The 192728-nt window shown below is 68.8% G+C and carries 176 protein-coding genes, 1 tRNA gene, 5 pseudogenes and 1 riboswitch (1 of these 183 running past the window's edge); of the genes and pseudogenes, 110 read left to right on the forward strand and 72 right to left on the reverse strand.

All coding sequences use genetic code 11. The annotated features are described in order from the left end of the window. Positions 1–2575: the 3' portion of a TonB-dependent receptor plug domain-containing protein gene (locus tag FD678_RS15475; protein WP_140725630.1), read on the forward strand. 305 nt of this gene lie to the left of the window's left edge; only the last 2575 of its 2880 coding nucleotides appear in the window; its start codon lies off the left edge, out of view; the stop codon is at positions 2573–2575. 322 nt (positions 2576–2897) lie between these two features. After that, entirely contained in the window at positions 2898–3971 is a 1074-nt protein-coding gene (locus FD678_RS15480) for a 3-deoxy-7-phosphoheptulonate synthase (RefSeq protein ID WP_140725634.1), read from the forward strand. 173 nt (positions 3972–4144) lie between these two features. Here FD678_RS15480 and FD678_RS15485 read toward each other — a convergent pair whose 3' ends face one another. Together FD678_RS15485 and FD678_RS15490 are read right to left on the reverse strand one after the other, a co-directional pair. Continuing rightward, the gene (locus FD678_RS15485) at positions 4145–4762 is read right to left on the reverse strand and encodes a trimeric intracellular cation channel family protein (protein ID WP_140725637.1); all 618 of its coding nucleotides are present in this window, start codon (positions 4760–4762) and stop codon (positions 4145–4147) included. 82 nt (positions 4763–4844) lie between these two features. Beyond that, a riboswitch (glycine riboswitch) is annotated at positions 4845–4935 on the reverse strand. A 144-nt stretch (positions 4936–5079) separates the two neighbouring features. Then, positions 5080–6594, reverse strand: a complete 1515-nt coding sequence (locus FD678_RS15490) for an acetyl-CoA hydrolase/transferase family protein (protein ID WP_140725640.1) — start codon at positions 6592–6594, stop codon at positions 5080–5082. A gap of 768 nt (positions 6595–7362) precedes the next feature. On the opposite strand from FD678_RS15490, the gene glnE reads away from it, so the two are divergent. Then, positions 7363–10161 carry a bifunctional [glutamate--ammonia ligase]-adenylyl-L-tyrosine phosphorylase/[glutamate--ammonia-ligase] adenylyltransferase gene (gene glnE / locus FD678_RS15495; RefSeq protein ID WP_140725643.1) on the forward strand — a complete coding sequence of 933 codons (2799 nt, stop codon included), beginning with the start codon at positions 7363–7365 and terminating at the stop codon, positions 10159–10161. A gap of 171 nt (positions 10162–10332) precedes the next feature. On the opposite strand, the gene FD678_RS15500 is transcribed toward glnE, so the two are convergent. Beyond that, positions 10333–10893, reverse strand: a complete 561-nt coding sequence (locus tag FD678_RS15500; RefSeq protein WP_140725647.1) for a queuosine precursor transporter — start codon at positions 10891–10893, stop codon at positions 10333–10335. Between the two features lie 780 nt (positions 10894–11673). Next, the gene (locus tag FD678_RS15505) at positions 11674–12624 is read right to left on the reverse strand and encodes a mitochondrial fission ELM1 family protein (RefSeq protein ID WP_218569764.1); all 951 of its coding nucleotides are present in this window, start codon (positions 12622–12624) and stop codon (positions 11674–11676) included. Between the two features lie 116 nt (positions 12625–12740). Here FD678_RS15505 and FD678_RS15510 point away from each other — a divergent pair, with 116 nt between their 5' ends. Both FD678_RS15510 and FD678_RS15515 read left to right on the forward strand, forming a co-directional pair. Continuing rightward, positions 12741–13331: a malonic semialdehyde reductase gene (locus FD678_RS15510; RefSeq protein ID WP_140725653.1), complete on the forward strand. Its 591-nt coding sequence runs from the start codon at positions 12741–12743 to the stop codon at positions 13329–13331. 78 nt (positions 13332–13409) lie between these two features. Beyond that, positions 13410–14144: a YceI family protein gene (locus FD678_RS15515; RefSeq protein ID WP_140725656.1), complete on the forward strand. Its 735-nt coding sequence runs from the start codon at positions 13410–13412 to the stop codon at positions 14142–14144. Positions 14145–15172: 1028 nt separating this feature from the next. Here the strand turns inward: FD678_RS15515 and FD678_RS15520 are convergent. The 3 genes from FD678_RS15520 to FD678_RS15530 are packed head-to-tail and all read right to left on the reverse strand — an operon-like array spanning position 15173 to position 16892. Then, positions 15173–15967 (reverse strand): siderophore-interacting protein, encoded by a 795-nt coding sequence (locus tag FD678_RS15520; protein ID WP_140725659.1) that lies wholly within the window; start codon positions 15965–15967, stop codon positions 15173–15175. Next, a complete protein-coding gene (locus FD678_RS15525) occupies positions 15964–16371 on the reverse strand; it encodes a Fur family transcriptional regulator (protein WP_140725663.1) in 408 nt (135 codons plus the stop codon). Before FD678_RS15525 ends, FD678_RS15520 begins: the two co-directional genes overlap by 4 nt. Then, a complete protein-coding gene (locus FD678_RS15530) occupies positions 16368–16892 on the reverse strand; it encodes a PadR family transcriptional regulator (RefSeq protein ID WP_218569765.1) in 525 nt (174 codons plus the stop codon). The genes FD678_RS15525 and FD678_RS15530 overlap by 4 nt, the downstream gene beginning before the upstream one ends. 178 nt (positions 16893–17070) lie before the next feature. On the opposite strand from FD678_RS15530, the gene mdcA reads away from it, so the two are divergent. The 15 genes from mdcA (at position 17071) to FD678_RS15610 (ending at position 34082) form a co-directional block, all read left to right on the forward strand. Continuing rightward, positions 17071–18717, forward strand: a complete 1647-nt coding sequence (gene mdcA, locus FD678_RS15535) for a malonate decarboxylase subunit alpha (RefSeq protein WP_140725666.1) — start codon at positions 17071–17073, stop codon at positions 18715–18717. Between the two features lie 10 nt (positions 18718–18727). After that, complete coding sequence (mdcC, locus tag FD678_RS15540; protein ID WP_140725669.1) at positions 18728–19045, forward strand: malonate decarboxylase acyl carrier protein; 318 nt, start codon at positions 18728–18730, stop codon at positions 19043–19045. A 1306-nt stretch (positions 19046–20351) separates the two neighbouring features. Next, entirely contained in the window at positions 20352–21272 is a 921-nt protein-coding gene (locus tag FD678_RS15545; protein WP_140725673.1) for a biotin-independent malonate decarboxylase subunit beta, read from the forward strand. Further along, on the forward strand, positions 21263–21967 hold the full coding sequence (gene mdcE, locus FD678_RS15550) for a biotin-independent malonate decarboxylase subunit gamma (protein WP_140725676.1): 705 nt from the start codon (positions 21263–21265) through the stop codon (positions 21965–21967). The genes FD678_RS15545 and mdcE overlap by 10 nt, the downstream gene beginning before the upstream one ends. Before the next feature lies 1 nt (position 21968). Next, a complete protein-coding gene (gene mdcG, locus FD678_RS15555; RefSeq protein ID WP_140725679.1) occupies positions 21969–22613 on the forward strand; it encodes a malonate decarboxylase holo-[acyl-carrier-protein] synthase in 645 nt (214 codons plus the stop codon). Next, entirely contained in the window at positions 22610–23473 is an 864-nt protein-coding gene (gene mdcB, locus FD678_RS15560; protein ID WP_140725682.1) for a triphosphoribosyl-dephospho-CoA synthase MdcB, read from the forward strand. Before mdcG ends, mdcB begins: the two co-directional genes overlap by 4 nt. After that, positions 23470–24405, forward strand: a complete 936-nt coding sequence (mdcH, locus tag FD678_RS15565) for a malonate decarboxylase subunit epsilon (RefSeq protein ID WP_140725685.1) — start codon at positions 23470–23472, stop codon at positions 24403–24405. The genes mdcB and mdcH overlap by 4 nt, the downstream gene beginning before the upstream one ends. Positions 24406–24556: 151 nt before the next feature. Then, positions 24557–25912, forward strand: a complete 1356-nt coding sequence (locus tag FD678_RS15570; protein WP_140725688.1) for an SLC13 family permease — start codon at positions 24557–24559, stop codon at positions 25910–25912. Positions 25913–26096: 184 nt separating this feature from the next. Beyond that, positions 26097–26816 carry a GntR family transcriptional regulator gene (locus FD678_RS15575; RefSeq protein WP_140725691.1) on the forward strand — a complete coding sequence of 240 codons (720 nt, stop codon included), beginning with the start codon at positions 26097–26099 and terminating at the stop codon, positions 26814–26816. Between the two features lie 329 nt (positions 26817–27145). Further along, entirely contained in the window at positions 27146–29836 is a 2691-nt protein-coding gene (aceE, locus tag FD678_RS15580) for a pyruvate dehydrogenase (acetyl-transferring), homodimeric type (RefSeq protein ID WP_140725693.1), read from the forward strand. A gap of 101 nt (positions 29837–29937) precedes the next feature. After that, positions 29938–30789: a ParA family protein gene (locus FD678_RS15585; protein ID WP_140725696.1), complete on the forward strand. Its 852-nt coding sequence runs from the start codon at positions 29938–29940 to the stop codon at positions 30787–30789. Then, positions 30786–31316 carry a hypothetical protein gene (locus FD678_RS15590; protein WP_140725701.1) on the forward strand — a complete coding sequence of 177 codons (531 nt, stop codon included), beginning with the start codon at positions 30786–30788 and terminating at the stop codon, positions 31314–31316. Before FD678_RS15585 ends, FD678_RS15590 begins: the two co-directional genes overlap by 4 nt. Before the next feature lie 129 nt (positions 31317–31445). After that, complete coding sequence (locus FD678_RS15595; RefSeq protein WP_140725704.1) at positions 31446–31940, forward strand: DUF4365 domain-containing protein; 495 nt, start codon at positions 31446–31448, stop codon at positions 31938–31940. After that, on the forward strand, positions 31937–33031 hold the full coding sequence (locus FD678_RS15600) for a hypothetical protein (protein ID WP_140725707.1): 1095 nt from the start codon (positions 31937–31939) through the stop codon (positions 33029–33031). The genes FD678_RS15595 and FD678_RS15600 overlap by 4 nt, the downstream gene beginning before the upstream one ends. A gap of 451 nt (positions 33032–33482) precedes the next feature. Next, the gene (locus tag FD678_RS15610; protein ID WP_140725711.1) at positions 33483–34082 is read left to right on the forward strand and encodes an XAC0095 family protein; all 600 of its coding nucleotides are present in this window, start codon (positions 33483–33485) and stop codon (positions 34080–34082) included. Between the two features lie 278 nt (positions 34083–34360). On the opposite strand, the gene FD678_RS15620 is transcribed toward FD678_RS15610, so the two are convergent. The 4 genes from FD678_RS15620 to FD678_RS20890 form a co-directional block, all read right to left on the reverse strand. After that, positions 34361–35080 (reverse strand): hypothetical protein, encoded by a 720-nt coding sequence (locus tag FD678_RS15620; protein WP_218569766.1) that lies wholly within the window; start codon positions 35078–35080, stop codon positions 34361–34363. A 283-nt stretch (positions 35081–35363) separates the two neighbouring features. Continuing rightward, a complete protein-coding gene (locus FD678_RS15625) occupies positions 35364–36104 on the reverse strand; it encodes a hypothetical protein (RefSeq protein WP_140725714.1) in 741 nt (246 codons plus the stop codon). Between the two features lie 277 nt (positions 36105–36381). After that, the gene (locus FD678_RS20445) at positions 36382–36648 is read right to left on the reverse strand and encodes a hypothetical protein (RefSeq protein WP_218569794.1); all 267 of its coding nucleotides are present in this window, start codon (positions 36646–36648) and stop codon (positions 36382–36384) included. Beyond that, a complete protein-coding gene (locus FD678_RS20890) occupies positions 36545–36802 on the reverse strand; it encodes a hypothetical protein (RefSeq protein WP_372237536.1) in 258 nt (85 codons plus the stop codon). The genes FD678_RS20445 and FD678_RS20890 overlap by 104 nt, the downstream gene beginning before the upstream one ends. On the opposite strand from FD678_RS20890, the gene FD678_RS20675 reads away from it, so the two are divergent. From FD678_RS20675 to FD678_RS15655, 6 genes are all read left to right on the forward strand, one after another. Continuing rightward, positions 36686–36988 carry a hypothetical protein gene (locus FD678_RS20675; RefSeq protein ID WP_256661951.1) on the forward strand — a complete coding sequence of 101 codons (303 nt, stop codon included), beginning with the start codon at positions 36686–36688 and terminating at the stop codon, positions 36986–36988. The two genes, FD678_RS20890 and FD678_RS20675, sit on opposite strands and share 117 nt — an antisense overlap. Before the next feature lie 215 nt (positions 36989–37203). Then, on the forward strand, positions 37204–37635 hold the full coding sequence (locus tag FD678_RS15635; RefSeq protein ID WP_140725718.1) for a YciI family protein: 432 nt from the start codon (positions 37204–37206) through the stop codon (positions 37633–37635). 23 nt (positions 37636–37658) lie between these two features. Then, on the forward strand, positions 37659–38099 hold the full coding sequence (locus tag FD678_RS15640; protein ID WP_140725722.1) for a VOC family protein: 441 nt from the start codon (positions 37659–37661) through the stop codon (positions 38097–38099). A 27-nt stretch (positions 38100–38126) separates the two neighbouring features. Continuing rightward, positions 38127–38708, forward strand: a complete 582-nt coding sequence (locus FD678_RS15645) for a dihydrofolate reductase family protein (RefSeq protein ID WP_140725725.1) — start codon at positions 38127–38129, stop codon at positions 38706–38708. Positions 38709–38747: 39 nt separating this feature from the next. After that, on the forward strand, positions 38748–39233 hold the full coding sequence (locus FD678_RS15650) for a VOC family protein (RefSeq protein ID WP_140725730.1): 486 nt from the start codon (positions 38748–38750) through the stop codon (positions 39231–39233). Positions 39234–39307: 74 nt separating this feature from the next. After that, entirely contained in the window at positions 39308–39715 is a 408-nt protein-coding gene (locus tag FD678_RS15655; protein WP_140725733.1) for a VOC family protein, read from the forward strand. A 42-nt stretch (positions 39716–39757) separates the two neighbouring features. On the opposite strand, the gene FD678_RS15660 is transcribed toward FD678_RS15655, so the two are convergent. Continuing rightward, positions 39758–41806, reverse strand: a complete 2049-nt coding sequence (locus FD678_RS15660) for a TonB-dependent receptor (RefSeq protein ID WP_140725736.1) — start codon at positions 41804–41806, stop codon at positions 39758–39760. A gap of 228 nt (positions 41807–42034) precedes the next feature. Between FD678_RS15660 and FD678_RS15665 the strand changes: the two genes are divergently transcribed. From FD678_RS15665 to FD678_RS15675, 3 genes are read left to right on the forward strand one after another with little or no spacing between them, the layout of a single operon-like run. Then, a complete protein-coding gene (locus tag FD678_RS15665) occupies positions 42035–42757 on the forward strand; it encodes an ABC transporter ATP-binding protein (protein WP_140725740.1) in 723 nt (240 codons plus the stop codon). A 17-nt stretch (positions 42758–42774) separates the two neighbouring features. Continuing rightward, positions 42775–44193 carry a DUF3526 domain-containing protein gene (locus FD678_RS15670; RefSeq protein WP_218569768.1) on the forward strand — a complete coding sequence of 473 codons (1419 nt, stop codon included), beginning with the start codon at positions 42775–42777 and terminating at the stop codon, positions 44191–44193. Further along, positions 44190–45470, forward strand: coding sequence for an ABC transporter permease (locus tag FD678_RS15675; protein WP_140725746.1), 1281 nt, complete (start codon positions 44190–44192; stop codon positions 45468–45470). The genes FD678_RS15670 and FD678_RS15675 overlap by 4 nt, the downstream gene beginning before the upstream one ends. Positions 45471–45870: 400 nt before the next feature. On the opposite strand, the gene FD678_RS15680 is transcribed toward FD678_RS15675, so the two are convergent. Continuing rightward, positions 45871–46365, reverse strand: coding sequence for a hypothetical protein (locus FD678_RS15680; RefSeq protein WP_140725749.1), 495 nt, complete (start codon positions 46363–46365; stop codon positions 45871–45873). Positions 46366–46422: 57 nt separating this feature from the next. After that, complete coding sequence (locus FD678_RS15685) at positions 46423–46770, reverse strand: hypothetical protein (protein ID WP_140725753.1); 348 nt, start codon at positions 46768–46770, stop codon at positions 46423–46425. 373 nt (positions 46771–47143) lie between these two features. On the opposite strand from FD678_RS15685, the gene FD678_RS15690 reads away from it, so the two are divergent. Continuing rightward, positions 47144–48103, forward strand: a complete 960-nt coding sequence (locus tag FD678_RS15690; protein ID WP_140725756.1) for an MBL fold metallo-hydrolase — start codon at positions 47144–47146, stop codon at positions 48101–48103. Positions 48104–48534: 431 nt separating this feature from the next. On the opposite strand, the gene FD678_RS15695 is transcribed toward FD678_RS15690, so the two are convergent. The 6 genes from FD678_RS15695 to FD678_RS15720 are packed head-to-tail and all read right to left on the reverse strand — an operon-like array spanning position 48535 to position 57402. Beyond that, the gene (locus tag FD678_RS15695; protein WP_140725759.1) at positions 48535–50538 is read right to left on the reverse strand and encodes a S9 family peptidase; all 2004 of its coding nucleotides are present in this window, start codon (positions 50536–50538) and stop codon (positions 48535–48537) included. Then, positions 50535–51527 carry an alpha/beta hydrolase gene (locus tag FD678_RS15700; protein WP_140725762.1) on the reverse strand — a complete coding sequence of 331 codons (993 nt, stop codon included), beginning with the start codon at positions 51525–51527 and terminating at the stop codon, positions 50535–50537. The genes FD678_RS15695 and FD678_RS15700 overlap by 4 nt, the downstream gene beginning before the upstream one ends. Continuing rightward, positions 51524–52153, reverse strand: coding sequence for an FMN-binding negative transcriptional regulator (locus tag FD678_RS15705; RefSeq protein WP_140725764.1), 630 nt, complete (start codon positions 52151–52153; stop codon positions 51524–51526). Before FD678_RS15705 ends, FD678_RS15700 begins: the two co-directional genes overlap by 4 nt. Beyond that, a complete protein-coding gene (locus tag FD678_RS15710; protein WP_140725767.1) occupies positions 52153–53592 on the reverse strand; it encodes an amidase family protein in 1440 nt (479 codons plus the stop codon). Before FD678_RS15710 ends, FD678_RS15705 begins: the two co-directional genes overlap by 1 nt. Continuing rightward, on the reverse strand, positions 53589–55124 hold the full coding sequence (locus FD678_RS15715; RefSeq protein ID WP_218569769.1) for an amino acid permease: 1536 nt from the start codon (positions 55122–55124) through the stop codon (positions 53589–53591). The genes FD678_RS15710 and FD678_RS15715 overlap by 4 nt, the downstream gene beginning before the upstream one ends. Before the next feature lie 22 nt (positions 55125–55146). Next, on the reverse strand, positions 55147–57402 hold the full coding sequence (locus FD678_RS15720; protein WP_177497844.1) for a TonB-dependent receptor: 2256 nt from the start codon (positions 57400–57402) through the stop codon (positions 55147–55149). A gap of 267 nt (positions 57403–57669) precedes the next feature. On the opposite strand from FD678_RS15720, the gene FD678_RS15725 reads away from it, so the two are divergent. Both FD678_RS15725 and FD678_RS15730 read left to right on the forward strand, forming a co-directional pair. Then, positions 57670–58173 (forward strand): Lrp/AsnC family transcriptional regulator, encoded by a 504-nt coding sequence (locus FD678_RS15725; protein ID WP_140725776.1) that lies wholly within the window; start codon positions 57670–57672, stop codon positions 58171–58173. Between the two features lie 118 nt (positions 58174–58291). Beyond that, the gene (locus FD678_RS15730) at positions 58292–58588 is read left to right on the forward strand and encodes a hypothetical protein (protein WP_140725779.1); all 297 of its coding nucleotides are present in this window, start codon (positions 58292–58294) and stop codon (positions 58586–58588) included. Positions 58589–58761: 173 nt separating this feature from the next. Here the strand turns inward: FD678_RS15730 and FD678_RS15735 are convergent. From FD678_RS15735 to FD678_RS15750, 4 genes and pseudogenes are all read right to left on the reverse strand, one after another. Continuing rightward, positions 58762–59064, reverse strand: a pseudogene (locus FD678_RS15735) (PA2169 family four-helix-bundle protein); the annotation flags it as partial. A gap of 291 nt (positions 59065–59355) precedes the next feature. Next, positions 59356–59775: a (deoxy)nucleoside triphosphate pyrophosphohydrolase gene (locus FD678_RS15740; RefSeq protein WP_177497846.1), complete on the reverse strand. Its 420-nt coding sequence runs from the start codon at positions 59773–59775 to the stop codon at positions 59356–59358. 22 nt (positions 59776–59797) lie between these two features. After that, the gene (locus tag FD678_RS15745; protein WP_140725790.1) at positions 59798–60691 is read right to left on the reverse strand and encodes an HNH endonuclease; all 894 of its coding nucleotides are present in this window, start codon (positions 60689–60691) and stop codon (positions 59798–59800) included. 9 nt (positions 60692–60700) lie between these two features. Continuing rightward, positions 60701–60964: a helix-turn-helix domain-containing protein gene (locus tag FD678_RS15750; protein WP_140725793.1), complete on the reverse strand. Its 264-nt coding sequence runs from the start codon at positions 60962–60964 to the stop codon at positions 60701–60703. Between the two features lie 470 nt (positions 60965–61434). Here FD678_RS15750 and FD678_RS15755 point away from each other — a divergent pair, with 470 nt between their 5' ends. Continuing rightward, a complete protein-coding gene (locus FD678_RS15755; protein ID WP_218569770.1) occupies positions 61435–63777 on the forward strand; it encodes a TonB-dependent receptor plug domain-containing protein in 2343 nt (780 codons plus the stop codon). Beyond that, the gene (locus FD678_RS15760; protein ID WP_177497848.1) at positions 63777–65915 is read left to right on the forward strand and encodes an Atxe2 family lasso peptide isopeptidase; all 2139 of its coding nucleotides are present in this window, start codon (positions 63777–63779) and stop codon (positions 65913–65915) included. The genes FD678_RS15755 and FD678_RS15760 overlap by 1 nt, the downstream gene beginning before the upstream one ends. Here the strand turns inward: FD678_RS15760 and FD678_RS15765 are convergent. The 5 genes from FD678_RS15765 to FD678_RS15785 all read right to left on the reverse strand — a co-directional run bounded on the left by FD678_RS15765 (position 65912) and on the right by FD678_RS15785 (position 70083). Beyond that, the gene (locus FD678_RS15765; protein WP_140725799.1) at positions 65912–67651 is read right to left on the reverse strand and encodes an asparagine synthase-related protein; all 1740 of its coding nucleotides are present in this window, start codon (positions 67649–67651) and stop codon (positions 65912–65914) included. The two genes, FD678_RS15760 and FD678_RS15765, sit on opposite strands and share 4 nt — an antisense overlap. Continuing rightward, complete coding sequence (locus FD678_RS15770) at positions 67651–68328, reverse strand: lasso peptide biosynthesis B2 protein (RefSeq protein WP_140725802.1); 678 nt, start codon at positions 68326–68328, stop codon at positions 67651–67653. Before FD678_RS15770 ends, FD678_RS15765 begins: the two co-directional genes overlap by 1 nt. A gap of 46 nt (positions 68329–68374) precedes the next feature. Next, positions 68375–68515 carry a benenodin family lasso peptide gene (locus FD678_RS15775; protein WP_140725807.1) on the reverse strand — a complete coding sequence of 47 codons (141 nt, stop codon included), beginning with the start codon at positions 68513–68515 and terminating at the stop codon, positions 68375–68377. Positions 68516–68816: 301 nt separating this feature from the next. Next, positions 68817–69500 carry a type 1 glutamine amidotransferase domain-containing protein gene (locus tag FD678_RS15780; RefSeq protein WP_140725810.1) on the reverse strand — a complete coding sequence of 228 codons (684 nt, stop codon included), beginning with the start codon at positions 69498–69500 and terminating at the stop codon, positions 68817–68819. 139 nt (positions 69501–69639) lie between these two features. Beyond that, positions 69640–70083, reverse strand: a complete 444-nt coding sequence (locus FD678_RS15785) for a MerR family transcriptional regulator (protein ID WP_140725813.1) — start codon at positions 70081–70083, stop codon at positions 69640–69642. Between the two features lie 360 nt (positions 70084–70443). On the opposite strand from FD678_RS15785, the gene FD678_RS15790 reads away from it, so the two are divergent. From FD678_RS15790 to FD678_RS15810, 5 genes are all read left to right on the forward strand, one after another. Continuing rightward, the gene (locus tag FD678_RS15790; RefSeq protein WP_140726197.1) at positions 70444–71274 is read left to right on the forward strand and encodes an alpha/beta fold hydrolase; all 831 of its coding nucleotides are present in this window, start codon (positions 70444–70446) and stop codon (positions 71272–71274) included. Between the two features lie 99 nt (positions 71275–71373). Then, positions 71374–72303 carry an NAD-dependent epimerase/dehydratase family protein gene (locus FD678_RS15795; protein ID WP_140725816.1) on the forward strand — a complete coding sequence of 310 codons (930 nt, stop codon included), beginning with the start codon at positions 71374–71376 and terminating at the stop codon, positions 72301–72303. Positions 72304–72549: 246 nt separating this feature from the next. Further along, entirely contained in the window at positions 72550–72915 is a 366-nt protein-coding gene (locus FD678_RS15800) for a hypothetical protein (protein WP_140725819.1), read from the forward strand. 320 nt (positions 72916–73235) lie between these two features. Continuing rightward, positions 73236–73505, forward strand: coding sequence for a hypothetical protein (locus FD678_RS15805; RefSeq protein WP_140725822.1), 270 nt, complete (start codon positions 73236–73238; stop codon positions 73503–73505). A gap of 156 nt (positions 73506–73661) precedes the next feature. Further along, positions 73662–74342, forward strand: a complete 681-nt coding sequence (locus FD678_RS15810; protein ID WP_218569771.1) for a L,D-transpeptidase — start codon at positions 73662–73664, stop codon at positions 74340–74342. A gap of 146 nt (positions 74343–74488) precedes the next feature. Here FD678_RS15810 and FD678_RS15815 read toward each other — a convergent pair whose 3' ends face one another. Further along, on the reverse strand, positions 74489–75100 hold the full coding sequence (locus tag FD678_RS15815) for a TetR/AcrR family transcriptional regulator (protein ID WP_140725829.1): 612 nt from the start codon (positions 75098–75100) through the stop codon (positions 74489–74491). Positions 75101–75107: 7 nt separating this feature from the next. Continuing rightward, entirely contained in the window at positions 75108–75593 is a 486-nt protein-coding gene (locus tag FD678_RS15820) for a hypothetical protein (RefSeq protein WP_140725833.1), read from the reverse strand. Positions 75594–75774: 181 nt separating this feature from the next. Between FD678_RS15820 and FD678_RS15825 the strand changes: the two genes are divergently transcribed. The 3 genes from FD678_RS15825 (at position 75775) to FD678_RS15835 (ending at position 77883) form a co-directional block, all read left to right on the forward strand. Continuing rightward, on the forward strand, positions 75775–76044 hold the full coding sequence (locus FD678_RS15825) for a hypothetical protein (RefSeq protein WP_140725836.1): 270 nt from the start codon (positions 75775–75777) through the stop codon (positions 76042–76044). An 8-nt stretch (positions 76045–76052) separates the two neighbouring features. Further along, entirely contained in the window at positions 76053–77231 is a 1179-nt protein-coding gene (locus FD678_RS15830) for a low temperature requirement protein A (protein ID WP_140725839.1), read from the forward strand. A gap of 193 nt (positions 77232–77424) precedes the next feature. Further along, a complete protein-coding gene (locus FD678_RS15835; protein WP_140725842.1) occupies positions 77425–77883 on the forward strand; it encodes an RcnB family protein in 459 nt (152 codons plus the stop codon). A gap of 50 nt (positions 77884–77933) precedes the next feature. Here the strand turns inward: FD678_RS15835 and FD678_RS15840 are convergent, their stop codons facing one another. The 4 genes from FD678_RS15840 to FD678_RS15855 form a co-directional block, all read right to left on the reverse strand. Next, complete coding sequence (locus FD678_RS15840; RefSeq protein WP_140725845.1) at positions 77934–78440, reverse strand: Fur family transcriptional regulator; 507 nt, start codon at positions 78438–78440, stop codon at positions 77934–77936. Between the two features lie 28 nt (positions 78441–78468). After that, positions 78469–79218 carry an SAM-dependent methyltransferase gene (locus tag FD678_RS15845; protein WP_218569772.1) on the reverse strand — a complete coding sequence of 250 codons (750 nt, stop codon included), beginning with the start codon at positions 79216–79218 and terminating at the stop codon, positions 78469–78471. Between the two features lie 11 nt (positions 79219–79229). After that, positions 79230–81335, reverse strand: a complete 2106-nt coding sequence (locus FD678_RS15850; protein ID WP_140725848.1) for a TonB-dependent receptor domain-containing protein — start codon at positions 81333–81335, stop codon at positions 79230–79232. Positions 81336–81816: 481 nt separating this feature from the next. Beyond that, positions 81817–82236 (reverse strand): GntR family transcriptional regulator, encoded by a 420-nt coding sequence (locus FD678_RS15855; protein WP_218569773.1) that lies wholly within the window; start codon positions 82234–82236, stop codon positions 81817–81819. 318 nt (positions 82237–82554) lie between these two features. Here FD678_RS15855 and FD678_RS15860 point away from each other — a divergent pair, with 318 nt between their 5' ends. The 4 genes from FD678_RS15860 (at position 82555) to map (ending at position 84731) form a co-directional block, all read left to right on the forward strand. Next, positions 82555–83115, forward strand: coding sequence for a peroxiredoxin (locus FD678_RS15860; protein WP_140725851.1), 561 nt, complete (start codon positions 82555–82557; stop codon positions 83113–83115). Positions 83116–83330: 215 nt separating this feature from the next. Then, the gene (locus FD678_RS15865; protein ID WP_140725854.1) at positions 83331–83546 is read left to right on the forward strand and encodes a hypothetical protein; all 216 of its coding nucleotides are present in this window, start codon (positions 83331–83333) and stop codon (positions 83544–83546) included. Continuing rightward, positions 83534–83827, forward strand: coding sequence for a hypothetical protein (locus FD678_RS15870; RefSeq protein WP_140725857.1), 294 nt, complete (start codon positions 83534–83536; stop codon positions 83825–83827). The genes FD678_RS15865 and FD678_RS15870 overlap by 13 nt, the downstream gene beginning before the upstream one ends. A 157-nt stretch (positions 83828–83984) precedes the next feature. Continuing rightward, on the forward strand, positions 83985–84731 hold the full coding sequence (map, locus tag FD678_RS15875) for a type I methionyl aminopeptidase (RefSeq protein ID WP_140725860.1): 747 nt from the start codon (positions 83985–83987) through the stop codon (positions 84729–84731). Between the two features lie 61 nt (positions 84732–84792). Here map and FD678_RS15880 read toward each other — a convergent pair whose 3' ends face one another. The 3 genes from FD678_RS15880 to FD678_RS15890 form a co-directional block, all read right to left on the reverse strand. Continuing rightward, complete coding sequence (locus FD678_RS15880; RefSeq protein ID WP_140725864.1) at positions 84793–85290, reverse strand: PaaI family thioesterase; 498 nt, start codon at positions 85288–85290, stop codon at positions 84793–84795. Positions 85291–85318: 28 nt separating this feature from the next. Further along, positions 85319–85762, reverse strand: a complete 444-nt coding sequence (locus FD678_RS15885) for a hypothetical protein (protein WP_140725867.1) — start codon at positions 85760–85762, stop codon at positions 85319–85321. A gap of 322 nt (positions 85763–86084) precedes the next feature. After that, the gene (locus tag FD678_RS15890; RefSeq protein ID WP_218569774.1) at positions 86085–87929 is read right to left on the reverse strand and encodes a chloride channel protein; all 1845 of its coding nucleotides are present in this window, start codon (positions 87927–87929) and stop codon (positions 86085–86087) included. A gap of 208 nt (positions 87930–88137) precedes the next feature. Here FD678_RS15890 and FD678_RS15895 point away from each other — a divergent pair, with 208 nt between their 5' ends. The 3 genes from FD678_RS15895 (at position 88138) to FD678_RS15905 (ending at position 90196) form a co-directional block, all read left to right on the forward strand. Beyond that, on the forward strand, positions 88138–89040 hold the full coding sequence (locus FD678_RS15895; protein WP_177497850.1) for a helix-turn-helix transcriptional regulator: 903 nt from the start codon (positions 88138–88140) through the stop codon (positions 89038–89040). A gap of 76 nt (positions 89041–89116) precedes the next feature. After that, entirely contained in the window at positions 89117–89758 is a 642-nt protein-coding gene (locus FD678_RS15900; protein ID WP_140725873.1) for a glutathione S-transferase family protein, read from the forward strand. A gap of 96 nt (positions 89759–89854) precedes the next feature. Then, on the forward strand, positions 89855–90196 hold the full coding sequence (locus FD678_RS15905; protein WP_140725876.1) for a hypothetical protein: 342 nt from the start codon (positions 89855–89857) through the stop codon (positions 90194–90196). A 13-nt stretch (positions 90197–90209) separates the two neighbouring features. On the opposite strand, the gene FD678_RS15910 is transcribed toward FD678_RS15905, so the two are convergent. Together FD678_RS15910 and FD678_RS15915 are read right to left on the reverse strand one after the other, a co-directional pair. Next, positions 90210–90851: a YiiX/YebB-like N1pC/P60 family cysteine hydrolase gene (locus FD678_RS15910; RefSeq protein ID WP_140725879.1), complete on the reverse strand. Its 642-nt coding sequence runs from the start codon at positions 90849–90851 to the stop codon at positions 90210–90212. Between the two features lie 124 nt (positions 90852–90975). Then, positions 90976–91716: a 3-oxoacyl-ACP reductase family protein gene (locus tag FD678_RS15915; protein WP_140725883.1), complete on the reverse strand. Its 741-nt coding sequence runs from the start codon at positions 91714–91716 to the stop codon at positions 90976–90978. Between the two features lie 99 nt (positions 91717–91815). Between FD678_RS15915 and FD678_RS15920 the strand changes: the two genes are divergently transcribed. Continuing rightward, positions 91816–92430 (forward strand): TetR/AcrR family transcriptional regulator, encoded by a 615-nt coding sequence (locus FD678_RS15920; RefSeq protein ID WP_140725887.1) that lies wholly within the window; start codon positions 91816–91818, stop codon positions 92428–92430. Between the two features lie 93 nt (positions 92431–92523). On the opposite strand, the gene FD678_RS15925 is transcribed toward FD678_RS15920, so the two are convergent. Then, on the reverse strand, positions 92524–93231 hold the full coding sequence (locus tag FD678_RS15925; protein ID WP_140725891.1) for a glutathione S-transferase family protein: 708 nt from the start codon (positions 93229–93231) through the stop codon (positions 92524–92526). 129 nt (positions 93232–93360) lie between these two features. On the opposite strand from FD678_RS15925, the gene FD678_RS15930 reads away from it, so the two are divergent. The 3 genes from FD678_RS15930 to FD678_RS15940 all read left to right on the forward strand — a co-directional run bounded on the left by FD678_RS15930 (position 93361) and on the right by FD678_RS15940 (position 96671). After that, positions 93361–94254, forward strand: coding sequence for a LysR substrate-binding domain-containing protein (locus FD678_RS15930; protein WP_140725894.1), 894 nt, complete (start codon positions 93361–93363; stop codon positions 94252–94254). Positions 94255–94322: 68 nt separating this feature from the next. Continuing rightward, entirely contained in the window at positions 94323–95690 is a 1368-nt protein-coding gene (locus FD678_RS15935; protein ID WP_140725898.1) for an amidohydrolase family protein, read from the forward strand. 294 nt (positions 95691–95984) lie between these two features. Next, the gene (locus tag FD678_RS15940) at positions 95985–96671 is read left to right on the forward strand and encodes a glycoside hydrolase family 11 protein (RefSeq protein WP_305955992.1); all 687 of its coding nucleotides are present in this window, start codon (positions 95985–95987) and stop codon (positions 96669–96671) included. Between the two features lie 42 nt (positions 96672–96713). Here FD678_RS15940 and FD678_RS15945 read toward each other — a convergent pair whose 3' ends face one another. Both FD678_RS15945 and FD678_RS15950 read right to left on the reverse strand, forming a co-directional pair. Further along, positions 96714–97478, reverse strand: coding sequence for a lysozyme inhibitor LprI family protein (locus FD678_RS15945; RefSeq protein WP_140725904.1), 765 nt, complete (start codon positions 97476–97478; stop codon positions 96714–96716). A gap of 181 nt (positions 97479–97659) precedes the next feature. After that, positions 97660–98058 (reverse strand): YciI family protein, encoded by a 399-nt coding sequence (locus tag FD678_RS15950; protein WP_140725907.1) that lies wholly within the window; start codon positions 98056–98058, stop codon positions 97660–97662. A gap of 295 nt (positions 98059–98353) precedes the next feature. Between FD678_RS15950 and FD678_RS15955 the strand changes: the two genes are divergently transcribed. The 3 genes from FD678_RS15955 to FD678_RS15965 are packed head-to-tail and all read left to right on the forward strand — an operon-like array spanning position 98354 to position 100510. Further along, on the forward strand, positions 98354–98803 hold the full coding sequence (locus tag FD678_RS15955) for an SRPBCC family protein (protein WP_140725910.1): 450 nt from the start codon (positions 98354–98356) through the stop codon (positions 98801–98803). Positions 98804–98843: 40 nt separating this feature from the next. Further along, positions 98844–99200: a DUF1428 domain-containing protein gene (locus FD678_RS15960; protein WP_140725915.1), complete on the forward strand. Its 357-nt coding sequence runs from the start codon at positions 98844–98846 to the stop codon at positions 99198–99200. Between the two features lie 44 nt (positions 99201–99244). Then, a complete protein-coding gene (locus FD678_RS15965; RefSeq protein ID WP_140725918.1) occupies positions 99245–100510 on the forward strand; it encodes an RNA polymerase sigma factor in 1266 nt (421 codons plus the stop codon). Positions 100511–100537: 27 nt separating this feature from the next. Here the strand turns inward: FD678_RS15965 and FD678_RS20450 are convergent, their stop codons facing one another. The 3 genes and pseudogenes from FD678_RS20450 to FD678_RS20685 form a co-directional block, all read right to left on the reverse strand. Beyond that, entirely contained in the window at positions 100538–101077 is a 540-nt protein-coding gene (locus FD678_RS20450) for an LLM class flavin-dependent oxidoreductase (RefSeq protein ID WP_218569775.1), read from the reverse strand. A 136-nt stretch (positions 101078–101213) separates the two neighbouring features. Beyond that, positions 101214–101510 (reverse strand): annotated as a pseudogene (locus FD678_RS20895) (LLM class flavin-dependent oxidoreductase); the annotation flags it as partial. 134 nt (positions 101511–101644) lie between these two features. Continuing rightward, entirely contained in the window at positions 101645–101860 is a 216-nt protein-coding gene (locus FD678_RS20685; RefSeq protein WP_140725921.1) for a hypothetical protein, read from the reverse strand. Positions 101861–102032: 172 nt separating this feature from the next. Here FD678_RS20685 and FD678_RS15980 point away from each other — a divergent pair, with 172 nt between their 5' ends. Further along, positions 102033–103196, forward strand: coding sequence for a zinc-dependent alcohol dehydrogenase (locus FD678_RS15980; protein WP_140725924.1), 1164 nt, complete (start codon positions 102033–102035; stop codon positions 103194–103196). Positions 103197–103233: 37 nt separating this feature from the next. On the opposite strand, the gene FD678_RS15985 is transcribed toward FD678_RS15980, so the two are convergent. Then, a complete protein-coding gene (locus tag FD678_RS15985; RefSeq protein ID WP_140725927.1) occupies positions 103234–104193 on the reverse strand; it encodes an arabinan endo-1,5-alpha-L-arabinosidase in 960 nt (319 codons plus the stop codon). A 373-nt stretch (positions 104194–104566) separates the two neighbouring features. On the opposite strand from FD678_RS15985, the gene FD678_RS15990 reads away from it, so the two are divergent. After that, positions 104567–104893, forward strand: a complete 327-nt coding sequence (locus tag FD678_RS15990; RefSeq protein ID WP_218569776.1) for a DUF3817 domain-containing protein — start codon at positions 104567–104569, stop codon at positions 104891–104893. A gap of 293 nt (positions 104894–105186) precedes the next feature. Here FD678_RS15990 and FD678_RS15995 read toward each other — a convergent pair whose 3' ends face one another. The 5 genes from FD678_RS15995 to FD678_RS16015 form a co-directional block, all read right to left on the reverse strand. Further along, entirely contained in the window at positions 105187–105474 is a 288-nt protein-coding gene (locus tag FD678_RS15995) for a hypothetical protein (protein WP_140725930.1), read from the reverse strand. A gap of 116 nt (positions 105475–105590) precedes the next feature. Next, positions 105591–105971, reverse strand: a complete 381-nt coding sequence (locus tag FD678_RS16000; protein ID WP_140725933.1) for a hypothetical protein — start codon at positions 105969–105971, stop codon at positions 105591–105593. A 128-nt stretch (positions 105972–106099) separates the two neighbouring features. Continuing rightward, on the reverse strand, positions 106100–106648 hold the full coding sequence (locus tag FD678_RS16005) for a hypothetical protein (RefSeq protein WP_140725936.1): 549 nt from the start codon (positions 106646–106648) through the stop codon (positions 106100–106102). 3 nt (positions 106649–106651) lie between these two features. Then, a complete protein-coding gene (locus FD678_RS16010) occupies positions 106652–107827 on the reverse strand; it encodes an alpha/beta hydrolase family protein (RefSeq protein WP_140725940.1) in 1176 nt (391 codons plus the stop codon). Between the two features lie 233 nt (positions 107828–108060). Then, entirely contained in the window at positions 108061–108693 is a 633-nt protein-coding gene (locus FD678_RS16015) for a TetR/AcrR family transcriptional regulator (RefSeq protein WP_218569777.1), read from the reverse strand. Positions 108694–109179: 486 nt separating this feature from the next. On the opposite strand from FD678_RS16015, the gene FD678_RS16020 reads away from it, so the two are divergent. The 3 genes from FD678_RS16020 to FD678_RS16030 all read left to right on the forward strand — a co-directional run bounded on the left by FD678_RS16020 (position 109180) and on the right by FD678_RS16030 (position 116728). Further along, on the forward strand, positions 109180–115410 hold the full coding sequence (locus FD678_RS16020; protein ID WP_140725943.1) for an autotransporter outer membrane beta-barrel domain-containing protein: 6231 nt from the start codon (positions 109180–109182) through the stop codon (positions 115408–115410). A 258-nt stretch (positions 115411–115668) separates the two neighbouring features. Continuing rightward, positions 115669–116325 carry a MarC family protein gene (locus FD678_RS16025; RefSeq protein WP_140725946.1) on the forward strand — a complete coding sequence of 219 codons (657 nt, stop codon included), beginning with the start codon at positions 115669–115671 and terminating at the stop codon, positions 116323–116325. A 43-nt stretch (positions 116326–116368) separates the two neighbouring features. Further along, a complete protein-coding gene (locus FD678_RS16030; protein WP_372237534.1) occupies positions 116369–116728 on the forward strand; it encodes a hypothetical protein in 360 nt (119 codons plus the stop codon). Here FD678_RS16030 and FD678_RS16035 read toward each other — a convergent pair. Beyond that, the gene (locus FD678_RS16035; RefSeq protein WP_140725949.1) at positions 116667–117794 is read right to left on the reverse strand and encodes a DUF1615 domain-containing protein; all 1128 of its coding nucleotides are present in this window, start codon (positions 117792–117794) and stop codon (positions 116667–116669) included. The two genes, FD678_RS16030 and FD678_RS16035, sit on opposite strands and share 62 nt — an antisense overlap. 115 nt (positions 117795–117909) lie before the next feature. On the opposite strand from FD678_RS16035, the gene FD678_RS16040 reads away from it, so the two are divergent. The 4 genes from FD678_RS16040 to FD678_RS16055 all read left to right on the forward strand — a co-directional run bounded on the left by FD678_RS16040 (position 117910) and on the right by FD678_RS16055 (position 125847). Continuing rightward, the gene (locus tag FD678_RS16040; protein WP_140725952.1) at positions 117910–119871 is read left to right on the forward strand and encodes an alpha/beta hydrolase family protein; all 1962 of its coding nucleotides are present in this window, start codon (positions 117910–117912) and stop codon (positions 119869–119871) included. A gap of 256 nt (positions 119872–120127) precedes the next feature. Next, positions 120128–121282 (forward strand): efflux RND transporter periplasmic adaptor subunit, encoded by a 1155-nt coding sequence (locus tag FD678_RS16045; RefSeq protein WP_305955995.1) that lies wholly within the window; start codon positions 120128–120130, stop codon positions 121280–121282. A gap of 12 nt (positions 121283–121294) precedes the next feature. Further along, a complete protein-coding gene (locus FD678_RS16050) occupies positions 121295–124426 on the forward strand; it encodes an efflux RND transporter permease subunit (RefSeq protein ID WP_140726213.1) in 3132 nt (1043 codons plus the stop codon). After that, positions 124423–125847 (forward strand): efflux transporter outer membrane subunit, encoded by a 1425-nt coding sequence (locus tag FD678_RS16055; RefSeq protein WP_140725959.1) that lies wholly within the window; start codon positions 124423–124425, stop codon positions 125845–125847. The genes FD678_RS16050 and FD678_RS16055 overlap by 4 nt, the downstream gene beginning before the upstream one ends. A gap of 762 nt (positions 125848–126609) precedes the next feature. Here the strand turns inward: FD678_RS16055 and FD678_RS16065 are convergent. Continuing rightward, positions 126610–128943, reverse strand: a complete 2334-nt coding sequence (locus FD678_RS16065; RefSeq protein WP_140725965.1) for a S9 family peptidase — start codon at positions 128941–128943, stop codon at positions 126610–126612. A gap of 101 nt (positions 128944–129044) precedes the next feature. After that, positions 129045–129821, reverse strand: coding sequence for an NAD(P)H-dependent oxidoreductase (locus FD678_RS16070; protein WP_140725968.1), 777 nt, complete (start codon positions 129819–129821; stop codon positions 129045–129047). Between the two features lie 85 nt (positions 129822–129906). Between FD678_RS16070 and FD678_RS16075 the strand changes: the two genes are divergently transcribed. Next, positions 129907–130800, forward strand: coding sequence for a LysR family transcriptional regulator (locus FD678_RS16075; protein ID WP_140725971.1), 894 nt, complete (start codon positions 129907–129909; stop codon positions 130798–130800). A gap of 103 nt (positions 130801–130903) precedes the next feature. Here FD678_RS16075 and FD678_RS16080 read toward each other — a convergent pair whose 3' ends face one another. After that, positions 130904–131776: a class I SAM-dependent methyltransferase gene (locus FD678_RS16080; protein ID WP_218569778.1), complete on the reverse strand. Its 873-nt coding sequence runs from the start codon at positions 131774–131776 to the stop codon at positions 130904–130906. 312 nt (positions 131777–132088) lie between these two features. Here FD678_RS16080 and FD678_RS16085 point away from each other — a divergent pair, with 312 nt between their 5' ends. The 3 genes from FD678_RS16085 to FD678_RS16095 all read left to right on the forward strand — a co-directional run bounded on the left by FD678_RS16085 (position 132089) and on the right by FD678_RS16095 (position 134662). Then, the gene (locus FD678_RS16085; RefSeq protein WP_140725974.1) at positions 132089–132466 is read left to right on the forward strand and encodes a PepSY domain-containing protein; all 378 of its coding nucleotides are present in this window, start codon (positions 132089–132091) and stop codon (positions 132464–132466) included. Between the two features lie 68 nt (positions 132467–132534). Further along, entirely contained in the window at positions 132535–133218 is a 684-nt protein-coding gene (locus FD678_RS16090) for a response regulator transcription factor (protein ID WP_140725978.1), read from the forward strand. Between the two features lie 25 nt (positions 133219–133243). Then, on the forward strand, positions 133244–134662 hold the full coding sequence (locus FD678_RS16095; RefSeq protein WP_218569779.1) for an ATP-binding protein: 1419 nt from the start codon (positions 133244–133246) through the stop codon (positions 134660–134662). A 402-nt stretch (positions 134663–135064) separates the two neighbouring features. Here the strand turns inward: FD678_RS16095 and FD678_RS16100 are convergent, their stop codons facing one another. Both FD678_RS16100 and FD678_RS16105 read right to left on the reverse strand, forming a co-directional pair. Further along, the gene (locus FD678_RS16100) at positions 135065–135805 is read right to left on the reverse strand and encodes a zinc-dependent peptidase (protein ID WP_140725981.1); all 741 of its coding nucleotides are present in this window, start codon (positions 135803–135805) and stop codon (positions 135065–135067) included. Between the two features lie 29 nt (positions 135806–135834). After that, positions 135835–136095 (reverse strand): hypothetical protein, encoded by a 261-nt coding sequence (locus FD678_RS16105; protein WP_218569780.1) that lies wholly within the window; start codon positions 136093–136095, stop codon positions 135835–135837. Positions 136096–136265: 170 nt separating this feature from the next. Here FD678_RS16105 and birA point away from each other — a divergent pair, with 170 nt between their 5' ends. The 13 genes from birA to rarD all read left to right on the forward strand — a co-directional run bounded on the left by birA (position 136266) and on the right by rarD (position 147268). Then, on the forward strand, positions 136266–137231 hold the full coding sequence (gene birA / locus FD678_RS16110) for a bifunctional biotin--[acetyl-CoA-carboxylase] ligase/biotin operon repressor BirA (protein ID WP_140725987.1): 966 nt from the start codon (positions 136266–136268) through the stop codon (positions 137229–137231). After that, positions 137228–137962 carry a type III pantothenate kinase gene (locus tag FD678_RS16115; protein ID WP_140725989.1) on the forward strand — a complete coding sequence of 245 codons (735 nt, stop codon included), beginning with the start codon at positions 137228–137230 and terminating at the stop codon, positions 137960–137962. The genes birA and FD678_RS16115 overlap by 4 nt, the downstream gene beginning before the upstream one ends. Before the next feature lie 50 nt (positions 137963–138012). Then, positions 138013–138717: an SPOR domain-containing protein gene (locus tag FD678_RS16120; RefSeq protein ID WP_140725992.1), complete on the forward strand. Its 705-nt coding sequence runs from the start codon at positions 138013–138015 to the stop codon at positions 138715–138717. A gap of 16 nt (positions 138718–138733) precedes the next feature. Next, positions 138734–138809 (forward strand) — tRNA-Thr (locus FD678_RS16125). 309 nt (positions 138810–139118) lie between these two features. Beyond that, a complete protein-coding gene (rocF, locus tag FD678_RS16130; RefSeq protein WP_256661954.1) occupies positions 139119–140036 on the forward strand; it encodes an arginase in 918 nt (305 codons plus the stop codon). 114 nt (positions 140037–140150) lie between these two features. Continuing rightward, entirely contained in the window at positions 140151–140303 is a 153-nt protein-coding gene (locus FD678_RS16135) for an entericidin A/B family lipoprotein (protein WP_140726000.1), read from the forward strand. 79 nt (positions 140304–140382) lie between these two features. Then, positions 140383–140517 carry an entericidin A/B family lipoprotein gene (locus FD678_RS16140; protein WP_140726003.1) on the forward strand — a complete coding sequence of 45 codons (135 nt, stop codon included), beginning with the start codon at positions 140383–140385 and terminating at the stop codon, positions 140515–140517. A gap of 184 nt (positions 140518–140701) precedes the next feature. Beyond that, positions 140702–140917 carry a CsbD family protein gene (locus FD678_RS16145; protein WP_140726006.1) on the forward strand — a complete coding sequence of 72 codons (216 nt, stop codon included), beginning with the start codon at positions 140702–140704 and terminating at the stop codon, positions 140915–140917. 122 nt (positions 140918–141039) lie between these two features. Further along, positions 141040–142338, forward strand: a complete 1299-nt coding sequence (locus FD678_RS16150; protein ID WP_140726009.1) for a tryptophan--tRNA ligase — start codon at positions 141040–141042, stop codon at positions 142336–142338. Between the two features lie 168 nt (positions 142339–142506). Beyond that, positions 142507–143442, forward strand: coding sequence for an MBL fold metallo-hydrolase (locus FD678_RS16155; RefSeq protein ID WP_140726012.1), 936 nt, complete (start codon positions 142507–142509; stop codon positions 143440–143442). An 82-nt stretch (positions 143443–143524) separates the two neighbouring features. Then, on the forward strand, positions 143525–145180 hold the full coding sequence (locus tag FD678_RS16160) for a M28 family metallopeptidase (protein ID WP_140726015.1): 1656 nt from the start codon (positions 143525–143527) through the stop codon (positions 145178–145180). A 298-nt stretch (positions 145181–145478) separates the two neighbouring features. Continuing rightward, the gene (yedA, locus tag FD678_RS16165) at positions 145479–146369 is read left to right on the forward strand and encodes a drug/metabolite exporter YedA (protein WP_177497854.1); all 891 of its coding nucleotides are present in this window, start codon (positions 145479–145481) and stop codon (positions 146367–146369) included. Continuing rightward, positions 146366–147268 carry an EamA family transporter RarD gene (gene rarD, locus FD678_RS16170; protein ID WP_140726021.1) on the forward strand — a complete coding sequence of 301 codons (903 nt, stop codon included), beginning with the start codon at positions 146366–146368 and terminating at the stop codon, positions 147266–147268. The genes yedA and rarD overlap by 4 nt, the downstream gene beginning before the upstream one ends. A 9-nt stretch (positions 147269–147277) precedes the next feature. On the opposite strand, the gene FD678_RS16175 is transcribed toward rarD, so the two are convergent. The 5 genes from FD678_RS16175 to FD678_RS16200 all read right to left on the reverse strand — a co-directional run bounded on the left by FD678_RS16175 (position 147278) and on the right by FD678_RS16200 (position 154040). Continuing rightward, complete coding sequence (locus tag FD678_RS16175) at positions 147278–148393, reverse strand: alpha/beta hydrolase family protein (protein WP_218569781.1); 1116 nt, start codon at positions 148391–148393, stop codon at positions 147278–147280. A gap of 658 nt (positions 148394–149051) precedes the next feature. Then, entirely contained in the window at positions 149052–150362 is a 1311-nt protein-coding gene (locus FD678_RS16180) for an ABC transporter permease (protein WP_140726028.1), read from the reverse strand. Between the two features lie 13 nt (positions 150363–150375). Beyond that, positions 150376–151533: an ABC transporter permease gene (locus tag FD678_RS16185; RefSeq protein ID WP_140726032.1), complete on the reverse strand. Its 1158-nt coding sequence runs from the start codon at positions 151531–151533 to the stop codon at positions 150376–150378. 12 nt (positions 151534–151545) lie between these two features. Next, positions 151546–152235 (reverse strand): ABC transporter ATP-binding protein, encoded by a 690-nt coding sequence (locus FD678_RS16190; protein WP_140726035.1) that lies wholly within the window; start codon positions 152233–152235, stop codon positions 151546–151548. A 569-nt stretch (positions 152236–152804) separates the two neighbouring features. After that, positions 152805–154040, reverse strand: coding sequence for an efflux RND transporter periplasmic adaptor subunit (locus FD678_RS16200; RefSeq protein WP_140726041.1), 1236 nt, complete (start codon positions 154038–154040; stop codon positions 152805–152807). 385 nt (positions 154041–154425) lie between these two features. Here FD678_RS16200 and FD678_RS16205 point away from each other — a divergent pair, with 385 nt between their 5' ends. The 3 genes from FD678_RS16205 (at position 154426) to FD678_RS16215 (ending at position 157203) form a co-directional block, all read left to right on the forward strand. Continuing rightward, positions 154426–155619 (forward strand): sensor histidine kinase, encoded by a 1194-nt coding sequence (locus FD678_RS16205; RefSeq protein ID WP_140726044.1) that lies wholly within the window; start codon positions 154426–154428, stop codon positions 155617–155619. 20 nt (positions 155620–155639) lie between these two features. Beyond that, entirely contained in the window at positions 155640–156239 is a 600-nt protein-coding gene (locus tag FD678_RS16210; protein WP_140726047.1) for a response regulator transcription factor, read from the forward strand. Positions 156240–156444: 205 nt separating this feature from the next. Beyond that, positions 156445–157203, forward strand: a complete 759-nt coding sequence (locus FD678_RS16215) for a ThuA domain-containing protein (protein ID WP_218569782.1) — start codon at positions 156445–156447, stop codon at positions 157201–157203. Positions 157204–157539: 336 nt separating this feature from the next. On the opposite strand, the gene FD678_RS16220 is transcribed toward FD678_RS16215, so the two are convergent. The 7 genes from FD678_RS16220 to FD678_RS16250 form a co-directional block, all read right to left on the reverse strand. Continuing rightward, complete coding sequence (locus tag FD678_RS16220) at positions 157540–158910, reverse strand: leucyl aminopeptidase family protein (protein ID WP_140726050.1); 1371 nt, start codon at positions 158908–158910, stop codon at positions 157540–157542. Between the two features lie 60 nt (positions 158911–158970). Next, positions 158971–159702, reverse strand: coding sequence for an HAD family hydrolase (locus FD678_RS16225; protein WP_140726053.1), 732 nt, complete (start codon positions 159700–159702; stop codon positions 158971–158973). Positions 159703–160109: 407 nt separating this feature from the next. Beyond that, positions 160110–161210, reverse strand: coding sequence for an AI-2E family transporter (locus tag FD678_RS16230; RefSeq protein WP_140726057.1), 1101 nt, complete (start codon positions 161208–161210; stop codon positions 160110–160112). Between the two features lie 236 nt (positions 161211–161446). After that, on the reverse strand, positions 161447–161914 hold the full coding sequence (locus FD678_RS16235; protein WP_140726061.1) for a hypothetical protein: 468 nt from the start codon (positions 161912–161914) through the stop codon (positions 161447–161449). Continuing rightward, entirely contained in the window at positions 161911–162369 is a 459-nt protein-coding gene (locus tag FD678_RS16240) for a phage holin family protein (protein WP_140726064.1), read from the reverse strand. Before FD678_RS16240 ends, FD678_RS16235 begins: the two co-directional genes overlap by 4 nt. A gap of 9 nt (positions 162370–162378) precedes the next feature. Then, positions 162379–162741: a hypothetical protein gene (locus FD678_RS16245; RefSeq protein ID WP_140726067.1), complete on the reverse strand. Its 363-nt coding sequence runs from the start codon at positions 162739–162741 to the stop codon at positions 162379–162381. 102 nt (positions 162742–162843) lie between these two features. Further along, positions 162844–164286, reverse strand: coding sequence for a Do family serine endopeptidase (locus tag FD678_RS16250; RefSeq protein WP_140726070.1), 1443 nt, complete (start codon positions 164284–164286; stop codon positions 162844–162846). A gap of 423 nt (positions 164287–164709) precedes the next feature. On the opposite strand from FD678_RS16250, the gene FD678_RS16255 reads away from it, so the two are divergent. The 5 genes from FD678_RS16255 to FD678_RS16275 all read left to right on the forward strand — a co-directional run bounded on the left by FD678_RS16255 (position 164710) and on the right by FD678_RS16275 (position 169655). Then, positions 164710–166863, forward strand: a complete 2154-nt coding sequence (locus FD678_RS16255) for an adenosylcobalamin-dependent ribonucleoside-diphosphate reductase (RefSeq protein ID WP_140726073.1) — start codon at positions 164710–164712, stop codon at positions 166861–166863. Between the two features lie 163 nt (positions 166864–167026). After that, on the forward strand, positions 167027–167593 hold the full coding sequence (locus FD678_RS16260; protein ID WP_140726075.1) for a hypothetical protein: 567 nt from the start codon (positions 167027–167029) through the stop codon (positions 167591–167593). An 83-nt stretch (positions 167594–167676) separates the two neighbouring features. Continuing rightward, positions 167677–168525, forward strand: a complete 849-nt coding sequence (locus tag FD678_RS20690) for a TSCPD domain-containing protein (protein ID WP_140726078.1) — start codon at positions 167677–167679, stop codon at positions 168523–168525. Further along, complete coding sequence (locus FD678_RS16270; RefSeq protein WP_218569784.1) at positions 168518–169147, forward strand: GyrI-like domain-containing protein; 630 nt, start codon at positions 168518–168520, stop codon at positions 169145–169147. The genes FD678_RS20690 and FD678_RS16270 overlap by 8 nt, the downstream gene beginning before the upstream one ends. 277 nt (positions 169148–169424) lie before the next feature. After that, positions 169425–169655 carry a hypothetical protein gene (locus tag FD678_RS16275; RefSeq protein WP_140726081.1) on the forward strand — a complete coding sequence of 77 codons (231 nt, stop codon included), beginning with the start codon at positions 169425–169427 and terminating at the stop codon, positions 169653–169655. Positions 169656–169901: 246 nt separating this feature from the next. Here the strand turns inward: FD678_RS16275 and FD678_RS20785 are convergent, their stop codons facing one another. Then, positions 169902–170381 carry a hypothetical protein gene (locus tag FD678_RS20785; protein ID WP_140726084.1) on the reverse strand — a complete coding sequence of 160 codons (480 nt, stop codon included), beginning with the start codon at positions 170379–170381 and terminating at the stop codon, positions 169902–169904. A 249-nt stretch (positions 170382–170630) separates the two neighbouring features. On the opposite strand from FD678_RS20785, the gene FD678_RS16285 reads away from it, so the two are divergent. The 7 genes from FD678_RS16285 (at position 170631) to FD678_RS16315 (ending at position 177868) form a co-directional block, all read left to right on the forward strand. Beyond that, complete coding sequence (locus tag FD678_RS16285; RefSeq protein ID WP_140726087.1) at positions 170631–171209, forward strand: fimbrial protein; 579 nt, start codon at positions 170631–170633, stop codon at positions 171207–171209. 98 nt (positions 171210–171307) lie between these two features. After that, a complete protein-coding gene (locus FD678_RS16290; RefSeq protein ID WP_140726090.1) occupies positions 171308–172057 on the forward strand; it encodes a fimbrial biogenesis chaperone in 750 nt (249 codons plus the stop codon). Positions 172058–172231: 174 nt separating this feature from the next. Further along, a complete protein-coding gene (locus tag FD678_RS16295) occupies positions 172232–174931 on the forward strand; it encodes a fimbria/pilus outer membrane usher protein (RefSeq protein WP_177497856.1) in 2700 nt (899 codons plus the stop codon). Then, the gene (locus FD678_RS16300) at positions 174928–175686 is read left to right on the forward strand and encodes a fimbrial biogenesis chaperone (protein ID WP_140726096.1); all 759 of its coding nucleotides are present in this window, start codon (positions 174928–174930) and stop codon (positions 175684–175686) included. The genes FD678_RS16295 and FD678_RS16300 overlap by 4 nt, the downstream gene beginning before the upstream one ends. A 1-nt stretch (position 175687) precedes the next feature. Further along, positions 175688–176218: a fimbrial protein gene (locus tag FD678_RS16305; RefSeq protein ID WP_140726100.1), complete on the forward strand. Its 531-nt coding sequence runs from the start codon at positions 175688–175690 to the stop codon at positions 176216–176218. Positions 176219–176253: 35 nt separating this feature from the next. Then, entirely contained in the window at positions 176254–177279 is a 1026-nt protein-coding gene (locus FD678_RS16310) for a fimbrial protein (protein ID WP_140726103.1), read from the forward strand. A 67-nt stretch (positions 177280–177346) separates the two neighbouring features. Beyond that, positions 177347–177868: a fimbrial protein gene (locus FD678_RS16315; protein WP_140726106.1), complete on the forward strand. Its 522-nt coding sequence runs from the start codon at positions 177347–177349 to the stop codon at positions 177866–177868. Between the two features lie 28 nt (positions 177869–177896). Here FD678_RS16315 and FD678_RS16320 read toward each other — a convergent pair whose 3' ends face one another. Continuing rightward, positions 177897–178541 (reverse strand): response regulator transcription factor, encoded by a 645-nt coding sequence (locus FD678_RS16320; protein ID WP_140726109.1) that lies wholly within the window; start codon positions 178539–178541, stop codon positions 177897–177899. A 79-nt stretch (positions 178542–178620) separates the two neighbouring features. Here FD678_RS16320 and FD678_RS16325 point away from each other — a divergent pair, with 79 nt between their 5' ends. From FD678_RS16325 to FD678_RS16380, 13 genes and pseudogenes are all read left to right on the forward strand, one after another. Next, on the forward strand, positions 178621–182202 hold the full coding sequence (locus FD678_RS16325) for an ATP-binding protein (protein ID WP_140726113.1): 3582 nt from the start codon (positions 178621–178623) through the stop codon (positions 182200–182202). 58 nt (positions 182203–182260) lie between these two features. Next, positions 182261–182563 (forward strand): hypothetical protein, encoded by a 303-nt coding sequence (locus FD678_RS16330; RefSeq protein WP_140726115.1) that lies wholly within the window; start codon positions 182261–182263, stop codon positions 182561–182563. A gap of 110 nt (positions 182564–182673) precedes the next feature. Further along, the gene (locus FD678_RS16335) at positions 182674–184026 is read left to right on the forward strand and encodes a putative bifunctional diguanylate cyclase/phosphodiesterase (RefSeq protein ID WP_140726118.1); all 1353 of its coding nucleotides are present in this window, start codon (positions 182674–182676) and stop codon (positions 184024–184026) included. 78 nt (positions 184027–184104) lie between these two features. Next, positions 184105–184632, forward strand: a complete 528-nt coding sequence (locus FD678_RS16340) for an RNA polymerase sigma factor (RefSeq protein ID WP_218569785.1) — start codon at positions 184105–184107, stop codon at positions 184630–184632. A 294-nt stretch (positions 184633–184926) separates the two neighbouring features. Further along, positions 184927–185040: pseudogene (locus tag FD678_RS20970) on the forward strand (HvfA family oxazolone/thioamide-modified RiPP metallophore); the annotation flags it as partial. 36 nt (positions 185041–185076) lie between these two features. Beyond that, positions 185077–185190 (forward strand): annotated as a pseudogene (locus FD678_RS20975) (HvfA family oxazolone/thioamide-modified RiPP metallophore); the annotation flags it as partial. A gap of 43 nt (positions 185191–185233) precedes the next feature. Beyond that, positions 185234–186046, forward strand: a complete 813-nt coding sequence (locus FD678_RS16350) for an HvfB family MNIO-type RiPP peptide maturase (protein ID WP_140726230.1) — start codon at positions 185234–185236, stop codon at positions 186044–186046. After that, the gene (locus FD678_RS16355; RefSeq protein WP_140726128.1) at positions 186043–186819 is read left to right on the forward strand and encodes an HvfC family RiPP maturation protein; all 777 of its coding nucleotides are present in this window, start codon (positions 186043–186045) and stop codon (positions 186817–186819) included. The genes FD678_RS16350 and FD678_RS16355 overlap by 4 nt, the downstream gene beginning before the upstream one ends. Before the next feature lie 37 nt (positions 186820–186856). Beyond that, positions 186857–187321, forward strand: a pseudogene (locus FD678_RS16360) (HvfX family Cu-binding RiPP maturation protein); the annotation flags it as partial. A 187-nt stretch (positions 187322–187508) separates the two neighbouring features. Continuing rightward, positions 187509–188480, forward strand: coding sequence for an MBL fold metallo-hydrolase (locus FD678_RS16365; RefSeq protein ID WP_140726133.1), 972 nt, complete (start codon positions 187509–187511; stop codon positions 188478–188480). 165 nt (positions 188481–188645) lie between these two features. Beyond that, a complete protein-coding gene (locus FD678_RS16370) occupies positions 188646–190796 on the forward strand; it encodes a TonB-dependent siderophore receptor (RefSeq protein WP_218569786.1) in 2151 nt (716 codons plus the stop codon). Positions 190797–190922: 126 nt separating this feature from the next. Beyond that, complete coding sequence (gene cycA, locus FD678_RS16375; protein WP_140726140.1) at positions 190923–192296, forward strand: D-serine/D-alanine/glycine transporter; 1374 nt, start codon at positions 190923–190925, stop codon at positions 192294–192296. 121 nt (positions 192297–192417) lie between these two features. Next, positions 192418–192728 (forward strand): DUF2076 family protein (locus FD678_RS16380; protein WP_140726143.1); only part of this gene is annotated, 311 nt, incomplete at its 3' end.

Raw genomic sequence — 192728 nt, forward strand, 5'->3', positions numbered from 1 at the left:
GATCAACCTGCGCGACCTTGGCCCGGGCCGCACGCTGCTGCTGGTCAACGGCCATCGCGTGGCCGACTACCCGCTGCCGTACGGCGGCGAGAGCAACTTCGCCAACTACAGCAACATCCCGTCGGCGGCGGTGGAGCGCATCGAGATCCTGACCGGCGGTGCCTCGGCGATCTACGGTTCGGACGCGGTCGCCGGCGTGATCAACGTGATCCTCAAGAAGAATTACCAGGGCGACCAGGTGCGCCTGCGCGGCGGCACCTCGACCGAAGGCGGGCGCAACGCCTTCGACGGTTCCTGGACCGGCGGCCGCACCGGCGACAACTGGAGCCTGACCTACGCCTTGCAGGGCACCCGCCGCGATCCGCTGACCGGGCGCGACCGCCCGCAGATGGACGACCAGGAGGACATGGCCTACTCGAACTGGACCGCGCAGAACCGCAAGTACGGCTTCAATCCGTTCACCGGACTGAGCCTGGTCGATGCCGACAACTCCCAGCGGCTGTCGATGCCGTCCGGTACCTGCGAACGCTTCGGCGGCGAGTTCATCGATGCGCAGCGCCTGAGCTACGACCAGAACAGCGGCGTACTGACCAACTACGGCAGCTACTGCGGCATGGCCCACGACTACCAGGACTGGCTGCTCAGCAGCGGCGGCGAGAACTATTCCGGTTATCTCTACGGCACCTGGAAGTTCAGCGAGAACACCGAGGCCTGGGCCACGCTGTCGGTGAACAAGAGCACCGGCTACTGGACCTACGACCCGCCCTACGTCTACCTCGGGCCGTTCCACGATGCCGGCAGCGACCGCTCGCTGTACGCGATCCGCCAGCTCACCCGCCGCGAAGCCGGCGGCTTCGAAGGCCTGGCGAACTACAACAAGGAACTGTCCTGGGACCTGAGCGCGGGCCTGAAAGGCGTATGGGCCGACCGCTTCGACTGGGAGTTCAGCGTCGGCCGTTCGCGCTACACCGTGGACGAGTACATCCGCACCGTCGATCTGCAGAAGGCCATCGACTGGTTCCTGGGCCCGCAACTCGGCACCACCGCCGACGGCACGCCGATCCACGACGTCGACGAGGACCGCTGGTACGCACCGCTGACCTCGGCGCAATACGGCGACCTGGTCGCCAAGTCGCACAACGCGGCCGATTCCTGGGTCAACCAGGCCAGCTTCACGCTCAGCGGCGAACTGCTGCAGGGCTGGGCCGGGCCGATCCGCTTCGCCACCGTGGCGGAGCTGGCCAAGCAGGGCTACCGGCTCAGGCCCGATCCCTGCGCCAACGAGTGCTACTACGTCGACGTGGTCGACAGCGGCGGCGGCGAACGCCTGCGTTCCTCGGCCGGGCTCGAACTGCAGGTCCCGCTGCTGGCGAGCCTGACCGCCAGCCTGGCCGGCCGCTACGACCGCTACGGTTCGTACAAGTCGTACGCCACCGACCTGGCCACCGACATCGGCAGGCAGAGCGACACCACCTGGAGCGCCGGCCTGGAGTGGCGCCCGGTCGATTCGCTGCTGTTGCGCAGTACCCTGGCGACCAGCTTCCGTGCGCCGGACATGCACTACGTGCTCGGCGAGCCCAGCTCGACCAGCCAGACCGTGATCGACCAGTACCGCTGCATTTCCTCCGGCGCCTACCTCACCGGCACCTGCAACGACGAGAACGACGACATCTACTACACCATCGACGTGAACCGCCGCGGCACGCCGGACCTCAAGTCCGAGCACGGACGTTCGTTCACCGCGGGCTTCGTCTGGGACATCGCGCAAGGCCTGTCGCTGACCGCCGACTACTACAAGATCCGCCTCGAGGACATGATCAAGGACCTCGACCGCGACGAGATCCTCAGCGCCGAGGCCGGCTGCCGCACCGGCACGACCACGAGCGGCGGCGCCTGGACCAATCCCGGCGGCGCCGAATACTGCAACACCATCGTCTCGCGCGTGATCCGCGATGCCGAGGGCCGGATCGTCGGCATCGAGCGCGGCCCGATCAACCTGGCGCAGGCCGAGACCTCGGGCGTGGACGTCTCGCTGAAGTACCGGCTCGACACCGCGGCCTGGGGCAACTGGCAGTTCTCGCTCGACTACAACAACCTGATCTCCTACTACGAGCAGATCTACCGCGCCGACGAGAACAAGAACAAGCGCGACGAGAAGGTGCGCAGCAAGGTGCGCGCGAGCGCGCACTGGGAGAACGGCGGCCCGTGGGATTTCACCGTCTACGCCAAGCGCTTCGGCTCCACGCGCGCGGTCAACTGGGGCACCTGCCGCCGCTTCGACGACGGCTACCAGCCGGCGGCCGGCGACGATTGCCTGGTCACCGACAGCGCCAGCTCGCACTACGGCGAGTCGACCTCGCACTACTACGGCCGGGTCGGGCCGGCGTGGTACTGGAACCTCAGCGGCGGCTACCGCATCACCCCGCGCATGAAGGTCAACTTCTACGTCAACAACGTGTTCAACAACGTGGGCTACAAGCACAAGGAGGCGTACTACGGCTACGCGTTCTTCAACACCACGCTGTTCGACTCGATCGGGCGCGAGATAGCGGCCGAGTACGTGTTCGATTTCTGAACGAAGACCCCTGTGGGAGCGGCTTCAGCCGCGATAGCCGCTCCCACAAAGGCCGCTCCTGCAGGCAGGCTGCGGCCTTCGTTGCCGATGAAACAGTGGCAATGGCGAAAAAGCCGTGCTATCAATGCACCCCATGAACGCAAGCCGTGCCCGCTTTTACTTTTGGTACTACTTTCCGAAGCCGCTGGCGGAGGAAGGATTGCGCTCACCCTGAAGAAAGAAGCTTCAGACGCATCCCGAAAGCCGCCAGCGCAACTGGCGGCTTTTTTGTTGCCGCCATCGCCCTTGGGGCACACCGCCAAACCTCACCGAGCCAGACGCCATGCCCCCACATACCGATGACCTCCGCATCCGCAAGATCGAACCGCTGACGCCGCCGGCGCAGCTGCTGTCCCTGCTGCCCTGCGACGAGCGCGCCTCGCAGACCGTGTCCGCCTCGCGCGCGGCGCTGCACGAGATCCTGCACGGCCGCGACGACCGCCTGGCCGTGGTGATCGGCCCGTGCTCGATCCACGACCCGGTCGCGGCGATGGAGTACGCCCAGCGCCTGCGCCCGCTGCGCGAAACGCTCGGCGACGCGCTGGAGATCGTGATGCGCGTGTACTTCGAGAAGCCGCGCACCACCATCGGCTGGAAGGGCCTGATCAACGATCCCGACCTCGACGGCAGCTTCCAGATCAACAAGGGCCTGCGCCTCGCGCGCGGCCTGCTGCGCGACATCAACCACCTCGGCCTGCCGGCCGGCGTGGAGTTCCTCGACATCATCTCGCCGCAGTACATCGCCGACCTGGTGGCCTGGGGCGCGATCGGCGCGCGCACCACCGAGAGCCAGGTGCACCGCGAGATGGCCTCCGGGCTGTCGTGCCCGGTCGGCTTCAAGAACGGCACCGGCGGCGACGTGAAGATCGCGGTGGACGCGGTGGGCGCGGCCTCGCACCCGCACCATTTCCTGGCCGTGACCAAGGACGGGCAGACCGCGGTCGCGGCCACCGAGGGCAACCCGGACTGCCACGTGATCCTGCGCGGCGGCAAGCAGCCGAACTACGATGCCGACAGCGTCGCCGCGGCCGCGCAGGTGCTGCAGAAGAACGGGCTGCCGGCGCGGCTGATGATCGATGCCAGCCACGCCAACAGCGGCAAGAACCCGGACAACCAGCCCAAGGTGGTCGAGGACATCGCCCGGCAGCTGGAGCAGGGCCAGGACGCGATCATCGGCGTGATGGTGGAAAGCCACCTGGTCGGCGGCCGCCAGGACCTGGTCCCCGGCTGTGCGCTGACCTACGGCCAGAGCATCACCGACGGCTGCATCGACTGGGACACCTCGGTGCAGGTGCTGGAACGGCTGGCCGAAGCGGTGCGCGCCCGCCGCCGCCGCGCGCTGTCCGCTGCGGCCTGAGCCGGCGCCAAGGGCCGGGCAGGGGGTCCCTGCCCGGCGCGGACACGGCCGTCCGGTCCGGCGCGGCGGGAGGCGGAGAGAGTGGACCCGTCATCGCCGGACGGGATCGATGCTGCGCCCCGCATGTGGCCGCGCTTTGCCGGCCGGTGGGCGGCGCCGGCATCCGGTGCCGCTCAGTGCGGATCGTCGCGATAGACGAACTTGGGCATCTCCCAGCCGAACCGCAGTGCCGCCAGCCGCAACAGGAAGCCGCCGCCGAGGCAGGCCAGGGTGGTCGTGGCCTCGGGCAGGCCGGCCGCCAGCAACAGCAGGTAGGCCGCGCCGGTCAGCAGCGCCACTCCCGCGTACAGCTCGCGCTGGAAGATCAGCGGCACCTCGTTGCAGAGCACGTCGCGCAGCACGCCGCCGAACGCGCCGGTGAGCAGGCCGGCGATCACCACGATCGCAGGGTGGTGGCCGGCCCCGCGCGCGATCGCGCAGCCGATCAGGGTGAAGGCGACCAGCCCGAGCCCGTCCAGGACCAGGAAGGTGCGGCGGAAATGGTGCATCCAGCGCGCCAGCCAGGTCGCCACCAGCGCCGCGCCGATGGTGAAGCCGAGGTATTCGGGATGGCGCACCCAGCCCAGCGGATAGTGGCCCAGCACCACGTCGCGCAGCGAGCCGCCGCCGAGCGCGGTGACGCAGGCGATGATGACCACGCCGAACAGGTCCATGCGCCGGCGCCCGGCGGCGAGCGCGCCGGTCATGGCTTCGGCGCTGATGGCGATGAGGTAGATGATCTGCAGCAACATGCGAAAGGCTCCGGTCGGGGCGTGGACCGGCGCACGCGCGAACGCGCCATGGCGGCCATGGCGCGTTCGGGTGACCGGTTGCCGCTCCCGCTGTCCTTTTGCCTGAGAGTTCGGCGGCGTGGCCGCGTGCCCCTTCGGCGGGCCATCGAAGGCCTCTCTCCAGATCGGCTGTGGGTGGACGCAGTGGATGCCGGCGGGGGCCGGCGGGCCTGAGCGATTATGGGAGCCTGCGCCTTCGGCGGGAGCCTGGCGGCTCCGCTCTCCTGCGTTCCGGGCGATTGTAGGCGCCCGCCGCCGCCTGCGGAACCGGCGCGCGTTCAGCCGCGCATCGTGCCGGTGTCGAGCCAGCGCTGGTGCCAGGACAGCGCCTCCGGCAACAGGTGCGGCGTGTGCTTGCCGTAGCTGCCGCGGCAGGCGCGGTCGAAGTAGTCCTGCAACGCGTCGCGGTAGTCCGGGTGCGCGCAGCGGTCGATCACCACCTGCGCGCGGCGCCTCGGCGGCAGCCCGCGCAGGTCGGCCAGGCCCTGCTCGGTGACGACGATCGACACGTCGTGCTCGGTGTGGTCGACGTGGCTGACCATCGGCACGATCGCCGAGATGGTGCCGTTCTTGGCGGTGGACGGGCTCAGGAAGGTCGACAGGAACCCGTTGCGGGCGAAGTCGCCCGAGCCGCCGATGCCGTTCATGATCCGCGAGCCCATGACGTGGGTGGAGTTGACGTTGCCGTACAGGTCGGCCTCGATCATGCCGTTCATGCCGATGCAGCCCAGGCGCCGCACCAGCTCGGGATGGTTGGAGATCTCCTGCGTGCGCATGACGATGCGCTCGCGGTAGAAGTCGATGTCGCGCTTGAACGCCTCGTTCGCCTCCGGGCTCAGCGCGAAGCCGGTGCACGAGGCGTAGCGCAGCACGCCGGACTTGAGCAGGGCGAGCATGCCGTCCTGGATGACCTCGGTGAACGCCTCCAGGTCGCGGAAGCCGCTCTCGGCCAGGCCGGCCAGCACCGCGTTGGGGATGTTGCCCACGCCGGACTGCAGCGGCAGCAGGTTGGCCGGCAGCCGGCCCTTGGCGACCTCGTGCTTGAGGAACTCGATCAGGTGCCCGGCGATCCGCCGGCTGGTCTCGTCGGCCGGCGTGAACGGGCTGTTGCGGTCCGGGCCGTGCGTGCGCACCACCGCGACGATCTTGTCCGGGTCGCAGCGCAAGGTGGCCTGGCCGATGCGGTCGTCGCCGCGCACCAGGGGGATCGGCTTGCGGTGCGGCGGCAGCGCGGTGCCGTAGTAGATGTCGTGCATCCCCTCGATCGCGGCGGGTTGCCAGCTGTTGACCTCGACGATCACCTTCCTGGCCAGGTCCAGCCAGGTCTTGTTGTTGCCGACCGAGGTCGAAGGCACCAGCGTGCCGTCCTCGCGGATCGCCGCGGCCTCCACCACCGCGGTGTCGATCTCGCCGTAGAAGCCGAACCACACGTGCTGGGCGACGTGGCTGAGGTGGATGTCGATGTAGTCCAGCGTGCCGGCGTTGATGCGGTTGCGCGCGTCCGGGTCGCTCTGGAACGGCATCCTCATCGCGATGCCCTCGGCCTTGGCCAGCGCGCCGTCCAGTTCCGGCGCGGTCGAGGCGCCGGTCATCAGCTTGATCTGGAACGCCTGCCCGGCCTGGTGCGCCGCCTCGATCCGCCGTGCCAGCGCCATCGGCACCGCCTTGGGGTAGCCCGAACCGGTGAAGCCGCTCATGGCGACGGTTTCGCCAGGCTGGATCAACGCGGCGGCGGCTTCGGCGGAGACGATGCGATCGCGCAGGCGCGGATCGAGGATGCGTTCGTCGGACATGGCGACAGCGGAAAACGTGGGGGTGGCCATTATCGCCCCCGCATCGCGCGTGCAGGCTTCTACCTTCGTGGAATGGCGATGCGTCCGGCGATGTGGCCGATGGCCTGCGCTCCGCGCCTTCGCGCGCGGCAGGCATCGATCCCGTCATCGCGCTCTCCGTGGGCGCATCGCGTCGAAGGACATCGAGCTGCATGCACGCGGCGATGCGCGCACGCGATTGGCGCGTGCAACGGTTCGCATGCACGTGCGCTTTCGCCATGGATTGCCGGTGCGGCAAAGCGATGTGCAGGCGTCGCGGCTGTGCCGCGTTCGGCGCCTCGCGAGCGTTGGGTGCATCGCCACCGGATGCGGCGGCCCCGCGCGCTTTCGCGACAGGCGCCGGGAAGGCGCCAAAGGCCGGCCAAATGTACCGGCCGGTATTGTTTTGCACTGCAGCGTGCATCCCGAAAATTTTGTGCGCACTATGGCCCCGCATCCCGACGTGGGGGAGGGAGCAAGGCCCGCTGGCAGTTCGCTGCAAGCGGGCTTTTTTATTGCCCGTTCGCTGCCTGCCAGGCCTGCACTGTGGGCCCGGCCTCGCGGCCGCGGAGTGAAGGACGCGTGCCGTCGCCGCTTCGTCTCGACGGCCCGCGCAGGTTGCTGAAGTTTTCAGCATCGAGGCCCGTGGCCGCCCGGTGGTCGCGCCACTCCGGCCGCGCCTGCACGTCGCTGTGCGGGTGCCGGCCCTGTATCGGCCGTGATGGCCCGCATGGATGTCAGAATCCGCGCATGCCGTTCGAAACCGATTCCCTGCAAACCCTCGTCGATCGCCACTGCGCCCGCATCCGCCAGGCCGCCGCCGAATGGCCCGCGCGCGCGGGCTTCGACGACGACCTGGCCCGCGTCGTGCTCGCCAGCGATTTCGTCGCCGATACGCTGGCCAGGCAGCCCGCATTGCTGGCGCACTTCGCCGATCCCGATCCGGCACCGTTGCCGCTGCCCGCGCTCGATCCCGAACAACCCGCGCAATGGCAGGCGCAGTTGCGCCGCCATCGCACCGCCGAATCGGCGCGGCTGGCCTGGCGCGACGTGCTCGGGCTGGACACGGTCGAGGCCACGCTGGCCGGCGCCACGCGCCTAGCCGAGGACTGCCTGCAACTGGCGCTGGCCGCGCTGGAGCGGCAATTCGCGCAGCGCCATGGCCATGTCGTCGCCGCCGACGGCAGCGTGCAGCGGCTGGTCGTGTTCGGGCTCGGCAAGCTCGGCGGCGGCGAACTGAACTTCTCCTCGGACGTCGACCTGGTCTATGCCTATCCGCAAGGCGGCGAGTCCGACGGCGCGCGCCCGCTGGCCGCGGAGGAATACTTCGCCCGGCTGGGCCAGCAACTGGCGCGCCTGCTCGACGAAACCACGGTGGATGGGTTCTGCCACCGCGTGGACCTGCGCCTGCGTCCGTTCGGCGGCGCCGGGCGCGTGGCGCTGTCGTTCGCCGCGATGGACCAGTACTTCCAGCGCGAGGGCCGCGACTGGGAGCGCTATGCCTGGATCAAGGCGCGCACGGTGGCCGGCGACGTCGAGGCCGGCGAGGCGTGGCTGCAGGCGCTGCGCCCGTTCGTCTACCGCCGTTACCTCGACTTCACCGCGCTCGACGGCCTGCGCGAGATGAAGGCGGCGATCACCGCCGAGGTCGCGCGCCACGACCGGCTCGACGACATCAAGCGCGGGCCCGGCGGCATCCGCGAGATCGAGTTCCTGGTGCAGGCCTTGCAGCTGATCCGCGGCGGGCGCGAGCCGGCGTTGCGCGAGCGGCGCCTGCTGCCGGCGTTGGCGGCCTTGGTCGCGCTGGGCCAGGTCGAGCCGGCCGAGGGCGAGGCGCTGGCCGAGGCCTACCGCTTCCTGCGGCGCGTGGAGAACCGCCTGCAGATGCTGCGCGACGCGCAGACGCATGCCTTGCCGGTGGACGCGCTGGATCGCGAACGCATCGCGCGCGGCCTGGGATTCGTGGACTGGGATGCGCTGTTCGCGGCGTTGCAGGCGCAGCGCGACCGGGTGGCGGCGGAGTTCGCCGAGCTGCTGGCGCCGCGCCGCCGTTCCGCCGCGCCCGATGCGCTGGCGATCTACTGGCGCGGCCTGGCGCAGGCCGGCGATGCCGCGCAGCTGCAGGCGCTCGGCTTCGCCGATGCCGCCGGCGCGGACCAGTCGCTGCGCGACTTCGCGCAGTCGCAAGGCGTGCGCGCGCTGTCCGACGCCGCGCGCACGCGCCTGGACCGGGTGATGCCGGCGTTGCTCGGCGCCGTGGCGCACTCGGCGCAACCCGATGCCGCGCTGCGGCGCGTGCTCGGCCTGCTGCAAGCGGTGCTGCGCCGGACCAGCTACCTGGCCCTGCTCGACGAGCAGCCCACCGCGCTGGCCCGGCTGGTCGACGTGCTCTCGCGCAGCGCATTGCTGTCCGAGCGCCTGGCGGCCTATCCGCTGCTGCTCGACGAACTGCTCGATACGCGCATCTCCGGGCCGATGCCCGGGGCGCAGGCCATCCACGCGCTGTGCGCGGAAACGCTCGCCATCGACGATCCCGAGGCGGCATTGCGCGAACTCAACGAGCGTCGGCTCGCGCTCAGCTTCCGCATCGCATTGGCCACGCTCGACGGCCGCCAGCCGGGCCTGGACAGCACGCGCCAGCTGGCGTGGCTGGCCGATGCGGTGGTCGCCACGGTGCTGGCGATGGCGCGGCGCCAACTGGTCGAGATGCACGGCGAGGTGCCGGGCGGCGCGTTCGCGATCCTCGGCTACGGCAGCCTGGGCGGCAGCGAACTGGGTTTCGGCTCGGACCTGGACCTGGTGTTCCTGTACGACCACGCGGCCGGCGTCGAGGCCTCCGACGGCGCGCGCCCGTTGGAGACCGGCCGCTGGTTCGCGCGCCTGGCGCAGAAGGTGATGGCGCTGCTCGGCGCCGAGACCGGCGCCGGCCGCCTGTACGACATCGACGTGCGGCTGCGCCCGGACGGCGGCAAGGGCGCGTTGGTGTCCTCGCTGGCCAGCTATCGCGAGTACCAGCGCGAGCGGGCATGGACGTGGGAACACCAGGCGCTGGTGCGCGCGCGCGGCGTCGCCGGCGACCCTGCGTTGCTGGCGGCGTTCGAGCAGGCGCGCGGCGACATCCTGGCGCGCGTGCGCGAGCCCGGCGCGCTGCGCGGGGACGTGGTGAAGATGCGCGGGCGCATGCGCGCCGAGCTGGACCGCAGCGACGCGGCGCGCTTCGATCTCAAGCAGGGCGCGGGAGGATTGGTCGACCTGGAGTTCGTGCTGCAGGCCGGCGTCCTGCTGGAAGCGCACCGCCACGCCGGGCTGCTCGAACCGCGCGATACGCCGGCCTTGATCGACGCGCTCGCCGCCGCCGGCTGGCTGCCGGCAGAGCGCGCCGCGGCGCTGCACGCCGCGCACGCCGCGCTGCTCGATGCGGGCCTGTCCTGCACGCTGGACCGGCGCCCGCGCCTGACCGCGCCCACGGCGGCGATCGCGCAGGCGCGCAGGACGATCGCCGGCATCGCGCAGGCACAGGACCTGCCGTTCCCGGCCGGCAAGGATTGAGCAGTACCTGCACAATCGGACATGCCGAATGCAGGGGCGGCTTTTGTGGGAGCGGCTTCAGCCGCGACGGGGCTTTCCCTTTGAATCCGCGCACATGGATGTGCGCTGCTCTTGCGAGGGATTCGCGCAAAAGCCCCGTCGCGGCTGAAGCCGCTCCCACAAAGGCCGCTCCTACGGCAGCGGAGGCGCCGATGCGCGCCGGCGCAGCAGCGCGCGGAACGGCGCGAGCAGGAACAGGCCCATGCCCAGCTTCACCATCAGGTCGCCGGTGGCCCAGCTGATCCACGGCAGGCCGGCGCCTGCGAAGGCGATCGACCAGAAGATCGCCGTGTCCAGCGTCGCGCTGCACAGCGTGGACACCGCCGGCGCACGCCACCAGTTGCCCGCGCGCAGGCGATGGAACACCGCGATGTCGAGCAGCTGCGAGCAGATGAAGGCGCTGCACGACGCGGCGGCGATGCGCGGCGTCGCCACCCAGATCGACAGCACCACGGCGACCACGAAGCCGAACCAGGCCACCCGGCGCGCGACGCGCGGGCCGAAGCGCAGGTTGATCACGTCGCTGACGAGGAATGCGGCGGGATAGGTGAAGGCGCCCCAGGTCAGCCAGTCGTTGATCGGGTACTGCACGAGCACGTTCGACAGCAGCACCACGGCGCCCATCGCGAGGATCGCGAGCAGCAGGGCGCGGATGGTGGGCGAGGCGAAGGTGGGAGTGGGGCCGGGGGGCATGGTGCGGGGATGGGGGGAAGGGCGCGGATTATCGCTGTTGGGGTGGGTGGGGGCCAGCGACGTCCATGCTGTACGCCCTGTTCGCGCGATCTCGCTATCGCCGCCCCGCGAAAGTGGGGGCGAAGAGCCTCTGCTGGCGAGCCGCGGGCTCGCGCGGTACTGAGCGCCACCGGGCTATGCCCGATGGCCGGGGATCGAAGATCCAGGGACTTCGACTTTGCTTTTGGCTTTCAGGGCATTTGGCAATAAAGGCGAAGCTTTTGCCTGGCGGCGAGTTACCTTTCTTTGCTTGTGCACGTGCGCCGCACGGCAAAGCCGCCTGAGGGCGCGGCACAAGGATGTGCCGCGTAAAGAAAAGTAGCCCGAGGAAGCGCTCGCAGCAGCCGAGCGGCTGATCAAGCACACCCCGCCTGCGCGCCCGCAGTTGCGCTGCGAGTCCGCGGGGCCAATGGAATTTTCGGACGCGATTCGACGCTGCGCGGTCGAGCCCGGGGCATTCGCCGCGCGGCGAATGCCCTCCCGCCGAGACGAGGCGGTGCTTCGCCTTTTTCCGGCGAGCCCATGTGCGCCGCCCTTCGGGTGTTTCCCATGTCTCCGCCATTAAGAAGGGCGCGCGCCGCAGTGACACGCGTAGGCCGTAGAGGTTGGCGCGCCGCTGCGCGAGGAAGCGTTGTCCAATCCAGAGCAATAGCACTTACTGCGCATGTGACCCGTCCAGGGGAAACCCACCGGCAGCCGGTCATCGATTCCGTCCCAAGAGCACCGCTTCCCTGCCCGCAACTACCCCAGCAATCTTTCCCGCACCAGTGCCGCGATGCGGGCGGTTTCGCGCAGGGGGATGCGTTCGCCGGTGTCCAGCAGCGTTTCCAGCGGGGCGAGCCGGTCGCGCGCTTGCAAGGCCTCGATCAGGTTGCGCAGGCGTCCTTGCGCGCGTCCGGCGAAGGCCACGGCGACCGGGGCCTTCGTGGCGCAGGCTTCCGACAGCAGGTTGCTGGAATCGGCGGTGCATGCGATCGCGTCGGCCCAGCCGAGCAGGCCGGGGTAGGGGTTGGGGCCGTCGTCCTCGTTGCGCCAGAGCACGCCCGGCAGGTCGCGCAGCCGGGCCTGCAGGGCCAGGGCGACATCCGGCGGGGTGCGGCGCGAGATCGTCGCCAGCACGCTGCCGCCGGCGCGGAGCAGGGCGTGCAGCGTGTCCAGCAGCGCGGCCAGGTCGGCGACCGTCCACGGCACCTGCCGGGTCGGTCCGCCGACCAGCAGGGCCACGCGCGGGCCGGGCAGGGCGCCGAGGGCGGGGAAGGCGGCGCGGCCGGCCGCGAGCCAGGCGTCGTCCACCGGATGCAGGCTGCCGAGCAGGGTCAGCACGTTGCCGCCGCGCAGCGCGTCGTGTTCCGGCACCACCACCAGGTCCCAGTGGCGCGGGGCCAGGCGCGGGTCCAGGATCTGCACTGCCTGGCTGCCGCGGGCCCGGAGCAGCCGGGTCGCCAGCGCTGCCTGGCGGCCGCAGCCGATCGCGATCGCCGGCGGAGCCTGCAATCGCCCGGCGAAGCCCGGCCCGAACGCGGCCCGGTCGCCGGGCAGGCGCCGCGGCGCGCACCAGCGCCAGGGCGCGCGCGGGGCCAGCTCGACCGCGTCCCAGGCCGCGGGCCGCAGCGCGGCCGCCAGCGCCGCGGCCTGGCGGGCGTTGCCGGCGCGTCCGTCGCTGACCGCCCAGCAGGCGTCCGATCGTTTCACATCCGACATAGATTTGTTGCAGCCATGGGCGTGTGTGATGGCAATCTTGCCACTCTACACTGCCCCTTCTTTGCGGACGGCACAGGCCTTCCGCACCCGATACACGAGGAGACTTCATGTCGGACGTGCTCGACGCCGCCGCGCTGGACCAGTTGTTCCGTACCGCCCGTACCCAGAACGCCTTTCTCGACAAGCCGGTCGAGGACAGCCAGCTGCATGCGTTGTACGAGCTGCTGAAGTGGGGGCCGACCTCGGCCAACATGACCCCCGCGCGCTTCGTCTTCGTGAAGTCGAGGGAAGCCAAGCAGAAGCTGGCGCCGGCGCTGTCGGAGGGCAACTACGCCAAGACCATGGCGGCGCCGGTGACGGTGATCGTCGGCTACGACCAGGATTTCCACGAGAAGCTGCCGTACCTGTTCCCGCACGCCGATGCGAAGAGCTGGTTCGACGGTCCGCGCGAACAGCGCTACGAGGCCGCGCTGCGCAACGGCTCCCTGCAGGGCGCCTACCTGATCCTGGCCGCGCGCGCGCTCGGCCTGGATGCCGGGCCGATGTCCGGCTTCGACAACGCCAAGGTCGATGCCGCGTTCTTCGCCGGCACGGCGATCAAGTCCAACTTCCTCGTCAACCTCGGCTATGGTGATCCGGCCGGTGTCTACCCGCGCCTGCCGCGCCTGGGTTTCGACGAGGCTGCCCGCATCGAGTGATGCGGGCGCCTTCGCGGTTCCTCGTCCATCCGTAGTCCCCCGTTCCTCGCTTCCCACCCTTTCCGGAGAACCACCTGCATGAACACCGCACAGAAGCTGTTGCTCCCGCTGGCCCTGACCCTGGCCATCGCCGCCTGCTCCAAGCCGGCCGACCAGGCCGCCGCCCCGGCCCAGGACGCGCCCGCCGCCGCCGAGACTGCCGCGCCGGCCACCGCCCCGGCCGCGGACGCTGCCGCGGCAGCGCCTGCCGCCGAGGCGATCAAGGCGGTCTCGGGCACCTACGCGCTCGATCCGACCCACACCGACGTGCTGGTGCAGTGGAGCCACTTCGGCTTCTCCAAGCCCAGCGCGCATTTCGGCATCAGCGAGGGCAAGCTGGTCTACGACGCCGACGACGTGAGCAAGTCCAGCGTCGAGGTCACCCTGCCGCTGAGCGCGCTCGACAGCTTCGTGCCCAAGCTGGACGAGCACCTGAAGGGTGCGGACTTCTTCGATGCGGCCAAGTTCCCGAACGCCACCTTCAAGAGCACGCAGGTGGAGTCGACCGGGCCGAACAAGCTGCGCGTCACCGGCGACCTGACCGTCAAGGACCAGACCAAGCCGGTCGTGCTGGACGTGACGCTGAACGGCGCCGGCGAGCATCCGATGCTGAAGAAGCAGGCGATCGGTTTCAGCGCCACCGGCACGATCAAGCGCACCGATTTCGGCGTGGGCAATTACGCGCCGAACGTGAGCGACGATGTGCAGTTGAGCATCACGACGGAGGGTGCGCTCGCGGATGCGGCGGCTCCGGCGGCGGAAGAGAAGAAGTAAGCGTCGCTGCTGTTCTTTTGCGATGTGAGAAGGCCCGCCGTTTGGCGGGCCTTCTTCGTTCATGGGGTGGTGTTGTTCGGGAAGTGTGGAGGCGTAGAGGTGTGTGAGATGTAGTCCACGTAATCTCACCGTTTCACGCCATCTCTCTATCGTCATTCCCGCGAAGGCGGGAAGCGCTGTTCAGCAGCCGAACGGCTGATCATCCAGGGACTTTGCTTTTGGTTCTTTGGGCCTTTGGCAATAAAGGCCAAAGCTTTCGCCTTTGGCGAGTCACTTTTCTTTGCTTGTGCACACGCGCCGCAGGAGCGGCGCCGCACGGCGAAGCCGGCCCGAAGGGCGCGGCACAAGGAGGTGCCGCGTAAAGAAAAGTAACCAAAAGAAGCGCTTCACAGCAGCCGAACGGCTGATCAAGCACACCCCGCCTTCGCGCCCGCAGCTGCGCTGCGGGTCCGCGGAGCCAATGGGATTTTCGGACGCGACCTCCTGTCGCGGCCGAAAACGGCGCACTCGTCCGCTACGCGGACGAGCCCGGGGCATTCGCCGCGCGGCGAATGCCCGCCCGCCGGGGCGAAGCAGTGCTTCGCCTTTTCCGGCGAGCCCCTGTGCGCCGCCCTTCGGGTGTTTCCCATTGTCTCCGCCGCTTCGGAGGGGCCGCGCCGCAGTGACATTCGTAGGCCACGGAGGTTGGCGCGCCGCCGCGCGAGGAGGCGTTACCCAATCCAAAGCAAAATCACGAGCAACAGCAACAGCAACAGCAACAGCAACAGCAACAGAAACATCTGCAGTTTCAGCTGTTGCCTCAGCCGCAGCCGTCACGCTCGCATCAATCCCTCTGCCGTCCATGGGCTCGCGTGGCTCTGAACGCCATCGAGCTATGCCTGAGGGGCAGGGGTCGAAGACCCAGTGTGTTTGGCGGGAACAACCCCATGCCGACATCTTCGCCGTTGTAGGAGCGGTGCAAGCCGCGACGGAGGTTTGCCGATAACGCCCATCGCAGTTTATGCCGCTCCTGCAAGGGCCTCGCTCGCTCAGCCTTCTTCCTCGTCCGGTCCAGCCTTCCAATAGCCAGTGGCGCGGATCGAGTGCGGGCCCACCCGCAGGTGGCCTTCGACGAACTTGCGCATCATGCGCGCGCGCCGGGATTCGGTGGCGATCCAGTAGAAGGTGTCGCCGTCGTCCGGCTCGAAATCGCGCAGGACGTCCTCGAGCAAGGTGCTGGTGGCGGCGTCCACGCCGTTGCGCTCCAGCCAGTGGATGCGTACGTCGGCGGCGCTCGCCAGATCCTGGCGCTCGCCAGCGTCGGCGATCTCGATGAAGACCTGGGCCTGCATGCCCTCCTGCATCTCCTCCAGCCAGCGGCCGATCGCCGGCAGCGCGGTCTCGTCGCCGATCAGCACGTACTGGTCGTAGTCGCCGGCGACGACGAACGAGCCGCGCGGGCCGGCGATCGTCAGGGTGTCGCCGGGCCGGGCGCTGGCGGCCCACCCGGAAGCGACGCCGTCGCCGTGCAGCACGAAGTCCAGCGCCAGCTCGCCGGCCCCGGCGTCGTGGTGGCGCGGGGTGTAGTCGCGCATCGGCGAGGGCGCCACGCCCTCGGGCAGGCGCGGACCCTGCGGCGTCATCGTCGGCACGACGATCTCGCCGTCGGCGTTGGGGAAGAACAGCTTGATGTGATCGTCCGGCGCGGCGCTGTGGAAGCCCTGCAGCTGCTCGCCGCCGAGCACGATGCGGCGCATGTGCGGGGTGACCTGCTCGGTGCGCAGCACCTGCAGTTCGCGGCGCCGGATCTCGTGGCGCACCAGCCGGTTGTCGTGGGTCGTCATGGTGTTTCCTGGGGGAGAACGGTGCCGGCGGCATGCGCCATCGGCACCAGGTGGTAGCCGAGGCGCGCGGCCTGTTCGGCCAGTGCCGCCACGGCGGTGGAACCCGGCAGGCTGGCGTCGGCTGGCAAGGCGGGGAGGGAAGGAGGGGGCGCGGCCAGGCGCCAGCGCAGACGGCCGTGCGGCGTCGCCGACACGCTCGCCAGCGCGAGCCGTTCCAGGTCGCGGAGGGCGCGGTAGACGGTGCCCAGGCCGATCCGGGCCTCGTGGTCGCGCAGGCGCCGATGGAGCCACATCGCATCGACCGGCTGCGCTTGCGAGGCCAACGCCTGCAGCACCGCCAGGCGCGGCCGGGTGACGCGCAGGCCGGCCTCCGCCAGCAGGGCGCGCAGGGCCGGTTCGTTCATCGCGGTTCGTCCATGCCGTCGGCGGCCTGGTCGAGCAGGGCCGCCACGCGCGCGATCTCGGCTTCGTCCCAGCGCCCGTGGCGGGCGATCAGGCCGCGCTTGATCCGGCGCAGCGCGTCGCGCACCGGCGCCGGCAGGTTGGCCTTGGCGATCTCGCGCGCGCTGCGATGGGTGCGCATCAGCGCGGCCTCGATCGCCTCGCGCTCGGCCTCGGCCCGGGTGCGGCCGGCCGCGGTGATCGCGTAGCGCTTGCGGCCGTCCTCGCTGTCGGCCTCGATCCAGCCATGGCGCTCCATCTGCGCCAGGGTCGGATAGACCGCGCCGGGGCTGGGCGTGTAGACGCCGGCGAACATTTCGGCGATCAGCCGGATCAGCTCGTAGCCGTGGCGCGGCTGCTGCTCGATCAGCGCCAGCAGCAGCAGGCGCAGGTCGCCGTGGGCGAGGGCGCGGCCGCCGCGCATGCGCGCATGCGCCTGGCGGTGCGCGTGCAACAGGCCGGAGAGGAGCTTGGGCGGGCGCATTTCGATATGTCGTATCGGGTGCTGGGACGATATATCGAAATCGGCGATGCCGACAACCTCGCGGCCGTCCCGCCGGCCCCGGCCGTTCAGCCGCCAGTCTTGCTGCACTGCGGCTGGACATCGTCGCGTCGATATAATTATGTTGTGATTACATCAACATCATGATGTCGGAGCGGGCATGAGCCGAACCTGGGACACCCTGGCCGAGAGCCGTCGCCAACGCCTGCAGCGGGCCGCGCCGCTGGCGCGTGGCGGCCACCGTGTCGCCGCCGCCGATGCGGTGGCGCTGCTGGAGGCCGTGATCGAGCCGGGCGACCGGGTCTGCCTGGAGGGCAACAACCAGAAGCAGGCCGACTTCCTCGCCCAGTGCCTGACCCAGGTCGACCCGGCGCGCGTGCACGACCTGCACCTGGTGCAGTCGGTGCTGTCGCTGCCGGCGCACCTGGACGTGTTCGAGCGCGGCATCGGCAAGCGCCTGGACTTCTCCTTCTCCGGCCCGCAGGGCGCGCGCCTGGCGACGCTGGTGGCGCAGGGCGCGATCGAGATCGGCGCGATCCACACCTACCTGGAGCTGTTCGGCCGCTACTTCATCGACCTCACCCCGCGCGTGGCGCTGGTCGCCGCGCAGGCCGCCGACCGCCACGGCAACCTCTACACCGGCCCGAACACCGAGGACACGCCGGTGATCGTCGAGGCCACCGCGTTCAAGGGCGGCATCGTGATCGCGCAGGTCAACGAGGTGGTGGACGCGCTGCCGCGCGTGGACATCCCGGCCGATTGGGTCGACTTCGTGGTGCCGGCGCCGCGCCCGCACTACATCGAGCCGCTGTTCACCCGCGACCCGGCGCAGATCTCCGAGATCCAGGTGCTGATGGCGATGATGGCGATCAAGGGCATCTACGCCGAGTACGGCGTGGACCGGCTCAACCACGGCATCGGCTTCGACACCGCGGCGATCGAGCTACTGCTGCCGACCTACGCCGAGTCGCTGGGCCTGAGGGGCAAGATCTGCCGGCACTGGGCGCTCAACCCGCACCCGGCGCTGATCCCGGCGATCGAGAGCGGCTTCGTCGAATCGGTGCACTCGTTCGGATCCGAGCTCGGCATGGAGCGCTACATCGCCGCGCGCCCGGACGTGTTCTTCACCGGCGCCGACGGCTCGATGCGCTCCAACCGCGCGTTCTCGCAGACCGCCGGCCTGTACGCCTGCGACATGTTCATCGGCTCCACGCTGCAGATCGACCTGCAGGGCAACAGCTCCACCGCCACGCGCGACCGCATCGCCGGTTTCGGCGGCGCGCCCAACATGGGCTCGGACGCGCGCGGCCGCCGCCACGCCAGCGAGGCCTGGCTCAAGGCCGGGCGCGAGGCGGCGCGCCCGGGCGAGATGCCGCGCGGGCGCAAGCTGGTGGTGCAGATGGTGGAGACCTTCCGCGAGCACATGGCGCCGGCCTTCGTCGAGCGCCTCGATGCCTGGGACCTGGCCGAGCGCGCGAAGATGCCGCTGCCGCCGGTGATGATCTACGGCGACGACGTCACCCACGTGCTCACCGAGGAAGGCATCGCCAACCTGCTGCTGTGCCGCACGCCGGAGGAGCGCGAGCAGGCGATCCGCGGTGTGGCCGGCTACACCGCGGTCGGCCTTGGCCGCGACCGGCGCATGGTCGAGGACCTGCGCGACCGCGGCGTGATCCGGCGCCCGGAAGACCTGGGCATCCGCACCCGCGACGCTACCCGCGACCTGCTCGCCGCGCGCACGGTCAAGGACCTGGTGCGCTGGTCCGGCGGGCTGTACGCGCCGCCGCAACGTTTCCGCAACTGGTGAGGGCCTGCCGATGGAGACCCTGAACTACCGTTTCGACGGCCGCATCCCGGCCAAGGCCGCGCGTGACCATGCGCTGGTCGGCGTGGTCGCCTCCGGCAACCTGGAAGTGCTGATCGAGACCGCGCCGCTGGAGGGCGCGATGGAAATCGCGATCGTCACCGCCGCGCGCGGCTTCGGCGCGATCTGGCAGGCGGTACTCGACGACTTCGCCGCCCGCCACCCGCTGCGCGACGTGCGCATCAGCATCAACGACGTCGGCGCCACCCCCGCGGTGGTCAGCCTGCGCCTGGACCAGGCGGTGGAAGCGCTGCGGGAGGGCGAGGCATGAATTGCCTGGGTTATGCGGGAGGAAATCGGGTCCCCGTCGTTACCGGAGCCGACCAGCGCGCCGCTGCGTCTTTGTTCTATGTAGGAGGGACTTCAGTCCCGGCCGCTTCCGGAGCCGGTGAGCACACCACTTCGCCCGTCGCGACTGAAGTCGCTCCCACAGGGGTTCGTGCGCCGGGACGCGCGGCTGTCTTGCTTTCTGGGGGAGGGACTTCAGTCCCGACTGTTTCCGGAGCTGGCCAGCTCGCCGCTTCGCCTGTCGCGACTGAAGTCGCTCCCACAAGGGTTCCTGCGCCGGGACGCGCGGCTGTCTTGCTTTCTGTGGGAGGGACTTCAGTCCCGACTGTCTCCGAAGCCGGTGAGCGCACCGCTTCGCCTGTCGCGACTGAAGTCGCTCCCACAGGGGTTTCTGCGCCGGAACGCATGGCTGGCTTGCATTCTGTGGGAGGGATTTCAATCCCGACTGTCTCCGAAGCCGGCCAGCGCGCCGCTTCGCCTGTCGCGACTGAAGTCGCTCCCACAGGGGTTCCTGCACCGGGATGCATGGCTGGTTTGCGTTCTGTGGGAGGGATTTCAGTCCCGACTGTTTCCGGAGCCGGCCAGCGCATCGCTTCGCCTGTCGCGACTGAAGTCGCTCCCACAAGGGTTCCTGGGCCGGGACGCATGGCTGGCTTGCATTCTGTGGGAGGGATTTCAATCCCGACTGTCTCCGAAGTCGGCCAGCGCACCGCTTCGCCTGTCGCGACTGAAGTCGCTCCCACAGGGGTTCGTGCGCCGGAACGCGTGGCTGGCTTGCTTTCTGTGGGAGGGACTTCAGTCCCGACTGTTTCCGAAGCCGGCCAGCGCACCGCTTCGCCTGTCGCGACTGAAGTCGCTCCCACAGGGGTTCGTGCGCCGGGACGCATGGTTGTCTTGCTTTCTGTAGGAGGGACTTCAGTCCCGACTGTCTCCGGAGCCGGTGAGCACACCGCTTCGCCTGTCGCGACTGAAGTCGCTCCCACAGGGGTTCGTGCGCCGGGACGCGTGGCTGGCTTGCTTTCTGTGGGAGGGACTTCAGTCCCGACTGTTTCCGAGGCCGGTGAGCGCGCCGCTTCGCCTGTCGCGACTGAAGTCGCTCCCACAGGGGTTCCTGCACCGGGATGCATGGCTGGTTTGCTTTCTGTGGGAGGGACTTCAGTCCCGACTGTCTCCGAAGCCGGTGAGCGCACCGCTTCGCCTGTCGCCGCGACCGAAGTCGCTCCCGCAAGGACGCTCGCAGCCGGAACCGCATTCCCAAGGGCCGCCGCGCCCGCCCGATGGAGTCGCGCATGAGCACGATCCCCGCCACCCAGCGCAGTTTCTACGAGGCCGACGCGCGCGAGCGCATCGCCGGCCTGCTCGACGCGGGCAGCTTCCGCGAGTTCGTCGGCCCGCGCCGGCGCCTGTCCAGCCCGCACCTGGCGCAACTCGACCAGCCCGGCGCGTTCGACGATGGCATCGTGGTCGGCGAAGGCCGGTTGCGCGGCCACGCGGTGCTGGTCGCCGCGCAGCAGGGCGAGTTCCTCGGCGGCGGCGTCGGCGAGGTGCACGGCGCCAAGCTGGTCGGCCTGCTGCGGCGCGCGATCGCCGTGCGGCCGGCCGCGGTGCTGCTGCTGCTCGATACCGGTGGCGTGCGCCTGCACGAGGCCAACGCCGGCCTGATCGCGATCTCCGAGATCATCCGCGCCGTGCTCGACGTGCGCGCCGCCGGCGTCCCGGTGCTGGCGCTGGTCGGCAGCGGCAACGGCGCGTTCGGCGGCATGGGCATCGTCGCGCGCTGTTGCAGCGCGGTGCTGATGTCCGAGGAAGGGCGGCTGTCGCTGTCCGGGCCGGAAGTGATCGAGACCGTGCGCGGCGTGGAGGAATTCGACGCGCGCGACCGCGCGCTGGTGTGGCGCGTGACCGGCGGCAAGCACCGCTACCTGCTCGGCGAGGCCGCCGTGCTGGTGCCCGACCGCATCGACGCCTTCGCGCAGGCCGCGCTCGACGTGCTCGGCCAGTTGCGCGCGCCCGAGTCGGACGAGCAGGCGCTGGCCGCGCTCGAAGGCGAGCACGCGCGGCTGGCGCTGCGCATCGGGGCCTTCGGCGATTGCCGCGACGGCGTCGAGGTCTGGGACCGCCTGGGCATCGACGAGCCGCAGCGCCTGCCGCTGCTGGATACCGCCGATTTCCTCGCCGCCACCAGCGACCGGAGGGCGTCATGGTACTGAACGAGCTGCTCGACCGCCTGTTCCCGCACGGGCACCGCATCGCCGTGCGCGACGGCGTCATCACCGGCAGCGCCCGCACCGATGCCGGCGAGGTCACCGTGATCGGCACCACCGATCGGCTGGAAGTCGGCGTCGACCATGCGCTGGCGTTGGCCGCGCACGTGCTTGCCAGCACCCGCGCGCATCCGCGGCGCCCGATCGTGATGCTCGCCGACACCGCCGGCCAGCGCCTGTCGCGGCGCGACGAACTGCTCGGCATCAACGGCTACTTCGCGCACCTGGCCAAGTGCCTGGACCTGGCGCGCCGCCGCGGCGCGCGCCTGGTCACGCTGGTGCACGGCGAGGCGGTCAGCGGCGGCTTCCTTTCGTTCGGCCTGATGGCCGATCGCATCCACGCGCTGGCCGATGCGCAGGTGCGGGTGATGGACCTGCGCGCGATGGCGCGCGTGACCAAGCAGCCGCTGGAGAAACTGCAGGCGCTGAGCCAGGCCTCGCCGGTGTTCGCGCCGGGCGTGGCCAACTACGTGGCGATGGGCGCGGTCGAGTCGCTGTGGGAGGGCGACCTGGCCCGGGCGTTGCTCGATGCGCTGGCCGCGCCGGTCCATGGCGACGAGCGCAGCGTGCGCGGCGCCGAGCGCGGCGGGCGCACCCTGGCGCGCGACGTCGCCGATGCCGTGGCCGCGGGCGAGGCCTGACATGCCGCTGCCGCGCCACACGCTGGTCTGGCTCGACCCGCACGGCGCCTGGCAGGCGCTGGCGCCAGGCGTGCAGGCGGAGCTGCGCGACTGGTTCGCGCAGGGCCGGCCGGCGATCGTGGCGCGCCGCGACGAAGCGGCCGGCGACAACGAGTTGTGCCTGGGCGTGCCGCTGCCGCCGGCCTCGGGCAAGCGCCGGCTTGCGCTGCGCGCCCAGGGGCCCGCGGTGCGTCGCCACACCCCGCCGTGTGCGCTCGCCGACGTGATCGCGCATGCGCCCGGCGGTTGGCGCGGCGCTCTCGAGGCCCTGGCGCATGCCGCGGCCGCGCGTGGCCTGGCGCCGCGCGTGTTCGGCAGCTTCGCCTGGCAGGCGCTGACCGGCCTGGACTACGTCGGCCCGGGCTCGGACATCGATTTGCTGTGGGCCGTGGACGATGCCCGCCGCGCGAATGCGGTCGTCGCGCTGCTGCAGCGCTGGGAAGCCGCGCAGGGCCGCCGCGCCGACGGCGAGCTGGTGCGCGGCGACGGCAGCGCGGCGAACTGGCGCGAATACGCTTCCGGCGCCGCGCAGGTACTGGTCAAGCGCCACGACGGTTGCGCCTTGCAGCCGCGCGAGGCGTTCTTCGCCCAACGGAGCGCGGCATGAGACCCGCCGCTGCCGTCGCCACCCCGCCATCGCCACCGGCCTCGCCGCTGGCGCGCCGGCTCGGGCGGCTGGCGGTGGCGGCGCTGCATGCCGAGCTGGCGCTGGCGCCCAAGCCGGGCCTGGTGACGCCGTTCGACCGCGGCAGCCACGACGACATGGATGCCGCCACCTTCCTGCGCAGCCTGTTCGCGCTGCGCGGCTACTTCGTCGCCATCGCCGAGGCCGGCCGCCGCGATGCGCCTTTCGCCACGCTGCGTGCGCTCGGCCTCGAGGCCGAGGCGGCGATGCAGCGCGCCACCGGCGGCATCAACACGCACCGCGGCGCGATCTTCAGCCTGGGCCTGCTGGTCGCGCAGGCCGCGCGCCTGCGCGCGCTGCACGGGCGCACGCCGCGCGCGGCGCAGGTGTGCCATGCCGTCGCCGGCTGGCGCGCCGACCTGCTCGACGCGCCGCTGGACCCGCGCAGCCATGGCCAGCGCATGCGCCGCGCGCACGGCGTGGCTGGCGTGCGCGAGCAGGCCGCGGCCGGCTACCCGATCCTGCGCGAGGCCGCCGTGCCGGCATTGCGTGCCGCACTGGGCGATGGCATCCCGCGCGAGGCGGCATTGGCGCAGACCTTGATGACGCTGGTCGCCCGCGTGCAGGACCTCAACCTGCTGCATCGCGGCGGCCGCGACGGCCTGCGCCTGGCGCAGCGGCTGGCGCGCGGATTCCTGGCCGAGGGCGGCGTCCATCGCGCCGACTGGCGCGCGCGGCTGGACGCCATCGGTACCCGCTTCGTCGCGTGCCGGCTCAGCCCCGGCGGCAGCGCCGACCTGCTCGCCTGCGCCGCGTTCCTGCTCGCCCAGGAGGACGCATGAGCCTGGCATTGCTGTGCCCGGGGCAGGGCGGCCAGCACCCGCGCATGTTCGAGCGCGTGCTCGCCGCGCCGGCCGCCGCGCCGCTGTTGCGGGCGGCAAGGAAAACGCTCGGCCGCTCGCCGCAGGCGCTCGCCGGCGACGAGGAGCGCTATCGCAACGCCATCGCCCAGCCGCTGGTCTGCGCGGCGGCGCTGGCGCACTGGCGCGCGTTGCAGCCACTGCTGCCGGCGCCCGGGCTGGCGTTGGGCTACAGCGTCGGCGAGCTCGCCGCGCATGCCATTGCCGGCAGTTTCGACGACGCCACCTGCCTGCAACTGGCCGCGCGCCGCGCCGCGCTGATGGATGCGGCCAGCCCCGCGGATGCGGGGCTGCTCGCGGTGGTGGGCCTGCCGCGTAGCGCGCTGGAAACGCTGCTGCACCGGTACCAGGCCGCGCTGGCGATCGACAACGGCGAGGACCACGCCGTGCTCGGCGGGCCGCGCCAGGCGCTCGATGCGTTGGCCGCCGAGGCGCGCGCGCAGGGCGCGCGTGCCTGCCCGCTGCCGGTGTCGGTACCGGCGCACACGCCGTGGCTGCGCGCCGCCGCGGATGGCTTCGCGCAGGAACTGGACCAGGCGGCGCTGCGCGCGCCCGCGCTCGCCGTGTTGGCGGGCATCGATGCGCAGCCGGCGCGCACGCCCGCGCGCGTGCGCGACACGCTGGCCGAGCAGATCGCCACCACGGTGCGCTGGCGGCAGGCGATGGCGCAGGCGTTGGAGCGCGGCGCCACGGTGTTCCTCGAACTCGGGCCGGGCAGCGCGCTGGCGCGGATGGCGCGCGAGCTGGCGCCGCAGGCCGAGGCGCGTTCGGTGGAGGACTTCCAGACGCTGGAGGGCGTCGCGGAATGGGTGCAGCGCGCCTGCGCGCGCGCTGCGGATTCCGGCGTTTCGTAGGTAGGAGCGGTATCGCGTTGGAGCGGCCCCGGCTGCGATGGGACTTTCCCTCGAGCTCCCTCGCAGCCGGATGCCGCTCCGCCAACAACCCAAGCAACCCCGGAATGGCGGGTGGCCATTCGCAAGCGAATCAGGTGTCTCGGGAGGGCGCATGAGTCCGCAAGTCATCACGATCATCGGCCTGGTGATCATGTTCGTCGTATCCACGGCTTTGCCGATCAACATGGGCGCCGTGGCGTTCGCGCTGGCCTTCCTCATCGGCGGGATCTGGCTGGACATGGACGGCAAGGCCGTCCTGTCCGGCTTCCCCGGCGACCTGTTCCTGACCCTGGTCGGCATCACCTACCTGTTCGCGATCGCGCAGAAGAACGGCACGATCGACCTGCTCGTGCACTGGGCGGTACGCGCGGTGCGCGGGCGCATCGTCGCCATCCCCTGGGTGATGTTCGTGGTGACCGCGGTGCTCACCGCGTTCGGCGCGCTCGGCCCGGCCGCGGTGGCGATCATCGGCCCGGTCGCGCTGCGCTTCGCCAAGCAGTACCGGATCAACCCGCTGATGATGGGCCTGCTGGTGATCCACGGCGCGCAGGCCGGCGGCTTCTCGCCGATCAGCGTGTACGGCGGCATTACCAACAAGGTGGTCGAGAAGGCCGGGCTGGAAGTCACCGAGATGGCGGTGTTCCTGACCAGCCTCGGCTTCAACCTGATGATGGCGCTGATCTGCTTCTTCGCCTTCGGCGGCATCGCGCTGCTGCGCCGGCGCGAGGAACCGGTGGCCGCCGTCGGCGTCAATGGCAACGGCGAGCCGCAGGCGTCCAAGCGCGCGTTCGCGATCGAGGGCCACGGCGCCACCGTCAGCGCCGGCCAGGGCCTGCTCTCGCACGACGCCTCCGAGCTGGCCGCGGTCACCCTCACCCGCGACCGCGCCATCACCCTGGTCGGCCTGCTCGGCCTGGGCGTGGCCGCGCTGGTCTACAACCTCAACGTCGGCCTGGTCTCGATCACCGTCGCGGTGGCGCTGGCGCTGTTGTCGCCGTCGGCGCAGAAGGGCGCGGTCGAGGGCATCAGCTGGTCCACCGTGCTGTTGATCAGCGGCGTGGTCACCTACGTCGCGGTGCTGGAGAAGGCCGGTGCGGTGGACTTCATCGGCAACGGCGTGTCGGAGATCGGCATCCCGCTGCTGGGTGCGCTGCTGGTCTGCTATGTCGGCGGCATCGTCTCCGCGTTCGCGTCCTCGGCCGCGGTACTCGGCGCCACCATCCCGCTGGCGGTGCCGTTCCTGCTGCAGGGCCATCTCGGCGCGGCCGGCGTGATCTGCGCGCTGGCGATCTCCTCCACCATCGTCGACGTCAGCCCGTTCTCCACCAACGGCGCGCTGGTGGTGGCCTCGGCGGCCAAGGACGAGCGCGAGGCGCTGTTCCGCCGCTTCCTGGTCTACAGCGGCCTGGTGGTGGCGCTGGGGCCGCTGGCGGCCTGGCTGGTGTTCGTGGTGCCGGGCTGGATGTAGGCCCGGCGGCATGCAAGGCCGTGCCGATCCGTGCACGCCCTCGGGCCCTGCGCCCGAGGGCTGGATCGAAGCGCCATCGGGCGCGGCTCGCCGCCGCGGCCATGCCCGCGGATGCCGGGATGACGGTTCCATGACGGTACCGCACTAGAATGCCGCATCTCCCGCTCCCGCCCGCACCGTCACGATGACGCTCGCTCCCGCTCCACGCACCGGCAAGAAGCGCGTGCCGCTCTACGAAGAAGTGGCCGAGCGCCTGCGCCAGAAGATCTACGACTACGAACTGCCGCCGGGCGAATGGATCGACGAGCCGGCGCTGGCGGAAGAACTGGGCATCAGCCGCACGCCGCTGCGCGAGAGCCTCAAGCTGCTCGCCGCCGAAGGCCTGGTGCAGATCGACGCCGGGCGCGGCAGCCGCGTCACCCGGCTGTCGCTGGAGGACCTCAACCAGCTGTTCCCGGTGATGGCGATGCTGGAAGGCCGCTGCGCGTACGAGGCGGTGCGCCGCATCGACGAGGCCGGCCTGGCGAAGCTGGAGCAGCTGCACGCCGCGATGGAAGCCGCCGCCGGGCGCGGCGACCTGGCCGAGTACTACCGCAACAACTACGTCATCCACGAGACCGTGCAGGAGTACGCCGGCAACCCGTGGCTGATCCGCGTCACCCACGACCTGCACCGCATCCTCAAGATGCACCGCGGCCGCCAGCTGCTCACCCCGGGGCGCATGGCGCAGTCGCTGGCCGAGCACCGCGAACTGATGGAGTGCTTCCGCCGGCGCGACGCGGAAGCCGCCGAGCGCACCATGAACCGCCACCTGCTCAGCCAGGGCCAGGCGCTGGCCGCCTACGTCGCCAGCGGCGGCATGCTCAACGTGCCGGCGCCGCTGCCGCGCTCGGGCGGGATCTGACGAAAGCGCCGCGGCACGAACGCGCGGGCATGCGAAGCCAAGTCCTCCCGGACTTGGCTTCTTCGTTTCCGGGCGCCGTGCGCTGCCGGGTTCGCACGGCGACGGCCCCGGTCGCGCATGCCCGGCCCATCGCAACCGCAATGCCGCAGTGCACCATTTCGATCGCGAATGGCGGCCATTCCGCAAGCGAATCGAAGGCAGCAAAATCGCTGCATTTTCTGCTCCATACGCCGCCGTAGCCCTCGTTGCGGGCGAGGCGTGGGGTTACACTTCGGAGTTCGAGAAATCTTTGCTGGCGCACACACGCGTGCGCACTGGGAGCGCTGCTAATGAATTGGTTGAACGAAGTACTGCAGAACGATCCGAACCCGCTCGAGACCCAGGAGTGGCTCGAATCGCTCAAGGCGGTCATCGATGTCGAGGGCCCGGAGCGCGCTCACCAACTGCTGGAAGGCATGGTCGAGCAGACCCGCCGCGCCGGCGCCTACCTGCCGTTCTCGCCGACCACCGAGTACGTCAACACCATCAGCCCGCAGAACGAGGCCAAGAGCCCGGGCGACGCCGCGCTGGAATGGCGCATCCGCTCGATCATCCGCTGGAACGCGATGGCCACCGTCGTGCGCGCCAACCGCAAGCCCGGCGACCTCGGCGGCCACATCGCCTCGTTCGCGTCCTCGGCCACGCTGTACGACGTCGGCTTCAACCACTTCTGGCGCGCCCCGAGCGATAACCACCCGGGCGACCTGCTCTACATCCAGGGCCACAGCGCCCCGGGCATCTACGCGCGCGCCTTCCTGGAAGGCCGCATCAGCGAGAGCCAGCTCGACAACTTCCGCATGGAAGTGGACGGGCAGGGCATCTCCTCCTACCCGCACCCGTGGCTGATGCCCGAGTTCTGGCAGACCCCGACCGTGTCGATGGGCCTGGGCCCGCTCGGCGCGATCTACCAGGCGCAGTTCATGAAGTACCTGGAGCACCGCGGCCTGATCGAGAAGTCCGACCGCAAGGTGTGGTGCTTCATCGGCGACGGCGAGAGCGACGAGCCGGAGACCCTGGGCGCCATCGCCCTGGCCGGCCGCGAGGGCCTGGACAACCTGATCTTCGTCGTCAACTGCAATCTGCAGCGCCTGGACGGCCCGGTGCGCGGCAACGGCAAGATCATCCAGGAACTGGAAGGCGTGTTCCGCGGCGGCGGCTGGAACGTCATCAAGCTGCTGTGGGGCTCGTACTGGGATCCGCTCCTGGCCAAGGACACCAACGGCGTGCTCAAGAAGCTGATGATGGAGACCGTCGACGGCGAGTACCAGAACTGCAAGGCCTTCGGCGGCGCGTACACGCGCGAGCACTTCTTCGGCAAGTACCCGGAGACGCGCGAGATGGTCGCCAACCTGAGCGACGACGACATCTGGCGCCTCAACCGCGGCGGCCACGACCCGCACAAGGTCTACGCGGCCTACCACCAGGCCGTCAACACCAAGGGCATGCCCACCGTGATCCTGGCCAAGACGGTCAAGGGCTACGGCATGGGCTCGGCCGGCGAGTCGCTCAACCCGACCCACCAGACCAAGAAGCTCGACGACGAGGCGGTCAAGCACTTCCGCGACCGCTTCAACATCCCGGTGAGCGACAAGCAGCTGGCCGAGGCCGAGCAGATCCCGTTCTACCACCCGGGCGAGGACTCGCCCGAGGTGCAGTACATGAAGGAGCGCCGCGCCGCGCTCGGCGGCTTCCTGCCGCAGCGCCGCACCAAGGCCAGCAAGTCCTTCGCCGTGCCGGGCCTGGACAAGTACGAGCGCCTGCTCAAGGACAGCGGCGAGCGCACCTACTCCACCACCATGGCGTTCGTGCAGAGCCTCAACATCGCCCTGCGCGACAAGGAGATCGGCCCGCGCATCGTGCCGATCGTGGCCGACGAGGCCCGCACCTTCGGCATGGAGGGCATGTTCCGCCAGATCGGCATCTACGCCCCGTTCGGCCAGAAGTACAAGCCGGTCGACGCCGACCAGCTGATGTACTACCGCGAGGACCAGAGCGGCCAGGTGCTGCAGCAGGGCATCAGCGAACCGGGCGCCATCGCCTCGTGGATGGCCGCCGGCACCAGCTACTCGGTGTCCGACGTGCCGATGCTGCCGTTCTACATCTACTACTCCATGTTCGGCTTCCAGCGCGTGGGCGACATCGCCTGGCAGGCCGCCGACATGCGCACCCGCGGCTTCCTGCTCGGCGGCACCGCCGGCCGCACCACGCTCAACGGCGAGGGCCTGCAGCACGAGGACGGCCACAGCCACCTGCTGGCCGGCGCCATCCCCAACTGCCGCAGCTACGACCCCACCTTCGGCTACGAAGTCACCGTCATCCTGCAGCACGGCATGAAGGCGATGATGGAAGAGCAGAAGGACGAGTACTACTACATCACCCTGATGAACGAGAACTACGCCCATCCGGAAATGCCGGCCGGGTCGGAGGAGGGCATCATCAAGGGCATGTACCTGCTCAAGGACGCCGGCAAGCCCAAGAAGGGCGAGCTGCGCGTGCAGCTGCTGGGCAGCGGCACCATCCTGCGCGAGGCCATCGCCGCGGCAGAACTGCTGGACAAGGATTTCGGCGTCACCGCCGACATCTGGTCCTGCCCCAGCTTCAACGAGCTGCGCAAGGACGGCTTCGACGCCGAGCGCTGGAACCGCATGCACCCGGAAGCCGAGCCGCGCAAGGCCTACGTCACCCAGCTGCTGGAAGGCCGCCAGGGCCCGGCGATCGCCGCCACCGACTACGTGCGCCTGTTCGCCGACCAGATCCGCAGCTTCGTGCCGATGAGCTACACCGTGCTGGGCACCGACGGCTTCGGCCGCAGCGACACCCGCGCCAACCTGCGCCGCTTCTTCGAGGTGGATAGGTACTACATCGCCCACGCCGCCATCGCCGCGCTGGCGAAGGAAGGCAAGATGACCGGCAAGGATGTGGCCCGGGCGATCAAGCAGTACAAGATTGATCCTGAGAAGGCTAATCCGGTTGGGGTTTGATTGATATAAAACGGGGCCTTTGGGCCCCGTTTTTTGAAGTTGCATAGGGAAAATTGATTCGTCACTCAGTCCTACATGACAACGAAGATAAGGAGGTCGACATGGCAGTATCTGTATCTCTCGTAAATATGAAAGGTGGAGTCGGGAAGACGACGCTTGCCTTCAACTTAGCGTGGTATTGTGCATGGCAGGCTAACATGCGTGTGCTGGCAGTGGACCTAGATCCGCAATCGAACCTAAGCCAATACTTTATGGGTGCTGAGGGCTACCTCGCCTATCTCGATTCCGATAAACCCACTGTTGTAGACATCTTCGAGCAATTTTCTGCGCCCAAGCGAAACACCGGAGTGCCGCAGTTGGTGGATCCCCTTAAGCTAATCCATCGTGTTCGTCGTTGGAAGGATGGAAGTCAGCTGGACTTGGTGCCCGCGCGGCTAGAGTTGTCGTGGACGCTGAAAAACCCGACTGAAAAATCTCAGTTGCTTCCCCAGTTTCTTGCTAAAGTGTCAGATCAGTATGATCTGATCATAATTGATTGTCCTCCGACTGAGTCGATCTTGACGGCCGCGGCTTACCGTTCAAGCAGATACGTGGTGGTTCCGGTGAGGCCGGAGTTTCTAGCCACCATTGGCTTGCCGCTTCTTGCGAGGTCTTTGAATGAGTTCAAGCTGATGCATCAGCATCAAGACTTGGATATCGCCGGAATTATCTTTAATGATTTGAGGCGGACCGGTGCACCTCCTGAGCAGATTAAATCTCGAAAAAATGTAGAGGCGCTGGCCAATGATTTTGGTTGGCCAGTGTTCGAGGAGGTGGCTTATCATTCTGACTCCTATCCCGCTGGCTCTAGACAAAGTGCCCCAATATTCTTGACTGATTACGCTCGTGAGTATGTTAAGGACGAATTTAATAGCGTGGGCGAGCAGTTCTTAAAGGCTATAGGTGCGAAATGAAGAATGCCCCGATCGCAATTGCACTTAAAATCGCTGAAATAATTAATAGCAATAGCGAGAAAGATATTGTTGCTGCCATAAAAATACTCGAACGAGCTGGATTTGATAATGATCTAATTTATTTTGTATCTTCATCATTGTCTCGTGTCAAGGTGAGAAAGTCCGTAATAGGTGGCGCTTCGCGTACTTCTGGCGGAAAAGATTTATTTAAGAGGCGAATGATGGATTTGAAGGCCTCCAATCCTGCTTCCTATAGCCAGCTCATTAGTTTTGAGCGGAAGCTGAATGAAGGTATACTCTTGCCCGGCGCCGAAGAACTCAAACGATTTGGACAAGCGTTGTCGAAAGGCTTTAAGCCAGGAAAAGGACGTAGCGAAACTATCGCTGCGCTATTGCTCGAGCTGTCAGGACTTCTTCCGGACGACATCGAGACCGCAGTTAGACATGCTGAATCGGGAATAGGTAGCTCCGACGCGGGAGAGTTTAAGCAACTGGCGCACTTTTTGATTGGACGTAAGGCCGACTAGGTCAAGATTTCGGAATCTTTGCCGGCTGCTAGCGCGCCGTGAGTGCATATCGGCGCACTCGCCCATCGGCACTACTTAGCAGCCAAGTGATCGCCGTAAGGATTTGGTGCATCAGGGGGAACTACGTCTATGCATATCACTGCACGCAAGGAGCAGTTCAACCGTGCCTATGTAGGGGCCTTAGCCGCACAAGTGGGAATTAACTACGCTACGCCCACAGTTGACAACGACAGTATCGATATCACATTCATCGGGAAAGACTTTCCGGGGCTGATTCGTGATCCACAGATCAGTTTTCAGCTCAAATGCACACACCAAGATTTGAGGGTGGGTGACAACATTAGTTTTCCGCTGGGTCGTAAGAACTATGACGATCTAAGAGAAGTAAGGCTTAGCATTCCGCGCTATCTGGCAGTGATGGAAGTGCCTGAAAGCTGCGATGATTGGTCGCAGCACGTCGACGAGGGGACGTTACTTAGATCTCGCTGCTATTGGGTATCCCTTAAGGGGCTCCCGAACATTGAACAAGGGTCGATAACTGTTAGCGTCCCATTGGCACAACGATTGACGAGTTCATCGCTCGCTCAGTTATTGTTATTTGCAAGCGAGCGGAGAGATACATGAGTAATGTAACTCTGCAGCAGGTGCGTGGATATTTAACAACTCAGCAGTGGTCGCTTGTCAGTACGCCTGATGCTTTCATTGAGGTATGGAGATGCCAAGGTGAAAAGGGAGGTGAACTATTGCTGCCTACGGAACAGGCGATTGATAAAGATTTTTTACTAAATGAATCCCTGCGAAAGCTCGCTTCAATTAAGGATAGTGTCGTCAGTGAGATCATTCGGGAAGTTCGTGAGCTTACGGAAAACCTTGTGTCAATCCGCGTTGCTCACCGTGATGTTAATGACGGAAGCATTCCTCTTGAGGACGGTATAGCACTTAACGCGAATGCAAAGGAATTAATATCCGCAGCAGCAAACGCTGCTTTGGAAAGACGTCCTTTATATCAGGGGCGTCCACCCGCATTGGTGTCGGCGCTTCTACAGAGCGCTCGCCTCGGACAGACCACGCATGGCAGTTACGTGATCCATGTCTTCTGTAAAGATCCACCACAGAATGATCAGCCAATGGATTTTGCACGTGTGACCACTCGTGTGCTCGGTTCGGCACTGACTGGCCTCAAAAGCGCATTGGAAAAATACGAGGAATCTGGGAATACAATATTGTTTGAAGAGGCACTTACACGAGGTGCAAGTGCAAATCTGTGTGATGCAATTGCGAAATTTTCCGGTAAGGATCGTGCCCGTACAGTCGAAATATCACTGAGTGCGGATGCTGTTGACCAGCTCGCGCCATCTCCAAGAACCATAATTGAGTTCCCACCGTCACACCAACCTCACCTGCGTGTTGCGGCTGAGTACTTTCGCCAGACCTACACATTGCTGAATGAGACGATAATCGGGGTTGTCGAGCGCCTAGATAGACGTGCAGAACAAGATGCGGGAGTTGTGCGTGTCGCTACAACGCTTTCCAATGGGGTCCAGCGCAGTGTTAGCGTACAGCTTGGTATAAATGAGTATCCGGGTGCGATTCACGCTCACGAGAACAAGCAGCTTGTGCGGGTCAGTGGAAACGTCATCGTGACTCCTCGAACTGCGAGCATGGTAGAGCCGACTGGATTTAGGATTTATGGTAACTTCGAGCTCTTTGAGTAACTTAGGTAAGATCTTATTATCACTTAGCGCATAAGGTTTTCGCAGTTGGTGTAACAGGCTTGTGGCTGCTGGCAAGCGTGATGGATGAACGCCATTGTTGACATCGTCTAATATGGTAATCGTGGGTCCGAAGTAATTCCTTAAAGTTAGTAGGAAGAGCCTGACCCCGTCATACGTAATCCCCCTATTGACTTGACTTGGCTTCGGTAGCATTCTCGATTTTAAGGAGCGTCGAAACTCCGTACATAGCGGTATCCACCTCCGTCAAACCGGTGGATTTTTTGTGCCTGCCTGCTCGCAGGTGCAGCTGACGCGATGCCTGCGTCGGGAGGGCGGCTAATACAACACCCGCAAGGGGAATACGCCCGCCGACTATGTACGGTTTCGAACCTCCCGACTTCCCGTCCGCCGTTCGTGGTGGGCGAATCCTTCATGGAACGAGGAGGCAACGATGTCGCACCACCGTTTGGACGACGAAGACATGCCGGGCTATTTCCTGCCGGAGGAAAGCCAGTTCCGGCTGGTGAGGCTGAGCGACCACGTCAAGTTCCTGGCCCGGCTGGCGCACCCGCGCACACAGGCGGAAGAACGCGCTGCCGAGCCCAAGGTGTGCATGGGCGAGCTGGCGTACTGCCTGGAGCTACTGGCCGATCAGGTGGACTTGGTGCTGGACGAGGTGTCCTACCCGGCGCAGCGTGCCGATAGGGAGAACATGGCCCGGCTCGATGTCACCGGCGAGGTGATGCCGGACGCAGGCGGCGGCGCGTTCCGGGTCACGCTGGAACAGATCGACCGGCTCAACCTGCTGATCGAGACCGCATCGGCCCATGCCCGGGTGCTTGCAGTCGGCGATGCGACCGAGCGTGCCGGCCAGGCACTGCCGGCGGTGGGCGACACGATTTGCGATGCGATGAACGAGGTGCGGATGCTGTTGGAGCAGATCGAGCGCCAGCCGCTGCGTGAGCCCAAGCCCAAAGGTATGCGCGAGGAGCGGGCGGTCTATGCGGTGAAGCGGATCGCGCCGCCTGCCGAGGACACGCGGCTCCATTGATGGCAGTCCTGCTATCGACCCTCCCAACGCTCAATGACGATCCACTGGACCCACCGGCTGCCGTGGTCTACGGCAACCAGTGGGTGGTTCCTTGGTTCTCAAGCAATTGGGCTGCCAGTACACCCCGGGGAAGCCTCAGGGTCAGGTTCACTTATCGTCGGTGAAAGAGGTTTTCCGTGGCTGGTGAGCAGGCTTGACGCCGGCGAAGCGTTGGGTCATGGCATGGACCATGGTCTGGAAGGCATTGGTGCCCAGGGGGGGAAAGGGAACGAAGGAAATTAAGTGGTGGCGTCCCGCCGATTGGCCTCCGCAAGCAGCTGCTCATAGCTCTGTACGCGGGTCCGCAGTCTGATGAGGTGCCAGGACATCACGTAGGCGAATAGCAGGAGGAAGGCCAGGACACCCTGGATCAGAGTGATGTTTGCCAGGACGCTCCAATCACCCCAGTGCCAATCCTTCAACTGGAGATACAGCGCCAGCATCAGCGGGATGATGCCCAGTCGCTCCATCCCGCCGGTGAAAAGCCCCAAGCGTTCGTGCATGTTCAATCTACGATTGCGCATGAATGCTTCGCGTTGGAGGCGTTGTTCGAACGGGAAGGTGCGCAAGGCCGCGACGATGGCGTGGTAGTGGTGGAACTCGCGCTCCATGTCTGCGGCATGCTGTGTGTAAGGGTGCCGAAAGCCTGGCCACTCGCGCTTGATCTGCAGCGCAAGCGATAGGAAAAGTCCACCTAGCTCGATGGCAAGGCCAGACACGGCGAAGACCAAGCTGATCCTTCCTTCCAAGATCGAACCGAGCAGCATGCCGATACCCGCACCCAGCATGCCAATGGCGAAACTCCACCGCTCGAGCCAGCCTGCGCGGTTTTGGTCAGTGTCCTGCAGGTAGTGCGCCATCGCGGTGGCGAGCGCAGGAAAGCTCAGATCCGCCAGGGCAGATTCGTCTCTCGTCACGCTGTCTGATCCGTGCACAACGTCGTCCGGTTGGCCTTCCATTCGCTTTGGTTTCTCCTTGCGCCACGTCCATTTTCTACTCTGCCGAAATGGAGCCATGGAAACAACGGCCATCGCGTAGGCGCTGCCCGCGATCCACGCATGGATCTCGTAGCGGAGAGAAGAGGCGAGGGCAGGTCTACTTCTTGGCGGGTAAGCCAACCTGACCCTGTTACTCTGTTACTGTTTGATGATCTGACTATCGATGAAGCGGGCTCCTCGGTAAAGCGTACAAGAAAATTCCACTTCTGGTGTCAGCTTATTGGCGGAGGGACTACCGTCCCGCTTAGCGATCTTGGCAAATAATAATATATTCTTTTTCGAAAAGATCTTTGTGCGTAACGACATTATTGAGTCGAAACAGAAATGGCTCTCCGAGTCGGTGACGTGCAAGTAGCGATTGGTTGACCTGCGATTTTTCATATGCCGTCGGTACGCAGCCGAAACCAGAAATGCCGGCAATCGCTTCGTTAAGCGCTTTGGTCCTTGGATTAAGCGATGATACTTGGTAGGCTGCATATCCGACGAAGGCAAGTGAGCTAAACAAAGATACTAATAGTCCGCCAAAAAGAAGTACTTCTTTGGGGCGTTTCTTGAAATAGCCAACCGCTCTCATGCCACGCGAAAGTAGCCGCTCTCCGACTATCACTTGAGGCTCGGTGAAGCGAGAGCTCTCCGCGCTTGAAAGAAAGATGGCAACATAAATCTTCTCGCTTGGATCAAGTCTTGCAATTTGCACCACATGATTACTTGACTCGTAACTTGCCGATATTCCAGCCGATGCGCCGAATACATCTACAATGGGGTCGTATTGTGGTGCGAAAGGAAGCTTCACTCGGATTGATGACAGAACCTTCGATGAAAGGTTGTGAAGGCCAACCACCGAGAGCAAGAACTCTCGATCTTGATGGGCTTTCTTCAAGGCTATGTCTGGTACCCATTGTGGGCGCGGCGGCATATAGAAGTAATCGATCGCCGGCGGAGCCTTTTCACCAATTTCGAGTAATGCGGAAATGCTATCAAGCATGGATACTCCAGATTGCTAATGCCTTATGTCTTCCATTTTCCCTACTGTAAGCGCCGAGAGCCCGGCGTGTGAGCCCGATAACGCCTCGGTGTAGCAGCACCGTAATTCAGCAGGATCCACACGCCGGATCTCGCGCCCTACGCTCGGAAAGTTGCACGGGGCAACTCTCGTATCGATAAGCGTGGGCCCGGGCGCGATGCTCTCGGCGGGTCAACTCTATCGGAGAATCGCGATGACGGCAGTAGGGATCGACGTGAGGCTAACGGGGTCAGGTTCCTTACGGGGCAGGAGTGGCGGATTTACGAGGTCGATGCCTGGGCTTGACGCCGGCGAAGCGATGGGTCTTGGCTTCGACCATCGCGCGGAAGGCGTCATGGCCGAGGGCGCGCTGCTGTTGGAGGTGGATGCGGATGTCAGCCAGCAATTCGCCGGGCAGGGCTTCATCGAGCAAGGCGCGATATGCGCTGGATCGTTCGACTGGGGCGTTGCCAAGGACAAGCCAGGATGGATGCGGCGTCAGCGCCGAGTGCGCACGCTGCATCATCTTCCCGACTTCCGGCCTCTGGCGGCGTGGCGAGTAGATGTACGTGATTGTTCATCAGCGCGTAGGCATGCAGTTGGCACCCGGTGGCAAGCATGGCGTCATGCAGCAGGTGCAAACAGCGAACGCGGTCGCCATCTTCAAGAAAGCAGGGCAGCCGGTTGTTGCCCCGATGAATGATGTGCTGCGGGATGCCGGGAAGATCGATGCGCGGGAGTCGAGCCATGCCGACGAGCGTGACGGAAGAGCGCCATTGCCGGCATCGAGTAGCGCCGCCACATCTGATCGGAAGTCGACGCGTTACATCGCAGGAAGCCAACCTGACCCCGTTAGTCCACGCTGATCGTCCACCCTGGCCGGGATCGGCGGCGCAACTGGACCGGCGATCCGCAGCCGGGCCAAGGGTCGCGGACGGGGCCATTCCCTTGCCGCCTCGCCATGACGCGCCGCAACAAACCCGGGCAGAAAAAAATTTCCGGCCACCTGTCGATCTCCGCCATCCTCAACCGTCGTACCTAGTGAAAGCCGGCAATCCCGGCCCTAACCGAGGAGAACGACATGAAAGTGATGGTCATCGTCAAGGCCGATGCCGATAGCGAAGCCGGCGTCATGCCTTCGCAACAGTTGCTGGCGGAGATGGGCAACTACAACGAGGCCCTGTCCAAGGCCGGCATCCTGCTGGCCGGGGAGGGGCTGCACCCGAGCCGCCGCGGGGCGCGGGTGCGCTTCGACGGCAAGCAGCGCAGCGTGATCGACGGCCCGTTCGCCGAGACCAAGGAACTGGTCGCCGGGTTCTGGCTGTGGCAGGTGCGCTCGCTGGAGGAGGCGGTGGAATGGCTGAAGCGCGCCCCGTTCGACGGCGGCGCCGAGGTCGAGATCCGCCCGGTGTTCGAGGCCGAGGATTTCGGCGAGGCCTTCACCCCGGAACTGCGCGAGCAGGAACAGCGCGTGTTCGCCGAAGCCGCCGCCCGCGCCAGCGCCGCCCACTGACCACGACAGCCGGAGATACCACGATGAAGCTGATTCCTTACCTGATGTTCGCCGACAGCCAGTGCCGCGAGGCCTTCGACTTCTACGCCCGGGTGCTGCGCGGCGAGATCCTGTCGGTGGTGGGCTACGGCGACATGCCGCCGATGGAAGGCGCGCCGCCGATGCCCGAGGAGATGAAATCGCAGGTCGCCAACATCCACCTGCTGGCCGAGGGCGCGGAACTGATGGGCGCCGACAACGCCGCCGGCATATGCGGCGGGGAGGCGGTGGCCGGGGTCGACAACACCACGATCAACATCGACGTGGCCAGCATCGAGGAGGCCGAGCGCATCTTCGCCGAGCTGTCCGCGGGCGGGAAGGTCGTGGCGCCGATCGGCGAGACCTTCTGGGCGCAGCGCTGGGGCATGCTGGTCGACCGCTACGGCAAGCCGTGGATGGTGAACTGCATGAAGCCCACCGCCTGACGCGCCCACACGACAAGGAGAGGCGACATGCGAAAGCTCAGGATCTTCGAACACATCTCGCTGGACGGCGTGATCCAGCACTCCGCCGACGAAGACGGTTTCCCCTACGCCGACTGGACCCTGCCGTACCGCACCCCCGAAGGACGCGATGCGCTCACCGTCGTGCAGGGCCCGCGCTTCGACCTGCTGCTCGGCCGGCGCACCTACGACATCTGGTCGGGCTACTGGCCCAAGGCGCCAAGCAGCCCGCTGTCGGACGGGCTCAATGCGGCCAGGAAGTACGTCGCCACCCACCGCCCGGAAAGCCTGCAGTGGGGCCCGTTCGAAGCCCTCGGGCCGGACGTCGTCGCGGACGTGCGCCGCATCAAGGCACAGGACGGGCCGGATCTGGTGCTCTGGGGCAGCTCCACGCTGACCTCGACGCTGCTCGGACACGGACTCGCGGACGAGGTCGTACTGGCGGTCTATCCGGTCCTGCTGGGCACCGGCAAGCGCCTCTTTGCCGAAGGCACGCCGCCGCGGGCGTTCGAGCGGATCGGGACGACTACGACGCCGTCCGGTCTCGCCATCACCACCTACAAGGTCGCCGGGCCGTTGAAGGCCGCCTGAGACCGGCCCCGGCGCCAAGATCCAACAAGGAGCAAACACATGAGCAAGCCAGCGAAGAACACCATTTGCCTGTGGTACGACGACGATGCGGAAGGCGCGGCGCGCTTCTACGCCGAGACCTTCCCCGACTCGTCGGTGGGCGCGATCCATCACGCGCCGGCGGATCATCCGTCGGGCAAGGAGGGCAAGGTGCTGACCGTCGAGTTCACGGTGATGGGCATCCCGTGCGTGGGCCTCAACGGCGGCCCCGCGTTCGCGCAGAGCGAGGCGTTCTCGTTCCAGGTCGCCACCGCCGACCAGGCCGAGACGGACCGCTACTGGAACGCGATCGTCGGCAACGGCGGCCAGGAAAGCCATTGCGGATGGTGCAAGGACAAATGGGGCGTGTCGTGGCAGATCACCCCGGTCGCCCTGCTCGACGCTTTCACCGGCCCGGACCGCGCCGCCGCCAAGCGCGCGTTCGACGCGATGATGCAGATGCGGAAGATCGACGTCGCCACGATCGAAGCGGCCGTCCGCGGCTGAGCCCCGTACACCCCGAATCCCCAGCCAACCGGCCGTTCGCGGCCGGCCGGACCCACACGCCCAGGAGCCTCACCATGCCCACCCAGATCTTCGTCAACCTGCCGGTCGCCGACCTGGAAAAGTCGAAAGCCTTCTACACGTCGCTCGGCTACAGCATCAACCCGACGTTCACCAACGAGAACGCGGCCTGCGTGGTGGTCAGCGACACCATCCACGTGATGCTGCTGGTCCGCCCGTTCTTCCAGGGCTTCACCAAGAAAGCCGTCGCCGACGCGCACAAGGAACTGCAGACCCTGGTCGCGCTGTCCGCGCCCGACCGCGCCGCGGTCGATGCGATCCTGGACAAGGCGCTGGCCGCCGGCGGCAAGGAGCCGGGCGAGCCCCAGGACTACGGCTTCATGTACCAGCGCAGCTTCGAGGACCTGGACGGGCACACCTGGGAAATCGCCTACATGAACGAGGCCGAGTTCCCCGGCGCCTGAAGCGTGGCGCTGCCGCGCAGCCCATGCTGCGCGGCCGGACCGTCAGAGCTTCATGTCGATGCCCACGTAGAGCTGCCTGCCGGCCGCCGGCGAGAGCATCGGCTGCGCCTGGGCCTGGAAGAAGGTGTCGTACCAGACATAGGCGTACTCGCGGCCGGTGGCGTTCTTCACCTGCAGGTCGAGGCTCCACGCGGGGCTGATCCGGTAACGGGCGCTCAGGTCCAGCACGGCAAAGCCGCCGTACTTGCCGGCCACGTTCCTCTCTTCCAGGTAGTAATCGCCCTGCGCGCGGCCCTGCAGGCCGAGCTTCAGCGCCTCGGTGGCCTGGAAGTCCAGGCCGATGTTGCTGATGTAGCGCGGCACGGCGGCCACCTCGTTGCCTTCCAGCGACTCGACGCCAAGGCGGCCATCGTGCTCGATCTTGGCCTCCTGGTAGGCGTGCGACGCCCACGCCGTCCAGCGCTCGCCCAGGTGGGCGGTGATCTGCGCGTCCACGCCGCGGCGCCGGGTCTTGCCCAACTGCACCGTGGTGCCGGTGGCGGGCATGTTGGAGATCTCGTTCTCGGCATCCTGCTGCCAGATCGCCAGGCGCGCCTGCGCGCCCCGGAACGGGCTGAACTTGATGCCCAGTTCCATGCCGGTGTTGGTGGAAGGGCTCATCGCGCCTTGCCCGGGCGTCAGGTAGGCCGGGGCGGTGCCGCCGGTCAGGACCTGCGCGGTGCGCCCCCAGTTGGCGTAGACGTTGGCGCCGGGCGCCAGGGCGTACACCACGCTCAGCTTGGGCTGGTCGATGTTGCCGTAGCGCTGCAGCCGGCCGGTGCTGCCGTCCACCAGGCGGGTATCGCCGTCGTAGCGGTCGACGCGGTAGGCCGGCACGATCTTCAACGCCTCGATCGGCTGGTAGATGGCCTGCACGTAGGCGCCCCAGTTGTCCAAGGTGTGCCGCTCGTCGTTCTGGATCCTGGCCGGGGTGGTCCAGAAGTCGGTCGGCTCGGAATAGCTGAAGCGCAAGCGCTGGTAGCGGTTGTCCTGCTGCTCGTAGTTGAAGCCGCCTTCCAGGGTGAGCACGTCGCTGGCGTTCCAGGTCAGGGCGCCCAGCATGCCTGCCTGCCGCTCGTCCCATATGCGGCGCTGCCGCGGGGCATTGCCGGTCGGCAGGTCGCTGAAGGTGATGCGGCGGTCGTCCTCGTACCGGTTGTAGTACAGCTTGGTGCCGAAGTAGAGATCGTCGGCCAGCTTCAAGTCGACGCTCGCGGTGAACTGGCGCATGTCGCGATCGTCGCCGTCGTTGCGGTTGCGCAGCTCCGAGGCGCGCCGGTCGGCCTTCATCTCCGCCGCGGTCATGAAGCCGGGCTCCTCGGCTTCGTTGTGGTAGGCGCGCGCCGTCAGGCCCACGCGCAGGCCATCGTCTTCCAGGTTCCCATGGAACCATTTGCCGCCGATGCCGTACTTCTTCGAGGCGTCGTTGGCCCGGTAGCCGTTCGAATCCTGGTAGCCGAGGAAGTAGTTCTGCGCGAAATCGTTGCCCTCGCGCCCGATCGCCAACTGCGCGCTGCGGGTGTCGTAGCTGCCGTAGCCCAGGCGCGCATCGGTGTAGTTGCCGCCCTGGCGGGTCCCGAAATTGACGTTGCCGCCGATGTTGTGCAGGCCGTAGCGCGGGTCGTTGGTGCCGCGCACCACCTCGATGTAGCTGATCTCCAGCGGGAACAGCATGTCGATGAAGCGCTGGTTGCCGCTGTTGACGTTGCTGGGGATGCCGTCGATCAGCGTCTTGATGGCATTGAGGTAGCCCTCGCCGTTGAACGCGCGGAAGCTGACCTTGCCGGACTCCGCGCCCTGGCGGGTTTCGGTCAGTTGGATGCCGGGCATCTGGCCCAGGAGCTCCCAGCTCTGCGACACGTTCTTGTCCTCGATCTGGTCGGCCCCCAGCACGTCGACCGAGGTCAGCACCTGGTGCGCGGTGAGCTGCCCGTCGGCGTGCTGGTGCACATCGACCTTGCCCAGGGTCAGGGCGGAATCGCCCGACTGGGCGTAGGCCTGCGTGGACAGGCAGACAGCCGCGATCGCGGCCGCCAGAGTGCGGATTTTCATGGGCATGCAGGTAGGGAGGGGAACAGCGGACAGCGACGGCCCAGGCCGTCGATTGGTTATAACGTAACATTTGATGGGTCTGGCGGCCAACCCCGGCGTGGGCAGCCGCAGGGCAGTGCATGCGCTGGCCGCCGTGCCGGGACCAAAGCACCGATGTCGATGCAGTTTATGTTATGTAATATCATTTCATGATAGATTGCCGGGCCCAGCCCCCGGGATCCCGTTGCCTTGAACGCCTCACAGCCGGTCGTCGACATCCACGCCCTTCGGGTTGCCTACGCCGGCAAACCCGTCCTGTCCGATCTCTCGCTGCGGGTCGAAGCGGGCAGCATCTATGCCCTGCTGGGCGGCAACGGCGCAGGCAAGTCCACGACGCTTTCGGTCTTGCTTGGATTCCTCAAGCCCGCGTCGGGGCAAGCCAAGGTCGCCGGCATCACGCCCTGGGAAGCGCCGGCAAAGGCGCGCAGCCAGCTGGCCTACCTGCCGGAGAACGTGGCGCTCTACGAGCACCTGAGCGCGGTGGAGAACATGGACTATCTGCTGTCGTTGAGCGGCAGCACGCCCGACCGGCAGACGATCACGGTCGCGCTGCGCGCGGTCGGCCTGCAGGAGACGGCCTGGCACCAGCGCCTGGCCGGCTTCTCCAAGGGCATGCGACAGAAGGTCGCCATCGCGATCGCGCTTGCCCGCCAGGTTCCGCTGCTTCTCCTGGACGAACCGACCTCCGGGTTGGATCCGGGCGCCAGCGCCGATTTCCACGAGCTGCTGGAATCGGTGCGGGCCCGCGGCACTTCCGTGCTGATGGTGACCCATGACCTGATGGGGGCAATCGAGGTGGCCGATCGCATCGGCGTGCTCGAGCGCGGGCGCATCGCCTACGAGTCCGAGCGGGCGCACTTCGACCTGCCTTCGCTGCATGCCCATTTCGCCGGCCGGGCCAACGCTGCATGAGGGCCTGGCAATCGGTCATGCGCAACGAGCTGCGCGCCATGGTGCGGGATCGCACCGCGCTGTCCGGTATCGTGCTGCTCACCCTCCTGGCGATCGCCGCGACGCTTGTCTCGTCGCACCACATGCGGTCGGCCGCCGAGTACCGTGCCCGGCAGCAGGCCGCCGCGCAGCAGGCGTTCGATGCGCAGCCCGATCGCCATCCCCATCGGGTGGTCCACTACGGCCACTTCGTCTACCGGCTGCCGTCGGCCCTGGCCGCCTTCGACCCGGGCGTGGATCCCTTCACCGGCAGCAGCATGTTCCTGGAGGGGCATCGCCAGAACACCGCCAACTTCGGCGATGTCATGCAGAGCTCGATCCTGACCCGGTTCGGCCAGCTGACGCCGGCGTTCGTGCTGCAGGTGCTGGCCCCCCTGGTACTGATCTTCCTGGGTTACGGCGCACTGGCCCAGGAACGGGAGCGCGGCACGCTGCGCCAGCTGCTGCTGCAGGGCGCATCCACGCGTGCCATCGTCCTGGGCAAGCTGGCCGCACTGTGGTCGGTCGCGGCACTGTTCATGCTTCCCGCATTCGTCGGGCTGGCGATCCTGGCCGCCGCTCCCGAGGGGTCGCTGGCCATCTCGCTGGTCCTGATGCTGGGGTATGCGGTCTACCTGGGCACGTGGAGCACGTTGGTCGCCGCCGCCTCGGCGCTGCTGTCGCGCAGGCGCGACGCGCTGCTGGCACTGGTCGCCGTGTGGGCCGTGTCCACGCTTCTCGTGCCGAGGGTCGCGCCCGACTTCGCCCATGCGGCCCATGTGCTCCCTGACCGGCTCCAGACCGAGGTCGCCATCGGCCGCGACGTGCGCGCGCTGGGCGACAGCCACGATCCGGACGACCCGTACTTCGCCGCGTTCCGCAAGCGGGTGCTGGATCAATACGGCGTCTCGCGCATCGAGGACTTGCCGGTCAACTACAAGGGACTGCTGGCCGTCGAAGGCGAGCGCATGACCTCGGCGCTCTTCAACGACTATGGCGAGCGCAGCGCACGCATCCAGAACGACCAGAACCGCCTGGTCGGGCGCTTCGCGCTGCTCAGCCCTTCCATCGCGCTGGCACAGCTGTCGATGGCCGCGGCCGCGGCCGACCTGGCCGCGCATCTCCAGTTCATCTCGCAGGCCGAGGCCTACAGGTACCGGATGGTCCAGGACCTCAACCAGCTGCAGGCCGATGCGGTCAGCTACGCCGACGATACCGCCAAGGACGCGGGCGCCGACCAGCGCAAGCGGATCGACCGGCACCATTGGCAGGCCATTCCGCGCTTCGACTTCCGACCGCGCCCGGCGGCGGCCGTGCTCGGGGACATGCTGCCAAGGCTGCTGGTCCTGCTGGGGTGGTTCGCGGCCAGCCTGCTCCTGCTCGCCGCGAGCGCGCGCCGCGTGGGTGGGGCACGATGAAGATCTGGCGTTACGAATGGGCGCTCCTGCTGCGCTCCAGGATCGCCGTGGCGGGTTTGTGCCTGCTGGCGTTGCTGGCGGTCGCCAGCCTGCTCTCCGGAATCCAGAGGATCGAAAGCCAGTGCCAGGCCATCGAGCGGATCCCGTCGCTGCAGGCCGAGGACATGGCGGCCGCGATCAAGGCGCACGGCGCCTCCGGCGATGCAGGGCAGGCCGCCTACTACTCGTTCCACCCGACATGGAACCCGCCATCGCCCCTGGCGTTCTCGGCCGTGGGCATGCGCGACGTGGCGCCGTTCATCCTGCGAGTGCGCGCGCTGGGCCTCGAAGCACAGATCCACGACGGCGACCTGTTCAATCCCGAACTGGCACTGGCAGGACGGTTCGATTTCGCCTTCCTGCTGACCTTCCTTGCGCCGCTGTTCGTGATCGTGCTTTTCCACGACATCCGCTCGTCGGAGACCGAGTCCGGACGGGAAAGGCTTCTTGCCAGCCTGCCGGGGTCGCTGGGCGGCCTCTATGCCCGGCGTTCGGCCGTGCGCCTGTCGGCGCTGGCGCTCTGCCTGGGCCTGCCGTTCACCGTCGCCGCCTGCCAGCAAGGAGTACCGGTCCTGCAGATCGCGGGAGTCCTGGCGCTGATGCTGGCCTACCTCGCGTTCTGGGCGGCGGTGGGCGTGTTGATCGCCCGCCGGGGCTGGAACTCGGGCGCCAATGCAGCCGCATTGGCCGCGACGTGGGCCACCATCGCCCTGATCGTGCCGGCATTGGCGAACGTGGCGATCGAACGGGCCATACCCGTTGGCCAAGGCGCCGAGATCGCCCGCGCCCAGCGCGAGGCCGTCAACCACGCGTGGGACATTCCCCGCGAGCAGACCATGCAACGCTTCTATGCCAGGTATCCGGAGTGGAGCCATTCGGCGCCGCTGGGCACGGAGTTCCACTACAAGTGGTACCTGGCGTTCCACCAGAACGGCGATGACGCCGTTGCCCCGCTGGCAAAAGCGTACCGGGATGGCATCGAAAGGCGCTCGGCCGCCGCGACGGCCCTGGGCTGGCTACTGCCCCCCGTCGGACTGCAGGCGGCGCTGACGCGCATGGCGGGGACGGACATGCAAGCCCACCTGGCCTACCAGGACCGCATCCGCGCATACCACGCGCGCCTGAGGCAGTTCTACTACGGCTACCTGTTCGAGGACCGCCGCTTCGACGAGGAGGACTACCAGGCGGCGCCGGTGTTCTCGCCGGAACAGGCCGGCACGAGGGCGGGGCAGGGGTGACGTCGCTTTTTGCGGTTTGGCCGTATGGCCATCATCAGTCCACGATGTGATGCTCGCCGGAGGGAACTCTGTCAGGCAATGGAAGCACTGCTACCATGGTGCTGAAGGCGTCATGCCAAGCAAGGCCGTCGCGCTTGACCAGAAGTCGGTCGTAGGAAGTCAACCTGATCTGTTACTTGAGTGACCGGCTCATTTGGCTGCAAGCCAAACGAGAATAAGTGCGCCGGGGTTCCGTCGATGATCTGTCCGCGAACCAACCTCGGTTTGAATGAACTCTTAGTACCGTACTAAGCAAGAAGGCCGCACGCGTATTTGAATTTCGCCAATACTCCGAACTCTATCGGGAGACATCCCGAAAGCAAAACATGGCTCATGTCGCCGGCACGCCCTGACGCCGGGATCAAGCCGCACCGCCAAGCGGATCCGGCTTGGATGAGCCGTTCGGACTCATGTTCCTGTACGTGAAGTAGAACGCGATAGCTCCGATCCCGCCAAAAACTGCCGCATAGCCGACGAACTGGAAATAGTTGATCCAGCCGGCCAGGGTGAGGACGCCGTTGTCCACTATTTGGACGCCGTTGGCCCAGGAACTGGATAGCGTCCCGGTTTGGCCCCACGGGTGCTGCCAGATCGCGGCTGGTACGGCCCCAATGACGAGGCCTGCCAACAGCATTGGCAGCAAGCGGAACTTGCCAATGCGAAGTAGCCAGCCTGCGGCAACTAGGCCGAATAGCAGCGTGTGAGCGAACGCAACAATTGTCGCTACGAGAAGAACCAATGGCCAGATGGGATTTGGGCGATCATGGTCCAGAACATAGAACAGGCATGTGCATGCGAGCGCAGGAGCCAATGCTGCGGCCGAGGACGCGGCCAAAATGGCAAGGAACTGTCTCATGAGCCATGACGCCTTGATTGAGCCGATCGGCGAATCCGGTTCGGCCTGGATGAAGAGTTAGCCCTCTGAACGATCAACTTGCTCGTAGGGGCTTATGAGCCAATAGAAACAGTGGGCACAGAAATCGGCGCTGCGCGGGGAGGCACGGCCGGTCACGGGTGACCGGCCGCAATGCGGGCACGTTAGGGCTTCTTTTTCGATGAGCTGGCTGACGAGGGCGCAGGCGAAAAGAATGGACGTGGCGATGAACAGTGGCAACTTCGGCCAGACGAACATGGATATGAAGCAGGCAAACAGCGCGGCGAAGAGGACCGTTTGGACGCGGCCGGTGCGCCTGTCATGTGCCGCGATCTTTGCGGACCACTGATCTATCACGGACTGGTCATGGGTAGCGCGGAGCTTCATGGGAACAACCGCTACTCGAAGACAGGGCGGTGCATGGTGCCGGCCTGCGGTCCACGAACTGACGGGTGAATTCCAACTGCGATCTTCTCAGCGCTTTGCGCGCATCGCGAAACGTAATCCCCATGCCCGAGCATGCTGCGTCCCCCTGCCTTCCTAGCTGGAGTTACCGTATCACCCGGGCCGGCCGTTGCTCAACGGGCTTGCCCGCTCCGGGTTGCGTTTGTCCTCCAAAGACTTGAGCTAACCCGCAGAGCGGCAGGGAAGCCACTGCGAGTGAAATCGGCCGGGTTTCCTGCGGACCCGCTTGCTCCACCAATGCGATCGTCCTTGGCGGGTTGTACAGTGACGCTCCTTTCCTATGCCAGGTGCCCCCATGAGCCGGACAACGTTTTCCTTGATCCTGGCTGCCATCGTGGCCGGTCCGTTGCTTTCCGGATGTTCGCCGTCCCAGCCGGCCGCAACCGACGCAAATGCGGCCGCGGTGGGGCCGCCGGCGCCGCCGGCGGACCACCCTGATGTGTTCCGTTTCAAGATCGGTGCGCTTGATGCCGTTGCACTGAAGGATGGGGACATCGAGGTTCCCAACGATGGCAAGACCTTCGGCGTCGGCCGGCCCGTCGAGGACGTGGCGGCCCTGCTGGCCTCGGCGAACCTCCCGACCGATTCGCTACGCCTGAGCATCCAGCCGCTGCTGGTCCGCAACGGGGCGCAGGTGCTGCTGTTCGATACCGGAGCGGGGGATGCGTCGTTTGCGCGAGCCGGCCGCCTGCCGGCTTCGCTGCGCGATGCGGGCGTGGATCCGTCCCAGGTCTCCGATATCTTCCTCTCGCACCGGCACCCGGACCACACGGGCGGGTTGCTGACGCGCGAAGGTGCGCTCGCCTTCCCCAATGCCCGCATCCACCTCTCGGCGCCGGAATGGGAGGCGCTGAAGCGCGATGGCGATACCGCGCTCGTTGCCGCGATCGCGCCGAAAGTCGTGGCCTTCCAACCCGGCTCGGAGGTGCTGCCGGGCATGGTCACCTCGGTGGCCGTCGAAGGGCACACGCCCGGGCACAGTGCATACGAGATCGCATCGGGTGGAGAGCGCTTGCTCTATCTCGGAGACACGGCTCACCACTACGTGATTTCCGTGCAGCGGCCGGAATGGACCGTGGAATACGACGAAAATGCGCCGCAGGCGCAGGCGAGCCGGCGCGCGCTGCTGCAACGCGCTGCCGAGGGCAACCTGCGCATCTACGCAGTGCACTTCCCCTTTCCCGGGCTGGGGCGGATCAAAGCCAAGGACAGCAGCTTCGTATGGGTTCCCGAGGGTGGGGAGCTGGGCGACTGACCTGGCATGACCGGGGCGGTTCATCTCCCCCGCGGGAGAGGGCGGCAAACCGACCTCGGTTTGCCACTGCGAAGCGCATCCGAGTTGGATCGTGGCGTTGAAGGCGCCATGGCGAATCAAGCCAACAGACTCGGCTGGCATCGTCCACTGTGCTTTTCAGCGCCCAGACGGCGAGGTCTTGCAATTCCGGTCAAATGCCTGAGTCGAGGGTCCGATTGGCAAGCGTCTTTTGGCAAAACTCCAGCGCGGCATCAGCTCCTTGAGAAGGAATCCTGATTTCGCCCTCCGCATCGAAGTATGGGCGGAACTGGTCAATGAATGAGGCGCCCGCGCGACCGGACCCTGATCGCCCTGCTGCGCTGAAGAGGAAAGAAGGCTGTCGGAAGGCAGCCTTCTTCCTTGCGCGGTGCGGGGCCGCACGGGGCGGCGGTTCAAGGCGCCCGCTTCACACCCAACTGCAAATCCAGCCAATCCAGCACCCGCTGCTGCACGTCGCGCCCGTGCTCGCGCTCGAAGAACCAGTGCGGGCCGCGCGGATACGTCACCATCTCCACCGGCGTGCCGTTGAACTTCAGCGCTCGGTAGAACATCTCGCCCTGCGAGAGCGGCACGCGCTTGTCCTGCTCGCCGTGCAGGATCAGCACCGGCACCTTCACCCGGTCGACGTAGCGGATGGGCGAGTGCGCGTCGTAGACGGCGCGGTTCGCCAGCGGGTCGCCGAAATAGCCCGGCAGGTAGTCCGGCGTGTCGGTGGTCAGTGCCATCGCGCCGATGTCGATCACCCCCGCGCCGACGATGGCGGTCTTGAAGCGGTCGCTGTGCGTCACCGCCCACGCAGAGAGGTAGCCCCCATAGCTCCAGCCGCCGATCGCCAGGCGCTGCGGGTCGATCACGCCTTCGCGTTCCAGCAGGTCCACGCCATCGAGGATATCCTGGAAATCCGCGCCGCCCCAATCGTTGCGCACCATTTCGGCGAACGCGCGGCCGCCGCCCTCCGAACCGCGCGGGTTGGGCAGGAATACCGCGTAGCCGTGCGTGGCGAGCAGCTGCGCCCAGTCGTGCCAGGAGCCGAGCCAGCCAGACCACCATGCCCACGCCGGCCCACCGTGGCCCTGCACCAGCGTGGGCAGTGGCGTGCCGGGTTTCCAATCGGGCGGGGTGACCAGCAGGCCGGTGATGCGCAGGCCATCGCGCGAGGATGCCCATTCCAGCTCGCGCACCCGCCCGTGTGCCCAACGCGTGACTTCCGGGTGCGTGTCGGTGCGAACGGCGAGCTTGCCACCCTCCAGCGTCCAGACCTCGGCCGGCTGGTCGTCGCGTATGCCGAGATACGCGCTGCGCCCGTTGCGCGCGGTGGTGAACGACTGGAACGGGATCTGCGGCCGCGCCACTTGGCGCGCGCGGCCCGTGGCCGCGTCCAGCCGCAGGAAGCTGCCGCGCACGCCGCGTTGGCCTTGGCCGATGAGCGTACGCGCGTCCTGCCAGCGTGCCAGCCACAGCGTGCCGTCCCAGTCCGCGCCGAGCACAGTGCGGCGGCCGCTGGCGATGTCGTGCACGGTGATCTCGGCGGTCATGCCGTGGTCGCCCAGGTGGCCGTACACCAGGCGCGTGCCGTCCGGCGACCACTGCAGCGGATGCGCCGAGGCGCGCGCTTCGAGCACCTGGCCGAGCGCGCCGCTGCCGGCGTCCACCAGCACCACGCGCGAGCGGTACCAGTAATCGTTGAGCGTGGTGCCGTCGGAGACGCGCAGCGCCAGCACGCGCCCGTCCGGCGACCACGCCAGGTCGTGCACCTGCAGGCCCGGCGCGGTGAGCGCGCGCGTGTCGCCGCTGCGCAGGTCGCGCACCCACGCGCGCGAGAACCGCGTGGGGTGATCGACGCGCACCGCGTCGTCCTTGGCGTCGGCCGCGCGCTGGGCGTCGGCGTCCACGCCGTCGGTGGCCAGGTAGGCGATGCGCGTGCCGTCGTGCGAGACCTCGAAGGCGCTGACATCGTGCGCGGAGCGGGTGAGCGGCATCGCCGCATCGCCCTGCGCATCCACGCGCCACACCTGCGTGCCGGCCAGCGCGGGCGTCTGCACCGAACCGGGCAGTGCACGGTTGGAGAGGAAATCCAGGTGCCGTCCATCGGCCGTCCAGCGCGGATGTTCCTCGCTGGCGCGCTCCGGCGCGGGCAGCTCGCGCGCGGCGGCGGGGCCGGTCGCGGGCACGCGCCAGATACGGCTGCGCGGCGGCTCGCCCCGCGGCTGCGGCGTGCCGACCGTATAGGCGATCCAGCGGCCGTCGCGGTCGATCTGCGGATCGCCGACGCTGCGCAGCGCCATGATCTTCTCTGGTGTCGGCCGCTCCGCCGCGGTCTGCGCGGCGGAGGCGCCCGGCCAGAGCAGGGCCCACGGTAGGCAGGCGGCGAGCAGCCGGTGCAGCGTCGAGGTCATGCGGCGTGTCCTGGCAGGGAGGAAGGGGAAAGATGATCGCGTACCCACGCCGCGCCGCGGGCCACGGCCTCGCGCGCCTGGTCGGAAATCGCCATCGCCTCGATGAAGCTGTGCGGCGCGCCGGGGTACACCTGCGTGCGCACCACCCCGCCGGCGTCAGCCAGCGCCTGGGCCATCCGGGCATTCTGTTCGGCCAGCACGTCGCGATCGCCCCACAGCATCAGCGCCGGCGGCAGATCGTGCAGTGGCGCCAGCAAAGGGGCGGAGAACGGCCCGGCCACCCGCGCCGCATCGGCCCCGAGGTAGGCCTCCCAGAACTCGTCCATCTCCGCGCCGCTCAGCATGTCCTCGGCGGTGCCGAGCGTGCGCCGCGCGTGATCGGACAGCGCCGGTGTCCAGGCGCCGTAGTTCAGCAGCAGCGCATGGATGCGCGAGAGCTCGCCCTGCTCGCGCAAGCGCAGCGCGGCGGCGACAGCGAGGTTGGCACCGGCCGAATCGCCTCCCAGCGCCAGCCGCGCGGGATCGATCCCGAACGCAGCGCCGTGTTCGCGCAACCACGCCAGCGCGGCCACCGCCTGGTCCAGCGCGGCGGGGTAGGGATGCTCGGGCGCGAGGCTGTAGTCGATGGCCACCACCGGCAGCCGCGTCGCGTCGGCGTATTCGCGCAACAGCCGGTCATGCGTATCCAGCCCGAATAGGCACCAGCCGCCGCCGTGCAGGTACACCAGCGCCGGCGAAGGCGCGGGCGCGGCGGCCTGCGGATGCAGGATGCGCAGGCCGAACTCGCCGTGCGTGGACGGCAGGCGCAGGTCGGCCACCTCGCGCATCCGCGGGCCGCCTTCGCGCCAGGGCGCGCGTGCCTGCGCGGCGATGACGCGGCGCTGCGGCCAGCCGGGCTGCCCATCGCCCCGCAGGCGCGCGCCTTCGCGGCAGACCTCCTCGATGAAGCGGCGGATCTGCGGGTCCAGCGCGTCCAGGCTGCGGCTCATGCGCCGTCCCCGGCGAAATCGCGCATCCACGCCACCAGCGCATCCTCGCCGCCGGCCTGCAGGCCGAGCAGCAGCTGGGCGAAATCGTGGCGTGCCTCGTCCTGGCCGAGCTTGAAGGTCGCGCGGACCTCGCGCACGACGCCGCGCAGCGCGGTAACGCCGGCCGCCAGCCGCGCATAGCGCTCGCCCATCTCCGCCAGCGACCAGGCATGCGCGCGCCCGGCTTCCATCTGCGTGACCAGCGCATCGAGTTCGGCCTGGATGTCGGCCGCGTCCTCGCTCACCGCCACGTCCAGCTCGAACACCGCGGCGGCGTAGTTCCAGCTCGGCGCCTGGGTGCGGTCGTCCAGCCAGCTCGGCGAAACGTAGGCATGCGGTCCCATCACCAGCGCCTGCGCGCGGCCGTCGCGGCGCAGCCGCGCCACGTGCGGGTTGCGCCGCGCGAGATGGCCGCGCAGGGCCACCAACCGCCCCTGGGCATCGCATTCGGCGCGCAGTGGCAGCGGGGTGAACGCGGCATCCTCGCCGCCGGCCGAGACCAGCCAGGCGAAGGGTTGGGCGGCCAGCAGGCGCAGGAGGTCGTCCTGGCTGCGCGCGGCATAGCGGCTGTCGCGGGCGTGTCCCATCAGTGCGGCTCCTTCAAAGTGGTGGCCACCGAATGCGCGGGCCAGCGATGGCCCCACGGCGCGGCCTGTTCGAGTTCGGCGGCCAGCTGCAGCAGCAGCGGCTCCTGCCCGCGGTCGGCGGCGAACTGCACGCCCACCGGCAGCACGCCGGCCTGGCCCAGCGGCAGCGAGATCGCCGGCGTGCCGGCTAGGTTCTGCAGCGGGGTGTAGCTCATCCAGTGGAACATGGCCGGCATCAGCGCGTCGAAATCGCGATCCGGGGCCAGTTCGCCCAGCCTCGGCGGCGGCGTGCGCAGCGTCGGCGTCAGCACGACGTCGTGGCGCTGGTGGAAGGCGGTGAACGCCGGCGGGAGCGCGGCCAGCACCGCATAGGCCTGCTCCAGCTCGGCCACCCCGCAGTGGCGGCGGTGGTAGTCCGCCAGCCCGTGCGTCCACGGTTCCAGCGCGTCGGCGGCGAAGGCATCGCCGCCCTGCGCAGCGGCCAGCTCCACCGCATCCAGGCCCAGACGGGACCACAGCGTGTACAGCGCCTGCCAGACATCGGCGCCGGGCAGCGGATACGTCGTGCTTTCGACCTGGTGCCCGAGCGAGGCGCACAGGTCCGCGGCCACTTCCAGCACGCGGGCCACCGCCGGATCGGGCGCCAGGCCGGGCAGCGAATCGGCCACCACGCCGATGCGCAGCCGCCTGGGCGCGCGCGCCAGGCCGGCAAGGTCGATGCCGGCGTCCGGATGCGCGGTGGCGAAGGCCCAGGCGGTATCGCGCACGCTGCGCGACATCAGGCTGTCGGCGACAATCAGGTCTTCGATGGCATGCCGCCCGCGCACCGGCACCGTGGCGCCGCGTCCGGGCTTGAGGCCGACCACGCCGCAGGCCGAGGCCGGAATACGGATCGAGCCCGCGCCATCGCTGCCATGCGCCAGCGGCACGATGCCGGCCGCCAGCGCCGCCCCCGCGCCGCCGCTGGAGCCGCCCGGCGAATGCGCCGGCGACCACGGGTTGCGCGTCACCGGGCCGAGCAGCGGTTCGGTGGAGCCCATCAGGCCGAACTCGGGCATCGTGCTCTTGCCGATCGCCACCAGCCCGCTCGCGTCGAAGCGCTGCACGAACGGCGAGGCGTCCGCGGCCGGCGCGTTGCTGCGCGAGCGAGAGCCGCCGCGCGTAGGCATGCCGGGATAGCGCAGCGAATCCTTCGGCAGCCACGGCACGCCGGCCATCGGTGCATTGCGGTCCACGGCGTCGGCGCGGGCCAGCGCGGCGGCGTCGTCGGCGTGGCACAGCGCGCCGAGCGCGGGGTCCAGGTGGCGTGCGCGCACGAGCGCCGCGGCGGTCAGTTCGCGCGGCGAAAGCTCGCCGCGGCGCACCAGCGCCCGTTGATCGTGCGCGTCCAGGCGACCCAGCTGCAGCGCCTGGGCCAGGGGAAAGTCGAGCGGGGTCATGCGTGGGAATCCTGCACTTGCCGGCGCGCGCGGCGCTGGCCGTAGACGAGATAGATCAGCGCGCCGACGGCGATGTAGCCGAGCAGCAGGCTGGCGGGCAGCAGGTCGCCGCGGCGCACCTGCGCGTACATGTCGCCCAGCACCGGCGCCATCATCGCCACGCACATCGCGATGCCCAGCGTGGGCACCACGCCGATCCAGGCGCGGCCGATCCACACCCCGCCCAGCGGCACGCGGAAGCCGCCGCGCAGCGCCGGGCGCGTGGAGCGCAGCCACATCACCGCGATGCACACCACGATGAACGCCGAGGCGATGCCCAGGCAGATCAGGTCGCCGAGGACGCCGATGGGCAGCAGCGCGGCGAGCAACGCGCTCGCGCTGCCGAAGGCGACGCTGGCCAGCCATGGCGTGCCCAGCCGGGGATGCACACGGGTGAAGAACGCCGGCAGCAGGCCGTCGCGCGCGATGCTCAGGCTGATGCGCGATGCGCCATACGCGTTGGCCAGCAGCACCGAGCCCAGCCCGGTTAGCGCGCCGATCTTGATCACGCCGGCAAAGCCCGGCCAGCCGATGCGGTCCACCGCCAGCGCCACCGGGTCGGGCACGCCGAGCTCGCGGAACGGCACCAGCCCGGTGAGCACCGCGCCGGCGGCGATGTACAGCACCGTGCACACCACCAGCGAGCCGAGGATGCCCAGCGGCACGTCGCGGCGCGGTTGGCGCGCCTCGGCGGCGGCCATCGAGACGGTTTCGAAACCGAGGTAGGCGAAGAACAGCATCGCTGCCGCGCGCAGCACGCCTGGCCAGCCATACGCGAAGCCGCCTTCGTTGGCGGGCAGGAATGGTTGCCAGTTCGCCGCATCGACGAACTGCGCGCCCACCGCGACGAATGCCAGCAGCACCGCGATCTTGGTCAGCACCAGCACCAGGTTGGCCAGCGCGGAGCGGCCCACGCCGGCGATCTGGATGGCCGCGGCGGCCAGCACCGCCAGCGCGGCCACCACGTTGATGCCCCCGCTGAAGGCCAGCGTCGTGTGCCCGTCCTGTTGCGTGGCGGTGACGCTGGACGTGGCCAGCCACATCGGCACCCGCACGTGCAGGTCGCCGAGCAGGCTGGTGAGGTAGCCGGAGAACCCGGCCGCCACGGCGGCGGCGGCGAGCAGGTATTCGAGGATCACCATCCATGCCAGCGCCCACGCCGCGCCCTCGCCGAGGGTGACCTGGCAATACGAGTACGCCGAGCCGGACACCGGGATCACCGACGACAGTTCCGCATAGCACAGCCCGGTGAACCCGCAGGCCATTGCCGCCAGCACGAAGGACAGCATCACTGCCGGCCCGGCGAAGTGGGCCGCCGCCGCGCCGGTCACCACGTAGATGCCGGCGCCCAGGATATTGGCGATGCCCAGCACCATCAGGCTGCCCGCGCCCAGGCGCCGGTGCAGGCCGGCGCGCTCGCCATCGGCCACCACCGCCTCCAGTGGCTTGCGGCGCAGCGCGAGCTGCCAGCGGCCGATCTCGCGTGCCTTCACGAAGACCCTCCCGTCCATCGTGTCAGTAGCGCCAGTGGACGGTCACGCCGTAGGTGCGCGGCCGCACCAGGCCTTCGCCGATGCCGTTGGTCTCCGACACGCTGCGGGTGATGCCGCGCTTGTCGGTGAGGTTGCTGCCGAACAGCGTCACGTCCGTGGTACCGAAGGTCATCCGGTAGCGCAGGTCGAACAGGTTGTAGTTGCCCTGGCGATTGGGCGTGATGCCCGGCACGGCCGAGTTGAGGTCGCTGATGCCACTGCCCACGTACTGGTGCGCGAGCGTCAGCGTCGGCTGGTAGACGGCATCGAAGTGGTAGCTCAGCAGGTTGCTCACCGTCCAGTCGGCCGAACCCGGCAGCTGCGCGCCGGCCGGCGCGGTGCCGTAGTAGAGGATGAACAGGTCCTCGTCCAGGCGCGCGCGCTGCCAGGTGGCGGTGGCCTGCCATTCGAAGGCATCCACCGGGCGCCAGGTGGCGGCGAACTCCACGCCGCGGCTGTACGCCTTGCCGCCGTTGCTGGCGTAGTTGTAGAAGTCCGGTGTCTGCAGGCGCAGCTGGATGTCCTTCCAGTCCACGTAGAACAGCGTGGCATCGAGCAGCAGGCGGCCGTCGGCCCAGCCGGTGCGCGTGCCCAGTTCGTAGTTGACCAGGCTGTCGCTTCTGGAGCCCGAGGGCACCGGGTAGGCGCTCAGGCCGGCCGTGTTCGGTTCGCCGAAGCGGAAGCCTTCGGAGACCAGGCCGTAGAACATCACGTCCGGGGTGGCCTGCCAGGTCAGCGCGACCTTGGGGTTGAAGCCGTCTTCCTTGGTTTGCTGCGTGGTGACGATGGGCTCGCCCGGATAGGTCGAGAAGCCCACCTGCGTCGAGGTGGTGCGCACCTTGTTGCGGAACAGGCGCCCGCCCACGGTGAGCTTCCACTGTTCGTTGAAGTGGAAGCTGGCCTCGCCGAACAGCGCCGCTTCCGAGCCGGTGAGGTGGGTGAAAAAGCTGTTGAAGATTTCGCCATCCGGGGCGATCACCGTACCGCTGCCGGGCCCGAACAGGGCGGACTGGTCGAACGCGGCGGCCGCGCCCTGCGCGCCGATCTGCTCGTAGAGGTCCTTGTCCGAATCGAAGTACATGCCGCCGATCAGCCAGTCCACCCGGCCGCCCGGCTTGGACGACAGGCGCAGCTCGATGCTCTTGCCGCGGCTCTCGCCGCCGGAGTCGATGTACAGCGGCGAGGTCAGGTCCAGGTCGAGATCGGCGTTGTAGGCGCCGCGGATGGGCGTGTAGTCGAAACGCCAGTCCTGCTGCTTCTTCTGGTAGGCGAGCAGGGCGGTGAGGTCGGCAAAGCCCAGGTCCTGGTCCAGGCGCAGGCTGTGCACGGCGATCTTGGTGCGGGTGAACTCCGGCAGCGCGGTGTCGCGCTGCAGGTCGCCCAGGCCGGCGATCTGGTAGCTGTTGTCGTCGTTGTCGATGTTCTGCAGCAGGCTCAGCCAGGTCAGCGTGGTGGCATCGCCGGGCGTGAGCACGATGGACAGGCGGCCGCCGTCGAGCTGGGTGTCGTTGGCGCCCTTGCGGCCGGTGCCGATGTTGTCCAGGAAGCCAGGATCCTCCCGATACTGCGCCACCGCGCGCACGGCGAGCAGGTCTTCCTTGATTGGCACGTTGACCATCGCCTTGGCGCTGTAGCCCACATCGGCGTTCTTGGTCTGGCTGACGGTCGCCTCGGCGGCGGCGTCGAACGCGCTGCTGTCGGCCACGTTGGCGACGTAGTTCACCGCGCCGCCCATCGAGGCCGAGCCGAACAACGTGCCCTGCGGGCCGCGCAGCACCTCCACGCGGTTGAGGTCGAAGGCGTCCACGTCGGGGATGGCGATGGTCCAGCCCGGCTCGGTCAGCGGCACTTCGTTGAGGAAGTAGCCGGTGGTCGGCTGGCCCTGCACGTTGCCCGAGCTGGTGGCGATGCCGCGCATCACCACGTGCGATACGCCGGGCTGGTAGTTGTTGAATACCACGCCCGGGGTGCGCTGAATGTAATCGGCCAGCGACTGCGCGCCGATGTCCTGCAGTTGCTGGTCGGTGACGGCCGAGGCGGAGCCGGCGATCTCGCGCACCGATTCCTTCAGCTTGCCGGCGGTGACCACGACGGTATCGAGCGTCCGGGCGGCGTCCTCGCCGGAGGCGTCGGGCGCGGGGGCCTGCGCCCAGGCGGGCGCGGCGGCGGTGACCAGGCCCAGGCAACAACCCAGACGGATGGCGCGGGCGAGTTTGCGAACGTGGAGCTGCGACGGCATGGCACGGTCCCCTGGTAGCGATGGAAGCGGCCGCCGGTGCATCCCCGCTGGCGGCCCGCATGGCGTTGGACCGAGTGAAAGTGAAAACCGCCACCGCTGTCCAGCAGAATCGGCGGGGCCCGCGCTATGGGCAGGCCCATGATTCTGCTAGGGTTATTCCGCAAGGAACCGAAGATATGGTCGGTATCACGGGCAAATAACGCAGAATCTGCGGGCCGTGCCGGCAAATAGCGAACAACCTGCGGCGCCCGCCGCCTCCGGAGCCCCATGACCGCCAAGGCCCTCGACCGCACCGACCTGAAGATCCTGGACGTGCTGCAGCAGGACGCGCGCATCACCAACCAGGCGCTGGCCGAACGCGTGGCGCTTTCGCCCAGCGCCTGCCTGGCGCGCGTGCGCACGCTGGAGGCGCGCGGCTTGATCCGCGGCTATCGCGCGCACGTGGCGGTGGACCGCATCCGCTCGGTCACGGTCGTGCTGGCGCAGGTGACCTTCAAGCAGCACGCGCTGGAAGAGTTCACCGAGTTCGACCGCCGCATCCTGGCGATGCCCGAAGTGGTGGAGGCCAGCCGAATCTCCGGTGCGTTCGACTACCTGCTGCGCGTGGTGGTGAACGACGTGCACCACTGGAAGGACATCGCGCGCCTGCTGCTGGCCGGCGACTACGGCGTGGAGCGCATCGTCTCGCAGTTCCTGATGGACGAGGTCAAGCCGTTCAGCGGCTACCCGCTGGTGGATGCCTCCGCGCGGCAGCCGCCTTCGCGCGGTTGAGCGCGCTCCACCCTGTTTGGACGGCGCCGCGTTGCATGATGCATCGACCGCGGCGGTGTTGGGCATGCACGGGCATGCCACGCCGCAAGCGGTATCTCTTCCTCATGAGGTGCATGCCATGACCGACCGCATCGAAGCGGGCCAGCTGGTGTTCGTGGCCGATGGCGAGATCGGCGTGGCCGGCGTGCGCGAAGTGCGCCCGCACGAATCCACCTTCGTGATCAACGTGCAGAACGGCGGCGACTTCGTGCTGCCGCTGAGCGCGGTCACGGACGTGCATTCGGGCAAGGTGATCCTGGCCGTGGACCAGTTGCCCGAAGAGGTGCGCGCCGCGCTGCGCCACCCGCACGCGGCGGAGATCCGCAATTCCAGCTACGCCGCTACCGACCCGGCCGAAGGCCCGCTGAAGGGTTGAGTTTCGCGCCCGCGCGCCGCGCGGGGGCGAGCACCTGGAGAGGCCGCAGGCCACGTGTTCGCGCACGTGGCTTCGTTGCGTGGAAGTTCCGCCCCGCCCGCGTGATGGCGTTACAACGCGCCTAAAAAAAGCCCGCCGGTGACGGGGCTTTTCGTGCGGCTGGGCGTCCTGGATCAGGAAGCCATCTTCAGCGCGTGCTTGCGGTTGCGCATGACGTCGTGGCACTCGCGCACGCTCGGCAGCAGGGCCTGCACCTCGGCGCGCACGGCCGGCGGGGTGTCGGTGTCGCTCAGGGTGTCCTGGAAGGCGTGCAGCAGGCGGTCTTCCGACTGCTCCAGCTCGGCCACATAGCCGTAATCGGTGTCGCCCAGCATGGCACGCACGCGGCCGTACATCTGCTGCATCGAGCCCACCATCGTGCCGTGCTCGGCCGGCTTGCCGCCCGCTGCCGCCACCGTGGCGCTGAGGCGGCCACGATGCGAGTAACGGAGTCAGGTTCACTTACTTGGCGGGGGGTATTGATCCGCGGCCGACGAGCGGACCAATGCTTACGGAGCTGATCAAAGTTTCTACCTTGGGCGATGAAGGTAGCATGGCCAGGCGAACTGTCGTATTTGATGTCGGATTGGCGCGGCATCGCGCGGTAGGAAGTCAACCTGACCCCATTACTCTTGCCATTACTCTTACCACGGATAACTGGTCAGGAGCAGGCTCATCATGGGAGGCGTCATTGGCGCTGTGTTTTTTAGCATCTAAGGTCCGAAAGCTTAGATGCTATGTTTTGCCTGCAGTGCCGCAACTGCGGGAATATCTGGAAGTGCCCAATCCATCTCGGGTAGCTCATCCGGCACGCACCAGCGCACTTCTGAGTGTGCTGCGAGTTTGCTTGGGCTGGTCGTGGCATCGCATATGAAGCAATGCAGCCGTAGATGCCATTTACCCAATTCGGTGAAGTAGGAGCCCAACTCTTCACGGACAGTGATAGTCATGCCTAGTTCCTCTTCGATTTCTCGCGCCAGGGCTACCTCAGGAAGCTCGCCGTCCTCGACTTTGCCGCCGGGGAACTCCCACTTGAGACCGGATGGGCCGCCTGCAAGGCGTTTAGCAGCCATAATTTTTCCGTCTAGGAAGATAACGGCTGCGACTACGTGCAGCTCGACAAGGACTTGTGCGCTTTTCTGATACATCATTAATTCCCGATGGCTCTTGCTAGGTAAGCTGCTCGGCTAGAATTAGCTCAAGGTGCTCAATCTTTAGTCGGAGCGCGTCATTGATCTCAATGCCATCGATACCAAAGTGGATGCGGCGATGGCAGGTTGGACAGACTGCCGCGACACGATGCGGTGCATCGAGACCACCATCCGAAAGCCTATCGATGTGATGTACTTCCAAGTATGGCGAGCCATTCGCTCTTAGAAAAGGAGCAGCTGCCTGGCAAGCTTCACAAATACCGTTCGCCCTAGCTAATGCGTACTCCACTACCTGGTTTGCGCGTTGGAAGAGAGTGCGCTTCGCGTCAATAGCTTTATTCTTTACAGAGGTAGCTGCTTGTATCGCTATATCTCGCAGCACTTTGAGATTTCTTCCGTTAATTGGTAACGGATCCTCTGTTAGACCAGTGCCTTGGGCACGTTGAGTCCTTTCGAGTGCTTCCACCCTGACGAGCTGGAACTGGAAAATCTTGCGCTGCGCTCCATTCCGATCAGGGCCTGTGGCTTCAATTACACCGGCACACTGCATCTCTCCAACATAGCGGCAGTAACCTCTCCCTTGTACGTTTGGGAGTTCGCCTCTCACCTCAGCATCGGACGCTATCGCGAAGAGATGGAGTGCTCGGCCGTGCTCAACATGATCACGGATAGCAGCATTGCCGGCATCCATCGTCATATTTCCAACTTGTCCCTCTCCTGTGTAAGAGAAGACTTGGTGGGAGGCGTCCCAAGTATCAATGTATCCATGCTGCTCTCCGCTGCCGCCTGTGAAGATGAACACCGCAGGCGCCTTCCTGGATGGCGAGATTCCTGACTGCCTGTTGCCGCCGAATTCGTCATGGATCGAAGTCCGTTTATAGAGCCGGTTTTGCTCAAAGCTGGGGATGTGCATCGATGGTCCTCAGCGATCAGAGCCAGTCGTCAACAAGGCCTTCTCGAACTTCTTCACGAAAGGCACCAGGTCCTGGCCACAGGCCAGGCAGTACTCGCGTAGCTGCAGAAGATCGAGCCTTCGGGCGCCTCGCTCGACGTCGCTGATGTAGGACTGCGATCTACCGATCAGCGCAGCGAGGCTGCTTTGATTCGGGTGGGCTTTGGTCCGCATCTCGCGCAGCAGTTCCAGGAGCACCTGGTACTCGGCTTTGTGGATCGATTTGGTGGGCATGGCGGCGTCTCAGTTGGAAGGCCGCCCTTAAAGCTATATCTGCTTTTCAAATATCTGAAAAACAGATATTGTTGCTCGGCGAGCTCCCAATGCCTGTCGGCCGTTCTGTGTCGGCGCTGTAAGGCGAGCCCGCGGTATCCACCCGTTGCTTCTCATTTCGAGATGGCCCGGGTCCGGCTATCCGCTTGAGCCGGGCTATCTGCGAGTGCGAGGCGATCTGCCGCTGAGGCGTTCATGAGCTGCGCGAGGGCAGATCAATCACCAACTGGAGACTTTGCATGTCGAACAACAGGGGAGTTGCAGTGATTGGCTTGGCAAGCGGAATCGGCCGGGTCTGCATGTCGGAACGTGCCGCACGCAGTGGGGAAGTCATAGGGCAAGACTGTGGCGGAAGCGCAATGCGGTGGAAGGTATCCGCGGGGGATGTGGCAGGGAAAGGGAGAATCCCGCTACACCGGTTCAAGCGGAGATTGGCGCATAGTGCCCTTGCGGCCGCGTTGGCTTCCCTGGCGCCGCTATACGGCGCCAACGCCCAGGAAACGCAGGGGGCCGATGCGTCGGATGCCGATCCTCCGGAGGAGGCGGGCAGGGAAGGCGGAGGCCCCACTCAACTCGAAGCCATCACGGTCACCGGCACCCGCATCCGCGGCGGCACGACGCCCTCGCCCGTGACCACGGTCGGCATCGAGCGCATCCGGGAGGAGGGCTTCGCCGACCTGGGCGAGGTGATCCGCAGCCTTCCGCAGAACTTCTCGGGTGGTCAGGGGCCGGGTATCGCGCCGGGGGCCACCGGGGGTGGGCAGGGCAACCAGAACATCACCGGGGGCTCGGGCCTGAACCTGCGCGGTCTCGGCCAGGACGCATCGCTGACGCTGCTCAATGGCCGGCGGATGTCCTATGGCGGCTTCGTGCAGATGGTGGACATCAGCGCCATCCCGGTGGAGGCGGTGGAGCGCATCGAGATCGTGGCCGATGGCGCTTCCGCCATCTACGGCTCCGATGCGGTGGGCGGCGTGGGCAACGTGATCCTGCGGCGCGACTTCGATGGCGTGGCGCTCGGTACTCGCTACGGTGCGGCCACGGAGGGCGGGCTGGCCACGCGGGAGTACAGCGCCATCGGCGGCGCCGCGTGGTCGAGCGGCGGGTTGATCGCGACGTGGAAGAGGAGCGAGAACGATCCGATCTACGCCGACCAGCGCGATTACGCCAAGGGCATGTATGCGCCTTCCACGCTCTACCAGGCCGGCGACCTGCGCAGCGGGTTGCTCAGCGCGCACCAGGCATTGGGCGAGGTGGCCGAGCTGCGGCTGGATGCGCTCCGCACGGAACGCGGCATCTCCACGGACATGGCGTACTCCGCCAGTTACGAGCACAGCGCGCCCGAAACCACGACGTCGTTGCTGGCGCCTGGCGTGGAGTTCTTCCTGCCGGGCAGCTGGACGCTGTCGTTGGGTGGCACCTGGGGCAGGGAGCGGACCGATGCCTCCAACACGGTGGTGACGCCATCGGCCGGGACCGCCACGCGCTCGCGCACGTCCTACCGCAACACGAGCCGGACGTACGAGGCCAGCGCCGAGGGACCGTTGTTGCGGTTGCCGGCTGGCGAGGCGCGGCTCGCGGTGGGCGCCGGCTACCGCTACAACGGCTTCCAGAACCGCAACCTGGTCAGCGGCTATACGCAGGTCGACGGGGAGGTGCGCAGCCGCTTTGCCTATGCCGAGGTCAACGTCCCGCTGGTCGGCCCGGAGCAGGGCATCGCCGGCATACGGCGGCTGTCCGTGACGGGCGCGGTCCGTGGCGAGGACTACGACAGCTTCGGCGGCGTCACCACGCCCAAGCTCGGGGCGACCTACAGTCCCACGGCGGATTTCACGGTGAAGGCATCCTGGGGCAAGTCGTTCAAGGTGCCCACGCTGTCGCAGCAGTTCCTCGGCCGCGATGCCATCCTCTTCCCCGCCGCCGCGCTGGGAGGAACCGGCTACGTACCCGGTGCCACGGCCATGTACCTCGTGGGCGGCAATCCCGGCTTGAATCCGGAAAGGGCGCGCACCTGGAGCACCTCGCTGGCCTTCCATCCCGAGGCGTTGCCCGGGCTGGAGACGGAGGCGACCTGGTTCGACATCGATTACACCGATCGCGTCGTCCAACCGCTCGTCCCCGCCCAGGCGCTGAGCAATCCCACCTTCGCCGAGTTCATCCGCCACGCGCCCAGCGTCGCGGAGCTGGACGACATCCTCCGTTCCTTCCGCTTCACCAATGCCAGCGGGGCGGCGTTCGATGCCGGCAAGGTGGTGGCGATCGTGCCGAACCTGTACATGAACACCTCCCGCCAGCGCATCAAGGGCGTGGACGTGTCGGGCAGCTACCGGTTCGATCTCGCCGGCGGGCGGTTGTCGCTGCGCGGCTCGGCCAGTTGGCTGGACAGCACGCAGCAGATGTCCTCGGGCCAGCCCGCCTACGACTTGGCCGGCACGTTGTTCCACCCGGCCAGGTTCAATGGCCGGGCCGGCGGGGTCTGGAACCGCGATGGCTTCACCGCCTCGCTGTTCGGCAACTACCGGGACGGCGTGACCAATCCCGCGGACGGGCGCAAGGGTGCGTCGTTCACGACCTTCGATGCCACGCTGCGCTACGCCACCGGCGGGCGCAACGATGCATGGTCCGATATCGGGCTGGAGCTGTCCGTGCAGAACGCGCTCGACCGGGCACCGCCGTTGTACGCGGCCACCTCGCCGACGTTCGCGCCCTACGACTCGACCAACTACTCGGCCATCGGCCGCTACGTGGGCCTGTCGCTATCGAAGCATTGGTGATGCCGCTTCGCGAACGAAGCGATCGGGTGTCTTGTCGATACGGGAGCGAGGCGATGGTGTCCGTTGCACTTCGGGCAGTGAAGAAATGTGTGGTGGCGTGGGGCATATCCGCAGGCGCACTCGCGCCCGTGCACGAGGCGCAGGCGGTGTCGTCCCGGCAACTGGTGGAGATCGTGGACTTCGGTAGCCCCGTGGTGTCGCCGGACGGCGACTACGTGGCCTTCCGGGCCATGCAGGCATCGGTCGAGCGGAACAGCTACGACACCGCCTGGTACGTCCAGCCGATGGATGGCGCGTCGCCGCCTCGCCGAGTGGCCGATGGCGGCGTGCCCCTGCGCGACTCGGCCGGCATCGCCGAGCCGGCGCAGGCGGTATGGTCGCCGGACGGGCGCTGGATCTACTACCGTGCGTTGCTGGACGGCAGGATCGACGTATGGCGTGCAGCGGCCGATGGTACCGGCGCCCGTCCCGTGACCCGGAGCGGCGCCGACGTGGACGACTTCATGCTGGATGAAGCGGGCAGGGTACTGAAGTACCGCGTCGGTCCCACGCGAGAGGAGGTGCGCGCGGCGGAGCAAGCCGAGTACGACCGCGGTATCCGTATCGACAAGGCCACTCCGCTCGGGCAGAACCTGTTCCGCTCGGGGTATACCGAGGGTCGGCTGGCCACCCAGCGGCTGGGGCAAGTCTTCAATCGGGTGCCCTTGCCTACCGCGGTGCCGGAACGTTGGAAGGCCATCGACCTGGCCATCGGGACGGTGCGGGATCTTGCGCCGCGGGAGATCCCGCCCGTGGCGCCTTCCTCGCCACCACCGGCGGGACTGGCCGACCTGTGGAAGCAGGCGCGCGAGCCGGGCGGCGAACGGATCGCCGTGCTGACGCGCCGCGACGACGCCAGCGGCCGGCGCCAGGTGGAGCTGGGCGTGCTGCCGGACGGCAAGGCGCGCGGGATCGTGAAGTGCACGGCCGGGCCCTGCGTCGACAAGGAGATCAGCGGGCTCCAATGGCGGCCCGGCGGCGACGAGGTGCTGTTCACCGTCACGCAGTACGACGCGGGGTTCGCACAGTCCATCCATCGATGGAACGTACGCAGCGGAACGGTGCACCTGGTGGCGGCCAGCAGCGGCATGTTCGAAGGCGAGGGGCGCTGGGGGCCTGGCAGTTGCGGCGTATCGGCCGTGGCGCTGGCGTGCGTGACCGCCGAGGCGAACCGTCCTCCGCGGCTGGAGAGGATCGACCTGCAGACGGGCGACCGGCAGGTGCTGTTCGACCCCAACGAAGGGCTGGCGCGCGACTTGTCCCGGCTGCCGATGCAGTTGCTCCGCTGGACGGATGCGCAGGGGCGGCAGTTTGCCGGCCAGCTCTACCCGGCGCGCCGGACGGACGGGGCGCCGCCTCCCCTGTTCGTCACTTACTACCGCTGCATGGGTTTCGTGCGGGGTGGATCCGGGGACGAGTGGCCCTTGGCCGCCATGGCGGAGCAGGGCATCTCCACGCTCTGCATCAGCGCGCCCGCGTTCCCAGGCGTGGCCGCGGAACGCTACGACCTCGGCAAGTCCGCGATCGAAAGCGCGGTGGCGCTACTCGCCTCCGAAGGCAGGATCGATGGCAGCAAGGTAGGCATGGGCGGGCTCAGTTTCGGGAGCGAAGTCACCATGTGGACGCTCATCCATTCGAAGCTCATCGCGGCGGCCTCGCTGGCGTCGCCGACCACCTCCCAGATGTACTACCTGCTGGGGAGCAACATCGGCGAGGAGTTCCTGTCGCTGCTGCGGAGCAATTGGCAACTGGGCGCTCCGGACGAAACGCCGGAACAGTGGCGCCGGATCTCGCCGGCCTCGAACCTGGGGGCGATCGATGCCCCCATCCTCATGCAATTCCCCGAGCAGGAGTACATGCACGGGCTCGACTACGCCATCCCGCTGATGCGCGGCAACCGGGCGGATGTATACGTGTTTCCCCACGAGCCGCACAACAAGTTCCAGCCGCGGCACAAGCTGGCCGCGTACGAGCGCAACCTGGATTGGTTCCGGTTCTGGCTGCTGGACCAGGAAGACCCGGATCCGGACAAGGCGAGGCAATACGCGCATTGGCGAGCGATGCGGTCGAGCCTGGGCAACGGGAGCGCGATCCCCTAGGGCTGGTGCCGGACCCAGTTTTCGACCATGCACAGTTCGAACATCCTCAGGAAGGCCTGGTCGCGTGGCGGCAAGGCGGTGGCGATGAAGCCCTCGATGGCGCGCGAGTCGAGCAGGCCTTCCGACGCAAGCCGCCCGGAGAGAAGAAAGCCGCGTATCTGGCTCCTGTTCTTCTGGTAGAGCATGCCCAGGTAGCCCATGTAGGTGGCTTTGCTTTGGCGGCTGAGGATGGCCGGCGGCAACATGCCGGAGAACGCCGCGCGCGCCGCGGCCCGGTTCCGGCCGCCGGCGATCCATGCCCAGCTGGGCGTGCGCAGGCAGGCTTCCATGACCGGTTGGGACAACAGGGGAAAGCGCAGCGGACGCCTGGACCCGCGTGCCGCTTGGCCTTGGAACAACTGGTTGCCGGCGAGATCGAAGATGCGCTCCCTGTCCCCGGGCAAGGCATCGGTGGGAGCCGCAAACCAAGGATGCTGCTCCGGTACGACTCCGCCCGTGCCCGGTGCCAGGAACGCGGAATTCTGGCGGCAAGGAGCGCCCGGCGGGCGCCGCAGCTTGGACAGCGCCAAGCGCCCCGCCTTCCAGAACGTGCATTGGTGCAGATGGGCCAGGTCCCGGGTCGCGGCGATCGCCGCTCCGAGTCCGCCCGCCCTGAGCGCGTCCACCGCGGGCGCAGCCGTGCGGAGATAGCAGAACACCGAATCGCCGCCGCCACCGGAGTAGAAGCTGGTGGCGCCGTGGCGCTCGGCCGCCGCCTCCATCGTCCGGTCGATGGCGTACTGAAGCGGACCCATTCCGGGCGCGACGGAATCCGGGGTGGGCGCGAACTCCAGGCGCGCTTTGTCGAAGCCAAGGTGTTCCGCATGGAGCTCGGTGCCGAGCTGCTGGGCCACCAGTGCCGCATAGTGACGTTCGTCGACGCCGGGTACCGGCGTCACGACGTTGCAGCAGACGCGCACGCGGTGGCCGTCCAGGCATGCCGCGACGATGGAGGAATCGAGCCCGCCCGATAGCTCAAGCAGTATGGAGTGGTCGACGGACGACCATGCACGGACTGCATGCACCACCGCATCGCGGATGTGGGCTGCGGCGGCATGCGGGTCGCGGTAGCGGCGTTCCGGAGCGACGTGGTTCCATGGCGACCACTCGAGCCCGTGCGAGACCTCCGTGCCCCGGAGGGTCAGGGAGCAGCCAGGCAGCAGTTCGCTGACGTCGGCAAGCCCGGTGCATTGCGTCTTCGTGCCCGGATAGCGCAAGCGACGGGCGATGGCATCCCAGTCGATGCGTTTTCGATAGAGATTGGCCCGGATCGCCAAAGAGATATCCGAGGTGAGAAACCCGGCTCCTTCCCTGATGGAATGGACACATGGGACGTTGCCGGCCCCGGCCGGCGAACGCATGATCGTGAAGCTCCCTGCGCCTTGGCGTTCGGGCTGGATCATCAGATAGGAGCCCCAACAGGTGTCCAGGACGTACTTGCGCAGGTGCGCCGGACTTGGGGATTCCGGGAGTCTCCCGCTCTCGGTAACGGGATTCCCATCCCGGGTGAACAGGTTGCCGATGAGAATCCCGCCCGGTAGCGGCAGTGTCGCGAGCTCGTCGGACCCGAACAGGACCATCGCGCCGCTGGCATAGCACTCGCGCATGCCGATGGGACCGAGCGCATCGGCCACCCGGGCGGACATCGCGCGGATGTCCGTGCCCGCGTCACCCAGGACTGCAAGGTAGGCATTCATCAGATCACCCGTATTGGGGTATGCGCCGCGGCATGCCCCACCGTGTCGTTCAGGACGATGGCATCGTGCTGCACCCAGCAATGCGCCGAGAACGGCTCCCCGGTGACGCCGAAAACGAGCTGCGCGTGGAATCCGCGCTTGGCCAGGAACCTGACCATGGCAATGGAGTCGGGCAGGCAGCATGTATCGAGCGGGACGTAAGGACGCACACTGCGAAATGCAGCCGCTGCGGCCAGCAGGGACTCCTCGCGGTGAGATGCGCCCGGCGAGGATGGGGCATTTCTCTCCCGATAGAGCGCAACCTCGTCGAGGACATGCTTCAGCCGGCGGGTCTTCAGTTGGAGATGCGTCAGGCAGACGATGCCGATCGTGTAGAGCACCGTGATCGAACCTGTCCGGCCGACGGGTGCGTCCACTTCCATGGCGCTGCGCGTGGGGAGACCTACCGACAAGATCGGCACTGGCGTGTCGTGGCCAGGTCCATCGACCAGGATCTGGCGCGCGACAAGATCTCGGATGCCAGTTGCCGAGTCATCTCCTTCCTCGACGTACCTGGCGAAGGCGGACTCCATCCGAGCCGACAGACGGAAGTACCGATCGTTCTGGATATCCAGGAAGATCAGGCGGTCCTCGACCTGGCAGTACGAGATGTCGCGGTGCAGTCCAAGGCGTGCCATACGGGTGCTCCGGCCAGAAGGCGCGCCTTTCGGCGCGCCCGGTTGGTCATTCGTCCGAAATGCCGTCGAGGGGCAGGACGCCGAAGTTCTCGGTGATCCCGGCCTGGCCCTTGGTTTCCACGCTGGCGACACCGAGCACGATGACGTCTTCCTGCGGGTTGCTGCGGTTGTTCTCGTTCGTGTTCATCTCAGTCTCCTGGTTGCGTCATGGACGTCCCATGACGCAGGCAGCCTAGGAACCGAGATTTTTTGTTTTCAAATGATTATTGCGTTGCAATTGTTTAATTATTCGCGGGCTGTGATTCCTGTCCTGGAATCGGGTATTCAGGTAGGCTGCGATCTGTGCGGTGGCTCACGTGTTGACGTCGTTAGAAATCGGGAACAGTGGCAGCGGTTTGACATGGATCGAAGCCGGGCGGGTGCTTCGCTCTGCGGCTGCCCATGGCCGGGAGGATCCTTCGCAATCGACTGCTTCCGACCCGAAGCGGTCACAACATGTCGATCACCCGCTGGGCCGTCACCTTTGCCGATGCCGGGTTCTGGCCGGTGACCAAACGGCCATCCACGACCGCTTTCGGGACGAACGGAAGCAAGGCCTTCTCGTAAAGGGCGCCGCGCCGCTTCATCTCTTCCTCAGCGTTGTACGGCATTTCCTTCGCAACGCCGGCGAGTATTTCTTCGCGCCAGGAGAAGCCCGTGATCTTGCGTCCGGCAACCAGCAATGAACCATCGGACAGTTTCGTATTCAACAAGCCGCAGTAGCCGTGGCATACCGCAGACACGATTCCGCCGCGCTCGTAGAGGTCGCGAGTGATGCGTTGCAGTCCGGTGCTCTCCGGGAAATCCCACATCACGGCATGCCCGCCGGTGAAATGGATCGCGTCGAAATCCGCCGGATCGATTTCATCGGAACGAGCGGTGTTCGAGATCAGGGCCATCCGTTTCGCGTCGTTGAGCCACGCCTTGGCGGAAGCATCCAGCAAGGGCCACTTGAGCGCACGGGGTTCGAGGGGCGCCACGCCACCCTTCGGGCTCACGATGCGCTGTACATAGCCGTGCTCTTCGAAGAGGTCGTAGGCATGGGTCAGTTCCGACAACCATAAACCCGTCGGATGGGAGGGGTCGTCGAAATGGGCGACATTGCTGACGACATGCAGGATGCGTCGGGCCATCTGCAAAGGCCCCTCATTGGGCATCAGGTGCGATCGGGCGCCTTCAAGGTGGTCGTGCCCAGGCGCGACTGCCGAGACGCCGTGTGGCTCCCACGCTAGGTTTCAACCTCGCTTGAAGGTCAAGCTCGCAGAAGTCGTCTCAGGTGCCGCGAATCGGTTTGCGGCGCGAAGTCACCACCCCCTTGCCGCGCAACCGATCCAGCACGCGCATCCTGTTGTCCGCGCAGCCGATGCCCTCGGGCCTGTTTTCGATGCCGTCGATGGCGATCTGCAATTTCGCCTTGTTCTGCTTCAGGCGTTTTTGCAACACCTCGATCTCGGCGACCTTGGCTTTAAGCGCCACCAGCAATTCATCGTGATCCCAACTGCCATCGCCCAAGGGGAGCAGGTGGCGGATTTGTTCCAGCGAGAAGCCGGCGCGCTGGGCGCTGTCGATGATCTCCAGCATCGAGACCGTCCCGGGCGCGTAATCACGGTATCCGTTGGCTTTGCGATCGACCGCAAGGAGCAGGCCGGCGCTCTCGTAGAAGCGGATCCGGGACGCCGTCAGGCCCGTGAGTTTCGCCAGTTCTCCAATCTTCATGCCGCACATCGGAGGCGCATTGACATTGAAGTTAACTTTAGGCTTACGGTGGCGGACCGGTCAAGCAGAGCTGCCCCGCAAGCTTCACGAGTAACGCAGATGCATTTGCCTATTCTGCGTTGCGGCCTCGCGGTTGCTCGCCGGATGCGGAGCAGGATCGTCTTCAGTTGAACGATCAGGAGGCCAGCGGTGAACAACGTTTCAGATGCGAATGGTCCAGGCGGCATCGACGTCGATGCGCTCCGCCGCCGATTGCTGATCGGAGGCGCTGCGATGGCCGGAAGTTTGGCTCTTCCCGCCTGGGCATCGGCAGCCGACCGTACTTCTTCATCCCATACCAGCACACGAGGAACCCAGCACATGGCTACTGTCACCACCAAAGACGGCGTCGAGATCTTCTACAAGGATTGGGGCCCGCGCGATGCCCAGGTCATCCATTTCCATCACGGCTGGCCGCTCAGTTCGGACGACTGGGACGCGCAGATGATGTTCTTCGTGAACAAGGGCTTCCGCGTCGTCGCGCACGACCGCCGCGGCCATGGTCGCTCCAGCCAGGTATGGGATGGCCACGACATGGACCACTACGCAGACGACGTGGCGGCGGTGGTCGAGAAGCTCGGCACCCAGGGCGCCATGCACGTAGGCCACTCAACGGGCGGTGGCCAGGTGGTGCGTTACATCGCGCGCCATGGCGAAGACAAGGTCTCCAAGGCCGTGCTCATCAGTGCCGTTCCGCCCTTGATGGTCAAGACGGCGAGCAATCCCGGCGGCACGCCGAAGGAAGTCTTCGACAACTTCCAGGCGCAGGTCGCCACCAACCGAGCGCAGTTCTACTACGACGTTCCTGCCGGTCCGTTCTATGGCTACAACCGTCCTGGGGCCAAGGCCTCGGAGGGAGTGATCTGGAACTGGTGGCGCCAGGGCATGATGGGTAGCGCCAAGGCGCACTACGACGGCATCGTCGCCTTCTCGCAGACCGACTTCACCGAGGATCTCAAGGGGATCACCATCCCGGTTCTGGTCATCCATGGCGATGACGACCAGGTCGTTCCGTACGCCGACTCCGGCGTGCTGTCGGCGAAGCTCGTCAAGAACGGCAAGCTGTTGACCTACAAGGGTGCCCCACACGGCATTCCGACCACGCATGCCGATCAGGTCAATGCCGACCTCCTGGCCTTCCTGCAGAGCTGATGGGCTCGACCGAATCTTGTCCCGGGCAAGGTTCGGTCATCAAAAAGACAGGCTGGACCTTGGCTCGCGCAAATGGGCCGGGGCGCAAAAAGGATCCATATGCAAACGATACTGGGCGCGAACGGCCAGATCGCCGTGGAATTGGCACGCGAACTACGCCGCAGCTACACGGGCGAGCTGAAGCTGGTCAGCCGCAATCCACGCAAGGTGAATGACGCCGATGTGCTGGCATCCGCGGACTTGCTCGATGCCAGGCAGACCGCGCAGTCCGTCGAGGGCAGCGATATCGTTTACTTCACCGCAGGACTGCCGCCAGATACTGATCTATGGGAAAGGCAGTTCCCGACGATGTTGCGGAATGCGCTCGATGCCAGTCGTGCGGCAGGCGCGAAGTTCGCCTACTTCGACAATACCTACATGTACCCGCAGGACGATCGATTGCTGACGGAGGAGACTCCCTTCCAGCCGGTCGGACGCAAGGGCCGGGTGCGCGCGCGCATGGCCGAGATGGTACTGGAGGAAATGGCGCGCGGCGAGATCCCGGTCCTGATCGCGCGCGCACCGGAGTTCTATGGCCCGGGCAAGACCCAGAGCTTCACCAACGCACTCATTACCGACAGATTAAAGGCAGGAAAGACGCCACGCGTTCCCGTACGCGACGATACCAGGCGCACGTTGATCTGGACGCCAGATGCGAGCCGGGGACTGGCGGCACTCGGGAACACGCCCGATGCATACGGACAAACTTGGCACTTGCCCTGTTGCGACGACCGGCCGACGTATGAGCAATTCGTCGCCATGGCCTGTGAGGAATTCGGCAGACCCGTTTCGTACAAGGTTGTCGGCAAGTGGGCCTTCGCCATCGCCGGAATCTTCTCGCCGCAAATCAGAGAGATCCGGGAGCTTCTTCCTCGCTATGAGCAGGACAACTTGTTCGATTCGAGCAAGTTCAAGCGTCGATTCCCGGAGTTTGGAGTCATGAAGTACCGAGACGGGATCGAGGTGATCAGGTCGAACGGAATTGGTTAGCGACGCGAGCTTGGAGCGTTCAGTTTCGGATTGCCGGTCAGATGAGAGGCCGCTTGTGGCCGGATGCGGACATGCTGTTGTGGTCATGGCGAGCAGTGTCCTCTGGCCAAGGGGAGAAGGGGGCAGCGTCCGACCCATAGCAGGCACTTTGGCTACTGGGTTAGGCTTCTCCCGTCGGCATGCAGTTGGGGGCTGGCCGCCAGCATGGCGCCCGCTAGGGGCATCGGAGTCCAGTTATAGGAGGGGATGCATATGGCGGTTCAAGGGACGCTGTTACTGCGTTGGAAGAAGCGGGGCATTGAGCCGCAAGACAGCCCGGCGTCCACATTCGAGGTCGCGGTGGTGCGCTTGGGCAATAAGGTCTCGATCGTCGGGAAGTTGGACGGCCGGCCCTTCGACATGACGGCATCCACTACGCAGGGAGTGCAAATTCAGCACGTCGTTTTTAGGGAGAGCCGGACCATCAATTGGGCGGCCCCCATTGACCAGGTCTCAGTGGAGTTTGGCGACAGCGGAAAGGATTTCCTGGTCAGGTTTCATCAGACCATCCTCGGAACCAATGACGGGGCATACCAGATCCGCGCTGGTTCGGTCCTCGCGTACGAGGACTGATAGGTCGATGCCGGTTGCAGGAAGGCGGGACATCGTTCTTCCAGTATCTTCGCTGAAGTGGCGCATCGGCCTTGTTGGGCGAATGGGATCCGCTTCTGCCGAAGCGAACGTTCGTCCGACCCATCACGTCGTGATGATCGGTGCGCCAGTCGATTGAGTGCCGCGAGCCCCGTAGACAGCGATGATTCAGGCGCCAGCTTTGCTGGTCGCAACGCATCTTCACGTTCCATCCATGTATTCCAACTCCAGCTGAAAGCCGGTCGTTGCTTCGGCGAAAAGGCCGCTATATTCCAGCTTCCCCAGACGAAGGAGGGAGTGGAATGTTCCTGACCAAGCAGCACCTGAAGATGGCACGTACGTTCGGCGTGGCGATCGTCATTACCGCGGGCCTTGGCGCCTGCGCCACCTACAAAGAGGAGTTCGCAACGATCAACTCGCGCCTCGACCAGCTCGACACCAGGGTGCAGGGCGCGGCCCAGAGCGCCGAGTCCGCCAACCAGTCGGCGCAGCAGGCCAACCAACGTCTGGACCAGATCGAGGGCCGCGTGCAGCAGCTCGAAAAGGCGCCCCGCCGCACGCCGCGCGGCTAATCGCCTTGCAGCGTTCGCAATGAACGCCTGAATGGGGACGCCGGTGGCCTTCGCCGGCCACCGGCGTCCTGCAATCGAGTCGTCTTCATTCCAAGGAACCGTCCCATTCGCACGTATTCATATCTTGCAAGCCGAGCCGTCCATGCCGCGCTGGCAATGGCGCTGGCGTCCGCAGGCATCGGCGTGGCCAGCGCCAAGGATGCCGTCGCGCCACCGGTCGCCGCCGTCGACGAGCTTCCGCAAGGCCAGGACGTGTCCGACACGGTGATCGAACTCGCGGGTTGGGTGGTCGCGACCAAGGACAGCCAGGGCTATCCGTTCGCGGTCATGGACAAGGCCGCTGCGCAGATCCTGGTGTTCGGCGGTGATGGCCGGCTTCGTGGCGCGGCTCCCGCGCTCTTCGGCTCGGCGACCGGCGACCATACGGCTCCCGGCGTCGCCGGCCTTGCGCTTCGCGAGATCCCGGGCCGGGACCGCACGACGCCCGCGGGCCGCTTCGTGGGCGGTTTCGGTCCGTCGATCGACGCCGGGCGCGTGCTGTGGGTGGACTACGATTCCGCGGTCTCCATCCATCCTACCGCGACCGGCGTTCCGGCCGAGCGGCGCGCCGAGCGCCTTGCATCGCCCGAGCCGGAGGACAACCGCGTCACGCACGGCTGCATCAACGTCTCGCCCGATTTCTACGAGCGCATCGTCCGTCCCACGTTCGAGCAGGGCGGGGTGTTCTACATCTTGCCGGAGAAGATGCCGATAGCGGAGGTCTTCCCGGAGTTCGCGCAAAGCCGCGCGACGGCGCAACACAAGGACGAGAAAGGCGCGCGACACGCGCGCAAGTGAAGACGGCCCGGGCGCGTCGCCGTGGCTCTGACGGCGCTCCCCGGCCGCTTCCGCTGGCGCGCAGCACCGTGCCGCGCCTTCCCTCGCTTCCGATCGTGGCGAACATCGCCGGCCTTGCCATCGAGAGGCAGGGCCATGGCGGCCGCTCAGGCCTGCGGTGCGCTCTTCAGACGGTCGGTGGCCAGCTTGGCGATCTGCCAGAACACCGAAGGGTTTGCCGTTGCCCGGGCGGAGAGCATCGCGCCGTGGATCGAGGCCATGAACGTCGCGGCCTCCGCCGAAGGCGACTCGGCCAGCTGCACGACGCCCTTCGCCGCGCCTTCTTCCAGGGTCGAGGCGAGCCAGGCCTGGAGTTCATGGACGTGGCCCGCGACCTCGTCGGCCACCTCGGCGGGGATGGCCGGCAGCTCCGCCGCGAGAAGCGCGCAGATGCAGATGGGGGGATTCGAGGCCTGGATGCAGTCGGCCCAGTAACGGCTGTAGGCGACCAGCCGTTCGTGGGGATCGGTGATCGACTGTTGCAGCGACTGCAGCCCTTGGCGTATCGCCTCCCGGTGGAGGGCGACCGTGGCCTTGACCAGGTCCGCCTTGGCCGGGAAGTGGTGGTGGATGCTGGCCTTGCGGACGTCCACCCGTTCGGCGATGTCCGCATAGCTGAAGCTGTTGTAGCCACCCACGGCAAGCAGTTCGTTCGCTTGCCGAATGATCTCCCGCGCCTTCGGCGAGTACTGGGGCTGGGATGTTGCTGGTGAAGACATCGAGGGGCTACCTGGTCGCGTGGGTGTTCTGCTTATACAGCGCTCGCAGTTGCAGCGGGATACCCACGACCAGCGCCACGAGGAGCGCGCCCTGGACGCCCAGCAGCAGTGGATCCTTCATGTCCTTCACCAGCGGATCGCCGACCGGGAGCCTGCGCAGGCTCTCGCTCACGGTGGGCACCATCAGCAGGAACACGGTGACGCTGAGCGAGATCGTTTGAAGGTACGTCCACAAGCGTGCCGCCGGGCGCCATAGCGCGATGCCATAGCCGGCCAGGAGAAACGCCAGCGTGATCGTGGCGACGATCGAGCTCGCCGGTTGGTGCGCGATCGGATACACCGTCAGCACGCCCAGCAGCATGAACCAGAAGTAGGCGTTTCCGGCCCTGGTCGCGGCGGCGATGCGCCCGTGCTTGACCAGCATGTACGCGGCCAGCGGGATCGCCGGGAGGCTCCCGAGGGTATGCAGCCAGCCGATTGGTGAGATGCCCATGGAGAAGGTTCCGCTCGAGTAGGTGGCGCAAATCTACCTACCAGTAGGTAGGCAAGTCAACGACGGGCCTGCAGGGCCGGCGCCGTCCGTTCAGCGGGCCACTTCTTCCAGCCCGCCAAAACGCCGTCCCGGACGGATTTTCGTAGGATAGGGTCGCTGCCAATCACGGGGGGAGGACGACATGCACATGCTGCTGGTGATTCTCGGCGGGCTGGTCCTGCTGGGCGTGTTCGGGTTGTTCGGCTGGCTTTGGGGCGGCAATGCCGCCGGGGTGGCGGTGGCGGCCAAGGCCTTCGTGCCGGTGTGGCTGGTGCTTGCCGTCGCCAACCTGTGGGTGGGCGTCCACCATGCCGGTTACAGCGTCCGCGAAGAGCTTCCGATCCTGGTGGTCGTCTTCCTGGTGCCGGCCGCGGTCGCTGCCGTGGTCGTCTGGAGCCTGTCGCGCGCATGAGCGGCCCCATGTCCGGATCGCCGTCCACCGGCCACCATCCGCTGCTGCGCCGCCGCGATGGCCACCATGCCCGGGTCGGTTACGAAGAGCTTTTCTTCGACCTGGTCTACGTCTTCGCCGTCACCCAGCTCAGCCACCAGCTGCTGCACCACCTGAGCCCGGCGGGCGTCCTGGAGGCGCTCGTCCTGTGGTTCGCGGTATGGCTCGGCTGGCAGTACACCTGCTGGGTCACCAACTGGTTCGATCCGGAAACCCCGCGCATCCGCGGCCTGCTGTTCGCCACCATGCTGCTGGGGCTGGCGATGGCCGCCAGCATCCCCCAGGCCTTCGGCGACCGGGGCCTGGTATTCGCCGGCTGCTATGCCGCGATGCAGGTGGGGCGCACGGCGTTCATCGTGCTGCAGCTGCCGTCCTCCCATCCGCTGTCGCCGAACTACCGGCGCATGCTCGGCTGGGTGTCCATCTCGGCCGTGTTCTGGATCGCCGGCGGGCTGGCCGAGCACGGCATGCGGATCGCGTTGTGGTGCATCGCGGTGCTGTGCGAATACGTCTCGCCCATGTTCGGTTTCGCGCTGCCTGGGTTGGGACGTTCGCGGACGCGCGAATGGACCATCGAGGGCGGCCATCTGGCCGAACGCTGCCAGTTGTTCGTGATCGTCGCGCTGGGCGAGACCCTGCTCGCCAGCGGCGCGGTGCTGGCGGACGCGCCGGCCTGGGACGGCGGGATTGTGCTCGCGCTGCTGGCGACCTTCGTCGGCACGCTTGCGCTGTGGTGGTTGTACTTCGGCACGTCCAGCAAGGACGCGACCGCCGCCATCGTCCACTCCGACGATCCCGGGCGCATGGGCGCGTACTTCCACTACATCCACGCCATCCTGGTGGCGGGCGTGATCGCCTCGGCGGTCGGCAACGACGTGGTGATGGCGCATCCGTACGGCCGCCCGGACCTCGCGCAGGTCGCGGTGCTGATCGCCGGCCCGGCGATCTACCTGCTCGGCAGCGCCGTGTACAAGAAGGTCGTGTACGGCACGGTGCCGCGATCGCACGTGGTCGGCGCCGTGGCGTTGCTGGCGTCGGCGCCGCTCGCCCCGGCGACCAACCTGCTGGTCATGGGCTGGCTGACGCTCGCCATCATGCTGGCGGTGGCCGCGTGGGAGCTGCGCGCGCGCCGCGGCCGGCCGGCGTGAGCCGCCGGCTGGGCGTGTCGGCGCTCCGGGCCACGGCGTTCACTACTCCGCCATGGCTTCGTCGCCCGACTGGTTGCCGACGGCCGTGGAGGTGCGGGCGCCCGTGGCGGCGCGGATTCCGGGACGGGGGACGCTTTCCGGTCCGTTCATGCCGGCGACGGTAGGGTGCGCGTGACCTGGATGGAGACCTGCAATGAAGCTTCTTTCGATAGCCGGCGCGTTGACGCTCGCCTTCTCCGGTGCCGCCGGCGCCGACGAGCGTTGGCAGGATGGCCGCGAAGCGGACAAGGACCGCGCGGAGGCCTGGCGCGAGTACGAGAAGGACCGCCGCGAGGCGATGCGCGAGTCTGAGAAGGATCGGCGCGAGGCCGAGCGGGAATACTGGAAGGACCGTCGCGAGGCCGAACGCGAGTACGAGAAGGATCGCCGGGAAGCGATGAAGGCGCGGGCCAAGGCCGAACGGCGCTGGGCGCGCGGCGAGCATATCCCGCGCGAGTACCTGGTGGAGCGCTACTACGTCCGCGATTACCGTGCGTACGACCTGGCGCCGCCGCCGCCCGGCTATACCTGGGTGCGCCCGGATCCCCGCGACGACGAGTACTACATGGTCCAGCTCGCCACCGGCGTGATCGCGCAGATCCTGGGGCAATAGCTCCCGGCCGCATGCTCGGAGGGACGTGCGCTTCGATGGCGGGCGCGTGGCTATCCGGCGCCGTCCGGATGCCGCTCGCAACACCGCCGGCAGGTGCCGGCCACTTCCAGCGCGTGCGTGGCCGGGGTGAATCCGGCGATGTGCGCGCCGGCGATCAGCTCGCTGCGCAACGCCGGGCCTTCCAGCGTCGCCACGCCGGCGCATCGCTCGCAGACGAGGAAGGTGCAGCTCCAGGCCGGGCCCGGCGGGCGCAGCATGAAGGCATTGATGGTGTTGAGCTTCACCGCCCAGCCTTGGGCCTGCAGGAACTCCAGGGCGCGATAGACGGCGGCGGGGCCGGCCTTGGGATGCGACCGGCGGATGCTGTCGAGCAGGGCGTAGGCCTTCAGCGGACCGTCGGCTTCGGCCAGCAGCCGGAGCACGCGCAGGCGCGATGCGGTCAGCTTGAGTCCGCGCCGCTGGCAGTGTTGCTGGACGGCCAGGATCCGCTGTTGCGCGCGCGCCGAGGGCGCGTGGTTTTCCAGGTGCGGGCTGGGTTGGGGCAGGGCGTGGATCATGCGTGCATGGGCCGCGGCCGTCCAAGGCTCAGGTGGGTTCGGCCACGACCACGTAGTCGTGCCCGTGTCGCAATCCGCCAAGCCGTTGCGACAGGGCCAGCGCACGCGCCTGCAGGTCGGCCACGTGGCGCAGCAGCTCCACCGCCAGGCGGCGGTCGGCCAGCTTGCCGGCGGCTTGGCTGCACATCGCCAGCTGGCTGTGGATGAAGCGCGGGCCGTAGGTGATCGGAACCAGCTCGGCATCGACCACGCGGAAGCCGGCCGCTTCCAGGCTGCGCAGCGTCCAGTCCAGCGGGTACTCGCGGTACGGGCTGTCGCCGGACAGCAGCAGGCAGGCATCGCGCAGGCGGCCGATCTCGTTGATCGTCCGCCCGGCGTCGTCGTCCGGCCGGCCGTGGATGTACGGTTGCAGGCCGATCACGTACAGCCGCCCGGCCACCAGCGGGCGCAGGCGCGCGAACAGCCGGTCCTGCCAGTACGGCGCGAAGCCCTCGATGGCACCCAGCAGGTAGTCGGCCAGCACCACGTCGAAGCGCTCGCCGGCCAGCAACGCCGGGTCCATCCAGTTGCCCACGAGCAGCGCGTCCTGTTCGCGCGGCGGTCGCTCCATCGCCTGCCGGGTCTTTTCCAGCATCTGCGTGGCGCCGGTCACCGCGGTCCAGCGGTCGCAATCCAATGCCTGCAGCCAGCGCATGGAGGCCGGCCCGGTGCCGGCATCCAGCACCGAGCCCCACGGCCGGTGGCCGTGGAGCCGGGCGACGCGTTCGTACAAGGTCACCGGGCGCTGCCTCAGAACGCGTAGCTGAAGCCGACGGTCACGTTGCGGCCGGGCAGCGGCACGGTGCTGGCCAGGAACGAGGCGTGGTTCCACACCTGCTCGTCGAGCAGGTTGCTGCCGCGCGCGAACACCCGGCTGTTGCCGTACGGCAGGCGGTAGGACACGGCCAGGTTGAGCATGTCGTAGGCCGGCGATTCCACTTCGTAGTCGGCGATGTGGGTCTGGCGGTTGACCCGGTACAGCTCCAGTTCGCCCTCGAACGCGCCCATGGCCAGGTTGGCGCGGCCGCCGAAGCGCGCCGCCGGGATGCGCGGCACGTCGCCGCCGCCGTCGGCGAAGCGCGCGCGGGTGCGGTCGCCGAACACGGTGACCGACAGGTGGTCGTTGAGCTGCAGGCCCAGTTCGGCCTCGATGCCGCGGAATTCGGCGTCGGCCTGGGTGTACTTGATCAGCCGGAAGGCTTCGTACTGGTCCAGCGTGCGCGCGTAGATGTAGTCGTCCACGTCGTTGGCGAACGCGCCCAGGCTGAACGTCACCGGGCCTTCGGTCTTGCGCAGCATCAGCTCGGCGTTCCTGGAGGTCTCCTTGGCATAGCCGGCGTCGTTGGCCGCGCCGCCGCAGGTCAGCGCGCTCGGCAACAGGCCGCACTCGTAGGTGTTGGTGGCCATGTGGATGCCGCGGGCGTACAGCTCCTGCGCGTGCGGCAGGCGCTGCGAGCGCGACAGCGAGAAGGTCAGCGACAGATCCGGGCGGAACGACCAGATCGCCGCGCCGGAGAACGAGCTGGCGGTATCGTCGAACTTGGGCCGGTTGCGCGCGTCGTTGCGCGGCTGGTGCACCAGCCATTCGTGGCGGCCGCCCAGTTCGAAGTGCCACCGGTCGTTCAGTTCGAAGTGCTCGACCAGGAACACGCCGGTGGAGCGGGTGTCCACGGTGGGCAGGAACGCTTCCACGCCGGTGGCGCTGAAGGTGGTGTCGGCGTGCTGCACGCCGAACACGCCGGTCCAGCGGCCGATCGGCACGTGTTCCAGCTCCACGCGGCTGTCGTAGCCCTTGTTGCGGAAGGTGGTGGTGACCTCTTCGCCGTCCACCTCGTCGTGGCTGTAGTCGGTATGGTTGGCACGGAAGCGGATACGGCCGATGCCCGGGAACGGATCGGCATATTCGCCACGTAGGTCGACGCGCTTGCTGGTCAGGTTGATCGCCGCCACGTGCTCGTGGTCATGGTCGTGTTCGTGCGAGTGGTCGTGGCCCTCTTCGGCGGCATGGTCGTGCGAGCCGCAGTGCAGCGCGCTGCCGTGCGGGTGGCAGCCTTCGTACTCGTGGCTGTGGCCGGGCAGCCCGTAATGGTCGTCGCGGTAGGAGTAGGCCAGGCCGACGTAGCCCTTGTCGGTGACCCAGCTGGCGCCGACGCTGCCGTTCTTCGAGCGGCTGAAGGTGGCGTCCACGCGCGATTCGTCCAGGTCAGGGGCACGGTAGTCGTCCGCGTCCTTGTACGAGCCTTCGGCATGCAGCACGAGGTGGTCGCCGAGCTGGCCGGTGATCGCGCCGGCGGCCACGCGCTCGTCGGCCACCGAGTTGCCCCGCAGCAGCAGGCGTCCCTCCAGGCCGTTGTCCGGAAGGCGGCCGGGGATCTTGTTGTCCAGCACGTTGACCACGCCGCCGATGGCGCCGCCGCCGTACAGCAGGGTGGCCGGACCGCGCAGCACTTCGATGCGCTCGCCCAGCAGCGGGTCCACGGTGACGGCGTGGTCGGGCGAGATGTCCGAGGCATCGAGCACGACCGAGCTGTCGGAGAGCACCTTCACCCGCGGCGCGGTCTGGCCGCGGATCATCGGGCGGCCCGCGCCGGCGCCGAAGGTGTCGGCCCGCACGCCGGGCAGGCCGTCGAGCACTTCGCCCAGGGTGCCGCCGCCCTGCTCGATCTTCTCGGCACCGATCACGCTGACCGGCGAGGCGATCTTGTTGGCGGCTTCCTGCATGCCCGTGACCTGGATCGTGTCCAGCGTGGCCGGCGGGGGCGTGGCGGTTTCGGCGTGCGCGCGCTGCGCGACCAGGCCGGTGGCGAGCAGCGCGACGGCGATGCTGGCGGAGAGGGATGTACGGGAAGTCGTCATGCGGTTTCCATGGCTATCGGTGACGCCGGCAGCGGCGAGAGAGGGGCCGAACGACGGGCGGCCTGCCGGCCTATTCCGCCGAGTATAAAATGTTATAACATTGCAATACATGGGATGCCAAGGCACTTGCTGCAACATTGCGGCGCGGAGCCGCTGGCGCCCGGGTGCCGGCGTGGCTGGCAAGAAAAGACAGGCCGGGAGCAACGCATGTGCAGCGGCCATGGGTTCCGGCGATCCGCCGGTGGCGAACCGCCGGCCGGCGGGAGCGGTTGATCTACTGCAGGCGCTCGCAGCGATCGACCAGCGTGGCCACGATGCGCGGCACCAGCTGCTTGCGGCGTTCGTGGTAGTCGCGCAGGGCGGATTTCAGGGCGGGCATGTCGCGCTGCCGCCAATACCGGTTCAGTTCCGAGATTTCCTCGTGCGCATGGCCGATCAGGTCCTGCTTGGCGCGGCGTACCGGCGCCAGCTTGTCGTTGGCCTACTTGACCGCCTGGTGCAACGAGCGGTGCGCCGTGGCGCGGGCGATCGCGTCGAACAGCTTCCACGTCAACTTGGCCACGTCGTGCTCCGCCGGCGCCGGATCCAACCTCCCGGCCTCCGTGCTGGGCGCGACGCCGATGTCGCAGGCCATCAGCAGCAGGCGCTGCATCCAGTCGTAAAGGTCGCGCAACGCGACCTCGCCGAGCAGCGGCACGTGCAATCCGCCGCGCGCATGGTCGGAGACCAGGCCTTCGCCGACCAGGCGATACAACGCGAACCGCACGGGCGTGGCGCTGGTGTCGAACTCCGCGGCCAGCCTGGCCGGGTCGATCCGCTGTCCGGGCGCGTAGCGTCCCGATTGCAATGCGCGCCTGAGCTGCCCGTACAGGAATGCACTCTTGGAGTGGATCGCGTTCATGGCCGAACTCCTCCCTGTCGTGACAGCCTCCTGAGCCGGATGGTAAGGGAACTGTCACATGGGCGGTGGCGACGGAGTTCGCAGTTGGGGACGATGCTGGCGGCGCGCGCCGGCAGGCCGTGCGAAGGGCGCGGTATGCGGCGGAATGCGTATTCATCGCCGCATGCGGGAAGAGTCCACGCCCAGGCTTGGCACCTATTGGCACCAAGTCCCCCGCGATGGGCTTACGATTCGCCTCGGCAAGCTCCGCGCCCGCCGGATGCACCCAGCCTCATCGCCTCGTCCACGACCGCATCGCCTCCATCGAAGGAACCTCGCATGAAGACCATCAAGCATTTCGCCCGGCGCCTGGCCATCGCGCTGGTGGCCGGCCTCGCGCTGCCCGTCATGACCGCTTCCGCGGCGCTGCCGCAGGGCGCGACCGCGCCGGAGTTCAGCCTGCAGGCGGCGCTGGCCGGCAAGCCGACCACGTTCGACCTCAAGCAGGCGCTCAAGCGCGGGCCGGTGGTGCTGTACTTCTTCCCGGCCGCCTTCACTGCGGGCTGCACGATCGAGGCGCACCGCTTCGCCGAGGCGACGCCGGAGTTCGAGAAGCTGGGCGCGACCGTCGTGGGCGTCACGGCCGGCAACCTGGACCGCGTGGAGGAATTCTCCAGCGCCGAGTGCCGGGACAAGTTCGCCGTCGCCGCCGATCCGGGCGCGAAGGTGGCGGCGAAGTTCGACGCGACCATGCAGGCCGACGGCAAGACCTTGTCCAACCGCACCTCGTTCGTCATCGCGCCGGACGGCAAGATCCTGCTCAGCTACACGGACCGCAATCCGGAGAAGCACGTGCAGATGACGATGGACGCGGTGAAGGCGTACAAGGCCGGCAAGTAGGGCCGGGATCGAATGCGAGAACGTTGGGGGAAGGCCATGCATCGGCCTTCTTCCGCGATGCCACGGTCCGTTCCGTTCCTGGAGGCGAAACAGGACGAGAGCCATGTGCGCCTGTGCGCCCGCCGCCTGGATGCGCGCCGGTAGCCATCCGGGCGGGTCGCAGCCGGGGATGACATTGCATTGACGTATGCTCGGGACTCACCTGGAGCATCGTCATGTCTTTCCAGATCAGCATCTACGACAGAAACGGGCATGGCCTGCGCCTTCCTCATGGCTGGTGGATCGACCTGGATCGCGTGCTGCCCGCCTTGGTCAACGATGCGATGCGCATCGATCTCCCCGCGTCTTCGCTGACCGAGCACCCCAGGCTGGACCCGGAAATCCTCGAGGCCCTCCATCGCCGCATCGAAGGTGCGCAATGGCTAAGGTAGCTCGCTTGCCGCCGCCGGGCGTTCGCTGGCTGACGTTCCGCCTGCACAACGGCCAGTCCATCGGTCCTGCGAAATTGCAGGCGGTCTGGTCGGACGCCGCCGAGACGAACGATTGTTCGGTCCGCAGGGAACATGTGGAAGGCGCGGGCTATGTTTATGCGCTTTATGCGCCAAGCGGGTTGCGCCTGCCGCGGCGCGCGGAGCTGCGGATGAGGGCGCTCCTCGAAAGCGCGGGCTACGTCTTCACGATGGCGGCGTTGGCAGGCCGGGCGCCCGATTGAGCGCCGCTTCCGTCCTTGGGACGGCGATGGGAACGCAGGATCGATGGCCCGGCGCCGCCGGGAGCAAGGCGAGCGAGCCGGGCCGTGCCGCTCGACCGTCCGCGCGGGCCGTCGCCGCCGTAGTGATAACCTGCGCCTCTCGCACCAGGGCTCCGCCATGACCATCGAATCCCCATCCGACCTCGAGGGCCTGCAGCGCATCGGCCGCCTCGTCGCGCAGGTGCGCGAGGCGATGCTGGCGGCGGCCGTGCCCGGCATGACCACCGCGGAGCTGGACGCGATCGGCGAACGCATGCTGGCCGAGGCCGGGGCGCGGTCGGCACCCCGCCTGGCCTACGGGTTCCCGGGCGCCACCTGCATCAGCGTCAACGAGGAGGCCGCGCACGGCGTCCCGGGCGCGCGCGTGCTGCGCGCCGGCGACGTGCTGAACGTGGACGTCTCCGCGGAACTGGATGGCTACTACGCCGACACCGGCGGCACGCGCGTGCTGCCGCCCGCCTCGGCGCGCGACACCCGCCTGTGCCATGCCACGCGCGCGGCCCTGGCCAGCGCCCTGCAGGTGGCGCGCGCCGGCCAGCCGATCAACCGCATCGGTGCGGTGATCGAGGCGACCGCACGCCGGTTCGGCTTCCGCGTGATCGAGAACCTGGGCAGCCATGGCGTGGGCCGCGCGCTGCACGAGCAGCCCGACCATATCGCCGGCTACTACGACCCGGCCGATACGCGCGTGCTGCACGAAGGCCTGGTCATCACCATCGAGCCGTTCCTCTCCACGCGGAGCCGGATGGTGGAGGAAGCCGGGGATGGCTGGACGCTGGTGGGCACGAAGGGGAACCGCTCGGCCCAGTACGAGCACACGCTGGTGATCACCCGCGGCGAGCCGATCGTGCTGACGCTGCACTGAGCCGTCGCAGGCAAGCGCGACGCCGCCGCCCGATGACCTCCTCGCCCGCAGGGCGGGTAGATCAGGGCTGCTGCCGGGCGACCCGCCGCTCTATCAGGTTGCGCGCTATCGGGCTGGGGATCGTCACGCCGTGCCACCGCATTTCGCTGACCCGGAACGTCGCCGTCGCCGTGGCCAGCACCTTGCCGGCAGGATCGAGCAGGCGCCCGGAAGTGAAGCTGATGCCGCCCTTGGCATGGTCCAGCCGGCCGATGCCGCGGATCTTTCCCGGCCGTGCCGGATTGACGAAGTTGGTCTTCGACTCGACCGTCAGCGCCATGCGGTTGATCGGCATGGTGGCGTACACGGCCGGACCCATCGTGTCGTCCAGCATGGCCGACAGAATGCCGCCCTGGATGTGGCCGAGGGGATTGGTGAACGACGCGGTCGCATCGAACTCGACGTGTATCTCGCGGTTTTCCTCGTCGTAGTCGATGAACTTCCATCCCAGCATCGTGCCCGCGTTGGGCAAGGGAAGTTCGCCGCTCACCATCTTCCAGAACAGGTTGTCGCGCTTCATCGAATCTCTCCGGAACGCAGGAATGGAATCAACCGGTGCGGAAATGCCCGGACGACAACGACAGGACGAATCCCGCCAGCGAGAACAGCACCATCACCGCCCCGAGGGACAAGGGCGTGGGCGCCTTCGTCCTGCGCCGCAGGTGCGCGGCCACCGCGATCGGCGGGACGACGGTCAGCAGGCAGAATCCCTGGAACAGCCAAAGCTGCCAGGCGACGCCCGGCCGCGAGAACAGCAGGTACAGGGACAGGAAGCCCGCGACGGCGGCCGCCAGCCAGGCCGCGCCGACCACCTTGATCAGGGCCAGCAGGAGCAGGCGCATGGGTTCGTCGATGTCCCGCCAGTCCCGTGCCACCGCCGCGCGGTGATAGGGCATGAACTCGGTGCGCTTCAGGTAGGCCAGGGCGAACAGGGCCACGAGCAGGAACGTCAGCAGGTAGCAGGACAACGCAAGCCACGCCAGTACCGTCATCGTCGCTTCTCCATGCAGGGATGCCGCGCTCCACGCGCTCCCGGAATCCATCTTGCTGTCCGCTCCCGCACCGGGGATGGCGACGCCGATGCAGGCGGACGATCGAAACGGAGAGAAACACGGCAGGCGAGTCCCCGCTGCCGGAAAGCGACGCTACCCGAAACGATCCGGGAAGAGCGAGACAAGGATCAAGGAATCGACGGGAAGTCGCGCGGGGGCGCCGCGGCCGATGGGCCACCGCTATCCGCGGGGAAGGGACATCGCGCCCCGTCCCGGTCACCGCGTGCGCACCCCCTTGGCGGGTGCGCACGCGCCGCACGGATCAGGCGGTCGGCCTGGCGCCCGCGCCCAGGTGCCGGTCGGCATGGCGGGCCTGGCGCAGCCGCCGCGCATGGGCGGCGAGCAGGTCGCCGCGGGTGAGGATGCCGACCATCGCGTGCGGCGCGTTGCGGGCGACGACGACGAGCCGGCCCACGTCGGCCTCCACCATGTGGTCGGCGGCCTCGCGCAGCGAATGGTCCTCGCGCACGGCCAGCAGGGGGCGGCGCAGCATCGCGCCGATGCGGGTGTCCGCATCCCACTGCGGATCGAGCAGGTCGCGGCGGGTGACGACGCCGAGCGCATGGCCGGCATCGTCCACCACCGGGAAGCCCTGGTGCTTGAACGCGGCCTGGCCCGAGCCGAGCCGGCTGCGCACGTCCTGCAGGCGCTCGTCGTGGCGCAGGGCCACCACATCGCGGCTGCAGGCTTCGCCGGCGGCGATCTGGTCCAGGTAGTCGGCCGCGTACTCGCTGGGCACGCGCACGCCGCGGCGAGCGATCTTCTCGGTCATGATGGTGTGGCGCATCGCCAGGCCGGAGACCAGGTAGGCGGCCGCGCAGGCGCCGAGCAGCGGCAGCAGCGCGTGCGGTTGCTGGGTGGTCTCGAAGGCGAACATCACCGAGGTGAGGAAGGCGCGCGAGGCGCCGGCGAACAGCGCCGCCATGCACACCAGCGCGGCCATGTGCGGGTCGACGTGCAGCCACGGCGCCCAGGCCGCCAGGCCGGCGCCGAGCACGCCGCCGAGCGCGCTGCCGATGGTGAACAGCGGGGCCAGGGTGCCGCCGGAGGTGCCGCTGCCGAGCGCGATCGACCACGACAGCAGCTTGGCCACGCACAGCGCCAGCAGCGTGGCCACGCCGATCCGGCCGGCGATCGCGCCGGCGATGTTGTCGTAGCCCACGCCGAGCGTGAGCGGCATGAACCAGCCGACCAGGCCGACCACCAGGCCGCCGATCGCCGGCCACCACATCCAGTGGACCGGCAGTTTCTCGAAGCCGTCCTCGATCGCGTAGGCGAGCTTGGTGATGCCCACGCCGGCGATGCCGGCGACCAGGCCGAGCATGAGATAGGCGACGAGCGCCGGTACGTCCGGCGCGGCCAATGCCGGCACCGCGAACATCGGCGCGCCGCCTTCCAGCGCGAGGTGCGCGCCGGCGCCGACCGCCGCCGCCAGCGCCACCGGGATCAGCGAGCGCGCGCGCCATTCGAACAGCAGCAGTTCGATCGCCAGCAGCACCGCCGCGAGCGGCGCGGCGAACACCGCCGCGGTGCCGGCCGCGGCGCCGGCGGCGAGCAGCGTCTTGCGCTCGTCGGCGGTAACCCGCAGCAGTTGCCCGAACAGCGAACCGAGCGCGCCGCCGGTGGCGATGATCGGTCCTTCCGCGCCGAACGGGCCGCCGGTGCCGATCGCCACGGCCGAGGACACCGGCTTGAGCCAGATCATCCGCGGCGGGATGCGGCTCTCGTTGAGCAGCACCTGTTCCATCGCCTCGGGGATGCCGTGCCCGCGGATCGCGCGCGATCCCCAGCGCGCCATCGCGCCGACCACGAGGCCGCCGACCACCGGCACCAGGATCACCCAGGCGCCGAGGTGGTGCCCGGTCGGGCTGGCGAATTCCAGGCTCCAGCGGCCGTGGAAGGCGAGGTTGGTGACCAGGCCGATCAGCGACGCGAGCAGGCGCGCCGCCAGCGCCACCAGCACGGCCACGGCCAGGGCCAGGCCGCAGATCCGCAACACGCGGCGATCCAGCGGCGCGAAGCGGCGCGGCATGTGCGCGGCGGCGAGCGAGGGCGCGAGCGAAGGCGCCGGCGACAGCGGCGCAGGGGGCGTCTGGGCAGGGGGCATCGGCGTGCCTTGCGCGTGAGTGGGCGTGGGAGGCGGGCAAGGTTACGCGGATGCCGCCGCAGTGGCTGGCTCGAAAATGAACGGTTGGACGTGGCCGGCGTACCGGAGGCGGCTTGAGCGGATCGGCATATCGAGCGAGCGTTGCCGGCGTGTCCGCCGCGGACGCGGATGGCACAGTAGCGCCGTCCTTTCTTCGCCGACGCATCGCATGAGGCTCCTGCAACCCGTCGATCCGCCCCGGGGCGGCGAACGTGCTCCCGCGCGGTCGATGCCGGCGCGGCGTTCCCCGGGCGCTTCCGATGCCGGGCCGCGCGCGCTGCGGGTGCGGCCCGGCTTCGGCGCGGCCGGATGCATCGTGCAGCGCTCCGACCTGACCTCGCACCGCATCGTGGTCGACCAGGCCACGCTGATCCTGGTCGAGGACGGGTGCAAGCGCATCCGCTGGTCCGGCGGGGAGTGCATCGCGCATCCCGGCGACGCGTTGTCGCTGCAGGCCGGGGAGGTGGTGGACATCGCCAACACGCCGGGCCGCAGCGGCAGCTATCGCGCCTTGTGGCTGATGTGGTCCGCGCAACGGCTCGCCGCCTCCGGTGCCGCGCGTCCCGACGCGGGCCCGCGCGTGGCGAAGCACGCGGCGCTGGGGGAGTCGTTCCTCGACGCGTTCCACCGCGCGTTCGGCGCGCTGGGCGATGACCGCGTGCCGGCCGCGATCGCCATCCATCGTCTCGAGGAGGTGCTGCTCTGGCTCGGCGAGCGCGGGTTCCACTTCGCGCCGCCGCGGCCGGCATCGATCGGCCAGCAGGTACGCCGGCTGCTGGCGGCCGATCCGGCCACCGGATGGTCGGTGGACCGCGTGGCGCGCCTGCTGGCGACCAGCGCGCCGACCTTGCGCAGGCGCCTGGCGGAGGAGGGCGTCGGCTTCCGCGGCCTGGTGCAGGACGTGCGCATGTTGCATGCGCTGGCGCTGCTGCAGAACACCGACCTGCCGGTGCTGCATGTCGCGCTCGCGGTCGGCTACGACTCCGCCTCGCGGTTCTCGGCCCGGTTCCGCGCGCGTTTCGGCTACCTGCCCAGCGACGTGCGCGGCGAAGGCCGCCGGCCCCGCGCCTGATCCCCGATCCGATCCCATGCGGCCCGGCGTCCCGCGACGCGGGGCGGCGATGTCCATTCGTCCACGAGGAACACCGATGCTCAGGATCCACCATCTCGGCCGCTCGCAATCCGAGCGGATCGTCTGGCTCTGCGAGGAGCTGGCCATTCCCTACGAACTGGCGAGGTACGCGCGCGACCCGGTCACGCGCATGGCGCCGCCGGAGCTGAAGGCGGTGCATCCGCTGGGCACCGCGCCGGTCGTCGAGGTCGACGGCCTGATGCTGGCCGAGTCCGGCGCCATCGTCGACTACCTGCTGGACCGCTTCGGCGAGGGACGCCTGCGGCATGGACCCGGCCATTCCGGGTACGCCGCGTACCTGTACTGGTTCCACTTCGCCAACGGCACGCTCCAGCCGGCGATGCTGCGTGCGCTCACCGTCGGCCGCTGCGGGCTGGCCCCGGAACATCCGGTCCCGGCGGCGGTGCAAGCGCGGCTGCACGGGATCCTCGCGCACGTCGACGCGCGCCTGGCGCACAGCGACCACCTGGCAGGCGAGGACTTCACCGCGGCCGACGTCATGAGCGTGTTCCCGCTGTCCACGATGCGCCTGTTCCTGCCGGTGGACCTGGGGCCCTATCCGGGCATCCGCGCCTACCTGGCGCGCATCGGCGCGCGCCCGGGCTACCGACGGGCGATGCGGAAGGGCGATCCGGACCTGGTGCCGCTGCTGGAGTGAGCCGCATCGCGACGCTCGTGTATGCCGCCGGGAATGCTGCGGACCGGACCGCTACCATGGTGCGGTTCCGCCCCGATCCCCGCTCAAGGAAGAATCATGCACGGCATCCTGAAGTACGTCCTGGCGCTGATCGCCACGGCCATGTGGGCGGTGGCCGCGTCCTGGGGATGGTTCCAACGGGCGTGCCATGCCGTGGAGGCCGGCGAAGCGCTGGGTTGGGCCGTGCTGAACCTCGTGCTGGGCCCGTTGGTCTACCCGCCCTTGCTCCTGCTCTGGGCGGTGGTCCTGCTCCTGCCGCTCGGCGCGTTGCGGCTGGAGGCCCGAATCGTCGTGCGCGCCGCCGGCCTGTGGCTCTGTGCGCTCGTCCTGGCGTTCCCGGCGGGATACCTGGTGGCGAAGGTGCTGGACGTGCACCAGCATTGCGGCTTCGGGTTCTGACCGGTCCTGCCTTCTACGCGCCGGCCTGGAGGTCCAGCGGGCCGACGTATTGCAGCGCGTCCGAGCGCGCCATGTCGTTGGGGTTCGTGCCGGGCTGGTCCTGCGGCACCTCCATGCCCTTGCCGCGGTAGAACTCGACCCAGTACGCCGGGATCCGGCCGGTCTGCGGGTTCTTGAAGTTCATCGGCTGCAGCGCGAACACGTGGCGCGCGCGGAACGCGCGTTCGATGAAGTCCGAGCAGTAATAGCTGTCCTCGTCCTGCACGTAGGTGAAGTTGTAGGGCTTGCCGAGCATGCGCCGCGCCTGCGCGATCGCGTCGGGGATGGCGTCGCGGTAGGCAGGTTCGAGCCGGTAGACGTGCACCTGCCGGTGCTTGGCCCGGGCCTCGCCGAGGAATTCGTCCAACGGCTGCTCGCGGGAGCCTTGCTCGTCGGCATGCAGCACCACGGCGACGGCATCGCGGTGCGCGACCAGGGCGACGTGGTCGAAGCTGGGCGATCCCGCCTTGGCGGTGGACTCGTCGATGGCGCCGCTCAGCCCGGTGCTGCCGGCGGTGACGAACAGCAGGTCGCCATCGTCCAGCCGCAATGCCCAGGCCGACGGGGCGAACGCGGTGGTGGTCAGCAGGGAGATCAGCAGCAGGAATGCGCGCATCGACGTCATGGGGGCGGGAAGGAGCGGGACATTATCGCCGGTGGGCTCGCCGCCTGGCGGAAGCGGGCGGCGAGCCGCCGTCCCCGCCTGCACGGGGACGGCCGATGCGCGGCGGCGAAGCGGATCAGGCGTTGATACCGCCGTCGAGCGCGTAGGAGGCGCCGTTGGCGTAGCGGCCTTCCTCGCTGGCGAGCCAGGCCACCAGGCCGGCGATGTTGCTGCCCTCGCCATAGCGCGGGATCGGCATCTGCGCGCGCAGGACATCCGCGCGCGGGCCGTCGGCCGGATTCATGTCGGTATCGGTCGGGCCCGGATGCACCAGGTTGACGGTGATGCCGCGCGCGCCGAGGTCGCGCGCCAGCCCGCGGGTGAGCCCGTCCAGCGCGGACTTGCTGGCCGCGTACACCGCGATGCCCGGGCGGCCGGCGCGGGCGGCGAGGCAGCTGCCGATGTTGACGATGCGGCCGCCTTCGCGCATGTGCGGCAGCACCGCCTGGGTCGCGACGAACACCGCGCGCAGGTTGACCGCCATGGTGCGGTCGAAATCCTCCAGCGCGAACCCGGCGACGTCGCCGGCGACCAGGACCCCGGCGTTGTTGACCAGGATGTCGATGCGGCCGAGGTCGGCGGCGGCGCGGTCGATGGCGGAGCGCAACGCCGCGGCATCGGCGCTGTCGGCCCGGTAGGCGCGGCCGCGGCGCCCGAGCTTCTCGATCCCGGCGACCACTTCGGCGGCCTTGGCTTCGGAGCTCGCATAGGTGATCGCCACGTCGGCGCCTTCCCGCGTCAGCCGCAGCGCGATCGCCGCACCGATGCCGCGGGATGCGCCGGTGACCAGCGCGGTCTTGCCTGTGAGTGTATCCATGGGCCTATTTATGTATTGAGTGATACATAATTAAGGCAGGCTTGACCGCGGCCGTCAACCGCCTTATGTAGCAATCGGTAAATAAAGCAGGAGCCTCCCATGGCCGGACGCGGCCGCCCGCGCCAATTCGATCGCGACCAGGCATTGCACAGGGCGATGGATCTGTTCCGCGAGCGCGGCTACGACGCGGCCTCGCTGGGCGAGCTGACCCATGCCATGGGCATCAATCCCCCCAGCCTGTATGCCGCCTTCGGCTGCAAGGAGGCGCTGTTCCGCGAGGCGGTCGACCTCTACCTGGCCACGGTGGGCGTGCATACCGTGCGCGCCCTGCAGGAGCCCGCCACCGCCCGCGAGGCCATCGACGCGATGCTGCGCGACAACGTCCGGGCCTTCACCGCGACCCAGCCGGCGAAAGGCTGCCTGATCGTCCTCGGCGCCCCGCACCGCACCGCCGAGAACGGCGCGGTGTTCGACGAACTGTCCGCGCTCCGCGAACGCATGCAGAAGCGGATCCGCGACCGCCTCAAGCGCGGCATCGCCGAAGGCGACGTGCCGGCCGGCGCCGACGTGGCCGCGGTCGCCGCCTACTACGCCACGGTCCTGAACGGCCTGTCGCTGCAGGTACGCGACGGCGCCCCGCGCAAGCGCCTGATGTCGGTGGTGGATTGCGCGATGGCGAGTTGGGAGTGCCTGGTGGGGCAAGGCCGGGCCTAGCCGGCGTCGATTGCGGCCGAGGGCACGTGGCTCGGCCACGTCCCCGGCCTGGCGGATATGCGATCCAATCGGCACGAGCCTGGCCGCCGCTTTTCAGGCAGCGACCGGCTCCCGGTCGAGCGCCGCGTCGAAGGACACCTCGCCGAGGAAGCCTCCAGTGCTCGTGGCCGGGCGTTGGTCCTCGATCGCGTGTGCGAAGGCCACGGCCGGATCCGCCTCGAGCTTGTCGTACAGCCGCTGCAGGTTGGGGAACTCGCGGCGGTCGATGGCCTGGTGGTACTCGTTCCAGCGGGCGATGCCGATGAAGTAGGCATCCGCCAGGGTGCGCTGCTGGCCGAGCAGCCACGGGCGGTCCCCAAGCATCGCCGACAGGTCGGCGTGGGCCTTGCGCACGCGGCTGCGGCCGAACTCGACCAGCACCTGCTTCTCCATGCCCTCGCTCCCGTGCTCGAGCGCATGCCAGAGCGGGACGTAGGCGCCGAAGAACGTGGTGTTGAGGAAGGCCAGCGCCTGGTTGAGGCGATCGAAATCGCGCGTGCCCTGGGCGAAGCCCAGCCCCTGGTCCACGCCGCGCGCGCCGATGTGGTTGAGGATCGCCATGCTTTCGCTGAGGAAGTCGCCGCTGGCGGTGCGCAAGGTGGGCGTCTCGCCGACGGGATTGATGCGGCGATAGGCTTCGGCGGTCACCATTTCGGGCATTTCGATGCGGCACAGCCGGTACGGCTGGCCCAGCCATTCCAATGCCACGATGGAACCGAAGGAACAGCCCGAAGGCACGCCGTAGAACAGGATCGGGGTCATCACGAAACTCCTTTGGGGTTGGACGAAGGCGGTCATGCCGCCTGTCCGAAAGCGTAGATGTGTGGACCTTGGGCGTGTAGCTGGCAGAATCTGGACTAATCGTCCACATGCAGAGACTTTGGAGGCGGGGTGCTCAACCTCAACGACCTGACCTATTTCGTCGTCGCCGTCGAGCAGGGCGGCTTTGCGGCGGCCTCGCGGCGGCTGGGGCTGCCCAAGTCGACGATCAGCAAGCGCGTGGCGATGCTCGAGGAGGAACTGGGGACGCGCCTGATCCACCGGACCTCGCGCGCGTTCACGCTGACCGAGCTGGGACGCGATTTCTACGAGCACGCGCGCGGCGCGCTCATCGAAGCGGAGGCGGCGGAAGCGGTGGTGCGACGACGGCAGGCCGAGCCCAGCGGCACGGTGCGCATCACCGCCTCGGTCCCGGTCGCGCAGCTCTACCTGGCGCAATGCCTTCCCGCGCTCGCGCTGAAGTTCCCGCGGCTGCAGCTCGACCTCGACGTGAGCGACCGTTTCGCCGACCTGGCGCAGGAAGGCGTGGACCTGGCGATACGCAGCCACTTCGCGCCACTGCCGGACTCGGCGCTGGTGCAGCGGCGCCTGATGGTGGAAGCGATCATCCTGGTGGCAGCGCCGGCCTACCTGGACCTGCACGCCACCCCGGCTTCCCCCGGGGAACTGGACCGGCATCGGGCGCTGTTCTCCAGCGGCACGACGGTGGCCTGGGATCTCGCGCACGCTTCGGGAGCGCACGCGCAGGCCCGGCCGCAGGCGGCCATGGTCGCCAACGAATCGTCGCTGCTGTTCGCGGCGGCGGCCGCCGGCCTGGGCATCGCCTGCCTGCCGGAACGGATGTGCAGGGCGTACATCGCCTCCGGGCAGCTCGCGCACGTGCTGCCGGAGTGGACCGCCGGCCAGGTGACGACCACGCTGGTCATGCAGCACCGGCGCGGCTTGCTTCCCGGGGTGCGGGCCGCGGCCGATTTCCTGGTGGAGTATTTCCACGCGCTGCCCTGATGCGCCGCGGGACGAGGACGCGACGCCCGCCGGCGATAATGGCCATCCGAACGGGGAGAGGAAACCGGATGCGAAATCTTCTGCGGGCATGGCTGTGCGCGGGCGCGCTGGCCTGGAGCGGAGGCGCGCTGGCGCAGGCGCCGGCGGTTCCGCCGAAGGACGTCACCGCCTTCGTGCGCGTCAACGTGTTGCCGATGGATCGCGAGCGCGTGCTGGCCGGGCAGACCGTGCTGGTGGAGGACGGCGTCGTCACCGCGCTCGGGCGCAAGGTGAAGGTGCCCGAAGGCGCGCGGGTGATCGACGGCCACGGCCGGGCGTGGCTGCTGCCGGGGCTGGCGGACATGCACAACCACCTGGACAGCCGCCAGGACATGGCGGTGCTGCTGGGCCTGGGCATCACCACCACGTTGAACATGGGCGAGGCGCGCAACAGCTTCGTCGGGCGCACGCGGCTGGCGATCGCCAACGGCGAGCTGGCCGGGCCGCGCGCGTTCGTGGCCCTGGCCGTGGACGGTTCGCCGCGCTACGGGCACCTGGTGGTGCGCGACGCGGGCGACGCGCAGGCGGTGGTCCGCATCGCGCAGGCCAACGGCTACGACTTCCTGAAGGTCTACAACAATCTTTCGGCGGAAGCGTTCCAGGCGCTGATGGCCGCGGCGAAGAGCGCCGGGCTGCCGGTGGTCGGGCACGGCGTCAGCGCGGTGGGCCTGCGCAAGCAGATCGAGGCCGGGCAGGCGATGGTGGCCCACGCCGAGGAGCTGTTCTACACCTATTTCCCGCAGCCGCCGGAGCACGATCCGAACGCGGCGCCGGATCCGGCGGAAATCCCCGGTGCGATCGCGATGCTGCGCCGCCATGGCACGCCGGTGGTCGCCGACCTGGTGACCTACCAGACCATCGCCGAGCAATGGGGCCGGCCGGACATCGTCGAAGCCTATCTGCGCCGGCCCGAGGCACGCTGGTTGCCGCCGCAATACCGGGTGTCCTGGCCTGCGCAGGGCTATGCGCGCCGCAGCGGCAGCCTGGCCGACCGGGTCGCGTTCCTGCAGCGGCTGGTGCGCGAGATGCAGCGGGCCGGCATTCCCTTGCTGTCCGGCACCGATGCGCAGGACATCCCGGGGCTGGTCGGCGGTTTCTCCCTGCATGCCAACCTGCGCGCGCTGGAATCGGCCGGCCTGAGCCGCTACCAGGCCCTGGCCACCGCGACGCGCGTGCCTGGCGAATTCGTCCAGCGCCACTACCCCGCCACGCGCCGCTTCGGCGTGGTGGCGCAAGGCGCGCGCGCCGACCTGCTGCTGGTACCGGCCAATCCGCTGGACGACCTTGCGGTGCTGATGCAGCCGCAGGGCGTGATGGCGGATGGTCGCTGGTATCCGGCCGATGCACTGAAGGTGCGGATGGACGAGGTGGCCGAGAGCTATCGCCTGGCGCGGTGACGCGCGAAGGCGACGCGCGGCGGCGCGGAGGTCGCCCGGCGTCCGCGGGCATGCGCGTTGCGCCGCAGCAATCCCGGGCCCGATCCGGCGTGCCGACGGCGCCTGGCGCGGCCCAGGTCCGGGGGAATCTGTTAACGAATCGACACTGCCAGCGCTGTCATCGCCGCACCCGCGCGGACGCTGTTGACGGCCCAGACCGCATCGTGTCTGTTTATCGCGGCGGCCACGCCGCCCGTCCGACGCCGATGTTCTCGGCGAATCCCACGCAACGACCGACCAATGGAGGAGGGATCCATGAAGTTCGCGGCACTGAAAATGATAGCGCTAACGCGGCTGCTGCCGGCTGCCGTCCTCGCGCTGGGCGCGAGCGCCGGCGCGAACGCGCAGCAGGTCTGCAACAATCAGACCGGCACGCACAACGGCTACTTCTATTCGTTCTGGAAGGACGGAGGTTCGGCCTGCGTCACGCTGGGCAACGACGGCAACTACAGCACCACCTACAACCTCGGCGGCAACTACAACCTGGTGACCGGCAAGGGCTGGGCCACCGGCAGCAGCACGCGCCGCGTGGGCTACAACGCCGGCGTGTTCAATCCCGGTTCCAACAGCTACCTCACCCTCTACGGGTGGACCACCAATCCTCTGATCGAGTACTACGTGGTGGACAACTGGGGCGGCTTCACGCCCCCGGGCGGCGGTACCTTCATGGGCACCGTCAACAGCGACGGCGGCACCTACAACGTCTACCGCACGCAACGCGTCAACGCGCCGTCGATCATCGGCAACGCGACCTTCTACCAGTACTGGAGCGTGCGCACGTCCAAGCGCCCGACCGGCACCAACAACACGATCACCTTCGCCAACCACGTCAATGCGTGGGCCAGCTTCGGCATGAACCTGGGCACCCACAACTACCAGATCATGGCGACCGAGGGCTTTGGCGCCAACGGCAGCTCCAACGTCACGGTGTGGCAGCAGTAGGCGGTCTCACGGGAGGCCGGGCAGTTGCCGGCCTCCCGGTCCTCATTCCGGATCGTCGCGGTAGGGGATGTCCAGTTCGCGGGCGAGCAGGGCGAACTGGGCCAGGCGCCGTTCGATGAAGCGCAGCCGGCATCGCAGGAAATCCTCTTCCCAGGAAGGCTCGTCCGGCGCGCGGGCACCGCAGTTGGCATCGGTGACCTTGAGCCATTGCCGCTGTTCCGCGCGCACGCGGGCGATGTCGGCGTCGCGATCGCCCAGCTGGCCGACGATGGCCTGGTAGTCCTCGTTGAGCAGTCCGTCCTGCAGGGCGAACAGGCGCCGCAGGGGATGATGGACGTCCAGGGTCCCCGCCTGCCAGGCCACGGCCTCGGAACGTCCGGCTTCGCCGCCGTTGTGGTAGCCGAAATTCTCGACGTCCACGTGCACCCGGGTGACCGGCTCGTTCGCGAAGGGAGTGCGGTAGACGAGCAGCACGTAGCTGTCGGCCACGCCGCTGTAGAGGATCCGGCTGCCTAGCGGGGCGATGTCCCGGCCGTTCTCGTCGATCGCGAAGCCGAAGCAGCCGCGCCGGCTCTGGTTGGCATCCTGGCCCGCGCCGCCGTCCCGGCAAGCCTGCGGCGGCGGCATCCAGCCGTCCGCGCCCGGTTCGGCCGGGTCGGGGGAGGCCTCGTCATGGATGTGCAGCAGGAGCGCGGCCTTGTCGCCCTGGCGCGCCTGGTCGAGCACCACCACCGAGAGCGTGCTTTCCGCATGGGCGCTGGCCGAGGCGGCGAGCAGGGCGAAGAGGAAGAATTTCGATGCGGGCATGGCGTCCTTGCTGCCGGGACACGAGAGGTTCGTCGGACGGAGTTCCTCCACGGAACGCCGTGGCCGGAATCATAGCCTCGCGCGGTGCCGCGCCGCATGTCGTGGCGGCTCGATGCCGCCACCAGTCGCGCCGGCTGCCGGAATGCGGCAACGGCGCTCGCCGCCGCGTCCCTGCCGCCCGTCAATCGACGACGGCAGCGACCGTCCTGGCGCCGACGCGACGGCGTTCGGCGCCCATGTCGGACAGCGGCCGCACCTCGATGCTGCCGTAGCGGATCCAGGGGAACTCGTGGGCGATGCGGACCGCCTCGTCCATGTCCGCGGCTTCGATCAGGTTGAACCCGGCCAGGAATTCCTTGGTCTCGGCGAAGGGGCCGTCCAGCACCGCGCTGCGGCCGCCGCGCACGCGCACGGTGCGGGCAACGGCCGGCGGCTCCAGCTTCTGGTAGGCCAGCAAGGTGCCCTGGGCGCGCAGTTCCTCGGCATGGTCCAGGCAGCCGCGCATCAAGGTGTCGTATTCGGCGGCGGGCAGGGCGGCGAGCAGTTCGGGGTCGGGATAGACCAGCAGCAGGAATTGCATGATGGGCCGGGGGAATGCGGGTGGGCGGACATCCTCGCACAGGGGACGGCGGCAGGATGGTGCGGTGCGGCGAAAAAATTTTCGCCGCGCTTGTCGATTCCGGCCTTGCCCGTTCGTCGTATTGGATGAAGAGGGCCTTCCGCCCGCCAGAAAACGTCCGCGCGAACGCAGCGTGGCGCCGATGCGGCAACCGACAACCCAAGGAGACGACGATGAACCCGATGTCCCGCCTGATGTTCCAGGGGCGATGCCCCGAGAAGAAGCCGTTCCCCGCCGGTGGCCAGGGAGGTGCGGCATGAGCGGCACCGTTCGCCTGCACCGGGTGCTGCCCGCACCGGCGGAGCGGATCTACCGGGCCTTCCTCGACCCCGACGCGATGGCCAAGTGGCTGCCGCCGCACGGCTTCACCGGCAAGGTCCACGAGATCGACGCCCGGGTCGGCGGCCGCTACCGGATGTCGTTCACCAACTTCGGCACCGGGGCCACGCATTCCTTCGGCGGCGAGTACCTGGAGCTGGTGCCCGGCCAGCGCATCGTCCATACCGATGCGTTCGACGATATGGGCCTACCCGGCACGATGCGCACCACGATCGAGTTCAGGCCGGTACCGGTCGGCACCGAGCTGAACATCGTGCAGGAAGGCATCCCGGACGCGATCCCGGTCGAGGCCTGCTACCTGGGCTGGCAGGAGTCGCTGCAACTGCTCGCGCAGCTGGTGGTGCCGGAGATTCCCGACGACGCCTGACCCGCGCCATCGGCCAACTGAACCTGTGAGGAGAACCGCAATGAGCTACGTGGACGGATTCGTGGTACCGGTACCGGCGGCGAAGCTGGACGAGTACAAGAAGCTGGCGCGGCTGGCCAAGAAGGTCTGGCTGGAGCATGGCGCGCTGGGGTACGTGGAAAGCGTGGCCGACGATGCGCCGGTCGGGAAGCTGACTTCGTTCCCGAGGTCGGTCAAGTTGAAGGACGACGAGGTGGTGGTGTTCTCGTACATCCTCTACAAGTCGCGCGCGCACCGCGACAAGGTCAACAAGCTTGCGATGGCCGACAAGCGCCTGGCCGGGATGGACATGAAAAGCATGCCGTTCGACGGCAAGCGCATGATCTGGGGCGGGTTCAAGGTGTTCGTGCAGGCGTGAGCCCGGCTTGCATCCGCCGCGGCGCGGTGCTGTGATCCGCGCCGATGACACGATCCGATCTCCGCACCACCCTCGACACCCTGTGGCGCATGGAAGCGCCGAAGCTGGTCGCACGCCTGGCGCGGATCAGCGGCGACGTCGGCCTGGCCGAGGAACTCGCCCAGGAGGCCTTCGCCACCGCGCTGGAACGGTGGCCGCAGGACGGGGTCCCGGACAATCCCGCAGCGTGGTTGATGACGGCGGCGAAGAACCGCGCCATCGACCAGGTGCGCCAGCGCCGGCTGCATGCGAGCAAGCACGCCGAGCTGGCGCTCGAACTGGAAGGCGAGTCATCCATGCGCGACGATCCCGCCAGCGATGCAGGGCTGGAAGACGACATCGGCGACGACCTGCTGCGGCTGGTGTTCGTGACCTGCCATCCGGTGCTGCCCGCCGAGGCGCGCGTGGCGCTGGCCCTGCGCCTGTTGTGCGGGTTGAGCACGCAGGAGATCGCGCGGGCCTTCCTGCAGGCCGAACCGACCATCGCCCAGCGCATCGTGCGGGCCAAGAAGACCCTGGCGCAGAAACGGGTGCCGTTCGAGGTGCCGCGCAAGGACCAGCTCGAGGAACGCCTGGATTCCGTGCTGGAAGTCGTCTACCTGGTGTTCAACGAAGGCTATTCGGCCAGCGCCGGCGAGGACTGGATGCGGCCGGCGCTGTGCGAGGAGGCCTTGCGGCTGGGGCGCGTGCTGGCCGGGTTGATGCCGGGCGAGCCGGAGGTGTGGGGGCTGCTGGCCTTGATGGAACTGCAGGCCTCGCGCAGCCGCGCCCGCAACGACGGCCAGGGCGGCATCGTGCTGCTCGACGCGCAGGACCGCGCGCGCTGGGACAGGCTGCAGATCGCGCGCGGGCTGCAGGCGCTGCAACGCGCGCAGCGGCTGGGCGGCGGCGACGGGTTCTACGTGCTGCAGGCGGCGATCGCGGCCTGCCATGCGCAGGCGCTGCAGGCCGCGGATACCGACTGGTCGCGCATCGCCGCGCTGTATGCGCGCCTAGCCGCGATCGCGCCCTCGCCGGTGGTCGAGCTCAATCGTGCCGTGGCGGTCAGCCGCGCCGACGGCGCCGCCACCGCGTTGCCGTTGGTCGAGGCGCTGCTGGAGGATCCGCGGGTGCGGGACTATCCGCAGCTGCCGGCGCTGCATGGCGACCTGCTGGAAAAGCTCGGCCGCCATGCCGAGGCCAGGGCGGCGTTCGAGCGCGCCGCTGGGTTGACTGGCAATGCGCGCGAGCGCGAGCACATGCAGGCGCGGGCGCGCGGCTGCGGCGGGTGACGACAGGACGCCCGCGGCCGCCGCGGGTCAGCGCCAGCCCAGGCCCGGCGCGACGTGGACCAGGATGGACTCGATGACGTGCGCGCAGTAGTCCACGCCGAGTTGGTTGGGCACGGTCAGCAGCAAGGTGTCCGCTTCGGCGATGGCCTCGTCCTTGGCGAGCTGCTCGATCAGCACGTCGGGCTCGGCGGCATAGTTGCGGCCGAAGATCGCGCGCGTATTGCCTTCGAGGTAGCCGATCTGGTCCCGCTCCTGGCCGCCCTGGCCGAAGTAGAGCCGGTCCTGGTCGTCGACCAGCGCGAAGATGCTGCGGCTGACCGACACGCGCGGGGTGCCGCCGTGGCCGGCCTGCTTCCAGGCCTCGCGATAGGCGCGGATCTGCTCGGCCTGCTGGATGTGGAAGGGGCGGCCGTCCTCGTCGTTCTTGAGCGTCGAGCTCTGCAGGTGCATGCCCAGCTTCGCGGCCCAGACCGCGGTCGCGTTGGAACCCGCGCCCCACCAGATGCGATCGCGCAGGCCCGGCGAATGCGGCTCGAGCCGGAGCAGGCCCGGCGGATTGGGGAACATCGGCTGCGGGTTGGGTTCGGCGAAGCCCTCGCCTTCCAGCGCCTTCGGCCGGCACGTAGCCGAAGTAGCGCCAGCCCTCGATCACCTGTTCGGGCGAGCCGCGGCTGATGCCCAGCTGCAGGCGTCCTCCCGAGATCAGGTCGGCCGCGCCGGCGTCCTCGGCCATGTACAGCGGGTTCTCGTAGCGCATGTCGATCACCGCCGTGCCGATCTCGATGCGCCGGGTCTTCGCGCCGATCGCCGCGAGCAGCGGGAACGGCGAGCCCAGCTGGCGCGCGAAGTGGTGCACCCGGAAGAACGCACCGTCGGCGCCGAGCGCCTCGGCGGCCACGGCCAGTTCGATGGATTGCAGCAGGGCGTCGGAGGCCGAGCGCGTCTGCGACTGCTGCGACGGCGCCCAATGGCCGAAGGAAAGGAATCCGATCTTCTTCATGCGTGGCCCTGGCGGCGCCGGCTGGCGTTGGATGCCGCGATTGTAGGACGGGCACGGAGAGGTGGCCGTTTCCCGGGCCGCCGGAACGGATTCCGAATGCCCGGCGGCCGCGTGCCGCGCCGCCGGGACGCGCCCTAGGCCTCCTCGCCGAAGCCGCGGCTCGACTGCGCCGCCGGTGCGGCCGCGGCCGGGCCGGGCGCGCCCCCGGCCAGCGCGTCGCCGTGGGGCGGCGTGGTTTCGCGCCGGTCGACGCTGGCCGGCGCGGGCTGCGCTCCGGCCTGGCGCCGCTGCCAGGCCTTGTAGGCGAACACGCCGGCGGCGCCCACGGCCGCCCATTTGAGGATGCTCATCGCGGTACTCCTTCGTCGGTCCGGACCGGCACCGTAGGACGCGGCGGGTTAGCCGGGCGTGCGGCGCGCATCAACGCGCCGTGGGAATGCACATGCCCGCCACATTTCCTGGCGACGGCATTAACGCGGGCGCATGGACAGTGGACGTCCCTCCCCCCGCCAGGAGTCGCGCATGCTGGCCCTGAACTACCACGGCGCCCGGGACGTCCGGGTCGAACGCGTCCCCGACCCGGTCCTGGTCGACGCCGACGACATCATCCTGCGCGTGACCGCCACCGCGATCTGCGGCTCGGACCTGCACCTGTACCACGGCAAGATCCCGGCGCTGAAGCAGGGCGACATCCTGGGCCACGAATTCATGGGCATCGTCGAGGAGACCGGGCCGGCGGTCACCCGCGTGCGCCGCGGCGACCGCGTGGTCGTCCCGTTCGTGATCGCGTGCGGGCAATGCTTCCACTGCCTGCTGCAGGAATACTCGGCCTGCGAGACCACCAACCCGGACCGGGGCGCCACGCTCAACCGCAAGGGCCTGCGCCCGCCGGCCGCGCTGTTCGGCTACAGCCACCTGTATGGCGGCGTTTCCGGCGGGCAGGCCGAGTTCGTGCGCGTGCCCAAGGCCAACGTCGGGCCGCTGGCGATACCGGACGCGCTGCCCGACGAACAGGTGCTGTTCCTGTCGGACATCCTGCCGACCGGCTACCAGGCGGTCGTGGATGCCGGGGTCGGGCCCCGTTCCAGCGTGGCCATCTACGGCGCCGGCCCGGTCGGCCTGATGGCCGCGGCGTGCTGCCGCATGCTGGGCGCGGGCCGCATCTTCATGGTGGATCGCCATGCCTACCGCCTGGAGTACGCGGTGCAGGCCTACGACGCGATCCCGATCGACGCCGGCCAGGTCGACGACCCGGCCGACATCATCGTCGCGGAAACCGACGGGCGCGGCGTGGACGCGGCGATCGATGCGGTGGGTTTCGAGGCCGAGGGCAGCGCCATCGAGACCGCGATGACCACGCTGAAGCTCGAAGGCAGCAGCGGCGTGGTGCTGCGCCAGTGCATTGCCGCGGTTCGCCGCGGGGGCACGGTGAGCGTGCCGGGCGTGTACGCCGGCTTCATCCATGCCTTCATGTTCGGCGACGCCTTCGACAAGGGCGTGACCTTCAAGATGGGGCAGACCCACGTGCAAAGGCACATGGCCCATCTGCTGGAGCGCATCGGCGACGGCGAGCTGAACCCGGCCTCGATCATCACCCATCGCCTGCCGCTGTCCGAAGCCGCGCGCGGCTACGAGATCTTCGACCGCAAGGAAGAGGACTGCCGCAAGGTGGTGCTGGTGCCGTAGCGGAGCCGGTCGCGCCGGCTCCGCCATGGCCATGCTGCTACTGCACCACCGGCCAGCCGCTGCCGTCGTAGCCGAGCCGGTTGATGCCCAGCCGCTCGGTGCCGGCGTCGTCGTAGTAGTGGTAGACGAGGATGTCGCCGTCGGCATCGGCGATCACCGACTGCCCGCCCGGCCCGTGCATGCTGCCCTGGCTGGAATGGATCACGGTGCCGCCGCCGGAACGCATGTCCACGCCGGACCTGTCCAGGTACGGGCCGGTGATCTGGCTCGCCCGGCCGACCGCGATCTTGTACGTGCTGGACGCGCCCTGGCAGCAGGCGTCGAAGGAGACGAACAGGTAGTACCAGCCGTTGGCGCGATGGATGAACGGCGCTTCCACCGCGCCGGGGCTCGGGCGCGAGGCCAGGCTGTAGCGGGTGGTGTTGCCGGCGAGCTGCTTGCCGGTGGACGGATCGATCTGGATCAGCTTGATGCCGGTCCAGTAGGAACCGAACGCCAGCCACCAGCGGTTGGACGCGTCCACGACGAGGTTGCCGTCGATGGCGTTGAAGTCGTTGCTGGTGGTGGAGCTGTAGACGATGCCCTGGTCGGTCCAGGAGCCCGGCGCGCCGGTGCTGCTGGTGGCCAGCGCGATCGCCGACTTGTTCGAGCCGAAGCTGGAGGCGGTGTAGTACATCAGGTACTTGCCGCCGCGGTAGGACACGTCCGGCGCCCAGATGTCGCCGTCGCTGTTGTAGTTGTAGACCCAGCCGGGAATGCTGGAGAACGCCGCGCCGGCGTTGCTGAAGGCGGTGCGGTCGGTGCTGGTGAGGGTGACGTTGTGCGAGCCGTAGACGTAGTAGCGGCCATCGCCGCGCTTGATCATCGAGGGATCGTGGACGCGGGTCTCGCCGGTGACCACGCCCGGTCCGACCGCGAAGGCGATGCTCGGGCCGAGCAGCAGTGCGGCCAGCCAGGCCAGCCTCAGGCGATGCTTGCTTGTAGCGCGTGTTGCCATTGGTTTCCTCCCATGTAGGTCCCGGTCGGGACGTGTCGTGCTTCGTGCGGGCGCGCGCCGGGCCGCCCGGCGGGAACGCGCGTGGCGTCGCCGGGTGTTCGATCGGCTGGATGGAACGGGGGGATGCCATCCGCACCGCGGTGCGGTCCGTCCGCGGCATTCCCCCGACGGCCCCGCGCCGCGAGGCGCATATCACGCTCTAACGGCGCGGCCTGACCCCGACCGCGGTCGCACTTCGCAAGAAACGCCGCGAGGGATGCCTTAATGGTTATCGCGCACGCGTTCCATGCGGCCTTGTATGATGCGGACCGCCAGCGGGCGTCGCCGCCGCCATCGCGTCGCGGCACTCTTCCTTCCCGTTCGGAGTCCTCGCGTGTCTTCCCAACCGTTGTCGCCGGTCGGCCGGCTGTTCGCCGTGGCCGCGTTCCTCGAAGCCTTGACCTGGGCAGGCCTGCTGGCCGGCATGTGGCTCAAGTACGGCCTGCAGACCACCGAGCTGGGCGTATGGCTGTTCGGCCGCCTGCACGGCGCGGCGTTCCTGTTCTACGTCGCGGCCAGCCTGGTGGCCGCGGTGCGGCTGCGCTGGCCGTGGTGGGCGTGGGTGCTGGGCCTGCTCGCGGCGCTGCCGCCGCTGGTTACGGTGCCGGTGGAAATGGGCTTCCGGCGCGCCGGCTTGCTCGGGCGCGCGCCCGCGCGCTGAGCCCCGCCGGCTCCGTCACTTCGCCATGCAGCGTTTCCAGCGTTCGGCCGGCGCGAACACCTGCCGGTAGAGGTTGGTGCCCGAAATCGGACGTATCGCCTTGCGCGAGCGCCTGGCGGATGGCGCGGTCGCCCCGGGGGCTTCCAGCGCGGCGCCGGGCACCAGCAGGTCGCCGTCGCGCCGAGCCAGGCCTTCCAGGCCGGAGCGGCGCGCTCACGTTGCCTGCGTACGTGCCGGATGAGATCTGGAAAGACGCGAGGCGTGGTTCGTACCGCCCTCGCGTCCGCTTTGCATCAGTCTCCGTGCTCGTTGGCCACGTCGGCGGCCATGCGCAGCTCCTCGTTGGCCTCGCGCAGCAGTTCCTTCGCGCGCGCGGCGTGGCCGCCGAGGCGCGAGCCGTTGTCGTATTGCGCTTCGCCGACCAGGCGCCAGGCCTCGACGATGTGTTCCTGCGCGCCGCGCAAGTTGCCGTGGCGCGGACCGATGTCGACGTAGGGCGCTTGCTGGGCCATGGCGGCGCAGCCGAAGGTGCTGGCGGCGGCGAAGGCGAGAGCGACGCCGATGATGCGTACCTTGTTCATGGTGATGTTCCTCTTGGGGTGCTGGGTGAAGGTCGATAATGGACATGCCCTGGGGTGCCTCTAGGGCGGTGCGGGCAGGCAGGCCGTGGCGGCGGCGATCAGGAAGCGACGGGTGTTCACGCGACGCGCCCGACACTCATGGCCCACGTGATGAAGGCCGTGTTGATCACGGTGAACACCATGCCTACCAGGTAGGTGATGTCCGCGGCGTATTCGAGCTTGTGGTTGCGACGCCGGTTGCGCGTGCGCAGCCCGCAGTAGGCGAGCAGCGCCGACGCCAGGTAGATCATGGTGTTGATGGTCAGCAGGTCGTCGCCGATCAGGTCCGCGCTCTGCAGCGTGATCACGACGCGGAGGATGCCCACCACGGTGAGGCAGACACCCACCATCACCGATGACGAGGTGAGGATGTGGACGCAGATGTCGTCGTCCAGGCCGCGCGGACGTTCGCCGGCCTGCGTATCGACGTTCGGATAGTTGTGATGGAACGTGGTCATGGCTGTGGTCTCAGGAGGAAGCGACCCCGCATGCGCCTCCGCCGCGAAGCGTCGGCGCGCACTGGCCCGCCGGCGGCGTGGGTCGGGCGCCGCCGGGAGGTTTGCCGGTGGATGTCCGGCCCGTGTCGTCAGTGGCGCGGCAGGTGCAGCCGCGACGGATACCAGCGGGTGAAACGGAACGCGCCGAGCAGCGCCAGCACGATCGCGACGACGCCCAGGCGATGCGGCAGCGAGGGCACGAACAGCATGGCCAGCTCGATCGACACCATCGCCGCGAAGGCGATCGCCCAGGCACCGGTGAGGATGTAGTTCGTCCGCAGGAAACGCGGCGAGTGCCAGAGTTCGGGCCGGACCTTGTCCTTCGCGTACTGCAGCGTGAAGGGATGGCCGACCGCCATCGACAGCAGGATGGTCAGCAGCAGCCCCGTGTCGACGCAGACGCGCACGCCCACGACCGATATCTCCATGCCGGTGACCGCCATGAAGGCGGTCAGTCCGCTGAAGAGGACGAGCGAACCCACCTCGAGGAACTTCGGCCAGCGGCCGGGATGCAGCACGTCACGCAGCAGCAGCGAGGCGGAGAGCAGGGTGCCCGCGGCGAGGCTCCAGGCTGGCCCGACGAAGTGGCAGAGCAGGGCGAAGACCGCGAAAGGTATGAAAGCGAGCAGGATGCCCATGGCTCACCTCCCGAAGATGTCGTCCATCCAGCCGCAGCATTCCTGGGCCAGACGGAGCCGGTTGTTGATCTGCACGTGCCCGTCCGCGCCGGTGGCCTCGTCGAGCAGGACGAAGGACTTCAAGGTGGCGGGGATGCGCTGGTGCCAGTCGCGCGCCTGCCTTGCGAACACCGGCGAATCGCCGCCGCCGAGGATGGACAGGAACGGCACGGTCACGCGGGTCGGGTCGGCGACCATGCCTGCGGTGCGCTTGAGCAGCTCCTGCCCGTTGGTCGCGCCGGCCTTCCAGAACGTGGTGAGCCGGCTGCGCATAGCCGCGGCCGAAGGCATCCCCGCGCGTTCGGTCGCCGAGCGGACCGACAGCGCGAACATCTGCGCCGGATCCGGGAACGGCGTGCTGGCGATGACGGTCGCCAGGCGCGTCTCGTGCCCCGCGGCGCGGGTGACGAAATAGCCGCCCAGGCTGAGGCCGATGAGCGCGATGCGGCCCGGCACGGCGCCGAAGCGTTCGATCAGCAGGTCGATCACCATCGAGATCGGGCGCTCCGCTTCGGGCTCCCAGTGCAGGCCCTGCGCCTGGGTGATGCCCTGGCCCGGCAGGTCGACCAGCGCAACGGAGTAGCCACGGTCGAGCAGGTTCCGGCCGATCGTCAGGAACAGGTCCTCGAAGCAGGTGTCCGCGCCGCCGATCACCAGCGCGGTGGGCGCGTCCGGATCGGCATGCCGCAGGAAGACGCCGGGAAGCGCCTTGTCCTGGTAGGGCAGCTCGAAGAACGTCGCCGGCATGTCCAGTTCGGCCATGGCCGTGGCGAAGGCGAGCTGGTGCTTGGCGTAGATCGCGGCGAACTGCGGCCCGGGCATGGCGAACTGCCACGCCGAGCGATAGCTGGCGAACGCCTTCAGCCGCGCCTCGCCGGCAGCGCGCTTCCAGCCGCGCCGCTTCCAGGCGTCGGCCTGCGCGTTCTGGACGTCGCCGTAGTCGGCGAAGGCCTGCACCCAGGTATCCGCCTCGCCGTCGGTGATGCGGGAAGCCACGTAGAACGCCTGGCCGACATCCAGCCCGCCGGCGGGGCCCCAGCCCAGGGCCGCCACGAAGAAGAGATCCATGTCCGGATCGTTGAAGTGGTAGCGGCGCGCCAGACGCTGGTCGGGACGCGGCGTTTCGGTCTGCGGTTCCATGAGGTGCTCCAGGGAAGGAAGGGCCCGGCCGTGCGTACGCCGGGCTGGGATGGGTACATGATATGAGCGATGCTCATATTTAAGAACTCGCGTTCCCGGAGCACGGTTGTCGGCGGAAAAGGTTCATGGAAACAGCGGCTTGCGCGCTCGTTGGGCGCGCAAGACAGGCCCGGGAGGGCGCCGGGACTCAGGTTGGAAGCCGCCGGGCGAGGCGCGGCGGCCGTCCCGCGGACTCACTGCTTGGAGTGCAGGAAGCCCTGGATCAGCCGGACCAGCGCCTCCTCGATCTCCTCGCGGGGCACGGGCAGTTCCACCGTGGTCACCAGCCCGCGCAGCACGCCGGCCACGGCATGCGTGAGGACGAACGCTTCGCCGGGCGTGAAGCGCCTGGTTTCCTTGGCAGCGTCCGCGCGCTGCGGCGCAGTCAGCTCCTGGGTGAGGCCGGCGAAGAGCGGGTGCAGCCGCGTCGCCGTACCTTGAGAAAGCGCGTGGGCCAGCAGCATGCGGTGCACGCGCCGGCGCCCGCCGTAGGTGTCGGCCACCGCCGCCACGATCATGCGCATGCGATCGGCCACCGACTGCCCGGGCGTCTGCTGCACGATGGACAGCACGCGTTCGGAAAGCCCGCCGATCTCGCGATCGATCAGCACGTCGAGCACGGCCTGCTTGCCGTCGAAGTACTGATAGAGCGTGCCGATGCTGACGCCGGCCCTCTCCGCGATGGCATTGGTGGTGAGCGACTCGATGTCGCCACGGTCCAGCAGCCGCATGGTCGCCTCGAGGATGAGCGACACCTTCTGCTGGGAGCGTTCCTGCAGCGGTTTCCTTCGGCGGATGGCGGGAGCGTCGTTGTTCTTCTGTCCCACGGAGGGGTTCTCGAAAGGTCGGTTTGGAATGTGATGATCCCTCATGTCGGGGGCCAGGGCACCGGACCCTTCGAGGCGTGGGAGAAGGTGGCGAGCGCCAGTGCATGGACGCCCGGCCGATGCGCGCGGAGCCCAGTGCGCTGTGCCGCCGTCACGCGGTGCCATGCCCGATGGCCGTGCGCCAGGCGGCAGTTGCTGCCCGGCATCCTGCCCGTCGCGCCCGAAGCATCGGCCGATCCGTCGTGCCGACGGGCGCCATCCAGCATGCCCCAGATTCGACATCCCCCAGGGGCTTAAACGTGAGCTCGCGTCAGGATATAGAGCGGATTGAACCGCCGTAGACGCCTTCATGTGACTAATTTTCAAGACTTTTCTTTTCGGTGACACGCTCCCGGGAAAGCGAGTTTCTGAATATGAGCATCGCTCATATCATGCTCGTGTCCCCTGCTCGCGGCAGGGCCGACTCCCATCCTCAAGGACTTTCCCATGGCTCCGATCAACATCGGCGGCACGCGGCCGTCTGCCTCGAATACGCGTGCGACTTTCACGCGGCGCCAGCTCGTGACCGCGCTGCATTACGCCCTGTGGGGCGCCTCGTTCATCCCCGTCGCGGCCATGGCGCAAAGCGTGCCGGCCGGCAATACGCAACCGGTGAGCTACACGAACGCCGGCGCGGACGGCGCCAACCAGAACACCATCGGGCTGCCCGGAGACGATGGCAGCGCCGGCCCGACCACGACGGTCGACCTGGAGACGTTGCAGACGGTGCAGACCGGCAGCGTGCAGTCGCTGGTGAACGTCGGCAGTACCGGGGGCAAGGGCGGCTACGGCGGTCTTTCCGACGCCGGTTACGGCCCCAGCGGCCCGCAAGGCGGCACCGGCGGCCAGGGCGGCGCGGTCACGGTCACGCTCCATGCGCCGCTCGACAGCGGTCCTTACTCCGTACTCGAGAATTCCGCGCCCAACGGATACGGCGTTTCGGTATTCAGCCAGGGCGGCAAGGGCGGCGACGGCCAGCAGAACATCGCCGACGGCAACGGCGGCGTCGGCGGCACCGGCGGCGACGGTGGCAAGGTCGAGTTCGACATGCCGCTCAATCCGAACCAGCCCTCCGAGCTGTCGTACATCCAGGCCACCGGCACGGCGGTGAACCTCTACTCGATCGGCGGCGACGGCGGCGCCAGCGGTCAGAGCCAGGGCGGCTACGGCAAGAAGATCACCGGCCGCAAAGGCGGCGCCGCCGGCGCCGGCGGCGAGATCGACGCCACCGTGGCCGGCAACATCAATGGCTATGCCGGCGGTTCGGGTATCGTGGCCCTGAGTCAGGGCGGCGATGGCGGGATGGGCGGCGACGCTTCCGGCAGCATCATCGCGCTCGCCACCGGCTCCGATGGCGGCGACGCGGGCAAGGGCGGCGCGGTCAATGTCACGGTGACCGGCGGCACGGTGACCGCGCAGGGTCCCGACAAGGCTGCCACGGGGCCGCAGCAGACCTTCGACAGCGCCAGCGATACGACGCAGACCGTGCCTCTGGATACCTCCGTCACCGCGGGCGCCATCCTGGCCATCAGCCAGGGCGGCGTCGGCGGAGATGCCGGCACGGTGGACGGCACGGCCACGCACGGCGGCAACGGTGCCCAGGGAGGCCAGGGCGGCATCGTGACGGTCAAGCTCGGTGGATCCAGCCTCGGCGCGCTCAACGACAATGCGGTGATCAGCACCACCGGCTACAACACCTTCGGCGTCATGGCGCTGTCGGCGGGCGGCAATGGCGGCGACAGCACCTCCGGCGGCGGCGTGTACTTCCGCAAGGGCGGCAAAGGCGGCACCGGCGGCGCCGGCGTCACCGCGAACGTCATGGTGGGGAACGACACCAGTACGCCGTATGCCAAGGTCATCACGGCGGGCGACGACTCCGACGCGCTGGTGGCGCTCAGCGTCGGCGGCGGCGGCGGTTATGGCGGCGATCTCAACCAGGATTCCGGCGGCGGCGTCTTCTCGGTCTACATCGGCGGCGAAGGCGGCAATGGCGGCAACGGCGGCCCGGCCTACGTCGGGAACGGCTACTACGACAATCCGCCGCCGACCGACGGCAGCCAGGCGGCCTTCCATCCGGGCGACGTGATCATCACCACCGGTACCTATTCGCGCGGCCTGGTCGCGCAAAGCGTGGGCGGCGGCGGCGGCCGTGGCGGCGACGTGACCAACGCCTCCCTCGGCTCGTCGGTGACGATCGGCGGCACGGGTGGCACCGGCGCGACCGGCGGCCTGGCCCAGACGGTGAACTACGGCCTGATCAGCACCTCCGGCCAGCACTCGGCGGGCATGTTCTCCCAGAGCGTGGGCGGCGGCGGCGGCTCCGGCGGCGGCGCGCTGTCGACCACGGTGGGGGCGCAGATTTCCGTGGCGGTCGCCGTGGGCGGCAACGGCGGCGTGGGCGGCAGTGCCGGCGAGGCGGATGCGTACAACATCGGCCAGGTGCAGACGCTCGGCGGCAATGCGCACGGCATCTTCGCCCAGTCCGTGGGCGGCGGCGGCGGCTTCGGCGGCACTGCGGCGGCGCAGAACTACAACACGAGCATTCCGGACGAGCCCAGCATTTCGCTCACCACCTCCATCGGCGGCCGCGGCGGCGTAGGCGGTGATGGCGGCGCGATCAACGTGGTGAACGCGGGACTGCTGCAGACGCAAGGCCAGGACGCCTACGGCGTGTTCGCGCAGAGCGTCGGCGGCGGCGGCGGCGCGGGCGGCGATGCGTCGGCCACCAGCATGGCGTACCAGCAGGCCAAGCTGACGGTCGCCACCGCCATCGGCGGTTCCGGGAGCGGCGGCGGCATCGGCGGCAACGTCAAGGTCGTCAACAGCGGCCTGATCTCCACCAGCGCGGACGAGGGCATCGGCATCTTCGCGCAGAGCGTCGGCGGCGGCGGCGGTGCGGGCGGCGTCGGCACCACGGACCAGGGCGGCATGTACCAGGGCGGCGACTACAGCACGCAGCTGAGCGTGGCGATCGGCGGGCAGGGCGGAAAAGCGGCCAAGGGCGGCAACGTGCTCGTGACCAACTACGTCAGCGCGGACCCGAACGATCCCGGCCATTACGCCGACTTCAACATGCTCTCCAACCGCGACATCACCGGTGCCGGCGGCATCCTCACCCAGGGCGATATGGCCGCGGGCATCTTCGCGCAGTCCGTGGGCGGTGGCGGCGGCAACGGCGGCGATGCCACGGGCAAAGGCAGCAACGGCCAGCTGAACCTCAACGTGGCCATCGGCGGCGGCGGCGGCGCGGGCGGCGACGGCGGCACCGTGGAGGTGCACAACGGCAACGGCGCCATCCAGACCTATGGCGCGCAGTCCTACGGCATCTTCGGCCAGAGCGTGGGCGGCGGTGGCGGAACCGGCGGCAATGCCGTGACGGGCTCCGGCGACGATCCGGAATACCAGTACCCGAAGCTGGCGGTGACCCTGGCGGCCAAGGGGTACGGCAAGGACCCGAGCGGGTTCACCAAGGTGACCGACGACATCTGGGACTGGAAGGACAACGTCAAGGGCGCGTGGGACGACGCCAATATGTTGAACAACCTCTACGACACCACGCACGAGCTCTACACGCCGACCAAGCCCATGTACAGCGGCCTGACCGCGGCGAATCTCACGGTGGACGTCGGCGGCGGCGCCGGCGGCAAGGGTGGTTCCGGCGGCGACGGCAACACGGTGACCATCGATTCGAACGGCTCGATCCAGACACATGGCTCCATGGCCTACGGCATGTTCGGCCAGAGCGTGGGCGGCGGCGGTGGTGTCGGCGGCGGCGCCGCGCCGGTGACGGCCAACGACAAGCTGCACGACTCGGCCATCGAGTCCTCGATCGCCGTGGGTGGCAGCGGCGGCGGTGGCGGCAATGGCGACACTGTCACGCTCATCAACCTTGCCAATGGCGACATCCAGACCTCGGGCGACCTCGCGTTCGGCATGTTCTCGCAGTCCGTCGGCGGCGGCGGTGGCGTGGGCGGCGCCTCGACGCCGAATGCCGGCCTCGGCAATCCGATGGCGCTGCGCTTCGGCGCTTCGGGCAACGGTATTTCCGGCCACGGCGGCTTCGCGAACGCCATCAACGACGGCGCCATCCAGACCTTCGGCGACAACGCCATCGGCATGGTCGCGCAATCGGTGGGCGGCGGCGGCGGACTCGTCGGCGTGATGGGGCAGGACCCGGACCAAGACACCGGGCTCTATCACTCGACCACGCAGACCATTGCCGGCAACGTGGTGACGCCGACGCTGGGAGTGAACGAGAACTCGAGCAAGAACAACGGCGGCAACGTGTACGTGCAGCTCAGCAGCGGCGGCACCATCACCACGCACGGCATCAACGCCTTCGGCGTGCTGGCGCAGTCGGTGGGCGGCGGCGGCGGCCTCATGGTCATCGGCCCCGACAGCCCGATCACGGTCGACCAGCTCGCCCCGAAGATCTCCTCCAGCGACACGTCGGACAGCAACAACGCCGGGCTGGTCATGGTGACCACGCAACCCCAGACCTCGATCACGACGAGCGGCGACGGCGCGGCGGGCATCGTGGCGCAATCGCTCGGCGGCAGCGGCGTGATGGTGAACGGCCTGGACGGCGTGAATCTCGACACGACGTCTTCGCAGGTCACGCCGAGCCGATGGGTCCTGGGCGAGGGCGGCGCGGTGACGGTGAACAACAGTTCCGACATCCGCACGACCGGCGCGTATGCGCACGGCATCTTCGCCCAGGTCGCCTCCGGCACCGGCGGCGTGATCGGCCGCAGCGACGGCACCGGCGTGCTGTTCCATGGCGTTGGCTTGGTCGACGGCGGCCTGGGCACGGGATGCAACGTCAGCGATTGCGGCGACGTTGCCGTCAACCTGCAGGCCGGCACCGTCCAGGTGCAGGGTCAGCACAGCTGGGGCGTCTTCCTGGATTCGGAGAACGCCATCGCGAACGGCACGTCCTACGAGAACAATGTGGAGCTGAGCGTGGGGAGCCAGGGGCGCGTGCTGGCGACAGGCCAGTCCGACGGCGCCGTCCTGCTCAATGGCAGCGGCCAGGACGTCGTACAGAACGCGGGCGTCATCGATGGCAGCTCGAGCGCCGGCGGATACGCGATCAAGTCGGTCAACCGCTCGTTCAAGGTCACCAACGAGTCGGGCGGCGTGATCTCCGGCAGCTTCGGCAGCAAGTGCAGCGGCAGCTGCAACGACGTCGGCGATGCGGTGTCCTCGATCGACAACGCGGGCGTGATCAACACGGGCGACGTCGTCGACCTCGGCGGCGGCACGCTCAGCAACACCGGCACGGTCAGCGTCCACGGCGGCAGCCTGGGCACCACCACGCTCACCGGCCAGTACACCGGCGCCGGCCAGCTGGTGTTCGACGCCGACTACGCCGGCGGCAAGGCCGACAAGCTCGTCGTCGACGGCAGCGCCAACATCGCCGGCAGCGTCACCGTGCGGCCGACGACCATGCGCAACGCCACCGTGCCGGTGATGACGGCCACCGATGGCCTCACCGTCGACCCGCTGCTGACCGCCGCGACGTCGGAGCTGTTCTCCACGCGCCTGGACCACGACGCCAACACGCTCTACGCCACGCCGCAGGCGCGCTTCAGCGAGCAGGCAGCGGGGCTGGGCGCCACCAGCCGTGCCGTGGCCGACCATCTGCAGGCGATGTTCGATGGCGGCGTCCCCATGGATGCGGGCTTCACCGCACTGTCGAAGGTCGGTACCCAAGCCTCCTACGAGACCGCGCTGCGCAGCATGTCGGGACGTTCGCTGGGCAGCATCGCGGCCTTCCGCTTCCAGAGCAGCCGCGATTTCGTCGGCACGCTCGACCAGGGCTGCGACCAGGAAGCCTCGCGCCAGGCCGATTGCACCTGGGGCCGCGTGCAGAGTTCCTCGAGCCGCCAGGACGAAACGGCCGACGTGCTGGGCTATCGCTCCAATACCCAGAGCTACGAGATGGGCGTGCAGCACGAGCTGCGCGACGGCCTGACCCTCGGCGCGGCGGTCGGCTACGAGAACAGCCAGTTGCGCGACGCGGACGGCACCGGCAGCGCCAACGGCCACAGCCTGCTGGCCGGCATGGGCCTGCGCTACAACCTCGGCGCATTCGCCTTCTCCGGCGTGCTCGACGCGGCGTCGGGCAGTTACGACAGCAGCCGCACGGTGGTCGTCGGCGATGAAGTGAGTCACGCCAACGCCAAGCCGGACGTCTGGAACGCAGGCCTGCACCTCCAGGCCAGCTATACCCACGACTTCGGCTCCGCCTACGTCATGCCGTTCGCCGGACTGCGTGGCATCCAGGTGCACGGCGGCGGCTACACCGAGCAGGGCGATACGCCGTTCACCCTGAAGGTGCAGGGACAGAGCCAATTCGCGGTGGGCGGCAGCCTGGGCGCCCAGGTCGGCACGACCTTCGCCCTGGACGACGGTGCCCGGCTGCGGCTCTACCTGACCGGCGCGGTGGAAAGCGGCGACGGCAACGACTGGCGCACGCGCGCCCAGTTCGCGGGCGAAGCGTCGGGCGACACGTTCGACGAGCACACGCGGGTAGCGGGCACGTACGGCCGCCTGGACGCGGGGGCCAATCTCCTGAACTGGAAGAACGTCGACGTGAGCGTCAGCTACGACCTGGGCTTCGGCAGCGGCTACCACTCCAGCGCGGGCCTCGCGCGCTTGGACTGGAGGTTCTGAGGACGAGCGGACGCAAGAATGCTCATGGCGGCCCGGACCCACCAGGAACCGTGGCCGGCGACGATGTCCCCCCACGTCTCGCCTTCCGGGCCGCCATCTCCAGGGGCCGCGCGGACGGCCCGATGAACATCGAATGGCCGGTCGTGTTCATGGCCACCTGTCCGCTTCCTGTCGGCGGAGGCGGCCGGCCAGGGCGCGTCGGCGCCGAACAACACGGCGTTCGCCCGAACGCCGCCTCCATTCCATGAGGTCGCCTCCATGTGGCATGAATTCCTGAAGACCGTTCTGATGATCGTCGCCGGCCTGTTTCCGATCATCAATCCGCCCGCCGCAGGCTTCATCGCGCTGGGCATCACGCCGGACGCCGACGAGGCCGAGCGCGCGGTGCTCGCGCGCTGCATCGCGTTCAACAGCCTGGTGCTGCTGACGCTTTCGCTGCTGCTGGGCGCCTACGTGCTGGCGTTCTTCGGCATCTCGCAACCGGCGCTGCGCCTGGCCGGCGGGGTGATCGTGGCCATGGCCGGCTGGCGTTTGCTGCAACAGGGCGACGACACTGCCTGCCATTCGCACGACCAGCAACACCTGCGGTCGCTGCGGTTGCGGGCGTTCTATCCGTTGACCCTGCCACTGACGGTAGGGCCGGGCGCCATCGCCGTGGCGATCGCGCTGGGCACGAGCTCTCCCAGCGAGGGACCGTTGCCGGTGCACGTGGCTGGCGTGGCGGCAGGCCTGCTGGTTCTGGGCGCGAGCATCTATCTTTGCATCCGGTTCGCCGGCGGGGCCGAACGCATCCTGGGCGAGGTGGGCATGCAGGTGCTGATGCGGCTGTTCGCCTTCATCATCTTCTGCATCGGCATCCAGATGTCGTGGGCAGGCCTGCAAGGCATGTTGGAGACCTTGCTTGCGGCGAAGTGAGGCGCGAAGGCGGGGCCAGCTGACGGGGCGGGTGCGCCTCGGCGTGCCCACCGGCTGCGGCCACTACCGCCTGCCGTTCTTGCTGGCCCGTTTCGCCGGGTTGCACCCGCAAGTGCAGGAGGAAGTGAACATCAGTCGTAACGCCGACCTCGTGGCGGAGGGATTCGACCTGGCCATCCGCGTGGGCCAGTTCCCCGAAAGCGGCCGGTCGTGCGCAAGCTGGAAGACGCCGCGCTCCGCTCGTCGCCTCGGCGGCGTACCTCCCGCGCCGGGGCGCACCTTCGTCCCTGGCGGAACTGCAGGCGCACGGGCGCGGCCGCGCGCCGGGCCCTCCGGCTCCGTCACTTCGCCATGCAGCGTTTCCAGCGCTCGTCCACGCGCCCGGCGAACCAGGCCGTGGTGAGATTGCGGGTGATCTTGGGGCTCTCCAGCCTGATGCCCGGGAGCACCGCACGTGGCAAGGCGCGTCCGGCATCGCGTTCGGCCAGCGCGAACACCTGCCGGTAGAGGTCGGTGCGCTCGAAATCGAGCGTGTCGCCTTGCGCGAGCGCCTGGCGGATGGCGCGGTCGTCCAGGCCGAGCACGCCGCCGAGGCTGCGTGCGGCGCGCTCGGTCGCCCCGGGGGCATCCAGCGCGGCGCCGGGCACCAGCAGGTCCCCGTCGAGGGCGAGCGCGATGCCGCTGGCCTTCGACAACGCCGCCTGGAACGCCGCATTGCGGCTGGCATACCAGCCGGCGTTGAAATCGGCGAAGCGATAGCGCGGCGCATCGTAGCGGGCGGGATAGCCGAGCAGGTGGCGCGTGCCGAACCACACGCCGCCGCGCCGCGTGAAGACCTCGTTCCGGATCGAGCCGGACGGCGTGTAGGGATAGCCGTCGTCGTGGGCTTCGGCGAAGGCGACGCTCACCTGCATCGGCCCGGCGGTATGCACCGGGTTGAGGCGGCCGAACAGGGTCTTGCCGAGCGGCACGCTGCCGATGAAATCCTCGAAGACGTCGCTGAGTTCCTTCTCGGTGCGCGCCCTGGCGATGCGGTCGCGATAGGACACGCCGTCCGGCGACTTGAGCTTCAGCGCGGTGTCCACCACGAATGCCGGAACGTGGCGGGCGCCCGCGCGCCGGACGATCTCCTCGTGCGCGATCCGGCCCAGGTTCGGCACCGGCGGGTTGGCCTGGTAGGTGGATTCCTGCTCGATCACCGCCAGCACCGCGCAGATGTTCTCGGCGCTGGTCTCGAGCCGCTGCGAGGCCAGCGCCACGTAGACGTCGTTCGCCCAGCCGCTGCGATCGCCGATGCCGGCCGGGATGCGCCGCGCGATGTCCGCCTTGACGTCGGCGGGCGTGCGCTCCGGCATGCGCGGGGCGGAGGTCGCGCAGGCGCCGAGCAGCAGCGCGAGGCCGGACGGAAGCAGCCAGCGGGCGCGGGCGCGGGCGCCGGTGCGGATGGCGGTGGACGGGCATGTAGGCATGCGCCATCAATACCGCGCCCGCGCGACGGCAACAAGACGCGCGCCCCGGCATCGGTGGCGCGGTCGGCGGTCATTTGCCACCATGGCGACCCAGGGGAAGGAGAGGGATACCAGGATGCAACGTTGGATCGTCATGGCCGGCCTGGCGCTGGCCGGCGCGTTTTCGTCGTGGGTGCATGCGGGGCCGGGTAAGGTCGACCTGACGCCCTACTTGAAGAGCGACCAGTTCGAGCGAGTCAAGATCTCGCCGTCGGGCGCGTACTATGCCGTTACCACGCCCTTGGAGGATCGCACCGCACTGGTGGTCGTCCGACGTGCGGACAAGCAGGTCACCGCGAAGATCATGGGCCGCGAGGACTCGGTGGTGGACGATTTCTGGTGGGCCAACGACGACCGCATCGTCGTGTCGATGGCCGAGCGCCTCGGTGCGCGGGATGAGCCGGTGGCGATCGGGCAGCTGCATGCGATCGACGCCGATGGCAAGAACGGGCGGCTGCTCGCCAGCCCCTATGGCGTGAACGACACTGTGGGCGCGACGACGCTGAGGGCGGAACTCGACCCGGCCGTCTTCATGCTGGACACGTTGCCCGGCGACCCGCGCAACGTGCTGGTATCGGCGATGGAACTGGGCACCAGCGAGCCCAGCGTGCGCATCGACAAGCTCGACATCTACTCACGCCGGCGCATCAAGGTCGCCACGGCGCCGGTGCGCCGCGCGGATTTCGCCACCGATGCATCCGGCCGCGTGCGCTTCGCCCATGGCCGGGATGTCGGAAATGCCGGCAAGCTGTACTACCGCGACGACGACGGTTCGCCATGGCGCTTGGTGAACGACGAGAACGTCAGTGCGCACCGCGAGTATCCGCTGGGATTCTCCAGCGACGGCAAGTTGGCCTACCTGCAGGTGGAACAGGCCAGCGGCCCGGATGCGGTGATGTCCTGGGATCCTGCCACCGGCCAGTACGTGGCGCTGTTGCGCGATGAACGCGCCGATCCCTACCGCATCCTGCACGACCTTGACGGCCGCACGCCGATCGGCGCCTCGTTCATGACCGATCGCGTGCGCAACCGCTTCTTCGACGAGAAAGCGCCGACCCCGCGGTTGTACCGTGCATTGGAGAAAGCCTTCGGCGGCGATGCAGTCTACGTCACCTCGGTGACCTCCGACCGTCGCCTGGCGCTGGTGTACGTGTGGAGCGACCGCAACAACGGCGACTACTTCCTGTTCGACACGGTGGACAAACGTGCCGACCGGGTGTTCAGCCGGCGCGAGTGGTTCCGCCCGGCCGAGGTCCCGCCGACGCGGGAAATCAGCTTCAAGGCGAGCGACGACATGCCGCTGCACGGCTACCTGACGCTCCCGCAGGAGGCGGGCAAGCCGTTGCCAATGGTGCTGCTGCCGCACGGCGGTCCGTTCGGCGTCTTCGATGGCTGGAGCTTCGACGACGATGCACAATTGCTCGCCGCGGCCGGCTACGCCGTGCTGCGCGTCAACTATCGCGGCTCGGGCAACTACGGTCGTGCCTACATGCAGGCGGGCGCCAAGGAATGGGGCGGACGCATGCAGGACGATCTGACCGATGCGACCCGCTGGGCTGTGGCGCAAGGCATCGCCGACGCCTCGCGCATCTGCATCTATGGTGCAAGCTACGGGGGCTACGCCGCGTTGATGGGGGTAGCCAAGGAGCCGGACCTGTACCGCTGCGCGGCCGGCTACGTGGGCGTGTACGACCTGGAGCTGATGTTCAGCGAGAAGGCCGACCAGGCACGCTGGGCCAGGAACTGGGCCTCGGACTGGGTGGGCGAGCGCGGGGCGCTTGCAGCGCGTTCGCCGAGCAAGCTGGCCGGCCGGATCAGGGTGCCGGTGTTCCTTGCCGCCGGCGGCAAGGACGAGCGCGCGCCGGTGGCGCACACCGAACGCATGGAGAAAGCATTGCGCAAGGCCGGCGTACCGGTGGAAACCCTGTACTTCCCCAACGAGGGGCACGGGTTCTACACCGAGCCGCACCGGCGCGAGTATTACACGCGGTTGCTGGCGTTCCTCGGCCAGCACTTGGGCGGTGCGACGGCGCAGTGAACTGCGCCGCCGGAAGGGGCGCGCGTCAGCGCCCTGCTCTGCGTTCCCGGCATGCAAGGGCGAGAATGGGGGCTTGGGTCGCTGCACGCGGCTCCGACAAATTTCCGACCTTCCGTAGCCGGCGCTGACTGAGCGGCGGCGGCGGGATATGGGCTGCGATTTTTTTCGGCTAGTGTCTGCGCGGCCTGTTTTCACGCCCCCCCCCACCATGTCCAATCCAGGTTCCGCGTCGCGGCACGCGTGCTGCGTCTGTTTGTTGTTGCTGTTGTTCGCCGGCGGCTGTTCCTCGCCCAAGCAGGTCGCCCCGGGACCGGTGCGGGTCGGCACGATCACGCTGGCGGCGCGATCGATGCCGGTGGAGCGCACGCTGTCGGGCCGCACGGTCGCCTACGAGATCTCGGAAGTCCGTCCGCAAGTGGGCGGGGTGCTGCGCAAGCGGCTGTTCGAGGAAGGCCAGGAGGTGCAGCAGGGCCAGCCGCTGTACGAGATCGACCCGGCGCCGTACCAGGCGGCCTACGACACGGCCAGGGGCCAGCTCGCGCAGGCCGAGGCCGCGGTGATCTCCGCGCGGCCCAAGGCCGAGCGCTATCGCACGCTGGTAGGCCAGGACGCGGCGAGCAAGCAGGACGCCGACGATGCGGAATCGGCGCTCAAGCAGGCCGAGGCCGCGGTGGTGGCGGCGCGCGCGGCGGTACGGTCCGCGCGCATCAACCTGGACTACACGCGCATCGTCGCGCCGATCGCCGGCCACATCGGCACCTCGGCGTTCACCGCCGGCGCGCTGGTCACCGCCGAGCAGGACGCGGCGCTCACCACCATCCAGCGCCTGGACCCGATCTACCTCGACGTGAGCCAGACCAGCGCGCAGGCGCTGGCGCTGCGCAAGGCGCTGGCCTCGGGCCGGATCAAGGCGGTGGACGGCAAGGCGCAGCTGCGCGTGCAGATGGAGGACGGCACGCCCTACGACCATCCGGGCACGCTGGAGTTCGTCGGCACCTCGGTGGATGCCGGCACAGGCAACCTCACGCTGCGCGCGGTGATCCCCAATCCCGAGCACCTGCTGATGCCGGGCATGTACCTGCGCGCGGTGCTGCCGGTGGCGGTGGACGAGGCGGCGATCCTGGTGCCGCAGCAGGCGGTCACGCGCGATTCCAAGGGCCAGCCGCGGGTGCAGGTGGTGGGCGCGGACGACAAGGTCGTCGAGCGCCGCATCCGCACCGGCGACGTGGTCGGCCACGACTGGGTGGTGACCGCCGGGCTGAAGCCCGGCGAACGGGTCGTGGTGCTCAACGGCAGCGGCCTGGAAGTCGGGCAGAAGGTGCAGCCGTACCCCGTCTCGGAGGCGCAGCTGGCGACGCCGGCCCTGAGCAGCGCCGCGGACGGCGACGACGCCGGCGACCAGGCGAACTGAGGACCTGCCATGCTGTCTCGGTTCTTCGTCCACCGCCCGATCTTCGCCTGGGTGATCGCGATCGTGATCGTGCTGATGGGCACGCTCGCGATCTGGGTGCTGCCGGTGGAGCGCTATCCCGACATCGCCCCGCCCACGATCACGGTGCGCGCGACCTATACCGGCGCCTCGGCCGAGACGGTGGAGGACTCGGTCACCCAGGTGATCGAGCAGTCCCAGCAAAGCCTGGACCACCTGCTGTACATGACCTCCACCAGCGCGTCCGACGGTTCCTCGCAGGTCAACCTGGTGTTCAAGACCGGCACCGACCCGGACACCGCGCAGGTGCAGGTGCAGAACCAGTTGCAGGCGGCGATGGCCACGCTGCCGCAATCGGTGCAGCAGAACGGCCTGACCATCACCAAGTCCAGCGGCTCGGTGTTCGAGGTGATCGCCTTCACCTCCGACGACGGCAGCATGGACAACTTCGACGTCGCCAACTACATGGAGTCCAACATCGACGACCAGATCAGCCGGGTCAGCGGTGTCGGCAACATCCAGCCGATGGGCTCGGAGTACGCGATGCGCATCTGGCTGGACCCGGAGAAGATGCGCAAGTTCGGGCTGATGCCCTCGGACGTGGAGACGGCGCTGCAGGCGCAGAACGCCGACGTGTCCGCCGGCGAACTGGGCGGGCAGCCGGCGGTGCGCGGCCAACGCCTGGACGCCACCGTCACCGCGCGCAGCCGCCTGCAGACGCCGGAGCAGTTCGGCCGCGTGGTGCTCAAGAGCGACGCCGGCGGCGCCTCGGTGCACCTGTCCGACGTCGCCCGGATCGGGCTGGGGCCGGAGACCTACGACAGCATCACCAACTTCAACGGCAAGCCTTCGGCCTCGCTGGGCATCGAGCTGAACTCCGGCGCCAACGCGGTGGCGGTATCCACCGCGATCGACGCGCGCCTGCGCGAGCTGCGCCAGTACTGGCCGCACGGGTTCGACTACCACGTCGCCTTCAGCACCACGCCGTTCGTGAAGGTGTCGATCAAGGAAGTGGCGATCACCCTGCTCGAGGCGATCGCGCTGGTGGTGGCGGTGATGTACCTGTTCCTGCAGAACTGGCGCGCCACGCTGATCCCGACCATCGCGGTGCCGGTGGTGCTGATGGGCACGTTCGGCGTGCTGGCGGCGTTCGGCTATTCGATCAACACGCTGTCGATGTTCGCGATGGTGCTGGCGATCGGCCTGCTGGTGGACGATGCGATCGTGGTGGTGGAGAACGTCGAGCGCGTGATGGGCCAGGAGGGACTGGATCCCAGGCAGGCCACGCTGCGGTCGATGGAGCAGATCTCCGGCGCGCTGGTCGGCATCGTGATGGTGCTGACCGCGGTATTCGTGCCGATGGCGTTCTTCGACGGCGTGACCGGCGTGATCTACCGCCAGTTCTCGGTGACGATCGCCGCCTCGATGATCCTGTCGGTGCTGGTGGCGATGACGATCACCCCGGCACTGTGCGCGACCATGCTCAAGCCGATCCACAAGGGCGATTCCCCCGCGGGATCGAGCGGTTGGGTGGCGTGGTTCTTCGTCTGGTTCAACCGCCGCTTCTACCACCTGTCCAACCGCTATCGCGGCCTGGTGGAGCGGGTGCTGGGCCGGCGCGCGCTGGGCATGGTGGCGTACGCGGCGATCGTGGTGGCCACCGCGTTGCTGATGATGCGCCTGCCGGAGGCGTTCCTGCCCGACGAGGACCAGGGCATGCTCAACGCGCTGATCAAGCTGCCGGCCGGCGCGCCCCTGGAGCAGACCGCCGCGGTGACCGACCGGCTGACCCGGGCGGCCCTGAAGGACCCGGGCGTGGCGTCGATCCTCACTTCGGCCGGCTTCAGCGTGACCGGCAGCGGCCAGAACGTGGGCATGGCCTACATCCGCCTGAAGGACTGGGACGAGCGCAAGGACGATGCCGAGACCATCGCCGCGCACCTCACCCGGGCGCTGGCCGACGTCCCCGACGCGCGCATCTTCATCACCTCGCCGCCGGCGATCACCGGCCTCGGCGACGGCAACGGTTTCACCTTCGAGCTGCAGGACTACGGCGGCGCCGGCCACGTGGCGCTGGCGGCCGCGCGCGACAGGCTGCTCAAGCTGGCGGCGCAGGACCCGCGGCTGGCCAACGTGCGCTATGCCAGCCTCGAGGACGCGCCGGTGTACGCGCTCAGGATCGACGACGACAAGGCCAAGGCGCAGGGCGTCGATCCGGGCGACATCAACGACACGCTCAACATCGCGCTGGGCGGCGATTTCGTCAACAACTTCATCTACAAGGGCCGCATCAAGAAGGTCTACGTGCAGGGCACGGCCGGCGCGCGCATGGCGCCGGAGGACCTGGAGCGCTGGACCGTGCGCAACGGCAACGGCGACATGGTGCCGCTGCCGTCGCTCGCGTCCGCGAAATGGTCGAGCGCGCCGGCGGCGCTGGAGCGCTACGACGGCGTGTCGGCGATGGAGATCACCGGCCAGGCGGCGCCGGGCGTCAGCTCGGGCGCGGCGATGGACGAGATGGCCAAGCTGAGCGCGCAGTTGCCGCACGGCTTCGGCTACTCGTGGTCGGACATGGCCTACCAGGAACAACTGTCGGGCCACCAGGCGCCGATGCTGTACGCGATCTCGCTGCTGTTCGTGTTCCTGTGCCTGGCGGCGCTGTACGAGAGCTGGTCGGTGCCGTTCGCGGTGATGCTGGCGGTGCCGGTCGGCGTGTTCGGCTCGGCGCTGCTGATGAACCTGCGCGGGTTGAGCAACGACGTGTACTTCCAGGTCGGCCTGTTGACCACGGTCGGCCTGGCGGCCAAGAACGGCGTGCTGATCGTGGAGTTCGCGCGCGAGCTGGAACAGCGCGGCGAGGGCGTGATGGAGGCAATCCTGCATGCGGCGCAGCTGCGGCTGCGGCCGATCCTGATGACCTCGCTGGCGTTCCTGCTCGGCGTGTTCCCGCTGCTGGTCGGCAGCGGCGCCGGCTCGGCCGCGCATCATTCGCTCGGCACCGCGGTGACCGGCGGCACGCTGGCCTCGATCACGCTGGGCATCTTCTTCGTGCCGCTGTTCTACGTGGCGGTGCGCAGGCTGTTCCCGCGCCAGCCGGTCGTGATCGGGCAGGAGGTGCAGGCATGAGCAGGCGATGGAACGCGCGCCGCGCGCTGGCGGCGGCGAGCCTGGCGGCGTTGGCCGGCTGCACGATGATGCCGCACTACGTGCGGCCGCAAGCGCCGGTGCCGGCCAGCCTGGGCGCCGACGCCAACACGGCCCAGGCCACGCCGGTGCTGATGCCGGACTGGCCGCAGGTATTCCTCGATCCCAAGCTGCGCCAGGTGATCGACCTGGCACTGGACAACAACCGCGACCTGCGCGTGGCGATGCTCGATATCGACAAGGCGCGCGCGCAATTCCGCATCCAGCGCGCCGCCTTGCTGCCGTCGGTGGATGCCAGCGCCAGCCTCGATCGCGAGCGCGTCGCGCGCCAGGACGTGAACGCCGGGCAATCGCCGGTGGACACCGACCACAACCTGCAAGTGGGCCTGAGCAGCTGGGAACTGGACCTGTTCGGCCGGTTGCGCAGCCTGAAGAAGGAAGCGCTGGAGAACTGGCTGTCCACCGCCGAGACGCAGCGCAGCGTGCGCCTGAGCCTGGTCGGCGAAGTCGCCGCCGACTGGCTGGCCGTCGCCGCCGACCAGCAGCTGCTGGAGCTGGCCCGGCAGACGGCGGCGAGCCGCGAGCAGACGCTCGAGCGCATCGCCCGCCGGCACGACCAGGGCCTCGCTTCGGGCCTGGACCTGGCGCAGGCGCAAGGCGACGTGGAGGCGGCGCGGGTGGACGCGGCGCGCTATGCCACGCAACTGGCGCAGGCCAGGGACGCGCTGCAGCTGGTGGCCGGCGCGCCGGTGAGCGACGCGTTGATGCCGGATGCCGGTGCGATGGAACAGGGCGTGGTGCTGGCGCCGCTGCCGGCACGACTGGACTCGAGCGTGCTGCTGCAACGACCGGACGTACTGTCCGCCGAGCATGCGTTGATGGCGGCCAACGCCGATATCGGCGCGGCACGCGCGGCGTTCTTCCCGACCTTGGCGCTGACCGCCTCCACCGGCCGCAGCAGCGATGCGCTGTCGTCGCTGTTCGCCGCCGGTTCGCGCACGTGGTCGTTCGTGCCGAGCATCACCCTGCCGATCTTCCACGCCGGTGCGCTGAAGGCGTCGCTGGACGTCTCGAAGATAAGCAAGGACATCGCGGTGGCGCAGTACGAGAAGGCGATCCAGGCCGCGTTCGCGGAGACGGCGGATGCGCTGGCCGAGCGGGACCACCTGGGCGAGCAGATGGCCGCGCAGCAGGCGCGGGTGGATGCGGCGCAACGCACCTACACGTTGGCGGATGCGCGCTATCGGGCGGGAACGGACGATTTCCTGCAGGTGCTGGATGCGCAGCGGTCGTTGTATTCGGCGCGGCAGGATCTGATTTCGCTGCGACTGGAGGATGCGGGCAATCGGGTGACGTTGTACAAGGTGTTGGGGGGTGGGGCGGATGCGCAGGCGGATGAGTGAGGGGCTTGGTTTTGCGGCATGGGTGTGCCCGCCATCCGTCGGATCTCCGCTAACTCACTACCGTCATCCCCGCGAAGGCGGGAAACGCTTCTCAGCAGCCGAATGGCTGATCATCCAGCGACTTTTCCGCCCTCTACCCGACCCACGTCATCTTTCTACCGTCGTCCCCGCGCAGGCGGGGACCCAGTGTCTTTCCCACTCCGTATCCGGCCAACGCCATCTCTCTATCGTCATTCCCGCGAAAGCGGGAGGCGCTTTTCAGCAGCCGAACGGCTGATCATCTATGGACGTTGCTGTTGGGGCTTCTCGCAATAGCAATAAAGGCAAAAGCTTTCGCCTTCGGCGAGTTACTTTTCTTTGCTTGTGCAAAGAAAAGTAACCAAAAGAAGCGCTTCACAGCAGCCGAATGGCTGATCAAGCACACCCCGCCTTCGCGCCCGCAGCTGCGCTGCGGGTCCGCGGAGCCGGCGGATTTTTCGACGCGACATCCTGTCGCGGCGAAAAACGACGTGCTCGTCCGCTACGCGGCCGAGTCCGGGGCATTCGCCGCGCGGCGAATGCCCGCCCGCCGGGGCGAAGCAGTGCTTCGCCTCTTCCGGCGAGCCCATGCACGTCGCCCTTCGGGTGTTTCCCGCCGGCTCCGCCGCTTCGGAGGGGGGGCGGTAAGTCAAAGGCGAGAAGCAACGGCAAAATCACGAGCAGCAGCAGCAGCAGCAGCAGCAACAGCAGCGATTGCGGTGATTACCGCTGCCTCACGACCATTCAATCCTTCGGCATCGGCTTCATCGCGTAGTCGCGCGGTGGCGCGGCACCCATCAGGTGTTGGACGAAGTAATCCCAGCGGCGCCGGGTGACGTAGGGGGTGTATTCCTCGCCGTAGGCGTGGCGGGCGTTCGGCAGCATCAGCATGTCGAAGTCCTTGTTCGCCTTGATCAGCGCCTGCGCCATCAGCAGGGTGTGGTCCGGGGGAACGTTGTCGTCGAGGGTGCCGTGCACCAGCATCAGGCGGCCCTTGAGCCGGTCCGCCAGCGCCGGGTTGGACTGGTTGTCGTAGTTGGTCTTGCCGTCCCTGTCCGTGGTCAGCAGGCCCTGGTATTTCTCGCCCCAGGCGTCTTCGTAGAGGCGGTTGTCGTGGTTGCCGCTCTCGGACCAGGCGACCTTGAAGAAGTCCGGGTAGCGCAGCATCGCGGTGGTCGAGGCGTTGCCGCCGCCGGAATGGCCCCAGATGCCGACCCGCGTCAGGTCGATCCACGGATGGCGCCGGCCCAGTTCCTTCAGCCCGGCGACCTGGTCGGGCAGGGTGTTGTCGCCCATGTCGCCGTACCAGGTGTCGTGGAACGACTTGGAGCGCCATGGCGTGCCCATGCCGTCGATCGCGACCACGATGAAGCCCAGCTCGGCCAGCGCCTGGTTGCCGCTGTGGTCGACCAGGAAACCGCGGCCGCGCACCGATCCGGTCTGCGGGCCGGGATAGATGTAGTCGACGATCGGGTACTTCTTCGACGGATCGAAATGGGAAGGCTTGAACAGCGTGCCGTACAGGTCGGTCTTGCCGTCGCGCGCCTTCACCGTGATCGGTTCCGGCGGCATCCAGCCGATCGCCTTCAGCCGGCCGATGTCGGCCTTGGCCACGGTGGCGAGGGTGCGGCCGTCGTCGGCGGCGCGCAGCACCGCGACCGGCGGGACGGCGTTGGTCGAATAGCTGTCGACGAAGTGCGTGCCGTCCGGCGACAGGCTGATGACGTGGTCGGCCGGCTCCGGCGAGAGCAGCACCGGCGCGCCGCCGTCCAGTCCCACCTTCCACAGCTGCTGGTAATAGGGATCCAACCCCGGCGTGCGGCCGACGGCGCGGAACCAGGCGGTGCGCGTGGCCGGGTCCACCCGCAGCAGCTCGGTGACGTTGCCTTCGCCAGTGGTGATGGCGTGCTTGGGCTTGCCGGTGTCCAGGTCGTACAGGTACAGCTGGCCCCAGTCGCTGCGCTCGGAGAACCAGATCGCCTCGCGGCTCTCGGGCAGGTAGGCCCAGTTGGCGCCGACCTGGCCGCTCTCGTAGTAGGTCGGCACGGTCTCGTCGAACACGGTGCGCACCGCGCCGGTGGCCGCGTCGGCGATGCGGAACCAGGCCCGCTTGTAGTCGCGCGACACCGACACGAAGGCGAAGCTGGCGCCGTCGCCGGCCCACTTCACGTCGGTCAGCACGCCGTCCGGCGCGCAGGCCAGGTCGTCGCAGAGCGTGGAGCGGCGCTGGTCGGGATCCATCCGCAAGCGCACGACCTTGCGCGCAGGCACGTCGACCACCACGCGCTCGATCGTCGCCACGTGCTCGTCGCCGGCCAGCGGGTACTTCCACGCTTCCAGTTCCGGATGGCCGAGCTTGCTCTTGACCATGTACATGTCGCCGACGTCGCGCTGGTCCTGGCGATAGGTGGCGATCTTCCGCGAATCCGGCGACCACGCGACGATGGCCTTGTCGCTGTGCGACCAGCCGGCGTTGTCGGTGGCGTAGCCGTGGTTCTCGGTGCCATCGGTGGTGAGCTGCGTTTCCCGGCCGGTGGCGAGTTCGCGCACCCACAGGTTCCAGTCGCGCACGAAGGCTTCCTGGCGCCCGTCCGGCGAGGGCGTGCCCGGCTCGGGCTTGTCCTTGGCGTAGACCTTGGCGCAATGCGCCTGGGTGTCGCAGAACACCGCAGTGCCGCGCACGCTGAACCGGTAGCGGCCGTCGACCGCGCGGCGGATGCCGCGGATCGGCAGCCTGTCCGGGTCCAGCGGCCGCTCGCCGGTGCGGAGTAGCCGGTCGAGCGTCCTGGCCAGCGCCTTCTGGTCGAACAAGGGCGTGGCCCGGCCGGTGGCGACGTCCATGCGCATGAGGCGATCGCCGCCGGCATCGTGGTCGATGTAGGCGAAATGGCCCGCGTCGAGCCAATCGACCCGGGTCACTGCGTGGTCCACCAGCGGTTGCGCCAGGTAGCCGAGCATCCGCTCGGCGCGGGCGTAGTCGGCTTCGCCGATGGCGGGGGGCTGGGCGGCGGCCAGCGCCGGCAGCACGGCGAAGGCGAGGGCACCGAGCAGGCGGTGCATGACGGAGGATGCGGGCATCGATGGTTCCAGGAGCGAAGGGCGCCGCGCTCGCGCGCGAGCGCCCGATGCTACCGGCTGCCGGGGTGCCGATACCCTGCCGGAAGTCGTGGCGCGGCCGCTCAGCGCAGGTGCGCGGCGAAACCTTCGACGCCGGGGGCGAGGTCGTCGCGCAGGGTCAGCGCCGGGATCGCGTAGTCGCCACCGTTCTGGCGCCGGAACGGGATGGGCGCCGTGGTCGCCAGCGTGTCCAGGCGCTGGCCGAGTTCGTCCTTCACCTGCGCCAGCCGCTGCGCGTCCATGCGGCCGCTGCGATAGACCACGTACGGCGGCAGCACGTCGAAGCCGGGGTAGTAGAGGATGCCGTGCTGGATCGGGAACAGCAGGTCGTCGATCGGGCCGTTGATGCCGCGCGCGGCGTAGTGCGATGACCAGCCGCCGGCGGTGACGATCAACATCGCGCGCTTGCCCGCCAGCATGCCCTCGCCGTAGCGGTCGCCCCAATGCGTGTCCGAATGCTCGCCCACGCCGTAGGCGAAGCCATAGGCATACACGCGCTCGACCCAGCCCTTGAGGATCGCCGGCATCGAGAACCACCACAGCGGGAACTGCAGGATCACCGCATCGGCCCAGCGCAGCTTGTCCTGCTCGGCGGCGATGTCCGGGCTCTGGCGGCCGTGCTGGAACGCGTGCTGCGAGTCCAGGGAGGGGTGGAAGTGCGCGCCGACCGGCGGGTCGAGGCTGTCGGCGGCGTCGAGCGTGGCCTTCCAGCCCATCGCATAGAGATCGGACACCTGCACCGCATGGCCGTTGCGGCGCAGCCGTTCGACGGCGAAGTCGCGCAACGTGCCGTTCAGCGAATGGGGCTCGGGATGGGCATGGACCAACAGGACGTTCATGGGGGCGTTCTCGTGGAGGGAGGCGCCCAGCCTGCGCACCACGGCGCTATAGTGGAAATGAATTCTCGAAATTGCAGCCATTGCCATGGTTAATCTCAGGCGGCTCGACCTCAACCTGCTGCTGACGCTGGACACCTTGCTGGAGGAGCGCAACGTCACCCGCGCGGCCGAGCGCCTGCACCTGTCGCAGCCCTCGGTCAGCGTGCAACTGGCCAAGCTGCGCGATGCGCTCGGCGACCCGCTGTTGCTGCCGGGACCGCGCGGCATGCGCCCCACCGCGCGCGCCGAGCAGTTGCGGGCGCCGCTGCGCGAGGCGCTGGATGCGTTGCAGCAGGCGGTGGCGGCGGAGGCTCCGTTCGATCCCGCGCGCGCGAAGGACACCTGGCGGGTGGCCGCGACCGACTACGGCGCATCGACCATCGTGCAGCCGGCATTGCAGCGGTTGCGCCACGCCGCGCCCGGCACGCGCCTGGCGGTGGTGGACATGGTGCCGGCGCGGATCGCGCGGCAGGCCGAGCAGGGCGAGATCGAGCTGGCGTTCCACATCGCCAGCGACGCGCCGCCGACGCTGCGCAGCCGCAGCCTGTTCACCGAGCGCTACGTGCTGGCCGGGCGTGCCGGCCATCCGCGGCTGCGGCGCAGGCCGACATTGGCGCAGTTCTGCCGGCTGGAACACGCGATCGTCTCGCCCGACGGCGGCGGCTTCCGCGGAGCGACCGACGAGGCGCTGGCCGCGCTCGGGTTGGCGCGCGAGGTGGTGCTGTCGGTGCCGCACTTCCTGTTCCTGGTGGATGCGCTGGCGGGCAGCGACCTGGTGGCGATGCTGCCGGAGCGGCTGGTGCGGGGGCAGCCGTCGTTGAAGGCGGTCGAGGCGCCGCTGGAGGTGGCGGGATTCGAGATGGTGATGTTGTGGCCCGAGCGGGTGCACCGCGATCCGGCGCACCGTTGGTTGCGCGAGTGCATTGCGTCCTCGGTCTAGGCGGTTCTGCCTTCCTCGCTCGGATAGAAGCTTTCGCCTTCGGCGAGCCGATGTGGCCAGCACGGAATCGCGAGCAACGGCAGGGCGCCGGGATCGGGTGGGCTCAACGGCGAACGGCCAGCACGCCATCCAGTGCGAGCTGTGCCTTGAAGCCTGCCTTCTCCAGCCGTCGCGCCACTTCGCGCGGGACGTCACGGCCGCTGGTGAGCTTGTTGGGGCTGCCGGTGTAGTGGAACAGGCGGCCGCCCTTGCGCAGGACGCGGGCGAGGTGGTCGTAGAAGACCTGCGAGTACAGTTCGCCGGCGATGCCGAAGCGGGGCGGGTCGTGCAGCACGGTGTCCACGGAGGCGTCGGCCAGCCGCGCGATCGCCTGCGAGACGTCGGCGTGCTGCAGGTGCAGGCGCCCGCCGCTCGCGGGGGCCTCAGGGTCCGGTGACCAGGGGTTGAGGGTGCGCAGCCACAGCACGTCGGCGTTCTTCTCGAACGACTGGATCCGCGCCGCGCCGGCCTCCAGGCAGCAGGCGGCGAAATAGCCCAGCCCGCCGCAGGTGTCCAGCACCGTCCTGCCGCGCGGCTCGACCAGCGCGACCTTGCGGCGGGCGTCCTCGAGCGGGGATTCCTTCATCGTCGGCAGCATCTTGATGCCGTCGATCTCGAAGGTCGGGGCTCCCCATTCGGTCGGCACCAGCTTGATCAGCGAGCCGGAGAAGCGCGAGACCGGGCTGAAATCCTCCCCGTCCCAGTAGTGGATCGTGCGGTCCCTGAGCTTGCCCGGATAGGGATAGGGCTGGCCTTGCCACGTCCATCGTTCCGCCCCGAGCAGGGCGGTACCGGTCGAGCGGCCGAGGTCGAGCGAGCCCTGCCAGTCGGGGGCGCCGCCGTCGCGGGCGGCATGCAGGGCGTCGGCGAGCGGCCGGGTCAGCAACGGGCCGGTGTAGTGGGGCACGTGGTCGGGCCTGGGCGGGAGGGGGCGCATCGTAACCGACCGACCCGGCCGGGGGCTGTGCCTGAGGCACCTCTGGCCGGGAGGGTAGGGCCGAAAGTCTTGTCCAGCGGTTGTCCGGCCAGGGTCGTACCAGGTCCCGGACGCGCCCGGGTGCTTGCATTCCATGGTCCAGATGTTGTTCATTTGACTGAACGCTACATGCTGCGGACGGAAAAGTTCAGATCGGATTCACCCCGAAAAATCAAGAATTTGCCTCGCATTTCAGGGTCTGCGGCAGTTTCGGGAGCCCCTGCGTTTCACGACTTTTGAACCACCCTGAACACTCCGCTAGGATTTCCGGCTGTGACCCATCCCATCCACCGTCTTCGCATCGTCACCGTGGCCGCCGCCCTGGCGTCCGCCGTGGCGGTGCCGGCGTGGGCGCAGGATCCGGGCCTCCCCCCGGAGGCGCGGCCGATCATGCCGCAGGCCGCGCGCAGCGACGGCGGCCGTTCGCTGTCGGAGGCGATCCGGCGGGTGCAGCGTTCGACCGGCGGGCAGATCCTGGGCGCCGAGCGGGTACCGTTCGACGGCCGCAGCATCAATCGCGTGAAGTACCTGGACGATCGCGGTCGCGTCCGCTACATGGACGACCCCACGCCGGAGCGCCCGGCACCGCGCGCGCCGCGTCCTTCGGAGATGCCGGACGTCCGGCTGCCACTACGCGGCGATAACCGGTGAATGCCGATAGTCTGCCGTTACCGACACATCCCAGGCCTGACGGCCACCAACGTAACTAGGGAGAGTTCATGCGTATCCTTCTGGTCGAAGACGAAGCCCCGCTGCGCGAGACCCTGGCCGCGCGCCTGAAGCGTGAAGGCTTTGCGGTCGACGCCGCGCAGGACGGCGAGGAAGGCCTCTACATGGGCCGCGAAGTGCCGTTCGACGTCGGCATCATCGACCTGGGCCTGCCCAAGATGTCGGGCATGGAACTGATCAAGGCCCTGCGCGACGAGGGCAAGAAGTTCCCGGTGCTGATCCTGACCGCGCGTTCGAGCTGGCAGGACAAGGTCGAGGGCCTCAAGCAGGGCGCCGACGACTACCTGGTCAAGCCGTTCCACGTCGAGGAGCTGCTGGCCCGCGTCAACGCGCTGCTGCGCCGCGCCGCCGGCTGGAGCAAGCCCACCCTCGAGTGCGGCCCGGTCGCGCTGGACCTGGCGGCGCAGACCGTCAGCGTGGGCGGCAGCAACGTCGACCTGACCAGCTACGAGTACAAGGTGCTCGAGTACCTGATGATGCATGCCGGCGAGCTGGTCTCGAAGGCCGACCTGACCGAGCACATCTACCAGCAGGACTTCGACCGCGACTCCAACGTGCTGGAAGTCTTCATCGGCCGCCTGCGCAAGAAGCTGGATCCGGACGGCGAGCTGAAGCCGATCGAGACCGTGCGCGGTCGCGGCTACCGTTTCGCGATCCCGCGCAACGAAGGCTGACCCTGGCGGCAGGACAGGACACAACGTGGTCGCCCGTTTCTGGTCCGTCCGGCGCTGGCGGCCGCGTTCGCTGCAGGCGCGCCAGCTGCTGGCCGCCAGCCTCAGCCTGCTCGCCTTCCTGGCCCTGGCCGGCTACGCGCTGGACGCGGTGTTCGCCGACACCGCCGAGAGCAACCTGCGCGAGCGGCTGAAGAACTACGCCACCAGCTACGTCAAGAGCATCGAGTTCGTCCGCGACGGCTCGCTCTACATCGGCGAGCAGCCGCCGGACCCGCGCTTCGACGTGCCCGGCGGCGGCGTGTACGCCGAAGTGGTGCGCCCCAGCGAGCGCTGGACCTCGATGTCGGCCGAGGGGCCGGTGCTGCCGCAGAGCGGCGGCATGCTGCGCCCGCGCGAGGAGCGCTTCGAGGGCCCTCTGCCGATGCTGCAGATCGACGGCAGCCAGGGCGAGGTGTACCGCTACGGCATGGGCGTGAGCTACGTCGAGCGCGAGCACGGCAACGAGATTCCCTACACGATCTACGTGATGGAGGACGCGCGCGGCCTCGGCGCGCAGCTGCGCCGGTTCCGCGGCAGCGTGTGGTTCTGGCTCGGCAGCGCCGGCGTGGTGCTGCTGCTGCTGCAGGCCTTCATCCTGCAATGGAGCCTGCGCCCGCTGCGGCGCGTGGTGAACGAGCTGACCAAGGTCCAGCGCGGCATGGCCCAGCGCATGAGCGAGAACCACCCGCGCGAGCTGGAGCCGCTGACCGACAGCATCAACGCCTTCATCGAGAGCGAGCGCGAGAACCTGGACCGGCAGCGCAACACGCTGGCCGACCTGGCGCACAGCCTGAAGACGCCGCTGGCGGTGCTGCGCACCCAGCTGGACAGCGGCGGGCCCGAGAAGGAGCTGCGCGAGGAGCTGGACGTGCAGCTGCGGCGCATGAACAACCTCGTCTCCTACCAGCTGGCGCGGGCCGCCTCGAGCGGGCACAAGCTGTTCGCCGCGCCGCTGCCGATCGAGTCCAACGCCGAGGAGATCGTGCGCGGCCTGGAGAAGGTCTACGCCGCCAAGGGCGTGCTGTGCGAGTTCGACATCGACGAGGACGCGCGCTTCCACGGCGAGCCGGGCGACCTGCAGGAACTGCTCGGCAACCTGCTGGAGAACGCCTTCAAGTGGGCGCGCCATCGCGTGCTGCTGACCGCGCGCGTGACCGGCGCCAGCGGCACGCGCCGGGCCGGCCTGGTGCTGGCGGTGGACGACGACGGCCCCGGCATCGCGCCGGAGGACGTGGCCAAGATCCTGCAGCGCGGCGTGCGCGGCGACGAGCGCGTGCAGGGCCACGGCATCGGCCTGTCGATCGTGCAGGACCTGGTCAAGGGCTATCGCGGCGAGCTGCAGGTCAAGCGCTCGGAAGAGCTCGGTGGCGCGCGCTTCGAGGTCACGCTGCCGCCGGGGCTGTGACCCGGCGCCTGCTCCTGTGCGATTGCCCCGAAGTCCGCGAAGCTTCCGGCATCCATTCGATGCGGCCGCGTAGGCGCCGAGGATACGCGCACGTTGTCCGCGTTCCGATCGAGATGGCCATGCACCTATCCGTTGGAAACCGTGCGCAGTCCTCGGCCGTTGTGAGGGACCTCGGCTGCTGAAAAGCGCTTCCCGCGTTCGCGGAAATGGCGTCGGCAAGGATCCTGGGCTTCGCTCGCGTCCTCGTCCGCCCTGCGGGCACCTTCTTCCGTATACGGGGGAAGGAAACGGCTGCTGCTCAAACAAGACCGGCAAAGCCCGTCGGGACCGAAGTCCTTCCCGCAGAATCCCTCCCGCAAAGTCCTCCCTGCAAAGGACGATCCGCTTCGCAGGCAGCCACGCTCAAGCGAACGGCGAAGGGCCGTAGAAACGCTCCAGGTGCGCCGCCACGTCCGGCATCTCCTCGCGCAACAACCCCGGCGCCGAAAAATGGTATTCGCTGGCGACGGCGAAGAACTCCTCCGGCGCCTCGGCCGCATAGGCGTCGATCGACGTATCGCGGCCGGCGTCCACCCGCCTGCAGAACGCGTCGTAGCTGCGCTGAAAATCGCGCGCCCACTCGCGCTGCCACTCGCGCGGCAGCAGCGGCGTGCCGTCGAGCACCCCATCGAGCGCATCGAGCTTGTGCGCCATCTCGTGCACCACCACGTTGTAGCCGGCGTTCGGGTCGGCGATGTCGGCGCGCACGTCGGCCCACGATACGATCAACGGTCCCTGCTCCCAGGCCTCGCCGATCAGCTCGTCCTCCCACTCGTGCAGCACGCCCGCCGCATCGACATGGCTGCGATGCACGCGAAACGCGTCCGGATAGACGATCAGCTGCGACCAGCCGCGCCAGCCGCCCGGTCCGAGTTCCAGCAGCGGCAGGCAGCAGGTCGCGGCCAGCAACACCCGGTCGGCGTCCTCCAGCACGAGCCCGCCGATCGGCGAGAGGGTCTTTTCGCGGAGGAACGCAGCGGTGAGCGCGCGCAGGCGTTCGGCGCGCGCCTCGTCGAGCGCGTGCAGCCACGCGCAACCTTCGCGGGCCGCGCGCCAGAGGGTCTCGTCGATCGTCGCCGGCCTGCGCCGGAACCAGCCGAACACGCCTTGGACTCAGCGCAACACGCCCTGGCTCAGCGGAACATGCCCGGCAGGAAGCTGTGCCAGCGCGGCATGCGCATGCGCGGGACGACCAGGTCGCCGTCGTTGCCGCCGCCCTGGGTGGTGGAGCTGCGCGAGCGCGTGCCGTTGGCGTGCGCCGGCGGGGCGGAGTCGGTGTCGGGAGCGGCGCCGCGCGCGGCCGAGTGCGGTGCGTCCACGCAGGGGCCACGGTCGGGATCGGCATAGCTGCCCGACGCCGCCCAAGCCAGCGTCGGGGCCAGCAACAGGATCAAGCAGGGAGCAACTCGGCGCATCGCGGACATCCGGGTGGCAGGTAAGCGCCCGATTCTAGCGCGGTTTTCGCCCCTGGCGGCAAGCCGGCCGGGGCGGATCGGGGCCTGCGGTCCGCCAGGGCGGCCGCATCGCGCATAATTTCCCGATTCATCTGTGGATAGAACGCCTAGTGGACGATCGCGCACTGCTGGCAAGACTCGCCGCCGGACGCACGTCGGGGGACGCGCTCGCGCGCGAGTTCGGGCTGACCCGGGCCGCGGTCTGGAAGCGGATCCAGAACCTGCGGGCGGCCGGGGTCGAGATCGAGGGCCGGGCCGGGGACGGCTACGGCCTGGCGCATCCGCTCGAGCTGCTGGATGCGCAGGCCATCACCGCCCGGTTGCCGGCCGCCGCGCGGGCCTCGCTGGCCGGGCTGGAGATCGCCTGGACGCTGGAGTCGACCAATACCGAGCTGTTGCGCCGGCCGGTACCGGCGCAGGGCGCGCAGGTGCTGCTGGCCGAGCGCCAGACCGGCGGCCGGGGCCGCCGAGGCCGCCAATGGGCGTCGCCGTTGGCTTCGCACATCTACCTCTCGCTGTCGCGGGGCTTCGCCGGCGGCCTGGCGCAGCTGGCCGGGCTCAGCCTGGCGGTGGGCGTGGCCGCGGCCGAGGCGCTGCGCGCGGCGGGGTTCGCCCAGGTGGGGCTGAAGTGGCCCAACGACCTGCTCGCCGGCGGCGCCAAGCTGGGCGGGCTGCTGGTCGAGGGCGGCGGCGAGGTGGCCGGGCCGGCGCGGGCGGTGATCGGGCTGGGCCTCAACGTGCACATGCCGGCGGCGTTCGCGACCGGGATCGGCCAGGCCTGGACCGACCTGGACACGCTGGCCGGGCAAGCGGTGTCGCGCAACCGCATCGTCGCCATGCTGCTGGCGGCCTTGCTGCCGGCGCTGGACGAGTTCGACGCCGGGGGACTGGCCCCGTTCCTGCCGCGCTATGCGGCGCTGGACCTGCTGGCCGGGCGAGCCGTGCGCATCGAGGAAGCGGGCGCGCTGTCCGAGGGCATCGCGCGCGGCCTGGCCGACGATGGCGCGTTGCGCATCGAGACGCCCGGTGGCATGCGCCACGTCCATGCCGGCGAAGTCAGCGTGAGGGCGCAATGAGCCAGTGGTTGTTCGACCTGGGGAATTCCCGTTTCAAGTTCGCGCCGCTGCAGGGCGATCGCGCCGGCGACGTGCAGGCGTGGGCGCACGGCGCCGAGGCGATGGACGCCGGCCTGCTCGCGGCGCTGCCGACCGGCGAGGTGGCGTACGTCGCCAGCGTGGCCTCGGCCGCGCTCACGGCGCGCATGCTGCAGGTGCTCGGCGAGCGCTTCGGCGAAGTGCGCGTGGCGCGCACCGCCGCCGAATGCGCCGGGGTGCGCATCGCCTACGCCGAACCTGCGCGCTTCGGCGTGGACCGTTTCCTGGCGCTGCTGGGCGTGCGTGGCGAAGGCCCGGTGCTGGTGGCCGGCGTCGGCACCGCGCTGACGATCGACGTGCTGGATGCCGACGGGCTGCATCGCGGCGGTCGCATTTCCGCCTCGCCCACGACGATGCGCGAAGCCCTGCACGCGCGCGCGGCGCAGTTGCCGGCGCAGGGCGGCGAGTACGCCGAGTTCGCCAACGACACGGCCGACGCGCTGGCGTCGGGGTGCGACGGCGCGGCGGTCGCGCTGGTCGAGCGCAGCCTGGCGCAAGCCGAGGCGCTGCTGCAGGCGCCGGTGCGGCTGGTGCTGCACGGCGGCGGCGCGCCGGCGCTGCTGCCGTTGCTGCCGCAGGCCATGCATCGCCCGCCGCTGGTACTGGACGGACTGGCGACCTGGGCGGGCTACCACCCTGCGCCACGCGGCTAGCGGCCGGTATCCGCGCCCCAAGGTCCCGCAACACGCTCTAGAATCCGCCGATGCTCGTACGCGCCCTCATCGTCGTTCTGGCCATCCTCAACCTGGGCGTGGCGCTGTGGTGGTTGTCGCGCCCGGACGCTGCGCCGGCCGTGCCGCCGGTCGCAGGCCATCCCGCCGGCGTGGCGACGCTGGAGCTTGCCGGTCCCGCCGATGCGTCCGCGACGCCTGCCGTGGAGGCGCCCGCCGCGACCGCGCAGGCGGAACCGGCGCCATCTCCGGCGCCACCGCCGGCGGCCAATGCCGCGCCGCCGGCCGAACCGGAGGCGCGTTGCCTGAGCCTGGGCCCCTATGCGACGCAGGCCGAGGCGCAGGCTGCGCTGGGCCGCGCCGGTGCGTTGCTGGAGAAAGGCCGCCTGCGCGAGGAACACGCCGACGCCAGCGGCTACCGGGTGCTGATGCCGTCGGTCGGCGATCGCGCCATGGCGCAGGCGATCGCCAAGCGCATCGCCGAAGCGGGACTGGGCGATTACTACGTGATCAGCAAGGGCGAGGACAACACCGTCGCCCTCGGCCAGTACCGCAGTCGCGAAGGCGCCGAGCGGCGATTGGCCGAGCTGAAGGCGAAGGGGTTCTCGGCCGAACTGGTCGTCAACGGCCAATCGCGCTGGTGGATCGACGCGCGCACCCGCGCGCCGGGCAAGTCCTTGCCGGCGGCGCTGGGCGCGCCGCGCCAGCGTTCGCTGGATTGCGCGGCCATGCGCTAGAATGCCGGGCTCCCGTGCCGGTATAGCTCAGTCGGTAGAGCAACCGCCTTGTAAGCGGTAGGTCCCCAGTTCGAATCCGGGTGCCGGCACCATCTTCTCCCAGGCCGCGCGCCCCGCCGCGATCTCCAGGGCCGGCGAGCGTCATCGACTCGCTCACGATCGCGCAACATCTTCCTAACAGTCGTTCGCGCATGCTTCGCCTACCAGCTGTGCAGCCGTAGGGGCGTGACCCAAGGCGGCTTAAAGGATGCAGGTATCCGCAGCTGGACCACATTCCCGGCGCGTGCGCGGTGGCTGACGCCACCGCGCACGCGCCGTGCTGTTGCGCTGCCGCAGGAGCCTGCGCATCGCCATCGCTAGACTGCGCTCCTTTGTTTGTTCCGGAAGGAGCCCAGATGACCATGCGATATCCCCCCGTTTCCCTGATCGGCGTGCCGACCGACATCGGCGCAGGCCATCGCGGCGCGCGGATGGGGCCCGAGGCGCTGCGCATCGCCGGCCTGGCCGAAGCGCTTTCCGCGCGCGGCGTGGAGGTGCGCGACGTGGGCAACCTCGATGGCCCGCGCAATCCCTGGCAGGCGCCGGTCGGCGGCTACCGGCACCTCGACGAGGTCGTCGAGTGGAACCGCGCGCTGATGCAGGCCAGCTATCGCGAGCTGCAGCAGGGGCGCATGCCGATCATGCTCGGCGGCGACCATTGCCTGGCGATCGGGTCGATCACCGCGGTGTCGCGCTGGTGCCGCGAGCAGGGCAAGACGTTGCGGGTGCTGTGGCTGGACGCGCACTCGGATTTCAACACCAGCGAGGTTACGCCTTCGGGCAACGTGCACGGCATGCCGGTGGCGTGCCTGTGCGGACTGGGGCCGCGTTCGCTGACCCACCTGGGCGGCGACGCGCCCGCGCTGCGGCCGGACCAGGTACGCCAGATCGGCATCCGCTCGGTCGACCCGGACGAGAAGCGCTTGATCAAGCAGCACCGCATCGACGTGTACGACATGCGCCACATCGACGAGGTGGGCATGAAGAAGACCGTGGAGGCGGCCCTGGAGGGACTCGACGAGGGCACCCACCTGCACGTGAGCTTCGACGTCGATTTCCTCGATCCGAGCATCGCGCCGGGCGTGGGCACCACGGTGCCGGGCGGCCCGAACTACCGCGAGGCGCAGCTGGTGATGGAGATGATCGCCGACACCGGCCGGATGGGATCGCTGGACATCGTCGAGCTGAACCCGGTGATCGACAACCGCAACCTGACCGCGGAACTGGCGGTGGACCTGGTGGAAAGCCTGTTCGGCAAGTCGACCCTGATGCGGGATTGATCGCTGCCTGAACGGTACCGTGGGCGTTCACGCCGATTCGACGGACGCGCAGTCAGATTTGTCGCCAAGCGGCAGGCGTGCGAGCGCCTGCCGCGCCGAAAGAGGATCAAGCCGATGAAACGACTGCTTACGATGACGATGCTGGGCCTGTTTGCCGCAGGCATGCTGAGCGGGTGCAATACCGTGGCCGGCGCGGGCAAGGACATGCAGGGGGCGGGCCAGAAGGTGGAAAACACGGCAGAGAAGTGCAGCGACGGCAAGTGCTGATGCCGTGCTCGGCGGTGGAGAGGCGCCGGTGCGGCGTGCCGCGCCGGCATACGACGACATGACCTGAGGGAATGATGCGATGAAGCGTGCAATGGTTCTGCTGATGCTGGGGCTGTTCTCGGTCGCAACGCTGTCCGGCTGCAACACCGTGGCCGGCGCGGGCAAGGACATCAAGGGCGCGGGCGACAAGATCGAGGACGCCGCGAAGAAGTAGGAGCCTCCCTGCTGTCGACGAGGAAAACGGGCCTTCGGGCCCGTTTTTTTTGCCGATGGCCGACGGCGTTCATGGCGGTGAAAGAGGCCTCGACGCCCGTTGATGCGATGCCAACGCGCGCGGCCGCACCGTGCCACGGGGCGCGACGATGCGCGCCTCGTTTGCTCACCAACGGGAGTTCGCGATGAACAAAGACATCATTTCCGGCAAGTGGACCCAGCTCAAGGGCAGGATGCAGGCGAAGTGGGGCGACCTGACCGACGACGATTTCGACGTCGTCGAGGGCAATGCGAAGTACCTCTCGGGCAAGCTCCAGGAACGCTATGGCTGGGACCGCGACCGTGCCGAGCGGGAGGTGCGCGACTTCGAGGCGTCCCTGCGCACGGACTACCGCGAGTGACCGCCCGGCGGGGCCGGAACGGGTGGCCGGCCCCGCCGTAGCGGGCCGGTCGCCCCCGGGGAGCGGCCAGGGCGCGGGCAGCGGGTAAACTTCACCGGTTGAAACCCGCCAGTCCCCACCGCATGACCACCCGCGTCCTTACCGGCATCACCCCTTCCGGCACCCCCCACCTGGGCAACTACGTCGGCGCGATCCGCCCGGCGATCGCCGCCAGCCGGAACGCCGGCACCGAGAGCTTCTACTTCCTAGCCGACCTGCACAGCCTGATCAAGGCGCAGGATCCGGACCGCACCCAGCGCTCGACGCTGGAGATCGCCGCCAGCTGGCTGGCCTGCGGGCTGGACCCGGACAAGGTGTGGTTCTACCGGCAGAGCGACGTGCCGGAGACCACCGAGCTGATGTGGCTGCTGACCTGCGTGGCCGGCAAGGGCATCCTCAACCGCGCGCACGCCTACAAGGCGGCGGTGGACAAGAACACCGCCGAGGGCGAGGACGCCGATGCGGGCGTCACCGCCGGGCTGTTCATGTACCCGGTGCTGATGGCGGCCGACATCCTGATCTTCAACGCGCACCAGGTGCCGGTGGGCCGCGACCAGGTCCAGCACATCGAGATGGCGCGCGACTTCGCGCAGCGCTTCAACCACGTCTACGGCAAGGACTACTTCGTGCTGCCGGAGGCGGCGATCGACGAGAACGTGGCGACCTTGCCGGGCCTGGACGGCCGCAAGATGAGCAAGAGCTACGGCAACACGATCCCGATGTTCGCCCCGCGCGAGGAGCTCAGGAAGCTGGTGTTCTCGATCGTGACCGACTCGCGCGCGCCGGGCGAGCCGAAGGACACCGAGGGCTCCGCGCTGTTCCAGCTCTACCAGGCGTTCGCCACCCCCGAGGAAACCGCCGCGTTCGCGCGCGCCTTCGCCGAGGGCATCGGCTGGGGCGACGCCAAGCAGCAGCTGTTCGAGCGCATCGACCGCGAGATCGCGCCGCTGCGCGAGCGCTACGAGGCGTTGATGGCCGACCCGGCCTGGATCGAGGCGATCCTGCGCAGCGGCGGCGCGAAGCTGCGCGAGAAGTACGCCAAGCCGCTGCTGGCGCAGCTGCGCGACGCGGTGGGCCTGCGCGACCTGGCGCGGCAGCCCGAGGCGGCCAGGCGCGATGGCGCGGCCAAGGCGGCGCTGCCGGTGTTCAAGCAGTACCGCGAGAAGGACGGGCGCTTCTACTTCAAGCTGCTCGATGGCGAGGGCGCGCTGCTGCTGCAGAGCGAGGGCTTCGATTCGCCGCGCGATGCCGGCCAGCTGATCGGCGTGCTCAAGCAGGCCGAGCGCGGCGACCAGCTGGAGACCCCGCTGGTCAAGGTCGAGGCCGAGGTCGCGAGGGTGCTGGACGCGTTGCGCGCATTGCGCGAGGCGGCCGAAGGGTAAATATCGCCCTGGTCTTGGCGGGAGCGGCTTCAGCCGCGATTCGGAAGCCCCATCGCGGCTGAAGCCGCTCCCGCAAGTCCGCTTGCCTGGCCGCTTGCGACCAAAGCCGCATCGAAGCGGCGCGGCGCCTCTCCTAGAATCGGGCGGTCGCTACACGAGCCCGCCACGATGCCCCGCGATCCGAGCATCCATACCATCGACACCGGCTTCCAGCGCGCGCAGTTCGATGCGGCCTACCTGGTGGTCGAGCAGGGGCGCGGCGCCTTCATCGATTGCGGTACCAGCCTGTCGGTGCCGGCGATGCTGGCGGCGCTGCGGGATGCGGGGTTGGCGCCGGAGGACGTGGACTGGCTGATCCTCACCCACGTGCACCTCGACCACGCCGGCGGGGCGGGCCGGTTGCTGCGGTTGCTGCCGTCGGCGCGCTTGCACGTGCATCCGCGCGGGGCGCCGCACATGATCGACCCGGCGCGCCTGATCGCCGGCGCCACCGAGGTGTACGGCGCGGAGGAAATGGCGCGCAGCTACGGCGAGATCGCGGCGGTGCCGCAGGCGCGGGTGGCGGTGGCCAACGACGGCGATGCGCTGTCGCTGGCCGGGCGCACGCTGCTGTGCGTGGAGACGCCCGGGCATGCGCGCCACCACCAGTGCGTATGGGACGAGCGCAGCCGCTGCTGGTTCACCGGCGATGCGTTCGGCATCTCCTACCGCGAACTCGACAACGCCCGCGGCGAGGCGTTCGTGATCCCCACGTCCTCGCCGGTGCAGTTCGATCCGGACGCGATGCGCGGCTCGATCGAGCGGATGATGGCGTACCGGCCCGAGGCGATGTACCTGACCCACTACGGCCGCGTGGAGGGCGTCGAGCGGCTCGCGCAGGCGCTTTACGAGCAGATCGAGGCGATGGTGGCGATCGCGCGGGGATGCGAGGGGCGTGCCGACCGCCATCGTTGCCTGGTGGCGGCATTGGGCGAACTGTACCGGGAGCGCGCGCGCCTGCATGGCTGCCTGCTCGACGAGCAGGGCGTGGAGCGCGTGCTGGCGGCGGACATCGAACTCAACGCGCAAGGATTGGGCTGCTGGCTGGACCGGCCGCGGCGGTGAGCCGCCGCGAGCGGCGGAGCGGCCCGCGCCGTGGATGTAAACTGGGCGGCCACTCCGTCGAAAAGGTCCTGTCGTGAACCCGATGCGCATCCTGCTCCTGTCCGCCTGCCTGTTCGTGGGGGGCATCGCGCAGGCGGCCAACGACGTGCCGGGCGGCGGGATCGATGCCGAGGCGCTGTCGCGGCACGTGCGCGTGCTGGCGTCGGACGAGTACGAAGGGCGCGCCCCGGCCAGCGCCGGGGAGCAGCGCACGGTCGATTACCTGGTCGACCAGTTCAAGCGGGCCGGCTTGCAGCCCGGCGGCGACAAGGGCGGCTGGACGCAGGCGGTGCCGCTGGTGCGGGCGCAGGTCGAAGGCCCGGTCGAGGCGACCTTGAAGGTCGCCGGGCAGAGCCAGGCGCTGGCCAACGGCGAGGACATCACCCTGCAGAGCCTGCGCCCGCTGTCGAGGGTGTCGTTCAAGGATGCGCCGCTGGTGTTCGTCGGCTACGGCATCGCCGCGCCGGAACGGCACTGGGACGACTACAAGGGCGTGGACCTGCGCGGCAAGGTCGCGGTGGTGCTGATCAACGACGCCGATTTCGAGGCCGCCCAGCCGGGCGCGTTCGACGGCAAGGCGGTGACCTACTACGGGCGCTGGACCTACAAGTTCGAGGAGGCCGCGCGCCGCGGCGCCGCCGGCGTGCTGATCGTGCACGAGACCGCGCCGGCCGCCTATGGCTGGAACACGGTGCGCAGCTCGGGCCTGTCGCCGGTGTTCGACATCGAGCGCACCGTGGCCGACGCCAAGGCGCAGCACGTGCCGGCGCGCGGCTGGATGCAGCGCGAGCTGGCGGTGTCGCTGTTCAAGCGCGCCGGGCTGGACTTCGAGGCCGCCAAGCGCAGCGCGCAGCGCGCCGACTTCAAGCCGGTGCCGCTGGGCGATGCGACGCTGTCGGTGGATTTCCGGGTCAAGCGCGAACGCGTGGTCACCCACAACGTGGTGGCGAAGATCGAAGGCAGCGCGCATCCGGACGAGACGGTGATCTTCTCCGCGCACTGGGACGCCTTCGGCGTGGCCGACGGCGCCGGCGCCGGCGGCGACCGCATCCGCCGCGGCGCGGTCGACAACGCCACCGGCGTGGCCAGCGTGCTGGAACTGGCGCGCGTGTTCGCCGCCGGGCCGCGCCCGCAGCGCACGCTGTACTTCATCGCGCTGACCGCCGAGGAGAAGGGCCTGCTCGGCGCCAGCTACTACGCCGCCCATCCGCTGGCGCCGCTGGACAGGACCGTGGCGGTGCTCAACATGGAGATGTTCAGCCCGGACGGCCCGACCCGCGACATCGCGTCCTGGGGCAAGGGCCGGGTGTCGCTGGAAGGCGACCTGGAGAAGGCGGCGCAGGCGCGCGGGCGCAGCTACTCGCCGGACCCGAACCTGGAAGCCGGCTTCTTTTACCGGGCCGACCATTTCGCGTTCGCGCGGATGGGCGTGCCGTCGATCACGATCGGACCCGGCCTGGACAAGTACGAGGGCGGCGTCGCCGCCGGCAAGGCCTTGCGCGAGAAGTACTTCGCCGACTGCTACCACCAGCCGTGCGACCGCTGGACGCCGCAATGGGACGCCAGCGGCCATGCCGCCGACACCACCCTGGTCTACGACCTCGGCGAGCGGCTGGCCAACAGCCGCGAGTGGCCGAGCTGGCAGGACGGGTCGGAATTCAAGGCGGCGCGCGATGCCAGCGAGGCCGCGCGGCGCTGAAGAGAATGTGTGTGGGGGGGCAGTCCCGGCGGGTTTCCTGTTAGAGCCCGTCGGGGACTGGACTCCCTCCCGCAAGGTGCATTAGTGGGAAGTCCTTCGGCGGGGAACCGTCGCGATGCTGGTATTGGCGCTGTTGTTGGGCGGTGTAGTCTGCGTTTTCCGTTGGGGGCAGCTTCTGTGGGAGCGGCTTCAGCCGCGACAGGCGTTACCGGTAGAGCTTCATCGCGGCTGAAGCCGCTCCCACAGGGTTCTCCGCTCCAGTAGGCCTGGAATCTTCTTTCTGTCTTGCGATCCTTCTATGTCATCTCCCGCTTCCGCGCGGGCCTCGCGCGCCGCCGTCGTCCTCGCCCTGTTGCTGGTCTACGTGGTTTGGGGCTCCACCTATCTCGCGATCCGCTTCGCGCTGGAAGGCGGCGCATTGCCGCTGACGATGGTGTCCGGCACGCGTTTCATCGTGGCCGGCACGCTGCTGTACGCGGTGCTGCGCTGGCGCGGCGTGCCGGCGCCGACGCGCGCGCAATGGCCGAACGTGGCGATGATGGGCGGCACGTTGCTGCTGCTCGGCAACGGCATGGTGGTGCTGGCCGAGCGCAGCGTGTCCTCCGGGCTGGCGGCGACCGCCGTGGCCTCGGTGCCGTTGTGGATGGCGCTGTTCGGCGCGATGCGCGGCCAGCACTTCAGCCGCGGCGAGTGGATCGGCGTGGTGATCGGCTTCCTCGGCGTGGTCTGGCTCAACGCCGGCAGCAGCCTGACCGCAACGCCCATCGGGCTGGTGCTGCTGTTGATCGCGCCGGTCGGCTGGGCGTTCGGTTCGGTGTGGTCGCGCGGCCGCGACCTGCCTTCGCCGTTCATGGCCGCCGCCGGTCAGATGCTGTGCGGCGGCGTGCTGCTGGTGCTGGCCGGCCTGGCGATCGGCGAGCGGCCGCAGGCGCTGCCGACGCCGCACGAGCTGGCCGCGGTGGCGTACCTGTGCGTGTTCGGATCGATCGTCGCGTTCACCGCCTACGTCTGGCTGCTGCACCACGTGCGGCCGGCGCTGGCCGGCAGCTACGCCTACGTCAACCCGGTGATCGCGGTGGCGCTGGGGGCGTGGCTGGCGCACGAGCGGTTCACCGCGCACGACCTCGGCGCGATGGCGGTGATCCTGGCCGGCGTGGCGGTGGTCACCCTGGCGAAGGCGCGCAAATGAGCGCGACCGACGCGCGCGAGGCGCGCCGCGGCCTGGCGATGAGCGCCGGGGCCTTCGTGATCTGGGGCCTGGTGCCGATGTACTGGCATCTGCTCAAGTCGGTGCCGTCGTTCCAGATCATCGCCCACCGCATCATCTGGAGCACGGTGTTCGTGGTGGCCTGGCTGCTGTTCTCCTCGCGCCTGCGCTGGTGGCGGCAGGTCGCCGCGCAGCCGCGCGCGCTGGGCGTCCTGGCGCTGAGCAGCTGCGCGATCGCGTTCAACTGGGGCCTGTACATCTGGGCGATCAACGCCGGCCACGTGATCGAGAGCAGCCTGGGCTACTTCATCAACCCGTTGGTCAACGTGGTGCTCGGCGTGCTGGTGCTGAAGGAGCGGCTGCGCGGCGTGCAGTGGCTGGCGGTGGCGTTCGCCGCGGCCGGCGTGGCCTGGATCACGATCGACGCGGGCGCGCCGCCGTGGATCGCGCTGGGCTTGGCCATGTCGTTCGGGCTGTACGGGTTGCTGCGCAAGCGGGTGGCGGTGGATGCCGTGGCCGGCCTGGCGGTGGAGAGCCTGTACCTGTTCCTGCCGGCGCTGGCATTCGCGGTCTGGAGCGAGCTGGGCCACGGCGGCGCGTTCCTGCACGGCTGGGGCTGGCGCGACGACCTGCTGCTGGTGCTCGGCGGCCTGGTCACGGCGGTGCCGCTGATCGCTTTCGCCTACGGGGTGCGCCGCGTCGCGTTGTCGCTGGTCGGCATCCTGCAGTACATCGCGCCGAGCCTGCAGTTGCTGCTGGGCGTGTGGTTCTTCCACGAGCCGTTCGACCGGGCGCGGGCGATCGGCTTCGGCGCGATCTGGCTCGGCTTGCTGCTGTTCGTCGGCGACAGCCTGTGGCGTGCGCGCCGCGCCGCCCCGTAGGCGGGGGTATCAACTGCGCGGCGGATCCGGCAGGTCCTGCTGCAGGGCCAGGATGTTGGCCTCCCGCGGCATTTCCGGGGCGGGGCAACCCGCGCGGCCCGAACCGTCCCGGGACAGCCAGTCGTCGACCACGCCGCCGAGCAGGTCCAGCCGCAGCGGCAGGCTCAGGTGGTTCTCGCCGCGCATCTCGATGTAGTGCACGCGCTGGCTGGCGTGGGCGAGCCTGCGGCCGTGCGCGACCGGGATGTGCTGGTCGGCGTCGCCGTGCAGCAGCAGCACGCAGGCCTGGGTATCGGCGAGCGCGCGGGTCACGTCGATGCGGTCCAGGTTCAGGCGCAGGCGCTGGTCGGCGGCGGCGATCACCGCGTCGAGGTCCTGGTTGCCGTAGCGCCACCGCGCATAGGTGGCCACGGCCTGCGCCTTCCAGCCGCTGGGCCGGCTGGCCAGCATGTGCGGGACCATGTCGCGGATGCCGCGCCCGGCGTTGGCGAAGGATTCCATGGCGACCACGCCGGCGACCTGCGGGCCGAGCTTGTCGGCGGTGAACAGCGCGGTGGCGGCGCCGTAGGAAATGCCGAACAGGTACAGCGGCCCGGCGACCTCGCCGCGGGCGCGCAGGGCGTCGATGACGTCGATGACGTCGTCGGATTCGCGGGTGCCGTAGCCGGCCGGGCCGCCACCGGAATGGCCGTGGTTGCGCAGGTCGATGGTGACCACGCGGTAGCCGGCCTGGGCCAGCTGCAGCGACCAGGGCAGCAGCGAGTCGCCGTCCATCATCCAGCCGTGCAGCAGGACCACGGTGCCGCGCGGGGCCAGGGGCCGGAATGGCCGCGGCAGCGTGAAGGAGAAGTCCACGTCCAGCGGCTGGCCGGCGTCGTGGCGCTGGCCGAGGTAGCGGTAGCGCAGGCCGTACTGGCCGGGATCGAAGGCGCGCCAGAAGATCGGCACGCCGTCGCGGGTGACGACGTGGCCGTTGCGGTTGGGGATCGCGGCGATGGTGGCGGCGATCTGCTCTTCGTCGAGCAGCGGCGACACGCCGCCAGGAGCGACCAGGCGGTCGCTGAGCGAGGTGGATGAACAGGCGGCCAGCCACAGGCAGGCGCAGGCCAGGATCAGCAGGCGCATCATGGCGGTGGGGGAATGCGGGTAATGGCCGGGCAGGCTACGCCGTCATGGGGCGGTCATCTACCGCGTTTCGATGACGGTTGGATGACAGGTGGAGTTTGTTCAGGCTGGAGGTCCAAGATCCAGGGGCTTTGTTTTTGCTTTTTTGTTTAGGGCAAAAGCTTTCGCCTTGCGGCGAGTCACTTTTCTTTGCTTGTGCACGCGCGCTGCAGGAGCAGCGCCGCACGGCGACGCCGCCCGAAGGGCGCGGCACAGGGATGTGCCGCGTAAAGAAAAGTAACCCAAAGAAGCGCTTCACGGCAGCCGAAGCGCTTCACAACAGCCGAATGGCTGGTCATGGCTGATCAAGCACACCCCGCCTGCGCGCCCGCAGCTTTGCTGCGGGTCCGCGGAGCCGGCGAAAAACGGCGCACTCGTCCGCTACGCGGACGAGCCCGGGGCATTCGCCGCGCGGCGAATGCCCGCTCGCCGGGGCGAAGCAGTGCTTCGCCTTTTCCGGCGAGCCCCTGTGCGCCGCCCTTCGGGTTTTCCCCGCCGGCTCCGCCGCTTGGGAGGGGCCGCGCCGCAGTGATACTCGTAGGCCATGGAGGTTGGCGCACCGCCGCGCGAGGAAGCGTCACCCAGCCCAAAGCAAAATCACGGGCAGCAGCAACAACCGCTATACCTCGCGCAGTGCGGCGGTGATCGGCAGCCTTGCCGCGCGCAGTGCCGGGAACAGGCCGCCCACCAGGCCGATGCCCAGGGACCATTTCAGGCCGGTCCACAGCAATTCGGGGGAGACCTTGAACTGGAATACCACCTGGCTGAAGTTGCTGCCCAGGGTGGAGGCGCTGTAGCCATTGAAGATCGACCAGGCGATCAGGCCGCCGAGCACGCCGCCGAGCAGGGCCAGCAGCATCGTCTCCAGCATCACCGCCATCACCACCGGCAGGCCGCGGAAGCCGATCGCGCGCATCGTGGCGATCTCGCGCGCGCGCGTGGCCACCGCCGCGTACATGGTGTTGAGCGCGCCGAACACCGCGCCGAAGGCCATGATCGTGCCGATGAACTTGCCCAGCACCTCGAGCACGGTGCTCAGGTTGCCGCCCTGCTTGCGGTAGTACTCGCGGGTGGTGAACACGTCCAGCTTCAGGCGCGGGTCGGCCGCCATCGCGGTCTTGAACTGCTGGAAGCCGCCGGTGCCTTCGGTACGCACGCTGATCGACTGGTAGGCGCTGCGGTTGTAGGTCGTGGCCAGGGTCTGCGTGTCGGTCCACAGCTCCGAATCGTGCGCGTCGCCGGTGGCGAACACGCCGACCACGGTCCACGTCTGGTTGCCGAGAGCGATGGTCTTGCCCACGTCCAGGCCGCGGAACTGCGCGCGCGCGCCCTTGCCGACCACGATCTCGCGCAGGCCGGGATTGAACTTGCGGCCTTCCACGATTTTCACCCGGTCGTGCACGGCCCAGGCCTGCTCGCCGACGCCGCGGAACTGCGCGTTGACGTCGGTGCCGTCGGCCTTGGACAGCAGGTTCACCACCTGCGACAGTTCCGGCGAGACCAGCGGCCGGTTGTCCGCGCCGCGCGCCACGCCCGGCAGGCTGGCGATCAGCGGCACCTGGTCGCGCATGATCACCGAGTTGGTCTCGGCCTGCGATCCGCCGCGCAGGACGATCGCGGTGGTGTCGTCGCCGGTGCTCTCCAGCGTGGCCTGGAAGCCCTGGCCCATCGCCAGCATCGCCACCAACACGCCGACCACGCCGGCGATGCCGACCACGATCACCGAGCTGGCGCCCCAGCGCTGCGGCAGGCTGGCGATGCCGATGCGCGCCGCCGCCAGCGACAGCCGGCCGCTGCGGGTCAGCAGCAGCCACAGCGCCAGCAGCGCCGCCACCGCCAGCACCGCGTACCAGGGCAGCGCGATCCAGACCGCCAGGCCGACCACCAGCAGCACGACCGAGAGCAGGTTCCACATCCATTGCTTCTTCATGAGCTATCTCCCGTTAGCGTCCGGCCAGCGCGTCGACGATCTTCAACCGCCGCGCCCGCAGGGACGGCAGCAGGCCGACCACGATGCCGATGACGGCCATCAATCCCAGCCCGACCAGCCAGGTCTGGCCCGGCACGCGATGCACCGGCAGCGCGCCGCCGCTGGCGCCGGCCAGCACCGGGATGGCGGCCGAGGCCAGCAGCATGCCGATCAAACCACCCAGCACGATCAGCAGCACCGACTCCACCATCACCAGCGACAGCACGGTGCGGTCCTGGAAGCCCAGGGTCTTGAGCGTGGCCAGTTCCGGGATGCGCTCGCGCACCGCCTGCGCCATGGTGTTGCCGGTCAGCAGCAGCAGCGTGAAGAACACCGCGCCCATGATCGAGGTGACGATCAGGCCGATGTCGGCGAACTGCTTGACGAAGGCCTGCTGGAACGCCGACTCGGTCTGGGTCTTGGTCTCGTGGTCGGAGTTGGCCGACAGCGCGTCGATGGCCTGCGCCACGCGCGAGGCGTGGGCGGGGTCGTCCAGCCGCACGGTGTACCAGCTGACCTGGCCCTTGATGTAGTCGTTGCTCTCGTCGAAGTACTTCCAGTTCATCATCAACTGCTGCTCGGACTGCGCGTTGGCGCGGTCCTTGGCGCGGAAGATCGCCTTCAGTTCCAGCGGCCAGTCGTTGCTGCCGCCGCGCGGGAAGATCGTGGCCTGCAGCGGGATGGTGTCGCCGATCTTCCAGCCGTACTTCTTCGCCAGCGCCTCGCCGACGATCGCGCCGGTGCGGGTGTCCTGGAACGCCTTCAGCTGGTCCGGCGGCACCTCGTACTCGGTGTACACGTCGAAGAAGTTGGGCGCGATGGAGAAGTTGGCGAAGAACTCCTTCGGGTCCCGGTAGATGCCGCCGAACCACATCGCGTAGGTCACGTCGCGCACGCCGGGGATGGTGCGGATCTGCGATTCCAGGCGCACCGGCAGCGATTGGGTGATCGACAGGCGCGAGGCGACCACCAGGCGGTTGACGCCCTCCACCGAGCCGCCGGAGGTGAACGCCACGCGCACCGAGTCCAGCAGGCCGAACAGCAGGAACGCGACCACCACCGAGAACAGGGTCAGCAGCGTCCGCGTCTTGCTGCGGAACAGCTGCGCCCAGATGAGCGAGAAATATTTCATGTCGCCTCCCGATCAGTAGGCGACCGGCGCATCGGCCAGTTCGCCCTTGTCCAGGTGCACGGTGTGGGTGGCGTACTCGGCCGCCTTCGGGTCGTGGGTGACCATGATGATGGTCTTGCCGTGCTCGCGGTTGAGCTGCTGCAGCAGCTTGAGGATCTCCTCGGCGTTGTGGCGGTCCAGGTCGCCGGTGGGCTCGTCGCAGATCAGGAAGGTCGGGTCGGAGACGATCGCGCGGGCGATCGCCACGCGCTGCTGCTGGCCGCCGGACAGTTCGTTGGGCTTGTGGTTGCGGCGCTCGGCCAGGCCGACCAGGGTCAGCGCGATCTCGGCGTTGCGCTTGCGCTGGGCGGCGCCGAGCGGGGTGAGCAGCAGCGGCAGTTCGACGTTCTTCTGCGCGGTGAGCATCGGCATCAGGTTGTAGAACTGGAACACGAAGCCGACATGGTGGCTGCGCCAGGTGGCGAGCTGGCTGGCGCTCATGCGGTCGATGCGCTGGTCCTCGATCTCGATCTCGCCGCCGCTGGGGGAGTCCAGGCCGCCGATGAGGTTGAGCAGGGTGGTCTTGCCGGAGCCGGAGGGTCCCATCAGGGCGACGAAGTCGCCGCGCTCGATCTGCAGGTCGATGCCGTGCAGAACCTGGACTTTCTCCGGGCCGCGCTGGTAGGTCTTGGTGACGTTGCGGAGGGTGACGAGGGCGGTCATTGCGGTTTCCTCTGCGGTTCGATGGATGCTGGTGCGAAGAATTTTTGTGCTTCTGGTATGCGGTGCGGCGCTTCGTGTTGTTCGTGTTCGTGTTTCAGCCGTTGCCCCGAAGGCGGGACTCTGCGAATTTCACGTTGTTCACTTGGCTCATATGTCCCACTCCCTCAGCAAACTCTCTACCGTCATCCCCGCGAAGGCGGGGATCCAGGGACGTTGCTTTTGGCCTTTTGGGCTTTGGCGAGAAAGGCAAAAGCTTTCGCCTTTGGCGAGTTACTTTTCTTTGCTTGTGCAAAGAAAAGTAACCAAAAGAAAGCACACCCCGCCTGCGCGCCCGCAGCTTTGCTGCGGGTCCGCGGAGCCGGTGGGATTTTTCGACGGGGCATCCTGCCCCGGCGAAAAACGACGTGCATCCATGCACGTCGCCCTGCGGGTTTTTCCCGCCGACTCCGCCGCTTCGGAGGGCCCCGGGAAAAGCGGACATCAAAAGCAAAAGCAACAGCGCAAGCAAAAGCTACTGCATCGCACCGACCACGGGATGAGAGTCACATGCCGTCACGGCCTCGGCGATCTCAATTGGCCTGGGCCAGCTTCACCTTGTCGCCATCCTTCAGCGCCTCCGGCGGTTCCACCACCACCGTGTCGCCTGCGGCCAGGCCCGACAACACCTGCTTGTCGTTGCCCATGTCGATGCCGGTCTTCACCTCGCGCAGCTCGACCCGGTCCTCGGCGCCGAGCGCGAACACCTGGGTCTTGCCGTCGCGCTGGACCAGCGCGCCGCCGGGCACGCGCACGCCTTGCGGCTTGCTCTGTTCCTGCGGCTGCGCCTTCTCCAGGAAGCTCACCCGCACGCCCATCTCCGGCACGATGCGCGGATCCTTCACCTGCATCGCCACGCGGACCTTCACCGTCGCCTTGCCGCGGTCGGCGGTGGGGATGATCGCGATCACCTCGCCCGGGATGCGCCAGTCCGGGTACGCGTTCAGCACCACCTCCACCGGCATCTTCGGCTGCACCCGGCCGATGTAGGCCTCGCCGACCTCGACCTCCACTTCCAGCGAATCCATGTCCACGATCGTGCCGATGCCGGTGCGGGTGAAGCCGCCGGTCGCCAGCGGCGAGACGATCTCGCCCGGCTGCGCGGCCTTGGCCGTCACCACGCCGGCGAACGGCGCGCGCACCACGGTGTTGTCCACGCCGATGTCGGAGATCGCCAGCTGGTCGCTGGAGACCTTGACGTTGCGCTGCGCGTTCTGCAGCTGCGCGCGCAGCGCATCGCGCTGCGCCACGGCCTGGTCGTACTGCGAGCGCGACACCAGTTGCTGGCCGACCAGCGCCTGCAGCCGCGCCGCTTCGGCCTCGGCCTGCTTGAGCTGGGCCTGCGTGTTGTCGACCAGGCTGCGCGCGGCGGACAGCTGCGAGGCCGACAGGCTGCGCTGCGCATCCGCGTCGATCGGGTCGAGCGTGGCCATGACCTGGCCTTCCTCCACGCGCATGCCTTCCTCGATCATCACCTCGCGCACCTTGCCGGTGATCTTGGCCGACACCGTCGCCATGCGCCGCGCGACCACGTAGCCGCTGGCATCGAGCACCGAGGACGAGGCGCCGCCGGCGCTGATCGCCACCGCCGGGGCCGTGCGCACCTCCACCGGCCGGGCGCGGCCGAACAGCCACGCCGCGGCGGCCAGCAACAGCAGCACCACCACCACGCCGATCGCGATCCACAGCCAGCGCCGCGAAGGCGGCTCGCTGGGGGCGGCTTTACGGTCGATGCGGAGTTCCTTCAGCAGATCGGCGGATGTGTTCATCGTGGACACAAGGACGTAAAGAGGGACGAAATGTGACCGCAAGGCATGGCGGCCGCAAGCTGCCGGAAGTCACCAGAACGCCGGCCGTCCCCGAAGATGCCGGCCAGCATGCCTCCACGGCGCCGCGGAAGCCAGTGACAGGTGTCATCGAGGATCGCTGATGCCGGCGACTGCCGGGGCCGCGGCCGGGACTCCAGGCTACCCGCATGTTCCGGTCCGGCGTCGTGCTGCACCGCACGCGGCAGGCGGCATCGGTGCGGGTGCCGCCCGGCCCGCGGCGGCACCCGCGGGCGCGCGGGGCCGGGACCGGTATCCATCGCGGCGGTATGCTTCGCGCTCGCGCCGCGGGGGCCGCGGCGCCTTCTTGATCCAGGAACGCGGGACCATGCACTTCCTCGAACCCAGCCACGATTCGATCATCGGCCGTCGCATCGACCGCGGCGGTGGCGAGCGCTCGCGCTGGTTCCCGGTGCTGATGCTGGGGTGGTCGGTATGGATCTTCGTCACGCCGCTGTACGAGTCGAAGTATTTCCCGGACTGGCTGTGGCCCACGGTGGCCAGCTACGCGGCGTTCCTGGTGCTGTACTGGATTGCCTACTACCGGAGCCGGCGCTTCGTCCTGGCCTGCGCGCTGGGCATCGCCGCCCTGGCCTACGCCACCACGCCGTTCAATCCAGGAGCGCAGGGATACGTCGTCTACGCCTGCGCGTTCCTGTCGTTCTGCGGCGGCACGCGGGTGGCGATCGCGTGGATGCTGGGGGTCCTGGTCCCCTACGTCGTGGTCTGGCTGCTGATCGGCTGGCCCAATATCTACCTGTTCAGCACGGTGCTGGTCAGCTTCATGGTCGGGCTGCTGAACATCATCATGGTCCAGCGGATGCAGGCCGACAGCGCGTTGCGGCTCAGCCACGAGGAGGTCCGGCGCCTGGCCGCCACCGCCGAGCGCGAGCGCATCGGGCGCGACCTGCACGATCTGCTCGGCCATACCCTGTCGCTGGTCGCGCTGAAGGCCGACCTGGCCGGAAAGTTGGTCGAGCGCGATCCGCAGGCCGCGCGCCGCGAGATCGGCGAGGTCGCGCGGGTGTCGCGCGAGGCGCTGGCGCAGGTGCGGCACGCGGTGACTGGCATCCGCGCGGCCGAACTCGCGGCCGAACTGGCTTCGGCGCACCTGCTGCTGGAGACCGACGGGGTCCTGCTGTCTTACACGTTGCCGGAAACGCCGCTGCCGCCGGAACTGGAAACGGTGTTCGCGCTGGTGGTGCGCGAGGCGGTCACCAACATCCAGCGGCATGCGCGTGCGCAGCGGGTGCGGATCTCGCTGGCCTGCGAGCGCCAGCAGGCGGTGCTGAAGATCTGCGACGACGGCCGCGGCGGCGACATCGTCCAGGGCAACGGATTGCGCGGCATGTGCGAGCGCCTGCAGGCGCTGGGCGGCGAACTGCGGGTCGACGCCCGGCGCGGGCAGGGCACGCACCTGCAGGCACGACTGCCGCTGCCGCACGCGCCGCAGCCGGTCGCGGCCGGCGGCATGCCGTCCGACAGCGTGCCTGTCGTCCGCGCCGCCGGCCCTGTTTGCTAGCCCGGGAGATCGAAGTGCCGATGCGCGTGTTGCTGGCCGAAGACCAGGCGATGTTGCGCGGCGCGCTGACCGCGCTGCTCAACCTGGAGGACGACATCGAGGTGGTCGGCAATGCCGGCGACGGCGAGAGCGCCTGGCGCGAACTGCAGCGCCTGCAGCCGGACCTGCTGGTCACCGATATCGAGATGCCGGGCCTGACCGGGCTGGAGCTGGCGCTGCGCATCCAGCGCCAGCAACTGCCGGTGCGGGTGGTGATCGTCACCACCTTCGCGCGTCCGGGCTTCCTGCGCCGCGCGCTGGACGCGGGCGTGTCCGGCTACCTGCTCAAGGATGCGCCGGCCGAACAGTTGGCCGAAGCGCTGCGCCGCGTGCATCGCGGCGGCCGCGCGATCGACCCGCAACTGGCGGTGGAAGCCTGGGCCGAGGCCGATCCGCTCAGCGAGCGTGAGCGCAGCGTGCTGCGCCTGGCGGGCGAAGGCCGCTCGGCCAGCGAGATCGCCGAGCGGCTGGGCCTCTCGCACGGCACCGTGCGCAACTACCTGTCCGAGTGCATCGGCAAGCTCGGCGTGGCCAACCGCATCGAGGCGTATCGGCTGGCGCGGCAGAAGGGATGGCTGTAGGCGCGAAAGTCCTGCCGCGGCTGGCGAGCCGGCGCGGCCCCGGCGGGAGCAGGCCAAGGCGAACGAGCCATCGTGCGGCGCGCCTAGGCGCCGTGGGCGATCGCGGGTATGTCGTCCTGGCAAACGTCTATGAAATTACCGCGGCCCGCGTCGCGGAGGACAGGGCGGCGGCTATCCTCGCCGGAACGTTTCGAGGGGAGCCGACATGAAGTGGATGCGCGCGTTGCTGCTGGGATCGCTGCTGCTGGCCTGCGGCGGCGCCTGGGCGCAGCAGTTCAAGGTGCTGGTCGCGGCGATACCGAACCAGTACCACCACGACTACATCCCGGTGGCCAAGCCGCGCTTGGAGGCGATGGCGCGGCAGCACTACTTCGAGCTGGTGTGGGCCTGGAACACCGCCGCCTTCGACCAGGACCTGTCGCAGTACGCGGCGATCGTGCTGCTCAACACGCCGGCCACCGACCTCAATCCCGCCCAGCGCGCCAGGTTCCAGCAGTACGTGCGCAACGGCGGCGGCGTCGTCGCGGTGCACAAGGCCTTCGCGATCAAGCGCGGCGAGTGGGACTGGTACGACCGGATGATCGGCCGTTCGTTCCGGACCCACCCCTACATGCAGACCGCGATGGTCGACGTCGTCGACCGCAACTTCCCGGCCACTGCCGGCCTGCCACAGCGTTGGGTCTGGACCGACGAGTGGTACGAGTACGACCCGCCGTACAGCGACGACCTGGTCACGCTGATGACGGTGGACGAATCCAGCTACGACCCGACCCTGATCTGGCCGGGCCAGGTCGCCAAGGGCATGGGCAAGGACCATCCGGTGGCCTGGTACCACCGCTTCGAGGGCGGTCGCGTGTTTGCCACCGCGCTGGGCCACCTGGCCGAGGCCTACAACGACCCGCGCTACCTCGACCATCTCTACGGCGGCATCTACTGGGCCGCCACCGGCCGCGGCCTGCGCTGAGGACAGGACTTGCCTGGTCTCGGGTGGGGCTCCGAACCCTCCAGCACGCTTGCCTGCAGCGCCCTCATCCGCCCCCGCTTTCGCGGGGGCAGGCTCTCGGGCACCTCGCCTCGCGCGCCGGACATTCAGACGTGCGCGAGCCAATGGCCCGCAAGCCGCACGTCTTCATCCCGCAAGCGGGGCGCCGCAAGAAACCCTCGGCCGCATTGCGGATGAACGCGTCGCCGCGCGGCAGCCAAGGCAAACCATCATGAAAACAGGCCTGGATGAGCACCTCCCTCGCAAACGGGGGAAAGCGCCGATTCCGGCCTCCCCGCGCCAGCGGCGCGCACTGCGTTACGTGCCGAACCGCGATTTGAGCATCTCCCACGCCGAACGCAACGCCAGCGCCTCGCCGCCGGCCGGCCGGCCCGGGCGGTCGCTGTCGTTCCAGGCGTACACGTCCAGGTGCGCCCACTTCAGGCCGGTGGCGACGAAGCGCTCCAGGTACAGCGCGGCGGTGACCGCGCCGGCCATGCGCGAGCCGGCGTTGGCCATGTCGGCGACGTGGCTGTTGAGGTAGCGCAGGTACGGGCGCCACAGCGGCATGCGCCAGACCGGATCGCGGGTGCGCTCGCCGGCGGCCAGCCAGTCGTTGGCCAGCGCGTCGTCGTTGGCGAACAGCGCCGGCAGGTCCGGGCCGAGCGCGATGCGCGCCGCGCCGGTGAGCGTGGCGAAATCGAGGATCAGCGAGGGCTTGGCCTCGCTCGCGTAGGCCAGTGCGTCGCACAGGATCAAGCGGCCCTCGGCGTCGGTGTTGTCGATCTCGACGCTGACGCCGGCGCGGGTGACCACCACCTCGCCGGGGCGGAAGGCGTCCGGCCCGACCGCATTCTCCACCGCCGGCACCAGCAGCGTCAGCCGCACCGGCAGCTTGCGCGCCATCACCAGCCCGGCCAGCGCCAGCGCGTGCGCGGCGCCGCCCATGTCCTTCTTCATGTTGCGCATGCCGTCGGCCGGCTTGAGGTCCAGCCCGCCGGTATCGAAGCACACGCCCTTGCCGACCAGCACGAGGTGCGGGTGCGCCGCATCGCCCCAGTGCAGCTCGATCAGGCGCGGCGCGCGGTGCGAGGCGCGGCCCACCGCATGGATGGTCGGGAAGTTGTTCGCCAGCAGGGCGTCGCCGGCGACCACCCCGATGCGGGCGCCGTGCTCCTCGGCCAGCGCGCGCGCGGCGGCCTCGAGTTGCTCGGGGCCCATGTCCTCGGTCGGCGTGTTGACCCAGTCGCGCACGCGCAGGCAGGCCTCGATCAGCGCGGCGGTCTCCGCATCGGGGGTGGCCGCCAGCAGCGCCGGCGTGCGCACCGGCTTGCGATAGCGGGCGAAACGGTAGCTGCCCAGGCCCCAGCCGAGTTCGAGCGCGCGCCGTGCCGCGTCGTCCAACGCCGTGGCCGGCTGCCAGTGCGTGTCGGCCGGCAGCGCGAACGGGCCATGCGCATAGGCGTAGGCGTCGCCGCGATCGCCCACCCCGAGCAATGCGCCGGCCAGGCCGTGCTCGCCCGGCAGCAGCAGTACCGAGCCGGGGGCGGCGGCGAAGTGCTGCGCCTGCACCCAGGCGGCCACGCCGGCCGGCTGCCGCGCGCACCAGTCCGCCAGGCCTTCGCGGTCGACGACGTGCAGCGGCAGCGCGCGGGAGGTATCGGAGGTGAAGCCTTGCGGTAACGACATGGTGGGTTCCTGTGGGGAGGCGCTCGGCATGGCGCGGCGGTGGATGGGAGGGGCGGGCGCTCAGGCGCAGCGGCGCCCGCCACCGGGCTCGGCGAAGTCCGGATGGGCGTCGAGCCAGTCGGCCAGCCCGGTCAAGGTATCGAAATGCAGGTCGGGGGCGAGCGTGGCGTGTTCCCACGCGCGGTTCTCCCGGTTGATCCAGCAGCTGCGCAATCCGGCGTTGATCGCGCCGAGCACGTCCATCTCGACGTGGTCGCCGACGTGCAGCACCTGCGCGGGCGCGACGCCCAGCCGTTCGCAGGCGGCATGGAAGATGCTCGCCGCCGGCTTGGCGGCGCCGTGCTCGCGCGAGCCGAGCGAGAACGCGAAGTGGTGCATCAGCCCGATGCGTTCCAGGTCGGCGTTGCCGTTGCTGAGCGCCGCCACCGGCACGCGCGCGGCGATGCGCGCCAGCGCGTCGAGCGCATCCGGGTAGCACTCGACCTGGTTGCGGGCGGCGTAGAACACCTCGAAGGCCGGCTCGATCAAGGCGAGGTCGCCGCCGCTCTCCTCGAGCGCCTGGCGGATCGTCAGCCGGCGCAACGCGCTGAGGTCGTGGTGGAGATGCGGGTTCTCGGCGAAGCTGCGTTCGCGCAGCTGGCGCATCGCCTGCACCGGGAAGCGCTGCGCGGTGACCGGGCTATGGATGCTCAGCCAGTCGTGCAGCACCTGGTCGATGCGGGCGCCGATCGGCGCGAAGGGCCACAGCGTGTCGTCGAGGTCGAGGGTGATGGCGCGGATCGGGAAAGTCATCCGGGGATTTTACGGCAGTAGGGCGGGGGAAGCCGGGACCCGGGGCCAAGGGCCGGGGCTCGAAAAGCGACGGCCCCGCTCGGGTCGGATGTTGTCGTGGGAGGGACTTCAGTCCCGACAGGCTTGGCCGGAGAAGCCGGGACTCTGGTGGGGGCTGGGGCTCGGAAAGCGACCAGCCTGCTCCGGATCGAGTGTTGTTTGTGGGAGGGACTTCAGTCCCGACAAGGCTTTGCCGGCCCTCGGTCGGCACTGAAGTCCCTCCCACGGACAGCGAAAAACCGCAAGAAAGCATCGCGTCGCTCGACAGGGCGAACCCAGGCAAAGACGCTTTTCCCGAATCCCGAATCCCGAATCCCGAATCCCGAATCCCGAATCCCGAATCCCGAATCCCGAATCCCGAATCCCCGCTACTCCAGCAACCGCGCCCAGCGCTGCATGCCCTCCAGCCGGTTGAGCACCATCTTGATGCAGACCAGCAACGGCACCGCCAGCAGCAGTCCGATCATTCCCCACAGCCAGCCGAACAGCATCAGGCCGAGGATCAGCATCAGCGGCGAGATCGCCATGCGCCGGCCGAGCACGATCGGGGTGACCACCTGGCCCTCGACGGTGTGCAGCAGCAGGTAGATCAGGGCCGGCAGCAGCGATTGCAGTGGCGCGTGGAAGTTCACGAAGCCCATCAGCAGCATCAGCATCACGCCGATCAGCGGGCCGACGTAGGGCGCGAAGTTCAACAGCGCCACCACCGTGCCCCACAGCAGCGCTTCCTGCAGGGGGATCGACAGCAGCGCGTAGAGGATGCCGGCGAAGACCAGGCCGACCGTCGTGTTGATCAGGCTGATCGTCAGCACGTAGCGCGAGACCTCGCGCTCGATGTCGCGCAATATCTCCGCGGTGAAGCGCTGTTTCTGCTGGCTGGGCAGCAACGCGATCGCATTGCGCTGCAGGTTCTCCCCATAGACCATGAAGAAGAAGGTCAGCAGCACCACCGCCAGCACCGACGCGGCCAGCTTGGGCGTGCGCACCAGCGCCCTGTAGGGATCGTCCAGCTGGGTGCGCACGATCTGCACCTGCCGCCCGCTCTCGCCGCCCGCGGCGCGCGCGAAGCTCTCGGCGGCCTGGTTGGCCTGCTGCACCGGCTTGGTCAGGTTGCGCAGCTCGCGCGAGATCTGCCGCATCTGCGACGGCGCCTGCTGGAACCACTCGCTGGCCGGGCCGGCCAGCTGCATCGCCAGCGCCACGGTCGCCGACAGGCCCAGCAGCAGCACCAGCAGCGCGGCGATGAAGCGCGGCAGGTGCAGCTTGCGCAGCAGGCGGATGATCGGGTTGCCGACCAACGCGAAGAACACGGCCAGCATGACCGGCAGGACCACCGTCTGCGCGGCCCACAGCGTGTAGCCGACCGCGAGCGTCGCCAGCACCACCAGCGAGGTGGGCGCGCGCGGGCGCGAGGCAGGAGGCAAGGGGGCGCCGGCGGACGGGGCCGGCGATTCTGCGGGAAGGCTCATGCGGACATTGGCGGGCCCGGCCTGCGCCGGCGGAGCGCCATTATCGGCCCACTGTGCGGTGGCGAGTAGGGTGGACGGCTCCGGGAGGGCTGGATCGTCGTCCCTTGCCGCCCGGCGTTTACCGCCATTTTCGCTTTCGCGGGAACGACCGTCCGGAAAGCGGGAAGGGCGATCCCGATCCGGGAGGGCGCCCCATTCGTCCCGGTATCGAGAGCAGGAAGCGTCCCGGCCACGCCTCAGCGTTCGGAAACCTCGGTGGCGGCCTCCGCCGGATGCGGCGGCGCTGGACTGGCGGGGGACGCGGTGCCGCGAGGAGCCGCCGTACGGACCGGTTCCGCCGGCGGCGCGGCGGTGCCCGTGGCGCCCTCGCGGGCCACGTCCTCCGCCTTCCCGGCGGCGCGCTCGGCCTGTTGCGAGGCTTCCTGGGCCTGGGTGGCGGTGAACAGCGCCGATATCGCGCTGATCGTCTGCAGCAGCTTGGGCACCGCCCCGACCTTGCCGGCCAGGCTGTTCAACGCCGTCCTCGGCTCGCTGATGCCGGCGGCGAAGCCGAGGCCCAGCCCGGCCAGCACGATCCGGCCCGGCGTCCACGCCGCGCGCCACAGCTGGCGCAGCGTGCCCCATTGCTGCACGAGCTGGTGCTCGCGCCCTTCCAGCACCGCCTCGGCGCGGGCGATGCGGTGCTGCAGCTGTTCGAGTTTCATGGGTCCTCCTTCGGCGCGGGCACGTCTTCGTCGTCGCCGCCGATGCCGAGGCGGGCGAGCTGGCGCCGGGTGGCGTCGAGCTTGCTCATCTCGAAGTAGCGCATCGCCTGCCAGGCGCCCAGCGCGGTCACGGCCAGGCTCAGCAGCGCCATCAGCGAGGTCGCGGCCAGCCATGTCAGCCCGAAGTAGTGCAGCAGCGCGATGCCGGCCGCCACGATCAGCAGCCAGGCCGAGGCGCCGAACGCCACCGCCACGGTGAGCCACACCAGCGCATGCGCGAGCGCGGCGCGCGCCAGCGCGAGGTCGGCGGCGAACAGCCGCCGCAACGCCCGCAGCGCGTCCAGCCCGGCATCGAGGCCTTCGCGGCCGGCCTTGCCGAACTCGCCGATCGCCTCTTCGAGCGAAGGCGTGCGCGGGGCTTCGGCCTGGCCGCTGTCCTTGTCCGTATCGGCCACGGACCCGGCTTACTTGTCGCCGCTGCGTGCGAGCTTGGCGATGATCCAGCCGGCGGCGAAGGCCACGCCGAACGAGGCCAGCGGGCGCTCGCGGATCAGCTCGGCGGCGCTGTCGATCAGGTCCTTGCCCTTGTCCATCAAGGCATCGACCTGCTCCTTGGCGGCGGCACCGCCGAATTCGGCGGCGTTCAGGCCGGCCAGCGCGCTGTCGGAAAGTTCGGCCTTGATGTTGGCCTTGCCGAGCTTGAGCTCGTCGCCCGCCGCGGCGGCGGCACCCTTGACCGCCTCGCCGGCGGCGCTGGCGGCGGACTTCAGGTGGGAGCCGGCTTCGCTCAGGTTGTCCTTCAGCTGCTCGGTGTTGGTGGGGCTCATGCGGATCTCCTTGTCGTCGTGGCGGCCGCCGACGCGGCCGATGAAGCCTAGCAATAACATCGCGCAGGTGCAGGCGACGTTACGGCTGGCGGGCGCCGGCGCTCAGCGCATCAAGGCATCGACCTGCACGTTCCCGCGCACGACCCGCAGCACCAGCTGCTGCGGCTTGCGCTGGAAATTGGCGCGCCAGCTCGCCAGGTCGGCGAACTCGCCGGCCGTGGCGGCCACGATCACGTCGCCGCTGGCCAGGCCGTTGGCGGCGGCGCGGCTGCCGCGCTTGACCTCGCTCACCAGCACGCCGTTGAGGCCGGACTGGCGCAGCGATTCGGGCAGGTCGGTGAAGGTCGCGCCGGACAGCCGCGGGTCGAGCGCGTCGCCGCTGACCGAGCGCGGCAGTTCCTTGAGCTTGGCGCTGAGCCTGAGCGGCTTGCCGTCGCGGCGCACGTCCAGCACCACCGTGCTGCCGACGGGCTGCAGGCCCTCGTAGTTGTGCAGCGCCTCGGCGCTGTCCACGCGCTGGTCGTTGGCGCCGACGATCACGTCGCCCGGCTGCACGCCCGCGGCCGCGGCCGCCGAGCCGGCGAGCACGCGCGAGACCAGCGCGCCGCGCACGCTGTCCAGGCCCAGCCCCTGCGCCATCTGCGAGGTCAGGTTCTGCGCCTCCAGCCCGAGCGTGCCGCGGATCACCACGCCGTTGTTCTTCAACAGCTGCTCGACCACGTTGCGGGCCAGGTTGGACGGGATCGCCAAGCCCAGGCCGATGTTGCCTGCCATGCTGCCCTGCGGGTTGAAGCTGGCGGTGTTGATGCCGACCAGCCTGCCTTCCAGGTCGACCAGCGCGCCGCCGGAATTGCCCGGGTTGATCGAGGCGTCGGTCTGGATGAAGTTCTGGTAGCCGAGCCCGCGGATGCCGCTGCGGCCGACCGCCGAGACGATGCCCGAGGTCACCGTCTGGGTGAAGCCGAACGGGTTGCCGATGGCGACCACGAAGTCGCCCACGCGCAGCTGGTTGCTGTCGGCGAGCTTGATCTCGGTGAGCTTGTCGGCCGGGATCCTGATCAGGGCGATGTCGGTGTCGGCGTCGGAGCCGAGGAACTCGGCCTTCACCGTGCGGCCGTCGGCCAGCGTGACCTGCACGTCGTCGGCGTTGTCGATCACGTGGTGGTTGGTCAGCACGTAGCCGTTCCTGGCGTCGATGATCACGCCCGAGCCGAGCGACTCGTTGATCCGCTCCTGCGGGATGTCCGGGAACAGCCGGCGGAAGAACGGGTCGGAGAAGAACGGGTTGCGCACCCGCACCACCTGCTTGGTGTTGATGCTGACCACCGCCGGCATCACCCGTTCCAGCATCGGCGCCAGCGTCGGCAGCGGCTGCCCGGCGACCGAGGCCGGCAGCGCTGCGGTGGCCGGCACCGACAATGCGGTCGGGACCGGGGCCGGTGCGGCCTCGGCGCGGTTGTCCAGCCACTCGTGGATGCCGGTGGCGGCGAAGCCGCCGAACGCGGCGGCGAGCGAGAGGGTCAGCAGGGTCGGGAGCGGTCGCATGAGGGTTCGTGGGTTGTGCGATCGGATGCGGGAAGAGATGGCGGTCGGTCCGCGTAAATCAAGCTGAACGAGCTTGCCGCGCGCTGATTTAACTATCGGTGAAAAGCCGCCCGGCCGGGACGCGCCGGCGCCGGCACGCCGGCGCCGCGCGCGTTTGACAGGTTCGGCCGCGTGGCGTTAGCGTGCGGCCTACGCGATGCCACTAGATATTGCGGGCATCGTATTAAGGAAGCCCAACATTTGGATGTTTCAGGGGCACCTTCGCTCGAGGGATGTGCATGACCGTCGCCGCAGACTACCGCCGTAACCGTTTCCTGCCGCATTGGCCGTTGCAGGGACGCGTCCGCGGCGCGATGGCGCGTGCCCGCGCCTGATTCCGTCTCCACCATCTACATGGCACCCACCCAGGGAGAGTCCCACACCATGAGCACGGTACGTCTGGAAGTGGTTTCCAACGGCACCCGATCCGACCAGGTCCCGATGCAGCCCGCCTCGCAGGACATCTGGGACAAGAAGTACCGGCTCAAGACCAAGCAGGGCGAGGCGCTGGACGCGGACATCGACGGCACCTACCGCCGCGTCGCGCGCGCGCTGGCCGACGCCGAGTCCACGCCGGACAAGCGCGAGTACTGGTACGAGCGCTTCCTGTGGGCGCTGCGCCGCGGCGCGATCCCGGCCGGGCGCATCACCTCCAACGCCGGCGCCCAGGAGCACAAGCCGGCCACCAGCACGATCAACTGCACCGTCTCCGGCACCATCGTCGATTCGATGGACGGCATCCTGGAGAAGGTCCACGAGGCCGGCCTCACGCTCAAGGCCGGCTGCGGCATCGGCTACGAGTTCTCCACGCTGCGCCCCAGGGGCGCGTTCGTGGCCGGCGCCGGCGCCTACACCTCCGGGCCGATGTCCTTCATGGATATCTACGACAAGATGTGCTTCACGGTGTCTTCGGCCGGCGGCCGGCGCGGCGCGCAGATGGGCACCTTCGACGTGTCGCACCCGGACGTGAAGGATTTCATCCGCGCCAAGCGCGAGGATGGGCGCCTGCGCCAGTTCAACCTGTCGCTGCTGATCACCGACGGCTTCATGCAGGCGGTGGAGAACGACGCCGACTGGCCGCTGGTGTTCCCGCTCGGCCGCCACGAGGCCGCCGACATCGACCTGGCCGACGCCGACTCGGTGGTCTGGCGCGACTGGCCCAGCCACGAGGGCTACGTCGTGCGCGACGACGGCCTGGTGGCCTGCAAGGTGTACGGGCACATCCGCGCCCGCCACCTGTGGGACATGATCATGGTGTCCACCTACGACTACGCCGAGCCGGGCTTCATCCTGATCGACCGGGTCAACGAGATGAACAACAACTGGTGGTGCGAGAACATCCGCGCGACCAATCCCTGCGGCGAACAGCCGCTGCCGCCCTACGGCGCCTGCCTGCTCGGCTCGGTCAACCTGACCACCTTCGTGCGCGACCCGTTCACCGACAAGGCGCGCTTCGACTGGGAGGAATACAAGGAAGTGGTGCGGGTGTTCACCCGCATGCTCGACAACGTGGTCGAGGTCAACGGCCTGCCGCTGCAGCGCCAGCGCGAGGAGATCCTGCGCAAGCGCCGGCACGGCATGGGCTTCCTCGGCCTGGGCAGCACCCTGACCATGCTGAAGATGAAGTACGGCTCGCCCGAGTCGTGCGACTTCACCGAGGCGATCGCCCGCGAGATGGCCATCGCCGGCTGGGAGACCGGCCTGGCGCTGGCGCGCGAGAAGGGCCCGGCGCCGATCATGAGCGAGACCTTCGAGGTCACCGCCGAGATGTTGCGCAAGCGCCCCGAGATGGCGAGGGACGGCTGGCGGGCCGGGCAGCGGATCGAGGGCAAGGTGCTGCATGCGCGCTACAGCCGCTACATGCAGCGCATCGCCGAGGTCGCCCCGGAGCTGGTGGACGAGCTGGCCGAGACCGGCGCGCGCTTCACCCACCACAGCTCGATCGCGCCGACCGGCACGATCTCGCTGAGCCTGGCCAACAACGCCTCCAACGGCATCGAGCCGAGCTTCGCCCACCACTACAGCCGCAACGTGATCCGCGAAGGCAAGAAGACCAAGGAGAAGGTGGACGTGTTCTCCTTCGAGCTGCTGGCCTACCGCCACCTGGTCAACCCCAAGGCGATGCCGTTCGCCGAGGACCCGGAGGCGCGCCTGCCCGACTACTTCATCGCCGCCGACGACATCAGCCCGAAGGAACACGTCGACGTGCAGGCCGCCGCCCAGAAGTGGGTGGACAGCTCGATCTCCAAGACCGCCAACGTCCCCACCGACTATCCCTACGAGCAGTTCAAGGACATCTACCGCTACGCCTACCAGCAGGGCCTGAAGGGGTGCACCACGTTCCGCTTCAACCCGGCCGCCTTCCAGGGCGTGCTGGTCAAGGAAGCGGACCTGGAGAACACCACCTATCGCTTCGAGCTGGAGGACGGCTCGGTAGTGGAGGTCAAGGGCAACGAGCAGATCGAATACGACGGCGAACTGCATACCGCCGCCAACCTGTTCGACGCGCTCAAGGAAGGCTACTACGGCAAGTTCTGAGCGGCGCGGCGCCGTCCTGCGGTGCCGCCGCCCCGCGTTCCTGCGCATGCGGCGAGGGGTGCCCGACGTTCCGCCCGCCGCCGCGCGTTTACCCCGTTCCACGCTTCATTCCGTCGGTATAGCATCGCCAGCGTTTCAACACTGACGCCCTGAAGGAGGGCATATGAGCAACGGTAATGGTGTGACGGCGACCATCTCCCAGGCCGCCGAGAACGTGAAGGAAAAGGCGGCCAACCTGGGCGAGACCCTTGCCAGCACCGCCAGCGAAGCGGTGGCCGCCACCCAGCAGACCGTCGAGAAGGCCAGGGCCGAGGTCAAGCAGCGCGTCGCCAAGGCCAGGAAGACCGTCAAGAAAGCCGGCAAGACCGTTGCCAAGAAAGCCAGCAAGGCCGCCAAGTCGGTGAAGAAGTCGGTCAGCGGCACCGTCGCCAAGGCCCGCCAGAAGCTGGAAGCCGCCAAGGCCAACGCCAAGGCCGAAGCCGCCGCGCTGGCCAGGAAGAAGGCGGCCAAGAAAACCGCCAAGAAAGCCACCGTGAAGAAGGCGGCGAAGAAGACGGTCGCCAAGAAAGCCGTGGCCAAGAAGGCCGCGGCCAAGAAAGTGGCCAAGCGCAGCGCGGTGAAGAAGGCCCCGGCCCGCAAGACCGTCGCCAAGAAGGCGGTGGCGAAGAAGGCCGTCGCCAGGAAGGTCGCCAAGAAGAGCGCGGCCAAGAAGACCGCCAGCAAGAAGTAGGCCTCCCCGTTCCCCTCTCCCGCGTGCGGGAGAGGGGCCGGAGGGCGAGCGACACCGTCCAGCGTCCCAACCGAGCAAGCGCCATGGCCGTCAAGATCGACAAGAAGATCAAGGGATATTCCGTCCTCACCCCCGAGGACAGGGCGCGCGAGGCCGCGCCGGTCGTGCCCGCGGCATCGATCGAGCGCGCCACCGCCGAGGCCGAGATCCCCGGCGACAACATCATCCAGATGCACGAGCGCATCGAGCGCCCGGACATCCTGGTGGGGTCGACCTACAAGATCAAATCGCCGCTGGTGGAGCACGCCATCTACGTGACCATCAACGACATCGTGCTCAACGCCGGCACCGAGCACGAGCAGCGCCGTCCCTTCGAGATCTTCATCAACTCCAAGTCGATGGAGCATTTCCAGTGGATCGTCGCGCTGACCCGCATCATCTCGGCGGTGTTCCGCAAGGGCGGCGACGTCACCTTCCTGGTGGACGAGATGAAGGCGGTGTTCGACCCCAAGGGCGGCTACTTCAAGGCCGGCGGCGTCTACATGCCCTCGCTGGTGGCCGAGCTCGGCAGCATCGTCGAGGAGCACCTCAAGACCATCGGCCTGCTGCACGACCCGGAAATGAGCGAGCACCAGCGCGCCATCCTTGCCGAGAAGCGCCGCCAGTACGAGGAACGCTCAAAAAAAAACGCTGAAGTGAGCCCCGCCGTCCCTTCTCCCGGCAAAGCGGGGGAAGGTGCCCGCAGGGCGGATGAGGGCGCTTCCGCCAGCCTCACCAGCTCCGCCGACCACGAGGAAGACATCGCCGTCACCGGCGACGGCACCAGCTTCCCGCCCAGCGCGACCATGTGCCACAAGTGCCACACCAAGGCGCTGGTGATCATGGACGGGTGCGCGACCTGCCTCAATTGCGGCTACAGCAAGTGTGGCTGAGCGCGCCGCCGGTGCGCGCAGGATCGACCTGAAGCGCGAGCTCAAGCATCTCTATCGCCCTCCGGCCACGCATGTGGTCCAGGTCGAGGTGCCGGCCTTGCGCTTCCTGATGGTCGATGGCCAGGGCGACCCCAATGCGTCGCCCGCGTATGCGGCGGCGGTCGAGGCGCTGTTCTCGGTGTCCTATGCGGCCAAGTTCCTGATGAAGAAGGACGGGGCCGGCATCGACTATGCCGTCATGCCGCTGGAGGGCTTGTGGTGGTCCGACGACATGTCGGCTTTTGCCGCCGACGACCGCGCCCAGTGGAAGTGGACGATGATGATCATGCAGCCGTCCTTCGTAACGGCGGCCGTGATCGAGAAGGCCATCGCCGGGGTGAAGCGGAAGAAGGCGCTCGCCGCGATCGATGCGCTCAGGCTGGAGGATTTCTCCGAGGGCCTGTGCGCGCAGACGCTGCACGTCGGGCCTTTCAGCGAGGAAGGCCCGACCATCCGGCGGGTCCACGATTTCATCCAGGCGCGCGCGGCGCTCGCCGGCAAGCACCACGAAATCTACCTGAGCGATATCCGCCGCGCCGACCCGCGCCGGTGGAAGACCATCGTTCGCCAGCCCATGCAGTGAAGCGCATGACGCGCGCGGCATGGCACGTGCGGGAGCGCAATCGCTCGCAATGAAGATGCGGCGTGCCGTGTATTTCAGGCCTGAATATTCCAGAAGCATCGGCGATTATCGATTTCGCGCGACCTCCACGTCCTGCTGCTAATTTGGAAGCCGTCGTGCCGGCGGCGGTTGGCCCGGCAAGGGCACGCGGGGATTTCGCCGGGATAATCGTACGTACATCGCGCCGTAGTGCTTGGGGCGGCTACGGGGAACCTGCATGGAATAGGGAGCCATTCGTATGCGAGTGCGCATCATGCTGGTAGGGGGCCCCTTCGATGGCCAGGATGTCATGGCGGACCTGCCGGAGATCGGCCGGGGTACGTACTGTCATTCCGGCACGGTCTACCGGGCGTTGGACAAGACCACGAGCGACGGCTTGCGCTTGTTCCAGGCCGTGGAGCGCGAGGACGACGGCACGCCGGCGGCTGCACCGACGCAGGTACCGGTGCCTGCGCGTCCCGAAACGTAACGGGCGAATCCGGGCAAGCGACCGGCGCGGAAAACCGTCGCGCCGATCAGGGAGTCACTTGCCGGTCTTTCCGGCGCGCTGCCGATGTTGCGCTTTTCCGTACCGCGCTCTCGAGGTGGCCTGGTCGCCCAGCGCCGCATGGGTTTCGGCGAGGCGATCCCCGGTGTTCGCCGAATACGGGAAGGGCGCGGATCGCATGCGATGCTGGATTCGCGCGCGCCTTCCGGCATCGCAACCGGCATCCCGCTAGCGTCGCGGCGCGGGCAGCGGCGCGTCCGGCGCCAGCACCAGCGGGATGTCGAGCGTGCCCGCGGGATTGTGGCTGCGCAGGTGCAGCGTCGCGGCGTCGAGTTCGACGATCTCGGTATCGTAGGGCACGCCTTCCTCGACCATCGTCAGCCTGCCGTCCTCCAGGCGCCACTGGCCGGTCATCGGCGTGCCGTGCGGGGACTCGATCACCAAGGTGCCGTCGCCGAGGAACGCGTAGGTGGTGCCCGGTTCGACCGTGGAGGCGTCGTCCTTGGCGCGCCATACGCGGTCGACGAGGCGCGGGCGGATCGCATCGGCCGCGGCGGGAGGCGGCGCGGATTCCGGCTTCGCGGCCGGCGCCGGGGCGCTGCCTGCCGGGCGGGTCGCGGCCTGGTCGCCGGGCGGCGAGGGTGCCTGGCACGCGGCCAGCGCCAGGGCGGCCAGGATCGGGGCTGCTGCACGGGGCATGAGGGTCATCTCGGGTGATCCGCGTTGGGGCGTGGAGAGAGGTTATCGCCATCGCGCGGGCACCGTGCAACGGTTTCGCGCGGGGACGGGCACGCGATGCGGGCGCGAAAGCGTTTTCGTAGTTCTTGTATGGGATGGGTTCCGGGGCGGACGCACCATGCGCGGCGTCGGCGATGTCGACGGTCCTGCCGGCGCAATGCGGCAGGAGGAATCTCCGCCCGATGGCGGATCCGTTTCAGAACCCAAGGAAACCTTTCAATGAAGAACTTCAAACTCGCTTCCGCCATCGCGCTGGTCATGAGCGCCGCCGCGATCGGCAACGCCAGCGCCGTGGACAGCGGCACCATCACCTTCACCGGTTCGGTCTCCGATGCCACCTGCACCATCAGCGGCGGCGCCGGCACCGACGGCGGCACCGGCAACTTCACCGTGGCGCTGGACCAGGCCGCGCTGGGCGACCTGGCCAACGCCGGCGACATCGCCAAGACCAAGCCGTTCCAGGTGGTCATCGGCCTGCCGGGCGAGGCCAGCTGCGCCGCGGGCACCGTCGCCCACATGCGCTTCGTGCCGTCGAGCCCGCAGGTGGACGCCGACACCGGCGCGCTGCGCAACGCGATCCTGCCGGTCGCCGGCGGCGCCGGCAACACCCAGGTCCAGGTGACGGACAACGCCGGTGCGGCGATCAACCTGGCCGACGCGGCCAACAACACCGACGTCACGATCGGCGACAACAACACCGCGACGCTGAACTACCGCGCCCAGTACCTGGCCGTCGGTGGCGCCGCGACCTCCGGTCGCGTCAGCACCAGCGTGGTCTACGAGGTCAGCTACAACTAAGTAGCGCCGCTTGGTCCAGCGAGCCGGCGGCTATCCGGTAGCCGCCGGCTCGTTCCGTGCACGCTTGCATCGGTGCACGCCCGCATTCGAGGTGACGCATGAACAAGGTCATACGCCATGTCATGGCGGGCCTGCTCCTGGGAGCGAGCCTGCTCGTCGGCCGCAGCGAAGCCAGCGTGATCATCAACGGTACGCGCGTGGTGTATCCGGCCAGCAACAAGGAAGTGACGGTCAAGCTGACCAACAAGGGCGACAAGCCGGTGTTGGTGCAGGTCTGGCTCGACGATGGCGACAACAAGTCGACGCCGGAGAACGCCAAGGCGCCGTTCACGGTATTCCCGCCCGTGTTCCGCATGGAGCCGGGCAAGGGGCAGGCCGTGCGCCTGCTGTACACGCGCGAACCGCTGCCGCAGGACAAGGAAAGCGTGTTCTGGCTGAACATGCTGGAGGTGCCGCCCAGGCTGGAAGGGGCGGAGGACCGCAACCTGATGCAGTTCGCGTTCCGCACCCGGATCAAGGTGTTCTTCCGCCCGGACGGGCTGCGCGGGGACCCGGTCAAGGCCGGCGAGAAGCTGGCCTGGAAACTGGTCGCCGGCGAAGGCGGCAAGGGGCTGGCGCTGCAAGCGACCAATCCCACGCCGTACCACGTGAACTTCTCCCGCATCGGGCTGAAGGCCGGCGACCGCATCGTCGCCGAACGGAGCGGCGGCATGGTGGCGCCTGGCGCGACCGCGACGTTCCCGCTGCAAGGCCTGCAGGGCCGCCCTGCCGGCGAGACGAAGGTGGACTTCACGACGATTTCCGACTTCGGCGGCAGGACGCAGGTGCTCATCCCGCTCTCGCCGTAACCCCACGACTTTCCCGCCGGCCAGGCCCGCGCTCCGGAGGCGAACGCCTCCGGGGACGGGCGACGGCCGGCCGCATTCCACCGCACGCAGATACGCAGACCTATGCGCCGAGAAATGGACAAACCGAACAAGCAGCCGCGCACCGCCCGCGCGTGTCGCGCAATGCTGCCGGCCATGATCGCCAGCGTGCTTTCGGCCACGGCGCATGCCGCGCCGTCGCCGGGCGGCATGTTCGACGCCGACTTCTTCCTGGGCGGCGTCGCGCCGAAGGTCGACCTGTCGCGGTTCGACCGGGCCAACGCCGTGTTGCCGGGCACCTATCGCGGCGACATCCTGTTCAACGAGCGCTGGCGCACGCGCGGCGAGATCGTGTTCGTGGACGACCCCGCGACCGGCGAGGTGGTCCCGTGCTTCGACGCGGCGTCGTTGTCCAACTACGGCGTGGACCTGCAGAAGGTGGCCGCCGGCGACGCGCACCCCGGACGCAAGGCGATCCCCGCCGAGGGCGCGTTCTGCGGCGCGCTCGACGATTACATCCCGGGCGCCACGGTCGACTTCGACGGCGGCGAGCAGGCGCTGTCGATCTCCGTGCCGCAGGTCTATACCCGGCGCGACGCGCGCGGCTACGTCGATCCCGCGCTCTGGGACAGCGGCATCGATGCCGCCGTGTTCGGCTACAACGGCAACGTCTACCGGTCCACCGGACGCGGCGGCGGGCGCCTGCACGGCTATCTCGGCATCAACGCGTCGCTGAGCCTGGGAGGATGGCACGCGTTCCACCTCGGCTCGATGAGCTGGACGCAGCACCAGGGCCGGCGCTACGAGAACAACGCCACCTACCTGCAGCGCGACCTGCCCGACGCGAAGGCGCAGCTGCTGGTGGGCGATCTCTATACCAGCGGCCAGTTGCTCGACAGCGTGCGCCTGCGCGGCCTGCGCCTGTACTCGGACGAGCGCATGCTGCCGGAGTCGCAGCGCGGCTACGCGCCGGTGGTGCGCGGCATCGCGGAAACCAACGCGCGCGTGCGCATCAAGCAGCGCGGCTACACCATCTACGAATCCACGGTGGCGCCGGGCCCGTTCGTGATCGACGACCTGTACCCGACCGGGTACGGCGGCGACCTGGACGTGGAAGTGCTGGAGGCCGACGGCCGCGTCAGGCAGTTCGCGGTGCCGTTCTCGGCCATTCCGCAGCTGCTGCGCGCCGGCCAGAACCGCTGGGAGGTGGCGATCGGCAAGGTCGCCTCGCCCCGGCTGATCAAGCAGCCGATGGCGCTGCAGGCCACCTTGCAGCGCGGCCTGAGCAACCGCGTCACCGCCTACCAGGGCGTGACCCTGGCCGAAGGCTATCGTTCGCTGCTCCTCGGCGGCGCGCTCAACACCGATCTCGGCGCGCTCTCGCTGGATTTCAGCAACGCGCGCGCCTACCTGCCGGGGCGGGCCGACTCGCAGGGCAACAGCTTCCGCGTCGCCTACAACAAGAACGTGGTCCGCACGGGCACCAACTTCGCGGTGGCCGCGTACCGGTATTCCACCCGCGGCTACCTGGGCCTCAACGAGGCGGTGCACCTGCGCGACGCGCTGCTGCACGGGCAGGCCGACTACGTCCCGCAACGCATCCGCAACCGGATGGACGCCAGCATCTACCAGCAGCTGGGCGAACGGGGCGGGCAGGTCTACCTGACCGGTTCCCGCAGCAATTTCTGGGACAAGCGCGGCAGGCAGGTCGACTTCACCGCCGGCTACAGCAACAGCTGGAGGTCGGCCACCTTCAGCCTGTCGGTGCAGCGCACGCGCGAGCGCTTCGACGATGCGTGGCGGCCGGGCGCCGGCCCGGTCGACGGCGCTCCCGGATTCCCTGAGCCGCCGTACTTCCCGGCCGAGGGGCGCCGCGACACGCTGGTGCAACTCAATGTCAGCGTGCCGCTCGGCACCGCGCCGCGTCCGCCGATGCTGGGCGGGCGCTTGGGCCGCTCCGACCGCGACGGCACCAGCACGCAGCTCAGCCTCAACGGCACCGCCGGCGAGGAAGGCCGGTTCACCTACGACGGCACCCTCGGCCGCGACGGAGGCAGCACCACGCTCGGCCTGTTCGGGCACTACAACGGCAGCCGGGCCAACCTGCAGGGGGGCTACAGCCGCGGCAACGGCTACCACCAGTTCAGCGCCGGCATGTCCGGCAGCGTGGTGGCCCATGGCGGCGGCCTGACGCTGTCGCTGCCGACCGGCGACACGGTCGGCCTGGTGCATGCGCCGGATGCCGCCGGCGCCCGCGTCGAAGGCGGCCAGGGCGCGGTGGTCGATGCGCGCGGCTATGCGGTCGTGCCGTACCTGACGCCCTACGTGCTCAACACGGTGGGCCTGGATCCCAAGGGCACCGCGCTCAACGTGGAGCTGAAGGAAACCGCGCAGAACGTGGCGCCGCGCGCCGGCTCGGTGGTGCTGCTCAAGTACGAGACCCAGGGCGGCGGCCGCGCGTTGCTGATCGACGCCCGGCTGCCGGACGGACGCCCGATGCCGTTCGGCGCGGAGGTGTTCGACGCGCGTGGCGACCGGGTCGGCATCGTCGGCCAGGCCAGCCAGGTCTTCGTCAACGGCATGCACGAGTCCGGCGTGCTCACCGTGCGCTGGGGCCAGGGCGAGGGCGACCGCTGCGACATGCAAGTGGCGCTGCCACCGCTGGCGGAAGACGCCCCGCCGACAGGCCAGGAACGCATGGAAGCCACCTGCGTGCTCGGCACCGAAGCGCCGGGCACCGCCGCTGCCGCCGGGCCCGCACCGGAAACCGTCCCTGGCCTGCGTGCCGCCGGCGGCAACGATACCGATAACGCCGCTGCGCGGCACCCGACCGTCTCGATAGGAGCAACCCCATGAAGCGCTCGATCCGCATCGCGTGGATGTCCCTGATGATCTGGAGCCTGGTCCAGGCGCATGCCTGGGCGGGAGTGGTCGTCAATCGCACCCGGGTGATCTACCAGGCCGACGAGTCCGAGGTCACCATCAAGCTGTCCAACCAGGATCCGTCGCCCGCCCTGGTGCAGGTATGGCTGGACGACGGCGACCCGAATGCCGCCCCGGAACAGGCCAAGGTGCCGTTCGTGCTGACCCCGCCGGTGGCGCGGATCGAGCCGGGCAAGGCGCAAACCCTGCGCGTGATCGGCACGCCCGCGGGCCTGCCCCAGGACCGCGAGTCGATGTACTGGCTCAACGTGCTGGAGCTGCCGAAGAACACCGGCGAGGCCGGCGCCGGGAACGCGCTGAAGCTGGCGTTCCGCACCCGCATCAAGCTGTTCTACCGCCCGGGCCGGCTGGCCGGGGTGGCCGACGAGAGCGCCAAGCAACTGGCCTGGTCCCTGGCCGTGTCCGGTAATGGCGGCAAGGCGCTGCAGGTGCGCAACCCGACGCCTTACCACGTCAGCTTCAACAAGGTCTCGCTGGCCGGCGGCGGCCGTAGCTACGAGGTCGAGGCCGACATGGTCGCGCCGATGGCCTCGGCGAGTTTCCCGATCGCCGGCATGGCCGGGGTGCCGGACGGCCCGCTGCGGGTGGACTACGCCACGATCAACGACTACGGCGCGAGCGCCGAAGGGCAAGCGCCCCTGGTCGTGGCCGCCGGTGGAGAACCCTGACATGAGGCACGTCATTGCTGCCGTCGCGTTGTTGCTGGCCTGCGGCGGGGTCACGGTGCCCGCATGGGCGCAGGAGGCGACGGACATCACCATCCGCGGCCGGGTGACGCCGGGCACCTGCTCGCTGTCGGCCGACAGCGTCGACCAGACCGTCGCGCTGGACAATGTCAACGCCGGCGACCTGGCCGCGGCGAACGGGCCGGTCGCCGGGTCGAGGAAACCATTCCGGGTGCTGGCGGAGAACTGCGCGGCCAGCCTGTCGACCGTGTCGTTCTCGTTCCAGGGCGCGACGGTGGGCACGCCGGCCCACGTGCTGGTCAACACCGGCGCGGCCACCGGCGTGGGCATCGAGATGCGCCTGGACGACGGCAGCGACGCCGTGATCGCCCCCAATACCGGCCAGTACGACGTGGCCATCGACTCGCGCCGGGCCGAGTTGCGCGCGACGGCGACCTATTACCGCCTGCCCGGGGAACCCATCCGCGGCGGCAGCGTGCAAGCGCGCGCCACCGTGGTGGCGACGTTCCGCTAGCGCCGCTCGACCACACCTCCCAGGAATCGGACATCATGAAACGCATCAACCCTTTCCCTCGCTGGCTGGCCGCAATCGGCCTGGCGCTGGCCGCGCCGGTGGCCTCGGCTTCGTGCGTACTGGACATCACCGACGGCAATACCCTTCCGCGGTCGATCTACGTCAACTTCGGCAATGTCGTGACCACGTCCGGCACCGGCCGGTTGGCGACCGTGCAGCTGTCGCTGCCCGCCCGAACCTACCTTTGCCAGTCCAACCCCAGTCGCCCGACGTATAACTACGCGGCGGACGTACTGTTCGGCTTGTCGGACCTGATCGGCTCCGGGCAATGGTCGCCCAAGGACTTTCCGACGCTGATCCCCGGCCTGGTGGTGCGGCTGTTCGGCCCCGACGGGCGCCAGCTCAATTATCTGGGACACCGCGTCACCTGCTCGCGCGGCCAACTCTGCACGCTGCCGGCGATGACGGCGCGCGCCGAGCTGTGGAAGGTCACTGCCGGCAACATCGCGGGCGGGCCGATCTTCCCGTCCAACAACACCGTCGCGAATCGGATGGCGGTGATCTATTTCGGCACCTCGGTCGGCGAGAACTTCGGCTCCGGGTCGCAGCTGTTCAACATCATCGGTTCGGGCGGCAACATCGTCCCGGGCACCTGCTCGACGCAGACGACCTCGATCACCCAGACGCTGGCCGACGTGTCGATGAACCTGATGACCGGCGTGGGCTGGGCCCCGGCCCGGTTCGAAGCGATGCCGCAGATCACCTTGAACTGCCCCTACAGCGGCATCGCGGTCCGGGCCTCGCTGACCGACCAGACCACGCCGAGCAACAACGGCAACGTGTTGACGGTGCGTAGCGGGGCCGGCGCGGCGACCGGCGTGGGCCTGCAGATCGCGCGCAGCGCCACCGGGCCCGCGATCGCGATGCAGCAGCCTTGGAGCTTCACCGGCAGTGCGCCGACCACCACCGTGCAGCTGTTCACCCGCTACTACCAGACCGCGGACCGGCCGACCGCCGGCTCGGTGACCGGGCGGGCGACGCTCACCTTGACCTACAACTGAACCCGGCGCTTGGCGGCGCCGGCGCTGCCTGCCGGTGCGCGCCACCCGAACACCAGGAAGACAACCCATGGACATCGTGAAGTACGCGCTCCCCGTGCTGCTGGCGTGCGGTTTGGGCGCCGGCGAGGCCCGCGCGCAGAACGTGGACATCACCATCAATGGCCGGGTCACGCCTGGCTCCTGTTCGGTGCAGACCGGCTCGATCACCAAGACGCTGGCCGACGTGTCGATCAACGACATGACCGGGGTGGGCTGGGCGCCGCCCCGGTACGAGGACATGCCGCCGATCGTGCTGAACTGCCCGATCGACGGCATCCGGGTCACCGCCAGCCTCGCCGACCAGACCACGCCCGGCAATACCAGCGACGTGCTCTCGGTGCAGGGCGGGGCCGACGCGGCCACCGGGGTCGGGCTGCAGGTCGCGCGCGCCGCGGCGGGCCCGGCGCTCGTGCTGCGGCAGCCCTGGACGTTCGACAGCGTCTCGCCGACCACGACCGTGCAGCTGTTCGCCCGCTATTACCAGACGGCCGAGCGGCCGACCGAAGGCTCGGTGACCGGAAGGGCGACGCTGACGCTGACCTACAACTGAGCCGTCGCGCGCGGCACCGCTGCGGAGCTTAGTTGGAAAAGCCGTTCGTGCGCAGGTAGTGGAACAGCTCGGCGTCGTTCTTCAGCCCGAGCTTGCGCATGGCATCGCCCTTCTGCCGGCTGATCGTGGTGATGCTGCGATGCAGCTGGTCGGCGATCTCCCGCACGGTCAGGCCCGAGGCGAGCAGGCGCAGCACTTCCGTCTCGCGCGGGGAAAGCGGGCGAGCCGGCGAGCCGTTCACGTCCTCGGCGCCGATCTCGGCCACGCGTTCCTTCAGGCCGCGGCTGATGTAGGGTGCGCCGCGGTGCACGGTCTGGATGGCGACCGGCAGCTCGTCCATCGACGAGCCCTTGTCCACTAGGCCGAGCACGCCGGCCGAGGCCACCATCCTCAGCAGGCCCAGGTTGTTGGCCATGCTGAGCATCAGCACCGGCAGCCGCGGATGGCGGCGCCGGATCAGTTCCATCAGCGCGATGCCGTCGGCCTGCCGGCCGCCGGGCATGGCGAAATCGGTGACCAGCACGTCGCAGGGATGCGAGGCCAGGCACTCCATCAGTTCGTCGGTGCTGCTGGCCTCGGCCACCACGTCGCCGACGCCGCTGTTCTCGATGACGGCGCGCGCGCCGATGCGCACGACGGGATGGTCGTCGGCGATGATGATGCGCAGCCGCATGGCCTAGTATGGCCTGCCGCCAGGGACGCCGGTCGTTTCCGCGTCCTGCCGCCGTCGCAACTCCGTGAGGTCGTACGACATGACGTCGTTCCTTATCGTCCGTTGGCTCGTGCTGGGGTTGGTGCTGCTGTCGTGGCCTGCGGCGCAGGCCCGGGCGGGCGAGGGCCTGCCCCTGTTGTCGCCGGAACAGCAAGCGTGGGTGGCTGCCCATCCGACGATCGTGCTGGGAGTATACGACAGCGGTTGGCCGCCCTATGAGCGCGTCCGCGGGGGGCGTCCCGAAGGGCTCGGCCCCGACTACCTGCACGCGCTCGCGCAGCGCCTGGGCCTGCGCTTGCGCGTGCGCACGTACCCCGGCTGGTCGCAGTTGCTGGACGCGGCGTGCCGCGGCGAGATCGACGTGGTGATGAACGTGTCGCTGACCGCCGAGCGCACCCGCTGCATGGTCTTCACCGACGAGTACGCGAAGGCGCCGATCGCGGTGGTCGGGCGGCGGGGCAGCGCCGGCGACGGGCGCGAGACGGGCCTGGCCAACCTGCGCATCGCGACCGAGGCGGGCTTCCTCAGCGGCGAGATGGCGCGCGCGTACTATCCCGGCGCGCGCCACCTGCAGGCGCGCGATACGCTCGATGCGCTGGCGATGGTGGCCGACGGCCGCGCCGACGTGTTCCTGGGCAACGCCTACGTGGCCCAGCAACTGATCGCCGAGCACGGCCTGAAGCGGTTGTCGCTGCTGCGCCCCAGCGCGCTCGCGCCGGAATCGCTGCACTTCGGCGTGCCCAACGCCAAGCAGCCGCTGGCCGAGGCGCTGGATGCGGCGCTCGCCGAGCTGGATGCGGAACAGCGCCGGCGGATCGAGGCGCGCTGGCTCGAGCCGCTGCGCTGGACCGACCGCCGCCAGCTGGCGCTGGCGCCGGCCGAGGCGGCGGTACTGGCCAAGCACCTGCGGCTGGGCTTCGCCACGCAGTGGGCGCCGATCTCCTTCCTGGACGAGGACGGCAAGGCCAGCGGCCTGGCCGCCGAGTACCTGGAACGGCTGCGCGGCATCGGCGCGCGCCTGGAGCGCACCCATGCCGGCAGCTGGCAGGACATCCGCCGGCAGATGCTCGACGGCAAGGTGGACGCGGTGATGGGCGTGCCCACCGACAGCCGGTTCCCGGAGGGCACGTGGGTCTACAGCAAGCCCTTCCTGAGCGTGCCCAACGTCATCGTCACCCGCATGGACGGGCGCGCGGTGCTCAGCCTGGCCGACCTGCAGGGCCGCACGCTGGTGCTGTCGGACCCGGAGCGGATCGGCCGCTACGTGCGCGACAGGGCGCCGGAAGCTCACATCGTGCCCGCGCCCGACGCCCGTACCGCGCTGGAGCTGCTGGCCGAAGGCAAGGCCGACGCCTACGTGGGCAACCTGGCGGCGGCCGACCAGTTGGTGCGACGGCACTACCCCGGCCGCCTGAACATCGCCGCGCCGGCCGGCTTCGACGACCACCTGGCGCTGGCGGTGCGCCGCGAGTACGCGCCGCTGGCCAGCGCGTTCGACCGGTTGCTGGCCTCGATGAGCCCGCGCGAGCGCGAGGCGATCCGCAGCGACTGGCTGGCGGTGGAGTACCGCAACGGCGTGGATTGGCGCCGCATCGCCCGCTGGGCGATCCCGCTGGCGCTGGTGCTGCTCACGGCCGGGGTGGTGCACGGCCTGGGCCACGTCCGGCTGCGCCGCGAAGTGGCGGTCCGGCGCGCGGTCGAACGGCGCCTGGCGGAAGTCACCGACAACCTGCCCGCGGTGGTCTACCAGGCCCGCCGCGAGCCGGACGGCCGCATCTCGTTCCCCTTCATCACCGGCGACATGCGCTCGCTGTTCGGGCTGGCGGCGGAGGAAGCGCTGCAGGACGAACGGCGCCTGTTCGCCCGGGTCCATCCGGACGACCAGCCGCGCCTGGCCGAGGCCATGGCGCGGGTGGCCGAAACGCTGCGGCCGCTGGACATCGAGTTCCGCGCGCGCTCGCCCGACGGTTGGCGCTGGGTGCGCTCCAGCGCGCAGGCGCATGCCGCCAGCGACGGCGCCCTGCTGCTCAGTGGCTACTGGGTGGACGTCACCGAAGCGCATGCCCAGGCCGAGGCGCTGGCCGCGGCCAAGCAGGAGGCCGAGCGCGCCGCCGCCGCCAAGGCCGACTTCCTGGCCACGATGAGCCACGAGATCCGCACGCCGATGAGCGGCGTGCTGGGCATGCTCGAGGTGCTGGAGCACACCCGCCTGGACGGGGAACAACGCACGATCCTCGGCACGATGCACGACTCGGCGCAGATGCTCCGGCAGATCCTCGACGACATCCTGGATTTCTCGAAGATCGAAGCCGGCGCGCTGGCGCTCGCCGCCGAACCGGTGGACCTGCGGCGCGTGGTCGGCAACGTGCAGCAGATGCTGATGCCGCTCGCGACCGAGAAAGGCCTGCTCCTGCACCATCGCGTGGATGCCGCGGTGGCCGGGCGGCATCTCGCCGACGGCGTGCGCCTGCGCCAGATCCTGTTCAACCTGGTCAGCAACGCGATCAAGTTCACCGACCGGGGCGAGGTGGCGATCGCGCTGGAGGCGCTCGACCCGCAGCCGGGCGCGCAACGGCTGCGGCTGTCGGTGAGCGACACCGGGATCGGCATCCCGGCCGAGCAGAAGGCCCGGCTGTTCCAGCCGTTCTCGCAGGCGCACATCGCCGCATCGCGGCGCCACGGCGGCAGCGGCCTGGGCCTGAGCATCTGCCGGCGGCTGGTGGACCTGATGGGCGGGGCGCTCCGCCTGGAAAGCGAGCCGGGGCGCGGCACCCGGGTGGAAGTGGAGCTCGCGCTGCCGTACGCGACGGCCCCGGCCCCGGACGGCGAGGCGCAGGCCGCGGTCCCCGGCAGCAGCGGCGCCGGGTTCGCCGGGCGGCGGGTGCTGGTGGTGGAGGACCATCCCACCAACCGCACCCTGATGCAGTGGCGCATGCGCCAGCTCGGGCTGGACGGATGCGTGGTCGAGGACGCGCAGGCGGCGCTGGAACGGCTGGCGACGGAGCGGTTCGACGCGATGATCACCGACTGCCGGATGCCCGGCATGGACGGCTATGCGCTGGCGCGCGAGATCCGCGAGCGCGAACGCCGGGCCGGCGCGGCGCGCCTGCCGATCATCGCGCTGACCGCCAGCGCGCTGGAGGGGGAGGCCGAGCGCTGCCGCGATGCCGGCATGGACGATTTCCTCGCAAAGCCGGTGGCGCTGGAGGCGCTCAGGGCGTGCCTGGCGCGCTGGCTCGCTCCCGGCGCCGACGCGCCGGCAGCGCAGGCCGCGGCCTTGGTGGAGCAGCCGGCCGGCGCGCCCGCGCCGGATCGCGCCGGGCTGGTGCGCCGCTACGGCTCGGAGGCGGTGGTGCGGCAGATGATCGACAGCCTCGTCCCGGCCACCCGCGAGGACATCGCGGCGCTCGACGCGGCGCTGGCCGGTGCGGACGCGCAGGCGGTCTGCGACCGCCTGCACCGGATCGCCGGCGGCATCGCACTGGTCGACGGGGAGGAACTGGCCGCCTCCGCCCGGGTGCTGATGAGCTACATCGCCCGCGAAGGCCTCGTCGGCCACGCCCCGGCGGTGCGGCGCTTCCGCAGCGCGCTCGCCGCCTACCTCGACGCCCTGGCAGGCTGAGCGGGATTTTCGGAGTTGTTGCATGGTCCCGACCGCGCCGGCGGGACACAGTGGCGGCATGAACGCGCTCCACGCCCCGTCCTGCCGCCCCGCCTGCCCCGGCCATGCCGGGGACGGGGGCGATCGTGCGCGCGCGCTGGCCGGCCTGCTGCGGGAAGCGGCGCGGAGCGAGGCGGAGCTGCTGTATCCGCTGTTCGCGGCGCTGCTGGATGCCCACATGGGCGCCGGCCACGCCGATGCCGCCGCCAACGCGCGCATCCGCGACCGGCTGGACGAGATCGAACTGCTGCTGGCGCTGGAGATCGAGCGCGCCGGCCTTTCCCGCGCACTGGCCGGCGGCGCGCGCCGGCGCGATTCGTAGTTGTTGCATTCAACGGCCGGCGCGCCGGCACGAGAATCGGACCGACCCTCGCCGGCGTCGATTCGCCGACCCGCACGTTTCGCCCCTCGAGCGACCCCTGGAGGCCGGACATGAAAACCATGGACCCATTGACCGGATTGCCTAACCGCCTGGCGCTGGAACGCCGCCTGCAATACCCGGATCCGGGCGCGGCGCGGATGGCGCTGCTGGTGGTGGACATGGACGATTTCCATGCGATCAACGGCCGCCATGGCCGCGACGGCGGTGACGCGCTGTTGCGCGAGGCCGCGCGGCGCCTGCAGGCGGCGACGCGGACCGGCGACCTGGTGGTGCGCATGGAGGGCGACGACTTCGCCGTGCTGGCCGAGGTCGCCGAACCGGACCAGGTCAAGGTGATCGCGCGCCGCGTGCTCCGCTGCCTGCAGGCGCCGTTCGAGCTGGGCGGGCGTTCGGTCGACCTGCTGCCCAGCATCGGCATCGCCCTGGACACCGCGGCCGGGTCCCGGCACGCGCGCCTGATCGAGCAGGCCGGCATCGCGTTGCGGCTGGCGAAGGAGCGCGGGCGCAACCGCCACGAACTCTACGATGCGGCGATGAGCCGCAGCGCGACCGAGATCGAGCTGCTGCTGGAAGACATCCGGCAGGCGCTGGAGCGGCGCGAGTTCTTCCTGCTGTACCAGCCCAAGCTGGACATCCAGCGCGGGCGCATCGTCGGCGTGGAAGCGCTGCTGCGCTGGAAGCACCCCAGGCACGGGGTCATCACGCCCGACAACTTCATCCCGCTGGCCGAACAGACCGGCGCGATCGTGGACATCGGCCGCTGGGTGCTGGACGAGGCCTGCCGCCAGATGCGCGCCTGGCGCGACCAGGGCGTGGCCGACTGGAGCGTGGCGATCAACACGTCGGTGTTCGAGATCGGCTCGCCGGCCTTCTTCCGCGACATCTGCGGGGCCCTGGAGCGCTACGGGCTGGACCCGCGCGACCTGACCATCGAGGTGACCGAGTCCGGCGCCATGCGCAACCCGGAACTCAGCCTGGCGGTGCTGCGCAGGCTGGCCTCGCTCGGCGTGCGCGTGTCGCTGGACGATTTCGGCGTGGGCTACTCCAGCCTGGCGCACCTCCGGCGGCTGCCCGTCGACGAAGTGAAGCTCGACCGCAGCTTCATCGCGGGACTGACCGAGAACGCCGAGGATCCGGCCATCGTCAGCGCGATCATCACCCTGGCCAAGGCCGTGAGCCTGCGGGTGGTGGCCGAAGGCGTCGAGACGCTCGAACAGCAGGCGACCCTGGCGGAAATGGAGTGCGACGCCATCCAGGGCTACCTGGTGAGCCCGCCGGCCGGGCCGGACGACATCGCGGCGATCGCCTCCCGCTACCGGGAAGCGCACCGGCATTTCGACGAGGAACTCGCCGCGGCCGCTCCGGCGGCGTCCGCCTGCCGCGGCCGCGTGAACGGATCCTGAGCGGTTCCGCGCCGCGGCCGCCGCGCCGCGCACCTTTTCGCCTCGTTCCTTCCTCTTTCCTTGTGTCGAATTTCTGGAGTGACGCTCGTGGGCCGCATGGCGATCGATGAAGCAGACCTGGCCGATGCCCATGCCGGCGACGCCGCCGCGCTGGAGCGGGTGCTGCGTTGCTCGCGCCAGGACCTGCGCCGCTACGCCGAGTTCCATTGCGCGATCAACGACGTGGAGGACGCGGTGCAGGAGAGCCTGATCACCGTGTCGAGGAAGCTGGGCAGCCTGCGCAGCCTGGACGCCTTCGTGTCGTGGCTGTTCCGCATCGTCAAGCGCGAGTGCAACCGCATGAAGCGCCTCCGCCGGATGCTGGCCGGCGATGCGATCACCGAGGAGATCCTGCCGGCGGTGGAAGCCGAACCGGTGGAGTGGCGCCAGGACATCGCCGCGGCGCTGGAATCCTTGCCCGGGCACTACCGCACGATCCTGCTGATGCGCGACCTGGAAGGCCTGTCCATCGCCGACATCGCCGAGCGGCTGCAGGTCGGCCGGGAAGCGGCCAAGGCGCGCCTGCACCGCGCGCGCGTGCTGGCCCGGGAGTACCTGAGCCGATAGCGGACATCGAACACGCAGGCGCGGCGGGAGCCGCGTCGCCTTGCGGCCGGAGGGCGGCCGCAAGGCGCCATCGCAGGGGACCGTCCTCGCGATGCCTGCCAAGAACCGGATCCGCGGCGCCCGTCGCGGATCCAGGCCCGCCTGGAACCAGGCTTTTCCAACCAACAGGAGTCAAGCATGTCCCACAACAAGCACAACGGCCCGGTCAAGGGCACCCTGGCGGCCGTCGCCCTCACCGGGGCGCTGGCGCTGTCCGCCAATGCGTTCGCGATGACCGAGCTCGCCGCCGGCTACATGCAGGCCGCGCCCGCGGCGGCGAAGGCGGCCGAGGGCAAGTGCGGCGAGGGCAAGTGCGGTGCCGACAAGAAGCACGCCGAAGGCAAGTGCGGCGGGGAGAAGAAGGCCGGTGCCGAGGGCAAGTGCGGCGAAGGCAAGTGCGGTGCCGGCAAGAAGCACGCCGAAGGCAAGTGCGGCAGCGACAAGAAAGCGGGTGCCGAGGGCAAGTGCGGCAGCGGGAAGAAGACCGGCGCCGAGGGCAGCTGCGGTGGCGCGGCCTGATACCGCCGTTCCGGCGCGCCGGCATGGCACCGCCATCGACGCGATGGCGGTGGGCATCGGCCTGCGGCGTGCCCTGATGGGCACGCTGCTGGAGGCGGACGCGCGCGACTTCGACTTCGTCGAGTGCGCGCCGGAGAACTGGATCGGGGTGGGCGGCCGGTTCGGGGAGATGCTGGACGAACTGGCCGCGCGCAAGCCGCTGGCGTGCCACGGGCTGTCCCTTTCCCTGGGCGGCACCGAGCCGCTCGACCTGCCGTTCCTGAAGAAGGTCGCCGGCTTCATGGACAGGCACCGCGTGGACCTGTACAGCGAGCACCTGAGCTATTGCGGCGACGACGGCCACCTGTACGACCTGCTCCCGTTGCCGTTCACCGAGGAAACGGTGCGGCACGTGGCCGGGCGCATCCGGCGGGTGCAGGACGCGGTGGGGCGCAGGCTGGCGGTGGAGAACATCTCCTACTACGCGCCGGCCACCGGCGAGATGGACGAGGCGACCTTCGTCAAGGCGATCCTTTCCGAAGCCGATTGCGACCTGCTGCTCGACGTCAACAACGTCTACGTCAACGCCGCCAACCACGGCTACGACGCGGCCGCTTTCCTGGCGGCGATGCCGGCCGGGCGCGTCCGCTACTACCATGTGGCCGGGCACTACGACGAACCGGACGGGCTGAAGATCGACACCCATGGCGCGCCGGTCAAGGATCCGGTCTGGGCGCTGCTGGCCCAGGCCTACCGGAGCATCGGGCCCCGGCCCACGCTGCTGGAGCGCGACGCCAACTTTCCCGGCTACGGGGACCTGAGGAGCGAGCTGCAGCTCATCCGCCGGCTGGCGGCGGGAACGGGAGCGCCCGCATGAGCCGCGTCCAGGCGCCCGCCGCGTTGCGGGACCACCAGTTGCGCATGGGCCGATGCCTGCGCGATCCCGAAGCGGCCGCGATGGCGGGCGTGCCCCCGCGCCGGCTGGCGGTGTACCGGGAGCTGTTGTTCAACAACATGGCCGAGCTGCTGCAAGCCAACTTCCCGGTGATCCGGCAGGTCATGGCCGGGCGCTGGGAAGCGCTGGTGCGAGATTTCTTCCGCGACCACCGCTGCACGACGCCGCTGTTCACCGAGATCGGCCAGGAGTTCCATCGCTACCTGTGCCGGCGGGCGGAACGAGCCACGCAGGATCCCTTGCCGGCGTTCCTTCCCGAACTGGCCCACTACGAGTGGGTCGAACTGGCGCTGTCGATCAGCGAGGACGCCTACCCGGGCGCGACCGCGCGGCCTGCCGGCGGCATCGACGACCGGCCGCTCGTGCCGAACCCGCTGGCCTGGGCGCTGGCCTACCGCTGGCCGGTCCACCGGATCGGCGGCGGCGAGCTGCCCGGGGCGCCGCCTGCCGAGCCCACGCTGCTGCTCGCGCGAAGGACGCGCGACCACCAGGTCCGTTTCACCGAACTGGGCATCGTCGCCTTCGAACTGCTGCGATCCGTCTCGCAGGCGCGCCAGCGCACCGCGCGGCAGCACCTGGCACGGGTGGCGCGCCGGCTCGGCGTGGCGGGGCCGGCGCTCGCCACGTTCATGGCGCAGGGGCGTTCGACGCTCGAGCGGATGCTGGAACAGGACATCGTGTTCGCCGCGGCATGACGCGATCCACCCCCTTGAACCCAACGAAGGAGAGACGATGACATCGAAACCCGCGCGCATCCTCGCGTGGTGCGCCAGCCTGGAGCGCGGCGGCGACGTGGTGGGCCTGCTGCCCATCCGCGCGCTGCTGTGCTGGGAATACCTCGAAGCGGGCCTGGAGAAATACCGGGGCGAGAACTGGTTCGGCTCGATCGCGTTGCCGGCGCCGTTCTCGCTGTTCCCGGCCGATTTCAACTGGACCTTGTCCATGGCCCTGGAGATCGCCGGCGCGCTCTGCCTGCTGCTCGGCCTGGCGACGCGCTTCTTCGCCGCGGTCCTGCTGTTGCTGACCGTCGTGGCGACCGCGGCGGTGCACTGGCCCGAAGCCTGGAGTTCGTTCGCCGAATTGTGGATGGGCTATGCGATCACCGACCAGGGCTACGGCAACTTCAAGCTGCCGTTGCTGTTCGCCGCGATGCTGTGGCCGCTGGTGGTGTTCGGCCCCGGCCGGTTGAGCCTGGACGCGCTGTTCCGCCGCGGGTTCGCACCGGCCGCCGCACGGGGCGCGGTGGACCCGGCGCAGGTCCTGCGCGTCTGGTCGGTGGTGCTGCTGGTGGCGGGCATCGCGGTGGCGTGGCTCGTACCGGCCGCCGGCCTGGCGCTCGCGCTGGCGGGCATCGTCCTGCTCGCCCGGCAGGGGAAGGTCCTCGATGCGTAGCCCGCGGCGTACCGGCGCGCTGGGCCATGCCATGGCCCTCGCCGCGTTGCTTTGCCTCCCGGCGCTCGCCTGGGCCGGCGCGAAGCCCGGCCTGGAACTGGTCGTGCTCGGTTCCGGCGGGCCCGAGCTGGCGCATGGGCGCGCATCCACCTCCTACCTGGTCCGCGAGGACGGCAAGGCGAAACTGATGATCGACGCGGGCGCGGGCGCGATGGCGAACTTCGCCAGGAGCGGAGCGCGCATCGAGGACCTGCAGGCAGTGCTGCTGAGCCACGTGCACGTGGACCATTCGGTCGACCTGGCATCGTTGGTGAAGGCCTCGTACTTCGGCGACCGCACCAGGGACCTGCCCATCCTCGGACCCGGCGGCAACGGGCGCGTCCCCTCGACCCGCGAGTTCGTCGATGCGCTCTTCGCATCGCCCGGCGGTGCCTACCGGTATCTCTCGGACTACGTCGATGCGCGCGCGCCGGACCGGTACGCACTGCGCCCGGTCGACATCGGCGCGGACTGGGAACGACCCGGGATCTACCGCACCGAGATCGACGGATTCGCGATCAGCGCCATGCCGGTGTCGCACGGGCCGATCCCGGCACTGGCCTGGCGGATCGAGAAGCACGGGCGCGCCATCGTGTTCGCCGGCGACACCAGCGACCAGGCCGGCCGGCTCGCGGGGTTCGCGAAGGGCGCCGATGTCCTGGTCGTCCACTTGGCGGTGGCGGACGACGGCGACCCCGTCGCCAATGCGCTGCACATGCCGCCCGCGCGGCTGCTGCAGCGGGTGGACGAGGCGAAGCCGGGAAGGCTCGTGCTCTCCCACATCATGGGCCGGACCGAATCGTTCGCGCCGGCGTTCGCCGGCCGGCTCGCCGCGCGTCGCGACCCGGTCGACGTGGTGGTCGCACGCGACCTGGACGTGATCGCGCTGGAATGCGGCGAGGCATCCCGGCGCGCCGGCCGCTGAAGGACGACGCCGTCCCCCCGACCGCGGCGGCTGTCCGTGTGCCCGCCGCGGCGCTCGGGTAGAATCGCGCCATCCGACGACACGCCAGCTCCCCGCCCGCCAGATCGTCGTCACCTGCGCATGCCGATGGCTGCGTTCCAAACCTTTCCTGGGGAGCTGCGTTCCATGTTCCATTCCCGTTGCGGCGCGTTGCGCCTGGGCCTGCTGGCGGCCAGTCTTTCCGTTGCGCTGTCGGCGATGGCGCAGTCGCGATCGGAGGCGCCCGACAATGCCACCACGCTCGATGCGGTCAATGTCCGCGGCACGCTTCCGCGCGCGTATACGGTCGAGCAGAGCACGGCCGCGACGCGCTTGACGTTGACGCCGCAGCAGACCCCGCAGTCGCTGACCGTGGTGACCGAGCAGCGCATCGAGGACCAGGCCATGACCTCGGTGCGCGACGTGCTCGACAACGTCACCGGCGTTTCGTCCAACGCCTACGACACCGAGCGCGTGCTGTTCTACTCGCGCGGCTTCCTGGTCCAGAACATGGCCTACGACGGCGTGCCGGTCGCGCCGGGCCTCAATGCCGAATCCGCCGACGGCAGCCTGGACACCGCGATCTACGAGCGCATCGAGGTGCTGCGCGGGGCCAGCGGCCTGATGACCGGCGCGGGCAACCCCTCGGCGATGATCAACTTCGTGCGCAAGCGCGCCGACAGCCGCGAGTCCCAGGGCGAGGCCTCGCTCAGCGCGGGCTCGTGGGACACGTGGCGCGGCACGGTCGACGTGGCCTCGCCGCTGAGCGGGGATGGCCGCGTGCGTGGCCGCGTGGTGGGGGCCTACGAGCAGGGCGACTCGTACCTGGACCGCTACCACGGCAAGAAGACGGTGCTGTACGGCGTGGTCGATGCCGACCTCGCGCCGGACACCACGTTGAGCGTGGGCTACGACTACCAGAGGACCCGGCCGGAGCGCATCACCTGGGGGTTCTATCCGGTGTTCTACGCCGATGGCGGTTTCCTGGAATGGCCGCGCGGCTTCAACAGCGCGGCCGACTGGACGTACTGGTACAACACCACGCAGACCGCGTTCGCCGACCTGCGGCACCGCTTCGGCAACGGCTGGCAGCTGCGCGCGATGGCCAGCCATCGCGCCACCGAGGGCGACATGGCGCTGTTCTACGTCGAGGGATTCCCGGACCGGCTGACCGGCGAGGGCATGACGCCCTACGCCTACCGGGCGCGCCAGGAAGGGCGCCAGAACATGCTCGATCTGTACGCCTCCGGCCCGTTCCGGGCCTGGGGCCGCGAGCACGAACTGGTGGTCGGGCTGAGCGGCTCGCGCTACGACACGGAGACGTTCGAGGCCAGCCATGGCGAGCTGGCCGCGGTCGGCGACTTCCTGGCGTGGGACGGGGACTACCCCTATCCGGACTTCAGCGCCGACAAGCGCAAGTCCGCCGACAACCGCACCGACCAGCAGGGCGCCTACGCCGCCGCCCGGCTGTCGCTGGCCGAGCCGCTCACGCTGATCGCCGGTGCGCGCTACAGCCGCTGGAAGAACGATACCCGCGACAGCAGCGTGTTCCACCACGAGCACAACAAGACCGTGCCGTACGCCGGGCTGGTGTACGCGATCACGCCGGTGTACTCGGCGTTCGTCAGCTACACCCAGGTATTCAACCCGCAGCCGTTCCGCCGGGCCGACGGCAGCTTCCTCGATCCGGTGCTGGGCAGCAGCCGCGAGGCCGGCATCAAGGGCCGCCATCTCGACGGGCGCCTGAACACCTCGCTGGTACTGTTCGACACGCGCCAGGACAACGTGGCGGTGGCCGATCCCGGGCAGTACCTGCCGGACGGCATCACCCAGGCCTACTCCGCGGTGGACGGCACGCGCTCGCGCGGTTTCGAGCTGGAAGCGTCGGGCGAGCTGGCCGAGGGCTGGAACGCGTCGTTCGGCTGGTCGCACTTCACGCTGGAAGGGCCGGGCGGCGAGCAACTGCGCCCGGACCTGCCGCGCACGCTGGTGCGGCTGTTCAGCACCTGGCGCCTGCCCGGCGAGTGGAGCGGGCTGACCGTGGGCGGCGGCGTCAACTGGCAGGCGGCCAGTCATGCCATGGTGAGCGCGCCCGTGCCGGAAGGGCTGCGCCGGGTGGACCAGTCGGCGGTGACGCTGCTGAGCGCGATGGCGCGCTACGCCTTCGGGCCGCGCGCCTCGGTGCAGTTGAACGTCGAGAACCTGACCGCGCGCAAGTACTTCGTCCTGGACCAGTACAGCAACCTGCACTACGCGCCCGGCCGGCGCGCCACGCTGGGCTTCACCTACCGTTTCTGAGCCCGGCCGGGCACGCTGCGGGCGGGCCGGCGGTAGCCCCGCCCGCGGGCGCGGCGATCGAGGCTGGCGCGGGCGGCGGGCTTCTCTTAAGTTGGCCGCTTGCCTTCGCCACCGCCGTCCGCCCCCATGTCCGATCCGTCCGTCCCCGACCACCTCCAGCGTTCCCTCTCCAACCGCCACCTCCAACTGATCGCCATCGGCGGGGCGATCGGCACCGGCCTGTTCATGGGCTCGGGCAAGACCATCAGCCTGGCCGGCCCTTCGATCCTGTTCGTGTACATGATCATCGGCGCGATGCTGTTCTTCGTGATGCGCGCGATGGGCGAGCTGCTGCTGTCGAACCTGGAGTACAAGTCGTTCATCGACTTCTCCACCGACCTGCTCGGGCCGTGGGCCGGCTTCTTCTGCGGCTGGACGTACTGGTTCTGCTGGATCATCACCGCCATCGCCGACGTGATCGCGATCGCCAACTACGCGCAGTTCTGGTTCCCGGGGCTGGCGCCGTGGATACCGGCGGCGATGTGCGTGCTGTTGCTGCTCGTGCTCAACCTGGTGACGGTGAAGCTTTTCGGCGAGATGGAATTCTGGTTCGCGCTGATCAAGATCGTGGCGATCGCCGCGCTGATCGTCACCGGCGCCGGCATGGTCGCCTGGGGCTTCCGCTCCCCGGACGGGCACGTGGCCTCGCTGGCCAACCTGTGGAACGACGGCGGCATGTTCCCGATGGGGGCGACCGGGTTCTTCGCCGGCTTCCAGATCGCGGTGTTCGCCTTCGTCGGCATCGAGCTGGTCGGCACCACCGCGGCCGAGACCGCCAATCCGATGCGCAACCTGCCCAAGGCGATCAACTCGATCCCGGTGCGCATCATCGTGTTCTACGTGCTGGCGCTGGCGGCGATCATGTGCGTGACGCCGTGGCGCGAGGTGGTGCCGGGCAAAAGCCCGTTCGTGGAGCTGTTCGTGCTGGCGGGCGTGCCGGCCGCGGCCAGCCTGGTCAACTTCGTGGTGTTGACCTCGGCCACGTCCTCGGCCAACAGCGGCATCTTCTCCACCAGCCGCATGCTCTACGGCCTGGCCGAGGAAAAGCATGCACCCAAAGGTTTCGCCAGGCTTTCGCGCGCGGCGGTGCCGGCGCGCGGATTGCTGTTCTCCTGCGCCTGCCTGATGGCCGGGGCGCTGCTGATCTACGTGGTGCCGAACCTGGTGACCGCGTTCACCCTGGTCACCACGCTGTCGGCGGTGCTGTTCATGTTCGTCTGGTCGCTGATCCTGTGCGCCTACATCGCCTATCGGCGCAAGCGCCCGCAGCTGCATGCCGCGTCCACCTTCAAGATGCCCGGCGGCGTGGCGATGTGCTGCGTGGTGCTGGCGTTCTTCGCGTTCGTGCTGGTGCTGCTGACGCTGCAGCCCGATACGCTGCAGGCGCTGCTGGTGAGCCCGGCGTGGTTCCTGATCCTGGCGGTGGGGTATTGGCTGAAGCGGCGCGCCGCGCGCGGTTGAGCGCGCGGCACGCGGATGAACGCCGTCTGCACCGGCGACGGCGGCACCCCTTTGCCTGGGCCGTGGCATGCCCATGCTGTGCCTGCCGGCACTCGGCCGGCCCTCTCTCCCAGGTAACGGCATGACCCCGCAAGAACAGCAACTACTCGACGACTTCCTCGCCCGCCTGCGCGCCGGCGGCGGCGTGGCCAAGGACCCGCAGGCCGACGCGCTGATCCGCGACCGCCTGGCCGGGCAGCCGGACGCGACCTACCTGCTGGTGCAGCGCGCACTGCTGCTGGAGCAGGCGCTCGAGCAGGCCAGGGCGCAGATCGCGCATCTGCAGCAGGCCGGCGCGGCCCCGGCCGCCACCAGCTTCCTCGGACAGGGATGGGGTGCCAGCCCGCCGCCGTTGCCGCCGGCCGCGCCCGCCGCCGCGCCCGCCGCCGCGCC

Source organism: Pseudomonas sp. Hp2, from assembly GCF_006386585.1.
Taxonomy (GTDB): Bacteria; Pseudomonadota; Gammaproteobacteria; order Xanthomonadales; family Xanthomonadaceae; genus Pseudomonas_S; species Pseudomonas_S boreopolis.

Bases quoted from the DNA above. Each gene is read 5' to 3' on its own strand.
- FD678_RS15480 (WP_140725634.1), top strand. From the start codon at position 2,898: ATGCCCCCACATACCGATGACCTCCGCATCCGCAAGATCGAACCGCTG.
- FD678_RS15485 (WP_140725637.1), bottom strand. From the start codon at position 4,762: ATGTTGCTGCAGATCATCTACCTCATCGCCATCAGCGCCGAAGCCATG.
- FD678_RS15490 (WP_140725640.1), bottom strand. From the start codon at position 6,594: ATGTCCGACGAACGCATCCTCGATCCGCGCCTGCGCGATCGCATCGTC.
- glnE (WP_140725643.1), top strand. From the start codon at position 7,363: ATGCCGTTCGAAACCGATTCCCTGCAAACCCTCGTCGATCGCCACTGC.
- FD678_RS15500 (WP_140725647.1), bottom strand. From the start codon at position 10,893: ATGCCCCCCGGCCCCACTCCCACCTTCGCCTCGCCCACCATCCGCGCC.
- FD678_RS15510 (WP_140725653.1), top strand. From the start codon at position 12,741: ATGTCGGACGTGCTCGACGCCGCCGCGCTGGACCAGTTGTTCCGTACC.
- FD678_RS15515 (WP_140725656.1), top strand. From the start codon at position 13,410: ATGAACACCGCACAGAAGCTGTTGCTCCCGCTGGCCCTGACCCTGGCC.
- FD678_RS15520 (WP_140725659.1), bottom strand. From the start codon at position 15,967: ATGACGACCCACGACAACCGGCTGGTGCGCCACGAGATCCGGCGCCGC.
- FD678_RS15525 (WP_140725663.1), bottom strand. From the start codon at position 16,371: ATGAACGAACCGGCCCTGCGCGCCCTGCTGGCGGAGGCCGGCCTGCGC.
- FD678_RS15530 (WP_218569765.1), bottom strand. From the start codon at position 16,892: ATGCGCCCGCCCAAGCTCCTCTCCGGCCTGTTGCACGCGCACCGCCAG.
- mdcA (WP_140725666.1), top strand. From the start codon at position 17,071: ATGAGCCGAACCTGGGACACCCTGGCCGAGAGCCGTCGCCAACGCCTG.
- mdcC (WP_140725669.1), top strand. From the start codon at position 18,728: ATGGAGACCCTGAACTACCGTTTCGACGGCCGCATCCCGGCCAAGGCC.
- FD678_RS15545 (WP_140725673.1), top strand. From the start codon at position 20,352: ATGAGCACGATCCCCGCCACCCAGCGCAGTTTCTACGAGGCCGACGCG.
- mdcE (WP_140725676.1), top strand. From the start codon at position 21,263: ATGGTACTGAACGAGCTGCTCGACCGCCTGTTCCCGCACGGGCACCGC.
- mdcG (WP_140725679.1), top strand. From the start codon at position 21,969: ATGCCGCTGCCGCGCCACACGCTGGTCTGGCTCGACCCGCACGGCGCC.
- mdcB (WP_140725682.1), top strand. From the start codon at position 22,610: ATGAGACCCGCCGCTGCCGTCGCCACCCCGCCATCGCCACCGGCCTCG.
- mdcH (WP_140725685.1), top strand. From the start codon at position 23,470: ATGAGCCTGGCATTGCTGTGCCCGGGGCAGGGCGGCCAGCACCCGCGC.
- FD678_RS15570 (WP_140725688.1), top strand. From the start codon at position 24,557: ATGAGTCCGCAAGTCATCACGATCATCGGCCTGGTGATCATGTTCGTC.
- FD678_RS15575 (WP_140725691.1), top strand. From the start codon at position 26,097: ATGACGCTCGCTCCCGCTCCACGCACCGGCAAGAAGCGCGTGCCGCTC.
- aceE (WP_140725693.1), top strand. From the start codon at position 27,146: ATGAATTGGTTGAACGAAGTACTGCAGAACGATCCGAACCCGCTCGAG.
- FD678_RS15585 (WP_140725696.1), top strand. From the start codon at position 29,938: ATGGCAGTATCTGTATCTCTCGTAAATATGAAAGGTGGAGTCGGGAAG.
- FD678_RS15590 (WP_140725701.1), top strand. From the start codon at position 30,786: ATGAAGAATGCCCCGATCGCAATTGCACTTAAAATCGCTGAAATAATT.
- FD678_RS15595 (WP_140725704.1), top strand. From the start codon at position 31,446: ATGCATATCACTGCACGCAAGGAGCAGTTCAACCGTGCCTATGTAGGG.
- FD678_RS15600 (WP_140725707.1), top strand. From the start codon at position 31,937: ATGAGTAATGTAACTCTGCAGCAGGTGCGTGGATATTTAACAACTCAG.
- FD678_RS15610 (WP_140725711.1), top strand. From the start codon at position 33,483: ATGTCGCACCACCGTTTGGACGACGAAGACATGCCGGGCTATTTCCTG.
- FD678_RS15620 (WP_218569766.1), bottom strand. From the start codon at position 35,080: ATGGAAGGCCAACCGGACGACGTTGTGCACGGATCAGACAGCGTGACG.
- FD678_RS15625 (WP_140725714.1), bottom strand. From the start codon at position 36,104: ATGCTTGATAGCATTTCCGCATTACTCGAAATTGGTGAAAAGGCTCCG.
- FD678_RS20445 (WP_218569794.1), bottom strand. From the start codon at position 36,648: ATGATGCAGCGTGCGCACTCGGCGCTGACGCCGCATCCATCCTGGCTT.
- FD678_RS20675 (WP_256661951.1), top strand. From the start codon at position 36,686: ATGTACGTGATTGTTCATCAGCGCGTAGGCATGCAGTTGGCACCCGGT.
- FD678_RS15635 (WP_140725718.1), top strand. From the start codon at position 37,204: ATGAAAGTGATGGTCATCGTCAAGGCCGATGCCGATAGCGAAGCCGGC.
- FD678_RS15640 (WP_140725722.1), top strand. From the start codon at position 37,659: ATGAAGCTGATTCCTTACCTGATGTTCGCCGACAGCCAGTGCCGCGAG.
- FD678_RS15645 (WP_140725725.1), top strand. From the start codon at position 38,127: ATGCGAAAGCTCAGGATCTTCGAACACATCTCGCTGGACGGCGTGATC.
- FD678_RS15650 (WP_140725730.1), top strand. From the start codon at position 38,748: ATGAGCAAGCCAGCGAAGAACACCATTTGCCTGTGGTACGACGACGAT.
- FD678_RS15655 (WP_140725733.1), top strand. From the start codon at position 39,308: ATGCCCACCCAGATCTTCGTCAACCTGCCGGTCGCCGACCTGGAAAAG.
- FD678_RS15660 (WP_140725736.1), bottom strand. From the start codon at position 41,806: ATGAAAATCCGCACTCTGGCGGCCGCGATCGCGGCTGTCTGCCTGTCC.
- FD678_RS15670 (WP_218569768.1), top strand. From the start codon at position 42,775: ATGCGCAACGAGCTGCGCGCCATGGTGCGGGATCGCACCGCGCTGTCC.
- FD678_RS15675 (WP_140725746.1), top strand. From the start codon at position 44,190: ATGAAGATCTGGCGTTACGAATGGGCGCTCCTGCTGCGCTCCAGGATC.
- FD678_RS15680 (WP_140725749.1), bottom strand. From the start codon at position 46,365: ATGAGACAGTTCCTTGCCATTTTGGCCGCGTCCTCGGCCGCAGCATTG.
- FD678_RS15685 (WP_140725753.1), bottom strand. From the start codon at position 46,770: ATGAAGCTCCGCGCTACCCATGACCAGTCCGTGATAGATCAGTGGTCC.
- FD678_RS15690 (WP_140725756.1), top strand. From the start codon at position 47,144: ATGAGCCGGACAACGTTTTCCTTGATCCTGGCTGCCATCGTGGCCGGT.
- FD678_RS15695 (WP_140725759.1), bottom strand. From the start codon at position 50,538: ATGACCTCGACGCTGCACCGGCTGCTCGCCGCCTGCCTACCGTGGGCC.
- FD678_RS15700 (WP_140725762.1), bottom strand. From the start codon at position 51,527: ATGAGCCGCAGCCTGGACGCGCTGGACCCGCAGATCCGCCGCTTCATC.
- FD678_RS15705 (WP_140725764.1), bottom strand. From the start codon at position 52,153: ATGGGACACGCCCGCGACAGCCGCTATGCCGCGCGCAGCCAGGACGAC.
- FD678_RS15710 (WP_140725767.1), bottom strand. From the start codon at position 53,592: ATGACCCCGCTCGACTTTCCCCTGGCCCAGGCGCTGCAGCTGGGTCGC.
- FD678_RS15720 (WP_177497844.1), bottom strand. From the start codon at position 57,402: ATGCCGTCGCAGCTCCACGTTCGCAAACTCGCCCGCGCCATCCGTCTG.
- FD678_RS15725 (WP_140725776.1), top strand. From the start codon at position 57,670: ATGACCGCCAAGGCCCTCGACCGCACCGACCTGAAGATCCTGGACGTG.
- FD678_RS15730 (WP_140725779.1), top strand. From the start codon at position 58,292: ATGACCGACCGCATCGAAGCGGGCCAGCTGGTGTTCGTGGCCGATGGC.
- FD678_RS15740 (WP_177497846.1), bottom strand. From the start codon at position 59,775: ATGTATCAGAAAAGCGCACAAGTCCTTGTCGAGCTGCACGTAGTCGCA.
- FD678_RS15745 (WP_140725790.1), bottom strand. From the start codon at position 60,691: ATGCACATCCCCAGCTTTGAGCAAAACCGGCTCTATAAACGGACTTCG.
- FD678_RS15750 (WP_140725793.1), bottom strand. From the start codon at position 60,964: ATGCCCACCAAATCGATCCACAAAGCCGAGTACCAGGTGCTCCTGGAA.
- FD678_RS15760 (WP_177497848.1), top strand. From the start codon at position 63,777: ATGCCGCTTCGCGAACGAAGCGATCGGGTGTCTTGTCGATACGGGAGC.
- FD678_RS15765 (WP_140725799.1), bottom strand. From the start codon at position 67,651: ATGAATGCCTACCTTGCAGTCCTGGGTGACGCGGGCACGGACATCCGC.
- FD678_RS15770 (WP_140725802.1), bottom strand. From the start codon at position 68,328: ATGGCACGCCTTGGACTGCACCGCGACATCTCGTACTGCCAGGTCGAG.
- FD678_RS15775 (WP_140725807.1), bottom strand. From the start codon at position 68,515: ATGAACACGAACGAGAACAACCGCAGCAACCCGCAGGAAGACGTCATC.
- FD678_RS15780 (WP_140725810.1), bottom strand. From the start codon at position 69,500: ATGGCCCGACGCATCCTGCATGTCGTCAGCAATGTCGCCCATTTCGAC.
- FD678_RS15785 (WP_140725813.1), bottom strand. From the start codon at position 70,083: ATGAAGATTGGAGAACTGGCGAAACTCACGGGCCTGACGGCGTCCCGG.
- FD678_RS15790 (WP_140726197.1), top strand. From the start codon at position 70,444: ATGGCTACTGTCACCACCAAAGACGGCGTCGAGATCTTCTACAAGGAT.
- FD678_RS15795 (WP_140725816.1), top strand. From the start codon at position 71,374: ATGCAAACGATACTGGGCGCGAACGGCCAGATCGCCGTGGAATTGGCA.
- FD678_RS15800 (WP_140725819.1), top strand. From the start codon at position 72,550: ATGCATATGGCGGTTCAAGGGACGCTGTTACTGCGTTGGAAGAAGCGG.
- FD678_RS15805 (WP_140725822.1), top strand. From the start codon at position 73,236: ATGTTCCTGACCAAGCAGCACCTGAAGATGGCACGTACGTTCGGCGTG.
- FD678_RS15810 (WP_218569771.1), top strand. From the start codon at position 73,662: ATGGCGCTGGCGTCCGCAGGCATCGGCGTGGCCAGCGCCAAGGATGCC.
- FD678_RS15815 (WP_140725829.1), bottom strand. From the start codon at position 75,100: ATGTCTTCACCAGCAACATCCCAGCCCCAGTACTCGCCGAAGGCGCGG.
- FD678_RS15820 (WP_140725833.1), bottom strand. From the start codon at position 75,593: ATGGGCATCTCACCAATCGGCTGGCTGCATACCCTCGGGAGCCTCCCG.
- FD678_RS15825 (WP_140725836.1), top strand. From the start codon at position 75,775: ATGCACATGCTGCTGGTGATTCTCGGCGGGCTGGTCCTGCTGGGCGTG.
- FD678_RS15830 (WP_140725839.1), top strand. From the start codon at position 76,053: ATGTCCGGATCGCCGTCCACCGGCCACCATCCGCTGCTGCGCCGCCGC.
- FD678_RS15835 (WP_140725842.1), top strand. From the start codon at position 77,425: ATGAAGCTTCTTTCGATAGCCGGCGCGTTGACGCTCGCCTTCTCCGGT.
- FD678_RS15840 (WP_140725845.1), bottom strand. From the start codon at position 78,440: ATGATCCACGCCCTGCCCCAACCCAGCCCGCACCTGGAAAACCACGCG.
- FD678_RS15850 (WP_140725848.1), bottom strand. From the start codon at position 81,335: ATGACGACTTCCCGTACATCCCTCTCCGCCAGCATCGCCGTCGCGCTG.
- FD678_RS15855 (WP_218569773.1), bottom strand. From the start codon at position 82,236: ATGAACGCGATCCACTCCAAGAGTGCATTCCTGTACGGGCAGCTCAGG.
- FD678_RS15860 (WP_140725851.1), top strand. From the start codon at position 82,555: ATGAAGACCATCAAGCATTTCGCCCGGCGCCTGGCCATCGCGCTGGTG.
- FD678_RS15865 (WP_140725854.1), top strand. From the start codon at position 83,331: ATGTCTTTCCAGATCAGCATCTACGACAGAAACGGGCATGGCCTGCGC.
- FD678_RS15870 (WP_140725857.1), top strand. From the start codon at position 83,534: ATGGCTAAGGTAGCTCGCTTGCCGCCGCCGGGCGTTCGCTGGCTGACG.
- map (WP_140725860.1), top strand. From the start codon at position 83,985: ATGACCATCGAATCCCCATCCGACCTCGAGGGCCTGCAGCGCATCGGC.
- FD678_RS15880 (WP_140725864.1), bottom strand. From the start codon at position 85,290: ATGAAGCGCGACAACCTGTTCTGGAAGATGGTGAGCGGCGAACTTCCC.
- FD678_RS15885 (WP_140725867.1), bottom strand. From the start codon at position 85,762: ATGACGGTACTGGCGTGGCTTGCGTTGTCCTGCTACCTGCTGACGTTC.
- FD678_RS15890 (WP_218569774.1), bottom strand. From the start codon at position 87,929: ATGCCCCCTGCCCAGACGCCCCCTGCGCCGCTGTCGCCGGCGCCTTCG.
- FD678_RS15895 (WP_177497850.1), top strand. From the start codon at position 88,138: ATGAGGCTCCTGCAACCCGTCGATCCGCCCCGGGGCGGCGAACGTGCT.
- FD678_RS15900 (WP_140725873.1), top strand. From the start codon at position 89,117: ATGCTCAGGATCCACCATCTCGGCCGCTCGCAATCCGAGCGGATCGTC.
- FD678_RS15905 (WP_140725876.1), top strand. From the start codon at position 89,855: ATGCACGGCATCCTGAAGTACGTCCTGGCGCTGATCGCCACGGCCATG.
- FD678_RS15910 (WP_140725879.1), bottom strand. From the start codon at position 90,851: ATGCGCGCATTCCTGCTGCTGATCTCCCTGCTGACCACCACCGCGTTC.
- FD678_RS15915 (WP_140725883.1), bottom strand. From the start codon at position 91,716: ATGGATACACTCACAGGCAAGACCGCGCTGGTCACCGGCGCATCCCGC.
- FD678_RS15920 (WP_140725887.1), top strand. From the start codon at position 91,816: ATGGCCGGACGCGGCCGCCCGCGCCAATTCGATCGCGACCAGGCATTG.
- FD678_RS15925 (WP_140725891.1), bottom strand. From the start codon at position 93,231: ATGACCCCGATCCTGTTCTACGGCGTGCCTTCGGGCTGTTCCTTCGGT.
- FD678_RS15935 (WP_140725898.1), top strand. From the start codon at position 94,323: ATGCGAAATCTTCTGCGGGCATGGCTGTGCGCGGGCGCGCTGGCCTGG.
- FD678_RS15940 (WP_305955992.1), top strand. From the start codon at position 95,985: ATGAAGTTCGCGGCACTGAAAATGATAGCGCTAACGCGGCTGCTGCCG.
- FD678_RS15945 (WP_140725904.1), bottom strand. From the start codon at position 97,478: ATGCCCGCATCGAAATTCTTCCTCTTCGCCCTGCTCGCCGCCTCGGCC.
- FD678_RS15950 (WP_140725907.1), bottom strand. From the start codon at position 98,058: ATGCAATTCCTGCTGCTGGTCTATCCCGACCCCGAACTGCTCGCCGCC.
- FD678_RS15955 (WP_140725910.1), top strand. From the start codon at position 98,354: ATGAGCGGCACCGTTCGCCTGCACCGGGTGCTGCCCGCACCGGCGGAG.
- FD678_RS15960 (WP_140725915.1), top strand. From the start codon at position 98,844: ATGAGCTACGTGGACGGATTCGTGGTACCGGTACCGGCGGCGAAGCTG.
- FD678_RS15965 (WP_140725918.1), top strand. From the start codon at position 99,245: ATGACACGATCCGATCTCCGCACCACCCTCGACACCCTGTGGCGCATG.
- FD678_RS20450 (WP_218569775.1), bottom strand. From the start codon at position 101,077: ATGTTCCCCAATCCGCCGGGCCTGCTCCGGCTCGAGCCGCATTCGCCG.
- FD678_RS20685 (WP_140725921.1), bottom strand. From the start codon at position 101,860: ATGAGCATCCTCAAATGGGCGGCCGTGGGCGCCGCCGGCGTGTTCGCC.
- FD678_RS15980 (WP_140725924.1), top strand. From the start codon at position 102,033: ATGCTGGCCCTGAACTACCACGGCGCCCGGGACGTCCGGGTCGAACGC.
- FD678_RS15985 (WP_140725927.1), bottom strand. From the start codon at position 104,193: ATGGCAACACGCGCTACAAGCAAGCATCGCCTGAGGCTGGCCTGGCTG.
- FD678_RS15995 (WP_140725930.1), bottom strand. From the start codon at position 105,474: ATGAACAAGGTACGCATCATCGGCGTCGCTCTCGCCTTCGCCGCCGCC.
- FD678_RS16000 (WP_140725933.1), bottom strand. From the start codon at position 105,971: ATGACCACGTTCCATCACAACTATCCGAACGTCGATACGCAGGCCGGC.
- FD678_RS16005 (WP_140725936.1), bottom strand. From the start codon at position 106,648: ATGGGCATCCTGCTCGCTTTCATACCTTTCGCGGTCTTCGCCCTGCTC.
- FD678_RS16010 (WP_140725940.1), bottom strand. From the start codon at position 107,827: ATGGAACCGCAGACCGAAACGCCGCGTCCCGACCAGCGTCTGGCGCGC.
- FD678_RS16020 (WP_140725943.1), top strand. From the start codon at position 109,180: ATGGCTCCGATCAACATCGGCGGCACGCGGCCGTCTGCCTCGAATACG.
- FD678_RS16025 (WP_140725946.1), top strand. From the start codon at position 115,669: ATGTGGCATGAATTCCTGAAGACCGTTCTGATGATCGTCGCCGGCCTG.
- FD678_RS16035 (WP_140725949.1), bottom strand. From the start codon at position 117,794: ATGCCTACATGCCCGTCCACCGCCATCCGCACCGGCGCCCGCGCCCGC.
- FD678_RS16040 (WP_140725952.1), top strand. From the start codon at position 117,910: ATGCAACGTTGGATCGTCATGGCCGGCCTGGCGCTGGCCGGCGCGTTT.
- FD678_RS16055 (WP_140725959.1), top strand. From the start codon at position 124,423: ATGAGCAGGCGATGGAACGCGCGCCGCGCGCTGGCGGCGGCGAGCCTG.
- FD678_RS16065 (WP_140725965.1), bottom strand. From the start codon at position 128,943: ATGCCCGCATCCTCCGTCATGCACCGCCTGCTCGGTGCCCTCGCCTTC.
- FD678_RS16070 (WP_140725968.1), bottom strand. From the start codon at position 129,821: ATGAACGTCCTGTTGGTCCATGCCCATCCCGAGCCCCATTCGCTGAAC.
- FD678_RS16075 (WP_140725971.1), top strand. From the start codon at position 129,907: ATGGTTAATCTCAGGCGGCTCGACCTCAACCTGCTGCTGACGCTGGAC.
- FD678_RS16080 (WP_218569778.1), bottom strand. From the start codon at position 131,776: ATGCGCCCCCTCCCGCCCAGGCCCGACCACGTGCCCCACTACACCGGC.
- FD678_RS16090 (WP_140725978.1), top strand. From the start codon at position 132,535: ATGCGTATCCTTCTGGTCGAAGACGAAGCCCCGCTGCGCGAGACCCTG.
- FD678_RS16115 (WP_140725989.1), top strand. From the start codon at position 137,228: ATGAGCCAGTGGTTGTTCGACCTGGGGAATTCCCGTTTCAAGTTCGCG.
- FD678_RS16120 (WP_140725992.1), top strand. From the start codon at position 138,013: ATGCTCGTACGCGCCCTCATCGTCGTTCTGGCCATCCTCAACCTGGGC.
- rocF (WP_256661954.1), top strand. From the start codon at position 139,119: ATGCGATATCCCCCCGTTTCCCTGATCGGCGTGCCGACCGACATCGGC.
- FD678_RS16135 (WP_140726000.1), top strand. From the start codon at position 140,151: ATGAAACGACTGCTTACGATGACGATGCTGGGCCTGTTTGCCGCAGGC.
- FD678_RS16140 (WP_140726003.1), top strand. From the start codon at position 140,383: ATGAAGCGTGCAATGGTTCTGCTGATGCTGGGGCTGTTCTCGGTCGCA.
- FD678_RS16145 (WP_140726006.1), top strand. From the start codon at position 140,702: ATGAACAAAGACATCATTTCCGGCAAGTGGACCCAGCTCAAGGGCAGG.
- FD678_RS16150 (WP_140726009.1), top strand. From the start codon at position 141,040: ATGACCACCCGCGTCCTTACCGGCATCACCCCTTCCGGCACCCCCCAC.
- FD678_RS16155 (WP_140726012.1), top strand. From the start codon at position 142,507: ATGCCCCGCGATCCGAGCATCCATACCATCGACACCGGCTTCCAGCGC.
- FD678_RS16160 (WP_140726015.1), top strand. From the start codon at position 143,525: ATGCGCATCCTGCTCCTGTCCGCCTGCCTGTTCGTGGGGGGCATCGCG.
- yedA (WP_177497854.1), top strand. From the start codon at position 145,479: ATGTCATCTCCCGCTTCCGCGCGGGCCTCGCGCGCCGCCGTCGTCCTC.
- rarD (WP_140726021.1), top strand. From the start codon at position 146,366: ATGAGCGCGACCGACGCGCGCGAGGCGCGCCGCGGCCTGGCGATGAGC.
- FD678_RS16175 (WP_218569781.1), bottom strand. From the start codon at position 148,393: ATGCGCCTGCTGATCCTGGCCTGCGCCTGCCTGTGGCTGGCCGCCTGT.
- FD678_RS16180 (WP_140726028.1), bottom strand. From the start codon at position 150,362: ATGAAGAAGCAATGGATGTGGAACCTGCTCTCGGTCGTGCTGCTGGTG.
- FD678_RS16185 (WP_140726032.1), bottom strand. From the start codon at position 151,533: ATGAAATATTTCTCGCTCATCTGGGCGCAGCTGTTCCGCAGCAAGACG.
- FD678_RS16190 (WP_140726035.1), bottom strand. From the start codon at position 152,235: ATGACCGCCCTCGTCACCCTCCGCAACGTCACCAAGACCTACCAGCGC.
- FD678_RS16200 (WP_140726041.1), bottom strand. From the start codon at position 154,040: ATGAACACATCCGCCGATCTGCTGAAGGAACTCCGCATCGACCGTAAA.
- FD678_RS16205 (WP_140726044.1), top strand. From the start codon at position 154,426: ATGCACTTCCTCGAACCCAGCCACGATTCGATCATCGGCCGTCGCATC.
- FD678_RS16210 (WP_140726047.1), top strand. From the start codon at position 155,640: ATGCGCGTGTTGCTGGCCGAAGACCAGGCGATGTTGCGCGGCGCGCTG.
- FD678_RS16215 (WP_218569782.1), top strand. From the start codon at position 156,445: ATGAAGTGGATGCGCGCGTTGCTGCTGGGATCGCTGCTGCTGGCCTGC.
- FD678_RS16220 (WP_140726050.1), bottom strand. From the start codon at position 158,910: ATGTCGTTACCGCAAGGCTTCACCTCCGATACCTCCCGCGCGCTGCCG.
- FD678_RS16225 (WP_140726053.1), bottom strand. From the start codon at position 159,702: ATGACTTTCCCGATCCGCGCCATCACCCTCGACCTCGACGACACGCTG.
- FD678_RS16230 (WP_140726057.1), bottom strand. From the start codon at position 161,210: ATGAGCCTTCCCGCAGAATCGCCGGCCCCGTCCGCCGGCGCCCCCTTG.
- FD678_RS16235 (WP_140726061.1), bottom strand. From the start codon at position 161,914: ATGAAACTCGAACAGCTGCAGCACCGCATCGCCCGCGCCGAGGCGGTG.
- FD678_RS16245 (WP_140726067.1), bottom strand. From the start codon at position 162,741: ATGAGCCCCACCAACACCGAGCAGCTGAAGGACAACCTGAGCGAAGCC.
- FD678_RS16250 (WP_140726070.1), bottom strand. From the start codon at position 164,286: ATGCGACCGCTCCCGACCCTGCTGACCCTCTCGCTCGCCGCCGCGTTC.
- FD678_RS16255 (WP_140726073.1), top strand. From the start codon at position 164,710: ATGAGCACGGTACGTCTGGAAGTGGTTTCCAACGGCACCCGATCCGAC.
- FD678_RS16260 (WP_140726075.1), top strand. From the start codon at position 167,027: ATGAGCAACGGTAATGGTGTGACGGCGACCATCTCCCAGGCCGCCGAG.
- FD678_RS20690 (WP_140726078.1), top strand. From the start codon at position 167,677: ATGGCCGTCAAGATCGACAAGAAGATCAAGGGATATTCCGTCCTCACC.
- FD678_RS16275 (WP_140726081.1), top strand. From the start codon at position 169,425: ATGCGAGTGCGCATCATGCTGGTAGGGGGCCCCTTCGATGGCCAGGAT.
- FD678_RS20785 (WP_140726084.1), bottom strand. From the start codon at position 170,381: ATGACCCTCATGCCCCGTGCAGCAGCCCCGATCCTGGCCGCCCTGGCG.
- FD678_RS16285 (WP_140726087.1), top strand. From the start codon at position 170,631: ATGAAGAACTTCAAACTCGCTTCCGCCATCGCGCTGGTCATGAGCGCC.
- FD678_RS16290 (WP_140726090.1), top strand. From the start codon at position 171,308: ATGAACAAGGTCATACGCCATGTCATGGCGGGCCTGCTCCTGGGAGCG.
- FD678_RS16295 (WP_177497856.1), top strand. From the start codon at position 172,232: ATGATCGCCAGCGTGCTTTCGGCCACGGCGCATGCCGCGCCGTCGCCG.
- FD678_RS16300 (WP_140726096.1), top strand. From the start codon at position 174,928: ATGAAGCGCTCGATCCGCATCGCGTGGATGTCCCTGATGATCTGGAGC.
- FD678_RS16305 (WP_140726100.1), top strand. From the start codon at position 175,688: ATGAGGCACGTCATTGCTGCCGTCGCGTTGTTGCTGGCCTGCGGCGGG.
- FD678_RS16310 (WP_140726103.1), top strand. From the start codon at position 176,254: ATGAAACGCATCAACCCTTTCCCTCGCTGGCTGGCCGCAATCGGCCTG.
- FD678_RS16315 (WP_140726106.1), top strand. From the start codon at position 177,347: ATGGACATCGTGAAGTACGCGCTCCCCGTGCTGCTGGCGTGCGGTTTG.
- FD678_RS16320 (WP_140726109.1), bottom strand. From the start codon at position 178,541: ATGCGGCTGCGCATCATCATCGCCGACGACCATCCCGTCGTGCGCATC.
- FD678_RS16325 (WP_140726113.1), top strand. From the start codon at position 178,621: ATGACGTCGTTCCTTATCGTCCGTTGGCTCGTGCTGGGGTTGGTGCTG.
- FD678_RS16330 (WP_140726115.1), top strand. From the start codon at position 182,261: ATGAACGCGCTCCACGCCCCGTCCTGCCGCCCCGCCTGCCCCGGCCAT.
- FD678_RS16335 (WP_140726118.1), top strand. From the start codon at position 182,674: ATGAAAACCATGGACCCATTGACCGGATTGCCTAACCGCCTGGCGCTG.
- FD678_RS16350 (WP_140726230.1), top strand. From the start codon at position 185,234: ATGGCGGTGGGCATCGGCCTGCGGCGTGCCCTGATGGGCACGCTGCTG.
- FD678_RS16355 (WP_140726128.1), top strand. From the start codon at position 186,043: ATGAGCCGCGTCCAGGCGCCCGCCGCGTTGCGGGACCACCAGTTGCGC.
- FD678_RS16365 (WP_140726133.1), top strand. From the start codon at position 187,509: ATGCGTAGCCCGCGGCGTACCGGCGCGCTGGGCCATGCCATGGCCCTC.
- FD678_RS16370 (WP_218569786.1), top strand. From the start codon at position 188,646: ATGTTCCATTCCCGTTGCGGCGCGTTGCGCCTGGGCCTGCTGGCGGCC.
- cycA (WP_140726140.1), top strand. From the start codon at position 190,923: ATGTCCGATCCGTCCGTCCCCGACCACCTCCAGCGTTCCCTCTCCAAC.